A 230686-nucleotide genomic window follows, 5' to 3' on the forward strand; every position below is an offset into this window, starting at 1 on the left:
CGTCGATCGTCTCACTCAGCCCCAGCGCTACCGAGACGCTGTGGGCTGTTGGCGCGGGCGATCAGGTCAAGGCGGTCGACAACCAGTCCGACTACCCGGCCGACATCCCGGTCACCGACCTGTCCGGCTTCTCGCCCAACGTCGAAGCCATCCTCGGCTACGCACCGGATCTGGTTATTGCGTCCGACGACATGAACGACCTCGTGTCCGGGCTTCAGAAGGCAAAGGTGCCGACTCTCCTTCTGCCGGCGGCAACGAGCATCGACGACGTCTACGCACAGATCGAGCGCGTCGCGATCGCAACCGGCCACGAGGAAGAGGGCGCCGAGGTGGTCAGTGACATGCGCACCGAAATCGACGCAGCGGTGGCGAGCGTTCCGGCCCGCGAGCAGCCCCTCACGTACTTCCACGAACTCGACTCCTCGCTCTACACGGTGACGAGCACAAGTTTCATCGGCCAGATCTACGGCCTGTTCAGCATGAAGAGCATCGCCGACGCAGCCGCTCAGGGCGATTACCCGCAGCTTTCGGCGGAGTTCGTGGTTCAGGCCAACCCTGATCTGATCTTCCTGGCTGACTCGCAGTGCTGCGGTGTCACCGCGGAAGCTGTTGCAGCGCGCCCCGGTTGGAACGGGATGAAGGCTGTGACCGGCAACCAGATCCACGTACTCGACGAAGACCTGTCCAGTCGATGGGGACCCCGCGTCACCGACCAGGTGAAAGCTGTTGCCGCGATCGTGGCGCAGGTTCCGACGGCCTGAGTTCTCTGATGCACAAGGCCGGTCTCGCGAACCATCGAACCACCGCGCTGGTCGGTGCCGCACTCATTTTATGCGTGTCACTGTTGATCGGCGTTCTGGTGGGACCGGCAGGCCTTACCCCTGATCGGGTCATTCTCGAACTGCTCGACGGGATTCCGGGCGTCGATATCGATTCCGGGCTGACCGTTCAACAGCAGGCAATTCTCTGGCAGATCCGACTTCCCCGCGTAGTCCTGGGTGCCTTGGTGGGCGCGATGCTGGCCGTCGCGGGAGCCGCGTATCAGGGTGTGTTCCGAAATCCGTTGGCCGATCCGTATCTTCTGGGAGTGTCCAGTGGTGCCGGACTTGGCGCAACGTTGGCTATCGTCTCCGGCGGGGCTGTGGGAATGTTCGGAATCCCCATGGCCGCCTTTGTCGGTGGCGTTCTAGCCGTATTCATCACGTACGCTCTGGGCCGCAGTATCGGCGGCGCCCAGAACGCGGTCGTCATCATTCTGGCCGGCGTTGCGGTGGCCGCGTTCACCAATGCCGCGCAAACTTTTGTGCAGCAACGGTTCGACGATTCACTGCGCGAGGTCTATTCGTGGTTGCTCGGCGGTCTGTCGACGGACGGTTGGTCGGAAGTTCTTGTTGTGCTGCCGTACGTGATTGTGGCCTCGGTAGTCATCCTGATTCACCGTCGAGTACTCGACGTCATGGCAGTTGGTGACGTGGAGGCAGCCAGTCTCGGTGTGGATCCCGCCCGCTCTCGACTCGTCCTGGTTCTTGCGGCAACTCTCGGAACAGCAGCAGTGGTCAGTGCCAGCGGCCTCATCGGCTTTGTGGGAATTGTTGTTCCCCATGCCGTTCGACTGGTCGCAGGACCTTCGCATCGACTGCTTCTCCCGCTGTCGCTGATGCTGGGCGCAGCGTTCCTCGTCCTCACCGACGTTGCCGCCCGATCATTGATGTCCCCCGCCGAACTTCCCATCGGCGTTGTGACAGCCATGATCGGCGCCCCGTTCTTCCTGCTCGTCCTACGCCGCAGTCGGGTGTCGGCATGACCGAGTTTGCCGTTCACTGCCAGGACCTTCGGGTTGTCCTGGGCGGCAACAACGTTGTCGACGGCATCGGACTCGACGTTGCAGAGGGTGAATGGGTTGCTGTTGTGGGACCGAACGGCGCCGGGAAAACCACGCTGATGCATGCGCTCGCCGGGTTGATTCCGTCTGCCGGCCAACTCACCGTCTCCGGCCGTAACCCTCGAGATGCCGGTCGCAAAGCCATGTCTCAAGTTGTCGCGCTGATGCCACAACGGCCCGTGGTACCGGAGGGCGCAACAGTCAAAGAACTTGTCGCGCTCGGCCGAACTCCGTATCTACGACGCTTCGGCACGGAGACCGCCGCCGATCGCATGGTGATCAACAACGTCATTCAGCGCCTGGACCTCACTGAATTTGCCGATCGCCGGGCTACCGAACTGTCCGGCGGTGAATTGCAGCGAGTAGTGCTGGCCCGAGCGCTCGCGCAGGAACCGAAAGTGCTGCTCCTCGACGAGCCCACCAGCGCCCTCGACATCGGACACCAGCAGCAGGTCCTCGATCTTGTGGAGGCAATGCGCTTGTCGGACAACATCACCGTGATTGCCGCGATGCACGATCTCACTCTCGCGGGGCAGTACGGATCGCGCATCGTCTTGCTCGATCGGGGCCGCGTGGTGGCAGACGGATCACCGGCCGACGTTCTGCGTTCGGACCTCCTCAGCGAGATCTACGGCGCCCGCGTCGAGGTTCTCGATCGACCGAGCGGACCCGTCGTGGTACCGATCCGGGAGCAGGACGGCCGCTGATGGAACTGCTGATGCTGGGTACCGGCGCCGCCGACGGTTGGCCCAACCCCTTCTGCGAGTGCACATCCTGCACCGCCGCACTGGCAAGCGGCACGGTCCGAGGGCACACAGCGGCCCTGCTGGACAATCGAATCCTGCTCGACTGCGGCCCCGAAGTACCACGCGCCGCTTCGCGATCCGGCCGCACCCTTGCCGGAGTCGAACACATCCTGCTCACTCACTCGCATCCCGATCATCTCGGCCCGATGGCGCTGCTCTTCCGGTCATGGGCCGATCGCACCGAACCACTGCAGGTACTCGGACCTCCTGACGCCCTTGATCTCTGCCGCGACTGGGTGGGGCCACACGACCCGGTCACCTTCACACCGCTTGTCGCTGGCCAATCGATCACACTGGGCACGTATGACGTTCGCGCTCTCGAAGCGACACATGAAGTTCCGACCCTGCTCTACGACATCACCGACAATGCCGGTGCCCGCGTCTTCTGGGCCACCGACACCGGGCCCCTCGCACCGTCGACAATCGCCGAGCTCGAGAACGCCTCGTTCGACGCCCTTTTCCTCGAGGAAACCTTCGGATTCAAGACCGATCATGGCACCGGGCACCACGATCTGCCCAGCTTCGCCCGGACGGTCGCCACACTGCGCGAAATCGGCGCGGTCACAGACAGAACCGACATCGTGGCCGTCCACCTCGGCCACCACAACCCGCTCGCACACGAACTCTCGGCAGCACTAGAACAGTGCGGCGCACGAACCGTTCTCGACGGCACAGTGCTGCGCATCGGCTCCCGCGCGCCTGGCCGAACTCTGGTTACCGGTGGCGCCCGGGCGGGCAAGTCCACCTACGCCGAAGCATTACTGTCCGGATACCGGCACGTCACATACATCGCCACCGGAGATCCGCATGACGACGATCCCGACTGGACGGAAAGGGTAGCGTCACATCGCGCGCGGCGGCCGGCAACCTGGGCAACTCTCGAAACCGTCGATGTAATCGAAATACTCTCCGGCTCAACCGACCCCATCCTGCTCGACTGCCTAGGTACCTGGCTGACCGCACAGATGAATCGCCACGATGCCTGGCTGGACGGCAACACCGCTGCGGTTCGCGAAGACATCGATCAGTTGCTAGCTGCCTGGAAGTCCTGCCCTGTCCCGATCATTGCAGTCACCAATGAAGTCGGCAGTGGAGTTGTTCCGGAAACCAAGTCCGGTCGTCTCTTTCGGGACCTGCTCGGCCTACTGAACGCACGCATCGCCGATGCGTCCGAGTCGGTTGTCCTGATGACCGCGGGACTACCCACCCGTCTACGCTGACATCTCAGATCAGCCCTGTGAGACGCCGCGCGCAATCGAGGAGAAAGCCCACCAACTCTCGGTCTTCCACAGTGACACGCTCGCACGAACCCTGGATACACAATCCGCCGGCGACCAGGTCGGCATGATCGCGAATGGGCACCGCTAACGCCGACCGCCCGAGCCGGGATTCCTGATTCTCGAACGCGAACCCCTGCAATCGAACCGAACGCAACTGCTCGGCCAGCATGGCACGATCATCGATCGTGAATTCGGTGAGTCGACGTAGTTCCAAATCGACAACGAGCCGCTCGTCGTAGGCCAACAGAAGTTTGCCCAGCGCATTTGCATGGATGTTCTTCGAAAGCGTGGTTATCCCGATGATCTCGTGATCAGGGTCCTTGTCGATGAATCGGAGTCGCCCGGCGTTGAACGACGCAACATGCAATCCGTATCTCGTGTGGGTACGCATGTCTTCGACTTGTTCGTGCAGCGACGGCGCCGGGCCACTCGTTGTTGCGGCATGCGACAACTCAGCCGTCCGACGCCCCAACGCAAAGCCGGACAGGTCAGGTACCCGCACGAGAAAACCCTCTGCCACCAACAGATTCAGCATCCGATACGCCGTGGCCGATGGAACTCCCGCGAAAGTGGCGATCTCCTTCGCGGTTGTTCCCGGTCCCAGATGCGCAACCGCCTCGAGCATCCCGAGCGCTTTCTGAACCGCTTTGGGTTGCTGCCCGCTGAAGTGCGATTCGTCGCTGGTCCGTTTGCCGACTCTGGTGCCGGTGGTGGCGCGGTCGGCGCTCACTCGCCCCACTCCGGTAGGTCGCGGTCTGCGGCAGAACGATCCGGCACCAGGCGTCGTCGACCGTCGTCGCCGATAAGGAGTGTTCCGGCCCCAGGTAGGAGGTCCGCAGTTTCAAGGCTGTCGAAAGCTCCTACCGCCGTCAGACTCTCAGGCCGCACCCGCCGGAGAATTGCACTCCAGATCACTCCGGATGCAGCAAGCGCTCCAGCAGCACACGGCAGCGCCCAGATTCCGTGGACGGCACCGTCGAGAATGATGTACACAAGCAAACCGGCCCCGGCGACGCTGACCGACAACGTGCACACACGTGTCACCGCTGTGTGCTCGCCGATTCGGTTCAAGAACTTCCAGGACGCAAAGGCCACCAACGTGTACGCGCACACGAGGGCAATTTCCACCACTCCGTCGAAAGAGCCTGAATCATCTCTCACCGCATCGGAAAACAGAAGAACGCCGACTGTGCTGACGGAGACAAACGCGAGGACCGCAATGTAAGGGGTTCGGAATCGACGGTGCATCCGGGCGAGCGATGACGGCAGCGCCCGTTCGACGCCCATGGAGTACAACAACCTCGAACCCGCTTGCGCGCAGCCGAGAGTGCATGCCAGCCACGAGCACGTCATACCGACCTTGACCGCCAGAACTACCCCGGCACTGGCACCGGATGCCGTCCCCTGGAAGTACGCCCCGACGATGGTTGCGCCATGCCCCGTCATCGCCGCCCACGCTGCAAAGACGAATAGTAGCCCGCAGATGATCGGCGAAATCAGCACTGTGCGTGTGACAGTGATCAACGGGCGCTTGGCCTCTGGACCGAAGAATGCTGCACTCTCGAATCCGGCCATACTCAGAACAGTCAGCATCGCCAGAAAAGGAACCACGCTCAAAGACTGATTCGGCAGTGACACAGTGCTTGTCGTATCGGTACGGGTTGCCAGCATCACCGCGATGATCAAGATCAACGAACAGCTTTCGATCACCAGAATCGCGCGGGTCGCAAACCGAACTCCACGCACCGCTATCCACGCAACGGTGAGGGCGATCAGTACGGTCACCACTACCGTCGAAAGCGGCCCGCCTACATTGGTGCCGATGAGCGAAATCGTATCCAGCAGACTGGGAACCGCCTGGGCCAACACCGATATCGAGATCCCGAGATACCCGACGACCAACGCGGCTCCGACTAAAAGCGCACTTCGGGTTCCGGTACCTTGGAAGACAAAGCTGTAGAGCGAACCAGCCGCCGCCAGCCTGCGGGTGAAATGCGTGATGCAGAGCGCAACCAGAAAAACTGCCGACGTTGTCGCGGCGATGGCGGCCAAACCTGCGTACCCAGGGCTGTACGTGATCATCCACAATGCGATGAACACCATTCCCGTAGCCGGTGCGATGGTCGACAACGACTGTCCGAGAAGATCGATCGGCGTCAGCCGCCGCCGACCCAGACCGCGCAACGGCGAGTACACCGGCTCGCCGTCCTGATCCGCACTCTGTGCCCGCGCGAGTGCCGCGCGCAACGCCGCCGTCACGGCCATGTCTCACCGTCCGTCCGATATCCGATTCACCGATTTCGGTCAAGTTAGTCCGCATTTGTTTCCGGGCAGTTTCCACCGTGGCGCGCAGTGACGATCCAAGTGGGAATCCGCGCGCTCGAGGTCTCGCCCGCTGGCCCTGCCACAGCTCCGAACCATGTCAATCCCGTGCCGAAGAAACCTACTGACCTGCACAAATATCGATTCTCACCGGCGGTGCGCATTCCCAGTTGCGTATCCCCCGGACGTATCGACACCGAAGCATGTTCGCCGCATCACCAGTACAGGATGTGTCCCACACACCAGCGCTTGCCGACCTGAAAGGGAGGAATCATGGACTTCACCATCGCTGCCGTATCGGCGATCATCGGGTTTGTCCTACTGCTCGCCGGCATCCCCAAGCTGACGGACTACGACGGTGTTCTGCGTTCGGTACGTGGATACAAAGTCCTTCCGAGCGGGCTCGAAGGACCGGTTGCCCGGGCACTTCCCATCGCCGAGACCGTGGCGGGCGCACTTCTCGTGACCGGCATCGCCCGGCAGTGGGCGGCCGGGGTTGCCGCACTCATGTTCGCGTCGTTCTTTGTCGGCCTTGTCGTCAACCTTGCTCGCGGCCGACGCGACCTCGACTGTGGTTGCTTCGCATTCGGCATCGGCGAGATCCCGCGTATCGGATGGTTCCACGCGGTACGTGCCGGAATCCTTGCCGCTGCGTCACTCTCCATCCTGGCAATCGGCAGCTCCGCGGGCGCGGGCGCGCAAGCAACAGCTGCCACCCTCGCACTCCTCCTGGTGCTGGGCGGCGTCGCCATCGCACAGATCCGATCCGTCGTTCATTTCGGCAAGCGCCCCGTCGACGACTACCTCTCGAGTGCTTCCGTCCGACTGCGTGCCGCCGGCGCCACGTCTCGGTACGGCGTTTGACCTTCTCCCTATTCACCGACTGCGCAAAGGCAGGACTTCGACGATGACTACTTTTCTACTCGTAGCGACCGTGATTCTCGTGATCGCCGTGGCCGTACTGTTCTTGATGGTTCTCGCTCTCGCCCGTGAAATCGGCCGTGTGCAGGTGCGTCTCGGACCACTCGGTGCCCGAATGATGGATACCGGTCCCAAGGTCGAACAGGTTGGGCCGTCGTTTGCCGGTTTGATCGACCAGGAAGGTCGAACCGTCGGAGTTGGTGGTCATCGAGACAAGGCTCAGCTCCTGCTGTTCACAGCACCGAGTTGCTCGACCTGCAAGAGCCTGCTTCCCGGCGTGCGGGCAATGGCCCGAGCCGAATCCGACCTCGACGTTGTCATCATCTCCGACGGAACCCCCGAGGAACACCGAGAGTTCTTGGCCGGCAGCGGCATCGGTCCCGAGCTCAGCTACATCGACGCTCGTGACGTCGGCATCGCCTACCAGGTGGGCACCACTCCGTACGGCGTGATTCTCGACGAGCACGGCAAGATTCGCGGCAAGGGCCTGTGCAACCACATGGCTCAGGTCGAGAGCCTGCTCAACGCACTCGAGTCCGGCACCCCCTCACTCCAGCACCTTCATGCGCAGGCTAAGTCGGGCAGCGCGGCCTGATCACCCTGAGTTCTGCTCGTTCCTCTTCACGAATCAGGAGAAATTTGTTGGACGACAATGCGTTTCCACAGCACAACATGACAGAGAACCGATATCCGGTAGACGAGGCAACCGTTCAAGCGCAGGCCGAATGGATGGCAGGCCAAGGTGGTTCACTGACCAGCCGCACCGGCCGCAAGCTCTCCGAACGCGTCTCGCGGCGGTCGATGATCAGCCGAATCGGCAAGTGGACCATGGGAGTATCCGGCGTAGCGCTGATCAGCACCTTGCCCGTCACTCGTACCGCGTTTGCTCAAGAAGCCGCGCCTCCCGCTCCGGCACCGGGCCCGGAACCGCTTGTTCCCGTGTACGACGGCAAGGATCCCGCGGAATGTGAATACTGGCGCTGGTGCAACATGGACGGCACATCCTGCGCTGCCTGCAACGGCGGCGGTGTCACCACGTGCGCGCCCGGCAGTAAGCCAGGCGCCGAGTTCTGGGTTGGCTGCTGCACCAATCCCGATACCGGAAAGACCTATCTGATCGCGTACTACGACTGCTGCGGTGCGCCTTCGTGTTCCAACGCCTTCTGCGGCGAGCCGGACATGCAGGCAGTGATGTACAACCCGGTTTCCGGCAGCTACGACCAGGAAATCATCTGGTGTGTCTCCGACGAATCGCAGGCGTACACCTGCACCATGGCTCCCATCATCGGTGAGGACTGCCAGACCCGTCCGGCTGCACGCCCCAAGGTCGGTGCCGGATCATGAGCAGTTCACGAATCCGAAAGCTCGCCCGTCCCGCCGTCGCAATACTGCCTCTCACCGTTGTGCTCGCACTGGCTGGTTGCAGTTCGTCCGACAACGACGAACCTTCCAGCGCAGGTGATGTCACCTATCCCACCGTCCCGTTCACCGCTCCTGGTGATGGCATTTCGCTCGGTCACGACGATCAGGAAATCGGCGACACCATTCCCGAACCCCTGCACGTCGGGTCGATCGTTCCGATTGCCGCTGACCGACTCCTCGGCGTCGAGGGTGGCTTCGGTCAGCTCGAACTCAGCGTCAACGTCATCGATCCGAAAACCGGTGTGGCCGAGAGCCGTATCACCGTCGGACCCGGTATCTGGGATCCTGTCATCCACGGATTTGTCGGGGACTCCGCCGATGACCCAGCAGTACTCGCCGCCGAAGTGTGGCGTCCCCGAGGTTCGCGCGGGGCAGCCGATTTCACGGTCAGCACCTACTCCGGCAACCTGTTGGAGCCGGCCGAGGTCATGCTGCCGGATGTCGCACGCGTGCATTCGCGTCCCGGCTCCAATGCCGTCACCTCCGACGGCAAGTTCTTTGTCACTTGGGACGACGGCTTGTACGGCATCCGTGTTGTCGACTTGGAGAAGCAGGAGGCGACCGGCGCCCTCCAGATCGTCGGATGTGGACCGTTCACCTGGATGGTCGGACACGAGCTCTACAGCGTGTGCGAGGACACCCGTGAGCTGCTTCAAGTCACAATCAGCGACGACGGAGTCCCCACCGAGACCGCCCGATCCAAGGTCTTGCCCGACGATTTCGTCTCCACTCGCAAGGTGACGTGGGCGGCCGACGCACAGAACGCGTTGTTGGTCAGCGAGAACGGTGACGTCTTCGTCTTCGACTTCTCGAACGGACTACCCAAGGAAGCCGTCAAGCCCATCGGAAATGCGGGCCAGGATTCCGGACGCTTCTCCGAGAACCTCATCAATGCGGATGCAACGCGTCTGGCAATCGAATACACCGACAGCGCAATTCACCCGGACTCCGCTCGCGGTGGTTCGATCGTGAAGATCGATCTCTTCGACGCGGCTACGTTCGCCCCGATCAAGAGTCTTTCTCTGGCCGACCTCGGCCTCACCGATATCGGAAGCACCGCCTTCTCAGTTGACGGTGCAACGTTCTACGTGCTCGGCACCGGACCGGAGGTAGAAGGCTCCGCTCCGGAGGTAGAAGGCTCCGCTCCGCAGAAGATCGTGGGCTACAACGCAACCACCGGTGAGCAGGTCAGTTCCGTGGATATCTCGGGCAATGTCGGTGATGTCACCGGGTTGATCACACCAGAAGTACTTCGATGAGTCGTCCCGGATCCGGTGTAGTGATGGGCCGGCGCCGCTTCCTGAGTCTGGGAGCACTCGGCGCCGGGGCAATCGGGCTCGGCGCCGTGGGAACGATCGCCGGATGCAGTTCCACTGCAGCAACTCCGACGCCGCTGACCGATCTCGACTTCATCATGCCCACCGACCCCGAAGTTGCTGCTGCAGAGTCGGCACGAGCCTGGAACGGAACCACCGCCGCGTTTGCCTTGGCAGCCGGATTCTCGACGGTTGATCTCGGCGGACGCCTCGTGGACACATGGACGTACGGTGGCGCTGCTGTCGCTCCGGAACTTCGGCTGAAATCCGGTGACCGGGTGAACGTCTCCGTCCAGAACAACCTCGATGCCGAAACCACGCTGCACTGGCACGGAATTCGAATCCGCAACGACATGGACGGCGCGGCACCAACCACGCAGGCTCCCATCGCGGCGGCTTCGACCTTCGACTACAACTTCGTCGCCCCGGATCCGGGAACGTACTGGTACCACTCGCACAGCGGACTACAGGCAGACCGCGGACTCTTCGGCGCCATGATCGTCGAGGACCCGAACGACTCCAGTGGGGCCGACGCCGATGCCGTTCTGGTACTCGACGACTGGGTCGACGGATTGGGTACCACACCGGATTCCATACTGATGGCACTCAATCCGGCAATTGCCGGCGGCCACGGCGGCCACGGCGGAGCCGCATCAACACCCGTTGAGCACGCCGAGGGTGACATGGCAGTTGCGCAGCAGTTGGTGAGCGCCGGCCATGGTTCGTCCGAGCCTTTGGGCGGCATGACACAACACATCGCGTATCCATTGCACTTGATCAACGGGCGACCGCCCAACGATCCAGCTGTGGTGACCGCTGCGCCCGGTTCGACTCTGCGACTACGAATCATCAACGCGGCGGCCGAAACTCCGTACCGGTTTGCCGTGGCCGGGCACGAGATGACGATCGTAGCCACCGATGGCTTCGACGTGGAGCCGACTCCCGCCGACGCCATCATCGTCGGAATGGCGCAGCGCTACGACGTACTCGTGACGGTCAAGTCGGGAACATGGCCGGTGGTCGCCAAGGTCGAGGGCCGCGACGGATACGCGTCGACCCTCCTTCGCAGCACCGACGCGTTGGCACTCTCGAATCCGGATGTGGGTGGTGTGATCTCGGAGTTGGGCGGCCGTTTGGTGCTCGAAAGCGCTCTCCGTCCCGCGGAATCCACACGCCTCGAGACGAAGTCACCCGATCGCGACTACCACATCGAGTTGATCCAAGCCGGAGATCGTTACGTGTGGGGTATGGCCGGTGCCGATGCGGGCAAACTCGTGATGAAACAGGGTGAACGCGTTCGGATTACGATGAAGAACACGTCCACCATGTGGCATCCCATGCACACTCACGGCCACACCTTTGCGGTACCGGATTACGGCGGGCTTCGCCGTGACACCGTCAACGTGCTACCAGGCAGCGAACTCGCCATCGAGTTCGATGCCGACAACCCCGGCGAGTGGATGTTCCACTGCCACAATGCCTACCACTTCGAAGCCGGAATGACGGCAAATCTGCGTTACGTCCGCTGACAAGTAAGAAGAATCGAGAGGACCTCTCATGAAGAAGCTCGTTCCCGCTTTCCTCGCCGCTTGTGCGGCTTTGAGTCTCACCGCATGCAGCAGCGACAGTTCGGTGTCGGACGAACCCGCCGTCGTGATCGAGGTGAAGAACATGGCCTACACACCGGCGTCGGTCACCATCGAAAAGGGCCAGACCGTCGAGTGGAAGTTCGACGACGGCGGACTCCCCCACGACGTGGTCGGTAACGGTGAACTCGAAGGGAAACTGAAGAGCGAGTTGCTCACCGAGGGAACCTTCTCGTTCACGTTCGACGACGCCGGTACCTTCACCTACCACTGCACGCCCCATCCGATGATGGTCGGCACCGTGATCGTTCAATAGTGAGGAGGTGGATCGCCGGCTTCAGCCTTGCCGTCGCGGCAACGTGTGTTCCCGCGTGCGGCACAGAAGGTCCCGCCCCCGACGTCGTGGTCGAGATCAGCAATGTTCAGTTCAGTCCGATGGACGTCACCGTTGAACATGGCGGCACCGTCGAGTGGCGTTTCGACGACGGCGGACTTCTGCATCATGTGGAATCACCCGGACTGTTCGACAGTGGCATCACCGGAGATGGCACCTTCCGGCACACGTTCGAGAGCGCCGGCGTCTACGAGTACTCGTGCTCCGTGCACCCGTACATGATCGGAGTCATCACAGTGTTGTGACTACTGGCTCATCATTTTTCGTGAACTACATACATTTTGGAGGATCTGATGACTACCGTTCTCTCACACGGCCCACTCCAGACCGATGTCCCTGACATTCGGCCGACCCTTCAAGGCTCAGTCGGCACGGCTACTCGCGCCAGCCTCATCGCCGCAGGTGCTGCGGCGGGTGCCGGCATTGCACTCGTGGCTGCGCCTTCTGCGACAACAGCTTTGACCACTGCGGTTGTCGGAGCCGGACTGGTCACCTCACTGGCCGCCAACTGGTCGACCTGCGGAATGTCGGTTGCCGGAGTTGTTGCCGCACCGAAGCAAGCCGACCGTAAGGGATCGTCAACTCCGGTACGCCGACTCGGTTGGCATGCACTGGGTTCCGTCACGACAGGTGCCGTCACCGGCGCCCTGATCGGCGCTCTCGGCGCGGCGGTGTCCGGTTTCATTCCGATCGGCTGGGCGTTGGGTGCCTGGGCTGTTGTGGCACTTGCGTACGGTCTGCACGAGTTGGGTGTTCTCACGATGCCGACTCCGATGCGGCGCCAACAGCTTCCGCGCCATATGCGCCGCACCATGGCGCCGTGGAAGGTCTCACTGATCTTCGGCGCTATCATCGGGCCCGGATTCCTGATCTTCATCCGCTCGAGTGCGTACTACCTCCTTGCACTCGGTGTTATCGCCTCGGGCTCAACGGCTCTCGGCGCTGCACTGTTCACCGTTGTCTCCCTCGGCCGCTGCATGCCTAGCCTCGCGGCAATCGTGCACACCAATCGCGGTGGCTCGATGCCCGGTTTCCTCTCGGTCATGTGCGTCGTAGACCGTCGGGTGCAGAGCATCACGGGCGCCGCACTGATCGCACTGGGAGCATTTGCTGCTTTCGCGTTGGTCTGAGTTTCCGTCGAAAGTAGTGTGGCCGGTGAGCATTTGCTCACCGGCCACACTGCGGTCCGGAGATTCGAATCAGAGACGAGGCTTGCCTCAGTCCGAGAGGAAGACAATCGGTGTCGCTTCGGGAATTCTCCAACTTTCTGATCGAACGCATCGACGCCGCGGCCGCAGTCTACGGGTCGGGACGGCCCATTCCCGAAGCAGAAGCACGTGAGCGGTTGGCTGCCGAATTCATCGTGCCGGACGACGGCTACCTGGCGTTCATCGGCAGATGGGGCGGGTGCTACGTCGGGGTGTCCGTCCACGCCTGGGATCAGAGTTCACTCCTCGGGACAACCACGTGCCTGGAACTCACAGCCCCGTGCGCGCGATGACTTCGGCGAGATCAGGCGAGGATGCGCCGAGATCGCCATGCCGTCCTTGCTCTCGCGCGGCTGCGGTTGAATGTGTTGTGAGCGATGGTCCGTGACAAAGTGGTCTATTTGCCAGGACCAACTGCCGCATTGGCCGCGTAGATAACTTCTGAAGCGATCAGTAACAGACCCGAATGGACTGTGTTCTGGCCCGCGTCCATTCGTAAGCCGTGTCAAGCTTTGTCGCTATGCGGCAGGGACACCCGTCGACTGGTGCGGGTGCGATGTGAACAGTGACTCAATCGAGACAGAACTCATTACCTTCGACATCTTGCATTACGAGGCATGACTCGTTGTAGCCATCGGCGCGCAGTAGTCGCACACGTACCGCACCGAGTGCGATCAATCGTGCGCATTCGGATTCGAGCGCGGCCACGCGTTCTTCGCCCACGAGTCCCGTACCGACTCGCACGTCAATATGTAGTCGATTCTTGACAACCTTGTTTTCAGGAACGCGCTGAAAGTACAGGCGCGGACCTATACCCGAGGGATCGATACATCCCGATCCGTTGCGCTCGTAACCTAATACTTCGCACCAGAATTCCGCTACGCGCTCAGGCTCCTCACAGTCGAAGGTGACTTGAATCTTCTTGATCGATGCCATCGGATCACAGTAGAGGCGGGTCTCTTCGTTTGCACGTTCTTTATCGCATGGTTCGCGCTAGACGTGAGCTGCGGTGAGAATTTCGTGAATCCGTCACCTTAGTGATCGAGTGTCGAATCCAAGAACTCTTTGGTAAATACCGATCGCGCACAGAACTACCGAAACACCAGCGCCAGCTCCCGAAGGGCGAGAGCTGCGTTCCTGACCGCACCGCCAGTGGTGATGACATCTTCGACCAGGGTGACAGTCTTCCCTGCGACGTCGATTCCCTCTGCCAGCTTGTTGGTTCAGTACGACTTCGGTTCCTTACGGATAAAGACCGCCGGTAGACCGGTTGCCTGGCTGAGCATAGTGACGATCGGGATACCGCCCATTTCCAGTCCGCCGAGTATTTCGGTGTGTTCTGGAACCAACGGGGCCATGCGGTCGGCGATGCGACGTAGAAGGTCCGGGTCGGTTTCGAATCAGTATTTGTCGAAGTACTGGGAAGCGGTTATTCCGGAGCGGAGAGTGAACTTGCCCGTCAGGCGGCGTGAGGAGGGGCAGAACTATCTCCCAGTTTGGCGGCATGTGCTCGCATACAGGTCCTTCGTACCTGCATCGCCTCCGGCTCAGCCAGACGGAACGGCCTGCGGCCGTGCTTGACAAAACCTATTGAGATTCCTTTCAAGTGTTATGGGCTCGAGCCGTCGGCTAGAGCTGACCACCCGCGTCGACGGTATGCGTGGTTCCCGTGACATAGCGTCCGCTGTCTCCGACGAGGTAGAGCACTGCGTCGGTGATGTCGGATGATTCGAGCGCGGGCACCGGCAGGGTGTTGAGTGTCAATGCGGCTTCCTCGAAGTCAGCGCGTGTCGGCGCGGCGAGGTCCGGCCGGAAGAGCTTGTAGGTGGCGTCGTTGAGGATCATGTCGGTTGCCACGGTGGTGGGATGGATGGTGTTGACTCGGATATTCTGCGGCGCAAGTTCTTTGGCGAGCACCTTCATGAACCCGACCAGACCTGCCTTAGCCGCTGAGTAATGCGCGGTATTCGCGTTCGCTTTCAGAGCGGCGAGTGAGCTCGTGATCACCACGGAGCCACCCCGACTACCCGCGACAATATGCGGCACCGAAGCGACGCAGGTCTTCCACACTCCGGTGAGATTGATGTCGATCATCGTCGACCAGGTTTCCTCGGACATCTCGAGCGTCGGAGCAGGCACCGAGATACCGGCATTGGCGAGCACGATGTCGAGCCGGCCGAGCTCATCGACACCGGCGTCGACCACTACTTTCAAGCCGTCGAGGTCCCGGACGTCGACTTCGCGGGCAACAATGCGACGACCGAGGGCTTTGACCGCACGCTCGGTTTCCGCGAGGTCGTCCGCCGTGGCGGTCGGATACGGCACTGTGTCGACCTGGCGACATACGTCTATCGCGATGATGTCGGCTCCTTCTTGCGCGAGCCGTAGCGCATGGCTGCGCCCCTGGCCCCGTGCAGCACCGGTGACGAATGCAACTTGACCGTCGAATTGCCCCATGACAGAAAACCTTTCGGCACATGTGGCACCGACCTTCAGCGGTGCCGCGTCGTACAACCGAGGTTATGTCAGTCGATGCCAAAACATGGCGTTTTGAGAAAACTCACCGCCCGGGCGATACGGGTAACCCGCCCAAGCCCGAAGGCCGACGCCATGGCCGGGCGAACCTGGAACGATGGACGCGTGATGAGTACCGACAACCGAATCGACCGCGGTGGCAGGCCGGCGGCAACAACCGCGCACCACCTCGCCGCCGTCGCCCAGAGACTGTTCGTCGAACGCGGCTTCGACCGAACCAACGTCGAGGACATCGCGCACGAAGCGGGAATCAGCACTCGAACCTTCTTCCGATACTTCCCGACCAAGGCCGACGTCCTGTGGGTCGAATCGGACGCCGAGATCAGTCGGCTACGACAAGCACTGGCCGACAGCACCGCGACCGAACCGTACGAAGCCGTCTTGGTGCGCGCCGTAGTCACCGCCATGGCTTTCCCCGACGACCAGATCGAATGGGCCAGACACCGCGCCCAACTGGTCCTTACGGAACCCGCCGTGCAAGCGCAGGCATCGCAGCGCCACACGCGGTGGCGAGCCGCTGCCACCGAATTCGTCAGCGCTCGCACCCCCGACTATTTCTTCCCGATTGCGGTGGGACACGCAGTACTCGCCGCCACACAATCGGCCCACGAGTACTGGATCGCGCATCCAGAGACGCAACTCGCCGATCAGCTCGAACGTGCACTGCTCCTGCTCCTCCCACCCCTACCCACAGCGGTCTAGCTCGCATCGACCTTGGAATCGAGATCCAATGCTCGGCTTGAATTACCTCCGCTCGAGGTAAACCACCAGGACAGCGCAGCGAAAGAATTGTCCGTCCCGCTGGGCGCACCTCGAGATGCGGAGGTTCCGATGCCCGAGCTCGGCAACAACTCACCGCCCACGGGCGGAGGTGCAGAACCTGCTCACGGCGACGTAGTCGGGCAACCCCATACCTCCGCCGAGGGGCAACCGATCATCGCTGCAGAACAAGACGCTGCCCGAATCAGCTCACCCGCCCACCCGCTGGGTAAGCCCGGACCGAGCTTCGATCGCAAGTCTCCGTTCATGATCGGAATGGCCGCAGCCGCGGGAGTGGCCGTCACTTACGGCGGGATCGAGTTACTGATCGCAGCACACGGCGTACTCGTCCTCATTGTCATCGCCGCGTTCCTCGCAGCCGGCCTCGAACCCGTCGTGTCTTGGTTGGTGCAGCACCGAATTCCCCGTTGGGCGGCTGTGACCGTGGTCTTTCTCGCGGCCTTCGGCATGCTCGCCGGTTTCCTCGCTGCCGCGATACCCCCGATCGTCACCCAAGGCAGCGCACTCGTGGACAACGCCCCTGGCTACCTGCACCACCTCCAAGAGCGCTACCCCGCCATCGACGAACTCAATTCTCGATTCCATCTTCAGGACAAGCTCCAGCAGACGATCGGTGGCGAAGGTGTCCCGGATGTCGTCGGCGGGATCCTCGGTGCCGGTAAGTTCGTGTTCAGTGCGATCAGCGGAACCGTCATCGTGGTTGTCCTCACCGCCTACTTCCTCGCCAACTTCCCCCGAATCCGCGCCTCGCTCTACCGCCTGGCACCCCACTCCCGCCGCCCGCGGACCATCCTGATCGGCGACGAGATCTTCGCCAAGGTCGGCGGATACGTCCTCGGAAACATCCTGATCTCGCTCATCACCGCCATTCTCACCTTCATCTGGCTGATCACCTTCGGCGTTCCATACCCGCTATTGCTCGCCGTACTGGTCGCAGTACTCGACCTGATCCCGATAGTCGGATCGACGCTCGCCGGAATCGTCGTAGCACTGGTGGCTTTGACTGTGTCACTACCTATTTCGCTCGCCACCGTAGCCTTCTTCATCATGCTCCGACTCGTCGAGGACTACGTGCTCGTGCCGCGCATCATCGGCCGGACCGTCCAAGTACCACCCCTGATTACGGTCGTTGCTGTCCTGCTCGGCGGGGCTCTGCTCGGAATCGTCGGCGCACTGCTCGCCATCCCGATCGCTGCCGCGATCTTGCTGCTGGCCCGCGAAACACTCCTCCCCCAGCTGGACCGTCGATAATCTGCCGGGATTGTTTCGAACTCCTGCGTTCACGGAATAAGCATGGTCTTGATGGAGCGGCGCTCGTCCATGGCCGCATATGCCTCAGCGACCTGATCGAGCGGCAGAGTCAGATCGAAGACCTTGCCCGGGTGGATGTGCCCGTTCCAGACGCGGTCCAGAAGATGGTCGAGGTATGCCCGCACCGGTGCAGGTCCACCGCGCAAGCCGACGTTCTTCCAAAACATGTGCCGCTGAGGAAGATCCGCGACATGGGGAACGCCGACCCAGCCAACCATGCCGCCAGGGCGCGCGGACCGCAGGGCCTGCTCGACGGAATCGTGAGTACCGACGCACTCGAGCACCGAATCTGCTCCGATTCCGGACGTGAGTTCCTTGACCCGCTCGACGCCGTCGTCGCCGCGCTCGGCAACGATCTCGGTGGCGCCGAATTCCAGTGCGAGACGCTGCCGATCCTCATGGCGGCTCATCGCGATGATCCTCTCCGCGCCCAGTTCCGCTGCTGCAAGTACACCGGAGAGGCCCACCGCGCCGTCACCCACAACCACGACGGTGCTTCCCGGCTTGACGCCTGCGCTGACCGCCGCATGCCAGCCGGTACACATGACATCGGAGAGCGCCAGGATGTTCGGGATCATCGCCTCGTCGGGCAGTTCGGGGGTGGCGATGAGTGTTCCGTCGGCATTCTGAACACGGATCAACTCTGCCTGGCAGCCGTCGTATCCGGTGCCGTGGAGACAGTTCGCATGTGCGCCGACTTTGCAGAGCGCGCAGGTGTTGTCGCTGGTCAAGAATCCACCGACCACAAACTGTCCGGGCTTCACGGTGGTGACGTCGCTGCCAACCGCTTCGACGATGCCGACGTACTCGTGCCCGATCGGCGTCGGCTTGGTGACCTCCGCGATACCGCGGTAGCGCCACAGATCCGAACCGCACACGCACGCTGCCACTGTGCGGACTATCGCGTCGGTGGGCTCCGCGATCACGGGATCGGGTCGGTCCTCGAAGCGGATGTCATTGGGACCGTAGATAATTGTGCCGCGCATGAATAACTCCTTCGCTGCCGTTTGCGTATCAGGCGGGGAAAACTTCGAGGGTGGCCGAACGGGGGCCACTTTCGACAAGGTGATCGACAATGCTCGGGTACTGGCGGTACTTCTTCCGGTAAGCACTGTCCACAAGCGGGAGGTCTGCGTCACCGGCCTCGACGAACTTCACCTCGTACGCGCTGCCGCCGGAAATAATCTGCCCGGTTCCGGTCGCGATCGCGCCCTTGAACCAGGCTGCGGGCCTGCCGTTAGTGGATCGGATGAAGAGCCGGTCACCGTCGCCGACGATCCAGATGATCGTGGGCTTTCTCAGCGAACCGTCGGCCCGCCTGGTCGCGACCTGCACTTCCTGAGGGTTCGCGATTGCCGCTACCTGCTCTTCGCTCCAGCCTGTCATTGCCCGTACCCCTTGCGTCGACGACACGTTCTTTCAGCCAACCCCAGATCTGCCACGGGCGCGAGGGCCAGGGGTTACCGGTAATGGCAGTGCCTCCTTCGAGGGAGTTCGGCAACCTGACACCCTTTGTGCGCAGCGAGCACCCCTTGCTGCATGCCACAACCGTTGTTCACTGTGCACAAACCGTGCTCACTCAACAGCTCTTGATATGCAAGCTCCAGCTTGCCTATAGTGGTGCCGTGGTCACCATCTACCGTGCTCTCGACGACGACACGAGGCGCATCATCCTCGACGAACTCGCGGCACATGACGGCCAGACTCTGTTCGAGATCTGTTCACTGCTCACGATGCGACACGGTCTGGGCTTCACGCGTCAGGCGATCTCTCAGCACCTCGGTGTACTCGAGTCGGCTGGACTGGTCGTGACCGAGCGGCGCGGACGCTCCAAATTCCACTACTTCAATCCCGAGCCGCTTGCCGAAATCACCCGGCGATGGCCCATCGAGACAGGAACACCATGCAAATCAAACTGACAAGCATCTTCGTCGACGACCAGCGAGCAGCACTCGCCTTCTACACCGATGTCCTGGGTTTCACGAAGCACCACGACATCCCACTGGGCGAGGATGCGTGGCTCACCGTCGTCTCGCCGGAGGCGCCGGACGGCCCGCAACTCCTGCTCGAGCCCGCGAAGCATCCGGCCGTGAAGCCGTATCGCGATGCACTTGCCGAAGAAGGCATTCCGCTCGCCCAGTTTGCAGTCGAGGACGTGGAGGCCGAGCATGCCCGTCTGACGGAAAAGGGTGTGGTGTTCACGCAGGCTCCGACGGATATCGGCACCGCCGTCATCGCTGTCTTCGACGATACGTGCGGCAACCTGATCCAGATCATCGCGGAGAAGCCGGCTCAGTGAGACTCCTGCTGTGCGCCTTCAGAACCGCCCCCGGTTAATAAAGGCGCACAGCAGATTTGACCGAATCCTCCGGCGGACTCGTAACCTTGGCATCACGACCGGACAGCATGTCGATTGCCGCTTTCGGCTTGGCAAGAATCCACTCTCGGGCAGCATTTTTGACCAACGTCGTTGTTGCGCAACCACAGTCACTGTTCACGCCGTCCGCATCGATTCCGGCGTCACGGCACAACGCGACGGCGCGGGGAACATGGTAGCCCTGCGTGACGATCAACGCCTTCGACACACCATACGTATGTATTGCCCTCGAGCAGGTGTCATATGTGTCCAGGCCGTACGGATCCCCGACGATACGACGCTCATCGATCCCCTGCTCTACCAGGTAATTTGTCATGGCCGCGATCTCGTCGCCCGAAGCCCCATTCGCGTCCCCGGACACCAGCACGGCGCTCGCTTTACCGTCCTCGACCAGTTGAACGGCCGCGTCGAGGCGCCCTTTCAGGAACGCCATCGGCTTGCCGTCCTTGATCTGAGCACCCAGAACGATTACCACCGGAGCCTCGGGCGCATCCGCGACGTCGAAGGTGTGCCCCTTCGCGGCAACGGAGATCCAGACGACGGACCCCACATAGGCAACGACGCCGAGTGCAACGAGACCCGCAATCCATCGCTTCACTAGCGGAAGAGATTCGCGACAAACGGAATCGTGTCGGCTTGCGATTCGATCAACGCGCCGCTGTGGTCGGTGTTGTACGCCTTGAACGTCACGGGTTCACCATTCGCAACCAGAGCCGCGACGAGCGAAAGTGCAGACGGGGCAGGCACATCCACGTCCAGCAAGCCTTGGCCGATGAAAATGGGGCGGTCGTAACCGCTGGTCGGCACACCCATGTAGTCGTTCAGGAGACCGTAGAAGTTCGGGATTTCGTTCAGCGGGCGAGACAGCACATCGCCCAAAACGAGCTTCTTCGATGCATCTTCCAAGTCTGCGGCGCACAGTTTTTCGGCCAGATCGACCTGCTCGCGACCCAGCGGAGTCAGGTACGAGTTGACGTCGATTTCCGGGTGAGCTTCGCGCAGACCCGCCAGAATGTAGAGGGCGTACGAGGTCAAGCCTCCGCCGAGTGCAATGGGCGGAAATCCGGGACCGGCCGGCAGGAAGACCAGTTCGATGTTTGCCGGCACACCCGTCCCCACACCGCCCCGGTAGTCGAGAGAATCCCCGCCGTATTCGGTTGCGTATCGCGCGGTGGTGATTGCCGCGCCGCCGCCTTGCGATTGTCCGACCACTGCCCAACGATTCGAGATCGAGGAATCGAGGGCGCGAGCGGCCTTCACGGAATCAACGACGCTGTGCGCCTCCACTTTTCCGTCGAGGTATGGCATGAGGCCCGGAGTTCCCAGCCCGACGTAATCGGTTGCGACCACGGCATAGCCTTCGGCGAGCCAGCGGCCCAGATACGGGTAGTCGCGTTCCGGGAGTCCTGGCCCGACCAAGGAAGGTGCGCAGGAGTCGTCGAGGCCGGTGGTTCCGTGCGCCCACGCGATGACGGGCCAGCCGCCTTCGGGGGCGGGGCCAGCTGGTACGTAGTACGCACCGCTACTGAGGGCAGGGCTGCCGTCGGAACCGATGGTCCAGTACGTGAATCGAGTAGCGTCGACGGTCCCCGGAATCCAGAGATCGCGAGGTAGCGGTTCGCTCGACACAACGGTTCCGGTCGCAACCGAAACCCCAGGTGCCTCCGCAGACGCCATTGGCGCCAAGACCACCGAACTAATTGCCGCAGCACACAGCGCCGCAATAATCGACTTCGACTGAAAATTCACGTCCCGACAACCCCTCACTCCGATGCACTGGAGTCATCGTAGGACGTGGTTCCGATCGGCGCGGCTGATTGTCACGGCCGCGACGACAACACCGATCACCACTCCGATGAGGGTGTCCGCCACTCGCGCGAGCGCCGCGCTGGTCTCGATGGGTGCGCTGAGACCGATGAGCACCAGGGCCATCGGCGTCACGGCAACCGACGTCAACGCGTAATTCTTGACGACAAACAGCTCTGCCGCGGTCTGCAGAATCACCACTGCAACAACAGCCTGCCAATAGCCGAGCGTCAGGGCGATCAGAGCGGCAGCGATGATCGCTCCGCCGACGTTGCCGACAAGCCGTTGGATTCCGCGTTGAACAGTCTGCTTGTAGTTCAGCCCCTGCATTGCTGCCATCGCACCCATCGACGCCCAGAGCGGATGCTCGAGTCCGGCGCCGGCGGCAACCCATCCGGCCAATGCCGACGCCATGACAATACGAACGGCATTCATCACCACGGCGCGCGAGTACAGATGCCGTAGACCGGCGACGACGTAGTTCTCCGGCGCGGGCAATTCCGATACAGGCTCGAGCGAGTGCTCGATCATGCTGGAGCGCTTCATCTTACGAAGCTCATCCTCGTGCGCTGCAATATCGCGAATCAGCGACGCGTCGCCATGCTCGCTCCACAATCGCACTGCGGCATCCGCTTCGCCGAGCACCGCCATCAGTTCACGACCATGACCCAGCGTCGACTTGATCCGACTGCTCGACGCGATAACCGTCCGCGCATGGGCAATCGACGCCAGCGCAGTCGGGACTGAACCACCGGCCTCTAGCTTCCCGACGTTCGCAAGCGCGCGAGCGACAGCCAGACGTGCGGGGCCCATCGGCAGCACAAGCGCGGGAAGCATCGCCGCGGCCCATCCGATCAGTACACCGATCGTTCCGGCGACAACCAGCCGAACCAGATCCGCAAAGCTCGTGGCGAAGCCTGCTGCACCTGTCGCGGCAAAGACAAGAATCACCGGCCCTGGACCAGTGATGCGGAAGCCGGAGATGAAGCAGTAGGCAGCGCCGGCCGCCAACGAGAGAACACCGATCTGCGCCCAGACCGGCACACCGAACATCCCCAGAGCCGCACCAAATGCAATGAACGCAACCAACGCTGCGCCCACTATCGCGAGTTTGCCGGCCAACCGGGGGTATGGCTCGTATCGTCCGAACGCCGCACTCAGCGCGCCCAGCGCTGCAAATCCCGCCAGCTCTTCGTGCCCGAGCACACCACCCAAGATCAGGACTACCGCTGTTGCCAGACCGACCCGTATTGCCGGGGCAATTCCGGCGTCGGCGGAACCGAGCCGGAAAGCCGCCCGCCACGTCTGCGCTGAGACCGAATGCGCAATTGCTCCGCTCGAATGGCGGAGTCGGCTCGATGTCGTGGTGGGGGTCGGAGTAGGCGTCACTAATCCAGCATACAGTTATTTCACTAGTAAATTACTTGTGAAGTACTGTGAAATCAGTCGCTAAGATGTGTGCCATGGATCAGGCCAACAGTCCCGAAGACGACTTCATCGACAAAGTCCGTCGTGAATGGAATCGCGCCTACCCTGACATCGACACCTCGCCGGTCGAGGTGATGGGACGGATCACCCGCATCAGTTCGCAGTCCCTCCACCAACTTGATCGCGCCCTGGCTCCCAGCGGCGTCTCTCGCGCCGAATTCGACGTGATGAGCGCACTGGCCCGCAGTGATCGCCCACTTCGCGCCAGCGAGGTCACCGCAGTCACCATGTTCAGTGGCGCGGCCACTACCAAACATGCCGATCGACTGGCCAAGCTCGGACTGGTGGAGCGCCAAAGGTTCGAACGTGACGGACGCGTCGTACTTCTCCAATTGACCGAAGCCGGAAGAGCTTTGGTAGAGGCAGAGTTTCCGCGCCGGGTCGAACGCGACCGCCGGCTGTTGTCGGGACTGAGTGAGAACGAGAAAGTGCAACTCACCGCACTCCTCAAGCGAATCTCGGTCAACATCGACGCCGGATTACCCGACTGAGCTACTTCGGCAGCGGAACGTTCTGCAAGCGAACCTGTCCACGTGCCACTTCTTTTCCCGTTTCCGGATCGGTGATGACAACCGACCACAACTGCTGAACGCGGCCCTGCTGAATCGGAAGTGCCACGACATCGACGCGTCCGCCGGTGCGGGCTCGCAAGAAGTCGGTTCCGTTGTGAACGCCAACGGCAAATTCTCCACGGTCCGCGACAGCGGTACTCGCACCGATACTTGCCGCCGATTCCACAGCCGTTGTGTAGACGCCGCCATGCACCACACCCCACGGCGTGTGATGAGCGTCGGACAGATCGATATGTCCGACAACTTTGGTGCCGGACACCTCGTCGAGTTGTAATCCTGCGGCGCTCACAAAAGCGCTCGCTGCCTCGAGATCCACATCGGCCACGTCATGCTCCTCGTCTAGTCGGTTGGATTTCCCAACTCACAGTGCGGCATAGATTTGATGCCGTCAAGTGCTAAGTTGGATTTCGCAACCCACTGTCGATCGGAGTGAGCGTGACACCCAAAGGTCGTAACTGCTCCATCGCCAAGGCGTTGGACCTTGTGGGCGAGAAATGGTCGCTTCTGATCCTGCGTGAGATCGTCCTCGGGCAACGACGCTTCGACGCCATCGCGAGGGGCACCGGGGCCAGTCGGGATATTCTTGCCGCCCGGCTTCGGACGCTCGTCGACGCCGACGTGCTGACAAAACGCCTGTACGAGGACCATCCCCCACGCTACGAATACGTCGCCACCGAGTCAGGTAAAGCGTTGTATCCGATTCTGATGGCGATCATGGAATGGGGAGACACCTACGCGATCGACGGCCCACCCCCGACCGTCGTCGAACATCGGTGCGGCGAGCAACTGCACGCGCAAGTGGTGTGTTCGCATTGCAATGCACCGCTCGAGGCGCGGGACGCCACCGTCCTGCACCTCTCGCCGACAGCTCCCTAACGCTCCGGCGGAAACCCACCTGTTGCGATCGGTCCCCACGAATCGACGGTGACGCGGATCAGGCTCTTGCCCTGCTTGTGCATCGCTTGCCGGTACTCGTCCCAGTCGGGATGATCGCCGGCGATCGAGCGGTAGTAGTCGACCAGGGGCTCGACGGATTCCGGCAGGTCGATGAGCTCGGCCGTCCCGTTCACCTGCACGTACGGTCCGTTCCACTCGTCGGAGTGGATACACAACGACACCGTGGGAGTACGACGCACATTCACCGCTTTAGCCCGCTCCGGGTAGGTGGAGATGACGATGCGGCCTTCGTCGTCGACACCACACGTGATCGGTGAAATCTGGAGTTCGCCGGACTTGCGGACGGTCACGAGAGTGGCACGGTGGCGTGGTCTGATGAATTCGAGTAACTCGGCGTGCGAAACCCGGTCTGCACTCGCAATTTTCGACATACAACCAGCCTAGGTGGGTTTACGCGCTCATGGCATCTCGATGGTCTGAGCGCGCGCGATCTCGCCAATCGCGGTGGTGATGTACGTCGTCAGCGGTTTCTTGACAACCGCGGACAAGCTTCCGATCACAAGCACTGCCGAACGCAGGTATGCACCGTGGCCGATCCGGAACGAATCGTCTTCGAGATCGGTAATGCCGAGGGCGCCGGTGTACACGGCGGCGAGAGCCTGCACGTCGAGGTCGGGAAGCCACACGATGGTGGCCTTGGCGCAGGCAGTGAGCGCGTCTTGCACATCTTCGCTCGAGAGTCCGTCCGGGTGGGTGTCCTCGAGGAGTTCACGAACGATAGCCGCGTGCACCGATGTGACCTGCTCGAACGACAGCGTGCGCAGTTCATCGACCGCCTCGGTCAACGCATCGCGGTTGGCCGCTCGCACCGCAGCCAGCGCGTCTGCCGTGGCAGCGGCGATGTCGCGGGCAACCTTCGGCCACTCGGTGGGCCAACTCTGCTGGGGGTTCACGTTCGGTTCTCCTTGTTCGCGCTCGCGTGTGAGCTTGCCAGGTGGCACCGACAGCACACATTCAGATGAAGCGGGCCAGGAATGCCATCGCGTTGTGGGGCGCAAAACCCTTCATGTCGTTGTCGAAGTACACAAACACGTCAAGCTCGTCGCTCATCCAGCCCTGAGCGCGTTCGGACCAGCTGTCCAGGGCTTTGTCGGTGTAACCGCTTGCGTACAGTTCCTTGTCGCCATGCATGCGCACGTAGACAAAATCGCTGGTCGGCGTAGTGATCTGGGGGTACCTTCCCGCGGTATCGGCGACGACAAACCCGATGTCGTGCTCGCGCATCAGTTCCACCGCTTCCGGAGCGGCAAAGCTGGCATGGCGTGCCTCCACCGCATAGCGGATCGGGAGTTCGATCTCTGCGTGCGCCAATACCCTGTCTTCGGTCAGCTTGTCGTCATGGTGGGCGGCCAGTTCGGCAGCCTGCGTCGTCGTACGCGGAAGCAGTTCGAAGAAGCTCGCCAACCGTTCGGGCTCGAAGTGCAAGGTGGGCGGCAACTGCCAGAAGATCGGCCCGAGTTTCGGACCCAGCGCAAGCACACCCGCCGCAAAGAAGTTCGCCAGCCCCGTCTGTGTGTCGAGCAGCCGCTTCATGTGCGTGATGTACCGACCGCCCTTGAGGGCAAACACAAAGTCGTCCGGTGTTTCACTGCGCCACTTCGCGAAACTCTCCGGTTTCTGAAGCGCATAGAACGAGCCGTTGATTTCGATCGAAGTCAATTTCTCTGCGGCATAGGATAATTCCTTGCGATGCGCAAGGCCGCTCGGATAGAAGTCTCCACGCCAGGCGGGATATGTCCACCCTGAGATACCTACTCGGATATCTGCCACCAGTTCAGACTAGACGCCCGATACCCCGGCACTGAGCGCAACGGACACCGGCACGACGGTCAGGCACACCACTGCTGCGACAAACAACCCGATGACGAGCCGACGATCCCACTTTCCGCGGGCGCCGCTTGCCGCAAGCATGAAGATCACAAAACCCACACAGACAGACACGATCGTCACGATCACCGGAGTACCAACCATGGGTTGATTGTCCCCTACCACTTTGTGGGTATACCCCTCGGAGGTGAATACCCCTGCCGAGCAAGGAGTCGAAATGCCGAAATACCTCTGGCAAGTGACGTACACACCAACCGGGGCCGCCGGCCTTCAGAAGGAAGGTGGCACCGCCCGCCGCGATGCAATAACCCACATGGTCGAAAGTGTCGGTGGCACAGTCGAATCCTGTCACTTTGCACTCGGTAGTCATGACATGTTTGTCATCGGCAGCCTTCCCGACGCCGTTGCCGCCGCGGCATTGAGCATTCGCACCACCGCCGAAGGAGCGGCTCGATCCGAATCCGTCACCCTGCTCACGCCGGAGGAAATCGACGAAGCAGTCAATCGCCCCACCGACTACCGTGCGCCCGGTACGGAATAGATCCAGGTCACACTCGGGTTACCACCACCATGACTGAACCGACGCAGACACCTGACCTGGGCACCTACGGAATCTGGCGAGGAGCCGCCGGATTGAAACCGGATCTGGGGGCGGCAATCGAGAAACTCGGGTTCGGCACCATCTGGATCGGGGGTTCACCGCGAGCGGACCTTCTGGTGGCCGAGAAGCTACTCGACGCAACGGAACGCATCACCGTGGCGACCGGGATCGTCAATGTCTGGTCGTCTCCCGCTGCTGAAGTTGCCGAGTCGTACCACCGACTCGAAGCCAAGCACCCCGGACGGTTCCTCCTCGGAATCGGCATCGGACATCCCGAGGCCACCGGCGATTACTCGAAGCCGTACGGCACCTTGGTGTCCTACCTGGATGAACTCGACGCAGCTCAGGTTCCGGAATCTCGTCGTGTCCTCGCCGCTCTCGGCCCCAAGGTATTGAAGCTGTCGGCTGATCGCGCTGCCGGTGCACATCCTTATCTGACAACTCCGGAACACACCGCCGAAGCACGCGAGATTCTCGGGCCGTCGAAAATTCTTGCGCCGGAACACAAAGTTGTTCTCGAGACCGATCCGGACAAGGCGCGAGCGGTCGGCCGTCCGGCTGTCGCCAATCCATATCTGCACCTACGTAACTACACGACAAATCTCGAACGCCTCGGCTTTGCACCCGACGAAATTGCGAACGACGGAAACGATCGTGTCATCGACGCGCTGGTGGCCTACGGGACCGCCCGTTCCATCGCGGACAGGTTGCGTGAACATATTGCGGCCGGGGCCGACCACGTTGCGATCCAGGCGCTTCCGGCCGATGGTGATCCAATTGCGACGTACGAAGCATTGGCCGCAGAACTGTTCCGGTAACCCTTGACTTGGATAAGTCGTGTCCGAGTATACTTGGACACGACTTATCCAAGTAAAAAGGAGACAGGCATGAAGATCGTCATTTTCGGGAGCGGGCTCATCGGAAGTCAGGTCGCGTCGAAGCTCGGTGACGCCGGGCACGACGTGAAGGCACTCGGCCGTGCGGACGGTATCGACACAACCACGGGCGAAGGCCTCTTCGAAGCCGTGACCGGTGCAGATGTGGTCGTGGATCTTACAAATTCCCCGTCGTGGTCGGACGACGACGTCATGGCTTTCTTCCGCGACGGAACTGGCCATATCCTCGCGGCGGAGGAGAAGGCGGGCGTCGGGCACCACGTCATCCTGTCCATCGTGGGTGCCGATCGACTGTCTGATTCCGGGTACATGCGAGCCAAGGTCGCCCAGGAAGACCTGGTCAAGGCCGGCCCGATCCCCTACTCGATCGTCCGCTCGACCCAGTTCTTCGAGTTCATCGCCGGAATTGCCGATGCCGGGACCGTGGACGGCACAGTCCATGCAACGCCGGCGCATCTTCAGCCGATCGCGTCGCGGGACGTCGTATCTCACGTCGCCGAGGTTGTGACCGGCCCGCCGTTGAACGGGACGGTCGAGATCGCCGGACCCGAACCGCTGGGTATCGACGAATTGGTACGACGCCTGTTCTCCGTCACCGGGGACGACCGCTCGGTGACGCCCGATCCGGAGGCCGGCTACTTCGGCGCGAAACTCGACAGTGCCGCGCTCACACCGACTCCCGGCGCGAACGCCTGGATTGCGCCGACAACACTGAACGAGTGGTTGGCCTCGAAGGCCTGAAAAAAAGACAACACCACCGATGTCCGCCCCCAACCGGTTTCCACGGCGTCGATAGAGTTCTGGCATGAAGCTTTCCGGAGGAGTGGAGTGGTCGCTCCATTGCTGTGTGGTCCTCAGCCAGGCGCAAGGCCCGGTCCCCACGGCCAGACTCGCCGAACTGCACGGGGTGTCGAAGACATACCTGGCAAAACATCTGCGCGCCCTGGCGCAGGCCGGTCTTGTCAATCCGACTGAGGGCCGCGACGGTGGATACGTCCTGACCCGGCCACCCGAGAACATCACAGTTCTCGACGTCGTACAGGCCGTCGACGGTAAGGAACCTGCCTTCCGGTGCACGGAGATTCGGCAACAAGGGATCCTCGCCGCGCCACCGGAGCAGTGCCTCGCCCCGTGCGGTATCGCCAAGGTTATGGCCGACGCCGAAAAGGTATGGCGTGCTTCGCTGTCGGGAGTCACCATTGCAGATCTTGCGGCAACTCTCGATCTCCCCGCTCTCAAGAAAGTTCTGGCGGCACCGTCGAACTGAGTGCTCCTACAGGGAAGATTCCTTGTCGTTGGCGGGATCCAACTGATCCTGGGTAGCCGCCCAACTCGCCAAGACTTTGAGCGCATCTGCCGTCGGAGTACCCGGCGCCGCGGTGTAGACCAGCAGCGTCAGCCCGGGGTTGGACGGAAGTTCCATCGCCTCGAAGTTCAGCTCGAGGTCTCCGACAACGGGATGATGAACCTTCTTGAAACCTGTTCGATGAAAGCGCACATTGTGTTTCGCCCATCGCGTGCGGAATATCTCACTGCGCGTGGCTAATTCACCGATCAGTTCGGTCAGCGCCTTGTCGTGCGGGTTCTTCCCCGCCTCAGATCGGAGCATTGCCGCAATATCATCGGCGGCACGTTCCCAGTCGGTGAAAAATTCCTGCGAAGCCGGGTCGAGGTATACAAAGCGCGCATTGTTCGCCGGACGACGTGGATCCGCCAATACCGGCGAATACAGCGCCCGGGCCATGCGATTGGCGGCCAACATATCGTGCCGGGCGTTGCGAACCCACGCCGGGGCGTCGGTGATGGCGTCGAGTATCTGCTGAATGGCCGGACTGACACCTTTGGGGGCTGATCGGCGCTTCGGCGGAGCCGACGCACTTGCGGTCTTCGCCAAGTCGAACAGGTGATCCTGCTCGGCCTCGTCGAGTTGAAGTGCCCGGGAAAGACTTTCGAGTACCGAGTCCGATGCTCCGGCCAGATTGCCGCGTTCCATTCGCACGTAGTAGTCGATGCTGACACCCGCCAGCAAGGCAACTTCTTCGCGGCGCAATCCTTTGACCCGACGGTTTCCGCCGTACGCCGGTAGTCCCGCCTGCTCGGGAGTGATACGTGCACGGCGGGAGCTGAGGAACTCGCGGATCTCGGCTCGGTTGTCCATGCCGATTACGTTACTCGAGTCGTCGAACCGCAGGGAGGTACTGCCGGTACCTGGAACGACAGTAACTCCCGCCAGGGTGATGCGTTCGGTTCACTGGGTATCGACACCGCGAACCGAACAACCAAGAGGATTCATCATGCGCGCAACCATCATGTACAGCGCCGGAGACGTTCGCGTCGAGAACGTGCCAGACCCGACACTGCAACAGTCGACCGACGCCCTGGTACGCATCGTTCGAGCATGTGTCTGCGGATCCGACCTGCATCCGTACCACGACATGCCTGCCACACCGGGCGGCACTCCGATGGGCCACGAATTTGTCGGGGTCGTCGAAGAGGTCGGCGGCGACGTAGCCACGTTGAAGAAGGGTGACTTTGTCATCGCTCCGTTCGCCTGGTCCGACGGAACCTGCGAGTTCTGCCGCGAAGGGCTGCAGACGTCGTGCCGCCACGGCGGTTTCTGGGCCGGAAACGGCATCGGTGGCGCACAGGCCGAGGCCATCCGCGTGCCGTTTGCCGACGGCACCCTGGTCAAAGCACCCGTCAGCGAAGACTCGGAACTGCTCCCTTCACTGCTCACCCTGTCCGACGTCCTGGGCACCGGCTACCACGCTGCCGTCAAGGGTCGTGTGAACGAACGCACCTCGGTCACCGTCATCGGCGACGGCGCAGTCGGCCTCATGGCGGTTCTCTCCGCCAAACGACTTGGCGCCGAGCGGATCATCCTCATGGGCCGCCACAAGTCGCGCACCGATCTGGGCATCGAGTTCGGAGCAACCGATATCGTCGCCGAGCGCGGCGACGAGGGCATCGCCAAGGTCCGCGAACTGACCGGCGGTGACGGTACCCATGTTGTACTCGAAGCAGTGGGCCACATGCCCGCCTACGAGCAGGCGATCGGCGTTGTCCGACCAGGCGGAGTCATCAGCCGCGTCGGTGTACCTCAGTACGAGGTAGCGCCCGTCGGTTTCGGCAGCCTGTTCGGACCCAACGTCACACTCACCGGTGGCCCGGCTCCCGTGCGCGCGTACATCGAGGAGCTCATGCCAGACGTGCTCGACGGAAAGATCCAGCCGGGCAAGGTTTTCGACCGCACAGTCAACCTCGACGAGGTACCGGACGCCTACCGCGCGATGGACACTCGTGAGGCACTCAAAGTTCTTGTCCGGCCGTAACCCATGACCACCGTCGACACTCTCCGGATCGGTCGCGTCAATTCCACCGCGATCCTGGCGATCATTCTGATCAGCTATTTCATGATCCTGCTCGACAACTCCATCATCTTCACCGGGCTGCCAAGCATCGCAGCCGAGATGAGGTATTCGGCGACCGGTTTGTCATGGGTGCAGGACGCGTACACCCTCGTATTCGGCGGACTGCTCCTCCTCGGCGCGAGACTCGGCGACATCTTCGGGCGTCGCCGTGTCTTTGTCGCCGGGTTGGCGATCTTCGCGGCCGCGTCGTTCCTGGTCGGGGTTGCTCCCAATGGTTGGTGGCTCATCGCGGCCCGCGCCTTCCAAGGCGTCGGCGCCGCGGTGGTCGCGCCGGCGTCACTGTCACTGCTGACGGCAAGCTTCCCGCCGGGGCGCGAACGGACACGCGCGGTTGCCTGGTACGGCGCAGCCGCCGGAATAGGCGCGAGTCTCGGCCTCGTGATCGGCGGCGCCCTTGCCGATTGGGTTTCCTGGCGCGCAGGATTTTTCATCAACGTCCCGATCGGCATCGCGATGATCGTTCTGGCACCGCGGTTCATTCCCGAAACAAAGCCGAGCACAGGACGTTTCGATGTAGCCGGCGCCGTCTACGCCACACTCGGAATGGCCGCATTGGTCTTCGGCATTGTCAACTCCGCCGAAGCCGGATGGGGATCACCGACCACCTTCCTGACACTGACGCTCGGTGCGGTTCTCCTGGCTCTGCTGATTCGCAATGAATCGCGCGCGGAGCAACCCATCATGCCGCTTCGACTCTTCCGCTCTCGTGAACGATCCGGCGCCTACGCCGCCCGCATGCTGTACCTCGGCGCCATGATCGGATTCTTCTACTTCACCACTCAACTTCTGCAAGGCGCAATGGGTTTCAGCGCTTTCCAAGCCGGTGTGGCCTTCTTCCCGATGACTGTCGTCAATTTTGCAGTTGCACTGCTGATTCCGCGATTGACCCCTCGATTCGGAAACGCTCCGTTGCTCGCCGCGGGTGTGGCACTCACATTGGTAGGTATGACGTGGCTCAGCTTCGTGCATTCGGGCAGCACTTATCTGAGCGGCGTTGCATTACCGATGATCGTGATCGGCGCAGGCCAAGGTCTCGCGTTTGCGCCGCTCACCGCTGCCGGAATCGCCGGGGTGAAGGCCGACGACGCCGGAGCCGCGTCCGGACTGGTCAACACAGCACACCAACTGGGTAGCGCACTGGGACTCGGCATTCTCGTCGCGATCTCAGCCGGGGCCGGATCCGCTGCGGAATCCCCGAAAGAAGCACTCACCGAGCATGTCTCGACTGCACTGACCGCAGGTGCCGGCCTCCTTGCCGGTTGCCTCGTCATAGTTCTTGTCTTCATCGTGCCGTCAGCGGGTAAACGAAGACAGGTAGACAGTCATCCGAAAATCGTTCAGCCATAACATAAGGAGTTCCCATGGAGATTCTGAAGCAACCGCAGACGAGCAAGGCTCCCGCAGACTGGTTCACCGGTGACGTCTGGTGGGACGTCATCTACGCAGGTCAAGAACCGTCACGCATGCGCGCCAACATGGTTCGCTTTGCGCCGTGCTCACGCACAGACTGGCACTCCCACGCGCTGGGGCAGACCTTGCACATCGTGTCCGGCACCGCCCTGATTCAGGCTCGCGGCAGCGAGATCATCGAGGCCCACCCCGGCGACATCGTCTACACACCACCCGGCGAAGAACATTGGCACGGCGCGGCGCCCGACTACTTCATGACCCACCTCGCATTGTGGGAAGGTCCCGGCGACGGCAGCACGGAAACCACGTGGGGCGACAAGGTCACCGACGAGGAATACAACGCCCCTCGTAGCAATCGCCGGTGAAGTCCGCACGAAATCGAGACCGGAACAGAATTATCAGTTCGTTTTCGGTCTGACTCATGGCACGCTGATCCCATGGAGCCACTCGAACCGATGCGGCCGGTGAGCGTTCACGCGCCGATTCAGACGTCGACCCCGAGATGGAAATCTGCGGCGGCCATGCTGGGAACGATGTGCGTCTTTGCGTATGCCCTGCTCTCGACTAGAACCGGGGCCGGCCCTGTTGTGATGGGAGTTGCCGTCGGCGTTGTCGGCATAGTCCTCTATGCCATGTCGATATCGCGCACTCTCAGAGAGAACTCGGGCAAACGCATACCGATGTGGGGCGCCCCTCCGGTGTCTCCGCGCGAGATGGACCTGCTTGCCGGAGTCGGTATGCCGTTGTTTGCAGCCGGCACCTTGACTGCGCTCCGGGCGTCGGGAATGAATTGGTCATATCTCTTCCTCGGGCTGTGCGTGATGGTGTCAGTTCTAGCTTTGATACTTCCTGCCCTCATCCATAATTCACGCGTGAAACGGGCACCGGCAGCCTGAGAACTTCACCGCATTCCGGTATCCCGAAGCGTGATGTTCAACCGGCCGGACATCAATCCGCTGTCCGGATATGCGCTTCCTGCAATTACTTTCGGGACTCCGTGATAAGCGAAGCGTGAGGCACCGCCGAACACGAAAAGATCGCCGGACTGAAGTTCGATGTCGGTGTACGGCTTATTGCGATTCTCAGTGTTCCCGAACCGAAAGACACAACTCTGGCCGATGCTCAGGGACACGACGGGCGCGTCGCAGCGCTCGTCCTTGTCCTGATGCATTCCCATCCGGGCGCCGTCGTCGTAGAAGTTGATCAGCGCCGTGTCGGGGGTGTAGATCTCACCTGAATCTCCGTATGCCTCTCGCACAGCTTTACGCCCCAACTCGATCAGCCACTCGGGTAGTGCGGCTACGGCCGCGCCGTTCACGTCATCGGCCGTGCGCGTGTAATTATACGGCTGCCAATGCCAGCCGAGGCACACGGTTTGAACGGACATCTTGTGTCCACCGGGGACCACCGCCGAGCGCATCGGGACCGGGGCGGTTGCCCACCGTCGGCATTCGCTCACGAGCATGCGCTGTTGGTCTGCGCCGAGCCAATCCGGAACGTGAACAGCTCCCGGGGCTACCACCATCCGCGGGCGCGGGATCAGCGCGTTCATGATTTCCAGGCTAGTAGGCGATGAGGCATTGACACTCTCCGCATGGGCTCGTATCGTAATCAACAGATTGGTTGATAAAGGAGTTGATTGACAAGTGATCGTGGACCCCGGGGCTGATGATCGCCTCGACAAGGCATTCATGGCACTTGCCGACCCGGTACGACGACGGATCATCGCCCGCCTGAGCACCGGACCCCAGACGGTTAACGAGCTGGCCGAGCCGTTCGAAATCACGAAACAAGCTGTCTCCAAACATATTCAGGTACTCGAGGCAGCGGGGTTGGTCACTCGCAGCCGTGACGCCCAGAGGCGCCCGGTGCATCTGAATGCCGCAGCACTCGAGGCTTTGACAGCCTGGATCGACCGCTATCGACTGGTCCACGAACAACAGTTCCGAAACCTTGATCACCTACTGCACACCACACAGAAGGAGACACAGCCATGAGCACCACCAATCCCGTCACGATCACGGCGCCCGAGGGCGTTCCGTTCATCGACATCACTCGCGAATTCGACGCACCCGTGAGTGCCGTGTTCGCGGCTCACTCTGATCCCGAACTGGTCAAGCAATGGCTCGGCCCCAACGGGTACGAGATGGACATCGAGGAATACGACTTTGTCAGCGGCGGTCGATACAAGTACATCCACCGCGATCCAGAGGGTGGCGAGTACAAGTTCAACGGCGTTTTCCACGTTGTTCGTAAGAACGAATTTGCCATCCAGACCTTCGAATACGAGGGCTTTCCCGATGTGGTCAGCATCGAATCCATGACGTTCGAAGATCTGGGCAACGGGCGCACCCGCCTCTCCGGCCACTCCGTATATCCGAGTCTCGAGGCGCGCGACGGCATGATCGAGAGCAATATGGAACGCGGCGTCGTCGAAGGTTACGAGCGCCTGGACAAGATCGTCGCACAGTCCTGATCACCTGTTTGCCCGATCACTCACTGCGAAAGGCACTCTCATGGATTGGACGCTTGAAGTTGTCATAGTTCCGGTCAGCGATCTGGGGCGTTCCATTGCGTTCTATCGCGATCAGGTCGGATTCAATCTCGATCACCACACCGTGAACGAGCACATGACGGTCGCCCAGCTCACGCCACGCGGATCGGGTTGTTCTATCGTCATCGGCAACCTGCCGTCACAAACCGAGATGCCTCCCGGCTCGTTGAAGGGCCTGCAATTGGTTGTGTCCGACGCGGCAGCGGCCAGGCAGGAGCTCATCGACCGGGGCGTCGACGCCAGCGAGGTCACAGTTTTCGACGAACGTGATGGCGGCACCTTCTTCGGGTTCTCCGATCCTGACGGAAACACCTGGGCGGTTCAGCAGTTGAAGGTTCGCGGCGAGAAGCCACTCATTCCGCAGGAGTACCGGGATCGCTTCGGCGCGTAGCGGCCGCTTCAACGCTGCCGCTTGGAGTCAGCCTTCCACACTGCGTAGTCCGCGGGCATGCAGACAGCGCAGGGTCGATAGCCGGCCGCAATCGCGGTCGGCTCGTCGGCGAAGAACACCCGACTGGCGACATACCCACCGCGCGCGATCGCCCGCGCAGCCCCTCTGCAGTCGAGTCGACCGTAGATCTTCGTTTTCCGGTGTCCACCAAGCACTCCGGGTGCCTGACTCTCGTACGGCTTGTTGTCGGCACCACGGAGGATGTACGTCCTATTCGGCATCATGAAGCACCAATCCCAAGGTTCGACGCGCCCCTGACTTCACGACGCTGACACCATGACGCACAGGCGCTCTGGACCAACCGCGCGCGCTGGGAACCGGCCTGTCCCTGGTGGTGAATATCAGGGCATGTCCTTGCTCGAGCACTACGACGGTTCCCTTGGACTGGGCGCGCGGCCGCTGCTCCACGATCATGAATTCACCGCCCGTGTAATCGATGTGCGGCTTGTCCAGCCCGATCACCACTTGCATCGGAAATACCAACTCGCCGTACAGGTCCCGGTGCAGCGCATTCCAGTCACCGAGGCCGTAGGACAGCAGAATCGGCGTCGGACGCTGTTGGCCGCCGTCATGGCACAACTCGATCCATTCGTCGAAGGTATCCGGCTAGGGCGCGTGATCCCCCACGTTGAAAGCCCACTCACGCGCAACAGGCAGAAGCTGCCGGTAGAAGGCGGCTCGCATGGCCGTGATCGGGTCCGGTACCGGATCACGAAAGTATCGGTACTCCCCTTGCCCGAATCGGTACCGCGCCATGTCGATCGTGCTCCGAAATCGGCCCACCTCCGCGTACCAGGACGCAATTTCCTTGCATTCCGACTCGTCGAGCAACGGTCCCGTCTGCGCACACCCGCTCGTGTTGATTCCCTCGATCAGCGCAGGCCAATCGAGGGAATCAACACGAGCGGGCAAATCGGTGAACTGGTCCATACGAAGTAGACGATGCTGCGCGCAGAAACGTGAGAACGCCCCTGCTGTACGTAGGCTGAGGCATTGCCCGCATTCGACAAGTTAGTGTGACTCGGCATACTGACTAAAGTCGAACGTCGAACAAGGGAGAGCCGTGCCGGACCACACACGACGTCCAGTCGGTCCCTACTCTTCAGGGGTGCCCGTAGGCGCTCTCGACGTACGTATGCCTGACCTGGAACGATTCGGCCTCCCTCAGCTGTGGCGATCGGCAGTCATCGCGGCGGTGTTGTCCACGTCGATCATGCTTGCCCTGATCGTGTGGCCGTTCCGCAGACGCGGACGCACCATCGCGGACGCGGCTTCCGACGGCTTGGTGGACGGCTTCATCACCCTCGGCCCGACGTTCGTGAAGCTCGGACAACTGGTTGCGTCGTCGTCAGGTATTTTCCCGGCACCACTGGCGAATGCGTGCCTTCGGTGCCTTGACGACGTGCCACCTTTCCCAGCGCAGCAGGCTCGCAGCGTCGTGGAAGCCGACCTCGGATACTCGATCTCCGAACTGTTCGCGACGTTCGACGATCATCCGCTGGCGGCTGCATCGGTGGCGCAAGTGCATGCGTGCGTCCTGCACGACGGACGTGAAGCCGTCATCAAGATTCAGCGGCCGGGTATTTACGCCCGCATGCTCATCGATCTCCGGGCCGCATATCGAGGCGCGAGAATTCTGGAGAAGTTCGTCGAATTCCTACGGATAGCCAACGCCACGGCCATTATCCGCGACCTGCACAGTGCCACGATGACGGAACTGAACAGTGCCGTCGAAGCCGATCGGCAAACAACGTTCCGGAACAACATCGGCACCTTCGGCGACAACAAGGGCGTGACGACACCCGAGGTGTACTGGGATTACTGCGGGCCGCGGGTGATATGCATGGAGCGAATGCGCGGTGTTCCTCTCGATCGCTTTGTCGCGAGTCCGGACGGCGTCGACGAAGCCCGCATGCTTATTCGACGCGGCGTGAAAGTATGGCTCGAATCCGTCATTGTTCACGGACCATTCCACGGCGATGTTCACGCCGGAAATCTCTGGGTCCTCGATGACGGTCGAATCGCTATGCTCGATTTCGGAATTGTCGGAATTCTCCCCGAAACGTGGCGAACAATTCTCACCGACATGTTTCGCGCGACATTGATCGACGGAGACTTCGCCCGTGTCGCGCGCGGTATCCGCGCCTTGGGATACGCCACCGACTACGAGGTGGACGACGACCAACTCGGCCTGCAGGTAGCCACGGCATTAGCGCCAATTCTGGGCCGAGACCTGGGAGAACTCAAGTTGAGTGAACTCATCATGGCGCTGATCCAGCTAGGCAGACAGTGGGGTGTGGCCAGCCCCGAGGAATTGGTTCTGTTCGGCAAGCAACTCGGATATTTCGAGCGATATGCCACCGCGCTCGCACCGGGCTGGGTTATCGGTCAGGATCTTTACCTTTTCAAGAATGTCTTTCCCGACGACGTCACGGCCAAGGCGCACAATTTGGGAATCACCCTTCCGGAATAAATCTGCCTAACTTAACTACTACGACAATCCAGGCGCGGGGATTAATCTGAAGCAACCCCCTGCGCTAGGAGCACGCCGTGCAAACAGCACCCGCCATCATTGCCGAGCAGAAGTCCGCAGACAACCGAATCAGCGGAACGACCCCTGCAACCACCATCGGCACGCTGATCACGTCCTTCGACAGTTCCATCATCGAGTTACTCGTCAGCCCAGGTGGGCCCGACGTCGAGATTCGATCAATGACACTCCTCGAAGACTCCGACATCGACGGCACGGAATCCCCGGGCGCACTGTCCGACGTGTATCTGCCGGTCGGAGTTCCGATTGATTCGGTGATCAAGTGGCTGGTCGCGTCGGAGCACAAGCCGAAGCTGATGCTCGTCAAGAATGCCGTCAACGAAAGCGCATTGCGGGCGGCTGCGGAAAAGTCGGGAATCGCGCTCGCGTCCGTTCACCCGCAGGCCAGCTCCGGTCATATCTACTCGCTGATACAGCAGTTGCTCATCAAGAACACCTACCGCCGTCGTGCAACCGCTCCTGGTTCTGGGCTTGACCCCACTGGCGATTCCGACTTGTTCGCGCTCTCCGAGACAGTCGCAGAACTGACCGGCGGTTTGGTCACGATCAACGACAATGCCCAGCACATCCTTGCCCATTCCACCGGACACGAGAATGAGGACGAATTACACCAACGGTCGGTGCTCGGCCGCGAATGGCCGAGTGGCTACAGCGAATGGCTGCAGAAGCGAGGCACATTCGAACATCTACGACGCTCCGACGAGATCATCGACATCCCGGCCGCACCGGAGTTCGGCGCCGCCCACCGGCTGGCCGTCAGCATTCGGCGCCGCGGCACAAGCATCGCTACCTCCGGCGTGCACCAGCAGCATCTCGGAACCATCTGGGTCCAGACTGCGGGAACACCACTTCACGATGGTTCCGACGAGGTGCTTCGCGGCGCAGCAGAAGTGGCCTCACGCATCGTGATCCGGATCCTCGACGCGTCCCGCCGGGAGAGCGCCCAGATCCAGCGACTGTTCGGCGCCCTTGGCGGCGGAGTCGATATCACTTCCTTGGCGGATTCACTCTCACTATCCCTCGACGGACCGGCCGCGGTGGTGGGATTTGCGACCACCGAGCAGACGCCGGCCGAGTTGCGGCGGATGACGAACTCACTGCGCCTGCACGCCAGCGCTTTCCGACGTGACGCCGTCACCACCGCGATAGTCGACCGGATATACGTGCTCTTCCCTCTGGCAGAAGGCGAATCGCTGATCAGCGATTGGGCCTCCGACACAGTTCACTACCTGGAGAGTTCGACGGACATCGTCGCGCGGGCTGCGGTCGCAGTGATGATTCCCCGACTGTCCGGGGTGCCAGAGGCCCGAAGAGAAGTCGACCGGGTGCTCGACGCTCCCGGCGACACGCCCTCCCGCGTCACAACTCTGGCTGCCTCCCGCACCGCAGTGCTACTCGGCGAAATCCTCGACCTGATCGGGGACAACGACCGACTGCGCGATCCCCGGGTGGATCGCTTGTTGTCTTACGACGACAAGAACTCATCGGACATGCAATTCACACTCACGAGCTACCTCGCTGCGTTCGGTGATGTGAAAAAAGCTGCGGCCTTGCTGAAAGTGCACCCCAACACGTTGAGGTACCGCGTCCGTCGCGCTGAGCAGATCATGGGAATCTCGCTCGACGAACCGGACACACGACTACTGACAGAGCTTCAACTAGCACTTGTCAGCCGGGAACCGTCCGAACCCGAACGGCTGACACCCACCCTCTGACGCCCACCGCTCCGTCCGATCAACGAGACACGTCACGTACCGCGCACCACTTGCGCGGTACATAACACTCGTCAATGAATCGAACGTCTAACTCAGGAGCACCCTTGAGAACTCGCGGAGCCGTCATCCGTCAAGCGCCCGGCAAGTACGAGGTCGTCGACCTCGAACTCGATTCACCTCGCACCAATGAACTGACCGTCAAAATGGTTGCCTCCGGCCTGTGCCATTCCGACGACCACATCGCCAGCGGCGATCACGCAGTGGGCCGCTACCCCATCTGCGGTGGCCACGAAGGTGCAGGCGTTGTGGTGGAGGTCGGCCCGAACACCGAGGGATGGACAGAGGGCGACCACGTCATCTTCTCCTTCCTTGCCGCCTGTGGCCGATGCCGTTGGTGTGCAAGCGGAATTCAGAACCTGTGCGACAACGGCGCAGCCATCATGACGGGTGGTCGTCCCGGCGACGCCGAAAGCTACCGCATGTCGTTGGACGGCGAACCGGTTTCACAGACCTGCGGCCTCTCCACCTTCAGCGAATACACCACGGTCAGCACACTCTCCGCAGTCAAGGTGGACAAGCACCTTCCGCTCGAGACGCTGTGCCTGCTGGGCTGCGGCGTCGGCACCGGTTGGGGTGCAGCCGTCAACTCCGCCCAGGTGTACCCGGGCCAGACCGTGATCGTCATGGGCGTCGGCGGCATCGGAATCAATGCAGTTCAAGGCGCCGCGCACGCCGGCGCCGCGCACATCATTGCGGTGGACCCCGTCGAATTCAAGCGCACGAGCTCCCTGAAATTCGGTGCCACACACGCAGTGTCCACGATGGAAGAAGCAACCGATATCGCTCGGTCCTTCACCAACGGCCAGGGCGCCGACTCCGCGATCGTCACGGTCGGCGTGACCACTGGAGACCATGTGGCACAGGCTTTCTCGTCGATTCGCAAGGCCGGTACCTGCGTGGTCACCGGACTGGGCAAGATGACGGACATCGGAATTCCGGTGAGCCTGATGGAACTCACGCTGTACCAGAAGAGAATTCAGGGATCGCTCTTCGGCGCCTCCAACCCGACTGCCGACATCCCGTGGATGATCGATCTCTACACGAGCGGAAAGCTCAACCTCGACGGGTTGATCACCAACCGCTACTCCCTCGATCAGATCAACGACGGCTTTGCCGACATGCATTCCGGCCGGAACCTCCGCGGCGTTATCAACTTCTAGCACACGCTGTCTGGACTCGACCTCACGTCGAGTCCAGACAGAACTCGCAGCATGACCGGCTACTTGATCGAGGATCCGTGTTGCGTCAACGGCATGACTTCGATGCTCATGTACGGGAACAAGGGGAGATTCCAGAGAATCTCGTGCAGTTCGTCAGCCGACTCGACGTCGAAGATACTGATGTTGCTGAACTGACCCACGATTCGCCACAAATGCACCCACTTGCCCTGGCGCTGAAGGTCTTGCGAGTAGGCCTTCTCCGTGGCTACGGTCTCCGCGCGCACCACCGGGTCCAGATCGCGTGGAATGTCGACGTTCATCCGTACGTGAAACAGTGCCATGTTCTTCTTGTCCTCTAGTTCCTGGTCCAGGTTTTGACGGCGTCCATGTTCAGTTCGACTCCCAGGCCAGGCCCGGAGGGAAGGTGCAACTGACCTTCGGAATACTTCAGGGGTTCCTGGAGCAATTCCTCACTGAAGAGCAACGGTCCGAAAAGCTCTGTTCCGAAGTTGATTCCGGGCTCGGCGCAGGCGAAGTGCAACGAAGCCGCTGTACCGATCGGCCCTTCGATGGACGTCGCACCGTGGCACGCGATACCCGCAGCCTTGGCAATCGCGACGACCTCGCGGCTACGCTGCAACCCACCGCACTTGGTGGTCTTGAGCGCGATGACGTCGGCAGCGCTGCGACGTGCGATTTCCAGAGCGTCGTGCGGCGTCTGCACGCTCTCGTCGGCCATGATCGGAATCGGTAACAGCCTACTGAGTTCTGCGAGAACCTCGATTTGGTCTGCCGGAGTGGGCTGTTCGATCAACTCGACGCCGCCCTCGGCGAGTTGCGGCAGGTACCGCAGCGCGGTGAAGCGATCCCACCGCGCGTTGACGTCGACACGGACACCGGCATGACCGTCGAGCGCCTGTGCAATCTCGACGATGCGCGCAACATCGACGGCAGGATCAAGTGCGCCCATCTTGAGTTTGAAGCTGAAATTGAGTCGGGCTTCGAGCTTTTCGTGGGCTTCCTCGATGATCTCTGCCGCCGGCGCCGCACCCAGTGCCCATGTGACGTCGACGCTTTCGCGGAAGGCCCCGCCGAGCAGCGTGTGCACCGGCACACCCAGGCCGCGAGCCCAGGCATCGTGCAACGCCACGTCGACGGCAGCCTTCGCGAATCGCGCATTGGCAACAACCTTCTCGATGTCGGCCATGATCGCAGTGATCTGATCGACGCGCCTGCCGACGACTACGGGCGCGATGTACTTCTCGATGATGACCTGCATCGTCTCCACCGATTCGCCGCCCCACCACGGACCGCCCGGAACGACACCTTCGCCGTAACCGATCACTCCGTCGGAGGTGCGGATCGCGACCAGCAACAACGGCTGCGCCGTCATCGACGTGGTGGCGAACTTGTGGGGGCGAACCAGCGGGACGTCGAGGATGGTCGTCTCGATGGAGACGATCGACAGGTCTGTCATCAAATCACTTTCTTTCGAACAGTTGTGGATCAGGCCGGGTCGAGCACGAAGTCGTATGTGACCCGGTTGATTCCATCGGCACCCGGCTTCGGATCGAGAATCAGTTCCGGCTTCGTGGCCGTTGCGACATCGTTCTCGATCCACTCACCACCGGAGAAGTAGAGCTGAGTGGTGATCGTGCGCTTGCCGGGAGCCTTCACCATGAGGTGCAGGTGCGCCGGACGCCACGGGTGCCAGCCGGCCTTCTCGATGAACCAGCCGGTGGGTCCGTCGGTCGGAATCTGGTACGGCGCAGGCTGAATCGTGGTGATCTCGAACCGTCCCTCTCCGTCGGTCACGATCGTTCCGCGGAGGTTCCCGTCGGGGATGTGCGGCGCGAAATGGGAGTAGTAGCCCTCGTCGTCCGCATGCCACAGCTCGACGGTGGCCCCGTCCAACCCGTTGCCGTCGAGGTCACGGACCTGCCCCTCGAAGACCAGCTTCGATCCAACCTCGTTGTCACGCATGGGAAGTTCGCACTTAGCCGCCAATGTCTTGGCGTCGGCCACGTAGTACGGCCCCTCGATGCTGCCCTTCGTACCGCTCTGGCCGCGGTACGCAACCTCTTCGACGTTGTGCTCGAGGAAGACGTCCAGCCACAGCGGCCATTCACCGAACTGGCCGATGTCGATCAGCCACTGCTTGAGAACCCGATACTCGGGGTAGGTGACACCATGCTTGTCGATGACGCCGGCAAGTGCTTCGAGGACGTCCTTGGCGATGGCCGAGACACGCTCGGGCGGGGTGTCCGCACTGACTCGTTCCTGGAGGAACTTGTCGGTGGCGGCGGTGCCCGAACCTACTGCGGTGGGGCTCTCGGAAGTGGTCATGTGGTCCTCCTCGGGGCCGTGTATGGCTGTTACCGGGTGGGCGCCGTACTGCTGGGCTGAGTCGGCTTCCCAAGTCTGGTTGTACGCTCTGCGTACATCTGTTACGCTGTGCGTACGCTTGTACTGTGCGCCCAATCACAGACCTTTGTCAACCTTCGGGCGTACTACGTCGATATAACCGCAGCTGAAGGGCTATCCCGTGACCGAGAACGATCGCGATTACATCCAGAGCATCGAGCGTGGATTTGCGGTACTGACGGCATTCGACGAGAAGAATCCCAATCCGTCGCTCGCCGATCTTGCCGCTGAAACAGGGCTCTCCCGCCCTGCCGTGCGGCGCATCCTCCTCACCCTTCAAAAGCTCGGGTACGTCACCGGCAACAACAGTCGGTGGTCGCTCACCCCTCGCGTTCTGAGCATCGGGCAGCACTATTCGGCGTCACACGCCCTGACGGAGGCGGCACTCCCCCGCCTGCTGGAGATCGCAGAACAGACTCACGAGTCGGCGTCACTGGGCGTGCTCGACGGCGTCGACGTGGTCTACGCCGCCCGTGTACCCGTCCGCCGGATCATGAGCATCAACGTCAGCGTCGGCACCCGAGTGCCTGCATATGCCACCTCCATGGGCCGCGCCCTGCTCGCGTGGGCGCCAACCGACATCATTGACAACGTCATCGCAAACTCCACGTTCGACGCCCTCACACCCACCACGATCACCGACGAAGGCGCATTCCACACCGCGCTTCGTGTTGTGCGCGAACAGGGCTACGCCCTCACCTCCGAGGAACTCGAAGACGGTTTGATCTCCCTCGCCGCCCCCGTCCGCGATGCCGGCGGAAGCGTCGTCGGCGTGACAGCGTGTTCAACCTCGGCGGGACGAACTACCCCGGAAGCCTTCCGCACCGACGTCGCACCTTTCCTCGTGGAGAAGGCAAATCAACTCAGCGCAGACATGGGATACCGGAGCTAACTTCTCAATACTTCAGAAGGCAACAGACCGTACTTACGCCGGAATGACGACGCAAACCGTCCGGTGTGCGTAAAACCCCATCTCACAGCAACATCGGTGACCGTCGTCGAATCGTCGGCATCGCGCAGATCTGCGTGGACCCGCTCGAGACGGATGTCGAGCAGGCATTCCGACGGGCTCCGGCCCACGTACTGCCGAAATCCTTCCTGCAATCTCCGTACGCTGACGCCCGCCACCTCGGCCATCTCCGCTGCGGTCCACACCCTGGCCGGGTCGTCGTGCATCTCGTCGAGTACGCGCTTGACGATGCGCGGCCTGGCGTGTCGCACCGCATCCTCACTTTCGGGCATCGCGGCAAGGACAAACGCCGAGATCACAGCGCCGGAGAGCTGGCCTGCCACCAGTTCGTTGTGCAGCACTCCAACCGGGCCGAGTATCTGATCCGACAGTGAGCGAACAAATTTCAGCCACCTGGCTCCGTCGTCCCCGCGGAGATCCACTTGATCGGGTAGGCGCATTCCGGGACGGCCGAGTACCTTCTCCATCTCGCGGTCGAGATATTCGCGGTCCATCCGGACTCCGACAATCTCGCAGTCCGCGCTCCACCGCGTGATTCTTGTGGTGATGTCGGGCGGACACACCGTCGCCACACCCTCCGTCGAGAACACGTGCGAGCCCGCGAACACCGACTCGAGCTCGCCCGAGAGCGGGATGTTCACCCCGTAGGCACCGGGATGATCGGATTCGACTGCGACGTCTGCGCCCCATCGAATATGAGCGATCCGCAGCGGACCCAACTCAGCGGTGCACACCCCCACTCCACTGGCCGCGTGCCGTGACAACGGCGTCAGCGTGTGCGGGAAGTAGGCGTCCGACACCGCATGACATGCCTCGTCCCAGTCCCGCGGAGCTGTACCGATCATGGAATCGACCATCGTCCTTCACCTTCCCAACCCGTGACCAGCCACATTGCCGAGCATGGGCGCTGAACATCATTGAACACTGTGTCCCCGGTCACTTCCAAGGAAAAACGGGTACCGGCCGTGATCGGGTGCGCAATCCGGATAGACACCGCGCTGTACGGATCGACCGAAGGCCGCGCTCGCCGTACGTTCGTCTTCACTCCCGGCGCGAGTCGTCTGCCACTTCCGCCTCCCGCACTTCGCGGCACTCTCACTCACCAGCCATCCGACAAGGAGGTCCGGTCATGGAACAAAATCAGCTTCGAGGCATCTTCGGCCAATTCGCCAGCGGCGTCACCGTCATCACCTGCACCAACGCCGACGGTCAGCCACACGGGGCCACGGTCACCGCATTCACGGCAATCTCCCTGGAACCACGCCTGTGCCAGATAACGATGACGCGAAAGTCCAAGGCGTGCGGCTACCTCGGCAACGCGCCGTTTGCCGTGAACATCCTTGCCTCCGACCAAGTAGACACGGCCATGCATTTTGCGGGCCGGCCACAGCGCACCGAGCCGCGATGGATCGACGGACCGACCGCTCCCCTGCTCGACGGCGCCGCAGCAACCATCTCGTGCATCCCGTGGAAGGAGTACGACGGCGGTGATCACATCATCTTCATCGGCGAGATCGTGGACGCACAGTCCAGCGGCAAGGATCCACTCCTCTTCTACCGAAGCACTTTTCACGATCTAGGCGCTACCTCGTCGACCACCGTCTGGAACGGCAGTCAGGACGACCCGCACAGCGGGTGGTTCGACGCCACCACTTCCTTCACTCCAATTCATCTTCAGCCCGCACCTCAAACGATCTGAAAGGCTTTGCCATGACGACCACCGAAATTCCTCCCACCGGCGTCGACCCCGCAGATTCCGGAGCGCCACAGGCCAATCCGGCCGCCGATTGCGAAGCCAACCGCACGAAGAACTTCGCCACCCGGCCGATGACCGGCGACGAGTACATCTCGAGCCTGCAGGACGGTCGCGAGATCTGGCTCCACGGAGATCGTGTCAAGGACGTCACGACGCATCCCGCTTTCCGGAATCCGATCCGTATGACCGCAAGGCTGTACGACGCTCTGCACACCGGCGAGCACGTGGACGCCCTGACTGTTCCGACCGACACGGGCAACGGCGGTGTCACCATGCCGTTCTTCCGCACCCCGACGTCGTCGGCTGATCTGCTCAAAGAGCGCGACGCCATCGCGACGTGGGCTCGTATGACCTACGGCTGGATGGGCCGCTCCCCCGACTACAAGGCAAGTTTCCTGGGAACCCTCCACGCCAACAAGGAGTTGTACGCACCGTTCCAGGACAACGCCGAGCGCTGGTACCGCGAATCGCAGGAGAAGGTTCTGTACTGGAACCACGCGATCATCAATCCCCCTGTGGATCGCCAACTTCCACCGGACGAGGTCGGCGACGTCTTCATGAAGGTGGAGAAGGAAACCGACGCCGGTTTGATCGTCAGCGGCGCCAAGGTTGTTGCCACCGGGTCGGCGATCACCAACTACAACTTCATTGCTCACTACGGTCTGCCGATCAAGAAGAAGCAGTTCGCCCTGATCTGCACGGTACCGATGGACGCGCCGGGCGTGAAACTGATCTGCCGCACCTCGTACACCGAACATGCCGCGGTGATGGGCAGTCCGTTCGACTACCCGCTGTCGAGCCGCATGGATGAGAACGACACCATCTTCGTCTTCGACAAGGTGCTGGTGCCGTGGGAGAACGTCTTCATGTACGGCGACGTCGACCGGATCAACGCATTCTTCCCTCAGTCGGGGTTCCTGCCGCGCTTCACCTTTCAGGGCTGTACACGCCTGGCTGTCAAGCTCGACTTCATCGCCGGCCTGTTGATGAAGGCGCTCGAAGCCACCGGCGCCGGCGGCTTCCGCGGAGTCCAAACCCGTGTCGGTGAAGTGATCGGGTGGCGAAACCTCTTCTGGTCGTTGACCGAATCGATGGCACGCGATCCCGAACAGTGGGTCGGGGATTCGGTGATACCGAAGCTCGAGTACGGCCTCACCTATCGGATGTTCATGATCCAGGGATACCCCCGGATCAAGGAGATCATCGAACAGGACGTCGCGTCGGGCCTGATCTACCTGCCGTCGAGTTCACTCGATTTCAAGAGCCCGGACGTGCGCCCCTACCTCGACAAGTACGTTCGCGGTTCCGACGGGATCACCGCCGTCGACCGCGTCAAAGTCATGAAGGCTCTGTGGGATTCGATCGGTACCGAGTTCGGCGGCCGGCACGAGCTGTACGAGCGGAATTACTCGGGTAACCACGAGAACGTCAAGGCGGAACTCCTCTTCGCCGCGCAGAATCGTGGGCACGCCAGTTCCATGAAAGGCCTGGCGGAACAGTGCCTGAGTGAATACGACCTCGACGGCTGGACGGTTCCGGACCTTATCGGCAACGACGACGTCTCGTTCTTCAAGAACCGGTAACTCCCGCCACCGTCAGGGCGGACTCGCGGTGCCGAGTCCGCCCTGACGGCAGGACCACGTTCACGAACACCATGCCCTGGGTCAGGACTAGGCATATGCCTAGTGTGACCTGCAACACAGAATGTCAAGGTGAATCCAGTACCGGACGCAGCCCCGTCCGGAAAGCAGGCCCCAAGCAGATACCGACAGCCCTCGGTAATCGCAGCTGGTCGCCTAGTCGAGCTGGAGGACCCCATGACAGATATGTTGGACGCTGCTCAGAGCACGGACAAATACGCGAAAATGCGCGCTGCCCTCGACGACGCTCTCGTCGAGGACCCGGAGACCGGCCGCTACCAGGTACGGCGCAGCGTCTTCACGGACGAGCAGCTGTTCGACCTCGAGATGACCCACATTTTCGAGGGCAATTGGATCTACCTCGCGCACGAGAGTCAGATCCCCAAGTTGGCGACTACTTCACCACCTACATGGGCCGTCAGCCCATCGTCATCACCCGAAACAAGGATGGCGAACTCGGCGCACTGATCAATGCCTGCAGCCACCGCGGTGCGATGCTCTGCCGCCGCAAGACAGATAACCGAACCACCTTCACCTGCCCGTTCCACGGATGGACGTTCAACAACAGTGGAAAGCTCCTCAAGGCCAAGGATGCTCGGACCGGCGGCTACCCGGAACAGTTCAACAAGGACGGCTCACACGACCTGACCAAGGTCGCACGATTCGAAAATTATCGAGGGTTCCTCTTCGGCAGCCTCAATCCGGACGTCCTGCCCCTCGAAGAACATCTCGGTGACACCACGAAGGTGATCGACATGATCGTCGACCAGTCACCCGACGGACTCGAAGTGCTGCGCGGCGCCTCCACCTACACGTACGACGGCAACTGGAAGTTGCAGACCGAGAACGGCGCTGACGGCTACCACGTGTCCTCGACGCACTGGAACTACGCCGCCACCACAGCCCGCCGCACCGCCGGAGAATCGGCCAACGAAACCAAGGCGATGGACGCCGGTACCTGGGGTAAGCAGGGCGGCGGATACTTCTCCTACGACTACGGACACCTCCTTCTGTGGATGTGGTGGGGCAATCCCGAAGACCGCCCACTGTTCGAGCGTAAAGCGGAGCTGGAGGCTCAGTTCGGTTCCAAGAAGGCCGAATTCATGGTCGGTGCGTCAAGGAACCTCTGCCTCTATCCGAACGTCTACCTCATGGATCAGTTCAGCAGTCAGATCCGGCACTTCCGCCCGATCTCTGTTGACCAGACCGAAGTCACGATCTACTGCATCGCGCCCAAGGGCGAAAGTGCCGCAGCCCGAAGCAACCGCATCCGTCAGTACGAGGACTTCTTCAATGCAAGCGGCATGGCCACCCCGGACGACCTCGAAGAGTTCCGGTCTTGCCAGAAGACCTATCAGGCCGCCGGTGCGCCGTGGAATGATCTGAGCCGTGGTGTGACACACCAAATTTCCGGACCCAATGACGTTGCCAAGGATCTAGGCATGGACCGCGTTCTCTCCAGCGGATCCAAGACCGAGGACGAAGGCCTGTACCCGATTCAGCACGGCTACTGGCGCGACGCCATGATCGCCGCGGTCGATGCCGAACAAGCCGCTTCTGCCCGGACCAACTGAGGATCTCGATCACCATGACACTAGCAACCGCCAATGCCGTCACACTCGAATCCGTGCGGCAGTTCCTCTACCGCGAAGCCCGCTATCTCGACGATCGTGAATTCGAGAAGTGGATCGAGTGCTACCACCCCGATTCCGAGTACTGGATGCCCGCCTGGGCCGACGACGGTGAACTGACTACCGATCCGCAGGCGGAAATCTCATTGATCTACTACCCCAACCGGGGCGGCATCGAAGATCGCGTATTTCGCATCCGCACCGATCGTTCCAGCGCGACAAGCCTTCCCGAACCGCGCACCGGCCACAACATCACCAACGTCGAAATCCTCGAGGCACGCGATTCGGTAGTAGACGTGCGCTTCAACTGGTTCACGCTGTACTTCCGCTACAACACCGTCGACACCTACTTCGGCACCTCGCACTACACAATCGATTTCGCGGGCGAGCAGCCGTTGATCCTGAAGAAGAAGGTAGTCCTCAAGAACGACTACATCCATCATGTTGTCGACATCTATCACTTCTGACGTTTACGATCGAATCGAGCTGTTCCCCATGACCTTTCAAATAGCACTGAGTTTCGAGGATGGCATCACCCGCTTCGTCGAATGCAACACCGACGAAACCGTCGCCGACGCCTCCTACCGCGCCCGGATCAACATCCCCCTCGACTGCCGCGACGGAGCCTGCGGCACGTGCAAGTCGCTGTGCGAGTCAGGCACTTTCGACGCCGGCGACTACATCGAGGAGGCACTCACGGACGACGAGGCCGAGCAGGGATACTGCCTGCCGTGCCAGATGGTGCCGGAATCCGACCTCGTACTGCAGATCCCCACCACCTCCGCCGTGGCCAAGACTGCTGCCGGTTCGTACACGTCCACCATCACCGAGATCGTTCGCCACTCGGATTCGACTGTCGGCTTCACCGTCGCGGTCGACAATCGCGCAGAACTGGTCTTCCTTCCCGGTCAGTACGTGAACATCCTCGTTCCGGGAACCGAAGCAACACGCTCGTACTCGTTCAGCACCGGCCCCGACGTCGAGTCGGCGTCGTTTCTGGTCAAGATCACGCCGGGAGGGCTGATGTCCGACTATCTCAGTCTGCAAGCGCAGGTCGGTGACACACTGGAATTGACCGGCCCGATGGGCAGTTTCTTCCTGCGTAGCGGGCAGCGACGCGCACTCCTGCTCGCCGGGGGAACCGGTTTGGCGCCACTGCTCTCGATCCTGGAGAAAATGCAGACCGACGGTGTGACTCGACCCGTTCACTTGATTTACGGTGTGAACTCAGACCTCGATCTGGTCGAACTGGAGAAGCTGAGTGCGTACGCAGCATCGTTGCCGCAGTTCACCTTCGACTACTGCGTATCCGATCCCGGCAGCGCAGCGCCGAACAAGGGGTACGTCACGAGCTTGATCGAACCGGGTCATCTCGACGGCGGAGACGTCGACGTCTACCTGTGCGGCCCGCCGCCGATGGTCGAAGCCGTTCGCCAGCACTTCAAGAACGTGTCGATCACACCCACGAACTTCTACTTCGAGAAGTTCAACAGTGCGGCGACCCCGGCTGATTCACCGGCAAGCTCGATCGAAGAAACGGCAGCCGACACGTACGAGATCGGTGAAGAACACCTGCCTGTCGCGGAATCGGACGCACAGTTCGACGCCCGGATGGCGCTCGAACTCGGCGCATTGGAACTCACGATCGGGCGCCTTACTCCGGCACAGTTGACGGAGTACCGCATTCTGGCGGAGAACTCGGCAACCTCCATCGACCGCGACCACTTCACGGACGCAGCGGCATTCACCGAAACCAACGCCCTCTTCCACGACTTCCTCTTCCGCTGCACCGGCAACGACATACTGCTGCAGGCCTACCAACGTCTCGAGGTCACGCAGCTGATGAACCGAGTACTCCGGACCGCGGACTGGGTGGACGAACATGTCGCAGAGGATCACTCACGCATTGTGCGCGCATTCGAGCAGAATGATCGCGCCGCGGCCCGTGAGCTGATCGTTCAGCACAGCAAACACGCGAAGTCGACGATGCGACGTGCCATCACCGACGCTCGGGTCAGTGTGGCGTCGTGAACGCACGTTACTTCTCCGGCCGGTTCGACGATCGGGTCGTTGTCGTCACCGGAGCGGCCCAGGGGATCGGGCGCAGCGTAGCCGAAAGAATCTCCGCCGAAGGCGGTTCCGTTGTTCTCGTGGACCGAGCAGAGCTGGTCCACGAGATTGCGGCACCGTTGGATCGTTCCCATTCGGTGACCGCAGATCTCGAGACCTTCGAAGGTGCCCAGCACGCAATAGATTCCGCGCTGAGACACTTCGGACACGTCGACGTACTGGTCAACAATGTCGGCGGCACAATCTGGGCAAAACCATACGAGCATTACACCCCGGAGCAGATCCATGCCGAAGTCACGCGTTCGTTGTTCCCCACCCTGTGGACGTGCCGGGCATTGCTACCCCACTTGATCGAACGGGCGAGCGGAACCATCGTCAACGTCTCCTCAGTCGCTACCCGGGGCGTCAACCGTGTTCCATACGCTGCGGCCAAGGGCGGAGTCAGCGCCATCACCGCGGCACTGGCGATGGAAGTCGCGCAGTACGGAATACGAGTCGTGGCAACAGCTCCCGGTGGAACGGAAGCGCCACCTCGCGTCGTGGCCCGCGGCCCCGGTGCACAGACCGACGAAGAGAAACTCTGGTACCAACAGATCGTCGACCAGACCGTCGACTCGTCACTACTCAAGCGTTACGGCACCCTCGACGAACAAACTGCCGCCATAACCTTCCTTGCCTCCGATGAGGCGTCGTACGTCACCGGAACGGTCCTTCCCGTTGCCGGCGGCGACCTCGGCTGAGCGAGTCACCCCAATTCCTGATCTCTCGAACGGAGATTTGTCATGTCCTCGATCGAACGCGGTTCCTGGGCCAGCGCCCGCCATCGCTCTTCAGTGCTGTGGGTAGTCACCATCGCAGCCATCGCCATCTTGTTCGACGGATACGACCTCGTCGTATACGGCACGATTCTGCCCGTCCTGATGGACGATCCCGGCCACATCGGAGTGCTTTCTGCCTCTCAAGCTGGAGCATTGGGCTCGTACGCCCTTGTCGGAGTCATGGTGGGTGCGTTGACGTGCGGCGCAATCGGTGACTACTTCGGACGCCGAAAGATGATGCTGATCAACATCGTCTGGTTCTCGGTCGGCATGGCGCTGGCGGCGTTTGCGACCAGCATCACCACCTTCGGGCTCCTGCGATTCTTCACCGGCATCGGCGTCGGCGGACTGGTTGCCACTGCCGGAGCAATGATCGCCGAGTTCGCCCCGCCAGGGCGTCGAAATCTGTTCAACGCCATCGTGTACAGCGGCGTCCCGGCCGGCGGCGTCATGGCGTCGATCCTGGCAATCATTCTTCGTGATTCCATTGGATGGCGGGGACTCTTTCTCATCGGCGCACTTCCGTTGATCATTCTGTTTCCGCTTGCGTGGTTCAAACTTCCCGAATCTCCCGCGTGGCTCGTCGCCCGCGGTCGGAGTGACGAAGCTCGGGCAATTTCCTCGAAAACCGGAATTCCCCTGCCCGTTATCGCCACTAGCCCCGCCGATTCGCCCGCAGAGCGAGTCGGCTTCCGAGCCTTGGCCAGCAAGCAATATGTTTGGGGCACAGCACTACTGGGCCTCATGAGTTTTGCCGGTCTTCTTCTGACCTACGGACTGAACACCTGGCTGCCCAAAATCATGGAGAACGCCGGATACAACGCCAAGGGTTCACTCTCGTTCCTGCTGGTCCTCAACGGCGGCGCGATCATCGGCGGACTACTGGCGTCGCGGATCGCCGACATCACCGGGCCCCAGCGGGTTGTCGCAACCACTTTCGGTTTGGCCGCATTAGCACTCCTGCTGTTCACGTTCGGCTTCCCGCTACCCGTCCTTCTCGCATCTGTTGCGATCGCCGGGGTCGGCACAATCGGAACTCAGGTGCTCATCTACGGATTTGTCTCCAACTACTATTCGACGGCGGCCCGAGCGGCCGGCGTCGCGTGGTGCGCAGGCTTCGGCCGTCTCGGCGGCATCTTCGGCCCGCTGATCGGTGGAAGCTTGATCAGTGCCGGTATCAGTTCCGAGTCCGCGTTCTACGTGTTTGCCGGTATCGCCGTGCTTGGCTCCATCGTGACCTTCTTCGTACCTAAGCAGGCCCCAGATCTCGATACTGCCGCAACTCCTGCCGCAGAGGTCCGATCGGAAAACGAATCTCGCGGTGAGCCCGGCGTTACGGTAGTCAGGTGACACTTCGGGACGTGCTGGTGGGCCGAGAACGCGAACTGAGCGTTCTCGGCCAGGCATTGGCTGCGGCGAAGGCAGGCACTCCGTCCCTCGTTCTCGTAGAGGGCGATGCGGGCAGTGGCAAGTCCACTCTGGTCAGCCGGTTCTCCGAAATATCGGCGCAGCACACTCTTCGATCCGCTCGCGGATTGGAGTGGGAGTCTCAGACGCCGTTCGGGGTCGTCACACAACTACTCGACCATCCGGTGTCGGTCCACGATCCCGTCGTCATTGCCCAAGAGATTCTCGACAGCACTGACCAGTTGACCATGGTTGTCGTCGACGACGCCCACCACAGCGATGTCGGCTCACTTCAGGCGATTACTTCAGCGCTCCATCGAGGTCGGGGCGCGCAACTCTTGGTTGTGCTCGTCGTCGAGGATTCACCGCACATCAACGCCGAGGTCCGGCGCATTCTCGAACTTCACTGGTCGCAGCGACTGCACATCAGCGCCCTCGACGCCGCTGCAGTCATCGACATCGCCCGGGTTCGCAACGGAATTGATCTCAGTTCCGGCGTCGCGCTCCAACTTCAGGAGTTCACAGCGGGCAACACACTCGACGTCGTCTCGCTACTCGACGAATTGCCGCCGACGTATTGGACTCAGTGGCACCGCACCTTGCCTGTTCCCCGCTATCGCGCAGCGTCGATCGCAGGCACACTTGCGCTGTGCTCCGAGGGTGCACGCACTTTGGTCGAAGCCGCCGCGATCCTCGGGCGCAGCACGACGTTGTCGCACCTCGCTCAACTAGCCGAAGTCGACGACATCGTCAGCGCGCTGGACAACGCCTTTGGCTGCGGTCTTCTCACCGTGCACGAGCAGCGCGGCAGCACCGAAGTATCCGTTCGAGGAAAGATGGTTGCGGCTGCCGTGAGCGCCACCTTAGGACCTACCCGACTGCACCAACTGCATTGTCGCGCAGCCGAGATCGCCTGGGGAGACGGCGAGCGGTTGTTCCATCTGGCTGCCGCCGCTACGACGCACGACGAAGCACTGGCCTCAGAACTGGTGACCTACGCTGAACTCCGGGCAGCCGACGGCGCGTGGTCCGAGGTGGCCGACGCAATGGTCACCGCCAGCCGTCTCACCACCAGCAGAAGCGACCACGAAACTCGACTACTGAGGGGAATTGACGCGCTGACCGGTGCTGGCGACATTCCACACGCCATGGACTTCGTTCCCGAAATCGAGAGTATTACGCGCGGACCGCTGCGCGACGCCGTCCTCGGATACCTCGCGATTCACCGGGGACGCCCAACCGAAGCTGCTGACCTACTGACTCGCGCTTGGAGCAGTTGCCCTGCGGATCTCGATCCCGCAGTCGCGGCAATGATCGCCCAGCGAATGGTCCTGCATTCTCTGGCCAGACTCGACGGCGCCGCTTTGGTCCAGTGGGTCGACCGCGCAGTCGAATTGGTCGGTCCGTCAGATCCTGCCGCAGTGGAGTCCGAAGCGATAAAGGGCCTCGGACTGGGTGCCACCGGACACACCGAACAGGCGCTCGCGGCCTACGAAGAACTGTCGGACCGCATCCGGCCCGGCGCTCAAGCTCAGCGATTCCAGATGGGCCGCGGTTGGCTCGAGCTGGCAGTGGATCATCCCGAGGCGGCCCGTCGCGATCTCGAAAGCGCAGTGTCCACTAAATTTTCCAGCGGCTCGGCGCGTATCTCGCTGTGGGCGCAGGCCTGGCTTGCCCGCACACAGTTCGCCTTGGGGGCGTGGGACGACGCATTGTCGACGATCGACAGTGCCGCCGCGCAAGTCGATCGTTTCGAAATCGACATCGTCCGACCGTTGGTGCATTGGTCCGGGGCACAAATTCACGCGCTTCGCGGAAACTGGGACCTGGCCCGCAATCACGTGCGCCGCGCGCATGTTGGTGCACATTCCTACGAAATCATGTACGTGCCTTCGCTTCTCGCCCGGGCACAATTCTCCGAAGCTGCGGCCGACTACGCCGATGTACTGGCAGCGCTGACGCCCCTGACCTCGAGCACGTCACAACAGTGGCTCGACGAACCCGGGTTCTGGCCGTGGGTCGATCTCTATGCGAATGCTCTCGTGATGGTCGGTCGGGTCGACGACGCCGATACCTTCCTCCAACCACACGAGAAGACCGCACGCATTCGCGGGCACCGTTCTGCCACAGCACGTCTTGGATATGTTCGTGGCAGAATCCATGGAGCCCGAAGCGAACTCGGCGCCGCCAGAAACTGTTTCGACGACGCGCTTCTCAGCCTCGAGGACCTGCCACTCCCCTACGACCGTGCCCGAATCAATTTTGCCTACGGCCAAACTCTCCGGAGAGCCGGCAAACGCGCAGAGGCAGACGTCGTACTGAGGGACGCACGCGAGCTCTACTACGCGCTGGGCGCAGCGACATACGTCGAGCGTTGTGAGCGTGAGCTGCGCGCCGGCGGGTTGAACCTTTCACGTATGGACAAGGGAATCACCGATCTGACCCCACAAGAGCGAGCCGTTGCGGATCTTGTCGCTGCCGGCAAGTCCAACAAGGAAGCTGCGGGCGAATTGTTTCTCTCTGTCAAGACAATCCAGTATCACCTCACTCGTGCGTACGCAAAGCTCGGACTGCGCTCTCGTAGCGAACTTGCGGCGCTCTTTCGTGAACGCGAACTTGGCGATCCACACCAGGAGACCTGAAACATGTCGAATACCTCGACAATTGCACCCACTCGTGTCATCACCGAGCCGCTACCCCAACCTCTCTACAGTCCTCGGCGCGTTTTGCGAGACTTCGGCGGAACATACGGCGCAAACGCAGTTATCGGGATTGTCTTCTCTGCCACCGGCCCAGTAGCGGTCATCCTTGCTGCCGGCTTGGCCGGCGGGCTGAGCCAATCACAATTGGCCTCTTGGATTTTCGGCGCCTTCTTCGTCAACGGAATCTTGACGATCACCGCGTCCTGGCTGTACCGGCAACCACTGGCGTTTTTCTGGACGATTCCCGGAACCGTCGTCGTCGGCGCGTCCCTGCATCATCTTCCGTGGGAGCAGGCGATCGGAGCATTCTTTGCAACGGGCGTTCTGATCTTGCTGCTGGGATTGACGGGGTGGATCACACCGATCATGAATGCACTCCCCATGCCCATCGTCATGGCAATGGTGGCAGGCGTTTTCCTTCACTTCGGTACCGACCTGGTAGAGGCGCCCGCCCACGACGCCGCCATTGCACTGCCGATGATCGTCACCTTTGTTGCACTCAGCGCCTTCGCGAAACTGGGAAGGTATATCCCTCCCGTTCTCGGTGCCTTGATTGTCGGGGTGGTGGTCGTTCTCGCGACCGGACGGTTCGCACCTACCGGCGGCGATCACGAATGGTTTGCGCACCCAGTGCTGTCCACACCGGCATGGTCGTGGCAGGCAATGATCGAACTTGTTGTGCCGCTGGCGATCACCGTGGTCGTTGTGCAGAACGGCCAAGGGATCGCAGTCCTGCGAGCGGCCGGACATCAACCGCCGATCGGCAGCGCAACGATTGCGTGTGGCGTGTTCTCACTCGTGAACGCGGCGGTGGGATGCGTGTCAACCTGCCTGACCGGGCCAACCAATGCTCTCCTGTCAGCATCCGGGGAACGAACACGGCAGTACACCGCCGGCATCTTCTGTGGGGTACTCGCGGTTGTCTTCGGCCTTTTTGCCCCGACCTTCGTGTCGATGATGCTGGGCACGCCCGCTGCGTTCATCGTGACACTTGGCGGATTGGCAATGCTGAAGGCATTGCAAGGAGCTTTCGTCACCGCATTCGGGTCGCGATTCACCTTCGGTGCGTTGATCGCATTCCTCGTGACGATCTCCGACGTCGAACTGTTCAATATTGGCGGTGCATTCTGGGGACTCGTGGTGGGAGTGATCGCCTCACGCATCCTCGAGCGCTCCGACTACTCCTGAAGACTGCCCTGACATGCGAATATTCGCATGTACGACTTTGACAATCATTTACATTAAGCAGTAGATCTATACCCATGCACCTCACTACCCGCGTATCGCGGCGCCTCACTCTGGCCACATCAGTGGGCCTCTCACTTGCCCTTGTCACAGGATGTTCCTCCGACACCACGGACGCGGCGGAGGCAACAACCACCGCCGCGTCGTCAGCACCGAATGAACAAGCTTCGGCAACACCACGTCTCGCAATCTCCTACGACGGCGGCGTCCTGGTACTGGACGCAACCTCCCTCGATGTCGTCGGCGAAACCGCGATCGAGGGCTTCACGCGACTCAACCCGGCCGGCGACGGTCGGCATGTCATGATCTCCGCCGGCGAAGCGTTCAAGGTGCTCGACACCGGCACGTGGTCGTCGGCACATGGTGACCATTCCCATTACTACACAGCCGATCCCGCGATGTCGGACGTCGAGTTCGCAGCCAACGAGCCCGGACACGTTGTACGACATGCCGGAAAAACTGTCCTCTTCAATGACGGCTCGGGCCTGGTCGAAATCTTCGATCCCGTCCAATTGGCCAAGCGTCAGCCACGCGTCGAGACCTACACAACCCCGGAACCCCATCACGGGGTGGCTGTCGCACTCGCCGACGGAGGGCTGTTGACCACCATCGGAAACTCCGAGTCCCGCAACGGAATTGCAGTGCTCGATACCAACCGCGCGGAGGTCATGCGCAACGAGCAGTGCCCCGGCGTCCACGGTGAAGCCGTTGCAGCAGACGAGACGATCGTGCTGGGCTGCCAGGACGGCCTGCTCGTGTACAAGAACGGCGCGATCACCAAGGTCCAGAGCCCCGATGCGTACGGCCGCATCGGCAACCAGGCCGGTTCCGAAGAGTCGGACATCGTGCTCGGTGACTACAAGACCGATCCTGACGCCGAACTCGAACGACCACAACGAATCTCGCTCACCAATACCACCACGTCGGAACTGAAGCTCGTTGATCTCGGCACCAGCTACACCTTCCGATCACTCGGTCGCGGACCGCACGGCGAGGCCCTTGTTCTCGGGACCGACGGCGCTATCCACGTCATCGACCCGAACACCGGCGCAGTGACCAAGAAGATTGCCGTCATCGGCGAGTGGACCGAACCCACTGAATGGCAGGAGCCCAGGCCCACCCTGTTCACACTGGACCACACCGCCTATGTCACCGACCCCGCGTCGAAGAAGCTGATCGCCGTCGACCTCGAAGACGGCAGCATCCTGACCGAAACCACACTCGATCACACCCCGAACGAATTGACCGGCGTCACTGGCTGATTCGGATTTCACTTCTGCCCCTGTCTCACACCGAGGTGGGGGCCGAAGCCGTCTTACGAGCACGGATTCCGAACGGCATGTCGACCACCAGCCACATTTACACCGAAGCCACCGGCGAATACAGCGTTCGGCAGGTTATTCAGATTTCAGCAACCGAAGATGAACAGTCCAGATCCATTTGATTCCTCTTCTTCAGAAAGTTACCGACGACGAGACCACAGGGGAAGCCTCGAATCGCGACGGGATTGTTAGTGTCGAGGACGTGCTCACACATGGATTGACGGTGGACGGCCAACCAACGCTCGAACACATTGATTTCGCCGTTTTGGATTCCTTTCGATTCCCGGATGGGGACGGCTTCCCCGCTTCATATCGTGCATTTATCCGGCATGCAGGTTGGGCGCGGTCCTTCGGACTCTGGCTCATCTACCCGCCCGTGCATCCCGGATTTGCCGATGGCTGGCAAGGGCGCGCAGGGTATCTCACCGCGAACCTCCATTCCGCCTACCGAGAGGGTCACAGCGAGGAGTTCGATTGGATGGTCGAACCCGACGGCGATTGGTCGCTCCCCGCCTCGCTGCACGTATTCGGATTGAGCGAGAACGGCGACGCTCTGCTGTGGGATACAACATCGCGCGGCACCGACGGGGAGTTCCCAGTCTGGGAATCACGCTCACTCAACTCTCTCCACCGACTCGGCGACAGTCTCTCAGAAGCACTTCCGTCCATCCGCGATCGAGCTTTGAGCTTGTTCGGACCGCGCACTTACGACATCGAACCACTCCCTCCGATCCCACTCTGAAGCACGAGGAGTGACTACGCCGGGCTTTCCGCGGCGGAGACGTCGAGGATCCAGGTCACCCCGAACGCATCGGTGAGCATGCCGAAACCGGGGCTCCACGCTGCCGCGGCGAGGCCCTCGACGATGGATGCGCCGGCCGAGAGCTTCGCCCAGTAATTCTGCACCTCTTCGAGGGTCTCCCCGCGAACGGAGACGAAGAACGGTTGGTTGGTGATCGTGGTGCCGTTCTCGCGGTGCGTCGAACCGGCATTGCCTGCCGAACCGCCCGACTGTCCTGGGATGTCGTACGCCATCACGCGAAAGCCGTCCTCTGTCTCGATCCGGCCGAATACGACGCCCTGCGCGCCTGGCACGTCTTTAGGCATCCCGAAGTCGCCGTAGGTTGCAATTGTGACCTGGCCACCGAAGACGGACTGGTAGAACTCCAGGGCTGCTCGGGCGTCGCCGCGAAAGTTGAGGTGGGTCGTTGTCTTGATGCTCATGCCTGCTCCTAGTAAGAACGCTGTCCGGCTTTCTTCTTGACGACTGCCACTCTCACAGGCGTCTAGGACGGTTTTTGTCCTAGACTCGAACTAATCTCGTGAGATGGCGACCACGTCCCGGCTCTTGAATCTGCTGTCCCTGTTGCAGACCAGGCGTGACTGGCCAGGCGCCCTACTCTCCGAGCGGCTCGACGTCAGTCATCGCACGGTCCGCCGCGACATCGACCGGCTGCGGGAAATGGGCTACAACATTGCGGCAACCATGGGCCCGGACGGCGGATACCGACTCGATGCGGGCAGTGAGCTGCCTCCCCTGCTGTTCGACGACGATCAAGTCATCGCGTTGGCTGTTGCCCTGCAGACGGCGACCATGACCGGCGCCGGAATCGAAGAGGGTGCAGTTCGTGCTCTGACCACCGTGCGGCAAGTGATGCCGTCGCGTCTGCGCCATCGGCTCGACGCTCTCACCTTCACTACGATTTCGGCCGGCCCCGGTGACACGGCGTCCGACTCCGTGTCACCGGAGGTACTCGTTGCGATGTCCACAGCGATCCGCGCTCTCGAAGTGCTCCGGTTCGATTATGCGAGCGACCGCCCGGCCGACAGTTCAACCGATAACGGCGAACCAGCGCCCCCACGCCGGGTGGAGCCGCATCATCTCGTGACCTCCAATCGTCGCTGGTACCTCGTCGCGTGGGATCTCGAGAGAGACGAATGGCGAATCTTCCGCGCCGATCGAATCGCCCCGCGCACCCCGAACGGCCCCCGTTTCACGCCGAGGGAGATCCCCGGCGGCGACGTAACCGAATACGTGTCCGGGCGCTTCAAAGGCTCGGAACAAACCAACAAGTGGCCTTGCCACGGCAAGGTCATTCTCCATCGGCCGGCCAGTTACGTTCTTCCCTTTGCCGGGGACGGCATCGTCGAAGATCTTGGCCCCGACCGGTGCAGTCTCGAAGCCGGATCATGGTCCTGGGTGGCTCTCGCAGCATCTCTCAACCGATTCGACACCGACATCGATGTCGTCGGACCAGCAGAACTGACCCGAGCCTTTGCGCAACTCGCCGCCCGCAACGCTACGACCGCTGCGAATTAGATGCTCTCCCCGGCGACATGTCCCGCTAGCGAACAAGCCAATGCGGTGGGGCTGCAACACCGGCGGGCAAACATGTGTCACCGTTACCTCTGGCTGCGTTCACCTGGGGCTGGGTGACGAACAACGCGGCCGAGAGATCCGCGCCATCCAACCTGGCATCACGCAGATCCGCCCCGAGCAGATCTACCGCTGTGAGGTCACTTCCCCTCAGATCCACGGCGATCAAGCAGGCCCCTCGCAGATCGGCGCCACACAACCTGTGTGCGCGCAGGTCCGATCCGGCAAGGTCCACTCCGGCGGCGATGCTCGAGTCCAACTGATCAACTTCGGCAAAGTAGGAAGCCCGAACTTCCGCACTGATCTCCATCAGCACTGCCCTGACCACAGAATGTAATGCGCCGATGTCAGTCGAGAACAGTTCGGCCTGTCCGCCGCGGATCAGTGCGGCAATGGTGGATGCGAGTTCGCGAGCTTCGTGCGCAGCGTCCGGGTCATAGGTGCGTTCCTGCGCCTCGAACAGGTACCACAGCATCTCGTGCAACTGTTTGACGATCTTGAAGGCGGAGAACATATGTTGCTGCGTATCAGGGCGCTCGCGCCAGCTGACGCCGGAGAACAACTGCTGCGACACAACCTGTCCCGCGCCGAAGCAGTCGAAGACCGTGCAGCCGCGGAACCCCCGGGATCGAAGTCCTTCGTGGACAGTGCAGGAGAAATTCGAGCCGAGGTGCCGGCACGGAGAACCCGCCGGCTTGTCCTCGGCGAAATCTACCGATCGCGAGAACCCGAAGGCCGTGCAGCACAAGGCAAAACAGTTGTTGCAGTCGGCGCGCAGATCCTCGCGCCGAACAGATGAGTGTGTCGATGACATGATGAAGTGAGCTCCAAAGTGGGGATTCCAGTGCAGGATAGGAGGCGGGAACCCGAGGTCGGGTTCCCTCTCGGGACACACGGAATCACCACCGCGCGCAGGCGCGGCACACAATCATCGCGACGGGTCTGGATCACAGACAAGTTTTGTTTATCACTGCAAACAAAGTACCAGTTCAGACAACGAGTCCGCGACAGGTCGAGCAACCGAACGACGGCGTACCAGTGCTAACGATACTCTGTTATCGTTGATTTCATGAGCTCGAGAGCGAAGATACTGGCGGCGGCAACCGAGTTACTCAACTCCTCTCCGGACGGCGACATCTCCACCCGCGCCGTCTGCGAGAGAGCCGGCGTCGGCGCGCCCGCGCTCTACCGCCAGTTCGGCGACAAAGACGGCCTGCTCGCAGCCGTCGTCGAAGCCGGGTTCTCCGAGTACCTCGCAGGCAAACGCGCTGCGATCCCCTCCGCAGATCCGGTAGCCGATCTACGTGCCGGCTGGGACGCACACACGGCGTTCGCGCTCACACATCCTGCGCACTACCGGTTGTTGCATTCACCATCCACACAGAGCGCCGACACCGCCATGCAAGCCCAGGTGCTACTTCGATCCGTTCTCGAACGCTGCGCTGCCGCAGGTCTTCTGACCGTATCCGTCGACGTGGCAACGCAGATGGTGATGTCCGCCAATGCGGGCGTCGCACTGATGCTCGTCGTGAGACCGCAGCAGTATCCCGACCCGACACTGTCGGGGCGTGTTCGCGACGGAATCCTCGCATCCATCATCGACGAATCCGGCACCCCGCAGGACGCCTCGCTCAACACCGTCGCATCCACCCTGGAGACCCAACTCGCTACGGCAGATTCAACTTCCCTCTCCACCAACGAGGTTGGACTGCTGCGCGAGTGGCTCCGCAAGCTGTCCGACGCACCCAACCCAGTTCAGGAGTTACATCATGACTGACACCACCACCCGCGTCGCCATCGTCACCGGAGCGTCCGGCGGCATCGGCCGAGCGACTGCAGAGAAGCTCGCGGCCGACGGAATGGCTGTCGCCGTTCACTATTCGGGAAATCTTCAACGCGCCCAGGAAACAGTCGACACCATCGTCGCAGCGGGCGGGCACGCGATCGCGGTGCACGCCGATGTCGCAGACGAAGGTGAAGTAGCCGCACTGTTCGACACGGTCGAGCAGGAGTTCGGAGGCATCGACGTTGTTGTCCACGCAGCCGGAATCATGATTCTCTCGACCGTCGCCGAATTGAACTTCGACGACTTCGACCGGATGCACCGCACCAATGTTCGGGGCACGTTTGTTGTCGATCAACAAGCCGCGAGGCGGGTGCGCAGCGGCGGTGCCATCATCAACTTCTCCACCTCCGTGAAGAAGCTGGCCTTCCCGACCTACGCCGCGTACGCGGCCACCAAAGGCGCAGTGGACGCGATCACGCTAGTTCTTGCGAAAGAGCTGCGGGGACGCGACATCACAGTCAACGCCGTGGCTCCAGGCCCCACCGCCACCGACCTGTTTCTGGACGGGAAAGACGAAGCGACAGTGGAGAACCTGTCGAAGATGGCGCCCCTCGAACGGCTCGGAACTCCGCTCGACATCGCGGAGGCAGTCTCGTTTCTCGCCGGCCCGGCGCGGTGGGTCAACGGTCAGGTGATCTACGTCAACGGCGGCGTCGTCTAGCGCATCTCCCCCGCTCCCACGTATGGATTAAGGCTGACGAGAGGCTTTCCCTCGGCAAATCTGCTGAATCGGAAATCGTTGCCGTCCACGGCCGAATCACTACTGATGCCATCGAGAATCAGATCGGCAACCAGCCGTCCGACAGCCGGGGAAATCTTGTATCCGTGTCCGCTGAAACCGACTGCGAGGAAAAGTCCGTCGACAGGTGACGGGCCGATGATCGGGTTGTAGTCCGGAGTGATGTCGTAACAACCCGCATACGACGACGCCAAACGTGGATCCGGCATCGACGGCAGCAGACGCTCGAGCTTGCCGATCGCGGTCTCCACAAATGCATCCCCTGCCCGGTTCAGGTAGTTGTCCGGGTCGGCAAACTCAGGCGCAGAGTGATCACTGTTGCCTACCAACAGGTCTGCGTTGGGTTCGCGCCGGATGTACTGCAGGTTCACCAGGTCCGAGAAGGTGGGCACGTGCGGGGTAGGTTCCCCCTGATCAACGAGCAGCAATTGCTCCCACTGCACCTTGATCGGAATGTCGACTCCGACCGTCGCGGCCAACGCGGACGACCATACGCCGGTAGCAAGAACAACAGTATCCGCATGGATCTCGGCGCCGTCGGCAAGTGTGACGCCGTAGACGGATCCATCCTCTCGCGTCAGAAGTGTTGTCACTTCGGTCGATTGACGAACTGTCACGCCGAGTTCGCGCGCTTTCGTGCCGTATGCCATCCCCGTCATGTACGCATCGCCGTGCCCACCCAAAGGTTCGTAGGCAAAGGCCGCGAAGTCGTCCAGGTTGATGCCCGGCCAGAATGCTCGAACGGCGTCGGCGTCGATGAGGTCGACGGGTACACCCAGAGCGCGATGCATCTCGACATTTGCCAACAAGGGTTCTGTGTTGTTGCCGCCAACCCCGACGATGTAACCGGTCTGACGGAAGCCGATATCGGTGCCGAGTATCTGTTCTGCATCCGAAAAGACCTGGACCCCATGCCAGGCCATCGCCGCCAGCGACGGGACCCCGTAGTGGCAGCGAACAATTCCACTCGATTTGCCCGTCATCCCCGAGCACATCGTATTACGCTCGAGCACAACTACATCCGACTCGCCCCGCAGCGCAAGCGACCACGCAATCGCAAGGCCCTCGAGGCCACCTCCCACGATCACTATCCGCGCATGCTCCGCCATCACTTACTCCCGTCTCGAGTTTCTCAACAAGAGACAGTGTTTCATAAAATGAAACCAAGAGTGTGACGGCGAAGTAAAACTTCGCAGACTCACTCGTTCTTCGGTTGTGGCTTCTCCGGGTTCGGCGTGGCCGGATCGATGGTGTCCGCCTGATCCCGCTTCTCGTTCAACTCATCCTTCGAGCTTGCTACGTCCCGCCGATGCTGCGCCGCATGCTGTTGCAGGGCAGATGCTTCCGCAGCTTTGGCATCGGCCTCGGCTTGCACCATGCGAGCCTTCGCCTCACTTTCCTTGGCCTTGGCCTCACGCTGGCCTACTTCGAACGACGACTCCGCCACGTCCTTGCGAATCGCCTCGGCCTCGAGGTGGCGCCGCTCGTTACGTTTGTTGCGAGCCGTCCACACCAGAAGCGCAACGACCACAATCACAACGACCACAACTACAATTGTCCAGATAACACTGCTGGTACTCATACTGAAAGCAGTACCCACCAGCAGATTTCTCACACGCCCATGTCCCCCAGACTTACGTTGGCGCCACACAGAACGACACACAGCTCACCGTCTCGCGACGGTGAAACCGTGCCGTCCAACACCGGAACCAGCGCTGCGGCGGTACCCAACTCCACGAGTATCCGAAACTCGCGCCACAGAAAAGATCTAGCCCGAACGATCGAATCGTCATCTACGACAACACTGTCTACCGCGTTGTCGGTGACAGTCGCCCAGGCTATTCTTCCTACGCGCGACGCTCCGAGGGAATCGGATGCAATGCTGTCCAACTCGATATCGACAGGATGTCCGGCTTCCAGCGCAGCGTGCAACGTGGCGGCACCGATCGGCTCTACCGCAACAACTCGATCCTCTGGCCGCGCTGCGGCAGCGATCCCCGAGACCAGTCCACCGCCGCCCACAGCGATGCAGTACGTTATCGGCCCGCTCGCTTCCTCCGCGACCTCGAGCGCGATGGTTCCGGCACCAGCCACAATGTCGGGAAGATCGTAGGCGTGTAGCTCCAAAGCTCCGCTCGACAAGGCAATCTCGGACGCTGCTGCTGCCGCGAGAACATACCGATCGCCCACCTTTTCGACCGTTGCCCCTAACGCGCCGAGCGCCGCAACTTTTGCATCGGGCGCAGTTTCCGGCACGACCACGGTGCACCCCAACCCCCGGCGACGCGACGCCCATGCAGCTCCGATAGCCGCGTTTCCACCCGACGCGATCACCACCCCCGCACTGGGCATCGTGCCGTCAGCAGCTGCCCGCTCGATCGCGTTGAAACTGCCGCGCACCTTGAACGACCCACCGTGTTGGAGGTACTCGAGCTTGAACAGGACCGCAACGTCTCCGTGCGGTGTCGGGACCGTGGTGCGAAAGATCGGAGTCCGTCGAGCCAACCCGTCGATCCGCTCGCGGGCGGCCTCGACGTCAGCGCTCGTCAGGGCTACTGGTCCCGTGATGTTCTCGGTGCGAGGAGTCATAAGGCAACCTTACGGATCGGCACCCGCTTTACCGACCACCTGCCACATCGACCACGCTGGGTCACACACGTCACTGGAGTAGCCGACCTCACGTGTCTGGCACTCGACTACTTCGAGTGCTAATCTTGCTGGTGCACAGTGATTTCGGTTGCTGTCACAGGGACTGCGACCATGGGAAACATGGGAGGTGAGTTGCTGTGCTTCGCTTCGATCCGTTCAGTGATATCGATTCGATCGCGAAGTCGCTGCTCGGCGCAGACGTAGGCGCCGGCCGAGTTCCTCGTTTCATGCCGATGGACCTCTACCGGGTCAACGATCACTACGTACTCAACGCAGATCTTCCCGGAGTAGATCCAGGAACCGTCGACGTGAGTGTCGATCACGGAATGCTGACGCTCTCTGCCACGCGTACTGCATCGTCGGACGAAAACATGCAGTGGCTCGCTTCGGAGAGGTTCGCCGGGAGCTACCGGCGGCAACTGGCACTCGGAGAGAACATCGATGCCGACCGAATTTCCGCGACGTACAACAACGGCGTTCTGTCCGTCACGATTCCGATTGCCGAGCAGGCAAAGCCTCGACGCATCGAAATCAGCCGAGCGGGAGATTCCGAACAGACGATGATCAACCCGACGCGTGAGCACGACTCCAATCGTTGATCAACTACCCGCACGTCGTACACGGTCGAAGGAGGCGAGGTCCAGGGTCCGAATACGATGTCTTTGATGGTGATCGCCATTCGGTGGTCACCATCTCTTTGTGCAGCACCGATACCGATGCCCCTTCGCACCGGCATTTACACAGTGTTCACCTGCCCCACTTGCAGGCCTTACACAACCAGTCCACTCTCGGATGACGGTGATTCACCGCATAAGACACATCGCCGAACACACGTCGCATTCGAACGGCGATCACTCCGGACTCAACAAGGTGGACACATATGGATCAGGCAATCATTGCCGCAGATACCGCGTGGATCTTGGCTGCATTCACTGCCGTATCTCTCATGGTTCCCGGACTGGCCCTGTTCTACGGCGGAATGGTCAGTGTCCGAAGCACTCTCAATATGGTCATGATGACCTTCGGCGGCTTTGCCGTTGTCGGCGTTCTCTGGATCATTTTCGGATACTCCGCAGTCCTCGGCAATTCACTGGGCGGACTCGGATTACTCGGCGACCCACTCGAATACATCGGTTTGGGGCAGCTCCTCGAAGCACCCGCCGAACCCGCGCTGCCGCCCGCATTGGTGGCAGGATTCCAGCTTCTGTTCGCCGGCATCACCGTCGCACTGATCTCAGGAGCGTTTGCCGACCGCCTCAAGTTCGGCGCCTGGATGATCTTTGCCGGGATCTGGGCCACTCTCGTGTACTTCCCGGTTGCGCATTGGGTATTTGCCTTCGACTCCGCCGACGGCAGCGTCGTCGGCGGCTGGATCGCCAATAAACTTGCCGCAGTGGACTTCGCGGGTGGAACCGCTGTGCACATCAATGCCGGTATCGCCGCACTCGCGGTGATCCTGGTACTCGGTAAGCGTCGTACATTCCCGAACGCGCCACGGCCGCACAGCGTTCCACTGACCATCCTCGGCGCCGGCATCCTGTTCTTCGGCTGGTTCGGGTTCAACGGCGGTTCTGCACTGGCTGCCAACAACAATGCGTCGGTAGTCATCTTGAATACCGTCGCCGCCGCGTGTGCCGGCATCTGCGCCTGGCTCGTCGTCGAAAAGTTCCGCGAGGGTCATGCTACGACGCTCGGCGCTGCTTCCGGCCTGATCGCGGCCCTGGTCGCCATCACCCCTGCGTGTGGTGCAGTCTCACCGATGGGTGCGTTGATCGTCGGTGCAGCAGCAGGCGCGTTGTGCTGCTTCGCCATTTCGTTCAAGTTCAAGCTCGGCTACGACGACGCACTCGACGTGGTCGGGATCCACCTCGTCGGCGGCATCCTCGGCACTCTGCTTGTCGGTTTGCTCGCCGTACCCGAGGCGCCCAGCGGCGCTCAGGGACTGTTCTACGGGGGTGGCCTCGAGCTACTGGGCAAGCAGAGCGTGGCAGTGGCCGCTGTGGTCGCCTACTCGTTTATCGTCACGTTCATCATCGCAAAGGGTATCGACCTCGCGATGGGCCTACGTGTCAACCCGGAAACCGAGTACGAGGGCCTCGACGTGGCTGTTCACGGCGAAACCGCGTACGTCATGGATTCCGTCTCGATGACCAGTTCCACGAAGCACCAGCCCGACGCGGTATCTGTTGCCGCCGAATCCATGACCACCAAAGCTGCAACCGCAGTAGAAAGCAGTTCGTAGTCTCGCAGACGTCCCGAAGTGTGCCCCTGCTCTCGACATCGAGCGCAGGGGCACACTGCTGTTCAGCCTTGGTGATTGTCAGGGTAGGCAGTCACTGCCAGGAAGCGAATAGGCAACTGCACCAACTCGTTCGGTCCGTGCAGCCCCTCACCGTCGAGCAGGAGCGAGTCTCCTGGACGCAAGCGATACTCCGAGTCGCCATGGCCGTAGATCATTTCACCTTCGAGCATGTACAGCAGTTCGGTACCGGGGTGCTGAAAGAGCGGAAACACTTCACTGGCGTCGGTCAACGTGACAAGAACGGGTTCGAGTCGCTTGTTCTGCCCGCGCAACGCACCGAGCAGTTCGTAATGGTGCCCGACCCGGGTGCCGCGGCCGACGATCTCCGCACCGTGGCCGGCTTCGACGAAGACCGCGTCCCGCTTGGCATCGGCTCCGCGGAAGAGAGAGGTGACCGGCACATCGAGACCGGCCGCGAGGCGGGCCAGGGTGGAGAGGCTGCAAGACGTCTGGGCATTCTCGATCTTGGACAGCATCGCCTTCGAGATCCCGACTCTCGTAGCCATGTCCCCGACCGACAGACCACTGGCCAACCGGAGCTTGCGCACCTGGGCTGCGATCACCTTCTCGAGGTCGAGGCCGGTCGGAGTGTCCGCAGGAACTTCGCGCTGCTCCGGTGCCGGGTCTCCCGTGTCTCGGTGGACACTGCGCTTCGACGTCGTCATAGGCACAAGCCTAACGGCGCGTCTACTGGGAGTAGACGCGCCGTCACTGATTGTGTGGCTTACATTCGTGTTACATCGCCCCGGGGATCCAGGTGGTGCCGGCTAGCGGCACCCGAGCCATTGCCGAGGCCTCCACTGTCAACGCAACCAGATCCTGCGGTTCGAGATTGCGGAGGTGCGATTTGCCGCAGGCCCGCGCCAGGGTCTGCGCTTCCATCGTCAGAACCCGCAAGTAGTTCGCGAGGCGTCGACCGGCGTCAACCGGATCGAGGTTCTTTGCCAACTCTGGATCCTGAGTGGTGATTCCGGCCGGATCACGCCCCGCCTGAAAATCATCGTAGAACCCGGGAGCAGATCCGATCTCCGCGTACTGCTCCGCAAACCGGGGGTGGTTGTCGCCCAGCGCAATCAGTGCCGCTGTCCCGATGGCAACAGCGTCTGCGCCCAACGCCATCGCCTTGGCAACATCTGCGCCGCTTCGGATTCCGCCGGAGACGATCAACTGCACCGAACCGTCACCGCTCCCACGATGAACGCCCATCTCCTGCAACGCCTGTACTGCTTGTGGAATCGCGGCCAGCGTGGGAATTCCGACGTGTTCGATGAACACGTCCTGAGTGGCAGCCGTCCCACCCTGCATACCGTCCACCACCACGACATCGGCGCCGGCTTTCACGGCAAGTTTCACGTCGTAGTAGGTGCGTGTTGCGCCCACCTTGACGTAGATCGGCTTCTCCCAACCCGTGATCTCACGCAATTCGATGATCTTGATCGCCAAGTCGTCAGGGCCAGTCCAGTCCGGATGGCGGCACGCGCTTCGCTGGTCCACCCCCATCGGCAGCGTTCGCATTCCGGCAACACGCTCGGTGATCTTCTGGCCCAACAGCATTCCGCCGCCACCAGGCTTGGCGCCCTGACCGAGCACGATCTCGATGGCATCCGCCTTCCGAAGATCGTCCGGGTTCATGCCGTAACGCGACGGTAGGTACTGGTACACCAGATTCTTGGACTGCCCCCTCTCCTCCGGCGTCATTCCGCCGTCGCCGGTGGTTGTGGATGTGCCCACTTCACTGGCCCCGCGCCCCAGAGCTTCCTTGGCCTGACCGGACAATGCGCCGAAGCTCATCCCCGCAATCGTGATCGGAATATCCAGGTGCAGCGGAAACTTCGCATGACGGCCACCGAGCACCACATCGGTGTCGCACTTCTCGCGATACCCTTCCAACGGGTACCGCGACATCGACGCGCCGAGGAACAGCAGATCGTCGAAATGCGGCAGCTTTCGCTTTGCGCCCCAGCCGCGGATGTCGTAGATCCCGGTATCTGCTGCCCTCTGGATCTCGTGGATGACCCCGCGGTCGAAGGTCGCGGATTCACGAAGCCATGGTGCGGTTGTGCTCGGAGTGGTCATGGAAGGCTCCTTCGGAGAAAAAGATTCAGTACGCCGAAGCGTTGTCGACGTGGAAGTTGTACAGCGACCGGGCGGAGCCGTAACGGGTGAACTCACGTGGATCCGCGTCGAATCCGGCTGCGCCCAGCAGTTCCTGAAGCTCGACGAGATGCTCGGGGCGCATCTCCTTCTTGATGCAGTCGGCGCCGAGAGACGCCACGGTTCCGCGAACGTAGATCCGAGCTTCGTACAGCGAATCTCCCAACGCTTCACCGGCATCTCCGAGAACAACCAGCCGACCGGCCTGCCCCATGAACGCGCTCATGTGTCCGATGTTTCCACCGACCACGATGTCGACGCCCTTCATCGAAATACCGCAGCGCGCAGCAGCATTGCCTTCCACCACCAACAGTCCGCCGTGGGCCGTCGCACCCGCGGACTGCGACGCGTCGCCGCGTACCCGCACTGTCCCCGACATCATGTTCTCGGCAACTCCGACACCGGCGTTTCCGTTGACGGTCACCGAGGCCTGCTGATTCATCCCGGCGCAGTAGTAGCCGACGTGCCCGTCGATTGTGACGTCTATCGGCTGATTCAATCCGCACGCGAGTGCATGCTTACCGGCCGGATGACTCACGCTCACGCTGCTCGGAGCCTCGGTGGACTGAAGTGCGGCGTTGAAATCTCGGGTTTCGGTGATATCGAGATCAAAAGATTTGGTAGAGAGCGTGACCGGTGCGGAATCTACCGGAACTGCTGTCATCGGTGCCATACGTAAACCTCTTCCGGCTCTGGTTCGAAAATGTGTGCCTGGTCGATTCCGGGCAATCCCGCAAGTGCGCGGTATTCGGAGGCCATCGCGACGTACTGATCCGTCTCGGCGACGATCGCAGGCTTGCAGGCAATCGGATCACGCACTACCGCAAAGGAATCACTGGTCGAGACCAGCAGGGTGTAAAACCCGTCGAATCGCTCACCCAACAGTCGGAGCGCCTTCTCGAGGTCGACACCTTCGGAGAGTTGCTTGGCTACGAACCTCGCACCTACCTCCGTGTCGTTCTCACTGTCGAAGACCACACCTTCCGATTCGAGTTCACGTTTCATCGTCAGGTGATTGGAGAACGACCCGTTATGTACGAGGCATTGGTCCGGGCCGACGGCGAAGGGATGTGAACCTGCCGCCGTCACAGCCGATTCCGTTGCCATACGGGTATGCGCAACACCTTGCCACCCCGACGCCGACGGCAAGCCGAATCCACGCGCCAACTCGAGCGGGTTGCCCATTCCCTTCAGAACGGTGACATCCTCACCGAATCCGATGATCACCGCTGCGGGGAGCATCTCACGGACTGCCGCCAGAAGAACGTCAGTCGGAACGGCGGCGTGGATGACGGTGGTGGGATCCGCCTCGAGTACAGTCACCGCAGCACCCACCGACTCGGTGAGACTGTCCGCCAAGAACACAGCGTCTGATCCCGCACCGAGTACCGACACCGAACTGTGCCCGGCCGGTGACCACGTCGGGTCTCCGTAGATCGCCATACCGGCAGAATCCGGTCCACGATCCACCATTTCGCCCAGCATTCCGGTGAGCAGTTCACCGAGGCGGGGATACAGCGAGGGCTCTCTCAGATGAAGCCCGACAATGCCACACATGGGCAGTCTCCTTGTCTCTTGCGAAGGAATACGAGAATCAGAACGCGGTGAGGTAGTTGTCCACTTCCCAGGGAGTTACCGTGTTGTGCCACTGGAAGAACTCTTCACGCTTGAGGGTCGTGAAGTACCCAGCCACGTCGGCGCCCGCAGAATTCAGCGCCCCGGTCACCACGGGGTCTGCGGCCAAGGCATCCATGGCGTGCAGCAACGTCATCGGCAGCGAATCCGACGTCGATGCGCCTCCCGGTTCGCCTGGGTCCAGTTCGCGCCGAATACCGTCCAGACCGGCTGCGATCGTCGCGGCGGCGGCAAGATACGGGTTGGCAGAGCCGTCACCACCACGCAGTTCGACGCGGTTGCGATCGGGAACCCGGAGATAGTGCGTGCGGTCGTTGCCGCCGTACGTCGCATGCCGCGGTGACCACGTTGCGCCACTGGTCGTTGCGGTGGCCCCGGTTCTCTTGTACGAGTTGACCGTCGGGGCAATCACTCCTTGGAGTGCACACGCATGGTCGAGAATTCCGGCGATGAAGGAGTATGCGGTCGACGACAATCCGAGGCCTCGCTCGTCCGTCGAATCCGGGAATGCCGATTCTCCGTCTCGCCAGAGCGAGAGATGCATATGCATGCCGCTCCCCGTACGGTCGGCGAAGGGCTTCGGCATGAATGTTGCAGTCATACCGCGTTCTTCGGCAAGGACGGAGATCAGGTAGCGCAACGTGATCACTCGGTCGGCGGTGGTCATCGCATCCGAATAGTTGAAATTCTGTTCGAACTGCCCGTTTCCGTCCTCGTGGTCGTTGGCGTAGTTTCCCCACCCCAGCTTGTTCATGGCAGTAGAAATCGACGTCAGGTGCTCGTACATGCGGGTGACATCGCGGGCGTCGTAGCACGGTTGGCGTGAGGTATCGAGAGTGTCTGCGGTGCGCAGGGCTCCGCTCTCGTCCTTGTCCACGAGGAAGTACTCGATCTCCGCTCCTACGTTCACGTCCAAGCCCATCTCCGCTGCCTCCGCGAGCACGGATCGCAGCATCACTCTCGGTGCGTAAGGCCAAGGCTTACCCTCGACATGCGGATCGCAGTGCACCAGCGCAAGGCCGGGCCGGATAAATGGAATAGGGGTGTAGGAGGTTGGGTCGGGGATCGCCACGAGATCGGGATCCTTCGGCTCCTGCCCCATCGCGCCGGCTGCGTAACCCGCAAATCCGACGCCCTCGGTCTGCAGTTCTTCCACCGATTCGATCGGCACCAACTTCGCGCACGGTTTACCTGCGAGATTGACGAATACCGCGAGGATGAATCGTGTTCCGTCGGCCCGCGCTCGCGTTGCCAGGTCCATCGGGCGCTCACCTGTCACTGCGTCCGACATTGCCTGGGGCACTGCATGCAACTCTGCCGCTGTTTCGTTCAGTTCGGCGGTGTCGATCGCCATCGAGACTCCTAGTTTCACGCAGGGCCCTAGTTCCACCCAACGTGGTCGGCTATTCCGGTTTCACTGGGTGAATCACTGTCATCTAACAGGAAACAAGGTTGATATGTCCATCTCGTTACGCCCAAGTGAGGTTGTGATGACGGCACCGTCGGCACTGCTGATTTTCTAATCAAGTTGCAGCAAAACAGATTACGGAGATTTTGTTTACCGCCACGTAACCGAAAATCAGTTTCCTCTCATTACAGTTAGTTTCACGTCAGCGATCACATCCCTGCGATCGGACGCTCTTTCAACCATCCCATTCCCTCAGGAGCACCGATGAGCATTTCTACGACGTCCACCACACCGGCAGAGTTCCGCGTCACCGCAGACTTCTGGGCAGACCTCCCCCAGATGCCCGAATCCGAGTACCCCGGCACCAAGGGATTCATCGACGACGTCTACTCCAATCCAGACGGTTCAGCGATGTCCGCGGGCTACTTCGAATTGATCCAGACCGACGCTCCACTCGACTACCTCTACGAATACGACGAAATGAAGGTGGTCCTCGAAGGCGAGTTCGTTCTCGAAAACCTTGATACCGGCCAAGTGAGTGTCGCGAAGGCCAAAGATGCGATCTTCTTCCCCAAGGGTTCGCGCATCAGGTTCACCACCCCCGATCGCGCGCTGGCCTACTACGTCGGCCACCGCTCGTTCGCACCGTAAGCCAACCGTCGTGAGTGTCTGTGCCCGGTCGACCAGCGTTCCGCGCTGGGACGCCGAACGGCTTCTCAGCGATCCGGACGGACGCTACTTCACCGTCGCCTCCTTCGGCAACCGCGCGCACACCGATGCTGCTCAGGTGGTCGGAGAACACTCCGGCCACCGGGTCAGCTGGCTGAAACTCGGGCCGCAGTGGAGCGCCGCGACATCGGCGGTGTTGCAGCGGGAGTTCGCTGCCGCGAGAGTGGGTTGGCGATTGATCGTGATCGGCGCCGAAATCGAAGTACTACAGGCACGTTCGGCGGCAATCGCCGCCGGCGCCATACCCGCAGAGATCCTGACGTACGTCACAGGCGACGCGCAACGCCGCGTCTACTGCGTACATTGCCGGCACGTTCACCGAACAGATACACCTGTCGGAGCACTCAGCCCCTGTCCGCGATGCCGTACCGACTTGTTTGTCTACCACCATGTATCCCGTAGGTACGGAGCCTATCTCGGGTTCATGGCCGATGCCGAGGAGCAATGATGACCGCAACAACGGACGCACCTGGCGTCACAGACACCAAGTCGTTGACCTTGGTGCTCACAGAGGCCACCATGCTCTGCGGCGGTGTCCGATCTCTCCGCCTCGAAAGCGCCGACGGCTCAACACTTCCGTCCTTCACGCCCGGGAGTCACCTTGTTCTCGACTGCGGTACAACACCCCAGGGAATGCCGCGGCGCAATTCGTATTCGATGACCGGGCCGGAACTCGAACCGGATCACTATTGCGTTTCGGTCCAGCTGGATCGAGGCGGTAGAGGTGGATCACGCTGGATTCACGACTTGGAGATCGGCACGAGTATCCGCACGTCGCGCCCGCGCAGTGTGTTCGCTCCGGTACTCACAGCACGGCACCACCTACTGATTGCCGGCGGAATCGGTGTGACGCCGATACTGTCGCACGCGCGGGCCGCCGCACAATGGGGTCGATCCTTCACCGTCCTGTACGTGTGGCGGGGAACCGACGCAGCGCACCTGGCCGAACTACGCGAACTGTGCGGATCACGTCTGCACGTCTTCTCCTCACGCCAGGAGTTGTGGGCCCACCTGGGGCCGGCTCTGCTGAAACAACCACTGGGCACCCACCTGTACACGTGCGGCCCCAGCGCGATGATCGACGCCGTCGAGGGTGCCGCCAAAGCCGCGGGATGGCCGAGTGCCCGCATTCACTACGAACGTTTCGGCGGCGTGGGGCTGGACCCCGGACAACCGTTTACCGTCGCATTGCGCGGCAGCGGACAAGAATTCGACGTACCTTCCGGAACAAGTGTCCTCGAGACTCTCGAACAGCACGGCATCACCATCCCCAATCTCTGCCGTCAAGGAGTATGCGGCGAGTGCCGAATACCGGTGGCAGACGGGAGCGTTGCACATCGCGATCTATATCTGACCGACGAGGAGAAATCCCGTGGCACATCGATGATGGCCTGTGTATCGCGGGCCGAGGGATCACGATTGGAGTTGAACTTGTGAACGCATCGGCAGAACTACTCGACGTGCCCACTCGAATTGCGAATTTCCCGTTCCCTTTTGCCAAGGACTCGTACCGCTACAGCACCAACGTCGAACCTGCCGGGACACCTGCAAGAACGGCCGCCGGCGAGTGGGGCAAACACACGATCGAGATCGACGAGAACTACCATCACGAATTGGCCGAGCGAACAAGGATATTGACTTCGGACGCCAGTCGATATCAGAGTCTGCCCCACATGATGCCGGCGCAGTGGGACGCCATGATCTCGATCATGCGCATGCTCGCCGAGAGCTATCCGGACTCCATGAGTCTCGAACGCGACGGCACGGCCTGGATCTGGCGAAACGGATTGCTCGATACCGAGCAGCGGTTTGTCGTCGGCGATCTCGGTACGCTTCCGATCGACCCACTTCGGTTTGCCACCAACCAGATTCAGGAGGACGTTGTCCTCCTCGATCAGCGAGAAGGACAGCTCTGGGGCGACGCCGGTGTGGTTACCTTCGCAGCTGATTGGTCATTGCGATTCGACGTCGGTATGAGCTTTCTGCAGATCCACGGCCCGGTACCTCGCGTGCATGCCGAGGGTGTTGTCTCCCGCGCCCAGAGTTTTCTCATGCGCCTCGAACCCGGTGAGCGATACCGCCGAACCAACTGGACCTTGACCGTCGACGGCAAACTCGACACCTCTACCGAGACTTATCCGCAGTGGGGACCCGACCGAACCAGCCTGGCCCGGGGACCACTCGAGGATGTCGGCGACCGACTGTTCCTCCGCGTCGAGGTACAGCACCTGATTCGCTTGGCAACCTCCGGATCGATCATGTTTCTGATCCGGAGTTACCTTCTGCCACTGCGAGATATCGCATCGGTTCCCGTCTGGGCTCGGCGTCTACACGCAGTGCTCGACGACCTGCCGGAAGACATGGCCGACTACAAAGGGATTACCAAAACCCGCGGACCGGCAATGGAGTGGCTGCGCGCGCATGCAGGAGTGGGCTCGTGACCGCAATCCCGGAACTGGATAGTGCCGGGCGTGAGTTTCTCCTCATCTCACTCGGCGGGTGTCCCGACGGTCGAAACACCGTGATCGACTGGGCAACCGAGGCAATCGCCGCCGGGCGATCCGTGACTGTTCACGTTCAGGATCAACTCGATCTCTCGCGCATCGAGCAGTCGGTGGCAGGTTGCCACACCGGTGCCCGCATTGCCGTTGCCGGTCCAGAGTACGACGTGATGCAAGCACTGGCCGCCATACGTGCCTGCGGCGCACTGCCATGCGAAGTGCGATCCAGCGTCACGAGCACGGGAACAATTTCGCTCTTCTGCCCACATTGCGCACACACCCATCGGGTCGAGACCTGTCCCGGCTCGGCACACGAATGCCCTTCGTGCCGACTACTACTCGATATCCGGGTACACAGAAATTCACATCACGGGAGCTACCTCGGCTCCGTCGCCGCGTAACACCCCCTTTCCACTCGAGGAGTGCAGTTGTGAGTGATCTGAAGACCTTGCCGTGGCCGTTCCCCGACGAAGACCGAACCTTTCGCTACGGCGTCAACGTTCAACCGGCACCGCGGTTGACGACAACTCTGGCAGGCGAATGGGGTGAACACGTCGTTGATCTCGGCGACGACTACCTCTACATGATGCAGCTACGACGCGACATCCTCGACCGGGATCCGGGCCGGGCACAGATGCTGCCGCACATGATGCCGGCGTGCTGGGACGTCATGCTGTTTCTCATGCGTCAACTCGCCGCGTCCTATCCGGCTTCGATGTTGTTGGAAGGCAGAGGTAATCGCTATCGCTGGACCAATCGGCTGCTGGGGATCGAACAGAGCTTCACACTCGGAGATCTGTTCACCCTTCCCGAAGACCCACTGACATTCATCGGTTGCCAGGTACCCGACGATATTCTGCTGCTCACCGAACGCGACGACCAGTTGTGGTTCGACGCCGCACTGGTCACCTCGTCTGCCGACTGGTCCGTGAAATTCGATATCGGAATGAGTTTCGACGAGATTCACGTGCCGGTACCTGGGTTGACCGCAGGTGGCGTAACCGGCAGAGCCCAGAGTTTCATGCGGATGCTGACAACAGAGCAGATCTATCGCCGGGTGAACTGGACGTTCTCCGCCGTCGGTTCCCGGTTGCGTGACACCAGCCTCGAAACAATGCCGCAGTGGATGCACGACATGCCGGAGTTGATCTCCCAGAAAGACTGGGGCCGAATCCAACTCCGCATCGAACTCGAACACCTGATCCGACTTCCCTTGACCGGAGCACTGGTCTTCAATATCCGCACGTACCTGGCCCCGCTGTCGGACATCGCCGCAATCCCGCGATGGGCGGAGCAATTGGCGGCCATAGTGACCGAACTACCTCAGGAAATAGCCGAATACAAAGGTATCGACGGTTACCGCGTGGAAGCAATGGCGTGGCTACGTGCACAATCCGAGGTGCTCGCTGCGACGGGCTGAGCGTTCGCTTACAGTCGGAGAATGGACATTCTCTCGAGCACGGTGAACGACGTACCGCTGAGCATCGCCCGACCCGAATCGCTTGCCACGCAGATACCTGCGGTGATCGTGCTGCAGGAGGCCTGGGGCGTCAACGCTCATATCGAGAGCATCCTGTTACGCCTCGCCGGGGCCGGATACCTTGCGGTCGCTCCGCACCTCTACCACCGTGGATCACAGTCGTTCTTCACCGATTTTCCATCGGCCAAGAATTCTCTCATGGCGCTGAACAGCGAGGGGATCGGTCACGACGTACGTGCCGCCGTCGCGTACTGCAAGTCCGAGGGAGCCGGCAAGGTCGGCTCCCTCGGATTCTGCATGGGTGGCACCGCGTCACTGTGGTGCGCCACTGTTCCTCTTGTCGATGCCGCGGTCACCTACTACGGCGGCGCGGTTGCCGAAGCACGATGGTCGGGAATCGCTGCCGGGACCGAACTTGCAGCCCAACTGAAGGTTCCGTGGCTCGGTCACTACGGCGACCTCGACACCGGTATCCCGCCGGAGAGCGTCGAACAATTACGCGGGGCCGCCTCCGAACTCGCCCGGGTGTACCGGTATGCCGACGCGGGCCACGCGTTCAACAACGACACCGCCGGCGACCACTACAACCCCGACGCTGCAACACTCGCTTGGTCACGCACTATGGAGTTTTTCGGCGAGACTCTGTGACGCCGAGTTCCGGTCAGGGAACGCGCCCTGAAGGTCGGTGCGAACACACGTCGTGCTCGCACCGACCGTTTCTGCCGCAGTCAGGATCCGGCGCGGATCCATTCCTCGAGGTGCGGCGCCTCGGTACCGATTGTGGTGCCGTCACCGTGACCGGTGTGAACCGTGGTCTCGGCAGGTAAGGCAAACAGCTTGTCGCGGATCGATCCGATGATGGTCGGGAAATCGGAGTACGAGCGCCCCGTTGCACCGGGTCCACCGGAGAACAAGGTGTCGCCGCTGAACAGTTCCCCCGCCTCGGGCAGGTAGAGGCAGGTCGATCCCGGCGAATGGCCCGGCGTGTGCATGGCCAGAATATCGGTGCCTGCCACCGAGATTCGCTGCCCGTCTTCCAAACTCAGGTGCTTGACGCCTGGATGTGTCATCTCCCAGAGGACGTCGTCGGCCGGATTCAGGTAGATCGGAGCGTCGAGCTTCTCGGACAGTTCCGGCGCAACGGTGACGTGATCGTCGTGTCCGTGAGTACACACGATTCCGACAACCTTGCGGCCGGCAACGGCGTCGATGATGGGCTGCGCGGTGTGCGCGGCGTCCACGACAACCACCTCGTTGTCGTCACCGATCAGCCAGATGTTGTTGTCCACGTCCCACGTTCCGCCGTCGAGGCTGAACGAACCTGATGTGACGACGCGATCGACTCGCAAGGTCACAGGACCACCACCGAGCGCAGGACCTCGCCGCGGTGCATCGTCTCGAAGGCCTTCTCGACCTCGTCGAGCTTGATGCGCTCGCTGACGAACTTCTCGAGCGGCAGACGCCCCTGCTGGTACAGATCGACCAGGACCGGGAAGTCGCGCTCGGGCAGGCAGTCTCCGTACCATGACGACTTGAGTGCGCCACCACGGGAGAAGAAGTCGACAAGTGGCATCTCGAGAGTCATGTCCGGCGTCGGAACACCTACCAGCACTACGGTTCCCGCGAGGTCACGCGCGTAGAAGGCCTGCTTCCACGTCTCCGGGCGTCCAACTGCGTCAACGACGACATCTGCGCCGAAACCACCGGTCAGCTCCTGAACAGCTTCGACAACGTCGTCGACCTCGGTGGCGTTGATCGTGTGGGTTGCGCCAAGTTCTGTGGCCCACTCCAGCTTTCGCGGATCACGGTCGATGGCGATGATGGTATTGGCGCCGGCCAGACGCGAACCCATGATGGCGGCGTCGCCGACACCACCGCAGCCGATGACGGCCACCGAGTCGCCGCGGCCGACGTTGCCGGTGTTCATGGCGGCACCCATACCGGCCATGACACCGCAACCGAGCAGACCGACAACAGCGGGATCAGCCGACGCATCGACCTTGGTGCACTGGCCTTCGTGGACAAGGGTCTTGTCGGCAAACGCGCCAATGCCGAGGGCCGGCGTCAGTTCGGTTCCGTCTTCGAGGGTCATCTTCTGCTCGGCGTTGAAGGTGTCGAAGCAGTACTGGGGGCGTCCGCGCTTACATGCACGGCACTGCCCGCAGACGGCGCGCCAGTTCAGGACGACGAAGTCGCCGACCTCGACGTGCGTGACTCCCGCGCCGACGCTCTCGACGATGCCCGACGCCTCGTGCCCGAGAAGGAACGGGTATTCGTCGTTGATGCCGCCGTCGCGGTAGGTGAGGTCGGTGTGGCACACGCCGCACGCTGCGATGGCAACAACCACCTCGTTGGCACCGGGATCGGGAATCGTGATGGGAACGATTTCGACGGGGGCACCCTTGGATCGGGCGATGACGCCGCGTACCTGCTGTGGCATGGCTCTGCTCCTGGCTTGTGCGTTTTCGGACATGTCGTCACATAGCAATATATGAACGCACTACGAGGTTAACCCGAATACCCGAGCCGGAACCCTGGCCGAAATAACTGACCGACCTATCCGAAGAGCTAGGGAGCTGGTTTGACACCGGCTTCCGCGCCTACAGCTGCGGCAGCACCGCGGCTGTCGACGCCCAGTTTCTTGAGAACTCCCGCGACGTGAAATTTCACGGTGCTCTCACTGACACCGAGACGCTCGGAGATCGCCTTGTTCCGACGACCCGCGACCAGATGCTCGAGCACTTCGATTTCTCGCGGACCCAGATCGGACAGCGTGTGGTCGACGGGCGTCGCGGCAACCACGTCGAGCGGAATGGTGGCACTGATCCGGCTGCCCCAACCTGTAGTCGACTCCGAATCTATTGATCCGCCCAACGTCTCTACCCGCGAACGCAATTGGCGTTCCAGATCGGCAACGTCGGCTTCGCCTCGCCCGTCGTCGCGGATGTCGATCAACAGAGCGGAACCGTCGAGGCTCCACTCGACCCGAATCCGCGACAGCGTGTGTTGATCCGCAAGAGCAAGCACCGCACCTCGCACCACCGCCCGCGCGCCGTGCGCAACTTCACCGGGAAGCCCACGCCCCTCGACCGGCGGTTCCACCAGTTCCAACTCGACGTTGCGGTGTTTGAGCAGTGATCGCAACTCCCCGCGCATCCGCGCAAAAGCCGTGGTGATTGCCTCTTCCGCCAGTTCCCGATGGACGTCGACAGCGGACCGCAACCGGATCAACGCCGACGACGTGGTCTCCCTGGCAGCTGTTCGCGCCCGAGTGTCGTCGAGATCATCCGAACGCAATGTGGCCAGGACGGTCTCCAGCGTCGCCGCGTGAACCTCGGTCATCTCGGCAACCGTGCGCGCGCGTTCCGACGACGCGGCACGCGACTCCGCCAAATAAGCCGGGCTGGCATTGCGGACCTGCAGTTGAATGCCGGTAGCGACCACCCCGAACAGTGCTGCGGCCAACTCGAGCGCCGTTGCCCGAGTTGCCGTCGAGCGCGGCAACAGGACCAGCACTGTGTCTGTCCGATCGAGAACGGCAACCACTTCACGCTCCCGGCCGGCAACCGCCAGTTGCCCCCGAAAGATCTGTCCCACAGCAAGATCGGTTCGGATGCGATCAAGTTCGGCGATCGTGACTCGATCGACGACTGCCGGATCTCCAGCCACCTTGCGTGGCCGGCCGGTGCATTCACGTGTGAAGATCACGAGCGCGGTGTGTGGCACCAGATCAGTGAGCAACACCGAGAATCTGCGGCCGATCTCGGGCAGCGGACCCACCAGTACGTCGCGCAGTTCGGAGATGAGAGTGGGGAGTTGTTCGGTGGTACTCACCGTTCAACGATAGCCACTCGCTTTTACAGCGTCGTTTTCATCAACATCACGTTGTAGTCCGACCACGTCGTAGCAAGGAAGTACAAATCCTGCCCCTGAGACCACGGATGCATATACGCGCCGTAGAGGCCAGGGACGGCGCCCGGTTCGATCACGATGTCGGGGGCACTCCACGGGCCGGTCAGTTGGTCGGCGGTACGCAACACCAGAGCACCCCATTCGTTCGAGTACATCGCAACGAACTTTCCGAGATAGTTGTTGTACTGCACCGACAGTTCACTGACGTCGCCGTCGAGAACCGGCGTCGCTACATCGGGTTTGTTTGGCACCCAAGCCTTTCCGTCCCAGTATTCGTACGCCGCGACGTCTACGATCGACTCTTCCTTCACTCGCGAAAGTCGCGCTTCGCCGAACCTGCCCGACGGTGTCCCGAAGTTGTAGACATACCCACCGTCCTTGACGAAGGACCCCATCTGGAAGTTGGCGTTACCGGTCAACGGCAGGTTCGGGCGCGCCGACGCCGGTTCCACCTGCCACGTTTCGCCATTGTCCCGGGAGGACGCGATCTGCGAGAAATTTGTCACCCATTCTCCTGATCCTCCCCACGACCGCACCGACATGTAGTTGACGTACTGCACGCCACCCACCGCGATACCCGTCGTAGGAATGCTGCTGGTTTCGACTCCGGTGACTTTGAGGCTGTCGATGATTTCGCGGGAGCGATTGGGGCGATCGACCGGTGAGGAGTCGATATTCATGCCGTCACTGAGAATGCCGTCGGCGCTGCGAAAGAGGACGTTGCTTCGCCAGTCACCCACAACGCCGCCGCACGTCGGGTCCGAATTCAATCCGACCGTATCGCCGAAGACCGTCAGAACCTGGCCTGCGCCGTTGTCCCACATGATCCCGAGATCGGTGCCGAGCACATTGAACCGTTCGACCGTCTGATTGGGGCTGAGCGCTCCGGTGATGTATTCGACCGCAGACGTGCGGCCTTGCATGTCGGGGAGATTCCCGTCGGTTCCGTTGAGCCACGGAATCGGGTTGGTCGGCCCACCTGACTTGTCGAAGATCGCCGAGATATTGCAACCCCACGGCGAGGCCTGGGCTGTTGTTGTGACAACGCCGGCGGGCACAAAGGCACAGGCCAATGCGACTACCGGCAATTTCCATGACTGTTTCATCGCTCCCCTTTCGCGGGGAGGATGCCCCGAAGAGAGGCGAACGTAACTTCGCTTCTATTCCGCGGCCTCTACTCGGGCACCGACGGCGTGAAGTATCACAATGTGCGGACCCCAGGGCACCAACGCGTCGACCGCACGCTCGAGGTCGTCGACAGGCGGCAGATCCTGCGGTCCCAGTACTTCGATCACCGCGGTGTGCGCCTGCCACGTGACGGACCCGACTTGAACGCCCGGAACTCCAGCCAGCCACTCTTCCGCGGCATCATGGATCTGGCTCGCCCACAACGAAGCCAGAGAATTCACCACCATCGGGATGGCAACAACAACCAGGGCCGACGCCAACACCAGGTAGACCCGTCGATGTCCCGCGGCAGCTGCCCCTGATTCGCGCGCATAACCGGCGATCACCAGTACCACCGTCGCCGTGATCACCATGGCAACGACATTCGACGCAAAGAGGATCAGCGCCCCCAACGCAAGCGACGGTGCACCCGAACCGAGACAGACACCCACAACGGCAAGAGGCGGAACCAGTGAAATCGCGATCGCCACGCCGGGGAGCACGTCACCGACATCGCGCCGGGTAATCGCGATCGACCCGGCAAACCCTGTGGCGATGGCCGCCGCGAGATCCGTCAACGTCGGGGTGGTTCGTCCGGTCACCTGAGAGTTGGACAGCACACTCGTCGGGTTGAGCAGAACAAGGGAAAACAGAAAACCGAGAGCAACGACAACAACGAGCCCACCCGCGATGTACACAACACTGCGGGCAATGAGTGCGCCCCGACCGGTAACGATGCCGAGGCCGATCCCCAGAATCGGCGTGGACAACGGAGCGACGATCATCGCCCCGATCACAGTGGCCGTCGAGTCACCCACTACCCCGGCGCTCGCGATCATCCCGGAGAGAACGAGCATTATCCAGAACGCGGAACGTTTTGCCGCCTTGTCTCCGGTGGAGAGATCCAGCCGATCATCGAGTTCTTCGAGGCTGCGACGCTGGCTGTCCGGAATCAGAAATGAGCGCATAGCCGATCCTTTCGGACAAGAACCGTGGGGTTTCATCTACACGTTAATCCCGCGGCCTCTCCGGCGAAGCGAAACTGCTCGGTTGACCGGAGCAGGCGAGCACATTGTGGCATAGACGATTTTGATACTGGAACCGAAAAGTTGAGCACGAGACTACGTATCCGATATCGAGTTCTCCGGCGATCTAACATCCCTCAAACAATGGGATCCGTAACCGCTCTCGTGCCCAACTGATGCGAAATTGTCGGATACCCCAGTAACTCACCTACTATGCAGTCGACTGCAATCAGTCACGAATGTATAGCGCGACAAGTCCATCGATCCCGCATATCCCACTAACTTCAGCAAGGACAATTATGCTCACCTCACGTAATTTCTCCTCTAAATTTCGGTCGACACACAACATCATGCGATCCATCATTATCGCTGGCTGTGCAATCGCAACGCTCGCCGCGTGCTCGAGCGAAACGGACACCAATGCTGTTACGACAACAACGGAATCGATGACAACAACTACCAGCACCGCGCCCCGGACCACGACAACACCAGTTCCTATCACGACCACGACCACATCGTCCCCAGTTGCAGAGCCTCCCGTCGCGACTCCCGCCGCAGCCCCGGCAGTCATGCCCAACGTTGTTTGCACGAACCTCCAAGACGCTCAAGACCGTATACAAGCCGCTGGCGTCTTCTTTTCACGAAGCGCAGATGCAACAGGTGCCGGTCGCAACCAAGTGCTCGACTCGAATTGGATTGTTGTCAGTCAGTCACCTGCCGCCGGTAGCGAGGTCAACGAGCTCGAAGCAGTTCTATCCGTCGTCAAGATCGGAGAGCCTAACCCCTGCTAACCGTATGTCACTGCGTCGGTCCATCTATTCAGGCGCTTCGACTGATACACCGGCTAGGACCACTGGCGTACGCGTGCCTGTACAGGCACGCGTACCCCCATACTTTGCTTGCGCAAGAACCTCACAGAACGATAATTCGGCGAAAACCGACACACAACCAAACTTGAGTTTGTATCGTGACCGAGCTGGACGTATGTCCAGCGCATTCGGAGTGCCCCGCCGTCCACTCCGGTTCACGAGAAACGAGCCGTTCATGGTGTCCACATCCGCTCACGACGCTTCGCCCCGGCGTGCGCATGTCATTCGCACGATCCTCGCGGTGCTGGTGATCGCGCCGCTCTCGATTGCCGCCTTCTACATGTGGGCTTTGTGGGACCCGGGCGACACTGTGAACCGTCTGCCCGTGGCCATTGTCAACGCCGACAAGGGCACCGATCTCGACGGCACCCACATCGTTGCAGGAGACGACGTGGTGGCCGCACTGGTCGACAGTGGCGACGTCGCCTGGAAGGTCGTCACGGCTCAGGAAGCGCAGACGGGCGTCGACGACGGCACGTACTACTTCTCCGTCGTGATACCCGAGTCGTTCAGCGCCGATGTGGCAAGTGCGGCTACCGGTTCGGGACGGAAAGCCCAATTGAAGGTGGTCTACAACGACTACAACAGCCTCGTCGCCGGCCCCGTCGGCGAGAGCATCATCGCGCAGGTACGTTCAGCCGTCTCCGAATCCATCGGCGAGCAGTCCATCGACCAGGTTCTGGTGGGACTCGGCGAACTCGGAACCGGCTTCGGAGAAGCAGCCGCCGGCGCACAACAGGTTTCCGACGGCTCCGCTGCCGCACTGGCCGGCACCAACCAGCTCTACGCCGGCAGTACGGAACTTGCGGCCGGTCTCGGCGAGGCGAACCAGGGCGGACAGGAACTTGCGGCGGGAGCGGGCGAACTCGCCGCGGGTACCGATGAGGCCGCAGCCGGGTCTCGAGAACTCGCGACCGGAATGCAGCAATTGGTGGGCGGCGCGGACGAACTGGGCGCCGGGGCGCGCCAGATCAGTGAAGTGGTCGACATGGTGACGACGCCAATCCTCGACATCGCCGACTCGGCGGGTGCTGTGGTCGGTCAGCTCGACGCGTTGACGAATTCGCTTCGGCTCGCAGGTGACCCCGTGTCCGCCGGACTTGTCGACGCGCTCTCCACGTTACGAACCTCGCTCACCGCACAACCTGCAGATGACGACGTGATGGGCCAACTCAGCCAACTCCGGGACGGCGCCAGGGAAATCACCCGCCAACTCACCGATCCGGCAAGTGACTATCGCGGCGGATTGAACGCCGCTGCCGCCGGCGCCGGCGAATTGAGCACCGGCCTCGGGCAACTGTCCGATGGTGCGCACCAACTTGATGCGGGAGCAAACGAACTATCCTCCGGCATCGGCCAACTGGCAGCAGGCAGCGTCGAACTCCGCGACGGTCTTGGCGAGTTGAATGTCGGCATGGGTGAACTGAATGCAGGCTCGGGCGAGCTGGCCCAGGGACTCACCGACGGCGCCGCCCAGGTACCGCAGTTCACCGACGAGGAACGCGCCACCACCGCCAACCTGTTGTCGGCACCCGTCGCGGTTGACGCTCGAAACAACTACCCAGCGGCTGGATTCGGACCTGGAGCAGTACCGGCAGTGATGTCCGTAGCCCTGTTCCTCTGCGGAATTCTCACCTGGTTCGTAGTCCGCCCACGTCGTGGGCGCTCGCAGCAAGTGCATGGCTCGATGCTGCGTGAAGGTCTGCGCCGCTACCGCATTCCGGCACTCGTCACCCTTGTCACTGCTTTGATACTGTCCGTGATTGCGCTGACCGTCGCGGATGTGGACCCACCCAGCGTGGTGGCGATGGTCGCCGTGATGATCCTTGTCGGTGCAGCTGCAGTTGCCTGCGGACGCCTGTTCACCGTTGTATTCGGCGCCGTCAACGGAACGTTCATCGCACTGAGCGCCTTGATGATTCAGATCTTTGCATTCGGTGCGGTGTATCCCATCGAACAGATGCCTGCCCCGCTGCGGTGGTTGCACGCCCTGATGCCACTGACCTGGGCACGCAACGCGATGCGCATGGTCCTGGTCGGCTACTACGGGCCGAGGTTCTGGCTGGCCGTAGCTGCCTTGGCAGCTCTGGTGATCGGAGCCGTCGTGTTCACCATCTGGTGGCGGCGCCGACAAGAGCCGCCAATTGACGATGCGCCGATCACAGAGGAGATCGTCTATCTGCAACCGGCGCAGACGTGACCGTCGTCAGCCGATCAGCGCGCTCCGCTCGTTCCACCATCGAGGGGAATTACCGTCCCCGTCAAGTAGGCGCCGCCGCGTGAGGACAAGAAGATTGCAAGACCGGCCGCATCCTGTGGCGTTCCGACCCGGCCAAGCGGAACAGAATCCGCCACCGCCTGCGCGCTTTCCTCGTTCTCGAGCAAGAAGGCCATCATCTTCGACGGAAAGGGCCCAGGCGCAATGGCATTGACCGTGATCCGTTCGCCGGCAAGCGTCGCCGCCAACTTGCGGGTCAACATGTGCACTGCGGCCTTACTCGCTCCGTACGAGAAGTTTTCCGAGCCTGACACCACAAGACCGTCGATCGATCCGATGTTGATCACTCGCGCGGGATCGTCTGCCGTCGCCGCAGAACGCAACTGTGGCAACAACTTCTGCGTCAACAGGAAGATCGCTTTGACGTTGATGTCGAAGATCTTGTCGAAGCCGGCTGCCGGGAAATCGTCGACGGGGGCGCCCCACGTTGCGCCGGCATTGTTCACCAGCACGTCGAGTGTCGGCGAAATCTCGGCGACCTTCGCAGCGAGGCTCTCGATTCCCTCGTCCGTGGACAAGTCCGCCGGGTGCGAGATGCAGGTGCCGAACTCGGAAAGCTCTCGCGCTGCTTCATCGCACGCTTCCGCTTTACGGGCCGAGATGACTACCGTCGCGCCGCCTTCGACAAATCCTCGAGCGATCATGTAGCCGATTCCGCGCGAACCACCCGTCACGACGACAGTCTTGCCACTGACGTCGAACAATCCCTCCAGCAAGCTCATGCGACCTCGAAAAGCCCGGCAGCACCCATGCCGCCGCCGATGCACATGGTGACAACAACCAACTTGGCGCCGCGGCGCTTCCCTTCCAGGAGAGCATGGCCGACCAACCGCGCACCCGTCATCCCGTACGGATGTCCGACGGAGATTCCGCCACCGTCGACGTTGTACTTGTCGGGGTCGATGCCGAGCTTGTCGCGGCAGTACAGCGCCTGAGAAGCAAATGCCTCGTTCAATTCCCACAGATCGATGTCGTCGATCTTCAGTCCGTGCAGGTCGAGCAGACGCGGAATCGCGAATACCGGACCGATTCCCATCTCGTCCGGTGCGCAACCGGCAACAGCCATTCCGCGGTAGATGCCAAGAGGAGCCAGGCCGCGACGTTCCGCCTCACCAGCCTCCATCAACACCGATGCCGACGCGCCGTCGGACAGCTGTGACGAATTTCCGGCGGTGATGGACGAATGCGCGCTGACGGTACCGTCGGCCAGCACCGGACGCAGGCTCGCGAGGCCCTCCAACGTGGTGGACGCACGATTACCTTCGTCGCGAGTGAGTGTGACCGACTCGGTGCCGATCTCGCCGGTCTCCTTGTTCTGAACCTGCTTGACCGACGTCAGCGGCACGATCTCGAGATCGAAACGGCCTGCTTCCTGAGCTGCTGCAGTGCGCTGCTGAGACACCAGTACAAACTCGTCCTGCTGCTCACGCGTGACGCCGTAGCGTTCGGCCACGATCTCGGCCGTATGCAGCATCGGCATGTAGATCGACGGCTTGTTCTCCTTCAGCCACGGATCTGCCGCACGGAAGTTGTTCATGTGATCGTTCTGGACCAACGAGATCGATTCGACGCCACCACCGATCGCGATCTGCATACCGTCGTCGACGATCTGCTTTGCCGCCGTCGCAATGGCCATCAGTCCGGACGAGCACTGACGGTCGATCGTCATTCCGGACACCGAGTCCGGAAGCCCGGCCCGCAGCACCGCTTGCCGTGCGACGTTGCCGCCGGAAGATCCCTGCTGCAACGCTGCGCCGAGGATGACGTCCTCGACTTCACCACCCTCGAGCCCGGCGCGCGCAACGGCATTCGAAATAGCATGTGCAGCAAGCTCTTGAGCCTGTGTGTTGTTGAACGCGCCGCGGTACGCCTTGCCGATCGGAGTGCGGGCGGTGGACACGATGACAGCTTGTCTCATGAGGACCTTTCCAGTGTTGTGCGATTCAGGGTTGGAACACGACTCGGCCGACCGTGGTGCCGTCGCCGAGGCGACCGATACCGTCGGCAACGTCCGTCAACGACAACCGCTCACTGATCAGGGGTTTGACCAAGCCTGCGTCGGCGAGCCTGGTGAGCTCGACGTGGCAATCGTCGATGGCCTGCTGGTTGTACGCCTTGTAGAGGCCCCAGTGCAGACCGATGATCGAATAGTTCTTGATGAGAGCATGATTGAGAGCCGGTTGTGGAATCGTGCCACCGGCAAATCCGATGATGACGATCCGGCCTTCGAACGCGATGCACTTGGTCGACTTTGCGTACGCATCGCCGCCAACCGGGTCGAAGACCACGTCGGCGCCCTTGCCGCCGGTGAACTCCTTCACCGCGGCAACAAAGTCCTCACTGTGACGGTCCACCACGAGGTCCGCCCCGAGCTTGCGCGCGTACTCGGCCTTCTCCGGTCCGCCGACAACACCGATCACCTTGGCACCGGCAGCTTTGCCGAGTTGCACTGCGGCACTGCCCACACCACCTGCGGCGGCATGAACAAGCAGGGTCTCACCTTCGAGCAGTTGTGTGCGACGGTGCAGCGCGAACCACGCCGTCTGATAGCCGATGCTCAGCGCGGAGGCTTCGGCGTCGTCCAGTGCCGATGGCGCCGGAAAGGTGTTGTTCTGGTCCAGCACCGAGAATTCGGCAAAGCCACCCGACGGCAAGCTCGGATTGCCGATCACGCGATCGCCTACCGCAAACTTCGTGACCGAATCACCCACGGACACAACTTCACCACACAATTCCACACCGGGAGTGAAGGGCAGCGGCGGCTTGATCTGGTACTCACCACGGCACATGAGTACGTCGGGGAAGTTCGCCGGTGCTGCGAGTACCTTCACCAGCATTTCCGTGGCACCAGCTGTGGGCTCCGGCACCTCCTCCAACGAGAGGACATCGCGGGGTTCACCGAGTTGATTGACGCGCCAAGCCTTCACAGTGTTTTCTCCAGTTTCGGTAGTGAGGGTGGTTCAGGACGAGATGGGGAGGTCTACGAGCTCGGCAAGCCGCGCCCGGTGCTGATATGCAGTTCCCAGCGTCAATTGGTCACTCTTGGCTCTCTTGAGATACAGGTGCGCCGGATACTCCCACGTCATACCGATCCCGCCGTGAAGCTGTACACATTCCTCCGCCGCATGAACCGCGACTCCGCTGCAGTACGCCTGAGCGAGCGTCGCAGCAACTGCCGCGTCGGAGTCACCGCGTGCATAGGTATCAGCCGCATAACGCGCGGCCGCACCCGCAGAGCTGACTTCGAGCCACAGGTCCGCCAGACGATGCTTGATCGCCTGATACGAACCGATTGCGCGGCCGAACTGCTTGCGTTCCTTCACATAAGCCAGCGTGGTCTCGAGGCACCACTGCGCCACTGCGAACTGCTCTGAGGCCAGGAGTGCACTTCCGCAGAGCAATGCCTCCTCGACAGCCTCAGCGGCATTGCCACTGTCGACGCGGATCGATGGCGCCTCCGCGAACTCGACGTCCGCCAATCGGCGCGTCATGTCCAGGGACAGGATCGGTGTCACAGTAGCGTCGGCGATCCGCACGATGTGCAGCTCCACACCACTCTCACCGGCAACCGGAACAACAAGAACATCGGACTCGGCGACGCCGGCAACCGTGGTGACGCTGCCGACAAGTCCGCTTACCGTCGCTCTGACCGTGGGCGCGAAAGTACCTGGTGCAGTGGATAACGGGACGATCAGAGCAGCCGTCGAATCCCCGGCTGCCAATCGACCGAGCACCTCGGTTTCGCCGGCTTTCAACAGCGCCGTCGTCGCCAGCACCGCACTCGTGAAGAACGGAACGGGAGCGACCGCGCGGCCGATCTCCTCCATCACGACCGCCGCCTCACGCGTCGACGCGCCGGCCCCGCCCAGCTCCTCAGGTACCAGCAGTCCCGCCAAACCGAGTTCCGACGCCAGGGACTTCCACAGCCCGGTGAAGTCGGCGGACACGTCGTCGTAGGCAGTGACCACGGTGTCGGCACCTGAGCGCGCACTCAGCAAACGTCGGACACTGGCACGCAGGTCTTGTTCGGTCTCGGAGTACAGCAGATCGGCGCTCATCGGGGCAGGTCCTTCCAGGCGATGTCCTTGTCGACGCGATGCTCGGGCGGCAACCCGAGTACACGTTCTGCGATGACGTTGCGCAGGATCTCGGACGTTCCGCCCTCGATCGAATTGCCCTTGGCTCGCAGATACCGGTAGCCGGGTTCACGCCCGGTGAAGTCGACAAAATCCGGACGACGCAGCGTCCAGTCGTCGTACCGCAGCCCGTCTTCGCCGTGCATTTCCAGCTCGAAACCTGAAATCTGCTGTGCCAAGCCTGCAAACGCCAGCTTCATTCCCGAACCTTCAGGCCCCGGTTGGCCGGCGGCAAGCTGTTGGCGCAGACGCTCACCCGTCAGACGCGCGACCTCCGATTCGGTCCAGAGCCGCATCAACTCGTCGTGCATCGCCGGGTTACGCAGCTCAGGCTCGTCGCGCCAGGCCTGCGCAACCTTTCCGATCATGCCGCCCTCACGCGGTGCACCCGAACCGATGGCCACCCGTTCGTTGTTCAGGGTGGTGGTTGCAACCTTCCATCCCTGTCCTTCGCCGCCCAGCCGGTTGGCATCCGGAATCCTGACGTCCGTGAGGAATACCTCGTTGAACTCAGCCTCACCGGTGATCTGGCGGAGCGGCCTGACATCAACTCCGGGATCGGTCATGTCGCAGATGAAGTAGCTCAATCCTGCGTGTTTGGACCGCTCCGGATCAGTCCGGGCAACAAGAATCGCCAACTGAGCGTTCTGAGCCCCCGACGTCCAGACCTTCTGCCCGTTCACTATCCAGTCGTCGCCGTCGCGGACAGCCCGGGTGGCGACGGCAGCCAGGTCCGATCCTGCGCCCGGCTCACTGAAGAGCTGGCAGTACACCGTTTCGGATGTCCACAACGGCCGCAGGAATTTTCGTTTCTGCTCTTCGGTGCCGAACGCTGCGATGGTGGGCGCAGCCATGCCGAGGCCGATACCGTTCTTGCCGGTGTCCGGCCCCGGGGCTCCCGCTGCCGCCAATTGCGCGTTGATCTGTCGCTGAAAGCTCTGTGGCAGATCAAGACCGCCGTGGCCTTCGGGAAAGTGAACCCACGCCAGTCCGGCGTCGAATCGTGCGGCGAGGAAATCCGATACTGATACAGCATTCGGATCATTTTCCGCGAGAAGCGTGTTCACTTTGGCGGTGAGGTCACGCGATACTGCTTCTTCGTCGAAAGCCATGCCCATTCCTTCGGTTCGAGCGGTGAGCGGACAGTCAGTCCTTGGGTCCACCGGCGACGTAGACGACCTGACCGGAAACGAAGCCTGCGCCTTCGCTGACGAAGAACGACGCGGTGTGCGCGATGTCCTCGGGCTGTCCGACGCGGTTGACCGGAATCTGCGAAGCGGCAGCGGTCTTGAAGTCCTCGAAGCCGACTCCCATGCGCTCGGCCGTTGCGGCGGTCATTTCGGTTTCGATGAATCCGGGGGCAATGGCGTTGGCGGTGACACCGAACTTGCCCAGTTCGAAGGCCAGTGTCTTGGTGAATCCCTGCATTCCCGCCTTCGCTGCGGAGTAGTTGACCTGTCCGCGGTTGCCGAGAGCCGACGTGCTCGAGAGGTTGACGATACGGCCGAACTTCGCTTCCACCATGTACTTCTGCACCGCGCGCGACATGAGGAACGCTCCGCGCAGGTGGACGTTCATCACCGAGTCCCACTCAGCAACGCTCATCTTGAACAGAAGGTTGTCGCGGGTGATGCCTGCATTGTTGATCAGTACGGTCGGCGAACCGAGTTCTGCTGCCACCCGCTCCACTGCTGCGGCGACCGACTCTTCGTCGGAAACGTCAGCGCCGACGGCCAGGGCTTGCCCGCCTGCGGCCTTGATCGCGTCGACGGTTCCGGCACACGCTGCTTCGTCGAGGTCGAGCACGGCAACGGCAAAGCCGTCTTCCGACAGTCGCTTGGCCACTGCCGCACCGATTCCGCGTGCTGCACCCGTGACAATTGCGGTTCTACGTTCCTGGCTCACTGGCCCTCCATGATTTCGTGATTCGACGGATACCGGACGATCTCGTCAGATCCCGGCCTGATCTGCAATTTCCCTGGCTTTTGCCACCAAGGCGTCAATACGTTCCACTGTGGGAGTTCCACTCTCGGCCGCATTCTGCGGTTCGTCGCGGGCACGACGCATCACGCCTTCGGCGATCACCGCAATCTTCCACAGGCCCAAGGTGTGCCAGAACTTCAGCGCAGCCGGATCTCTCCCGGTGGCGTCGAGGTAGATTTGGGAGATCTCGTCTCGCGACGGGAATCCGGGTAGCGCCGACGCCGGGAAATCGCCGCCGGTGTTCTCCCCCGCCGCCGGCCAGTACGCCAACAAGCTTCCGACGTCTGCCAATGGATCGCCGAGTGTGCAGAGTTCCCAGTCGAGCGCCGCGACAACCTCCCCGCTGCTCGCCGAGGTGATCACGTTGCGTAGGTGAAAGTCGCCGTGCACCAACGTGGTCTCGGTGTGTGCCGGCTGCGCTGCAATCAGACGTTGGGTGAGATCGTCCAAATCAGGACATTCCCGTGTCTTCGACTGTTCCCACTGTCCACCCCAGCGCTTCAACTGGCGTGCGGCGTAAGGCTTGTGGCTTGCAAGGTCGTCGAGCCCGGCTTGCTTCAGATCGACGGCGTGTATCTTCGCCAGCGTCTGAGCGAGCGAGATGCCGATTGCCCGGCGACGATCCTCCGACAACGCCTCGGCAAGTGGCATCCGGTCGACAACTTCGCCGTCCACGAACTCCATGAGCAGCAACGGAACTTCGGTGACAGCCGGGTCCTCGGTCAACCCGAACACGCGAGGCGAGGGTACATCCGTGGATTCGAGAGCGCTCAGGATTCGAGCTTCGCGCGCCACGTCGTGAGCCGAGGCCAGCAGGTGACCGAGCGGTGGGCGTCGGAGCACCCAACGGTTACCGTCCTGATCACGTACCAGGTACGTGAGGTTGGACTGCCCCAGGCCGATTCGATCGAAGGACAACGGCCCGGTGAAGTCGATCCCCAGGCCTGCGATCCACCCGGTGACCGCTTCGGTATCGAGTCCCACTACTCCGACGCTAGCCACCGACGGACGCTCCGCGCCGGAACGGGAGCGCGTCACCCAACAACTGGCCACCGTCGATGGTCATAATCTCACCGGTAATCCACTGGGCTGCATCCGAAACCAGGAAGGCGATGGCAGCAGCGATGTCTTCCGGTTCACCGATGCGTCCGAGTGCAGTCGACGCGGATACCGCTTCTTCATGTTCTTTCCACAGAGCTTCGGCGAGTTTGGTTCTCACCACTCCCGGAGCAACGGCGTTGACACGAATCTTCGGCGACAGTTCGAGCGCTAATTGTTTGGTGATGTGGATCAGCGCGGCTTTCGACGCGTTGTAAGTTCCGATTCCGGCCTCGAACGCCATGCCGCCGATCGAGGCGGTGTTGACCACGGAACCACCGTGCTCACTCATCCAGGCTCGGGCCGCCAGCCCGGTCCACAGGACTGGAGCCCACACGTTGACGTCGAAGGTCTTGGCAAAGCGCGAGTGATCCTGGTTGATTATCGGCCCGAATGACGGGTTGGTGCCCGCGTTGTTCACCAAGATGTCGAGACTGCCGAAACGCTCGATCGTCTGCTCGACGCACTTGCGGGCAGCATCCTCGTCCGTCGCGTGAGCGCCGACGCCGATCGCGTTGCCGTTCACCTGTGCGGCAGCGGCATCTGCGGATTCCTGTGAGCGCGAGGTCAGTACGACGTTTCCGCCCGACGCCGCAATCGCCTGCGCGGTCGCGAGGCCGATGCCACGCGACGCGCCGGTGACGATCGCAGTCTTGCCTGTGAGGTCCAGTCCTGCCATGTCAGTTCGCCTTGACTTCGCGGTACTTGCGCAGCTCCTGCTTGGCGATGGCGCGCTTGTGTACCTCGTCCGGGCCGTCGGCGAGCCGAAGGGTGCGCATGTGGGCGTATGCCATTGCGAGCGGGAAGTCGTCCGTCACGCCGCCGCCGCCGTGAACCTGGATGGCGCGGTCGATGATCTTGAGCGCGATGTTCGGGGCCGCAACCTTGATGGCCGCGATCTCGGTACGTGCTTCCTTGTTGCCCACCATGTCCATCATGTGTGCGGCCTTGAGCGTGAGTAGCCGAACCATTTCGATGTCGATGCGCGCCTCGGCGATCCAGTCCTGGATGTTGGCGTTGTCGCTGACGGGCTTTCCGAAGGTGATGCGGGTGGATGCGCGCTTGCACATCAGTTCCAGTGCGCGCTCGGCCATTCCGATGGCACGCATGCAGTGGTGGATGCGGCCGGGGCCGAGGCGGGCCTGGCTGATCGCAAAACCTTCACCCTCGCCGGCGAGGATGTCCTTGGCCGGTACGCGTACGTCCTCGAAGGTGATCTCGCCGTGTCCCTCGCGGTCCTGGTAACCGAAGACGGGCAGGTTACGCACGATGGTGACGCCGGGAGCGTCGATCGGCACGACCATCATCGACTGCTGGCGGTGCGTCGCGGCATTGAAGTCCGTCTTGCCCATCACGATCAGAACCTTGCAGTTCTGGTGCAAAGCGTTGGAAGCGAACCACTTACGGCCGTTAAGTACGTACTCGTCGCCATCGCGATCCATGCGGAGCTGGATGTTGGTGGCGTCGGAGCTGGCAACCTCGGGTTCGGTCATGGCAAAGGCAGACCGGATTTCGCCTTCGAGAAGCGGCTTGAGGTACTTCTCCTTGTGCTCGTCGGTGCCGAAGAGCGTGAGCACCTCCATGTTTCCCGTGTCCGGAGCGGCGCAGTTGGTGGCTTCGGAAGCCAGGTGGCTGCGGCCCATGATCTCCGCGAGCGGTGCGTATTCCAGGTTGGTCAGGCCGGGGCCCCATTCGGGGTGCGGGTGAAAGAGGTTCCACAGCCCACGCGCCTTGGCTTCCTTCTTCAAGTCGTCGATGATCGGCGGCTGGAAGTGCGGGTTACCGGACTCACGCATCTGCGCTTCGTAGACCGCTTCGGCCGGATAGACGTGCTTGTCCATGAAGTCGAGCAGTTCGGCCTGGTACTTCCTGGTGCGATCCGAGAACTCAAAGACTGACATGTGAACTCCTGACAGAGAGGGAAGGAAAATTAGGTGGCCGACGCTCCAGATGACTCGCGACACCTTCGACGACGTCCGGTCCGCGAAATGCGTTGACCATGAGCATTTCCGCGCGCTGCGTGGATTCGTCGAACGTGCCGGTCTCGTCGGCGCTCAGCTGGGACTTCATGACCGACAACGAGGTCGGCGAGCAGTTGGCCGCAATTTCTGCGGCGTAGGCAACCGCTGCTTCTACGACATCACCGTCGACCAGGTGGTCGATCAGTCCGATGCGGTAGGCCTCGTCGGCTCCGACCATTCGACTCGACAGCAGTAAATCGGTGGCCCGACTCCGGCCGACAAGTCTAGGCAACGTCCATGAGATGCCGTACTCGGCGATCAACCCGCGCTTGGAAAATGCGGTGGTGAATCGTGTTGCAGACGAACCGAATCGAACGTCGCAGTACAGCGCTTCCACAAAACCAAGTCCGGCCGCTACTCCGTTGATCGCGCCGATCAACGGCTTACGTAGCGACGTGGGAAACTCGCGAGGCCGAGGCCGCACCAGATCCTCGTCGGAAACGTCGCCGACGTTCTTCAGGTTGCTCAGATCTGCACCCGAGCAGAATCCGCGACCCGCACCCGTGATCACGATTGCCCGGACGTCGGGATCGTCGTCCGCGGCGGCCAGTAGATCGAAGTACACGTCCTCGAGTTCGTTTGTCCAGGCGTTCAGGACATTCGGACGATTGAAAGTCAGCAGCAGGACGGACCCACGCTGCTGCGAAAGTACAAGTTCCGGAATCATCGCGTTCCGGCGAGCAACGACGCCTGGTAACGGCGCATTCCGCTGAGCCAGCGATCGTAATCAGCGCCCTTCTGCCGGTACATGTCCAGTACCTTGGGGTGCGGGAGGATGAGGAAGTGCTCGGCGTCCATTGCAGCCAACACGATTTCGGCGCACTGGTCGGGCTCGATCACCTCGCCGGCCGCAAGGACAGCTCCCGTCGCAGCGACTCCGAGGGGATCACCGGTCTCTTTCCCTTCGTAGAGGAGCTTGGTGTTGACACCCATCGGACACAGACAGCTGACTCGGACGCCCTTATCTCCGTATGTCATCGACAGCCACTCGGCAAAACCCACTGCCGCATGCTTGGTAACCGAGTACACCGCCGACCCGACCTGCGTGAGCAGGCCGGCAGCCGAAGCGGTGCTGACGAAGTACCCTTCGCCGCGCTCGACCCATCCGGGAACCAACAAACGAGCAGCTCGAATGTGGGCCCGCACATTGATGTCGAAGGCTACGTCCCAGCCGTCCTCGTCGACGTCGAGACCGAGGCCGCCGGTGATACCGGCATTCGCGAAGTAGAGATCAACGGGACCGAAAGCCTCCTCGGCCTGCGCGATCAACCCCTCGATCACACCGGCGTCTGACACGTCGCCACCGGCGGAGACCGCCGATCCTGGGTGCCCTGCGTTGACCGCGTCGGCCACAGCGGCAGCTGCATCGGCATTGAGATCGGCCACAACTACGCGGGCGCCCTCCGCCGCCAACTTCCTGGCGAGCGCTCCCCCGATACCGCCGCCACCTCCGGTGACAATTGCAACCTTCTGGGCGACCTTCATTGGCGATTCCTCTCGCTTGCATTCACCGAAAGCTTTTACCGTGATCCACGTCTCTTGTCATGTATAGTTGAATCCGGCGTCAACTTCAACCGTCGCCGCTGGAATCTATTTTCCAACCTCCTGAACTGCGAGTAAAGGACCACGATGACTGAAGAGCACTTGCCCGTCCGCCCGTCCACGTTTGCCGAGCTCGAGAAGTTGATCGGCCAGGAACTGGGCCCCACCGAGTGGTACGAGATCACGCAGGATCGCATCGACGCTTTTGCCGCGGTCACCAACGATCACCAGTGGATTCACGTCGACCCAGAGCGTGCGGCGGCGAGCGCATTCGGCACCACCATCGCGCACGGACTTTTCAGCCTCTCACTGGGTCCACAGTTCTCCTCCCAACTCCTGGCCTTCGACGGCTTTGCGCACAGCCTCAACTACGGATACGACAAAGTGCGCTTCCCCGCCCCGGTCCCGGTGGGCTCGCGACTGCGGATGCGCTCAACCGTGGTGTCCGCCGAGCAGTTGCCTGGCGGTATCCAGGTAAAGACGCGCCAGGTGCTCGAGCGCGAAGGTTCCGACAAGCCTGTGGCCGTCGCGGAAGCGGTAGCTCGCGTCGTCGAGAAGAGCTGAGACGATTTTCGAGGCGCGCCCTGAGCACTCTCGACCAGGGCGCGCTTCGTCAGCTCCGCCTCGGGAACTTCAGCGCATTGGCCCACAGATCCGTCACGGTGCCGACAATCTCGTCGAATTCGACCGGCCTGCCTTCCACTCGCCCGTCACCCAACGTGAATACACTGTGGGCAAATCGACTCACCATGCCGGACAATGCCATTGACGTAAGCAGAGGATTCAAGCCGGGATCAACGACACCACGTTCTTGCAGTTCGGCGATACCTCGCGCGTTGCGCAGAATAAATGCATCTGCCCGCTCGTTGCGAATCCTGCGGAACTCCGGGTCGATACTGGCAACTTGCTCCATCAATCCCATCAACTTTGCATTCCGTTGATATGCCGCAAGATACGCCCGATTACTTGCCTCAAGAATGGCATATGGATCGTCAGTGCCCGCAACCCTACCGATGCCCGGATGCATCATTTCCTCACGAGCTACCTCGAGGACGGCCGCAAAAACTTCTTCCTTGTTGGCAAAATAGGTGTAGAAGGAACCGGTAGCACACCCAGCTTCCTTCGCTATATCTATCAATCGCGCATCCAAATAGCCGGCCCGCTCGAAAACCACACGTGCAGAGGCGATCAGCGCAGCCCTGGTGCGAGCACCCCGTTCGGTGCTCGGCGGATCACGATGCCCCGCCGGCGGAGCAAGAGGCAGTTCGGATATCCGCGAGTCGTCATCCACCACGCTACTCACCTTTCCGAAGTTCACTGCTACTGAGGGATATTCACGACAAACTCAATGTTGACACCGAGTTCAAGTGTACGCTCGGCAAGGACATCAGGACACACAATCGGTCGATTCTCCTGAAAGGCATATCCATGGTCAGCGTTCTCGATCCGGTAACCCGTTACGCCGCAGCCACACCGGACAACCTCGCGATTCGCGGTTCCGGCCGGGACTGGACATACCGACAACTCCACGACACCTCCCTCTCGTTTGGCGGCCGAATCCGTGCTGCCGGATTGAGCGAAGGAGATCGGGTGTTGCTCGCCGCTCCGTCGGTTGCGGAATTCATCGTGGCGTACATGGGAATTCAGGCTGCCGGTTGCATCGTCGTCCCGGTCAATACAATGTCGGCACAGCCCGAGATCGAGTACGTGCTCGACGACGCCGATATCTCACTCGCCATCGCCTGGCATCAACTCGGGCCGGCGACCCATGACGCCGGCGCTGCCCGCGGCGTTCCGGTCTGGACCCTTACCGAAGAATCGGCGAGAACCGACCAGGAACCGACAGCGATTGCCGACCGAGATGTACACGACACCACTGCGATTCTCTACACCTCCGGCACCACCGGACGCCCGAAGGGTGCTCAGCTGACCGTGGGAAACCTGTTGTCGGCCGGCGAAATCGGAGCCGAGAGTAGCCGCGGAAACTCTTCGGACCGAACGGGAACGGGTCTACCGCTGTTCCACATCTTCGGACAGGGCTCCGTGATGATGGCAACCTTCACCGGCGGCGGATCACTCTCCCTGCTTCCGCGTTTCGATCCGACCGCCATGCTCGATCTGGTCCGCAAGGACAAACTCACCATAATGGCCGGTGTTCCGACGATGTGGAATGCCATGCTCCACGCAGCAGCCGACGTGGACAGCTCCGACTTCGAGCAACTCAGAATCGCAATCTCCGGCGGAGCCTCCCTTCCAGGCGAGGTGGCCCGCGCCTTCGAAACTCGGTTCGCCTGCACGATCCTCGAAGGGTACGGCCTTACCGAGACAAGCGCGTTCGGAACGTTCAACAGCATCGACCGTCCGCCGAAAATCGGCTACACCGGCCGGGCCGTCCCGAGAACCGAAGTCGAGGTTCGCGATCACGACGGAAATCATTGCCCCGCAGGCACAGTCGGAGAGGTCTTCATCAAGGGCCCCACTGTCATGAAGGGCTATTGGAAACGCCCGGACGATACCTCGGCGGTACTCTCCCCAGACGGGTGGTTCCGCACCGGCGACCTCGGTGAAACCGATCCGGACGGAGACCTTCGTATAGTCGATCGGGTCAAGGATCTGATCATCCGCGGCGGGTACAACGTGTACCCCGGCGAAGTGGAGGAGGTGCTGTATCAGCATCCCGACATCATCGAAGCTGCAGTGATAGGTATCCCGGACGACTACTACGGTGAGGAAGTCGCGGCAGTCGTAGCGGTGCGATCGGGTAGCGCCGTCGATGCTGCCGACGTGACTACATGGGCACGGGAGCGCCTGTCGGCGTACAAAATTCCTCGGGTTGTGCAGTTCATCGACGCACTGCCCAAGGGTTCCACCGGCAAGATCCTCAAACGCTCGATCGACCGCACCGGACTGGTCACTCTGAAACAGAGCTGAGCACGCGGGAAAGCCCCGGCAGAATTGTCTGCCGGGGCTTACCTGTCTCGCTACGACGCATACAGATGCGCACCGGGGATCGCCTCTGGATCGTCGCGGACTTCCTTCGGATTGGTCTCGGCAAGCGCCCACGCACTGAAGAAGGTCACCAATCCCATGAGTGCGACGAACACAGCAACCAGGGTCGTGGTTCCCGTCTTCGCGATCAGCGCCGTCATGATGAACGGTGTGCCACCGCTGACAGTGATCGCTGCCAGTTGATAGGCAAGAGACGCTGCGGAGTAGCGGACATTCGGGGCGAACAACTCGCCCATGTATGCCGCGATGGGCCCGTATGTCATCGACTGGAAAACGCTGCCGACGGTGACAGCAACAAAGAAGAGCGGTAGCGACTTGGTGTTGATCAGCCAGAAGTACGGAAAGGCCCAGACAACGATCGCGGCCGCACCGATCAAGATCATCGGACGACGCCCGATCCTGTCCGACATCTTTCCCGACCACAGCACCACTCCGACGGTCAGGAGCGCGCTGAGGAGAGAGATGATCAGAAGAGAATTCCTCTTTAGGCCGAGTTCCGTTGTGCCGTAGCTCAAAACACCGGCAATGCTGATGTAGAAGAGCGAGTTGGTAGCAGCCAGAAGACCACAGCCGAGAAGAATCTTGCGCCAATGAGTTTTGATCGCTTTTGTCGGCGGCGCCTGCACCACTGCATCCTTCTTGTTGCGAGCCGCTTCTTTCTGCAACTCCAGAAATTCCGGAGTGTCTTCAACCTTGGTCTGGATGTACAGGACGACTGGGAAGAGTAATGCGCTGGCGAAGAAGGGAATTCGCCATCCCCAGCTCAGGAATGCTTCGTTCGAGATCGTCGCAGTGGCGATCAGAAATACGACGTTGCCGAGAACCACGCCGAACGAAACACCCATCTGTCCAAAGGTTCCGGAGAATCCCCGCTTCTTCGGACTAGCCGACTCCGTGAGAAGCAAGACAATGCCGCCCCACTGCCCGCCGCAGGCAAGACCCTGAATGAATCGCAAGGTGACCAACAGAATTGGAGCAGCGACGCCGATTGCCGATGCACTCGGAATCGCGCCGATCAGGAACGTCGCCAATGCCATCAGGAGCAGGCAGGTAACCACGGCAGGCTTACGTCCGTACTTGTCCCCGAAATGGCCGGCAACAATCCCACCGATCGGCCGAGCTACGAATCCCGCCCAGAACGTACTGAACGAGAGCAATGTACCCATGAGGGCGGACGAGTTCGGAAAGAATACATGCGGAAAGACAAGCGCTGCAGCCGTTCCATAGAGAAAGAAGTCGTACCATTCGATCGAGCTGCCCAGAAGTCCGGCGCCGAGAAGCTTGCGATGTGCACGCTTCCTGGTGCGCTCTTGATCGGATACGCGCCCTGCGGGCCCTCCCGAATTCACTACCGATCTAGTCATGCCTACTCCTCGATGGGTCGTAGCGATTGCACCCGAACGAAGCGCCGCCCCGACAGTAGAAACTGACGCCAACTTCAAGTTCGGATGATGTGACCAGTGTGCGGCACCCACGGAGTGATGTCAATCACTGAATAGTATTGTTATGCACTAGCTTTGATGTCAGATCAGCCAGACACGACAATTGCCGGCCCATCACGATTCGATGAGCCGGCAGTTGTTCGAGTGTGGAATTAGCGCGCAATCCTCAATTCACGACGAAGAATCTTGCCGCTCACAGTCTTTGGAAGATCACTCATGACCTCGACAATGCGTGGGTACTTGTACGCAGCCAGACGGACTTTGCAGAATTCCACCAGTTCATCCGGCGCCGCCTCCAATCCTTCCTTGAGTGAAACGAAGGCTTTCACAGTCTCTCCGCGATACGAGTCCATGACACCCACTACGGCAGCCTCACGAACGGAAGGATGTTCGTAGAGAACATCTTCCACTTCGCGCGGCCAGACCTTGAATCCCGAGGCATTGATCTGATCTTTCATCCGATCGACCACGTAGAACCATCCGTCAGCGTCCATGAAACCTACATCGCCGGTGTGGAAACGGCCGTTGGGCATGGCGTGGGCGGTCTCTTCCGGCTTGTTCCAGTATCCGAGCGCTACCTGCGGGCCGCTGACAACTATCTCCCCGTACTCCCCGACCGGTACCGGATTGTCGTTTTCGTCCACCACCTCGGCATGCGTACTCGAGACAGGCACACCGACCGCTACCGCACCCGACGCGGGGTCGACCGGCGCTTCTCGTGAATGCGGCACAACGATTGCAGGACTGTTGGTTTCGGTCAAACCGTAGCCGTTGTGGATGTAGTGACCGAACTTCGCCCGAAACGACTCGAGCGCTGCATGCGGAATGGGCGCGCCACCCGAATAGACCGATTCGAGACTGCTCAACAACTCCTTCGATACTGCCGCATTATCCGTCCACGCGATGAAAACGGTAATTGCACCGATGATCGCTGTGGCGCGATGCTCCGAAATGGACTCCGCCGCAACAACAGGGTGGAATCTACACGTGAGAATTGTAGCGGCCCCCGATAGCAGCGGCGCCGCGACGTGTCCGATCAAACCAGTGATGTGAAACAACGGGGCTACGGCAAACATCGCGCCACCCGGGCGCAAGCCCACCCAGTCCCGATAGATCTGCGCTGCGAACACCACATTGGCGTGCGTGTTCATAGACCCCTTGGGCGGACCCGTCGTACCGGACGTGTACGGCAGATACGCAAGATCGCTCGACTCGAGGTCAACGGGATCGGCTGCGGCGCCGCGGTTCTCCTCGATCAACTCCAGCAGGTCGTGGCAACCCTCGTACCTCACTCGGCTGACAGACCCGAAAATTTTTTGATCACTTCGTGATTGAAAATCGAGTTCCGACGTAGTGATAACACATCCAACATCCGTGCCCACAGACGCCGTCACCACCGTCTGGGCCGAGGACTCGAGGCAGATCACCGCAACGGCACCGCTGTCGAGCAGGACCGTCGCCAACTCACGGTCGCGGTACATCGGATTGACCGGAACCACAACGGCTCCCAACTTCCAGACAGCCAGAGTCGCGACAAAGAACTGCGGCACATTCTGCAGGACAAATGCCACCCGATCGCCGAAGCCGATACCGTCACCGGCGAGAGCCACTGCCAAAGCGTCCGACATCGTGTCGAGCTCGCCGAACGTGAGAGTCGCGTCGAAGTACCTGATTGCGGGAGCATCAGTGTCGCGGGCCCGCGACGCACGGAACATCTCCAGGGCGTTGGTGTATTCGATGTCGACAGTTGGCGCAGTACCACTGTCGTAGCGCGCAAGCCAAGGACGTGGCACCGACAGCTTGCCCGCATACACGTCGTCCATGATCAGCTCTCGAAATATCGACGCGGATTGTCGACCAGCATCGTCGTGATCTGGTCTTCCGTGACGCCTCGCTCTAGCAAGGTCGGGATGACGTGATCGCTGATGTGCGTGTAGTTCCAGTTCGGCACAGCGGCAGCCTTCGCCTCGCTGGAGAACCAGTCGATGAAGCACGACGCGTCGTGGGCGAGGACCATTTTCTCCGCGTAGCCGCGACGAGCCATCTCCACCACGGTGTTCACGCGCTCCTCGAACGACAGGAGCACATCCAGACCGAAGCGGTCCATACCCAGTAGGGAGCCGGCATCTGCGAGCGCACACAGATAGTCGAGATCCGTCGAGTCACCCGAATGACCGATCACGACCTTGGTCAGATCTGCGCCCTCGTCGGCCAGGACTTTCTGTGCAACGAGCCCGGATTCGGTATGCGGGTCGGTGTGGACGGTTATGGGCACACCCGTTTCGACCTGCGCAGCTCCAACTGCGCGCATCACTCGCTCGACTCCGGGAGTCAGCCCGGGCTCTTCGATGGCGCACTTGAGGAATGCTGCGCGAATACCAGTGCCGGCGATGCCTTCTCGAATGTCTTTGACAAACAGATCGACCATCGGCTCTCGCACATCGAACAGCAATCCCGGTCCTGTGTGATGGAATTGGAACGGAATGTCGTTGTAGGTGTAGATGCCCGTGGCGACGATGATGTTGAGATCGACCTGCTCGTTGATTCGCGCGATGCGCGGAATGTATCGACCGAGTCCGATCACGGTGGGATCGACGATTGTGTCGATCCCGCGGGACTTCAGTTCGGTCAGCTTGGCAACTGCGTCCGCCACCCGAGCGTCTTCGTCCCAAGGCTCCGGGTAGTGCGGATAGTTCTGGCGCATCTCCTCTCCGAGAACAAAGACGTGCTCGTGCATCAGCACCTTCCCCAGATCGGCGCTGTCCACCGCCCCGCGAACGGCCTGTACTGAACTCATCGACAAAACCCCTGACTGTGATCGGCATCACTAAGCTGAGACAATGAGCTAGTGTGTCTCACCTAGGAGGGTTCGTCAATAGATAGCCAGAGCCGTACACAGACCCGAAAATCGACACACCGGCCCACCGGAGAGAATGCCTGTATGCCATCCGACCGCGACCGCCGGCGCGCCATCGACACCGCCGCGAGCATGTATCTCGCCGAAGAGGCGCTTGACATGTCACTACTTGCCGAGCGCCTCGGAGTAGGCCGCGCGACGCTCTACCGATGGGTCGGAAATCGCGACGAACTACTGGGGACGGTGCTGGCGGAAGCCACCGAGCGGACGTACCGCAAGGCGATGTCGCAAGCGTCAGGCAAGGGCCCGGAATACGTCATCGACGTATTCGGCCGAGTGATGCGTTCAGTAGACTCTTCAACCGAACTTCGCGCGCTCACCAAGAGGGAACCGATGGTGTTCATCAAGCTCGCGCTGATGCCCGGTGCCATCGAGTCCATTTCCGCGTCCATTGCCGCCGAGATCCTGCAGTCGCAGGTCGATGCCGGCCAGTTGACCCTCAGCTTGTCGCCACAAGTGCTGGGCCAGGCACTTGTTCGTATCTGCGACATCCACCTTTACGCACCTCTACTAGGTCGAGAGAAGGCAGAGATCGAGACAGCTCTCGATTTGATCGCACTTCTACTCGGGGTCCCGCGTAACTGACCCAGGCCAGGTCAATGCCGCCGCGACCGAATTGGCGAGTACGGCGACGGATCGATATCGGGGCAGCGCCCGTCGAGGGTGTCCGCCAGAACCTGCGCCGAACCGCATGCCATTGTCCATCCCACATGCCCGTGGCCTGTATTGAAAAAGAGATTGTCCAGCTTGCCTCGCCCGATGAAAGGAGGACCGTCCGGGGTCATCGGGCGTAACCCGGTGCGGTACTCGGCAGTGTCCCAGTCGAGAGCATCGGGGAAGAGCTCATTGGCCGCATCGATGATGCCGGCAAAATCACCCGGAGACTGACTGCGGTCGTAACCGACAAACTCCGCTGTCGCCGACATTCTCAGCTGATTACCGAACCTCGACCACGCAACCAGCGTTCGTTCGTCGATGCCCCCAATCGTCGGAGCACGGTCTGGACTTTTGATTCCCGCCGTGACGGTATAGCCCTTCGCCGGATAGATGGGTAGTCGAACGCCGCAGCTCCGCAATAGAAGCGGGCTCGAAGCCCCTGCCGACAGCACATACGCGTCCGCCTGTACACGAGTTGTGCCCACATTCAATGCGGTCACGGATTCAGCATCGACCTGAAGCCCCCCGACTGCATCTCCGAGATGAAACGTCACACCCAATCGTTCACACGCGGAAGCCAATCCGAGTGAAAAGCGGTGAGGATCACCGGTTCCGTCCACTTGGTCGTGGATCGCCCCGGCGAAGCATTCACTGCTCGCAGCAAGCGCCGGTTCCACCTCGACAGCCTGTGCGCGAGTAAGTACGTCCTGAACCCGCCCATACTCAGCCAACAGCCGAGAGTTTCTCTCCGCCTTGGCAAGTTCTTTCTCGTCACGGTACAGATAGAGAACACCGCGATCGGTCTGCCAATATTGCAGACCCTCGTGATCGGCAATCTCTTCCATGAGTTGCTGGCTGTATCGAGCGAGAGCAAGTTTGGCGAGCGTGTTCGACCGAGACCGTGACGGCGTGCACTCCCGCAAGAACTCCACGCCCCACCTCAGCAGCGAAGGATCGATGCGTGGAACCACTCGAATCGAGGTCTGTCCGCCCATCAGTGATCGGGCGAGCATGAGTGGAGCAGACGGAGACGCCCAGGCATAGGAATGTCCAGGAGCGATCAAACCCGCAGTGCTCGAGGACGTATCGGATGCGACGCTACTCCGGCGGTCGTATACGTGAACCTCGTGGCCCCGTTGCGCCAACGTATATGCCGACGCAACGCCGACTACACCTGCTCCGATGACTGCAATCTTCATCGGACATCACCACTTCCACGAACTGCAGTGGCCTGGACTTCGACCAGAAGCAACGGATCGAGCAGTTGGGCAACCACCGTCGCGCGCGCCGGCCTGCTGTCGGGGAACCAACGTACCCATTCACGGTTGAAGTCGGCTGCGTAGCTCGCGTCGGACAGATACACCGTTGCCTGCACTACATCGACGAGCGACGACCCGACCACGTCGAGAACCGTGGACAGTCGCGAAATGCACTGTGCCGTCTGTGCCGTCACGTTTCCTACATGAACGGCGGTGCCGTCCTCCGCGAAGGAAACCTGGCCGGAAACGTACACTGTATCCCCGACCACGACCGCCGACGGATACTCCGAATCCGAAGTCGTAATTCCGGCGACATCGAATGTTTCACGCATTGTCGTCTCCCCGCTCATGCAGTACCTCTTGAACGTAGAACTTCCAGCCGAGGAATCCGACCCATAGCGTCACGACGATGACCGTGATCGGGACACCGTAGAGCAACAGTTCGGCAATCATGCCGGTTCTCCTTGCAGGACAGGCACTGCCGGATGTCGGCGGCGCGGATACTTGGAATTGGTCGCCATTGCCACAACGACGAACACGATCAGATTGGCGATCACGCCCGGGATCAAACCGTCCAAACCGAACGGCGAACCCAAGACCCATTGCCAGATGCCGGTAACGAGTGCACCAGCCGCAATAGCCGACAGCGCAGCAGGCGCAGACCGCACACCAAAGAGAACCGCACCGAATAGCGGGACTATGACGGTCGGCGCCCACAGGGTGTAGCTGTAGAGCAGAGCGTCGACGATCGACGGCACGCTGAGCGCGAATACCGTCGCGCCTGCGCCCACGATCACGCTGGTCGCTCGCTCGATCCTCAGTCGCTTCTTTGCGGGCAGTTCCGCTTCGGCCAGTGGTTGATAGATGTCCTTGGTCAGGACCACCGCAGTCGAATTGAGATACGAACTGGCCGTCGACATCACAACTGCCAACAAGGCTGCAACGACCAAGCCGAGAACTCCGACCGGCATCAAGTTCATCACTACCGTGGGAAGTGCCTGATCGGACTCGATATCGGGATACAGCACCAACGCGATCAGACCGATGGACGCCGCGGTGAAGAAGAAGAAAAACGAGAAGAATCCGGCGAGCGCATAGCCCTTTCTGGCGTGGCGCGAATCGGGTGTCGAGAACGTCCGCTGCGCGTAAGGCGGCACCAAGGTTTCTCCGAGGAGAAGCGCGGCGAACAGGGTCAGGAACTGAACCGGCGTGTAGTCACCCATAAAACTCAGATGATCACTTGGAACTGCATCGACAAGAGCGGAGGGGCCACCGACGGCGTGGAGGCCGATGAGCAGGGCGACGGGCAATAGCACGCCGAGGAAGACAAACTGGAGCATGTCGGTCTGGATGACAGCCCAAGCACCGCCGAAGGACGAATACAGGACGACAACTCCCATACCGATAATCACGGAGGGAACCACCGGTACGTCCAAGGTCGCGTTGACAACAGTCCCTATGGCGAGCGCCTGCGCACCGAGGATGCCGGCGCACAGCACCACCGACAGGCCACCTGTCACCAAGCGTGCCGGTTTGCCGTAATGCTCCTCCATAACGTCGCCGAGTGTGTGGGCACCGACGTAGTTCTTGAGTTTGGGTGCAACAAAGTACCCGACCAGAACGGTCTGAATACCGAAGGCGCAGAACGCGAACATATACACGTATCCGTCGCGCATCGCGGCGCCTGCGACACCCAATGAAGCGCCGCCACCGAGAAATGCTGCAGCCAGGCTGCCGAAGAATACAGGCCAGACGATTCGGTTGCCGGCAACCGCAAAATCGTCTGGAGATTTGACTCGCCGCATCGTCTGCACTCCGATGATGATGAGCAGACCGAAATACACGCCGAGGAGGATCCAATCGAGGATGGCCATGTGAACTCCTAGTTGAGGATTGGCCAATACTAAGAATGCAAAGTGAAACAGGTCACTGGCGATGTGACCAGAATTCCCCGCCGGAAACACGATACTTCTGTGCACTGTGCCCAACGTGTTCTGTCGACACATCCGGTCCCTCAAGGGAGACTCGTTCCATGCTCAGTAGTGCGCTCGCCCAACAAATCGCGAACGACATCACCGACGTGATCATCCACAATGTTCTGATCACCGACTCCGAAGGAATCGTGCTCGGAAGCGGCGATCAATTGCGCGTAGGCCAGTTCCACGAGGCCTCCGTCGAGGTGATCCGAAGCCGAAAGATGATCACGCACAACGCGGAAGACGTACGTCAGCTTGTCGGCAGCCTTCCCGGGGTAACAATTCCCCTCGTCATCGACGGCAATGTCGTCGGCACGATCGGACTGTCGGGGCCACCGTCACAGGTGGAGCAATTCGGACTGGTCGTCAAACGACAGACCGAAATTCTCATGCAAGAGGCAGCACGCATCGGATCGCGGAGAACCCGAGAGCGAGCCATTGAGGAGCTTCTCCGCGACATCGCCGACTGGCACCATTCGACTCTGGGAACCGGCCCGATCGAGAGACGTGCCACGACGCTCGGATTCGATCTGGAGAGCCCTCGAGTGGTCGCCCTGATCGGCTACTCGCACTCGGGCTCCCACGTACCTTCCGATGCCGGACCCGACAAAGTAGTCAACGCACTAGCATCGATTTTCACCTCGCGAACCGACTTGATCGCACCACTCGCCCGATCGATGATCGCGGTAGCAACCCGGGTCGACGCCGTCAGCCCCGCCAGCGATCACACCGTTATGGCAGCGTGCAGTACATTTATCACTCTCGCACGCGAACTCGGTTGGAGTATCCGAATCGGCCTCGGCTCTCGCGCCACGGGAATCGAGCAGCTCAATATCTCCGCACGCGATGCGTACGACGCCATTCAATTGGGATCGAAACTCGAGCCGTCAAGCAGGTTTCACGACATCGAAAGATTTCGACTTCAGCAGGCTGTTTCCGTAATCCCCGATGAAAGTCGATTGCGCTTGGCTCAGACGATACTCAGAGGATTGCCGCTCCAGGACGATTGGCCGATGCTGGCGAACACCGTCATCGCGTGGGGAGAATCTGCGTTCAACAGCACTGCCGCAGCGCAACGCCTGCACATCCACCGCAACACTTTGACTTACCGACTGGAGAAGATCGAACGCGCCATCGATAGATCTCTCGGCGACCCAGGCACCGCGATCTCGCTTTACCTAGCCTGCACCATGACTCGATGAACAATGCGAATACCCGGCGTCGTCTGCACCTTCCGACCAGTCGATAACCGCCGCAGAAGCACGAAACTCGAGCCAACCCTTGACTAGGCCCCTCTGTGAGCCTAATCTCATTTCAGATTGGTTCAACCAATCAAACACTCGCCTCGGGTCCACCGTGCGCCCACCGGTTCACCGCGATCGGAGACAATACGAAGATGAGCAAGCCGTTCGAGATCAAGCGCATCCCGGTACATGACCAGGTTCGCGATCACCTCCAGGACATGATCCGGGGAGGACGCTTCTCGCCAGGCACCGCTCTGCCGCCCGAGAGAGAACTTGCCGCCACGTTGGGCGTGTCACGCCATTCACTGCGACAAGCTCTTTCGTCACTCGAAGCGGTCGGAATGATCGAAACAAGACACGGCTCAGGAGTATTTCTCACCGAACGGCCGTCGGATGCGGCAGTCATTCGCGTATCCGACATGCTGTTCGAAGGAAACCGCTCGCTGACCGACGTTGTCGAAGCCAGACTGGGTATCGAACCCTTCATCGCCTCGACAGCAGCTGAGAGGCGCACAGAACGCGACCTTGCCTCTCTGCACCGAGCAATGCACGCACACACAGCAGACGGTGAAACCGAAGATGTCTTCGGATTTCACGAGGAACTGGTTCGAATGACCAAGAACCCGGTCCTCAGCGGCATCATGCGATCTCTGACCACGGGCCCACGAGGGATCACCAGGCTCAATGAACACGATCCCGAAACAAATCCGTGGTGGCACCTGGACCACGAACGGATCTATGCAGCAATCGAATCCGGCGACGGCACAGAGGCCAGCCGATTGATGACCGACCATATTCTCTCGATCCTGCGTCTCGCCCGAGCCGCAGATACCTCCGAAACCGATCAGATCTAGTTCAGAAGCACTGCACAAGAAGATAATCCAAGCCAGCCGCGCGAGGGTTCGACCACATCTGCCAGATCTGAGCAGGTCGCACCTGTAGCTCTCCCACTCGAAACTCGGTATCCGCGCCTGAATTCGCGGTCACCCGATTACCCGTTGCACCCGCAGCAGTTATGCGGTCACCGGGAGCGTCCTGGCGCCTTCATCTGCCGACGTCGCGTCATCTCCCGCGAATCAGTGAAAGCGAGACTTTTCATGCCCATTTCATCCTCATTCTCGAACACTCGACGAGGTGCGTCCCGTCGACGGATCTCGTACTTCGCCGCCCCTGTTGTCCTCGGCCTGGCCCTCACAGGCTGCTCGACAAGCGGTACACAGGCAACGTCGGGCGGCGGTGAGATCACAGCCGGCAAGGTGACGATCGACACGACGAAATGCCCTGCAGGAGCTAGTGAATCACTCTCAACTGGAGCCGACATCGTAATCGGAACCTCACTCGCCCAATCAGGTTCCGGCGCCTCGTCCGCGCTGTCACTCGGCGGAATCAATGCCTACTTCGACAAGATCAATGCCGACGGCGGTGTCGACGGTCACAAGGTAACGCTCAACGCCAAGGACGACGCGCTCGACCCCGCCCGTGCGGTGGCCAACGTGAAAGCCTTGATCGAACAGGACAACGTGTTCGCCACGATCTTTCAGCTGGGCACCCCACAGAATCTCGCCACCCGACAAATGTATGAAACAAATTGCGTACCACAACTTTACGCATCAACAGGCGATCACTCGTTCTACGATCCCGCTAACCACCCGTGGTCGACATCGAGCTTCCTCCCGTACGACGCCTGGGGCGAAGCCACCGCTGAGTTCATCGACAAGAAGTTTCCTTCCGGTGCAAAAGTTGCAGAACTGGTATGGAATTCGGACACCGGCAACGCCCTCGACGAAGCATTCACTCGGGGCATCGAGGGAACATCCGTGGAGATCGTCGCTTCACAGTCACACGACTCGACTGCCGTCTCCATGAGCAATCAGGTAACCGAAATGTTGGCGAAATCGCCTGATGCCATCGTTGCGGCAACAAGTGGGGCATTCTGCAACCAACTCGTCTCTGCCGCCCGTCGAGCAGGATTCGGCGGACCGATCGTGGTGCCGCCCTCCTGCCGCGACACCACACAATTCTTTGAGCCACTGGGTGAACTGGCGGACGGATTGCTGACCGTACGGAGCTCTCTCGACCCGGCCGATCCTACTGCTGCAACAGAACCCAGCATGAGGGAGTACTTGGAGGCCATGCAGAAGTACCAGCCCTCCTACGATCCACGCTCGACCTACGTGGCAGACGGATACCGGTTCGCGGCGCTCCTCGTCGAGCAACTCCAGCGCGCGGCATCCGCAGAGGGTGGTTTGAACCGGATCAATCTGATCAATGCAGTCTGGTCCACTGACACGGTACTGCCACTGAACTTCCCCGACTCCCGAACGGTCATCAACGGTGACGTTCCATTCCCCGTCGGGGACGGTTCGATGCTCGCGTACGACACGTCCACCAAATCGTGGGAGCCGACCGGTGTAGACGTCACCGCGTCTGCACCCTGAACCCACCGGAATTTCAGGACATGCCATGAACGCTCCCGCCCTCGCCATTACCGACCTCTCACTGTCGTTCGGTGGAATCCAGGCTTTGGACAAGCTCTCCTTCGACGTTGCGCCCCAGAGTATCTGCGGTCTCATCGGCCCAAACGGGGCTGGCAAGACCAGCGCATTCAACATCATGAGCCGCATATATCAACCCAGTAGCGGTTCCATCGAATTGTTCGGCGAACTGGACCTCCTCGCCGTACCCGTTCACAGGATTCCGGAACTCGGCGTCGCCCGCACGTTCCAGGAAATTGCATTATTTCCTTCACTGTCCGTACTCGACAACGTCACTGTCGGCGTGCGCCTCGAGCAGAAAGCAAGCTGGATGCGCACAGCGGTCGGAATCGGTGCCAGGGCACGCGAAATGCAATCTCAGGAAAAGGCCTTCGCAATCCTCGAAGATTTGGGACTGTCACACCTGGCAGGGTCCATGGCAGCAGATCTGCCGATCGGAACACTGAAACGGGTTGAGCTTGCTCGAGCGTTGGCGTCCGATCCGAGAATTTTGCTACTGGACGAGCCTGCAAACGGATTGATCCACAGCGAAGTTCACGAACTTGCAGCTGAACTGTCGCAGATCAAGGAGCGACTCGACCTCACAGTGCTTCTCGTCGAGCACCACATGGGAATGGTGACAAGCGTGTGTGACCACGTTGTCGTGCTCGATCGTGGCCGAAAGATCGCCGACGGCCTTCCGAAGGACGTCACAAGCGACCCGCGCGTGATCGAAGCGTATTTAGGAAAGTGGGGACAATGAGCAGCTTTCTCGAAGTTCGTGGACTCTCTGCACGGTACGGACAGTTACCGGTACTGCACGGCGTCGATCTTTCTGTCGAGCAGGGTGAGATCGTCGTTCTACTCGGCGCAAACGGCGCCGGGAAGACAACCACGTTGCGTGCGCTGTGCAGCCTCGTGTCGACCTCTGGCAGCGCAATTTTCGACGGCACAGAACTAGTCGGAAAGTCGACTCGCAGCATCGTTCGCCGCGGCGTTGCGATGGTTCCGCAAGGGCGAGGGACTTTCAAGGACCTGACGGTTCTCGACAACCTGTACGCCGGCGCGTATCTGCGAAAAGGCCGAGCCGAGATCAGTGCCGACATCGCGATGTGGTTCGAACGGTTTCCACGGTTGGCCGAGCGTCGTGAGCAGAAATCCGGAACGTTGAGCGGAGGCGAGCAACAGATGCTCGCTGTCGCCAGGGCAATGATGTCCCGCCCCCGCTTGCTCCTACTCGACGAACCGTCTCTCGGGCTCGCACCGCTGGTCGTCCAAGAGCTCTTTAATCTCCTCTCCACGATCAACAAGGATTTGAACACGTCGATGCTTGTGGTCGAACAAAGCGCGGAACTGGCCCTTGCAATCGCAGACCGAGGCTACGTCCTCGAAGCCGGTCACACCGTGCTGTCCGGATCGGCCACCGAACTGCAGAGCCACGACGGTGTCCGCCAAGCCTATCTGGGGTTATGACATGACAACTTCCACAAGCATTCTCGCGGCCGGAAGTGATCCGGCAAGCATCTTGACAACGGTGTCGACCGGATTGTCCAACGGAGCTCTGTACGCACTGTTGGCCATAGCACTGGTCACAGTGTTTCGCACCACCGGCCACCTCAACTTCGCGCAAGGTGAATTTGCAATGCTCTCGGCATTGCTGTCGTTCAGTTTGATCGCTGCTGGGCTTCCGATCTGGGTCGCGATCATCGCCTCGATGGTGATCTCCGCAGTTGCCAGTGCGGCGATTCAGTACTTCATCATGCGGCCACTCGAAAAGCGCGGACACGCAGCGGCATTGATCGCTGTCCTCGGACTCTTCCTCTTTGCCAACGCTTTCGGCGGGGTGGTGTGGGGCGTCGACAACAAAACGCCACTTGCTCCGTTCCCCGACGGCGTCGACGACCGGATCACCGTCCTCGATGGAACTCCACCATTCACACTGAGCTACATCACCATAGGCATCTGGCTGACGCTGGCTGCTCTGCTGGTGTTCCTCTGGCTGTTGCTCTCCAAGACCAAACTCGGATTGGCATATCGCGCCGTCATCTCGAACCGATCGTCTGCCGCCCTCGTGGGAATTCCCGTGGCTGCAACCTTCGCACTCGGGTGGGCTCTAGCCGCTGTGCCAGGAACTCTTGCAGGCGTTATGACGTCACAAGCTGCAAGCGCGCTGAGTTTCACGATGATGGCCAACGTCCTGATCTACGGATTCACTGCGGCATGTGTCGGCGGCTTCGACAGCTTCGGCGGCGCCGTGGTTGGCGGATTGCTGGTTGGACTTGTGGAATCCGTTGTGCCTTCCATATTTCCCGCAATCGGAGCCCAATCCGGATTGGCACTTGCGCTGGTCATGCTCCTGGTGGTCCTCACTGTTCGCCCACAAGGCCTCTTCGGCCGCAAGGAGGTTGCGCGGGTATGACCGCGACCGCATTTCCCTCGTCATTGCGCGCACCGAGTTCACGACGGACACTGATCGTCGGGACTCTCGTCTACCTCATCGCGGTACTGGGCGCGGTGGTGTTCGTCCCCGACGCAAAGATACTCCAGTTGGCGACTGCTCTGGCATATGCATTGGCCATCCTCGGACTCAACCTTGTCTCCGGATATGCTGGGCAAATTTCCTTGGGCCACAGCGCATTCTTCGGTATCGGCGCTTACACCAGCACCATCTTGGTGACCGATCACGGACTGTCGATTATCGCTACCCTACCCGTCGGCGCACTCATCGGATTTGTCGTCGGAATAGTCGCCGGCCTTCCAGCCCTTCGACTGAAAGGGCACTACCTCGGACTAGTCACCTTGAGCTTCGCGGTGGTATTTCCCTTGCTGATCACACGATTCGGATCGCTGACCGGTGGAGTGAACGGCAAACTGCTTCACTCTGCCTGGGTCATTCCCGACGGCGTACCCGACTTCATCACCCAGACTTCGATCAATTTTGTTGTTGTCGCGGCAGTGACAGGCATCGGCATTCTCATCTGCCGCAACTTTGCGAAGTACGGACCGGCCCGAACACTGACGGCCATCCGTGACAACGAAACAGCAGCAGCCACAAGTGGAATCAATCTTTCCCGACAGAAGACCATCGCATTTGCCGTCAGCGCCGCATTCGCGGCGGTGGGTGGGTCCATGTTCGTGCTCGTCACCGGTGTCGTCGCGCCCGAGACGTTTGGTGTCTTCTTGGGAATTCAGCTCTTGACCGGTCTGCTAATCGGCGGATCCGGCACGCTGATCGGACCGTTGATCGGCGGCCTGGTTCTCGCTTTCCTACCGACGTACACCGCAGACCTGATCGGCGGATCCGGCGCGAACATGATCTACGGCGCCCTGCTCGTGGCCTTGATGTTCTTGATGCCCACCGGTATCGCCGGCGGCGCAGCGGCTCTGTACTCACGAATCACGAAGCGACGCCGTCCCATACCTGCCGATCACGATTCCGCACGGCCTGGCATCGCCCCCGCTACCGTACCGACCGAGTCCCGAGGAGGCGCTCATGTATGACGTCAACGACACACTGTTCATCAGCGTTCCTGTCGAAGAAGACCAAGAGAATCCGTGGCTCCGCGGCGCGTGGAGACCACAGGGCAAGGAATACGCCGTCAGCGGCGACGAACTGACGATCATCGGTTCCATCCCGGAAGAATTGGACGGTATCTACGTCCGCAACACACACAACAACGCAACCACACCTACCGGGATCTATCATCCATTCGACGGCGACGGCATGCTTCACGCCATTCGCTTTCGTGACGGCACATGCGAGTACCGGAACGCCTTCGTCCGTACCACAGGGTTCTTGGCCGAGCAGGGGGCAAAGAAGGCTCTGTGGCCGGGAATTCTCCAGCCTCAGGAGTACCAACGTCGAGGCTGGGGATCGATGGGGTCGATGAAGGACAATGCCGGTACCGACGTCATCGCCCACGCCGGTCATCTGATTGCCACGATGTCGCAAGGAAGTGAGCCGTGGTGTTTGAGCCCGGTCACCCTGGAAACCCTTGGCCCAAACAAGAATTGGGCGAAACTTGTCCCCGACGGATTATCGTCGCACTACAAGGTGGACAACGCCACCGGCGAGATGACGTTTTTCAATTATCCACAGAAGGCTCCGTTCATGAACTACGGAGTAGTCAACAAGGCAGACAATCTCGTTCACTACGTGCCGATCGAACTACCCGGCCCACGATGGCCCCACGACCTCGGTATGACCGAGCACTATTCGATTCTCCACGACCTGCCGTACTTCTTCGACGAGGAACTACTGAAGAAGGGAATCCACAAAGGTTCGTTCCACGACGACATTCCAGCGCGATTCGGTGTTATCCCCCGCTACGGAACCAGCGCCGATGTTCGCTGGTTCGAAGCAAAGCCCTGCTGGGTCATGCATCTGTCCAATTGTTTCGAAGACGGCGACTGGATAGTACAGGATGGATGCATCTGGGACAACCTTGTGAAACCTCCTGTCGGAGTTGAAGAAGATGCCCACGCGATCTACGCCCGTATCCGTAGAAACGTCGACATGCATCCCACCGGCGCGCATCTCTATCGCTGGATGTTCAACATGGTGACCGGAGAAGTCAGAGAGTTCCCCCTCGACGACGAAGTGAGTGAGTTCCCCGTCATCAGCAACGACGTGGTCGGACGCCCGTACCGGTACTCGTACAACGCCTTGTTCGAAAAGGGCGAATGGCATCTGAACGGCCTCAAACGCTACGACCTACACACCGGCAAAGCCGTCCGGCTGGAATTCGGACCTGGCCGTTGGGGCAGTGAGCCCGCAATCGCGCGTCCGGCAGGTTCTAGCGCAGAAGACGACGGCTACTGCATTGTTTTCATCACCGACTTGATCCAGGATCGCTCCGAATGCGTTATCTATCGTGCCGACGATCTGACCGGCGATCCCGTGTGCACGGTCATTCTCCCCGAACGGATTTCAGTGGGCACCCATTCCTGTTGGGTCGAAGGTGACCGTATCGCCGGAGAAGGGCGGGCACCACGATGACAGACATCGTTTTTGTCCCAGGACTCAACAACGACGCGTTGGTCTGGGACCGTGTAATCAAATCACTTCCACCATCACTGAGCGCAACAGCCGTAGATGTTCCCGCAATCGGTGACGTCGACAAGATCGCCGCAGCACTCGCAGTCGATCTACCCGATCAGTTCTTCCTTGTCGGGCATTCCTTCGGAGGAGTGGTCGCCATGGCGCTTCTCGAGTACTGCCCGGAGCGCATTTCCGGCGTGGCACTGGTGAACACGCCACAGGGAACCGATGACGAAGCCACCGCAGCGGCCCGATTGGACAAGGCAGAACGTGCGTTGGCCGGTGAATTCGAGAACTTCGCGATGGGCCGCGTCGATCTCGTATTCCACGCGGACAACGCCGAAGATCCCGATGTCTTGACGGAACGGCTCCGCGGAGTGCGTGCTTACGGTCCGCAGCGATACAGCGCGCACAGTGCAGCGATAGCCTCTCGCCCCGACCGGACTGAGCTGCTACTCGCCACTGAAGTTCCGCTCGCCGTGATTGCCGCAGAATCCGACCTTGTTGTACCACCAGGCGAACAGCAGGCTCTTGCCGATCGAGTAGGGGCTACCTTCGCCGGCATTCCCCACGCTGCCCACATGTTGCCCGCGGAGGAACCCGAGGCGCTCGCCCGGGCACTGACGAAGTGGATCGACTCCGTGGATACCACCGACACACACCACTCCGTGGATACCACCGACACACACCGAGGAGAGAAATGACCGCCGCATACACCGGCACCATCGACTACACCGTCCACGGAAGCGGGACGACCACCGTATTCATGCTTCACGGAGCCTACGGCGACGGCAGCTATTTCGCTGATACCGCAACGGTTCTCGCTGATGCAGGCTACCGAGTCGTCGTCTGGAATTGTCCCGGATACGGCATGACCCCGCCAGCGCAGACTCCGTCCATCACGACGTTCTCCGCAGCAGCGACGTCGCTGGTTCAGTCAGAAGCTACGGCCGTCAACGTCCTGCTCGGTCACTCCATGGGCGCGCTCATCGCACCCTTGACCGCCAACAACGAACCACTCGTCGCTGCTGTTGTCCTGTCCGGAGCATCAGCGGGTTTTGCTTCGCGCACTCCGGAAGACCAGAAGCGATACCTGGCCGAACGGCTCGAACCGATCGAGAACGGACAGACGGTCGCAGAGTATGTGCGTCCATTGCTCGATTCGATGATGGGGCCCAGTGCATCCGGGCCGCTCGTGGACAAGGTCCGCGAAGCCATCCTCGCCATGCGAACCGAAACCTTCGCCGATTCGATCCGCGCTATCGCGTCGTACGACGGCCGTGAGGCTCTCGACAATCTGGCGGTCCCGACCTTGCTCCTGGCGGGAACCGTGGACACGGCCTGTCCGGTCGCCGGTATGCGGGCGATGGCCGAGCGCATCGAGGATTCCGAAATTCACGAACTCGAGGGCGTTGGGCACTACGGTTTCGCGGAACGCCCCGACGAATTCCACGGACACCTACTGGACTTCTTGGGCAGACGACTCCCGAAGGAGAACTGACTATGCTGCAATCGGATCCGACAGTCTTCGCCCGCGCCGTCGAAACGGCCCGACTCCCTCGCGTGCACACGCTGATCGACGGCATGTTCGTCGACGGCGGCGGCCAGATATTCTCCGACGTGTTTCCGGCAACCGGCACTCAGATCGCCGAAGTCCGATCCTCGTCACCAGGTCAGGTATCGGATGCAGTGAGCGCAGCGCGTCAAGCCTTTCCGGCCTGGGCGGACAGTTCTGCGACGACACGTGCCGCCATCCTGGACCGCGCCGCGGACACAATGCTTCGCGACATGGACCGGTTGACGGCATTGGTCACCCTCGACAACGGAAAGACCTCACCGGAAGCAAGTTTCGACGTGGTCAGTTCGACCTCGTTGACCAAGTCGGCGGCAGGGTGGGCAAGCAGGATGAGGGGCTCCACCCTGCCGCTCGGTGACGGGTACGTGGAGATGACATGGCGTGAACCTGTGGGCGTCGTGGCCATCTTCATGCCCTTCAATGCACCATTGATGTTCTGCGCGATGAAGATCGCTGCCGCCATCGCGATGGGCAACACCGTTGTGGTCAAGTCGCCGGAGAAGAGTCCGCTGGCTGCAATCGCCTTTGCCGAATACCTCGTCGAGGCCGGCCTGCCGAACGGAGTGGTCAACATCGTGCAGGGATTCGCGGACGTCGGGACCGCATTGGTCTCGTCGCCGGAGGTGGACATGGTCTCGTTCACCGGAAGCAGCACCGTCGGGGCGCGCGTCGGATCCGATTCGGTGGCCGGACTCAAACGCGTTCTCCTCGAGTTGGGCGGCAAGTCTGCGAACATCATCTTCGACGACGCACCGTTCGACAGTGCGGTCGAGGGGTCCGTCGGCGCGATCTTCCGCAACTCCGGACAACGATGTTTCTCCGGATCGAGAATTCTCGTACAGGAGAATATCGCCGATCGTTTCATCGAATCGCTTGTGGCCAAGACTCGTTCACTGCGAGTCGGTGATCCGTTCGACCCGAACAGCGATATCGGATCGTTGATCACCGCCCAGGACGTCTCCCGAGTCCGCAGCATCGTGCGAGACGCGGAAGAAGCAGGTGCAAAAGTCTTGTGCGGTGGCGATTCACCCACCGGAGCAACTCCCGAGTCTGGGTACTTTCTGCCGACGGTGATCGACGTCGGCGACCTCACCGATCTGGCGATCCTGCGGGAGGAGACTTTCGGTCCGGTCGTGACGGTGCAGAGATTCACCGACACGAACCACGCGATAGATATCGCCAATACGTCCGAATACGGCCTCGCCGGTGGATGCTGGACCAGCGACCTCGCGAAGGCCCTCACCGTGGCCCGACGCATCGAGACGGGCTACTTCTGGATCAACTCCTATGCCGCCGCCGCCGGACCGGAATCCACTATCGGTGGGCGCAAGTCATCAGGATTCGGCACTGAAAAGGGCGAGGACGGAATGCTCGCCTACACGGCGATCAAAACGGTCATCATGTCCGAATCATCAACTGGAACAGTAATTCCCATGGGAGGCCGCTGACATGTCGCACTACCACCGATGCCGAGGCGCAGTCACCACCGGACCCGATCAGCCACTTCGAATCGTCGAGATCGAGGTGCCGGCACCTCAGGCCGACGAGGTGCTGATCAAAGTCACCGCGTGCGGGCTGTGCCACAGCGATCTTCACTACATGGACGGCTCGTCCGGGGTGGACTATCCGTATCTCGTGGGGCATGAGATCAGCGGCGTGGTCCACGAGATCGGTCCAGAAGTCGTGGACCTCACGGTGGGCGATCAAGTGGTGGTGGCGCTGATCGTGTCGTGCGGCGAGTGTGTCGACTGCAAGCGCGGTCGCGGTGTCCGCTGCGTGAACAAGATGCCGCGCCATCGGGCTCCCCGCCTACCCGACGGCACGGAGCTGACACCGGTCCTCGGGGCCGGCGGCCTCGCCGAGTTGGTCCTGATGAACAGGCAGCACGTCGCCTTACGCCCACTCTCTCTCGATGCTGGTTTGAGTGCGCTTCTCGGCTGTGGGGTGCCAACCGGATTCGGCGCAGCGGTCAACACCGGTGAGGTCACTGCCGGCGACAGGGTCGCAGTCATCGGTTGTGGTGGGGTCGGACTCAGCGCGATCGCCGGTGCACAGGCGGCCGGGGCCGCCCACGTCACGGCCTTCGACTTCGAACCCGCCAAACGTGCACTTGCATCGGAGTTCGGCGCCGATGTCACCGTCGACGGTGCGCACTGGGCCCGGCGACCGGAGCTGTTGTCGAGCTTCGACATCGTCATCGACGCGGTCGGCGGCGACGGACCACTACAACAGGCGATTGCGCTGACGCGTCCCGGCGGTCGGATCGTCGCGCCAGGGGCACCTCGATCCGACGAAATCAGCGCTGTTGCGTTGCGCCCTGTCTTTCTCAAGCGACTCGAATATCACGTCTCGCACTGGGGCGACTGTGTCCCGAGCCGCGACTTTCCAGAGATTGCCCGGCTTGTCGCAGAGGGCAGCTTTCCGCTGGAGAAGTACCGAAGTGAAATTGTCGATCTCGACGGCGCAGCCGAGGCCTATGAGCGGCTACGCCGGGGAGAAGTGCTTAGATCCATCGTGATGATGTGAGCGTGCCGTCGAACACAACCACTGATGGTAGTCCTCAGACGTCTGATGACTTGTTACGCTAGGCGAATTCGATTCGAAAGGTAGCAATGACCGACGACCACGGTGGTTTCGTTCTGCGCAGCGGTCCCCTGGTGCCGCAGATCGAACAGATCTTCCGGTCGAAGATCCGCCAATCGGTATGGCTGCCGAAGCAGCGGATCCCGAGCGAAGCCGCACTCGCCGTAGAACTGGGAGTCGGGCGCTCATCCATCCGCGAAGCGATCCGGCTTCTAACTCATGCCGGGTTGCTGGAGGTACGGCACGGGGTCGGAACGTTTGTCGTCGCGGCGGAGGATCTGGAACACGCTGACGAATTCACCCGGCTACTCCGACGCTCACAGATGCTCGAGGTTTTCGAGGTGCGCCGGGCGTTGGAGGTCGAGGCCGCCAGACTCGCGGCGGAGCGCGCACAACCGGAAGATCTCGAGCGCCTTCGACGCCGACTTACGCTCCGCCACAGCCACTTCGAACGGGATGTCGAGAAGTTTGTCGACACCGACCTCGATTTCCATACAGAAGTCGTTCGACTCTCGGGAAACGCTGTCTTGCTGTCACTGTTCGAATCGGTGCGTCCGCTTCTCCGCAAGACTCTCATCGACATGGTGGACATCGAAGAGGGAGTTCCCGATACTTCACAGGCCCACGACAGACTGCTCGACGCGCTATGGAATTCGGATCCCGACGCCGCAGTAGCTGCAACACGCGAAAACATCGACACCGTCCTCCGTCAGCTACGCATTCTCGATTCATAGAGAGGCTTCATCCGTGGAACACTCCAGCGGCACAGTGCTGTCGACCGAACATGTCGACTTGGTCCGAGACGGCCGGTACTTGTTGCAGGACATCAACATTTCGATCGAGCCCGGCCAGCATTGGGTATTGCTGGGGGCTAACGGTGCGGGAAAGAGCACTCTGCTGAGCCTGTTCGGGGCAACTGCGCACCCCACCCGCGGCTCCGTATTCGTTCTGGGCCACAAGTTGGGCCGTGTCGACATGCGTGAGTTGCGGATGGACATCGGGCATGTCAATCCGCGTCATACGATCGGCATTCCGATCACGGTGCGGAACGTCGTGATCACCGGACTCACCAACACCACCGAGTTGATGCCTCGCTGGTCACCAACTCCGGAGCAGGAAGCACACGCCGACGCCTTGATCGACCTGCTTGGCATGAGCCCCCGATCGAATGCACTGTGGCCCAATTTGTCTCAGGGAGAGCGCGGACGCGCACTGATCGCCAGAGCGCTCATGGTCGAGCCACGATTGCTTCTTCTCGACGAGCCCGCCACCGGTCTCGACTTGGCAGCCCGCGAACAGCTGCTGAGCGCGCTGGATGACCTACGTAGTCAAAACCCGTCCCTGGCAAGCATTCTTGTCACCCATCACATCGAAGAAATCCCAAGCACGACAACACATGCACTACTGATCAAGGACGGCGTTGTCACGGCAACCGGACTTGCCGACGATGTGATCACGTCGGAGAACATCAGCGACTGCTTCTCACATCCCATCGAGATCGAACGACGCAATGGACGTTGGAATGCCAGGTCCCACCCTCGCCAACGGAACCAACTGAGCCAACTGATCTGACAGTTCGTCAGATCCGGCGGGCGCCCTGCCCGCCCAAACCGAGTTCGTCTCCCGGATTGAGCAGGTTGCAGGTTTGCAGTGACAAGCACCCGCACCCGATACACCCGGTCAACTCCTCCTGGAGGCGCGCGATCGCCTGTTTACGATCCTCTAGCCGCTGATTCCAGGCGGTCGAGATCTTTGCCCAGTCCTTCTTGTTGGGTGTGCGGCCCTCTGGCAGGGAGGCGAACACTTCCCCGACCTCCGACAACGGAATGCCGAAGCGGACGGCCAATTGGATCAACGTCACTCGCCGTATGGCATGCCGCGGAAACTTTCGCATATTGCCGGCGGTGCGAACGGCAGGAACCAGACCCAGGGTTTCGTAGTACCGCACGGCCGACACCGCAACGCCTGTGCGGGCCGACACCTCGCCGATAGAGAGGAGTTCGTCGCTCTTGCGGATCATCCTCGCCTCCCGTCTGGCACCCGAAGTTGACCTCAAGCGCACTTGAGACTCTACCTTCATCGACATGCATTCCCCTACTGATGTCTCCGCCGGCACGTGGCGTCAATTACTGAGCGGGCGGCATCTCGGGACCGCTACCGTCCTGGCGGGCGGAGTGGCGCTGTACGCCACGAACGTCTATCTCACGACCAGTTTGCTTCCGACGGCAATCGACGACATCGGCGGGCAACGGTATTACGCCTGGACTGCAACAGTTTTCCTTATTGCTTCAGTCATCTCCTCGATGCTGGTCACCCGAATCCTCGGCGCGAAAGGGCCTAGAGGCGCGTATCTGATTGCGCTTGCGATCTTCGCGATCGGCACGATCGTCTGTGCGCTCAGTCCTACGATGGAAATGCTTCTGGTCGGGCGTGCTGTTCAAGGAGCAGGCGGCGGACTGCTGGCGGGTCTCGGTTATGCCGTGATCAACGCCGCCCTACCCAAGCAGTTGTGGACGCGCGCATCGGCACTCGTGTCAGCAATGTGGGGTGTCGGCACGTTCGCCGGGCCGGCCATCGGTGGAGTGTTCGCTCAATTCGGCGCTTGGCGCTGGGCATTCGGTGCCTTGGTGGTCGCGACAATCGCGGTTGCCGCGCTCGTCCCCAGCGCGCTGCCGGCACATACTGCAGGCAGCACCACCAGCAGTCCGGTTCCGATTCTCTCGCTGGCCCTGCTGACCGCAGCAGCGCTGTTGGTCAGCGTCGCGGGAATTCTGTCCAACCTTGCGGTGACCGCCACACTGGTTCTTGCGGCAGTGATACTTCTGATTGCTTTTGTCGCAGCAGACCGTCGCGCGAGCCATGGAGTACTCCCGCCGTCGACCTTCACCGCGTCGTCCCTCAAATGGGTGTACCTGACCATCGTCGCCTTGGCCCTGAGCTCGACGGTCGAAACGTTCATTCCGCTGTTCGGTCAGCTCCTCGCCGGTATGACACCGTTGGCCGCCGGTTTCCTCGGCGCCGCCCTCGCCCTCGGCTGGACCCTCGGCGAAATTCCGAGTGCCTCGGCAACGTCACCTCGCGCTGTCCGCACAATCGTTGTCGGCGGACCTGTTCTGGTCGCATTCGGGCTTGCTCTGACGGCCGCGTTCCTCACCGATCAGGCCGGCGCCGGCGCAATCGCAGCGTGGATCGTCGGACTGGTCATTGCCGGGGCGGGTATCGGCATCGCCTGGCCACACCTGGCTGTCGGTGCGATGAACTCGGTTTCGGAACCAGGCGAAGGAGCAAAAGCCGCCGCGGCGATCAATACCGTGCAATTGATCGCCAACGCGTTCGGCGCCGCTCTCGCCGGAGTTCTGGTGAATCTCGGCGCACCCTCGACTTTGCGTTCCGCACAATTACTCCTGATCACATTTGCCGTCGTAGCCTGTATCGGTGTGGCGATCGCAGCGCGCGCCTTCCCGTCGTCTCGAGGAGATCAACCGTGACCGAATCTCAGTCTGCACAGCCCGGAGACGGTTTCCCGAAAACCAGCGCGCCCGCAACGCGGGCTCTTCTTGCCGCCGGTTACACCGAGTTGTCGCAGCTCGCATCGGTATCCGAATCGGAATTGGCAAAGCTTCACGGAATGGGCCCAAAAGCCCTTCGCATTCTGGGTGAGGCACTCGCCGAACGAGGGTTGTCGTTCGGCGATTGAAGAAGTCTTCACACGACGCTGGCACGCACCTGATTTCCACCCTCACGTTTGGCTTGATACATAGCCGAATCGGCCACCCTGAACAGTGCGGAAACAATCTCGTCCACGGTTTCGTCCACTTCTCGGGGCGCCGTACGAATCGCGATTCCGATACTCGAACTGATTGCCGGTACGTCATTGTCACCACTCATGAATGTGGTGATCCGCGTCGACAGTTTTGCCACCGAATTGAAGGGCGCCCGCTCGAGCACTACAAATTCGTCACCGCCGACTCGAGCGATCAGAGCCGACTGCGACGTCCAGAGCCTGATGCGCAAACCGGTCCTGATGATTGTGTTGTCGCCGATATCGTGTCCGTGGAGATCATTGATCTCCTTGAATCGGTCGAGATCGATCACCACAACCAGAAGCGCATTGTGTTCGTCGATCTGCTCGCCCACGATGTCCGTCGCCCGACGTGAAAGCCCACGTCGATTGAGAAGCCCGGTCAGCGGATCGAATTCCGATGTTGTTGCATCCGAACTGAGCATCGCCAACATGATCTGTGAGACGACGGGAATCACATAGACGGTCGCGAGAGTGACACCTATTTTGGCAATTCCCAATCCTGGATCCGTGTTGTCACCAAACAGCAGCGGCCACCCCGCCATAATCGTGACCAGGGTGGCGAATACCAGGTGCCCGAGCTGCAACGTGGGGTTGTGGAAAAACGCGATGTAGCCACCGATCGAGGCAAAAACCACACAGCACAACAATCGTGCCAGCGGATCGACGTCCGAGAACGACGCCACCGCGATAGCAATATCGGAGCCGACAACAAAGGTGTAGGACCACAGCCGGGTTGGCGGAAACAGCCACCAAATGAGGGCAGCGATCAGGCAGGCTGCGACCACAATCAGGTTGACGGATCGCCAGAACGAACCTTGCGGTCCCACAGCACTCCACCTCATGAGGACGAGGATCAACCCCATCCCGAACGCAGTTCCGCCGACCAGGATTCGGCAAGCCGACACAAGACCACGGTCTTCGAGGTAACGCATGAAACTCTGATACTGATCGGGCAGACGCCACCACTGCGCGATCAGGTCGATCAACGCTTTCACGACGGAGCCTCGAACATACGAGGGCAAATCTCTCGCTTCCCCCAGGGTGGCCCACACTTGCCTGATTTCCGCGAAAATTCGGCCATAGCGTGCAGCATAGCCATAACGGACGGTCCGACCAACACGCTACGCTTGCAATATCGCCTGGTCAGGCAACTATCCAGCTACGGACCGTCCCGAATCAGACAATAGATCAGTCACCGCATCAAACCGTTAGGAGATTCTCAGGGCAATGACTAATTTGCATTCGGGTGACAATGAATCCGGAACTCGCATCCCGCACTCCTTCTGGTTGGATGAACACCGGAAGTCGACGCACCTAAGGGGTAGCAACAGTGGTTTCAGATCCCATCTCGGGCCTGCAGATGGAACTCGCCGATATGTGGCAGCGCGGGCGCGCTCGCGCCCGTAAGTACGCGCGGGCCATCCACCCCAAACTCGATCCGGCGCTCTACTCCGTCCTGGTTCTTCTGAACCGTTCGAATGCGGTTCCGATGTCGGATCTCATTGCTGCGCTCGATATCGAGAAGTCGACATTGACCAGACAAATCGATTCGGCCGAGCGCCTCGGACTGGTACAGCGGATCCCCGATCCCGATGACGCCCGGGCAAAGTTGGTTGCCCTGACACCCGAGGCCCGGGAACGTGTGACCACCGTCCAGAATCGTCAGGCCGACGAGTGGCGCGCACGATTGGCGACGTGGGATCCCGAGGACGTCATCGCGCTGACGTCGCTTCTGCATCGACTGGGCAGCATGGAAAACTAATCGCAAAACCGTTGCGTTCTACAACCAACTTAGCCTAATGTTGCATGTGTCAACTAACTAAGTGGGGTCGCCGTGGTCACGCATGAAGAAGTCGGATCGATCCGCCTGCAGGAGGCCCCCGCCGCTCCGATGTCGCACCGGCAGAAGATCGAGGCGCTTGTCGGACTTCTCCTCGGAATGTTCGTGGCCTTCCTATCCTCGACCATTGTCTCGAATGCCCTGCCGACCATCATCACCGAACTACACGGAACCCAAGATCAGTACACCTGGGTCGTGACGGCAACTCTTCTGGCTTCCACAGCCACAACGCCCATCTGGGGCAAGTTCTCGGATCTCGTGAGCAAAAAACTGCTGGTTCAACTCTCCATCCTGATCTTCACCATCGGATCCATCCTGGCCGGACTCGCACAATCCGTCGGCATATTGATCGCCTTCCGAGTTGTGCAGGGCCTGGGACTCGGTGGCTTGCAGGCACTGGTCATCATCGTGATCGCAGCCATGTTCAGTCCTCGCGAACGTGGCCGATACCAAGGTCCGATCGCAGCCGTCATGTCGATTGCCACCATCGCCGGTCCACTCATCGGCGGCGTCATCGTAGATACCAGTTGGCTAGGGTGGCGCTGGACCTTCTTCGTCTGCGTCCCGTTGGCAGTGATCGCACTGATAGTCGTGCAGCGCACCCTCAATCTTCCCGTGGTACGCAGAAAGGTCAAGATCGACTACGCCGGTGCGACTCTCATCGCCGGCGGCGTAAGCACACTCCTCATCTGGGTGACTTTGGCGGGCAAGAACTTCGAGTGGTCCTCCGGTATGTCGTTCTTCCTGTGCGGTCTCGGAATCGTGCTTATCGCCGCGGCAGTCTGGGTCGAGAGCGTGGTGGAGGAACCCATCATTCCCCTGCGGCTTTTCCGTGACCGCACCACCTCGCTCGCGACCTTCGCCAGCATCACCGTCGGTGTTGCCATCTTCGGCGGCGCGGTATTCCTCGGACAGTACTTTCAGATCGCACGCGGTTACTCACCCACTGTCGCAGGGCTTCTGACACTTCCGATGGTGATCGGATCCACCCTGTCGTCCAGTATCTCCGGCTCACTCATCACCAAGTTCGGTCGATGGAAGATCTTCCTCGTTGCCGGCGCGAGCACGATGACACTCGGATTCTTCCTGCTCGCCACCATCGACCACGCCACCTCAGTCGTCTGGATCGGCGTGTTTTTGTTCATCGCAGGCACCGGCATGGGCATGGTGATGCAAAATCTTGTTCTCGCAGTGCAGAATACGGTCGATGCGAGCGATCTCGGAGCGGCCAGTTCAACCATCACATTCTTCCGCTCGCTCGGCGGGGCAGCCGGAGTCTCGATCCTCGGCGCCGTTCTGTCGACACACGTGGCACATCTGACTGCTCAGGGCTTGAGCGCAATCGGCGTCGACGCAACGGGAGGCGCCGGGCTGTCCAATCTCAATGAACTGCCCGACGCCCTTGCCGACGTCGTCCGCATCGCGTACGGCGACGCCACCGCACGCCTGTTTCTGATTGCAGGAATTCTGGGGCTGCTCAGCCTTGTTGCCGTTGCCTTCATCAAGGAACGTGCTCTGCGCACCCAGAGCGGTGACGAGCAACTGCTGGCCGAAGCAGAGTTGATCAAGTCGCAGCAATAACGCCGGCGACAAGCATTCTGCCTGCCACCGCAACCCTGAAGTCGATCATCGCCCGCTCGACATGGTTGGCGCTCGACACCACGACAACGCCGGTTGCTCCGCGGTCGGCCAAGATCTGCGAGGTGAACTGCGCGTTCTGCACTGTCGAACCCGATCGGCCTTCCTCGGTTATGCGGCCCGGGTGAACGCCATTGGCCACCAGCCAATCCCGCATAGCCCTGGCTTCGGTGACACCCGACTTGGGCGCACCGCCGCTGGTGATGATCGGCGCGGCTGGATACCTCTGCGCGAGGTACAAGGCAGCTTGCAGACGGTCGACCAACATATCTCGCATGGTGCCGTCGTCGAATAGCCCAGCGCCGAGCACAACGATGTTGGTTCCGACCGGATTCAGATCGAGGAGAAGCGGCGACCGCCTGGTCAACGTCTCTGCGCCCGTGCAGAACACGATCAATTCACGAATGGTGGTTTGACACCCACCAACTGTGGACAGAACGCCGTTGACCAGGGTAACGGGCGTGACATCAGCGCTGGCTGTTGCCGGCGAGAGTCCTACTCCTGCTACCGCAACCAACGAGGCTGCAACAATTCCTCTCAACACCGATTTACGCACAGTGACCATCAAATTGGACCCCCTGAAATGTCGGATGTCCGGTCACGGTAACGAGAATTTTGTCTTATTTACCCGTTTTGGCAGGATTGTTATTCAGGAAAGATCCTGGATCAACCGTCAGTTCCAGTCGATCTTGACCGCCGAGAGCATCGAACGGAGCAGGTCCGGCAGCTGCGCGATCATGCCCTGACCCGCAATCCGTTGAGATACCGGGGCGGCCAACGTCTCGCGCCACAGGACCGGTTGATCGTTCATGAGATCGCGGTAGACGGGAAGCAATTGGTTGGTGATGTATATCCAGCGCCCGTCTCGATCCGCCCAGTTGAAGTCCGGCAACGGAGTCGCGATTCTTGCTGCGCCAACCTGGAACTCGAGCGAATCGGACTCACGCGGTGGGATTACACCCGGCATCGACGGCGACGCGGCAAACGTGGTCAAGTACGTCAGAGCCCGACCGACGCTTCCGCGATAGTTCTTTGCCTCGTCCCATTGATCGCCGACGGATTGGTACTGCTCACGCCGAAGCAGTCGCACATTACCGTCGAACACCGCTTCCGGATTACCGGATGCAATGTTGCGCCAGGCAATTCGCGCATTTTCGTCGAGCAGGCCGGCCCGGTCCAGTTCGCCTATCCCGTCCGCCCCGTTGTGTATCCACGCCATATGCATGGGGATCAGGTCCGAGAAGATGTGTTTGCTCATGGCAATTACCTTGCCCTGGAACCACATCACATCCTCAGGTCGAATTTCGTGCCCCACCTGGAGCAACGCCTGGAGGTCTTCGGGCGCTGCCATCGATTGCGCGATGGGTGTGCCGACACGGTCGAGTTCGCGCCACACCACGGCCATAGCGTCGCTGATCGCTCGGATGTTCAGCACGACCCGCCCGAAATCCACGTCGAGTAGTCCCGCTGCAAAAGCCGGACCAACCATCCCACCCATTCCAGCCCACTGTAATTCACTGTGCTCGAGTTGGAGGCGCTCGTAGAACGCAAAGGTATTGGTCAGGTTGCCGAGATTTGCGTGAACACCGTCGAACGGAGTCCAGGAGGCAAGGTCGATTCCCGCGGATTCCGTTCCGACTGCAAGCCAATACTGCTTCAGCAATACCTGATACCGCCGCGGATCCACCCCTGCCGATCTGGCCTCGTCGAGCAGGACACGAAGTTTCGCGGAATCGGAGGGCAGAGTCGGATGAAGCCCACCTGCGGCTTCGGCATCGGCGTTGACCGCGGTGAGATCGAGGTACCGATCCACCTCGCGCGCCGAAGCAGTTGTTCCTACCGCCATCGCGCTGCCAAGTGCAACCGAGCCCACCATAACAGTGCGGGCAAAATCTCTGCGCGTCAAAGACTTTCGGATCATCTACTTACTCTCTGCTTCATCGAATTCCGCAGCCAGCCAGGCGACGTCCTGCATCCCGAGCTGATCGGTAACCGTCTTGTACAGGTTGGTGACATAGTCGAGAGGCCCACACTGCGAAGGAATCAGATCGACGTCACCACCGTCGGCACGATACGTGTCCGCCAATTCCTGTGCCTCACTGAAGGGCACGAGAAAATCGTCTTCACAGGACGAGATAAGCAACTTCGACTTCGGTGCCTGCTTGCCCAAGGTGTTGTCCTCGTAGGCGGCCGCCAGCGCCGGAATGGTTCGGGGTGCTGGGTTGGTCAACAGAACATCGAACGGAACGAACGGAAGCGCCAAATACAGTGCTTGACAAGATGTCCGAAAAGCCGCAGCAACGTCGCGGCCGACCGGAGTGAAGTGATCGTCCAGCTTGATCTCCGGATACCCGGCATCAAATCCGAGGACGGACGAGAAGACAAACCCGGAACCGATGCCGCCGGCTGCAGTTGCCTCGAACGTTGCCGGATCGATCATCATCGCCTGGATCGCACTGGCCGTCACGTTCAGCTCTGGCGCGTAGGTATGGGCCTGCTCCGCCGCAAAGCCCGCCGCGACACCGCCACCGGCAACTCCGTAGATGCCAACCGGTGTATCGGATGCCAATCCGGCCTCGGGAAGCGCCAGCGCTGCTCGTACACCGTCGAGGGTGGCCTTGCCCGAGAACTGACCGACGGAGAACGGGTGCGGCGAGGTATCCCCGTCGTTTCCGACATCGCTCATCATGACGGCCCAACCGCGTCCGAACATCTCCGCAACGGGTCCGAGTGCCGAGAACATGGCCGGGTCGCTCTGATTTCCACCGGTCCACTGGTGACTGGGAGCGCAGTTGGCCCCGAGGCTGTCGTTCGCCTCGGCATAACCGATGATCTTGCGATCAGCGGGAGCGGTGCCGTCCTCGGGAATCATCAGGATTCCGGTGCTGATCACCCGACGTCCGAAATGATCGGTTGTCGTGTACATGAGTTGGTAGGCGCTGACCGCGTCCGGTCGCACCTGATAGACCTGCACGCTCACTGGGCGGGCTTTGAGTAGGAGTCCCGGCGCTGTGTCGCCACTGAGTTCTGGTTCGTCGAACCACGGATCATCCGACGAGAGTCCCAGTGGAGTGAACTCCCCCGAGATCTCACCACCCTGGAGAGCTCGCACAACCAGCGGATTGAAGACCTCGGACAGGTCGACGGCTTCCTGCGCCCCGGCCGGTGACCCCGCCGCGATCAGGGCAGCTGCCAGGACAGATGCAGCGCCGACGCACACTGCTCGTCGTCGTGACGTCGAGTTCACCATCGCCCACGCTTCCTTACTTCCGAGTAATATTGTCCGTTACATAACCATTGACCGGCACGAACCGACAAGTCGCACTGCGTTCCCCTGCCCAATTGCACAATCACGCCTAGGCTGACGGCACCTATCCGGCACGTCTGGCTTGGGAGGTTTTACGAGTGAGTGTTCCGACCCGCGTACCGCACGCCGGTGCCGATTCAACACGGTCACGCCCACGCCCGTCGAACGTCACGTGCAAGATTCTGATGGCAGTGACGGGGCTGATCTTTGCGGCATTCGTGGTCGTCCACATGATCGGCAATCTGAAGGTGTACACCGGCGCCGAACACTTCGACGACTATGCACACTGGCTACGAACCGTCTTCGAACCGTTCCTTCCCTACGAAGGATTGCTCTGGATTCTCCGCATCGTTCTACTGGTCTCGCTGATCGCCCATGTGTGGTGCGCGTGGCTTCTCACCCTTCGCGCGCGCAGAGCCCGAGGACCGTTCCGCCGCAAAGGGTTAGGACTTTCGTCGTTCACCGCCCGGACAATGCCGGTGACCGGAGCAGTTCTCCTGCTGTTCATCGTCTTTCACATCCTCGACCTCACAACCGGCACCCGCCCGATCGGCAGTACCGAATACGAAGCGGCCACCCGATCGCAGAGTTACGCCTACGACAATCTCGTTGCCAGCTTCGAACGCCCCGCTGTCGCTGCCTTCTACATACTCGCGATGGCCCTGCTCGCCATGCATCTGGCCCACGGATTATGGAGTGCCGTCAATGATCTCGGTGTGACCGGTCAGCGGTTCCGCCAAGTTGCGGTCGCACTCGCCGGCATCATCGCACTTGTTGTCATGGTGGGAAACATGTCGATCCCCATCGCCGTTCTCACCGGACTCGTCTCGAAAACAGGAGCGTGATCAGATGAGCAGCTTCGACGCCGACGACCTGCGAACCATCGGTACCCCGATTGACGGTAACGTACCGCCGGGAGATCCGTCGAGGGCCTGGCCGAACCGCAAACTCGACTACAAACTCGTCAGCCCACTCAATCGCCGCAAGTTCACGGTCATCGTTGTCGGTACCGGACTCGCCGGCGCGGCCTGTGCCGCATCGCTCGGCGAATTGGGTTACCACGTCGAGTCGTTCACGTTCCACGATGCACCGAGACGCGCACATAGCGTCGCCGCTCAAGGCGGCATCAACGCAGCCCGCGCCCGCAAGGTCGACAACGACAGCCTCGATCGATTTGTCAAGGACACCGTGAAGGGCGGCGACTTCCGTGGACGCGAGGCGGACTGCTTCCGGCTAGCCGAGGAATCCGTGCGGGTGATCGACCATATGAATGCCATCGGCGCTCCGTTTGCACGCGAATACGGCGGCACGTTGGCCACCCGATCGTTTGGTGGCGTCCAGGTTTCGCGCACGTACTACACGCGTGGGCAGACGGGCCAGCAGTTGCAGATAGCGTCGTCGCAGGCACTGCAACGACAAATCGCTGCCGGCACCGTGAACCTCCATACCCGCACCGAGATGCTCGATCTCATCGTCGCAGACGGACGCGCCCAGGGAATTGTGACGCGCGACCTCGTGACCGGCGAAATCAGGTCCACCACAGGACATGCGGTTGTCCTGGCGTCGGGCGGCTACGGCACGGTCTTCCACAAATCGACTCTTGCCAAGAACTCCAACGCCACTGCCGCGTGGCGAGCGCACCGGCGCGGCGCATTGATGGCGTCTCCGTCCTTCATTCAGTTCCATCCCACCGCACTTCCCGTCAATTCCGAGTGGCAGTCCAAGACCATCCTGATGAGCGAGTCGCTCCGCAACGACGGCCGCATCTGGGTACCAGCACAACCGGGAGACAGTCGCGAACCCGGAGACATCCCCGATAGCGAGCGCGACTACTACCTCGAACGCAAGTACCCCGCCTTCGGCAATCTCTCACCCCGCGATGTTTCCTCGCGTGCCGCCCGCGAGCAGATCGATACCGGTCATGGCGTCGGCCCACTGAAAAACAGTGTGTACCTGGATTTTCGAGATGCGCTCGCGCGATTGGGTCGAAAGACCATCGAAGAGCGGTACGGAAACCTCTTCTCGATGTATCGCGATGCCACCAGTGAGGATCCCTATACAGTGCCGATGCGTATTGCACCGGGCGCGCATTTCACCATGGGTGGCCTCTGGAACGACTACGACCAGATGACGTCGATCCCAGGCCTGTTTGTCGGTGGCGAAGCCGGCTGGGGGTACCACGGAGCAAACAGGCTCGGCGCCAATTCCCTGCTCTCCGCCTGCGTCGACGGGTGGTTCACCCTTCCCTATGCAATTCCGAACTACCTTGCACCCCTGCTCGGTACTCCCGAACTCAGCCTCGACGACGAGGCGGTGGTGTCGACGCTCAACGACGTACGAGGACGAGTCGAACTCCTGTTGTCTGTAGGTGGCAAGCACGGCCCCGACAGATTCCATCGCCGACTCGGCGAGATCCTGTATGCGGGTTGCGGAGTCACCCGTTCGGCAGAAGGGTTGACAAAGGCCATTACGGAGATCCGGGAACTGCGCGGCGAATTCTGGTCGGACCTGCGGGTTGTGGGAACCGGAAACCAGTTCAACCAGGAACTCGAACGGGCTGGGCGGGTTTCTGATTTTCTCGAACTCGCCGAACTGATGTGCGTCGACGCGCTCGACCGGGACGAATCATGCGGAGCACATTTTCGTGCCGAGCACCAGACGTCGGATGGTGAAGCACTACGCGACGACGATCGCTGGTGCTTTGTCTCGGCCTGGGAAACCGCCAAGGACGGTCGGCACATCCGTCACGACGAACCGTTGTCCTTCACCGCTGTTCCGCTGCAAACGAGGAACTACGCATGAAAATCACTGTGGACGTGTGGCGCCAGAATGGACCTGAATCTTCCGGCGCCTTCGATACTTATCAGGTTGACGACGCGAGCGTCGAGATGTCGCTGCTCGAACTTCTCGATCGACTCAATGATCAACTCGTCGAAGAGGGCAAGAGCCCCATCGCGTTCGATTCCGATTGCCGCGAAGGTATTTGCGGTTCGTGCGGTATCACCGTCAACAACACCCCGCACGGGCCGGTGGCCAACACGCCGACGTGCCGCCAGCATCTTCGTAGTTTCTCGGACGGTGATCGAATTGTTTTGGAGCCGTTCCGTTCTGCGGCGTTTCCGGTGGTACGGGATCTGGTGGTCGACCGGTCGGCTATGGATCGCGTTCTCGAGGCCGGTGGCTATGTTTCCGTCAACGCCGGCACGGCACCTGACGCCGACAGTCAACCGCTCTCCCATCAGAATGCCGAAGCCGCGCTGGACTTTGCGGCCTGCATCGGATGCGGCGCCTGTGTTGCCGCGTGCCCCAACGGAGCGGCCCATCTGTTCACGGGTTCCAAACTCACCCATCTGTCGCTGGTAACGCAGGGTCGCAACGAAAGAGGCAAGCGCGCCCGCGCGATGTCCGATCAGATGGAAGCCGACTTCGGGCCGTGCTCGACCTACGGCGAATGCGCAAAGGTGTGTCCAGCCGAGATCCCGTTGACGGCAATCGCCGCCGTCAACAAGGAATCCATGCGGTTCAGCTTGCGCCGCAAGGACAACTGATCACCAGGCACCGATCACTTTCATCCACGCGCCACCGATGATCGTCCAGATGAGGATGAGCACAACGCTCATGACAAACCCGATTCGGAACCACTCGGAGGTCTTGATGTACCCGGAGCCGTAGACAACTCCGGCGGGTCCGGACGCGTAGTGCGAGATACCGCCGAACAGGCTGCCGATGAATCCGAACACCAAGGCCGAGAACAGTGGTGGAGCGCCCGTGGCAACCGCTGCGCCGAGGAACACGGCGTACATCGCGACGATCTGCGCCGTGTTGGAAGCAAACAGGTAGTGCGCGTAGAAGTAGACCAGTGTGAGAATCGCGAATGCCCAGATCCACGGCAGCCCGTCGACACTGGACGAGACCTGGCCGCCGATCCACGCGATCACGCCCAACTCTTCGAGATGACCTGCCATACCCACCAATACAGCGAAGAAGACCAGCGTCTGCCATGCGCCTTTATCCGTCACCAGGTTGTTCCAGCTGAGCACCTTCGTGACAAGGAGGATCGCGATGCCGACAAACGCCGTGGTGGTGGCGTTGACGTTGAGTTGTGTACCCAGGCACCAGAGCACAAGCAGCAGAATGAACGTTGCGGCCATGATCTTCTCGTCGCGGCTCACGGGACCGGCCTTGCGTAGCTCGTCCCTGGCCTGCTCCGGAGCTTGGGGGGTTTTCAGCATGGTCGGCGGGAAGATCTTGGACATCACCCACGGGATCGCGATCAAGCTGGCAATTCCCGGCACCGAAGCCGCCAATGCCCATTTACCCCAAGATATCTCGATACCTAGCTTGGCGGCCGCGTCGACGGCTACCGGATTACCGGCCATGGCGGTGATGAACATGGCCGAGGTGACCACGTTGACCTGAAGTGAGGTGAGCAGCAGATACGCGCCGAGCTTCTTCCGGGATTCCTCCGGTTCCGGATTGGAATCCTCGAGTTTGCTCAGCGAGACGATGATCGGATACACCACGCCGCCCGCTCTCGCGGTATTCGACGGTGTTGCCGGCGCAAGAATCAGATCGGTCAGCGCCATCCCGTAAGACAGTCCAAGACTTGACTTTCCGAGTTTCGTGACGAACATCAACGCGATCCGTTTGCCCAGACCGGTGACCAGAAAACCTTCGGCAATGAAGAACGAGGCCACAATCAGCCAGATCGTGGTGTTACTGAAGCCGGCCAGCGCCTCCGAAGGCGTCTCCGTCTGTGTGATCATCGCAATCGACAAGCCGACGAGGGCAACTGATCCGGTGGGCAGCGGTTGCAGGATCAACGCGACGATCGTGCCGACGAAGATGCCGAGCATCTGCATACCTTTGGGATCGACACCATCCGGCACAGGCAGGAAGAAGATGATCAAACCGAGGATCACGGGCACCGCAGCGGGGTAGTACCGCTTCATCATCGACGGCTCGGGTTCAACTACAACATCGGTGTGCTCGGATTTGGCCTCGGACATTTGCATCTCCTCGACTTGTCGCCTGACGGTGATTGTCCCCCACTTGCCCGAATTTCGTGCGGTCAATCGCCACAACACCTCTCGACATGTCCCGGCGCGCAGGCAATTATCGAAGTTACCTATTGTCGACGACCGGGAGACCGCATGCGCTCACAACGAATCACGACCAACCTCAAAGTTCCCGATGTAGAGACGGCAAAGAGTTTCTACGCCGACTTCCTCGGCCTGAGCACCGAGGAGTTCAACATGGGTTGGGTGGCACGCTTCGCGTCTCCCGACTCCGATGCGCATGTACAACTCGTCACGCATGATGCGACCTCCCCTGAGGACTCGGTCATCTCCGTCCACACCGACGACGTCGACGGCGCGTACGACGAAGCCCGGAAACTCGGATACGAGATCGTGCACCCACTGACAACCGAAGTGTGGGGTGTGCGCCGGTTCCTGGTCCGGGCCCCGGACGGCAACGTGGTCAACATCGTGGCTCATCGGGACTGACACCGGGACCGTTCGACGTTTTAGGTCATTTGACCTAGAGTTGGCTGCATGACCGACACACTGCGCCACGACCCAGACGGCGCCATCCTCGTAGCTGGTGGATACGGAACCGTCGGCAGCGCGCTGACCGCCCTGCTTGCACCTGACTTTTTGCTACTCCTGACCGGACGTACCCCCGAGAAGGGCGCCGAGTTGGCCCGCCGGCACGGAGCTTCGGTCCGCCGCTGGGACCTCACCGATCCGACGCCTTTCGACGCCTCGGCACGTGCGGTCGTGTCGACCGTCAACGATCCACACGATCGTGTGTTGACTGCCGCGGTCCAAGCGGGAATACCGTACGTGGACATCACCCGCTGGACTACGAGGGTAGCCCGCGCAGCCACGTTGGCAAGCCAGATGTCGCCCACCGCACCGGTTTACCTGTCGTCCGGCTGGATGGGCGGTGTCACCAACATCGTTGCCGCCGCGCTCGCGGAAGAGCTCGGCGGCGCCGAGCTGATCGACGTCTCGATTCGCTACGACGTCAACGACATTGCCGGCCTCGACTCCGTCGAGTTCATGGACCGTCTCGGTCAGGACTTCGAGGTTATGCAGAACGGAAACCCGATCACCGTCAGCCCCTTGACGGATACCCGCTGGGTGGATTTCCCGGGATCGCGCACCAAAGTCGGAAGGATCGACACTCCCGAGCAATTCACGTTTCCCATGACCCTGAACGTCGACACTGCAAGCACTCGAATCGGTTTCAGCTCGAATGCTTCCACGACAGCACTGCTTGCCGCCAAGAAGGTCGGTCTGTTTCGGTGGGGACGCGGAGAACGCTTCACCTCGCTACGACGCGGCTTGCTGTACTCACCCGGCACAGGCGGTAGCGCTCAGGTACGAGTCGACGTCACCGGTGCCAACGGTGCTACAAGCGCAACAATTGTCGATCCGCAAGGCCAGGCGCATCTCACAGCAGTAGGCGGTGCACTCGCAGTGCGGCACGTCCTGAGCGACGACGCACGTCCCGGAGTTGCTTTCCCCGAATCAGTTCCGAATCCGGGCCACGCTATCTCCGAGCTAGAGAATCTCGGCGTGGCAGTATTGCGGACATGACCCCGACCAAGGGCGCCATTCGCGCGGCAGCACTACTCGACGCTGCAGAACAGGTACTGACGACGCAGGGCAACGCAAACGCGGCCATGCGAGATTTTGCCGCCGCGGCCGGTGTGCGGGTGGGGCACCTGCAGCACTACTACCCCACCCGTGCCGACCTGATCCGCGCCGTCATGGCGCGCGCGTTGACCCGTTCGCTCGACCGGCTGGCCGCCGTGACGGACACACAGCAGACCGTGTCCCGCGAGGAATCCGAGCAGTTCGTCAGAATCCTGCTCGGCGAACAGGACGATCCTGCCACTGTTCGGCTGTACGTCGAGGTGTGGGCGTTATCCGCCGCCGACGAAGAAGTCTCCGTTGTGGTCCGAGATTTCTACGCGCAGTACATCGCGCACGTGGAGCGGGTTGTCGTGTGCACACAACCAGATCTTGATGCGGCGGGGCGAACAGCAACGGCGCAGACGATTGTCAGCCTGCTCGAAGGTTCTGCGGTTCTCCGCTCGGGAATCGCGGGCCGCAAGTCCGAGGATTCGGACCGGGCACTGGTGAGCACGCTGCAGTACCTGATTCACGGGTCCTGACGCGGACGTATCGTAAAGCCCATGAGCGTTGCAGACGAATGGGGTCGAATCACCACTTGGTGCCGCACACACGCACCGGTGACGGCTGCCGCGTTTCAACCAGGACTCAGCGACAGCATCATCGACGAGTTCGAGGCGTCGACCGGTGTTTCCTGGCCCCAGGATCTGCGTGACCTCTATCGAGTCCAGAACGGCAGCCTGACTCACGACGACAGGACCGGACTCTTTCTCGGAAGCGTTCTTCCCGACAAGTTCTTGTACCCCATCGACGTCGCGACGGAGGTTCGTCTCACGCTGCTCGAAACGTGGGACGAGACGATCTACGAGAATCCCGACCTCTATCCCGCAGACGAGATGGATCGACGCGATCGGGACGATGCAGGTACTGCTGCAAACATGTTCATTCCGACGTTCATTCCCTTTGCCGGACTGGACGAGTACCACTTTTTCGTTGACACCCGAGGCGGGGCCCTGCACCATTGCGTCACCGAATACGCGTCGGACGGGACCGACAACGGCGGACCGATCTGGGCGTCTGTCTCGGTCATGCTGGCGGCCCACGCCACCGCACTCGAGACGGGCGACACCATCGGAGTGTGGAAACCCGTTGTGAGCAAGGGTGTTCTGGAATGGGAAGTTGACGCATGACGCCAGCGCCCGGTCCGACGCGTCGTACGCTGGCCGACGGTCGACACATCTTCTACTTCGACGACGCGGGCGCCACCCACACGCGGACCGCCCGCGATCTACGCGAACTACCGTCCGCCACAATCGAGTCGCAGATGCGCTACGACGTACTGACCGGCCAGTGGATCACGATGGCGTCGCATCGTATGACGCGAACGCACCTGCCCACCACAGCCGAATGCCCGCTCTGCCCCACCACTCTAGCCGGCGCGCCCACCGAGATACCCGAGGCGAACTACGACGTCGCAGTGTTCGAGAACCGGTTTCCCAGTTTTGCGCCCGCGCAAGACGAATTATTGTCCGCCAACCGCTTCGGGCCCGATGATCGGCGCGCGGTCGGCCATTGCGAGGTGATGTGCTTCTCGAGCGATCACACCGCGTCGGTGGGCGAACTACCTGCCGAACGCCTGCGCACTATCGTCGGCGCGTGGATCTCGCGAACGGAGGAGCTGTCGGCGGATCCGTCGGTGGAGCAGGTGTTCTGCTTCGAGAACCGCGGAGAAGAGATCGGTGTGACTCTCAGTCATCCCCACGGACAGATCTACGCCTACCCCTACGTCACACCGCGAACCCAGGCAATGCTGGTTCAGGCGGACAAGCACTTTCAGAGCACCGGACGCTCACTCCTCGCGGACGTCCTGGCCTTCGAACGACAAGACGGCGCCCGGGTGGTGTACTCCGGGAAGCATTGGAGTGCCTACGTCCCGGCCGCCGCGCGCTGGCCCATCGAGATTCATCTGGCACCGCACCGCGATGTTCCCGACCTCCCGTCACTGAATACCGAAGAGCGCGAAGAGCTTGCGTATGTTTATCAAGACCTACTCCAGCGCGTCGACAGCTTCTACCCGGGAATCGACCGCGTGCCGTACATAGCGGCGTGGCATCAGGCCCCGATCCGTATCGATCGGCACCTCGGGCGGTTGCACCTGCAGTTGTTCTCGATCCTGCGGGCACCCGGCAAGCTCAAGTATCTCGCCGGGTCCGAATCGGCGATGGGCGCCTGGATCAGCGACACGGTGCCGGAGGCAGTTGCGACCCGCCTACGTGAGCTCGCCTGATGAGTTACGTATCGAAAGATTCTGTACTCCAACAGTTCCGCGACGCGTACGGATATCAGGCAACCGGCGTGTGGTCGGCGCCGGGCCGCGTCAATCTGATCGGCGAGCACACCGATTACAACAGCGGGTTATGTCTGCCCGTCGCTCTCGAGCAGCGGACGCTGGTAGCAGTTGCCCTGCGCGACGACCAGACAGTTCGCATACACAGCAGGCAGTCCGACGAGACATATGTGGGAGCCGTCGGCGAGATCGGAGCAGGCTGGGCGGCTTATCCCACAGCAGTCCTGTGGTCACTCGCCCGCGAAGGCATGACCGTTGCCGGCCTCGATCTGGTCATCGACTCGTCGGTTCCGGTAGGGGCAGGTCTGTCCAGTTCAGCGGCCCTGACCTGTTCGGTTGCACTGGCGGTCAATGATCTTCAGGGCGCAAGCCTTACCAGGGATCAGCTGGTGCAGGTGTGTATTCGAGCGGAGAACGACGGCGTCGGCGCACCGACCGGCGGCATGGATCAAACCATCGCGCTGTTCGCCAAGCCGTCGACCGCCCTGTTGCTCGACTGCCGGGACGGATCTATCGAACACATTCCCTTCGACCTCCGCGATGCCGGATTCGAACTCTTGGTCATCGACACGCGCGTGAAACACTCACTCGCGGACGGACAGTACGGGCTGCGCCGCACCCAATGCACAGATGCAGCAGCGGTTCTCGGCATCACCAGCCTACGAGAAGCCACCACAGAGCAGGCCGAATCCCTGAGCGATCCGATACTCCGGGCACGGGCACGGCATGTGGTTACTGAAATCAACCGAACGCTATTGACCGCAGAACTATTGCGCACCAGAAGATTCGATGATATCGGTTCACTGTTGGACAGCTCCCACGCTTCGCTGCGCGATGACTTCGAAGTCTCGTGCAATGAACTCGACGTCGCGGTCACCGCTGCCCGACTCGGCGGCGCTGTGGCTGCCCGGATGACCGGCGGCGGATTCGGCGGATCAGCCATCGCACTGATACCGGCGGGGAAGTCCGCCGCTGTCATCGAGTCCGTCCGGGAGGCCTTTGCAGCGCGAACCTGGCAACCGCCCCGTTTTCTTCACGTCGCCCCGGGCGATTCGGCCACCCGCCTTTGAGCTCGAGATCCCCCTCACATAAATAGTCATCTCAGATGCGAATTATGTAGATTCAGGTCATGCAACTGACGCAGTTCACCGACCTGGGATTGCGCGTCGTCATGCGGCTTGCCGTACTCGACGCCGACGCCTCCCCCAGTACGCGGGTAATTGCCGAGCAGCTCAACGTGTCGTACGCCCACGCAACCAAAGTGGTCACACGACTCGGTGAACTGGGCATAGTCAACACCAAACGCGGGCGCGGCGGCGGGCTCTCCATCACCGAGCTGGGTCGGACCGCCACCATCGGCTGGCTCGCCAGACGCCTCGAAGGGCCCGGGGAGGTTGTGGACTGCGAAGGCGACAAACCGTGCCCTCTGCGCGGCGGATGCCTCCTGCGGAGTGCACTCCACGACGCGCAAGAGGCATTTTTTGCCTCACTCGACGGAGTCACGATCGAAGACGTGACGCGCCAACCGTCCAAAAATGTTCTGCTTCGCCTCACCACTCGGAGCGACGAAGCAGGCTGAACAACCGAATTTCGACCGAACGGAGCATCTCATGCTTTCCAGTGCGTCAACCGAGGTCATTCGCGCCACCCTCCCCGTGGTCGGCGCCGCCATCGGAGATATCACAACGCTGTTCTACCGCAATATGTTCGAGGCCAAGCCCGAACTCGAACGTGATTTGTTCAACCGTGGTAATCAAAAGCAAGGCGAACAGCAGAAAGCCCTCGCCGGAGCGATCGCCGCCTTCGCGACACTCCAGCTCGAACCCGACAGCGCCAAGGTCGATCTGATCCTTTCGCGTATCGCTCACAAGCATGCGTCGCTGGGAATCACCCCGGACCAGTACGCAATTGTGCACGAGCACCTGTTTGCCGCAATCGTCGAAATACTCGGTGACGCAGTCACTCCCGATGTCGCGAAGGCGTGGGACGAGGTCTACTGGCTGATGGCGGAAACGTTGATCACCATGGAACGTGGGCTCTATCAACTCGCCGGCGTCGAACCCGGAGACGTCTGGCGGACGGTGCGAATCACCGAACGCGTATTGCAGTCTGCCGATACCGTGTCACTGACACTCACGTCACTCGACGGCAGCATTCTCCCCACATTCGCTCCCGGACAGTATCTTTCAGTCGGGGTAGCCCTGCCCGACGGCGCTCGGCAAATCCGGCAATACAGCCTCTGTTCCGTGCCGAGTAGTGCCGACTGGCGCATCAGCGTGAAGAGGATTTCGGGCACGCCCGACGGCGAAGTATCGAACTTCCTCTACAACAACGCTTTCGAAGGTTCCGAACTGTCGGTAACCACGCCGTTTGGCGATCTGATGATGCCGGAGGACGATTCGCCACTCCTGCTCGCGTCTGCCGGAATCGGATGCACGCCGATGATCGGCATGCTCAATCATCTCGTGGATACCGGCGCTCAGCGCTCGGTGTCGGTGATTCACGCGGATCGCTCCATCGCTGATCACGCTCACCGAGCTGAACTCAGCGAGCTGGTCGGCAAGATTCCGGCCGCAACACTGCATCGCTGGTACGAAGACCTCGGTTCGTTAGCACCCCTGGGCGCTGTTCACGAAGGACGTGCCGATCTGCGTGAGATCGAACTCGAGCCGAACACACAGGCATTCCTCTGCGGTCCGATGCCGTTCATGCTGTCCATGCGTGAATCGTTGATAGCACGCGATGTTCCGGCGCAGAATATCCACTACGAGGTCTTCGGGCCGGACAGCTGGGCGAATATCTGAAGTGACGGCCGGCTAGCCCACCACCGGAAGCTGCAGCGGACCTGAGGCGTCGGCAAAGATCGTCACCGGCATCCCGGCCAGACCGCCCCGGAAGCTGATGTCTCCCCCTGTGATCGCCAGTCGCACAGCATGATCGGGTTCGAAACGATGGACAATCGCGGGCATGGTCACCGGCACCGGTTGCGACGGATCACTGATCCTGATCGGCGCGATCAAACCGTTGATCAACGTCGAGCTTCCGTCGGGCGCCACGTCGTACACCTTGGCGAACACCACCGGCTGGCCGGGCGCCGCGACCCGCAACGTGACAGTCGGCGAACCGACAACGTCCATTGTGTCGGTCATCGGAGCCGAGGTCCACAAGGCCTCGGTTCCGGGGATCTGCACATTCGGAATATTGCCTGCCGGAGAGATATTGAGCGGTTCGATGCCAGTCGGAAGACCCGCTGGAGCGGTGACTATGGTGTTCGCTCCGGGTACCGGCGGTACACCGCCTGGCAGCAGTGCGCCATCCGCGGAGAGATGGAAGTCCCGGTTGCTGCCGACATTCACGGTATTCGACGTCGCATAGGCCGGCGCAGCATTTCCCTCGTAGTCGATCCAATTACGGAAGTAAGCAAATTCCGGCCCGGTTTCGGTGTTCTCGTCCCGAAGATAGTGGTCGAACCAGTCGAGGAATCGGCCTGTTTCGTACTGAGTTTCGGCGTCCGGAGCACTGAAGCTGAATTCGCCTGGCGCAGCAGCCAAGTGACTGTGCCCCCACGAATGCCAGATCATCTTCACATCCACACCATGGCTTTTCAGCGCTTCATAGGTGGCCGTCGCCTCGTTCAAATCGAACAGAGTGTCCTGCTGCCCCTGCGCGAGCAACACCGGGATCTTGATCTGATCGATGTAGGACGCGACCGACGACGCCCGCAGATCCGCAACTATCTTCGGACCCACTTCACCTGTAACCACCGCCTGCGCAATGGCATTGCACATGTACGACACGTAGTTCGGGCAACCCTCGAGCCGCGCGGGATCGGCGACATACCCGTCGACACCAGGATTCGTGACTCCCAATCCGAACAGCAACGACGCGAACAGCACCTTGGAGGCACCGGGTTCCACCGTCGAGACGCCGGTGACGATGCCGGTACTGTTGGGCGCCAACGAATACGACAGATCGTTCCATGTGATCATCGGGATGATCGTGTCGATGCGCGGGTCGACACTGGCAGCGGCAAATTGAATACCGCCACCGTACGATCCGCCCGACATACCGACGCGAGGATCGTTGATCGACGGCACTCCGTTGTGGTCCACCGAGTCTCGAACCACCACGTCCAGAGCCGGAAATGGTTGCGTCAGACCAGGATCAGTGAATGCAATTCCTTCGCTGCCGCCAAGGAAGCTGACCAACTGTGACGCGGCGATGCCGTCGTATGCGGGAGCATCGAGGGTGATCTTGCAGGTGGTTCCGCCGAATCCCAGGCCCGAATACGTCAGACCCACGTACCCGTTCTCGGCAAGAAATTGCACCATCGGTATCTGATCTTTGTACGATCCGCCAAAACCATTGGTGGTCAGGATTGCCGGCGCCCGATTTCCGGCACTGACGCCGTCAGGGATGGTCAGCTCGCCGACAACCGTGCACTGCGTAGCCCGATCGGGGCCGACCTGAACCGAAAAGTACAGTAGCTGTGACGAATACGTACTGTCTGCGAGCGCGGGCGGCGCGAAGCCGAGGGCGCAAACCACTAACGTGACGATACTGATTACCAGTCTCCGGCGCACCCGCATACCGTACACCCGGAACTGTTTCCGGGCCGGTTATTTACGGCAAAACTCATCCCTCCCAACAGAGCGAAAGTACCTTTCGGCGCATCGAAGGCGACCAAGATACCTTTCGCTCGGAAGGGGGCTGATCACTTCCTCTCAATCCTCCACGGTCAAGGTCCCGTGCATGTCCGAGAAGTAGGTGCAGTGGAACGCGTAGGACCCTGGTTCCTCGGGCGCTGTGAGACGTGCGACTTCGTTCTCGTTGACAATGACGTCGAACAACCCTGGTGTATCAGACGTAACGGAATGCTCGTCATCAGTGTTGTTGCGGACCGTGACAGTTTGACCCGGCATCACGGGGGCCGGTGTGGAGTATTCGAAGCCGTTGATCACAATTTCCGCTGCCTGTGCGTTTGCAGCTGTCACTCCCATCTCGGCAGAGTGATTGCCGTGGGAATCGGTGCTGGTGTCACCACACCCGATCAAGGCAAATGTCGACAGGAACAGCGCCGCGATTGCGGCGACGATCCTTCTCATGGGTACCGCCTCCTGGTCGAATCCCCCCGTCATCCCCCAATGCGATGATTACCCCTGGGCACAGGCACCAAACGGCGAGGAGATCATTGGTGACATTCGACGTACTCGCATTGGTTGCTTTCGCCGGGCTACTCGGGCCGCTGCTGGCGGCACGCGAAGGCTGGCATATTCCGGTAGTCGTAGGCGAGTTGGCGGCAGGTGTCATTCTCGGGGTCACCGGATTCGGATTGCTCGATGCGACTGACCACACTTTCACGTTCATGGCCGATATCGGTTTTGCGTTGACGATGTTGGTGGCAGGCTCGCACGTCCCCGTTCGCGATCCTGCGGTTCGGTCGGCGATGGGTAAGGGCGCGGTCCGCGCAGTGATGGTCGGGGTTCTGGCCGCTGTCGCCGGGTACGCGGTGGCATCGGTTTTCGATACCGGTCACGCCGCTCTGTACGCGGTGCTCATAGCGTCTTCGTCTGCAGCACTTATTCTTCCGATCGTAGATTCACTCGCACTTGGTGGAACATCCGTTCTGCAGATGACGGCACAGATCGCCATCGCCGACACGGCATGCATCGTGGCGGTGCCGCTCGTAATCGATCCCGGTAACGCGGTGCGTGCGGGGCTCGGTGCATTCGCCGTCATCGCCGCTGCGGTCGTGCTCTATTTCGGGCTCCGGTCATTCCACCGTTCCGGAGCATGGCGGCGGCTCCACAAGTTCTCGGAGAAGCGTAAGTTCGCCCTCGAACTGCGGATCAATCTGGTGATCCTGTTCTCTCTGGCGGCGCTGGCAACAACCACTCACGTCTCCGTCATGCTCGCGGGCTTTGCTTTCGGTTTGGTCCTTGCGGCGATCGGTGAGCCCCGGCGCCTGGCGAAACAGCTCTTCGCCGTCACGGATGGCTTTTTTGCGCCGCTGTTCTTCGTGTGGCTCGGCGCTTCCATCAATCTTCGGGACCTCGTCAGCAATCCGTCGTCCATCTGGCTCGGTGTGTCTTTAGGCATGGCAACGCTCGTAGTGCATGCCGTGGTTCGGGTAATGGGTTTACCTCTTCCGCTCGGCATATTGTCTGCTGCGCAGCTCGGTGTTCCCGTTGCCGCGGTAACGGTTGGCTCGCAGCTCGGCGTGCTCGGCGACGGTGAGCCTGCAGCAATTCTGCTTGGCGCGATGATCACCGTCGGTGCCGCGACATTGGCCGGTGCAAGTGCGGCACGGTCGGGTCGATTACTGGCAGGGAAACGGTAAAACCTTCATCGCTGCGACCTATTTTCGGTTCTCACGAAAACATGCACAAAGTCAGTTCCCCGAAGTATTCATGCACTTGATCCCCGCGACTCTCCGAACAAATCAACCTGGTGATTGTTAGTTTTTCTTCGCTGGAATTCAATGCCAAAATAGGTGTCATGCGCACCCCTGTCCATCTTCCAACAGGGGGTAACTCATGGAATTTGCTCAATGAGTGGTACCACGAGGAGCACGACTACGAATGGATGAAACGCCAGCGCTCCAGCCGCGCGATTCAGCCTCTCTGTCGCGCCTTGCTCGGCATCATGTCGATGATCTTCGGTCTTACCGCGCTCGTTAAACTCGTCGGGCCCGACGCGCCGCCGACAACACTCGGGAAATACCTGGGGGCGATCGTGGTCGTCAGTTGTTTTGTCATCGCGGGACTTTGGTTCACTCGCCCCTTCCCCGGACGGCGTGGACTTATCGCCTTTGCAATTTTTGCCGACATCGGTCTGGCTGGGGCGGTTCTCATGGTGACTGATCGCGATTCAGCGACTTTCGGGTGTATCGCCTTTGCCGTGAGCGGTACTTACGCGACATTGTTCGTCAGCGCTAAATGGCTTCTGGGACACGTAGCCTGGGCTACCGGCGTCAGCATCATCGTTTTTGTTCTTGCTTTCGGTGCGGGAACAGTCGACCACGGCACACTCCTTGCCCGCGCATTGGTCCTATTTGCCGCAGTAACCCTTCTCCCGATCTTCTCGCATCTGACGTGGCGCATGATGTATCGAGATGCCCGCGAATCGGACCACGACCCCCTGACCGGTCTATTCAACCGTCGTGGACTCGACGCTGCGGTTACGGTTCTGTTCGATCAGGCCCGCGATGATGCGTGGTGTCTTGCATTCATCGTGGTCGACATCGACAAGTTCAAGTTGGTCAACGATGTACACGGGCACCCCGCAGGCGATCGGGTAATCCAGAGAACAGCCAACCGACTCAGCGCTCACCTCGGTCAACGGGCCGTAGTCGGTCGAGTCGGCGGTGAAGAGTACCTCGCAGTCATAGCGGGGCCACCCGAGATGATCATTACGTTGACCGAAGGCATTGTTCCGGCACTCTCCGATTACCCGGACCCGATACACACAACGGTGAGCGTCGGAGTGGCGATCATGCCAACCGAGTCAAAAGCATGGACGGGTGGATCGTCAGCAATCTCGGTTGCGTCGAACGTCGCCGATTCGATGATGTACCAGGCGAAGGCTGCCGGAGGAAACGGCGTCCGAACCACCAGTATCTGAGCTGAAACTGCACTGAGGGACTGATTGCCATGCCTTCCCGAACTTGAATGCGAGAATGAACCACATGTCCAGTTCGGAAAGCGTGCGTTCGAGGAACACCTCGTGGCGCACGCTCAAGGAATGGTTCGACGAACCACACGATTACGAGTGGATAAGTAACCAACGATCAAGTCGCGCTATCGCGCCGATCTTCCGTGGCCTGCTTGGCGTAATGACTGCCATCCTCGGATCGGGCGCATTCTTCAAATTGATCGGACCCGATGCACCGACAGCCAGTGCCGGCAAATTCCTGTCGGTCTGCATGGTCATCGGATCGCTTATCGTCATGACCTGTTGGTTCACGCTGCCATTTCCCGGTAGACGCGGACTGCTCGCATTCGGCATATTCGCCGACCTCGGAATCGCGTCGGCAATTCTTCTTGTCCCCGACCGCGACTCGGCATTGTTCGGGTGCATCATCTTTGCGATAAGCGGTACCTTCGCAACGCTGTTCGTCAGTGCGAGATGGCTTATGACGCACGTAATCTTTGCAACGTCGATCACCACCCTCATCCTCGTGCTCGCCTATCAACAAGGAACCGTCGACCCCACGACCATCGCGGCCCGAGCCACCGTTCTACTTGGAGCCGTGACCATCGTGCCGATTTTCTCGCATTTGACGTGGCGAACCCTCTACCGCGATGCCCGCGATTCCGATCGTGATCCTTTGACCGGACTGTTCAACCGCCGCGGCCTCGACGCTGCGGTCATCGATTTGTTCGATTCGGCCCGGGTACAGGAAAAATGCCTGGCATTCATAGTCGTCGACATCGACAAATTCAAAATGGTCAACGATCTTCACGGGCATTCCGAGGGCGACCAAGTAATTATTCGCACTGCCAACCGCTTGAAGACGCATATAGGAGATCAGGGCGTCGTAGGGCGGGTGGGCGGCGAAGAGTACCTGGCTGTCATTTCAGGATGTCACGAAGAAATTGGCACGTTGATCGACGGCATCACTTCTGCAATTTCGGATCATTCCGATCTCGTCCCGACCACCGTGAGCGTCGGGGCAGTGATAATGCCGGCGGGGTCGAAGGCCTGGACCGGTGGATCGTCCGCAATATCTGTGGCATCGAATGTCGCGGACTCGATGATGTATCAAGCGAAAGCCGCCGGAGGAAACAGTTTGCGGGCTACGGAAATCTGAAGAATGGATGAATATGGCTGCCTGATTCAGTCTTCGTTGCGGCAAAATATTCTTCCAAATTCGCCGCATCCAGGGGCTTGCTGATGTAAAAGCCCTGAACAAGTTGGCACCGCGCGGCTTGAACACGTCGCAATTGCACTGCCGTTTCGACGCCTTCAGCCAACGACTTCATCCCTAGTGTTCCGGCAAGTTCGACCACCGATTGCACCACCGCCATCGGCTGGTCGGCACAGTCGACGATAAACACGCGGTCGATCTTGAGGACGTCGATGGGCAGCCTCTGCAAAGTCGCGAAAGACGAGTATCCGGTACCGAAATCATCCAGAGCTACGGTGACCCCCAGCTCGCGCAATCGGTGCAGATCTGCGACAGCCCGATCGTCGACGACCCCGGTTTCGGTAATTTCGACCTGCAACAAATGCGGTTCGAGTCCGGTGGTTCTCAATACATCGACAACGGTGGCAAGAAAGCCCGTGGACACCAGCTGAACGGATGAGACGTTGACGGTGACCGCGATGCCGTCTGGCCAATTCGCGGCAGCCGTACAGGCAAGCTCCAAGGCCCGCGCCCCGAGGGGAATGATCATCCCGGTTTCTTCAGCCACTCCGATGAACTGGCGTGGTCCGAGCTGACCTCGCACAGGATGGTTCCACCGAATCAATGCCTCGAACGCCACCACCTGACCGGTCACCGCGTCTACCTGGGGCTGATAGTGAAGTTCGAATTGGTCGGCCGCGATTCCACGGGCGAGCTCCTGTTGAGCGGTGGCGCGCTCCGATGCCCGCGCCCGCAGCGCCGGGGAGAATCGGCCCACCCGGTTACGTCCTGTCGACTTGGCCTCGTACAAGGCAAGATCAGCGAGCATGACCAATTCGTCGACGTCGGCGGAGTCATTCGGGTTGGTCGCGAAGCCGATGGTCGCGCGTACCTCGATCCGGTTGCCGTCGACGAAGAACGGATCGTGCAGGACGTCGAGGTATCGTTCGAATGCGCCTCGCTCGCTCTGGCCTGCGGGCATCCGGGCGATGAATCCGAACTCGTCACCACCCATGCGCGCGCACACATCCGAATCCGCTACGGCGCACAGTCGCTCGGTGACCGCGAGCAGCAACCCGTCTCCCACCGGATGTCCCAGCGTGTCGTTGACGGATTTGAAGTTGTCGAGGTCGAGGATCGCGACGTGCACCTGGCCTTCGTCACGGTCCGCGATTGCCTGCTCCAGCGCTTGTCCGAATGCTCGCCGGTTGGGCAGTCCCGTCAGGGCGTCGGTCTCCGCCTGCCGCAAAATATCCTGCTCGCGGACGTACCACTCGGTGATGTCGGAACCGACGCCGCGCCATCCGAGCATTTCACCGTCCTCGCGGATTCGTGGCTTTGCGGAGAGCGACCACCAACGGCAAACGCCGTCGACGCGGACTGACACCACCAGATCGCCGAAGGGCACCTGGCGTTCGAACTTGTCGACCAACAGATCAACTGCCTTCCGGCCCTCCGCGCTGGAGGTGATGGCAAGTTGGTCGAGCATCTGATCGAAAGTCCTGTCCTGTAGCTCGCCAACCGCTAACCCCGTTACCTCGGCGAACCGGGGCGACGTGTGGGTGAAGCGTCCCGCAGCGTCGACTTCCCACAGCCAGTCGCGTGATCCACCTTCGAATCCGTCGAGCAACAAGGCCACTGTCTGACGTTCCGATTCGGCTTGCATCTCGGCGAGCCACCTCCGCTTGAACGACGCGGACAGATACAGCGCACCGATTGTGAGTGCAAACGTGTAGATCACCAGTTGAAGCATCAAGACCGAGAGATACGGCTTCGTGTGGGACAGGAAGATGATGAACAACCCAACACCGTGGATATATATCCAGGTCAGACTGGCTGAACGAAGCGTATAGAAATTGATGGTTCCGGCGCCCATGAGACCGGCCATTGTCGCGATCAGGATCACGTCATCGGTTGCCGTCTCGGAAAACAGCAGCGCGAACAGAACGACGTCGAGGACTCCGAGAACTACAACCTCGAACATCAGACCGATGTAGTCCCGGCGAACAGATCGTTGCGCTCGTTTCTGGCGCAACGAGACCCACGTGTAAGTCGAGTTCAGGAAGACAAGAAGAATCGCCACCGCGCCGACCCAGCGAATCAGGTGCTGCTCCGGAGGAATGACAAACACGAGCACCGAACTGATGCCGGCCATGATGGCAAAGTTCGCCAACGGTGCGACGGTGACGGCCTCGTCTACCTGGCGGCGGAAGAAGTCGCTGCGCTCGGATTCCGGCAATGCGGCCCGGCGACTTGTTTGTCGGACAGAACTCAACATTCAGGTGGCCTGAGACCGTGGCGGATCGCAGCCGGACGCTGGTGTCCGGGCATCGGTTCCTCCTTTGTCGCCATACCGATCGGATTGCCGGTTGAATGGAGCTTTCCAGACTTTTTGGCTGTTTCTTCGCTCGACGTTAGCCGACTGCGAGTTTCCAGTTCCCGAAGATCGCCATTTCTCGACGTGAACGACGCAAAGCAGTTGTCAGTCGGAGGCAGGAATTCCGTTCGTTCGATCGTCGGACCCGACCGGTATCCGCGGAATCCGGCCGGTCGCGAACAGCGCCGCGACGGCAAGGAACGCTGCGACGGCAAAAGCAACACGCAGAGCTTCGAGTCTGGCCTCGGAATTGACGTCGACGATCGCCGCAGAAGTCTGCTCGTTCACGCCGGCCTGCGCCAAGGAGTCTTGAAGTTGGGTGGTCGAGAGGAATGGAACACCGGACACCATATTCGTCGTGGCTTGTTGCTGTACCGCTGCTGGAACAGCCGGATTGTCCTCGATCCCGGCAATTGCCGACGTTGTCAATGTTGCGATCAGCACCGAACCGATCAACGCCGTTCCCAGTGACGCACCGAGGTTGGTTGCAGTGTTCTGTAATCCACCTACTTCTGCGCTCTTGTCGTCCGGCAGCGCCGACACCGTGACGGCTCCGAGTTGTGACGACAGCGCCCCCAAACCGAACCCCAGGAACAACATCGGAACCATCACGATCGCGGCATTTGCGCCCGGATCCATCCCGGCAACCAACAACAGGATGCCGACAATCATCGACAACAACCCGATGCGGACGACGCGACGGGGATTCGCCGTCGGCCGGAGCTTCGGAATTCCGATCGCGGCCAGTACCAGGGCTGCCGACAACGGCAGGATTCGCACCCCGGTCTCGAGTGCGCTCAGTTCGAGAACCACGGACAGGAAAAGCGGCACCGCAAAAAACACGCCCGCTTGAACGAGGAATTGGGCAAAGAACATCGAAAGCCCACCTGTCAGTTGCCGATTCCTCAGCATGTCCGGATCGACAAGTGGTTCCTTGCCTACACTGACCAACCACGCTTCCCAGCGGAGGAAGCCGTAGACAACCAACATCCCACCGAGCAACAGCCACACGACCGGCGACATCCCCAGCATCTCCGGCCCTTGGGGTTTGGCCTGCAACCAACCCCATTCACTCGAACGCAGAACACCGAAAACGATCATGCCGAGGCCTGCCACTGACAATAGGGAACCCACACCGTCGAGATGACCCTTGGTGGGGGCAACATCGGCAACCTTTCGCAACACCAACAAGATCGCAACTACAAGGACGACCTCGCCGAGGAAGACATACCGCCACGACGCGAAAGTCGTGACAGCGCCACCGATCAGTGGTCCGACGGCAACTGCCATCGCTCCGGCGGCCGCTACCAATCCGTATGCGGCCGGTCGCTTTTCCGCCGAAAAGTTTGATGCCACCAGCGCCACGATCGCCGGCATGATCAATGCCGCACCGATCCCCTCGAGGAGCGACCATCCGATCAGCAACACGGCAAGATTGGGCGCGATCGCCGTCGTGAACGACCCGACCCCGTAGATGACCAGCCCCAACCCGAAGGCCCGCCGCCGGCCGATCATCGAACCGACTTTGCTGCCCGTGATCATCAGGGTCGCCATCACCAGGGTGTACAGCGTGATAGCGGTTTGGATACCGGTAATTGTGGTCCCGACATCCGCGGCCACGGTCGCCATCGAGACGTTCATGACCGAACTGTCGAGAGTCATCAAGAATTGGCCACATGCCAACACTGCGAGGACCAAACCAGAACCTGCTTGTGTTGCCGATGTCTGCGCACGGGTCATCGCGAGGGAATACCCGAACATGTGTTCTTTCAAGCAGGGCGATTTTTGTCTGCCCACGCACCGACGTCGCCGCGCTCCAACGCCACCGCGAGTAACTCCGGGAACTTGTCCGGCGTACACGCAAAAGCAGGAATGCCCAGCCCGCCCAAAGCTGCGGCGTTGTCGTGATCGAACGAGGGTGCACCGTCGTCGGAGAGCGCCAGCAAGACCACCACCTGAACGCCGGCCGCTTTCATCGCGGCCATGCGCCGAAGCATCTCGTTGCGAATTCCGCCCTCGTACAGATCGGAGATGAGCACGAACATCGACTCGGACGGCCGTGAGATCAACGACTGGCTATAGGCGATCGCTCGGTTGATGTCGGTGCCGCCACCCAACTGAGTTCCGAACAGCACGTCCACCGGATCCACTAATTTCTCCGTCAGATCAACCACCGCGGTGTCGAAGACCACCAGCGACGTCTTCAGCGCGCGCATCGACGCCAGGACTGCGCCGAATACCGAGGCATAGACAACACTGGACGCCATCGAACCCGATTGATCGATGGCCAGTACCACGTCACGTTGTACGGCCGTGGATTTCCGTCCGTAGCCGATCAGTCGTTCCGGCACCACAGTGCGATACTCGGGCAGGTAATTCTTCAAGTTCGCCGCGATGGTGCGGTTCCAATCGATGTCTCGCAGCTTCGGATTGGACGTCCGGGCAGCACGATTGAGCGCCCCGGTCACCGCTGCTCTGGTCTTCTGAGCAATGCGCTCCTCCACTTCGCGCACCACCTTGCCCACCACCATCCGGGCGGTGGCCTTGCTGGCTTCCGGCATCACCTGGTTGAGGCTGAGCAGGGTGCCCACCAAGTGCACATCAGGTTCGACGGCATCGAGCAGTTCCGGTTCCAGCAGCAGGTGCGTCAGTCCGAGTCGTTCTATCGCGTCCTTCTGCATCACCTGAACCACGGTGCTGGGAAAGTAGGTACGGATATCGCCGAGCCACCGTGCAACTTTTGGCGCCGACGCACCCAACCCCGCTGAGCGCCGAGTTCCCTTCGTTGGCTTCGAACTGTCGTAGAGAGCGGCCAGAGCGGCATCCATCTGCGAGTCTCCCGGCAAGCCGAGTCCGCCCGTCGACTCCTCTGCGGATTCACCCAGCATCAAGCGCCATCGCCGCAGCCGCTGCTCGTCTTCGCTCATGCGTTGACCCCCAAGATATCCGAAACGACAGCCATCGCTGCCCGGCCACGTCGTGCATCGGTCTCGACTGAGGTCTCGGTGACACGGCCACCGCGCACGGCCTGTCCGATCGCGCGCCGCTCCCCCGCCTCGAATGCACCGAACGTCCGGCGCAGCAACGGGAGGGTGTCGATGAAATCCTGCTCACGCAGCTGCCCAACCCAACTGTCGATCAAGTCCAGTAGCGCTCGATCGTGCACCAGGACCAGCCCACCGCCGCCGAGGAAACCGTCGACCCACCCTGCCTTGTCCACTGGCGCGCTACCGATGGACAGCGCCCGTGACAACCGCTGCGCCGCATCGAATTCCGAAATCGATCCGGCATCACGGAGCAATCGGACCATCCGACCCGTCAGAATCCCGTTGACGTCGTCACGGTCGATGAGACCTGAGACCACCTTCAGCCATCGCACGATGGACTCCGGATGGTCGCGCATCAACACGGCCGCGTGCACCTTGTCGAGATGATCACGGAACTCTTCGGCGCTCGCGTCGTCAAGTCCGGTAACCGCCACCGGCAGGCCGGTGCAGATTCGAACCAACAGTCCGTCGGCAACTTCCGTCAGAGCAGATACGTCGGTACCGCGCACGTCACCGTAGCGCAGGGTGCGTGTGAGTATCGGCAGCGCTGCCATCAGATGTGTTACGTCATGATCAAGAGCTGCAACAGTTTTGACACTCGTCAGCACCCGGGTCAGCGCGTCCGGAAGATCAGCGAGGAGGCACTGTTCCAAGAGTTCGATCAGCGCAGCGAGCGCAATATCGGGTGCCTGAACTCGTGCCTCGATTTTGGCCGCAGCTCCGACCGATACCGTTGTTCCCCACAGCGATGCCTCGATCACCGACACCGCAAATTCCGGCTTCCATTGCAATGCCCACGTTTCCCGGAAGGTACCCGTAGAACGCACTTCGTCCTCCGCCGGCACACCCCAGTCGATATCGAGGAGAGCCAACCTGTGCAGGAATCGTGAACGCTCGACGTCGATGTCGCGGCGCAAGTCCAGATCAAGGTTCTTCGCGCCCGCCTGTTGCTTGAGACGCAGCGTTTTTGCCCTGGCCCGCAAGTCTGCTTCCAGCGGAACCGTCGGAGTTTCTTCAGGCACTTCACCCAAAGACTCGCCGACCACCAATTTTCGGGTGATCAGATCGAGCAGCACGTCGTTACCGTCGCACATCACCGACCTTGTCGCCTCTGTCACTTCCGACAAGCCGGCCAGAGGCCGAGAGCGTATGACTGCCAATGCTTCTGCCAGTCTCACCGCTTCGATGACGTGTGCACTCGAGATCGGCAGATCTTCGGCGCGAAGCACCCGGGCAACCTTGGTCAGCCAGCGGGCAACAGTCTTGTCCTGCGCTGTGAACAGGTGGTGATACCAACCCGGCGAGGTGATCCCCGCGCCGTACCCCGATACGGACGCCAGTCGCGAATGCGTCCAGGGAACCCACGTCAACGACGTCTTGATCTTGGTCATTCCCTTGAGGATTCGAGCATCCACCGAAGCGGGACCGAGCGGGCCCACCAACGCGGGCGCATGCCACGCACCGCACACGACGGCCACTCGCTGCGCGCCGTCCTTGAGTGTTTTTCGCAGCACCTGACGCATGTACGCCTCACGGTGCGCCGTCTCCTCGTCAATCGGCACGGTCTCCCGAAGTGCCGCCATCGCATCGGTGATCGCATCGAAGACATCCGAGCTGCCTGTACCCGAGTTGGATTCGATGACGGAATCCCACCAACGCTCGGTGTCGTCGTAACCTGCAGCCGCAGCCAACTCGGCTAGTGGGTCTCCTTCACGCGTGCTCAGTTCAGGCCGATCTGCCAACATGTTGTACGCGGGTAGGTCGCAGAAACGTGCCTGCACACCGTTTTTCGCAGACCAGTCAAGGGCCTGCCATTCCGGCGAAAACACCGCAAACGGCCAAAATGCGGCCTTCGACGGTTCGCCCGTCGCATACGCCAACAGAGCAACCGGTGGCGACATGGTTTCCGATGCCGCCAGCATTACCAGTGGATCTGCATCCGATGGACCTTCGATCAGGACAACTTCCGGAGCAAACTCCTCCAACCCGCGCCGAACGGCACGCGCCGAGCCCGGCCCGTGATGACGGATCCCGAAAACTCGGACCCTGCTGTCCTGCATGGCAAATGTCACCCGGTGACCTCGCGGCAGGCCCGGTAGAAGTCGGACCAGTCGCCTCGTTCACGCACCACGGCCTCTAGGTATTCGTTCCACACCACGCTGTCCGCTACCGGGTCCTTGATCACCGTGCCGAGAATCCCGGCCGCGACGTCTGATGCGCGCAGGACACCGTCACCGAAGTGCGCGGACAACGCCAAGCCGTTGGTGACCACCGAAATCGCCTCTGCTGTTGACAGCGTCCCGGATGGGGACTTCAGCTTTGTCCGACCATCTGCCGTGGTGCCGGAACGCAATTCGCGAAATACGGTGACGACTCGACGAATTTCCTCAGCCGCTGCCGGAACGAGAGGCAACTCCAGCGCCGCACCCAATTGTTCGACCCGCCGGGCCACAATGGCCACCTCGTCTTCCTCGCTGGCAGGCAGAGGCAGAACGACGGTATTGAATCGTCGACGCAATGCGGAGGACAGATCGTTGACACCACGGTCGCGGTCGTTGGCAGTGGCGATGAGGTTGAAGCCCTTGGCCGCCTGCACTTCCATACCCAATTCGGGCACGGGAAGCGTCTTCTCGGACAGGATCGTGATGAGAGCGTCCTGCACGTCGGCCGGGATGCGCGTCAACTCCTCGACTCGAGCGATCTTCCCGGTTTCCATCGCGTTCATCACCGGCGAGGGCACCAACGCGCCGGCGGTAGGGCCTTCGGCGAGCAGACGCGCGTAGTTCCAGCCGTACCGGATGGCTTCTTCGGGTGTGCCGGACGTGCCCTGAACCAAGAGCGTCGACGCCCCCGATATCGCAGCCGAAAGGTGCTCGGACACCCAGGTTTTAGCGGTTCCCGGCACTCCGAGCAAGAGCAGTGCGCGGTCGGTCGCGAGCGTCGCGACGGCGACTTCCATCAGCCGACGCGGGCCCACGTACTTGGGAGAAATGACGGTACCGTCCTCGAGAGTGCCGCCCAGCAGGTACGTGACGACCGCCCAGGGTGAGAGGTTCCACGACGGTGGCCGCGGACGCGTGTCGGCCGCCGCCAGTGCGGCTAACTCATGTGCGTATTCCTGCTCGGCGTGCGGACGCATCAGTGAGGTCGGATCAACAGTGGCACTCATGTGAGCTCCTCGAGCAGTGTCTTGCGGTGGACAATGGCGTTGGCGGTCTTGACAAAAGCTTGCTGCCAGTCGAGATCACGGGCACGTTCCGCGGCCCGGCCGAGCACGGTTACTGCGCTGTACGGGAAACTGGCCTGCGCAAGACGCAGCGACTCGGAGTACTTGTAGCGGGAGAACTCGGCAGATCTGGCCCCGCCATCTGCACGCCTGGCCGCGGCGCGTTCCCACTGCGCCACCACGGAGGCTGTGATGTCGTCCGGCCACGGGCGAGGCAGCGTCTGGAAGATCGCCGCCCGGTCCGGATGCAGGATGTTCGCGTCACCAGTTCCAGACAAGAGGAGATCGGCCAGATCGCGCGGCGGAATCATCGGGAGCAGGCGCCTGTCGGTGGACAGACCACGCGTGCGGAAAATCGCCTGAGCCCATTCCGAGTTATGTTGGAGTACAGCGGCCGTGGACCAGGCGTCGTGAAGGATCGGTTCCCAGGTTCGGTCGAGACTCAGGTTCAGAACTGCCGACGGTTGACCGATCATGTTGTTCCACAAAGATAGTGGAGCTGCACTGATCGCCTGCCGTACGTACTCGGCGCGGTAATCGGTGTGTGGGTTGGGCCGATCCTCGATCCCGTCGCGCTTCGCAGCCGCATCGATTTCTTCGGGGGCCTCGACCACAAGTCGCACACCGGACTGTGTTCGTTCGATCCGCACCCATTCCTGGACGCGCCGAGCCATACGTTCACCGAAAGGCGACTGCGGCAGTCGGGCGAGAACCGTCGCTGCTTCACGCCGGACATCCTTGCGCCTGTCGTCGAGGGCGCGTTCGAGCAAGGGCACGTCATCGGCACTCAATCCGGTGACGAGAGCTGCGACAAACGCTGCTTTGTGTTCTCCCCGTTCCGTTTCCCAGGATTGTGTCAGCTCTTCCGACGCCTGCGCCGGCTCGCTCCGGCGGGTATCGGCCAACCACCGGAGGCGTTCTGCCGGCGTTCCGTGCCGCCACCCGTCGACGCCGCCGCCGTGACCGCGAATCAGAATGGACCACTCCGGATTTCGGGTTGCCAGCCACTGTCCGCGCTCGCCGGCGATTCGCAGGATTCTCTCACGGTAGACCTCACCGGCTCGCGCATACGCCAATAGTTCCGCGACCAGATGATCCGGTGCCCGGAAGTTTCGCTCGAGCGCCAGCGCAAACCACTCGTCGAGCAGCGTCGCCTTGGCAGCCAGCATGGAAAGCAGATGCGCAGAAGACGATTCGGGGAGAACCAGCCGCGGATCGTCCTCCGCGGGCACAGGCAGATCGGCAGTGACGGAACCTGCTCCCCCGGCGCGGTAGGCCCTGGCCAGCGCCGCCGCCTCCAGCAGCACTACTGCCGGATCGCCGCCAAGTCGCGTGGCAGCCGAACGGACATCGACCGGAAGATCATCGAAACTCGCTGCTGTACGCGATGTTCCGAGCAGAGCCGCCGACATGAGAGTGCTCACAGTGCCATCACCTGACCATTCACGAATACCGAGAATGCCTCGATGTATCGTGCATTCCACGTTCCGCAGACACTCACCGGATGCCCACCGGAAATGCCGAGGAGTGTCCACATCATGCGTGAATCACCTTCTGCCGGAAGCGCTGAACCGGACTTGTCCACCAGAAACCACGATCCGTCGACATACGACGGCGTCACATCGGTGACCACAACCGGCCACGACCGCAACCACGGATCAGCGCTGACTGCGTCGGTGTAGTGCTCCAGCGCCGCCGCAATGTTCCCCGCCGGCAGAGTCGTGAACGGCTCCGCCTCACCATGTGTTGCTCCGAGTCGTGCCCGCAGCGCCGCCGCACCGGGATAGAAGTGCAGGTCTGCGTCGACCACATGTCCGACAGGCGGTACGCCACCCGAGAAGTTGGGAGAACCGTGGGAGAAGTCGAGCAAAATCGCCCAGCGTCCCGTAGCTCGCCCCAGGAGCCACGTGGTGCGGGTGAAGAGCCGCTTCTCCTCCGTGATGCGTGAACCCATCACCATCCAGAGTTCGCGAACAGCAGGCAGTTCCATCACACTCTCGGTGGACACCGGGTATCCGACGTGCGCTCGCACCGAATCCCGAAGTGGACCGGGAAGTTGGTCCATTCTCTGATGCGCAACAACAAGGAGATGCAGGCGTACGAGTTCACCCAACACCAGCTCGGGCCAGTTCTCCGCCCCGGCCACCGCCCCGGCCAGCGACCGGAGCGCTCCGGCAACCCCCGGCGCCTGCGCGTCGACCATGCGTGCGGCCACTCCGTCGAGCGCTTCCCAGGAGATATCCATCGATGCCAGGCCACCACGTATCTGGTCGGTGATCCACAGGTCCAATTCGACCAATCCGCTTGCCACTCGTTCGGCGCGTTTCTGGGCTGTGGCCGGATCGGCAACTGCCTTGGCGGCAGGTACCGGTTGCTGTGCGGCCTTCCCCTCCCGTTGTGCCAACCACTCCGCAGCGAAGTCGAGCGGTTCCGATCCCACCGGGACGCGTCCGGTCGACCATTCGAGAAGAAGGCCGAGCGCGTGCTTGCACGGGAACTTGCGGCTGGGGCACGAGCACTTGTAGGCGGGACCGCTCAGGTCGATTATCGCCTGGTAAGGCTTCGATCCGCTGCCCTGGCACAGTCCCCAGAGGCCGTTCTCGACCTGCCCGGTCTGCGACCACGAACCGGCCAGTTTCTGCGCAGCTGCCAACGAGGAGGCGTCGGGAGCTACCGATGCCACCTGCCCGGCAGTCCACGGCGAAGTCACTCGAACACCGTAGGTCACGCTGCCGACACCACCGCTTTCAGACGCTTCACCAGCACATACACAAAGCTCGAAAAAACTTGTCGGCATGATGTCGAGAATCCGTGGCTTGCTACGTCCCTGTAGTGAAGTGCGACCAGAATGGTGGCACCAACCCCGAGGAGAAACACGATGGCCAAGTACCTGCTTCTCAAGCATTACCGCGGCGCTCCGGCGTCGGTCAACGACGTTCCCATGGATCAGTGGACACCGGAAGAGATCACGGCCCACATGCAGTACATGCAGGACTTCGCGGATCGGCTCGAGGGGACGGGAGAGTTCGTCGACGGTCAGGCTCTTGCCCCTTCAGGAACATTTGTCCGGTACGACGGCGAGGGTCGACCGCCCGTCACCGACGGCCCGTTCGCGGAGACCAAGGACCTCATCGCCGGCTGGATGGTGATCGACGTCGACAACTACGACCGTGCCGTCGAACTGGCGGGTGAGTTGTCGGCAGCACCCGGAGCCGGCGGAAAGCCGATCCACGAGTGGCTCGAAGTGCGCCCCTTCTTGACCGCACCACCCGCGATCACCGACTGACCTCGACAGATGAACGACGTCTTGCTTCGGAGCCTCACTCCGAGCGTGCTCGGAATCCTCGTCCGCCGCGGAGCAGATTTCGCGGCGGCCGAGGACGCCGTGCAGGATGCGCTGCTCGAGGCAGTTCGGGTCTGGCCCGACAACCCGCCGCGAGACCCGAAAGGATGGTTGGTCACCGTGGCCTGGCGGCGGTTCCTCGACGCGACCCGAGCGGAGGCTGCTCGCACCAGGCGTGAGCAGCTGCTCGAGGAAGAACCCGTGCGGGAGTCCGCACCCGCAGTGGACGACACACTCCAGCTCTACTTTCTGTGTGCGCACCCGTCGCTGACGTCGTCATCCGCGGTCGCGCTCACGCTGCGGGCCGTCGGCGGGCTGACCACCCGCCAGATCGCGCAGGCTTACCTGGTCCCCGAATCGACGATGGCGCAGCGCATCAGCCGGGCCAAGCGCACCGTATCCGGCGTGCGGTTCGATCAGCCGGGCGATGTCACCACGGTCCTGCGAGTCCTCTACCTGGTCTTCAACGAGGGGTACTCCGGCGATGTCGACCTCGCTGCCGAGGCCATCCGGCTCACCCGGCAGCTCGCGGCCGCAATCGACCACCCCGAAGTGGCGGGCTTGCTCGCCCTCATGTTGCTCCACCACGCTCGGCGAGCTGCCCGGATCTCGCCCGACGGCAATCTTGTGCCCCTCGCGGAGCAAGATCGCAGCCGGTGGGACACCGCGGCGATCAGCGAGGGCATCACAACCTTGTACGCCGCGCTCGCCCGCGACCGACTCGGTGAGTACCAGGTTCAGGCCGCTATAGCGGCACTCCACGCTGACGCGCTCACCGCCGAGGAAACCGACTGGGTTCAGATCGTCGAGTGGTACGACGAACTCGAGCAACTCACCGACAGCCCGGTTGTCCGCCTCAACCGAGCGGTCGCCGTGGGAGAGGCTGACGGAGCGCGCGCCGGTCTGGCGGCACTGGCAAGGCTGGACAACTCACTGCCCCGCTACACGGCGGTGGCGGCGTATCTTCACGAGCGCGACGGAGACCTCACGACGGCGGCGCACCTGTATGGCGAGGCGGCGCACAAGGCAACCAACCTCGCCGAACGCGACCACCTCACACGCCAGGCTTCCCGGCTCAACTCCCGCCGGAGTGCAGACTGAATTCCTGTCTCAACCGAGAGGGCGCAACACCGATCTACCGAGCAATTCGCACACCTGCAACGCCAGAGCCAGATCCAGCTTGTCACGCCCGACGATGACTGGATCGCCGAGCGCTTTGTTGATGCGGTATTTCACGGTATTGCGGTGCAGATTCATCTGATTGGCAGTATGGAGGTGACTTTCGCCGTTCGCAAAGTACACGCTCAATGTTGTGCGCAGGGACGCCGCACCCGGGGTGTCGGCAGCCAGCGGCCCCAACACTTCCCACACCCAGGACTTGGTCGCATCCAGATTGTCCGACAGGAGAGACACCACCGCGATGCCTCGGTCACCAAAACTCACGAGAGGCCGTCCCGGCGTATCCGGCACGGTTGCAACAGAATAGGCGGCGCGCGCTTGCTCATGCGAACGCTTGAACCCGGACATCCCATTCCCTGGAAGACCGATGGCGACGCGGGTGCCACCGTCGAGCGGCACGGATGCCGACAGCACCTGCAGATCCGGTGCCGGAACGCGGCGTCCGAAGGGCAACCACGCCCACACTGTTCGACGGTCGATCGCGGTGACGATCACTGATTTGTCAGCGCCGGCCGCCGCGCCGAGATCACGCACCAGCCGATCCAGGGCATTGAAGCCCAACGCATCGGCATCCCACGTCGACCAGGCAACCACGGCAATGTGGTTCTGGTCCAGCCGATATCCGGTTTCAGACTCGAAACTTCCTGTGTCTGACCCAGTTCCGGACAACAGTGCGTGGATCGCAGCTGAATGCAAGTTGCCCTGTGCGTTGATCCACCGACTTCGCTCCTGTTCGTACGCATCGAAGACGTACAACGTAATCCAGTCGATGTAGCTGTACACCACGTCCGAAGTATGTTTCAGGACAGCCAAAGTCAGTCGGGCCGGAATGTCGAGGGCGCTGACCTCGTCATGACAAATCCTCATCAGATCGCCCTGGCCCATGTGATATGCCCGTACCAACGAGTTGGACGGGACGTCTCGTTGGGCGAGCCTGAGCGCGTATTCCACTGCCGCGGTTGTGGGCTGGAGATGATCGATGGGTATGTCGTTTGCCAGCACATGAATGATGGTGGTGACATTTCCCTGCACGCTGGCTTCGAGCATCTCGATCAAATTGGCATCGTTGTCCAACTGGTCGATCTCGTGAGCCATCATGACGCTCATTTCGCGCGCTATTTCAGTGCTACGCGCATCGAGGCGTCGCGCCAATTCTGCAACCACGGCAAGAACTTCCGGTTCGGCGGCAGCCGGCACCCGGGCGAGGCGCCGCCTCGCGACGGCGTCTCGATCCTTGTGCGATGGACCCGTCACAAAACCTCCGCACCCTTCCGCCTGAGATACTTCAGTGCAGATTCGGCCGCGTTGTATCCGCACATTCCGTGCGCCCCGGCCCCTGGCGGCGTCGACGCCGAGCAAAGGTACGTGCCCTCGATCCCGGTACTGTACGGATCTACAGCGATGCGCGGACGCAACACCACTTGCAGTTCGGAGTTTGCTCCTCCGATGATGTCGCCGCCCACCTGATTCGGATTGTCCTGTGCCAGATCAGCGGTATTGCGACTCGATGTGGCCACGATCTGATCCCGGAACCCCGGTGCAAACCTTTCGATCTGGCGGATGATCGCCTCCGTAGCATCGCCGGTATATCCTTGTGGCACATGGGCATAGGCGTACAGCGGATGGATGTTCCCGGCAGAGCGGGTGGGATCAGCGAGGTATTGCTGCCCTAAGAGCACAAACGGTCGCTGCGGCATGCGCCCCGCATTCGTCTCACGCTCATTTGCCACAATTTCGTCGAAACCACCTGCCAGATGGACTGTTCCGGCCCGCGCACAATCCGGGTTAGTCCACGGCACATGACCTTCGATCGCAAAATCAACCTTGAAAGCGCCGGGTGCCAACTTGAACTTCCGGTAGGCCTTTGCCACTCGGGCGGGGAGACGATCCCCCAGGATTTCGAGAGCACCAACTGGATTGACATCCATCAGAACAACATCGGCGTCCGGAATCTCGACAGCTGTGCGCACCCGGATACCGGTGTCGATCTTGCCACCATGATCGAGGAGCATCGCCGCTAACGCATCGGTGATGGAGCGTGAACCGCCCTCGGCAACTGGCCATCCGTAGCGGTGACCAGCCGCGGTGATCATCAACCCCACGGCCGATGTGGCCGGACGGTGAAGTGGATAGAAGGCGTGCGCGGCGACCCCACCGAACAAAGCCTTGCCCTTGTCCGTCTTCCACAATTTCGCGGTCACGGTTGCCGGAAGCAGTGCTCGCGGACCGAAAGCCGCAAGCCTGAGCGGATGACGCGGAACGTTCACGATGGGGCGCATCAGGTCGGACGCCAGCGCGTCGAAACCAGTCGACAGGTCGCTGAACATGCGTTGCCATCGCTGCCCGTCCGCGCCGAGCCCCGCCGCGGTCTGCTCCAGCGAGCGATACAGAACACCGGCATCACCGTTGTCGAGGGGGTGCGCACAGTCCGCCTCGGCCCACCGCCAAATCAACCCGTACCGCTCGAGGTCGAGCTTGGACAGATACGGCGAACCGATACCCATCGGGTGAAACGCCGAGCAGTGATCGTGGATCAACCCGGGCACGTCGATCGGACCGGAGCGTGTTCCTCCGCCGATCTGGTCGGCGGCCTCGAGTACCTGCACGTCCACACCGCTCCTGGCAAGGTGTACCGCGGCAGCGAGCCCGTTCGGCCCGCTGCCGACAACTACGGCCTTTGTCACTTACCCACCTCTTGCTCGATACTGCTGGTCTTCGTTCGCATCCTCGGCTCGGAGACGACCTGCGGGTCTGTCGCCGCGCGGTCAGCTCGTACGTCCAGTGTCCACTGAACATCGAACGGAATGGGGCCATTCGGCAACCACGGTTGTTCGGCTACCGCGTCGGCCACCTTGAAGGTGCCCCGTTCGATGACGCCCAACGCCGCGTCGATCACCTTGTACTCCTGTGTGCCCTTGTGGATGGGCTGGGATTCGATCCACGTCACCAGGAACTCGCCCGGTGCGAAGTTGCAACGACGCTGAATCGCCGCGATCATCTTCTCGTCGTGCAGATGGCCGTCGCCGAAGTTGAAGGCGACGATGGAGTTGCACATGAATTCGGCCTCCCGCAAGGAGTACGTGTTGATGTCCTCACCGAGGTGCCGGAGCATCAGCGAGAACAGCGCGCGCCCCTGGCTGTGCATCGAACGCCACCCCAACAGCTGATGCAGAACGACGTCGGACACGTCTTCGGGGTACATCGTCATCAACTGATTACGGGTATCGGGCGACGGACGCTTGATGCACTGATCGATCTTGGCTTCTGCACCCGGCGCGAATGCCCACGTCGCAGACGCCCAGTTGCCGGCGTACTGACGCATGGAGGGCAGGAACGACACGAGATCGGGTCGAAGATTGCCGAGAATCGGGAAGAAAGCAAGTGCTGCAACAATTCCCACGGTAATCCACGGCGAGGACATGGCACCGAGACCGTAGCCGTCCCACGCCGGGAAGCCGAGGAACAGGAACGCCGCCGCGTAGGCAAACAGCAGGTTCCATTCCAGTGGAACAGCCAACGGGAAGGTCGACGCGATGAACAGGTGGAATCCGACCATGAGAATTACGGCAAGAATGGTCAGGGTCTTGTTGGTGGAGAACAGCAGGATCAACGGTGTGACGATCTCGACCATTGTTCCCGCCACGTGTGCAACTCCGCCACCGAGGTGTGAGGGCCGCAGGTCTTCGGGGAAATTACGGTAGTGCGCGCGCTTGATCTTCTTCGAGGGAATCCACGGTGTATTACTCAACATCGGCGGAACCACCAGTGAGAAGTGGCGACCGAACTTCGAGATACCGGCTCCGATCCACACCATGACGATCAGCAACTTGAGCGCCAGGATCATGTCGACGAACGGCAGGAACGTGAAGAAGAAAATAGCCGGCAGGTACTGCTCGCTGCGCGCGGCGATGAACGGGACCTTGTCGCGCAGACCAAGAATCGCCATGAGGACCAGGAACGAGTACAGGGCGGTCGGGCGTACCAGTCCGGCGTTATCGGCGATCGCCGCGTCGATTCCCGTGGTGTGCACTCCTGGAAGCACTGTGGCAACAAGAAGATTGGCAACAGCGGCGACGTAGATGAGCACGTCGAACACCGTCCGGGTGTCGCCGGAAGTGAGTGGAACCTTGCCCGGCCACGGTGGCAGGCGAATCGTTCCCGGCCGAATCCAGTAGAGGACGCCACCGGTCATCGGCTTGAAGTGACCGGCCAGCGGGCCCCACGAACCTGCCAGGCCCAGCATCTCGAGCATCATCGTCCACAGGATCAGCTTTTGGTAGACGATGGGCTGATTCCACCAAGATCCTGGATCGACCCAGGAAAGCCCGGAAGTCAGTGTCGCAACTGCGGTTCCGGCCAGCAGGTAGAGAAACAGCAACTTCATGATGTAGACGGTGTGGACCATCTTCGGTGTCCCGAAGCCGTAATCAACCCAGTGCGTGGACATGTCGCGAAGACGCTCGAGGAAAGGCTTGTCCATGAACGTGGCCGGGTCGACGGGAGGGAAGTTTCCTTCTTTGAATCCCATGGTGTGCTCCTGATGTGCAATATGTGGGCATGACGGATCAACTCGACGCACGTCATCGAGTTATTCGGGTATTACGGGGATGTGGCTAGCGAGCGGGTTCGACGCTCAATGCTCGCCGCATTCCAGGTTTGTCGATCTTGCCCACCGGGTTTCGGGGTAGCGCGTCGACGACGTAGATCGCCACTGGCAGCTTCACGCGAGTGAGGAGCGCCGTGACATGTTCGAGCAGTTCGTTTTCCGTGACAGGCGAATCCGGATACGTAACAACATAGGCAACAGGTACCTCTCCGTAGACCTGGTGCGGAGCCCCGATCACAGCGGCCTCCAACACGGAAGGGTGCGTGGCAAGCGAGTTTTCGATTTCCTTGGGGTAGATGTTTTCTCCTCCCCGGATGATCATGTCTTTGATGCGGTCGACCAGAGTCAGGTAACCATCCTCGTCCAGAAACCCGACGTCGCCGGTATGCAGCCAACCGTCCACAACAGTTTTGGCTGTCTCTTCCGGTCTGTTCAGGTAGCCACGCATCACGTTGGCACCCTTGATGATTACCTCGCCCGCGACACCACGCCGAGCAAGAGTCCCGTCGTCGGCGAGGATCGCAATCTCTTGCCCGGGCAACGCAGGGCCGACTGTGCCGAGTTTGCGAATGCCGTCATAGGGATTACACGCAGACGCACATGTTCCCTCGGTCAGTCCGTAGCCTTCCACGATGACAAAACCGAACCGTTCCTCGGCGCGTTCGAGGAGTTCTTTACTGATCGGTGCGGCGCCGCAGACACCTAGTCGCAACGACGCCGTGTCGAGCGTTGCACCTTCGGACTGCGAGGTCAGCATCGCGTAGATGGCGGGAACGGCGGAAAAGTACGTGGGCCGCAAGCGTGCCACGTCGTCGAAGAACCTTGATACCGAGAACTTTCCGGTGATACTGACCTGACCGCCGACGATCAGCGGGGCGAGAACGCTCACGCAAATAGCATTGACGTGAAACAAGGGCAGTACCAGAAGACAATGGTCGGCTCCCGTGATGCCGATACTGCGCCCCATCGACGACGCCATGAACTGCAGGTTGGCATGGGTCAGAATGACGCCCTTGGGGGTACCCGTAGATCCACTGGTGTAGATCAAGAGCGCAAGGTCTTCCTCCGCCACGGCGACGTCCGGCAACGGTACGGATGGTGGCGCAACAGCCAGATCATCGACGCACAGCACTGCGCGTCCACCGTTCGGTGCACCCAGTCCAGACGTAACAACCAGTTGCGCACCGGAATCCATGATCTGATAGTCGGCCTCATTGGCCGTGAACATCGGATTGATCGGTGTCGCAGCGGCGCCGACGCGCCAGGCCGCCATGATCGCCGTCACCAACTCGACTCGGTTGGGAAGCATGATCGCAATGACGTCACCACGCCCGATACCCCGGCTTGCGAGTTGCGCCGCAACAGCTTCTACGCGATCGGCGAACTCCGCATAGGTCAGTTCGCTTCTATCGTCACGAAGGCACGGAGCGGATCCGTACTTCTTTGCCAGATCGGGGGCCAGATATCCGATGTCCACCACGTGAGTCAGCACCTTTCATTGCATGTGACTCAGAACACTATCGGCGATCTGGGGCCGAAGAAACGGTCGCGGAGGCTCAACTTGCCCAATTTCTTTGTCTCCGGAGCACAATCGGTCAGGCACTCGATTGAGGCAAGATCTCCTGGGCACGAGCAGCAACGGCGTCGGCGATTCGTACCAAGATGGGCGGCGACAACTTCCACTGCTGCCAGAACAGCGGCACGTCGTAGACAAAATCCGGATCGAACCCGATCAGCGCATACGCCGATTCGTGACTTTGCAGATCAGGCAACAGACCCCAGCCGTAGCCCAGTCGCACCGCATCCGAAAAACCCGCAGACGAGGGCACCTGGTGACGAGGAGGGTCAACGGGGTAGCCGACCTTCCTGCGCAAGTACCTGTCCTGCAGCAAATCCTTGCGGTTGAACACCACCACCGGTGCGGCTGAAAGTGCTTCTGCCGTAACACCGTCCGAAAACCATCTGTCACAGAATTCGACGCTTGCCATCGGCCGGTATCGCATGATGCCGAGCCGGCTCGACGTGCACCCTTGAATTGGCGTCGCCGCCGAGGTTACTGCCGCCATCACCGACCCGTCACGGAGGAGATCGGTTGTATGGTCCTGATCGTCGAGATGAAAGTCGAAACTCGCTTCGGCCGTGAAATCTGCAAGCACCTGAAGTACCCACGTGGACAACGAGTCTGCGTTGACCGCAACCGAGATACGAGCCAGTGAGCCCTGTTCGTTGTCAAGACCCAACTCGCGCATGGTATCCCGCGAGAGAGCATCTATCTGACGGGCCAATCGCAGTACCTCGCGCCCCGAGTCGGTGACCTGAACCGGCTTGGTGCGTTGCAGCAGAATCCGGCCCACCGCACGTTCGAGCGCTTTGATCCGCTGACTGACTGCAGATGGCGTGATGTGCAGTTTCCGAGCAGCCGCGTCGAATGTTCCCTCGTCTACCGCGGCGTGGAGCGCTTTCAACTGCTCGATGTCCAGCATAATCTGAAACTACTCTTATGTGGCTTAAGAATCATTAGCTGGACTGCTGATTATTCGACGGCCAGGCTGGTGACATGCTCAGCAATAGTGACCCGACGTCCGCCGTCGTCGGTTTTGGTGTCGGACTCTCGTTGATCGTTGCGATCGGTGCCCAGAATGCGTTTGTACTTCGCCAAGGCCTGACGCGCTCGCACGTACTCCCGATCGTGACAGTTTGCGCCGTTTCGGACGCAATTCTGATTCTCGCCGGCATCAGTGGAATTGGAGCCATTCTCGAACACACACCGTCACTGATCACTTTCGTTCGCGTTGCCGGTGCGATTTTCCTACTCGGCTATGCAGTGTTCGCAGCCAAACGTGCCGTCCGGCCGCAGACGTTGGCGCCCGATCAACACGGCAACGGATCAAGGCTTGCCGCCATCACTATGGCATTGGCGCTAACCTGGCTGAACCCACATGTCTACCTCGACACCGTGGTACTGATGGGTTCGATTGCCAACGGCCGCGGCGAGATCGGACGGTGGTGGTTTGCTGCCGGCGCCATCACCGCCAGCGCACTCTGGTTTGCCGCTCTCGGTTACGGCGCACGTCTGCTGACGCCACTTTTTGCCAAACCCAATGCCTGGCGAGTTCTCGACGCCATTATCGCCGCGATGATGACGACCCTCGGGGTCAGCTTGCTCCTGGAACTCTGAACACGGGCGGGCTGAATTTTGTATCCCGTTCACTGGAACATCGACAACCGCACGCGGGTGAGGCCGTGCTTAAAATCACCTTACGTCGACGTCGAGGACATCACTGACGACATGGTTTCCCGCTTCGCATCTGCACAACCAGTAGCTTTCCGTGCGCGGAAGAACCCACCTGGAAAACCGGCGTAGCCGGGAAAGGCTGAATGATGATGAACTGGAACGAAGAATATGACGTGCTGGTGGTCGGTTCCGGCGGCGGCGGCGTCACCGGCGCCTACACGGCGGCTCGCGAGGGACTGACCGTCAATCTCATCGAGGCGACCGACAAGTTCGGCGGCACCACCGCGTATTCCGGCGGCGGCGGCGTCTGGTTTCCGTGCAACCCGGCGCTGCAACGCGCGGGTACCGACGACACCATCGAGGACGCGCTCGAGTACTACCACGCCGTAGTCGGCGACCGTACTCCGCGCGAGTTGCAGGACACGTACGTCCGCGGCGGCGGCCCCCTGATCGAGTACCTCGAACAGGACGAATACTTGAAGTTCGAAATGCTCCCCTGGCCCGACTATTTCGGCAAGGCGCCCAAAGCCCGCCTTGATGGACAACGGCACACCATGCCCTCCCCGCTCCCTGTCTCGCAGGCGCCGGAACTGCGGGAGGTTGTGCGCGGCCCCCTCGACTTCGACCGTCTCGGGATCCCGCAACCCGACGACTTTTTCATCGGCGGACGAGCACTGATAGCCCGCTTCCTCAAAGCCATCGAAAAGTATCCGAATGCGAAGTTGACCTTGAACAGCCCGCTTGTCGAGCTTGTGGTCGAAGAAGGAGCCGTCGTCGGCGCCATCGTCGAACGCGATGGACAGCGCGTAGCCATCCGTGCCCGCAGCGGCGTGATCCTGGCAGCCGGAGGTTTCGAGGCGAATGACGAACTGCGACAGAAGTTCGGGGTTCCCGGCCACGCCCGCGACACCATGGGGCCCGGAGCGAACCTCGGCAAAGCGCATCAGGCTGCCATCGCAGTCGGCGCTGACACCGACCTCATGGATCAGGCATGGTGGTCACCCGGACTGACCCATCCCGACGGGCGTTCTGCGTTCGCACTGTGGTTCACCGGCGGCATCTTCGTCAACCAGGACGGTGCACGCTTCGTCAACGAGTCGGCTCCGTACGACCGACTCGGGCGCGATGTGATCGCTCAGATGGAACAGGGCACGCTCACGCTGCCGTACTGGATGATCTACGACGACAAGGAGGGCGAGCGCCCGCCGGTGCAGGCACCGAACGTGTCGATGACAGCGACTGAAAAGTACGTCGACGCAGGCCTGTGGCACACCGCCGACACCCTTGAAGCCCTCGCCGAAAAGATCCGAGTACCGTCCGAAATACTGGTGGAGACAGTCGCTCGATTCAACAAGATGGTCGAAAACGGCGTCGACGAGGACTTCGGTCGTGGTGACGAAGCCTATGATCGTGCGTTCTCGGGCGGCGAACCACCACTGGTGGCGATCGAGCAGGGCCCGTTCCATGCGGCGGCGTTCGGAATCTCCGACCTCGGCACCAAGGGCGGGCTGCGCACCGACACGGCAGCTCGAGTTCTCGATACGTCGCACAACCCGATTCCCGGCCTCTACGCGGCGGGTAACACCATGGCTGCGCCAAGTGGAACGGTCTATCCCGGCGGCGGAAATCCCATTGGCACCAGCATGCTCTTCAGCCACCTCGCCGTGCAGAAAATTCTCTCCGAGCGCGAGTAACGCACAGGCTGCCAGCGCACATGCGTTACCGTTCACACGACGCATGTTCCACGCAATTCACGTTTCGAGAGTTGTGACCGTCAGGTAGGACTGACCACGATGACCGCGGACGATATCGGCGACGAACCGCGTGAAGCCAGCCGCGGGTTGGTGCTGCTATGCCTGCTCGCGATCGTCGCCGGAGCTTGTGTCGGCTTCATTGGTGGAGCGTTCCGGTGGTGCCTGCACAGGGCGGACAGTCTGCGCGAGGCGATTCTGGAATGGTCACATGGGATTCCCTATGTCGGCTGGCTTGTCCCTGTTGCACTGGTGGCGTTGTGCACAGCGCTTGCCGTCATGATCGTGCAACGCGTGCCGCTGGCAGCGGGAAGCGGTATCCAGCATGTGGAAGCCGTCTTTCGCGGCGAGGCACAACCTCCACGTCTTGTCCTCGTGCCCGCAAGATTTGTGGGCGGCCTACTGGCGATCGGTTCGGGACTCGTGCTCGGTCGCGAAGGGCCCACCGTGCATATGGGTGCGGCGATCGGAGCAGAAGCAGGTCGGCGAGCCCGGCTTTCGGTACCGGATGTGCGACTGCTTCAAACATCCACTGCCGGAGCCGGACTTGCCGTGGCATTCAACGCGCCCATCGGTGGCGCTTTGTTCGTCTGCGAGGAAGTCACCAAATCGTTCCGGCTCCGCACAGTCCTTCCCACCCTGTTCGGCGTAGCGGTGGCAGTGGCATGCTCACGGCTGGTGATAGGTGATCGGCCTGACTTCGCGGCCGGCACCGTCCCAAGCCCACAGATTGCGCTCCTACCGCTGTTTGTCGTCTTCGGACTGCTCACCGGGATACTGGGGATTGTCTACAACCGCCTGATTCTGGGCATGCTCGATCTTGTTGCGCGCCATCGTCGTATTCCGCCGACCGCCATCGGAGCGATGATCGGTGCCGTCATCGGCGTCGTTCTGTTTCTCAACCCGCTGGTTGCCGGCGGCGGCGATACAGTCTCGCAGATACTTGTCGGTGGGCGCACCTTCGTCATGCCGATTCTGCTGCTGTACTTGGTTGTTCGATTCTTCACCGGCCCGCTGTCCTACGCCGCAGGAACTCCCGGAGGCCTTTTTGCTCCGCTACTCGCCCTCGGCGCGCTCTGGGGTTCGTTGTTTGCCGGGCTGGCAAGCTTCATCCCCGGCGTCGACGCCGGAGTTACCGTCGCGATGGCGATGGTCGGTATGGCCGCGTTCTTCGGCGCTGTGGTGCGGGCGCCGTTCACCGGCATTGTGATCGTCGTGGAGATGACAGCCGTCACTTCGGTGCTGGTTCCGATGCTCGCCGCCACCGCTGCCGCAGTCGTCGTCGCGACATTGGCCGGGTCAGCACCTATTTACGACAGTTTGCGCGAGCGGATGCTGCAAGGCCAACGCCCACCTCGCGCGTAGCGAAGTGGGCGTTGGAAGAACCTGCGTTACCGGGCAGTCGCGAGAATCAGGCGGAGTGCGCCAACTCGGGTTCCTTTTCGAGCACCGGTGGAGCAGCCTCGATTTTCACCGGTTCCTGCGTGTAGTGGAAGTGCGGGCGACGGTGGCCGATGAAGGACCCGAACCAGGACATCACTGCGACATAACGGTTTCGGAAGCCCACCATGTACATGACGTGCACGGCCAACCACATGAACCACGCGATGGTGCCCTTGAATTCGATCTTCTTGCCCACCCGGACCACAGCGCTGAATCGGCTGATGATCGACATGCTGCCCTTGTCCATGTACTTGAAAGGCGTTCCGGCCTTGCGCTTTCCATTGACAATCTTGGCAGCGTGACGGCCACCCTGCATCGCGACGGGCGACTGACCCGGCAACCCGTTGAGCGAGGTCATGTCGCCGACGGCATACACGTTGGCGAAGCCGCCCACCGTGAGGTCTGGATTGATGAGGAGTCGGCCGGCACGGTCACTCTCACAACCGGTTGCGGCTCCGAGAACTGCGGCAAAGTCGTTGGCGCGCACGCCTGCCGACCAAATGACGGTCTCGGCGTCGATACGCTTCTCTTCCTTGGTCGGGATCGACGACACCGTGACGCCATGCTCGTCGATGGCGGTGACCATGGTGTTGAGAACTACCTCGACACCGGACTTCTCGAGCGATTTCTGCGTGTATTCACTGAGCTTGCCACCGAAGGCGGGCAGTGCAACGCCGGCGCCTTCGACCATGGTGACAGTGACTTCTTCTGCACTGATGTTGTTGATAGCCATCGCGAAATAGCGTCGCGCCAATTCCTTGATCTGACCGGCCAACTCGACACCCGTTGCACCGGCACCGACAACAACAAAGCTCAGCAGGTTCTTGCGAGTGAGTGCGTCGGTGGTGGTGTGAGCCTCTTCGAAGCAGCGCAGGATTTGCTTACGAAGCAATTCCGCGTCTTCGACGGTCTTGAGCTTGTACGTGACCTCGGCAAACTCGTCGCGGCCGAAGTACGCCTGCGTTGCTCCTGTTGCTGCGATCAATGAGCGATATCCGAGCGTGTGCCGTTGGCCCGACGCCTCGTACACGATTGTGTTGTCTTCGGCATTGACCTCGACGACGCGTCCGAGACGAACATCCGCGTCGGGGAACTTCTGCAGGATGTTGCGGATCGGCGGAGCGATTTCGCCGGCCGAGAGCACGCCGGTCGCAACCTGGTAGAGCAGCGGTTGAAAGAGGTGCTCAGTGGTCTCGGAGATGAGGACAAACGGCGTCTTGGACTTCGTGAGCGTCTTCGCGGCAGCAAGTGCCCCGAACCCGGATCCGACGATGACGACCTGAGTCTTCTCGTGTCCCGTTGCATCCACATCTGCGCGACCCGCAGCAGTTCTGTCCACCACAAACTCCTAAACCAAATTGAAAGTATGACTATTACCGTATGGAACGGTCATAGGCTCAGTCCAGCTAGCTGCAGTATTCGCAAGACTGTTATCTGTTTTGCTCATAAGTAGGATGTCGGTATGGACTTTCGCCAACTCAAGTATTTTCTCGTCGTCAGCGAGGAACTGAGCTTCAGCCGTGCTGCCGAACGGTGCTTCATCTCCCAATCCGCCATCAGCCATCAGGTCGCGCGACTGGAAAAGGAACTCGGCGCGACGCTCTTCGAGCGGTCCACCCGGGCCGTGCACCTGTCACCGGCAGGCTCCCGGTTGGTGCCGATCGCCCAGCAGGTTCTCAGTCTCGAAACCATGGCGTACTCGGTGGCACGCGATCCCAGCGCACGCATCCGCATCACCGGGAACATGAGTTTTGCCGGTCAAACCCTGGATGCGATTGCCCATGTGCGCGAACGACATCCAGATCTCGACGTCGAGTTCGTGATCAAGAGTTTTGCGCACCGCATGGACGCGGTGGCGTCGGGGGATGCAGACATTGCACTTATCCGCGGTAGCGTCGACCGCCCCGGTCTGGAACCTATCGACCTCGGCGTCGAGGATCTGCTGATCGTCATGTCGAGTCGCCACCCATTGGCCGGCCAGCAGAGCGTCGACCTGAACGATCTCGCCGCCTATCCCTTGCTGCTGCCGCCCCGCCAAAGTCAGGTACTGATTCACCAGGTCGTGGAAGACGCGTTCCGGGAAATCGGCCGTCGAGTGCAGTTGGGCCCGGCGATTCCGAGCGATCACACCGCCACCCTCGACGTCATCACGAACCCCAAGGCCTGGACCCTCCTGTACTCGATCACCGCCGGCGAATCACCTCGGGCCGGAATCAGCTTCATGCGAGAAGCGCACGGCCGCTTGCGAATCCCGGTATCCGGCGTCACGCGCAGCGGGGCCACCCACGTACCGGAGTTCGACGATCTGATTCAGGCACTCAAAGATTCCATGAACCCGTCTTTCACTGAGTGAAAGATGGGTAGTCATCAGTTCCTCGGCAAAGCAGCGTGGAGGGTAACCATGTGATGCGGCCGAGCGGCGCATCCCTTTTTTCAAGGAGCGACCATGACGAGTTTGATGACCGAACCGGTCTGGGAATCGAAGATTTTTGCCGGAGAATGGATCGCCGGCGGGGCCGCAGATCGCATAGTTGTCGAACCCGCAACAGGTAAGCAGCTCAGCACGGTCGGCATGGCTACGCCTGACGACGTCGCTGCCGCAGCCGCGAGGGCCGCCGCGGCCCAGAAAGACTGGGCAGCACGGCCGTATACCGAGCGAGCAGCCGTTTTGCGCCGCGCGGGTCACCTGTTCGAGCAGTACGCCGACGAAATCGGTGAGTGGGTAATCCGCGAGGCCGGCAGCATTCCGGCCAAGGCCGGGCTGGAAACCCACACCGCCGCTGAGGAGTGCTACAACGCAGCTGCCCTGGCCGCCCACCCGGTCGGGGAGGTTCTGCGTTCGGAACAGCCTCGCCTCAGCTTCTCGCGGCGCGTCCCCGTCGGAACTGTCGGCGTCATCGCGCCTTTCAACTTTCCGATCATCCTGGCCATCCGCGCGGTTGCACCCGCCCTCGCACTGGGCAATGCGGTGATCCTCAAGCCAGATCCGCGCACCGCAATCTGTGGCGGCGTGGTCCTCGCCCGCATCTTCGAAGAAGCCGGCTTGCCCGCCGGCGTGTTCAGCATGCTGCCTGGTGGCGCCGACGCGGGTGAGGCCATCGTGGTTCATCCGAGCATCCGCGTCATCGCCTTCACCGGATCGACTCGCGCCGGCCGGGCAGTCGGCGAACTGGCCGGACGTCATCTCAAGCGCGCCCATCTCGAACTAGGTGGCAACAACGCCCTGATCGTGATGGACGATGTCGACCTCGAAAAAGCAGTGTCAGTAGGCGCTTTCGGCTCATTCATGCACCAGGGACAGATCTGCATGACGACCGGCCGCCAATTGGTACACGAGAGCATCGTCGCCGATTACACTGCACTCCTCGCCGAGCACGCCGAGAAACTTCCGGTCGGCGACCCCTTCACCGGCCAGGTAGCGCTCGGCCCCATCATCGACGCCAAACAGCGCGACCACATCCACTCGCTCGTCACCGAAAGCATTGCGGCCGGAGCAAAACTGGCCGCAGGCGGAACCTACGAAGACCTCTTCTACCGGCCGACAGTCCTGGCCGATACGCCACTCACAGCCCCCGCCTTTGCCGACGAGGTGTTCGGTCCCGTCGCCCCGGTGACGTCCTTCGCGAGCGTCGACCAGGCGATCGCCATCGCCAACAACTCCGAATACGGCCTGTCCCTGGGCATTCTGACCGCCGACGCCATGCGTGGGCTCGAAATCGCCCAGCAGATCCCGACCGGTCTCGTGCACATCAACGATCAGACTGTCGGCGACGAGGCTGTCATTCCCTTCGGCGGCATGGCGTCCTCGGGCAACGGGGGTCGCGTCGGCGGCATCGGTGCCAACCTCGATGCCTTCACCGAAACACAGTGGGTAACGGCGCAGAGCACATTGCCCGTCTACCCCTTCTGATCCGAATTCCTCAGGAGCACAACATGTCCCAAACAGCGCGCGCCGCGGTCGTCGACAAGATCGGCGACCCGTTCACCCTCGGCGACGTCACATTGGACACGCCACGGGCGGACGAGGTTCTGGTCCGCATCGTGGCCGCGGGTGTGTGCGGCACCGACCTCGGCGTTCAAGCCGGCCACATTCCCTTCCCGTTACCCGGCGTTCTGGGCCACGAGGGAGCGGGCATCGTCGAAGAAGTGGGCAACGCTGTCACCTCGGTCAAGCCCGGTGACAAGGTCCTGCTGTCCTTCACCAGTTGTGGAACGTGCCGAAACTGCCGCACAGCACACCCCGCGTATTGTCAGGAGTTCTTGCCGCGCAATCTTATCGGTGGTAGTCGAGCCGACGGCACCGCGACGATCTCGCGAGGCGGCGAAGACGTGAGCGGCCACTTCTTTGCTCAATCCTCGTTCTCCACATATGCCCTTGCCGACGAGCGCGGCGTCACGAAGGTCTCCGACACTGCTGATCTCGGTCTACTCGCTCCGCTCGGATGCGGCATCCAGACCGGTGCAGGAGCGGTACTCAACATCCTGAAGCCGGAATCCGGCTCGACCATCGCAATCTTCGGTGTCGGAGCAGTGGGCATGGCGGCAGTCATGGCTGCAAAGCTGACGGGTGCGGAGCGCATCTTCGCGATCGACATCGTGCCGTCTCGCCTCGACCTGGCACGCGAACTCGGCGCCACCGATGTGATCAATTCGAAGGACGTTGACGCCGCAGCGGAACTGGACCGGATCAGCGGCGGTCTAGGCATCGACTACGCCATCGACGCCACCGGCAACGTCGCGGTGCTTGCGACTGCGATCGAATGCCTCGCTCCGCTGGGTACCGTCGCTGCCATCGGCGCTCCCGCAGCCGGAACCACTGTGGCGGTGGACGTAAATTACCTTCTCAACGGGCGCAAGTTTATCGGTGTCACGGAGGGCGACGCGGTGCCGCAGGTATTTCTGCCGTCGCTGGTGTCGCTGATCGAGCAGGGGCGTTTCCCTCTGGAGAAGCTGGTCAAGCACTACAGGTTCGATCAAATCAACGAAGCCGCTGAGGGCATCAAGAACGGCAGTGTGCTCAAGCCGGTGTTGCTGTTCGACTGATTCCCAGCGAGCTTCGGTGGACATAACCGTTGACGGGATCAATTCCCCGGACCTACGATCCAGAGAAATTTACTTCGCCACATTAAATACATTTCTCTTGTAGTTCCCGAGAAGGACCCATTGACGAATACCGCTACGACAAACACCGCTACTCCGTACTCCGCGGTCGAATTCACCGCAACGTCTCCGCGCCGAGAAGCGTTGATCATCGCGGCCCTGAGCTTGGCCGCGATGATCGTCTCGATGATGCAGACGTTGCCGGTTCCGATTCTCGGGCGGATCCAATCCGACCTGGGAGTCTCGACCGCCGGCGTCAGTTGGGTGACAACGGCGACGCTGCTGTCTGCGGCGGTTTTCACCCCGCTACTGGGCCGCTACGGGGACCAGCATGGCAAGAAACGCACACTGGTCGGCGTTCTTGTCGTCATGGTGATCGGTTCGATCGTCGCCGCGCTGGCACATAATCTGCCACTGCTCATTCTCGGTCGGGTTCTTCAGGGAACAGCAACCGCGATCTTCCCGCTGGCACTCTCGGTCTTGCGTGAAGAGCTACGGCCGCACAGGCTTCCCGGCGCAATGGCCTTGGTCAGTGGAACTCTCGCGTTCGGCAGTGGGCTGGCCCTTGTTGCCACGGGGCTTCTCACGTCCGGCCCCGACGCCGACTACCGCAACGCCTTCTGGATGGCCACAGGATTCGCGGTGCTGGCCTTGATTGCCGTCATCACCCTGGTCCCGCCCACCACACACAAAAGCGGTGGGCGCGTGGACCTCATCGGTGCGCTGAGTCTGGGAGCAGCACTACTTCTGCTTCTGCTGTCGATTTCTCAAGGCCACCAATGGGGTTGGCGCTCACCCTTGACGATCATCGTCTTTCTGGCCTCGATCGTGATGTTCGCAGTCTGGGTGTGGATCGAGAAGATCGTCGACGAACCGCTGGTCGACATGCGGATGTTCGTCCACCGCCCGGTGATGATGGCAAATCTTGCCGGCGTCGTGGTGGGTTTCGGCATGTTCGCAAACTTCCTCGGGATCTCGTATCTCGCACAACTTCCCCGCGATCTCACCGGCTACGGGTTCGACGCGAGCATTCTGCGTGCGTCGGTCGAATTCTTGCTGCCAGGCGCGTTGGTTTCCTTGATCGCCGCCCCGATCGGCGGTCGACTCATCAGGCTGCGTGGGCCACGCTTCGTCCTGGGGCTCACCGCGGTCCTCGGGGCGTTGCCGTTCGCATGGCTGGCGTTCGACCACACGCACACCGCATCGGTAATCGGTGCAGGCATGGTGATCGGCGCCGCCCTCAGCCTCGGTTATGCAGCCATGCCCGCCATCATCATGTCCAACGTGCCACATCATCAGAGCGGCATCGCCAACGGCATCAACTCGATCTCACGTTCCACCGGCAGTGCCATCGGCAGCGCAGTGGTGACGACGATTCTGGCGTCGATGACAATCGCGAATCTCCCCGAAGGAGTACCTGCGATGCCCAGTGAATCCGCTTTCACTGTCACGTTTTCGACCGCCGCCGTCGCCTTCGTACTGGTGGGCCTGGTGGGGTGGCTGGGTCTGCGCCCGCCGCGTTCCCTTGCGGCTTCGGAGCAACGTGCCACCCCGGAGCAACCTCCCGCTAGGTGAGATCGAAAGTACCGCAGAGGATTAGGTGCACCGTAGCCTGCGGGCATGGCAGGCGAGACGCTCTACGTGGTCGACCGGATCGTCACGAATCGCGGATGTGGGAAGAAGTTTGTCGACGAATTCCGTGCCGGCTACCTACCTGGTGCCAGTCGTCGCGGCCTGACGCTCGACAACATACTTGTCAGTCCGCCGTTGTGGTCCGACAGCGAACCCAACGTCGTGACGATCACGTGGACCGTCGACGGAACCACCGGTTGGTGGGCAATGACTCGCCTGAGCCGCGGTGACACCAGCCTGAAGCAATGGTGGGATGCAATGGATCCACTCATCTCCGAGCGTAGTCGCACCATGGCCGCTGCAGCCGACGACGTCGCGCCACTGGCCGATGTATAACGTCAAGAGAGTCGTGCATCTTCAATTCGATGACAAGTCGGAATAGCAGTCAGACGGAACGCGTCGCGCTCAGATCTCCTTCCACCTGCCGCCGCGTACGGGGCGGGGCAAGCCGAAAGCATCGATGTCTCCTTGCGCAATTCGAGCTGCGGCCTCATCGATATCATCGAGCAATTGGGAGGCGAGGTCGATCTCCGCCTGAAAATGGCGGCCTACCCATCGCAAACTCATCTGGGTAAACGCCCAGCCTGGTTCGTTCTCGGAATGATCGGCATGTTCTATTGCCTCGAGCTTCTTCGCCTGAAGATTACAAATGTGATCCAGCACTATCGCTTTGAGTTGATCGGGGTCATTCAGGTGACCCACCCACAGTCTCAACATCACGCCATGTTTGAGGACAGGTGTTTCGATCGGCGATTCGCGTGACCATAATCTGACGACCTCGATACCGGATTCGGTTATCTCGAAGACTCGTCGGTTCCGCTGCCCCGATTCGGAAATCTCCCGCGAACGAACAAATCCCAGTGCTTCCAGCTTCTTCAACTCGGCGTAAATTTGACTTACCGAAGGACTCCAGTAATAGAATCCAATGCTCCAATCAGCCCACTTCTTCAGGTCGCTACCACTGAGTTCTTCACCGAATGTGAGCATTCCCAGCACTGCCCAACTTGTCGCGGGCAATGCTGGATAACACGTGGTCGCGGGATCAGGCACCGGGCCAGACTAACAAGATGTCAATCACCTGACGCCGACTTCCTCACCGAGTGGACTGATTTCGATATTGCGCTAACAGCTAAAGCCGCAATCGCAGTTCGGATACACCACGGATAAATGCTGTTCCGCCTCAGGTCACTGCACAAACAAATTCCCTGGACCCTGAGGTCGGGCAGAGAAAGGGAGACCGCAGACAGTGCGGTCTCCCTTTCATTCTCGGTCAGTCGGTATCAGCTCCTACTACGGGCATCCACCTTGTCGTCATCGTCGTCGCGCTCGCCGGCTGCGAGCTCGATGTCGGAATCCCGGGCGCCGGCGTCACCGCTCGCCTTCTCGAGCTCGACCGGTGTGTCACCTGACACGACCTCTTCTGCATCAGGCTTTTCCGGCAACGGCTTCTTGAGGCTCAAGATGATCGAGCCTGCCAGCACCACGATGATCACGGCGAGGCTTACCAGTGACGGAATCTCGGGGATGGAAGTGCTGATCACCTTGTGACCGGCCTGCATGATCAGCTTCACGCCGATGAAGGCGAGGATGATCGACAGTCCCTTGGACAGGTAGTGGAACTTCTCGAGTAGTCCCGAGAGCAGGAAGTACAGAGCACGAAGACCCAGGATCGCAAACGCGTTGCTGGAGTACACGATGAACGGGTCGTCGCTCACTGCCAGAACTGCCGGGACACTGTCGACGGCAAACACGAGGTCGGCCGCTTCGATGGCTACGACAACCGCGAACAGCGGTGTTGCGATGCGCTTTCCGGCTTCCTTCACGAAGAACTTGGTGCCGACGTACTCGTCCTGAACCGGCATGATCTTGCGCAACATGCGAACCGCGAACGACGTGCCGGGGTCGAAGCTTTCGTCCTCGTCCTTGAGGAGCTTGTAGGCGCTGTAGAGCAGGATCGCGGCGAACACGAACAGGACTGCCGTGAACTTGCTGACGATCGCGACACCAGCGGCGAGGAAGATACCGCGGAAGATCAGGGCGCCGATGACACCGAAGAACAGCACGCGGTGCTGGTACTCACGCGGCACCTTGAAATAACCGAAGATCAGGGCGAAAACAAACAGGTTGTCAACGGAGAGGCTCTTCTCCAGCAGCCAGGCCGTGGTGAATTCGACACCTGAGTCCACCCCCAAGGTCAGGGTGACAACCACCGCGAACACCAGCGACAAACCGACCCAGAGTGCACTCCACCTGGCGGCTTCCTTGAATCCGATGACGTGCGCGCCGCGGTGGGCAAGCAGGTCGATCAGCAGCATGATGACGATAACGGCGGCAAACGCGGCCCATGCCCACACGGGAACCGTCATCGCCGATCACCTACCCGACTGCCACGGTTAACTTCAGTCACGGGATTCTCCTTTGCCTGGAAGACGATTACTTCGATCACGACGGCCGTTTCACCGTCTTCACCAGTTTTCCTTGCCGACTTCAAACCATCACGGTCTATTTGTCGACGACTTTTCCCGCTGAAATTGCCGGGTTACGGCAATCTAGGCGTGATTATGCATGTCGGCAATCTGTCCGAGTGTTCTAGCCTGGCAAGCATGAGCACCTCGTTGTACTACTCCGCCGTTCGCCCTGAACCGTTGTCGGCCGACGAGAGGACGGAAATCGACCGTCTGATCGCCGTGCACAACGACGAGTTCCCCTTCGACGCCGAAGTCCTCGACTTGTACGACTCGGACATCCCGAACACGGTCCTGAACGGGTCCACCAAGATCTCGAACGACGAAACGGAAATCATCCCGTCCCTCGTGTACTGGTTCAACGCACTGACTGAACTCAGGCGTGCCTTGCCGAACGCGCAGTGGGATGTCTCGCTCAACGACACGCCCGTCGACTGGGACGACGAATCAGGCTATTCGCTACCCGGGTTGCCCGACATCAGCTGAGAGCAATCAGGTGAGCGGAGTTCGGGGCCAATCGAGAAGCTTGGCCCCGAGCACCGCCGCGTGCAGAGCAAAAGCGTCGCCGGGATCATTCACGTTCTGGCCGGTGAGTTCGCGAATGCGATCCAACCGGTAGGTCACCGCCCGTACCGACAGGTGCAGATCCCGGGCCGTCTTTGCCGTGTTCCCTCCCGCCGCGAAGTAGGCGAGCAGCGTCTCCACCATCGGCTCTGCTCCCCCACGTGCTTCGAGCAGCGGCGTGAGGAGAGTCTGAATCAGGTCGGTGACCGCCGGCCTGTCGTTGACCAGCACGCGATAGACCAGCAGATCCCGCGCGTCGATTACCGGCGACTCGAGCGACAACCGCTGTGCGAGATCGAGTGCGTCGAGCGCTTCGCGGTACGACGCCACCACACCGGCGGCCGTTGTACGCGGTCGTCCGACCGCAATCTGCCAGGCCACGTCCATGGCGCGTCGTTGCAACTGAACGCGTCCGGCGCCATCGGCCCCGGATTCGAGAGCCAACCGAATTCCGCGAAGCACATGGTCGATTGCATCTCGATCCGGCGCCGCAAACACGATGACGAGTTTGCCGCTCTTGCTGGCGACAAGCGCGTCGGCATCACCTTTACTGCCGAGCACTGCACGCTCGACAGCGCCGACCAGAGGATTGTCGTCGGTGAATTCACGCGCAGCGGTCACGACTGCCACCGAATGCGGTCCGGACAAATGCAACCCGAAACTCGAAGCGCGAGCGAGCAATCCGACAACATCGGCGCCACCGGTCAACAAATCGTCCACAAATTCGCGGCGCGCGGATACTTGCGAACGCACGAGAGAGCGCTGCGCCAGCTGAAACCCCTCCGTCAGTTCCGCGACGGCGTCGTCGACAGCCCGGAGCATCACCTCGCCGGCTGCCACTACCGCGTTCGGATCCGATTGCGCTGCAATGACAGCGGGAAGCTCACGCCATAGGCGCCAGGCAGACGAGAGGTACAGATCAAGCAACGCACGTAACGCAACACCTTGCTCGGCCGCGTCCTCGCCACGGCTCCGGAATCGGTGAAGTTGCCTCCGCTGCAGCGGTTTACCGTCACAGACGGCTGAACTGATCACATCGAGGAAATCGCCGAGAAGTTCGATCGGCAATCCACCGGCGTCGTCTGCTCCCGCTACTGCAACCCGTCGAAGCACATCTGCGGGTACACCGGTTCCGTTCACTCCCGCATTCTCTCACTGCGCGGGTGTCAGGACAGATGCATCGAGCCCGTATCGATGTAGCGCTGATGGAACGAGAAAGCCTCGCCCAGGATGTGCGGAGTCTGACCCGCGCCCGGCTGTGCGTCGGCGCGGGCGACGTAGTCATGCAGCAGCGGACGGAATTCGGGGTGCGCACACTTGTCGATGATCAGGCGGGCGCGACGTCGCGGCGACAGGCCACGCAGATCAGCCAGGCCTTGCTCCGTGACAAGCACCTGGGTGTCGTGTTCGGTGTGGTCGACGTGCGGCACCATCGGGACGATCGCAGAAATCGCGCCACCCCGAGCTGTCGACGGGCTCAGGAACATCGAGACGTAGCCGTTGCGAGTGAAGTCGCCGGAACCGCCGATTCCGTTCATGATCTTCGTGCCCATGACGTGGGTCGAGTTCACGTTGCCGTAGATATCGGCCTCGAGCATGCCGTTCATCGCGATGACGCCGAGCCGGCGGATCACCTCGGGATGGTTGCTGATCTCCTGCGGACGCAACGTGATGTGTTCGCGGTAGAAATCGACGTTCGCGGTCAGTTCTTCGATGCCTTCTTCGGTGAGCGCCAAAGCCGTCGACGACGCATGCGCGACGGTTCCGTCCTTGATCAGCTTGAGCATCCCGTCCTGGATGACCTCGGAGTAGCAGGTCAGGCCGCGATACGGCCCCCGATCGAGACCGCCGAGCACCGCGTTTGCGACATTGCCGATGCCCGCCTGCAGCGGAAGCAAGGTATCCGCCGGCATCCGTCCAGCACGCACCTCGAAGTCGAAGAACTCCAGGACGTGGCCGGCGATCGCCTCACTGACGGCGTCGGGTGCAGACAGGGGGCTCGCACTGTCGCGGCAGTTGGTCTCGACGACGGCAACTACCTTGGCGGGGTCGACCCGGAACGTGGTCTGACCGATCCGGTCCTCGACACGAATGATCTCGAGCGGCTTGCGGTGAGGAGGGAGGGCAGTGCCGTAGTACACGTCATGCATGCCTTCCATAGCCTCGGGCACCCACGAATTGACCTCGAGAATGACTCTGTCGGCAACATCAAGCCAGGTTTTGTTGTTGCCGATCGATGCGGCGGGGATGAGCTCACCCGACGCGGTGATTCCGGCGACCTCGACAACTGCCACGTCGACCTTGCCGTAGTAGCCCTCCCAGACCTGCTGGGCAACGTGCGAGAGGTGAATGTCGACGTAGTCCATCCGGCCGTCGTTGATCCGCTTACGGGCTGTCGCCTCGGACTGATACGGCATGCGCAACGCGATGCCGTCGACCTCGGCGAGTAGGCGCTCGGTCTCGGTGGAGACCGAGGCGCCGGTCAGGAGGTTGATCGTGAAGTTCGACCCCTCCCCGCGGGTGTGGTGAATCCGCTCCGCCAGGGCAGGAACGATGACCTTGGGTGTGCCGGCGCTGGCAAAACCGCTGATCGCGACGGTATCGCCGGGGTGAATGAACTTCACCGCTTCCGCTGCGGACATCACTTTGGAAGCAAAAGCTGTGCTGCGAATACGTCCGGGGGCCGTTGTGTGCCCGGGCTCACCCAATGAGGAAGTCACGCCAACAGGATAAACACAGCCTGCCAAGGTCAAATATTCGGATTACCGAGACAGATTTGTTTCAACGTGATATGGCCGCGATCGATGGTCGACGCGGCCCGTACCCACAGTCCCCGAAACCACATTGCCCTCCGACCCCACGAAAGAGTTGACGGACAACGTCGTTGAGCATGTGCGCACCGATCGAGTGCGTTCGGCCGGGAAGGTCAGCTACCGAAGATCGAGCCGAGGGATCCGGTGACGGGTGGGTCGACGACCGGTGTCGTAGTGACGGTGAAGGTACCTGTACCTGTTGTCAGGACGTCGCCGCTCACGCTGGTGACGGTGCAGGTGACGGAGGTGGCCCCGACCGGAAACACGGTTCCGGAGGCGGGAGTGCAGGTGCCGAAAGTCAGCCCGGTGGGCATCGCGGGAACCGCCCAAGTTGCGGGGGCGCCGTCATTGGATGTGGCGGGGACGGTGATGTCGGACGGTAGTGCCGATGTACCGGTCAGGTTCGCACCTGTCAGGGTCACCCCGGTGAGGTTCGCGCCGGTGAGGTCTGCGCCGGTCAGATCCGCGTGGTAGAGGTCCGCGCCGGTCAGGTTCGTGCCCGCGAGATCCGTTCCGGTCAGGTTTGCGCCGGTCAGGTTGACGCCGGCGAGGTCCGTTCCGGCGAGGTTTTTTCCGGAGCAGTCGGTGGAGTTGCCGGCGGTGGGGTTGGCGACGTAGTTCCCGCACGCGCCGGCGATGATCTGGGCCGGGGTTTGCGTTGCGGCGGTGATGGTTCCGTTGACCTGCAACGTGGCCGGGGTTCCGACGCCGTTGTCGGCGGTGATGGTGAAGTTGATCGGTCCGGGGGCGGTAGGTGCTCCGGTCAGGACACCGGCGGAGGTCAGGGTGAGGCCGTCGGGAAGGGCCCCGCCGGTGACGCTGATCTGCGGGGCGGGTGTTCCGGTGGCGGTGAAGGTATGTGGGAGTTCGGTGCCCACAGTCCCCGACAACGTGACGGGCGCGGAGGCGGCGAACCCGGGAGCTGCGGTATACGGGTTGACGGTGACCGTAACGGTCCCCGAACCGGACGCAAGGGTGTTTCCGGCGGTGCACGTGACGGTTGTAGTTCCGACGGGGAAGGTGGTCGGGGTGCCGATCGGGACTGCGATATCGGTCGGTCGGGTGCATTCGCCGAGCGCTACTCCCAAAACGCCCGGGGGTGCGGGAATTGTGACGGCAGCATCGGCGGGCGACGAGGCGGTTATGTGAATATCCGAGGGTATTGCTCTCGTTCCGGTCAGGTTCGCGCCGTACAGATACGAAAAGCTCAGATCTGCGTCGGTCAGGTCCGCGTCAGTCAGGTTCGCGAGGACCATCGTGGCTGAGTACAGATACACCTCGGTCAGGTTCGCTCTGGTCAGATCGGCCTCCCACACATTTGCGCCGTACATGTTCGCGCCGGTCAGGTTCGCGTCGGTCAGGGTTCCGTAGCTCATGAAAGTGTTGCTCAAGGATGCGTCGATCAGGATCGCGCGGGTCAGGTCCACACCCGTCATTTGCGCGTCGCTCACGTCCGCGCCGGTCAGATCCGCGTCGGTCAGGTTGGCCTGCTCCAGTGTCGCGTAGCTCAAATCCGCGTCGGTCAGGATTGCGTTTGTCAGTGTCGCACCGGTCAGGTCCGCGCCGATCAGGTTCGCGCCGGTGCAGTCGGACACTATGCCTTCAACAGGATCGGGGTTCGGGACATAGCGGACGCATTCACGGTTGAGGGTTTCAGCGACTGTGTCGGCGGCAGCGAAGCCGGCACCAGCAGTCACGAGCGAGGCCGTTGCGAGAACAACACCACCGAACGCAGCGACAATGCGACCGCAACGAGGACGAGTCCGCCCAGAGCGAGAATTGAGAATCGTCATCTATCGGCCTTCACACTCTGGGTCCCCGCACCGTGCGGCATGGCACCACAGCAGTAACCACCTGGAAAACGTAACGGATATCAGGGCATGAAACACCCAAAAAGAGTGGCCATTTTAGGCCTCGGGTACTAAGTGGCCGGAAACGCCCAACCGAGGGGCGAGTTCAGATAACCAGTCGAAGATCATCCGCCGTTGGACAATGGGCCGAAGCGCAATCAAAGGCATCGTGCAGCCGTCTTCTGAAACCGACATCCCGACCGAATGGAGCAACACGTGAGGACCTCACCGCCGACCGTCTCGCTGACGCTCGACCAGCTTGCCTCACGCGCTGCTTCACTGATTGCCGACAACCGTCGGTACATCCTCGGCATCGCGGGAGCACCTGGAGCCGGAAAATCGACGGCATCCCAGACCATCGCGCGAAAGCTGGGTTCTCGATGCGCCATCGTCGAGATGGACGGCTTCCATCTCGCCAATCGGGAACTCGACAGGCTAGGCAGGCGCGATCGCAAGGGCGCCCCCGACACCTTCGACGCCGACGGGTACGCGGCACTACTACGTCGACTTCGAATGCAGGACAGCACGATCTACGCACCGATCTTCGATCGCGAGATCGACGAATCCGTCGGCAGCGCAGTGCCCGTCGATCCGGAGACTCCGCTGATTGTCACGGAAGGCAACTACCTTCTCTTCGAGACCGGAGCCTGGCCCGACGTCCGCGCGTCACTCGACGCCGTCTGGTATCTCGACGTTCCGGAAGAAACTCGCACGGAAAGACTGGTGACACGACACAGCCGCTTCGGAAGAAGTTCCGAAGCGGCTGCGGCATGGGTACACACGGTGGATCAACCGAATGCCGTTGCTATCGAGGCAGTTCGGGTGCGGGCGGACCTGATTGTCAGGATCGAGCCGTCAGAGCGCCCGTGATGGGAGTTTGCGGACCTATGATCCTCCTCCAGTGCCGAAAAACGCTGCAAGTCCGGCAGCACGGGCGATACCCGCAAAGATCGCGGCGATTCCGCCGGCAACTGTGTCCGAGGCATACGTGCTCGAGTCAGCAATCTACGCAGTGCCCGACCCGAAGGCACTGTCGAACACTTGTCGGCGCTGCGTATTCGACGACTCACGAAGCACCGACATCCGAGAATCCGCCGGACGCGATCCTTTCGTTCATCCTCGGCTGCGCTCCTGCTGCTGCACGAGCGGCGCTCGATCTCGGTCTGTCAATTCCTGGAAGCATCTTGATCGCCCAGAACAGCGACGAACCCGCTCTACTGATCTCCGATCCCCCGATCACCGCCGTCGACTTCTTCCCCGAAGAACAGGCAGTATTGGCAGTGGATGCACTGCTAGCCCTGATCAACGGCGACGAACCGCGCAACCAGGGCCACACACGGGGCGAACTTCGCGTCAGAGCCAGCACGGACCGAGCCGTAGGCACCTGAAATTCACTTGTCGTAGATAGACTCCCATTTACGACAATCGCCCCAGCGTGACGAGAGGAATCCGGCCATCGCGCACCGCTCCGCCACCCGACTGCTTCGGTATATCGCGGTTGCATTGGTCTGCCTGTCCACTCTAGTTATTTCCGTTTCCAGCGCTGCGGGCACCGGCCGATCCGTAGCCCCGGTACGCATTTCCTATGCCGCCGACACGGACACGTTCGGGGATTTGTATCTACCTCCGGGCGACGGCGATTCACTACCCGTGGTGGTCCTCATTCACGGTGGCGGATGGGCCCAGAAAAGTAACCTCGACTACGCGGGCGCGTGGGCGCGATCGTTGACGCCCTACGGAATTGCCGTGTGGAACATCGAGTATCGGCGCGTGGGCGGGCACGGCGGATGGCCGACCACTCTCTCGGACACCGTCACGGCAACAAACGCCTTGGCCGACGCTGCACAGGAAAAGGCTTCCGGAAGACTGGATCTGGGCCGCGTGCACGTAGTCGGCTACTCGGCCGGCGGCCAACTCGCAGCCTGGGCAGCATCGCGACCAAGCCAAGGTATCGACGCGCCCGAACCTGCTCTCACAGTGTCCATTCGATCAGCCACCGTTATGGCCGGTGTCTTCGACATGGAACTCGCGGCCACAGCCGGCAAGGATCGATTTGTTCGAAATCTTCTGGGCGGCATGCCGTCCGACTACCCGGATCGATACCGTGTTGCCTCGCCGATCGAACATCTTCCCATCGGCATCCCGGTCACTGCACTGCACGGGCAAGCTGACCGGGTGGTCTCGATCGAGCAGAGCCGACGCTATGCCGACGCCGCCCGCGCGGCCGGTGATCGCGTCGACCTGATCGAACTTCCCGGCGTCGGCCACGGCGAATTCACCAACACCGAATCCGCAGCCTGGGCTACCACCAAGCAAGCAATAATCGATCACGTAAATACCCCTTGAACAGGTGAAACCACCTACTGTGAGCATGATCGCCCGGAAAAGGATTAGCTGAAACCGACACCATGACGTACGGTGGGGTTATCAGAGGGCAGCCGTCAGTCAGGCAGCCGGTCGCTTCGCCCGGAACGACAGTTCCAAAACTCGTTCCAGGGGCAAGACTTCCAGTTCGGTGCAAATCCGCGCCTTTGGTCACTACGCACTTTCATCAGTCCCGCAGATTGTTGACCAGGCCGAAGACTCCGACGGAGTCCGCCGCCAATCGCGTACCGACTGCACCAGTATCAACATGCGCTACACACCGCACGGGTCCAAAACCCATGTGGTTTAAAGGAATACCTTGTACAACACCATGATTCACCCCGACAACACGAACAACCAGACGAACAGTGTCACGACAAACGGACTACGGATCCCGGCCAATTCGGGCCGTCTCCGCGAACGGGCTCTCGAAATTGTCTGCACGCTCTACCGCTGCAGCACCGACGAAGCTGCTGACCTGCTGGTACGACATTCTCAGACCAACAACCTCAAGGTCACCAGCCTGATCAAGGCGCTTGTCGCCTTGATCGACGAAGACACGTCCGGCACCGGCTATGGCAACAACAATGCGCTGGCGTCTCACTTCTGGCTTCGCGAGATCAGGAATCTCAGCCAGGCCCACCGTCGCAGCGATCACTTTCACCGCCATCTCGTCGGCGCGTAACCGGCGCTGAACGACCACTGACCTGAAACGACAGCTCCCCCTCATACGCGCGGGTAACCCTCTTTGCCGGATACGGTCTCTTCACCGTCCACCGACTCCAAGAGGCCCACTTGATGTCTGAATCGATCTCCCTGCCTGAATCCAAGCAAGCACCGCAGCACACGGCAAAACAAACCCTGTCCATGACCGTCCTCATGACGCCGGACATGTCCAACTTCTCGGGCAACGTGCACGGCGGAACGATTCTGAAGTTTCTCGACCAGGTTGCTTACGCGTGCGCGAGTCGATACGCCCAGACGTACGTCGTGACCCTGTCCGTGGATCGTGTGGTGTTCCGCGAACCGGTGCATGTCGGAGAACTCGTCACGTTCAGCGCTTCCGTCAATTACACCGGGCGCACGTCGATGGAAATCGGAATACGAGTCGAAACCGAAGACATTCTTCTCGGAAAATCTCGACACACCAATAGTTGCTATTTCACGATGGTGGCAATGGGCAGCGACGGAAAACCAGCTGAAGTACCCCAACTCCGACCAACCGGAACAATTGCGAGGCAACGATTCGAGGCGGGCCGTAGGCGCCGTGAGCTGCGCAGAGAGAACGAACTTCGTGAACGGTCCATACGAGCCGCAGTTCGGGACCTAACGCCCGAACATGACGACTGAGCTTCTCGACAACCGTCACCGATCCCGTAGGTAACGGGTTCGCACTCATCGGCGACGCTGGTGAAGACGACAACACACGGCCCCGATTCACAGCGGAACGTAACCGCTACTTTGACTCAATACCGCAGTGCCAGAGCGGGTATGACGATCCACATCGACTACATGGGCGGGTACGCGGGCGGCCGAAAGCACACCGTCTTCTCATTTCCGCGGCCACCCACGACAACGGCGAAGCCCAAAAAAACATCTCGGGCATCGCCTGCGTCGTAAATCTGTGGCCGGGACGTAATCTGCACGGCGTTTCTTCGGCGGCACCAAGGGGGAACCCTCCGATCACCACCGAGCCGGAGGAGCGAGCATGCGTGCACACACCGCCATTCCGAGCGAATCCACTTGTCAAAGGTACGTAGTCGCGGTCGCCGCCTCCGCCTTTGCCGAATCGGTCATCTGGTTCGACGGTCCGGCGTTCGACGCGGTACTTGTGCTTGGCAACGAGATTCCGCAGCACAGCGGCCACCGCGCCGTACTCGCGTGGAACCACTACTTCGGGTGGGCGCTCGGTGTGGAGGACATGCCGGATGCATCGTTCACCGTCGTCGAGTGCCTCGGCATCGGGAGAATGCCCGATCCGGACCTGTGCGCCGACCGCGTTGTCGAGTTGATTGCCCAGGCGAGTAGTTAACGAACTCGTCGCGCGGTACTAATTCCAGCGGGCATAAGATCGAGCGCGAGTTTCGCACGCCCGACGAAAGAGAGCCCGACATGGACCCGCTGAGTAGGCCTGCCGGTCAGTTGGCTCTCGAAAACGAACCGGACGGCAGGGCGACCCTGCGCGCGCGTCAAACCCCTCGCAGTGAGCGGCGCAAGATCGGAAAGAGTCTACGTAAACGAGTGGCACGGTCGTCACTTGGCGATTGGACGCCACCACCGAACCGACGTGACCCGGTCGATCAGGTCAACACTGCCCACGAGGGAAGACTCGACTGGTTGGTACCGATTCGGGTGGGGCGCATGGTCGCTTCCCCGTACGGATTCCTCCGCGGGACTGCCGGACTGATGGCCGAGGACATGGCGGCGCTCCCGGCCACCGGTATCACGCCGGTCATCTGCGGTGACGCCCACGTCGGCAACTTCGGGTTCTACGGATCGCCGGAACGCGAACTTGTCATAGACCTCAACGATTTCGACGAAGCACATCCAGGCCCGTGGGAATGGGACCTGCGTAGGTTGGCTGCGAGCATCTGGGTGGCCGGTCGACAAAACGGCCTCACCGAATCTCAATGCGAAACAGCGACGACCTCGTGTGTGTCCGCGTATCGCCTCCACCTGGGAAAGCTGTCCGAGCGGCCACTCTTCGATCGTTCTTTCGACCGAGTCGATTTCGACGGACTGACCGACCACGTCACCGATCCAGGCTTGCTCGCCGAGATCCAACGCGCAGCGGAACGCGCCCGCCGACGTACCAGCGATCACGCGGTTCCCCGATTCACCGTCGAGGATCACGGACGACGACAACTACTCGAGAACCCGCCGCTCACAACACGACTCACCCCACAGGACACCGACTTCCTCTTGGAAGGTCTCGACGAATATCTCGAAACCCTTGCACCGCACTGGCGTCGAGTGGTCTCGGGATACAACGTCATCGACGTGGCGCACCGGGTCGTCGGCGTCGGAAGTGTCGCCCTACGAGCCTATGTCGCCCTGTGTGAAGGGAGCATCCCGGACGACGTCATATTCCTGCAGCTCAAACAGGCTCGCCGATCCGTTGTTGCGCCGTTCGTGCACGGCGACTCGGCCTGGCACGATCACCAAGGACGACGTGTCGCGGAATACCAGCAGGCCCTCCAGACAGTCAGCGATCCACTGCTCGGTTGGTGCACCGTCGACGACCGCCAGTACTACGTCCGCCAGTTCCGGAACATGAAAGGTTCAGTGGACCTGAACAATATCGACGCAGCAGCGCTGACCGACTATGTCGCGATCTGCGGTCGCCTACTGGCGAAGGGACACGCCCGAACCAGTGGCGCGTCACTGATTTCCGGCTATCTGGGAACCTCGGACACGGTCGATACTGCCCTCACCCGATTCGCTCGGCTCTACGCCGATCAAACCGAACGTGACCACGACGCTCTGTGCCGGGCGGTATCCGCCGGTACGATCGCCGCGGAGCCGGGAATCTGATCCCTCACGTCCGACTCACTGCAGTTTGACGCCGGATCACGCGACTTGATCGAATGAACCATGACTTCGTCGTACATCGACCTACGCTCGGACACCGTCACCAAACCTGACGCAGAGATGCGAAGGGCAATGGCCGACGCAGAGGTCGGTGACGACGTCCTCGATCACGACCCGACCATGGCGGCGCTCGAGGAAGAAGTGGCACACACTCTCGGTTTTCCGGCGGCTCTGTGGGTACCGAGCGGATCGATGGGCAACCTGATTGCGCTGATGCTGCACCTCCGCCGTGGTGATCAGTTCCTGGCACCGGAGCACTCCCACGTCCTGGGGTCCGAGTTGGGCACCGCTGCCTGGCTCGCCCAGGGCATGCCGGTGGCGCTGCCGCACGACGGAGGGCCCGGACGGCCTAGCCCCGAGACGGTTCTGAAGGCCGCAGGCTCCCCCGGTCCGTATTTCACGCTGAACACCACGTTGCTCTGTCTCGAGAACACCCACAACTTCGCCGGCGGCGCCGTCATGAATCCGGCCGAGTGGACAACGCTGGTCGACGCGGCCCGATCATGCGGCTTGAAGATTCACCTCGACGGTGCACGCCTCTGGAATGCCGCTGCTGCACTCGATGTTTCGCCCACCGAACTGACTTCCGGCGCCGACACCGTCCAGGTATGCCTGAGCAAGGGACTGGGCGCGCCGGTCGGCTCGATACTGGCCGCGTCACCCGAACTGATCACCGAGGCCCGAAGGATTCGCAAGATGCTCGGCGGCGGCATTCGTCAGGGCGGCGTGCTTGCCGCGGCCGGCATCGTGGCCTTGCGCTCGCAGGCCCGACTGTCCGACGATCACGACAATGCGCAGCGCCTCGCGTCGGGGCTTCGTGAGCGCGGTTGGGCTGTCGACGAACCCGCCACCAACATCGTTCTCGCCGCCACAGCCGATCCATCGGCCACCGTTGCTCAGCTCGCCGCTGTCGACGTCGGTGCGGTCACCGTCGCCGGGAAGGTTCGGTTCGTGACACATCGAGACGTGAGCACTGCCGCCATCGACGAGGTTCTGTCCCGAGTAACCTCCTGAGCTACACCATCAGCGGTTGAACCTCCTGCGCGACAAGGCGAATGAACTCTCGGACGTCCGGCTCGTCAACGGTCGGTTGGAGTACAACGGTGGTTGCACCCGCGTCCACCCATCGCACTGCTGCTGCCGCAACGTCGGCCGCGGTCCCCACGGCAATCGCTTCCTCCGGCGACTCGCTACCGGACGCTGCGGCCTCGGCCAGCGCGCGCTCACGACCGCCTGAACCGAAGGCACAGATGACGTAGACGACCACCTCGTGATCTTGCGCTCCGATGTGTTGGATCGCCCGGCGCACGCCGTCCAGGGTGGTCCCTCCCGACAACACCGTGCCCTGCGCCAACTCACCACTGAGCGCCAAAGTCTTTGGCCCCGTAGCACCGACAAGCAACTGAGGCACCTCCTCCGGCGGCCATGCCAGCGTGACGTCCTCGAGATTCACGTACCTACCGGATACCGTCACCGACTCGCCACGTAGTAGCCGCTCGACCGCTCCGAACTGCTCACGCAGGAGGGTCAACGGCGATTCGGCCTTGGCGCCGATCTGTCGCATCCAACTCTGAACGCCGTGACCGAAGCCAACCCGCAGTCGATCCGGATGGATTCTGCCCAGCGCCGAAATCTCCATCGCCGTGATCGCGGTGTTGCGCATCGGCGTCGGCAGCACACCGATCGCCACTCTCATCCGCGCGGTTGCGGCCAATACAGTTGCAGCAGTAGCTATTCCTCCACCGAAGAAGCAGTCCTCCCACAACCAGACCTCGTCGATACCGACTTCGTCGGCATATTTGGCAAGCTGGATCAGATCCTCCGGCGACTGCTCCGGACGCAGGACCACGGCAATCCGGGCCCCACTCATGTCGTCACCAGAAACGCAGCGATCTCGTCAGCCGTTCGGCGGCCCTGTTCGCGACCGAGTTCAGCTGCCGGACGCCGAGTGGCCGGCGAGAGGGAGTTCGTTCCGATCGCCTCGACGACGGCGTCGTCGGCGAAGATCGGCAGTACCCGTGACTGCGTCATCGCGTCGATTTCCTCTCGCAGACTGCCGCCCAGAAGATTTGGGGCGGGATCGGCTGCTGGTGAAAGAACCACGACCACATCGCAGTCGGCAGCCAAATGAACATTCGAGCCACTTGCCATTCCGCCATCCATGTATCGGCGCCCGTCGATCGTGACCACCGGCCACACACCGGGGACGGCGCAACTCGCTCCGACTGCGTCGATCAGGTCTACGCCGGCCGACTTGCCGAACACCCTCAACTCACCGGTCTCGGCGTTGATTGCCGGGATGCGCAACTCCCGGTCGGGCCACGCCCGATTGCGCAGCCTCGCCTCGATGACCGCACGACGCACGGCGGGTTCGACGGTGTCGGCGGCCATCGCTGCCTCGCCGAGCGCACGAAGTTGTTCGGATCGATCCGCGGAACCTGCAATCGCGTCGACGAACATCTGACCGAGTACCTCGACATCGACCTTCGGATCGATCTCCCCCGTCGCCTCCGCTGTTTGTGCGTCGAAAAGTTCCTGCAGTGTCGCACCGCCCGCGATCTGAGCGGTCACGGTGGAGCCTGCAGAAGTGCCGATCAACACGTCCGCTGCCAGCAGCGCTGCGGCGGCGTCCGCCGAATTGTCCTGAACGCCGAGTAGAAAACCGGTTTCCCAGGCGATTCCCGCAACGCCGCCACCGGCCAGTACCAACCCCAGTTTCACGCCGTCCACCTCTCGTCGATCACCACCCGTGCCCGAACTCGACGTTAGACCTACTCTGAAGTGATGTTCATGCGCAGCGCAAAGACATTTGTTCCCGACGCACTTCGCGGGTTGATCGCATCCACCGACGACATCGCGTGGAATCCCGACCCCGGATACCTCACACGGGCACAACCGCTGCCCAAAGGACAAGTCGCCATCGTCTCCGGCGGCGGATCCGGACACGAACCGATGCACGCCGGGTTCCTCGGCGCAGGCATGCTGACCGCAGTCTGCCCCGGCTTGGTCTTCACTTCACCCAACGCTCTGCAAATTCACGAGGCGTGCAAAGCCGTCGACGCCGGCGGCGGTGTCCTCCACATCGTGAAGAACTACACCGGCGACGTCATGAACTTCGGTATCGCACGAGAGTTGCTGCGGGAAGACAACATCGATACCGATGTGGTCCTCGTCGAGGACGATGTGGCAACCGAACGAGCTGACGGCGACGGACCAGGACGCCGAGGTACGGCAGCCACCGTCGTCGTGGAAAAGGTTTGCGGTGCAGCAGCCGAGCGCGGCGAGTCTTTGGCAGAGGTTGTCCGGATCGGTCGCCTTGTCGCACAATCGGCACGCAGCATGGCCGTCGCGCTTGCGCCGTGCACGCTCCCCGGCGCAACGGAACCTTCGTTCGATCTACCCGCGGGCCAGATGGAACTGGGCATCGGTATCCACGGCGAGCGAGGACGCGAACGGATCGACGCGTTGCCTGCTCCCGAACTGGTGCGCCGACTGACCGATCCGATCATCGACTCACTCGAACTGGCAGAGGGAGATCGTGTTATCGCGCTGGTCAACGGATTAGGTGCAACACATCCCCTGGAACTGCAGTTGCTGTTCGCGGAACTCGGAGAATATCTAGGCGAGAAGGGAATTCACATCGAACGCCCCCTCGTCGGAACATTTGTGACGGCGATGAACATGGCAGGCGCATCCATCACCTTGGTACGCGTCGACGATCAGATCCTCGAACTGTGGGACGCCCCGAGCGCCGCGCCGGCCTGGCCGAATTCGCCGGCACGAAGTTACTCGGCTGTGGGTCCGCGGGAATCGTTCGGCCCTTCGTACACTGCACCGACAACCCCGACTTCCGACGGAAACATCGGGGCATGGGTAGCCGATTGGGCACAGAAGGTACTCGACGAGGAACCCGCCCTCACCGATCTCGATCGACGGGCGGGCGACGGCGATTTCGGTACCAACATGGTGGCCGCACTGGAACAATTGGATTTGACCGAGATGCGCAATACCTATTCCGCATCAACAACATTCGATGCCATCTCGCAAGCCTATCTCGGCCATGCGGGTGGAACGTCCGGAGCACTGTTCGGCATCTGGTTCCGTCATTTCTTCCGGGTAGCCCGAGAGGGCACACTGGATCTCGCGACCATTGCCGCTGCGGCACGGGCAGGTCTGGACAACATCACCGCACTGGGGGGAGCACGCCCCGGAGACAAGACCATGGTGGATGCGATTGCCCCCGCAGTGGACGCTCTCGAGGAAGGAGTTCGACTCGACGGCGTACGCGCGGACGTGTTGCAACGAACCTCGGAAGCCGCTCGCGCCGGAGCCGAGTCGACGGAAGTCATGGTCGCCAGCCGGGGCCGCGCAAGCTATGTCGGCGAGGCTGCTCGCGGCGTCGTCGACCCGGGCGCACTCGTTATCGCATGGTTCTTCGAGTGTGCAGTGGGTCACTAACACGGTGCCCCGGCGATATGACTAGCCTGACATCACACAACCTCGATTGCGGCCGGTCTGGAAAGCACAGGATCGCATGACACCCAGGAGTAGCCCATGCTGAGCACGATGCAAGACGCCCCACTCTCCATTGCTCAAATCCTGCGGCACGGAGCCTCCGTCCACGGTGACGCCGAGGTTGTGACCTGGACCGAAAGTGGTCCGCGCCGTACGTCGTATGCCGAGGTGGGACGTCGCTGCGCTCAGCTGGCACACGCACTGCGCGGACTGGGCGTCGACGGGGATCAGCGAGTGGCCACGTTCATGTGGAACAACTCGGAGCACCTCGAGGCGTACCTCGGCATTCCTGCGATGGGCGCTGTCCTGCACACCCTCAACATCCGATTGTTCCCCGAGCAGCTGATCCACGTTGCCAATCACGCCGAGGATCACGTGATCATCGTGGATCCGTCGCTGATCCCGTTGCTCGCACCCCAACTGCCTTCGCTCACGACCGTCAAGCACATCATCGTGACGGGCTCTTCCGCCGCCGGCCTCGAAGCGCCCGCCGGTGTTGAGGTACACACGTACGAAGGCCTGATCGCGGAGCAGCCGACAGAGTTCGACTGGCCCGAACTGGACGAGCGCAGCGCTGCCGCGATGTGTTACACCTCCGGCACCACAGGCGACCCCAAAGGTGTTGTGTATTCCCATCGTTCGATCTACCTGCACTCGATGCAGGTCTGCATGAGCGACGGACCCAACCTCAAGCAGGGCGACCGCGCACTTGCCGTCGTTCCGCAGTTCCATGCGATGTCGTGGGGACTTCCCTACGCCGCGTTCATGATCGGCGCTTCGCTGATCATGCCCGATCGCTTCCTCCAGCCGGCTCCGTTGGCCGCGATCATCGCCAGCGAGAAGCCGACGTTCGCCGCCGCGGTCCCCACGATCTGGCAGGGTCTGCACCTCTACCTCGAACAGAATCCTCAGGACATCTCGTCTATGCGTGAGGTTCTGATCGGCGGCTCGGCAGTTCCGCCGGCACTGATGCACGCGTTCGAAGACGATCACAACGTCAGCGTCCTGCATGCGTGGGGCATGACCGAAACCTCGCCACTCGGCTCCGTGGCTCGCCCGCCGCTCGGTATCACGGGTGACGAGATGTGGAAGTACCGATACTCGCAGGGCCGCTTCCCCGCATCCGTCGAAGCACGCCTCATCGACGATGACGGCAAAACTGTTGCCCACGACGGCGTCTCCGTTGGCGAGCTCGAAGTGCGCGGCCCCTGGATTACGGCGTCGTATTACGGTGTCGAGGCAGCAGACAAGTTCAACGACGGCTGGCTCAAGACCGGCGACGTCGGATCCATCACTGCCGACGGCTTCCTCAGCCTCTCGGACCGTTCCAAGGACATCATCAAGTCGGGCGGCGAGTGGATTTCGTCGGTCGACCTCGAGAACGCAGTCATGGGTCATCCCGATGTCACGGAAGCAGCTGTAATCGGCATTCCCGACGAGAAGTGGGATGAGCGACCGCTGGTGGCGGTAGTCCTGCGCGCGGATTCGGCAACAACGATGGCCGAACTGCAAGAGTTCCTCTCGGACAAGATCGCAAAGTGGCAGCTTCCCGAGAACTGGGCTGTGGTGCAGGAAGTTCCGAAGACGAGTGTCGGCAAGTTCGACAAGAAGCGTCTGCGGGCCGACTACCACGACGGCGGACTCAACGTCACGCGGCTCTGACACAGGGTAAACACCACAAGGCGGGCAACAGGTCTTAAACCTGTTGCCCGCCTTCGTTTACGGTCGATACCCGACTGTATGAAACGCGATGTCGACGTACTTCTCTGCCAATTGGGACGGCGACATCGGACCACCGGTCTGGAACCAACGTGGTAAAGATTGAGCCATTCCGAGTATGGCCCGGACGGTTTCTTCGGTGTCGGTGACCGAGAAATCTCCTGATGCCACACCGTTATCGACAATCCTGCGCATCAGCAATTCGAGTCGCTTGCGACTGGCCGCGTATCGGCTTCGGCTTTCCGGCGAGACATGCCGGATCTCGGTGTCCAACGCAGCGTGATGCGCCCGATGAGTCATGTACAGAACGATCGCCTCGACCACCAGCGCAAAGCGCTCCACCGGTTTTTCTCCGGCTTCTGCTTCTGCCGCTTCGGTTCTGGTATTCAGTTCGCTCATCGATACGTCGAACAGCGCGACCAGAACGGCCTCTTTGTTCGCGTGGTGATAGTAGAGCGCGGGAACGGTTACCCCGACGCGGTTGGCAATCTGCCGCACAGTTGTGCCGTGGTAACCGTTCTCGTTGAACAGTTCCAGCGAAGCCGTCAGGATGTCACTCATCAACAGCGGCGGAAAAGACCTCCAGTCCACTGCTACCGAATCTACACTCATCGCTTCGCCAGTCATCTTGTCTCCGAAATTACCGCGGTGCCATACGGATTGCACCGTCGAGGCGGATCGTCTCTCCGTTGAGCATCGGGTTGGAGACGATGTGCGCTGCGAGTGCACCGTACTCGCTGGGGTCACCCAAGCGGGAGGGGTGCGGCACCTGAGTACCGAGCGACGCCTGAGCCTCTTCCGGCAGGCTGGCGAGCAACGGCGTCTTGAACAGGCCAGGAGCAATCGTGTTGACGCGGATCAGCAGCGACGCGAGGTCGCGGGCGATGGGGAGCGTCATACCGACAACGCCGCCCTTGGATGCGGAGTAAGCAGCCTGGCCGATCTGTCCGTCGTATGCTGCGACCGAGGCGGTGTTGATGATGACACCCCGCTCGCCGTCAATGGGCTCGGTCTTCGAAATGCGCTCTGCAGCAAGGCGAAGCACGTTGAACGTGCCGATCAGGTTGACGTCCACGACCTTCTTGAACGCGTCGAGGGGGAATGCGCCCTTCTTGCTGACGGTCTTGATGGCGTTGCCGATTCCGGCGCAGTTGACCGTGACGCGGATCGGTCCGAGGGTCTCCGCGAGATCGAGAGCGGCCGACACAGCTGTCTCGTCCGTGACGTCGGCCGCAGCGAAGCGAACGCGGTCGCCGAGTTCCTTGGCGATGGCCTCACCGTTGGAGGACGGCAGGTCGATGATGACGACGCTGGCGCCGTCGGCGAGAAGGGCTTTGGCGGTGGCCAGGCCGAGCCCGGAGGCTCCACCGGTGACGACGGCTACGCTGTCGTTGACGATCATGTGATTCCCTTTCGAAAGATGTTGTGTGTCAGATACGTTCGATGATGGTGGCGTTTGCCATGCCGGCACCTTCACACATGGTCTGCAGGCCGTAGCGTCCGCCGGTGGCCTCGAGGTGGTTGACCATCGTCGTCAGCAAACGCGTGCCCGAGGATCCGAGTGCGTGGCCGAGCGAGATGGCTCCGCCCCACGGGTTGAGCTTGGCCGGGTCGGCACCGAATTCGTGTGCCCACGCGAGTGGCACGGGCGCAAATGCTTCGTTGACCTCGTAGGTGTCGATGTCGTCGATGCTCAGTCCTGCGCGAGCAAGGACCTTGTGGGTGGCCGGGATCGGTGCGGTGAGCATGAAGACCGGGTCGTCGCCCATCACGGAGAACGAGTGGAAACGCGCTCGGGGCGTCAGACCCAGCTTGGAGGCCATCTCTTCGCTCATGATCAGAGCAGCCGAAGCGCCGTCGGTGAGCGGTGAGGAGTTGCCGGGAGTGATCGACCACTGTGCTTCCGGGAAACGAGCTGCGTACTTCTCGGAGTAGAACGACGGCTTCAAACCGGCCAGGCCCTCGGCGGTGGTCGATGCGCGCACAGTCTCGTCGACGGTGTGCGAAACGGTCTCACCAGCGGCATTGGTCACCGAGATCGGCACGATCTCCTTGTCGAACAGTCCCTCCGCCGCCGCAGCCGCAGCGCGCTGATGGGACTGAGCCGAGAAAGCGTCGAGCGTGTCCCGGTCGAACTTCCACTTCGCCGCAATCAGTTCAGCCGAAATGCCTTGGTTGACCAAGCCCTCGGGGTAGCGAGCGGCGATACCGGGACCGGATGCGTCCTTACCCACCGAGGTGAACCCCATAGGTACACGGCTCATGGATTCGACACCGGCGGCAATCACGATGTCGTACGCCCCGGCGATAACGCCCTGAGCGGCGAAATGTGCTGCCTGCTGGCTGGATCCGCACTGGCGGTCGATCGTAGTGGCAGGCACGGATTCGGGGAACCCAGCCGAGAGCACGGCCGTTCGGGTGATGTTCAGTGCCTGCTCGCCGGCCTGACCGACACAGCCGCCGATGACGTCGTCTACCAGCGCCGGATCGATGCCGTTGCGCTCGACGATCGACCGAAGTACGTGGGCCAACAGTTCGACGGGATGTGTCCCGGACAGTGCCCCGCCTGGCTTGCCCTTGCCTGATGCGATCCGGACTACATCGACAATCACTGCCTTGGTCATCTTCTTCGTTCCCTTCGAGGACGTGCACTTGAGACGGTCCGGCACCCAAGACGCATGCATCAGGCACCGGACCGAGATCATGTTGCGCAAGCCAACCACTGACTTAGCGCTCGTTAAATAGCTATCATGCCAGAGATGCCGGCGTCAATGGCAACCACTGGGATCGATACGGGGCGGACAGGGGGCAAGGAGGCGCCCAGCGACGGAGTCGGCAGCGCTACGTTCGACCGTGTAGTGGCCCTAAACCAATGAGCCCGAGATGTCCTCACCAAAAGGAATTAACACCAAAGTATTAGGAACGCGATCCCGCATTCAAGCCACCTCTATGAATCGAGATTCCGCACTTCGCCAAGAGACAAAAGAAGCACTCTTCGCGGTGGTTCTGCACAACTTTACCGAAGGTTATGAATAACGCGTAGCTCATCAGCGCATTTACTACAGGGGAATGAGCGACTCGCCTAACGTGTCGCGAGAAAGAAGAACACTGAGAACACGAAGGCCAACACGATCATCGAGAGACGTCCTGGTTGAATCTTGCCCGATTTGCCGCGGGGTAACTATCCGATGATCTGGCCGGCAGTGGGAATGACTGCCTTTACAGTCCAACCGTTGTCGTTGGGTCCGGCGAGAAGGGTTCCGCCAAGAAGGGTGACGCGTTCACGCATCCCCGAGATTCCCAGACTCTGACCGTCTGTCGCGGGTGTTCCTCTGTCGGCAATATTGGTGACGTCGACGCTGATCGAATCGCGCTCACGTCGCACAGTCACTGTCGCGGAACTTTCCGGCGCGTGGCGAAGAATATTCGACAATGCCTCTTGTACAACGCGATAGGAGGACAGTTGCACGGCACTGTCGAGTTCGGTGAAGCTATCCTCCAGATCGAGTTCCAAGGACGGTATGGACGCTCGACATCCCTCCACGAGTTCCGGAATATCGGCGATCATCGGTTGGGGGTACTTGGGATCGGCCTCGCCCAACCGCAGAATCCCCACAGTTTGACGCAAACTGTTCAGCGCCCGGTCGCCATGGTCGATCACACCACCGAGCAGTGCCTTAGCTTGCGCCGGGTTGGAGGAAAACAATTTGTCGGCCGACCTCGCCTGGATCAGCAGACCCGTGAGGTGATGAGCGGCGACGTCGTGCAATTCACGCGCCATATTCTGCCGTTCCTCTGTGATCGCATCGCTTATTCGCGCGTCGCTGTTCAACTGCATTTGCTCGATGGCTGCGGCACTGGCGGATGATTGAGCTCGATATCTCTGCACAACTTTCCCGATAACGATCATGACCGCGTAGCTGGTCATGATATTCACCGCGGGTGCTAACAAGAATTCTGGCAAATCCCCAGCCGGGACCTGAGCAAGCGTCATGCTTTCACCAGCGTCGCCCGGTCGAAATCTGGTCGTCATCCACAGATCAGCGAGCATTCCGGCAATCGTCAGTAGTACCAAGCGACTTCCGGAAGTTCTCCCAGCCATGACGATGATCGCAAACCAATACAGCGGAGTGGCCGCTGCTACTCGGTCCTCGAACAGCAGGGCCAAAGCGACGGTGCCGACGAGAGTCAGAAGATACATCCACACCGGATGCCGCCGACGGAAACATGCGGCCACTGTCATGACAGTCAGAATGAGCACTGTCGTGATGAGAACAACCGGGTCGTCCGCGGCCGACTCTCCCGAATAACCACTACCCCGCGCCACCGACCAGGTTGCAACGAGCATCCACACGAGGCTGAGAATTCCGGCAGTGAGCGCCAAGACAGCTGGGTTCCGCGATAGAATTTCGCGAGCACTCAGCGAAATCTTCTTGACCCGCGCCGGTTTCCGGCGAATGTCTGCCACTGGCTATTCCCCTACTTCATTTCTCGATCAAGTTTTGCGCGCATTCGCCGTCTTCAAAGTACGCCATACCCTCATTTATTTACCCGATACTTCGGCAGCGAGTACTTTCAGATTCCAGAACGTCGCACGAATGCATCTGTGGCAGAGGGTGATATAGCGCCAATGACCCTGAGCAGGCCGGCATAGCGTGGATACAACTCGATCGGACGCGTTTCGATTGCCCGCAGGATCCACGACGCTGCCTGCTCCGCGGTCAATGCCGGTTGGCTGACGTATTCGGCGGTTGGCGCAATCATCGGCGTGCGAATCAGTGGAAATTGCACGGTACTGACGGCGACGCCCGTGCCATGACACTCTGCGCCGAGACTACGGCCGAAGGCACTGAGCGCAGACTTCGACGCGTGATACGCACTGAACCGTGGCATCACGCCGGCGCTCACACCCCACGTCCCGACGTTGACAATATGTCCGGCACCGGCCTCGAGCATTGACGGCAAGAGTCGAAGCGTCAGCCGCGCCGGACCGAAGTAGTTGAGCGCCATCGTGCGCTCGTAATCATGAAACCGTTCTACGGAATCGGCGGCACTGCGGCGGATCGAGCGGCCCGCGTTGTTGATCAAAACGTCGACGGTCCCGAACTGGTCGGCTATCGCGTCGGCAAGTTCGTCGACGCTTTCACCGTTCGAGAGATCCGCGGGTAGAACGTGAGCCCACCCTCCCTCTCGGTGGATGTCGTCACGCACGCGCTCGAGTTCGTCAATGCCTCGGGCAACCAGGATCATCTCGGCACCACGAGCCGCCAACATGTGCGCGGTTGCCTCCCCGATACCGGACGACGCCCCGGTCAGCACGATGGTTCTCTCCGAAAGGTCGACGCGGGGGCGCGGAAGCAGCGAACCAAGCCTCGTGGGCGGATTCAACACGAAATTGCCCACCAGCCTGCTGATCATCGTCATCGCCTGTCCTTTTCTATAGGTTGACGAGATTACCGAGCAGTAAGTTATTGCGCGCCCATACGCCAGAAGATCGCGGAAACGCCCACGAAGCAGCAGGCAAAGCGTGACCCACAAAGCTACTGACCAGTAGCTCATGCCGCTTGTCGATCGAGAACTGTCTGGGACTAGCTTTTCCTGATACCTGTGGTTACATTAAAGCCAGACCGAGTGCCTGCGATCACACGAACCGGCCCTCGATACCACCGAAACCGCACGTAAGACCAGCGGTGACCGCGACAAAGAGGGAGACGCACATGACGCTGACAACGCCGTTCGACAAGAACGCGGAAGCATCCGACGACTCGTACAACGAGACACTTCGCCTCCTGTCCGAAGGATCCGTGAACAAGCACTTCGATCCGTATCTCGATATCGACTGGGATGCCCCCGAATTTGCGGTCACGCCCGGCGATACGCGCTGGATCCTCCCGGCTGAGACGGATCCGCTCGGCGCCCACCCGTGGTACCAGGCTCAGCCGATCGACAAACAAATCGAAATCGGGATGTGGCGTCAGGCCAACGTCGCGAAGGTCGGCCTGCAGTTCGAGAACATCCTGATCCGCGGCATGATGCAGTACGTTTTTTCACTTCCCAACCAGTCGGCCGAGGCACGCTACTGCACTCACGAATCCGTCGAAGAGTGCAACCACACCATGATGTTCCAGGAAATGGTGAACCGCATCGGCGCCGACGCTCCGGGCATGAATCGCGTGATGCGCATGCTGGCGCCGTTCATCCCACTTGCTGCCGGCCCCTTCCCGGAACTCTTCTTCGTGGGTGTCCTCGCAGGCGAAGAACCTATCGACCACATCCAGAAGAGCATCCTGCGCTCCGGGGGCGATATCCACCCGATCATGGCGTCCGTCATGGCAATTCACGTTGCCGAAGAAGCGCGTCATATCTCGTTTGCGCACAAACTTCTGAGCCGACGCATCCCGCTGATGTCGCGGCCGAGCCGCTTTGTCCTGTCGCTCCTCTTCCCGATCACCATGCGAATCCTGTGCGATGCCATCGTGATTCCGCCCAACACATTCTGGAAGCAGTTCGACATCCCGAAGTCCGTCAAGAAGGACTTGTTCTGGGAGCTACCGGAATCGCGTCAGACGCTGCGCAACTACTTCGGCGACGTCCGCATGCTCGCAACAGAGACGGGTTTGATGAACCGCGCGTCGCGATTGGTGTGGAAGGCCTGCAAGATGGACGGCCGCGCATCACGTTTCCGCAGCGAACCCCACCGCAGCGCACACAACGCTGCCGCCTAATCCGAGATCGGACCCAACCGCCATGCCACACGTAGTCACGCAGTCCTGCTGCAGCGACGCCTCGTGCGTCTACGCCTGCCCGGTCAATTGCATTCATCCGACGCCGGACGAACCGGATTTCCTCACCGCCGAGATGTTGCACATCGATCCACAGGCCTGCGTCGACTGCGGCGCATGCGTCTCGGCCTGCCCGGTCGACGCCATTGTTCCCGAGTCGAAACTGGCTGAACCGCAGCGGGTTTTCCTCTCGATCAACGCAGATTTCTACAAGGAGCAGCGGCCCCGCCCGTTACTTGCCAAGGTGATCCCAGCCGCGACTATCGACCAGGGGCGTCCGCCGCTGCGAGTTGCGATCGTCGGCTCCGGTCCGTCCGCGATGTACGCGGCAGACGAGTTGCTCACGCAACCCGGTGTGCAGGTCAACGTCTTCGATCGGCTACCCGTTCCCTACGGCTTGGTTCGCGCCGGCGTGGCACCTGATCATCAGAAGACCAAGCAGGTCACGCGACTGTTCGACAAGATCGCCGCGCAGCGGGGTTTCGAGTTCTACCTCAACGTGGAGATCGGTAAACACCTCACTCACGACGAACTTCTCGAGAACCACCATGCCGTTCTCTACGCAGTCGGCGCTTCATCCGATCGCGGCCTTGGCATCCCGGGCGCAGACCTCCCCGGAACTGCGTCGGCCACCGATTTCGTGGCCTGGTACAACGGTCATCCCGATCATGTCGACGATGTCTTCGACCTTTCACATCGGCGGGCCGTCATCATCGGAAACGGCAACGTCGCACTTGACGTTGCCCGCATTCTGACGGCAGATCCCGAAAAGCTGGCCGGCACCGACATCTCTGCTCACGCGCTCGCAGCGTTACGGAAGAGTCGGATCGAAGAAGTAGTGATCGTCGGCCGACGCGGAATTGCGCAGTCTGCCTTCACCGTTCCCGAGTTCACCGGCCTGTTGGCGCTACCGGATATCGAACTGTCCGTCGGCCCGGACGACATGGTTCTCGACCCGATCACCGAGAAAGCCGACTCACTGCCGCACGCTGTCGAGCAGAAACTCCGACTCCTCGAAGCGCTGAAGAATCGCGATCATGTCGAAGTCGGAAGCAAACGCATCACTTTGCGCTACCTACTGACGCCAACCGAGATTTCCGGTGAGGACCGCGTCAGCGGGATCGAATTCGAGCGCAACACGCTTGTCGACGCCGACGGGACTGTCCGCATCGAACCCACCGGAGATACGGAAACCATCGATGCCGGCCTGGTACTCACGTCCATCGGATACCGCGGTGTACCCATCGCGGGTGTTCCATTCGACGAGCGCACCTCGGTTATCCCGAACGAGGGAGGCCGCGTTAACGAGGCACCCGGCGTGTACGCGACGGGCTGGATCAAGCGCGGACCAAGCGGCTTCATCGGCACCAACAAATCCTGCGCACAGGAAACCGTCCGGATGCTCGTCGACGACTTCAACCACGGACGTCTGCGTACCCCGGCGCCCGACACTGCTGCCCTCGATCGGCTGGTCCGGGCGCGACAGAATGGCGTCGTCGATCGAGCCGGTTGGCATGCCATCGACAAAGCCGAAGTCGATCGCGGCGTCGCGCACGGACGCGTTCGGGAGAAGATCCTCGACCAGGGTGAAGTGTCGTCCATCGTCGGAGCTGCAGGCCAGGTGAAACCACCACGTCGAAAGCTCTGGAAAGCGTCCCACTGACCGAAAATTTCGCCCCATCTGCGCTGCTTATCGTGTAATACTGCAACCTGTTCCAGTAAGCGGCACAGCGAGCCACGATCCTCGGATCCGGCACGCCCACCAGATGAGGTTTGCATGAGCGAGACTGCAACGTCGGCACCGAGCGGCAGCGTGACACCTGCGGTGGAGGGTTGGTTTACTACCGGCCCCGAACCTGCTCTGATCGGCACGAAGTGCCAATCCTGCGGCACCATTTCCTTCCCGCGCGAGACCACGTTCTGCAAGAACCCGAGCTGCTCGGGTGAAGAGTTCGGCGACGTCGAACTTTCCCGCCGGGGCACGGTCTGGTCGTACACCGACGCGCAGTACCAGCCGCCGCCGCCGTACATCCCCAGCTCCGACCCGTACGTGCCGTTTGCACTGGCCGCCGTCGAATTGCCCGAGGGCATCGTCATCCTCGGCCAGGTAGCCGACGGATTCGGCGTCGACGATCTCAAGGTGGGTAATACCGTCGAATTGGTTGTCGAGCCGCTGTACACCGACGAAACCGGAGTTCGTACGACGTGGCGCTGGAAGCCTGTCGCCGCAGCTGATCAGGAGTCGCAGTCATGAGCAAGGACGTCGCAGTACTCGGTGTAGGTATGCACCCCTGGGGCAAGTGGGGCCAGTCGTTCGTGAAGTACGGCGTTGCCGCCGCACGCGCCGCCCTCGCTGATTCCGGCGTGGACTGGAAGGATGTCGACTTCATCGTCGGCGGCGAAACCGTCCGCAACGGATACGGCGGATACGTCGCCGGAGCCACGTTCGCTCAGGCCCTCGGCTGGAACGGCGCTCGCGTCGCCACGTCGTACGCAGCGTGCGCGACGGGTGCGCAGGCACTCGACACAGCTCGCGCCCGAATCCTGGCCGGCCTCAGCGAAGTTGCCTTGGTCGTCGGCGCAGACACCACGCCGAAGGGCTTCCTCGCTCCCGTCGCCGGTGAGCGTTGGGACGACCCGGACTGGCTGCGCTTCCGCCTCATGGGCATGACCAACCCGGCGTACTTCGCACTCAATGCGCGTCGACGCATCGATCTGTACGGCGCCACCGCCGAGGACTTCGCAAACGTGAAGGTGAAGAACGCGAAGCACGGTCTGAGCAACCCCAACGCGCGTTACCGCAAGGAAGTCACCGTCGAGAACGTGCTGGCATCCCCCGTGGTGTCCAACCCGCTACACCTCCTCGACATCTGCGCCACTTCGGACGGCGGCGCAGCCATCCTGCTGACGTCCATGGAATACGCCCGCAAGATGGGCATCGCGGAACCTGTTCGCATCAAGGCGATTTCGACGGTCACTCCGACGTTCCCGCAGACGATCATGGACATGCCGAACTTCTCGACCGACTCCAGCTCCGCGGTCTCGGCTCCGGAGCGCACGTTCAAGGAATCCATCGGCTACGCGGCGTACGAAGAAGCCGGCATCTCCCCGGAGGACGTCGACGTCGCCGAGGTCTACGACCTCGCCACGTCCGTCGAACTCGACTGGATCGAAGACCTTGCACTCTGCAAGCGCGGCGAAGCCGAACACCTCCTGCGCGCAGGCGACACCACCATAGGTGGCCGCATCCCGGTCAATCCGTCCGGTGGCCTCGCCTGCTTCGGTGAAGCTGTTCCCGCCCAGGCACTTGCGCAGGTGTGCGAGCTCACCTGGCAGCTGCGCGGACAAGCCGAAGGCCGTCAGGTCGAAGGCGCCCGCATCGGCATCACCGCCAACCAGGGCCTCTTCGGCCATGGCTCCTCGGTGATCGTTTCCGCTTAACCCGCCTTACTGTCGTGGCGGTCGCACACTTAACTGTGAGCGGCCGCCACGATCACGTCTGCGACCGCACCCGGCTGCGAGACCAGCGAAGCGTGAGACGTCGGGAGTTCGCTGGTGGTCGCGCCCATCCGGTTTGCCATGAACCGTTGTGCTGTAGCCGGAATCACCCGATCGTTACCAGCCACCAGGTACCACGTCGGTGTGTTCGCCCAGGACGGCGGACCGCCGAGTTCAAGGTTCGCCCAGAGCGCCGCAGACTTTTGATGCGTCAACATCGTTGCCGCCGTCTCGTCCGAAACATCTTGCGCAAAAACCGAATGGAAGTACTCGTCGGTCACATATCCGTCGACGTTCTTACCGCCAATCGCGTGAGCGTCGTCGACGATCTTCAACCCCAGTGCGGGAGGTAGCAATTGGCTGCCCGGGAACCGAATGGGATCGATCGTGATCTGGACCGGCTCACCCTCCACCGGAGCAAAAGCCGCGATGTACACCATCGACTGCACCTTCGGATCGTGCACATTGGTGATCACGGCGCCCCCGTACGAATGTCCGACCAAAACTACCGGACCGTCGATATCCGCGACGGTCTTCTCGATCACTGCCGAGTCGTACGACGGCCCCCGCAGCGGATTATCCGGAGTCACAACCTCATAGCCGCGCGAACGCAAATCGGCGGCCACACCATCCCAGCTTGTTGCGTCGGCAAAAGCCCCGTGGACCAGGACCACAGTTGGCTGGGGCGCGGCACTCGCGCCGCCGGAACCGAGGATGATTCCAGCAGTCGACACCACCACTACCGACAGAATTGCGGTGAATACACGGGAAATCTTCATGTGTTTCCTTCGAGTCGGATGGGCGATCAGCTCGGGCGAGACATCACGCCCAGCGGAATACCCCCATCCCACCGATGAAAACCGACGGGTCAGAACTCCGTATTAATTCCGTCAGCGCCGAGAAGTCAGCAGCGCAGCAACATCGGCCTGTCCCAGATTCTGCGCGTTCTCCAACGCTGTCCGTCCGCGTGCGTCCCTGATCTCCTGATCCGCCCCGGCGTCGAGCAGCTGTGTGATCACGTCGAGGTAGCGCGGCGAACCGTCACCGTAGACAACAGCCTCGAGCAAAGCCGTCCACCCCGGGTCGTTGATGTGATTGACAGGCACTCCGGCCGCGATCAGCATCCGAACCGTGTCGACGTGCGCGTGCTCGCTGGCGGGAATCAAAGCGGTGCCACCGAATCGGTTGACACTGCGGACATCCGCTCCGTGACTGAGCGTCAACGCGAGAATCTGGTTCAAACCTTCCGCTCCGGCGTACAGGAAGGCCGAATCCTGAATGGAATCCTTGGCGTTCACGTCGGCACCGGCCAGGATCAGGGCGGTTGCCGCCTCCACGTCGTTGGCTTTGGTGGCCGCGATCAACGCCCGCTCGGATTCAGGAGTCGACCGAGCCGGGGCAACCGATGGCTCTGATGACGTGGATGCTTCGGCAGAAGCGACGGGCGCCGAAGGCGAAGTTGCAGGTGACGCCGCCGAACCACAACCAGCCACGGCAAGAACAACGCCTGCGGCAAGAACGATTCCCGACTTCCGATTCACCGTTCACAGTGTTCCACAATCCGAAATGGCCGATATACCTCGCACCGGGACCTTGGTCACCATCTTCTTGCCCGCTGATTAGCAAACGTCCGGTTTGGGTAATTGCCGTAACGGGACTACACCGCGTCGCACTCACCAACTTCAGGAGTTTGATGAGCAGCTCGGTTCGTGCATCCGTTTCGACGGCTAGATTGTCGGGTCCAGGTATAGCCGCGCGCGAAAACGAGAACCGCTTCCGTCCTCCGTCGGCGATCTCCAATGTCATCTCGCGCCCCCGTCTGCATCGCAAGCTCTCAGCCGCACATCACGCTCGCGCGGTGAACTTACTGTGCGCCCCTGCTGGGGCAGGCAAGACACTGCTGCTGGCCGACTGGGCCCGTAAACAGGCTCCCGCAGCGGTTTCCTGGCTGACGTTGGCGGAGCGTGAGAACAACGCGCAAGTGTTGTGCACCTCCCTCGCCGAAGCACTGGCCACGCATGTCGAACCCGTCGCGTGCGGTGCACCGACGCAGTTCTGGCACTCCCGCTTCATGAAGGCGATCGAGGCCAGCGGAAAACCGATCACGCTGATTCTCGATGACGTTCATGCCCTTCACGATCCGATGTCGATCAGCACCCTCGACCAGGTTCTCGCGGACGCACCGCCGAACCTCACGATCGTTCTCGCGGCCAGGTACGAACCTCCTTTGACCTGGCATCGCCTAGCCCTCGACGGTCGTCTGACTCGATTCGAAGCACATGATCTTGCATTCGACAGCGACGAAATCAGCGTGCTGTTAGGCGAATACGACATCGAACTGGACCAACGACAGCTTGCGCTCATCGAATCGTTCACCAAGGGATGGGGCGCCGTGGTTCGGTTGGCTGCTACCTATCTCGCAGGACGAGGTGACACCGCGGATGCCGTCGACGAATTCACACACACCCCCAGGCCTGTTGCCGATTTCCTGGTAGACGAGGTCTTGGCCGCACTCCCCACCCATCTCACGAACTTCATGCTCAAGACCTCTGTGGCCGAAGCATTTTCCGTCGACTTGGCAGAGGCGATCACCGACGAAGACGCAGTGACAGAAATCGACACACTGATTCAGTTCAATTTGCCACTCACACGCACCGATTCAACCGATCACACAACTTGGTTCAGTTACCATCCACTGCTGCGCGAACACCTTCGCGCAGAGTTTCGCCGGGTCGATCAGAACGAACGCATCCGAGCGCACCATGAGGCCGCAACGTGGTTCGAGGCGCATCAACACGAACTCGAAGCACTCGAACTCGAAGCCTCCATCGGTGATCCGGAACGTATTATCGCCTTCCTCGATCGCTGCGGCCTCGGGCTCGTTCTGGACGGATACGGCAGCGATCTGACCCGAATACTCGAGTCGGTACCTACTCTCGTATCCGAGTCACCGCGCACTCGAATGCTCCTCGCCGCCTCAGCCCTCCACAGCTGTGACGTGACTACGGCCAGGACGTACCTGAATTTCCTCGAAACTGCGTCATCCGGGCTGGATCGCGACCCGCTGTTCTGCGCGTTGAAGCTGCAGGCTCTGTACGCCGGCGCGGGATTCGACACCGCATTCGCCGGGCACGCCGAACGGCAACGCAGCACTCACTCCGACATCGAAGCGTTTGTACACCTGCAAACTGCGACCGGATACTTCCTCGACCGCGACTTCGAGCGCGCAAGCACCGAATACACCGAGGCCGCCGCACTCGGAATGCTTCGTGGCCGAAGCAGTTTAGTGCTGAGAGCCCTCACCGGTATCGGATTCTCGGCCGCCATGAACGGCGACATCGAAGCGATGATCGCCCACATCACACACGCCCTGACCTACGCTGGCGAGCATAATCTCATGGGCACCGCGGAGTACGAGTTGGCAACATCGGTAGCAGCCCTCGGCACATATCTCTGCAGTTCACCGGATCTCCCGTATCGGATCCCCACCATCGAAAACTGCCGCCAGGCTGATGTTCTCGGCGTCAGCATGCCCGCATTCGGCTGGCACAGTGTCATCACTTTCGGATTGTGTCGACTCGACACCTCTGACGATCGACGCTCGACTGCCGCGGACATCCGTGATGCCATGATCAAAGCCATCGAACTGGGGACCTTCCCGATCGCGACATCCGCACTGCTACCCACCGTGGTCAGTGTCTGCCTCTCGGTGGGCGAATTGGACTGGGCGAGCCGGCTGATACACGACGCGTCACAGCAATTCGGCGCTACCACCGAGGCACACTTGGCGTTGTCGTCTCTGCGACTGGCCGGCGGCAAGCTCACCGAGGCACAGGCCGAGTTGACCGCCGCTGTGGAATCACCCGAACACCCACTACTCGCTCACGGCATCTACACATCGGTGTTGCAATCCGTCATTCATTCCGCCAATCACCAACCACGCAAGGCATTTCGATCACTGCACGACGCCTTACGCGCCGCCGAGCACGGAAACCTTCTGCGCCCCTTCCTCGATTACGGTCGCGCTCTGCGAGGAATCCTTGATGATTTCACCGGACATTTCGGAGACCAAGAACTGTTTGCCGAACACGTACGGTCACACCTGCAACCACATGAACTTGCCATCGCTCCGATTCTGACTCCGGGCGAGTACACGGTACTGCGCGAACTCGCTTCGGGCGACACCACGGAATCGATCGCGGAAACCCTGTTCCTCTCGGTCAACACCATCAAGACCCACCTGCGCGGGATCTACCGCAAACTCGACGTCAGTAATCGTCGCGACGCTCTGAAAGCCGCGCGGCGTGGCGGACTCATCTGAGCAGACGCGCCGCCCGAAGCGCATGCAGTTGCCCCCGCAGATCTACAACGACACCCGCGACCGCATGAAGGTGTGGGTGACCGTCACACCACGTCGACGGCTCGCATCGCGCGTTACGTTCGACATCGTCGAAGTCGGGTTGGTGGACAGCGCGATGACCCTGGCGGCGCAGGCATTCACGTCCCTGCTGCCGGTGATGATCGCCGCATCAACCCTTCAACGTCTGCAACCACTCTCGGACGCAGCGCGCGACAATCTCGGCGCCGAATTCCCACCGAGCGATGTCACCACCGGATCCGCGACAGCTTTCGGCATCGTGGGTCTGCTGATGCTGCTGATCAGTTCGACGTCGTATGCCCGAGCACTGGGTCGGATGTACGGGCGGATCTGGCATGTACCGATTGCCACGCTCCGACAAGCCTGGCGGTGGCTCGCCGTAGTTTTTGTCATCGCAGGTTCGGTTGCCATCGCCGCGGTGTGTCACAAGTTGGATTCGATTCCCGCAGTAGGTCAATTGCTCGGATTCACGGCCGTCTACGGCGTATGGGCACTGGTCTGGACATTGGTTCCGATGCTGCTGACAGCCAACCGGATGACCACCCGGATGTGCATCGGCTCCGGACTGTTGACGGCCACCGGCCTGAGTGCCCTTCACGTTGCCAGCACCCTCTTCCTTCCGCGGATCACGCGCACATCGCAAGACCAATTCGGTCTTCTCGGAGTGATGTTCACGCTCATCAGTTGGTTGTTCGTCTTCTCCGCGATTGTTGTCGTCGCCGGAACGATCGTGGGATCAGTTGCCAAAGACGACGGGCCGTTGGGGCGTTGGCTGCGAGGATCGTGAGCTCGGGTCGATCATGAACTCCGGCGATCATTGGGATCAGCCATGGCTTCCGCGACGCTCGGGTAGACATCGAGTTTCACACCACCACCAGGCGTACCGGCAAGAACGTCCCTGAACTGCCCAACGTCGCGGGCCACCCGGAACACGATGTTCTTCCGTGCCAGCGAATCCCGCAACTGTTCGAGCATTTGCGCACCGCTCACATCGATGAACGGCGATGTCTCGGCGTCGAGGATGATCATGGACGTACCGTCGGTGACAAGATCGTCGATCCGGTCTCGAACATGATCGGCGTTGGCAAAGAACAGGCCGGCTTCCACTCGCACGACGATCACGCCGTCGGACGGCTGCAATTCCGGATGAGCCGCAATGTCCACCCATCGCGAGCCACTCTTGGCCAGTTCTGCCACATGCGGTTTGGAGACGCGGTACAGAAGCAGCAACATCGACACGGCGATTCCGATGATCAAACCCGGCAATGTGTCGAAGAGCAGCACACCGAACATTGCCGCTACGGCTGCCGCGAAATCGGCACGTGCCGCCACGCCGTAGATGCTGCCCAACCGCTTGGTCCACACCCGGTACAGCGCTGCGAGAGAGGAGAAGTCGACCAACTCGACCACGGCGGCGATCACCACGGCAGCGAGTGTCGCTTCGGGCAGTTTCTCGAACAACCCGGTGAGAAAGAGAAGTGTCAGCACCGTGAGCACAGCAACCGTGAGCCCACTGACCTGCGTCTTGGCTCCGGCCCCACCATTGACTGCCGTCTTGGAGAGACTGCCGTTGACCACCATGCCCGAGCACAGGCCGGCTCCCAAGTTCGCGGCACCGAGTCCAGTCAGTTCCCGGTTCGCGTCGACGGTGTAACCGGCCTTGGCCGCGTATGTCTTTGCTGCGCCGAGACCTTCGGCAAAACCGATGAGCAGCACGCCGATGGCCGGACCGATCAAGTCCAGGTAATCCTCGGCTCGCACTCCCTCCGGTAGCCCGACGCTCGGCAGCCCCGCGTCGATGTGGCCGACGATCTCGATGCCCCGATCGTCGAGGCCGAACAGTGCAACCGCCGTGATACCCAGCAGAACGACCAGGAGTGACCCTGGAACCAGCGGCAACCACCGCTTGACCGCCAACACCAAAGCCAGGCTGAGTAATCCGACAAAAACCGTGAGTCCGTCGACGCTCCCCAACTCACGCACAACCGTCGCGGCTTGTACGAAGAAATTACCTTCGCCCTTCTCGACGCCCAGTAGCTTCGGAACTTGCCCGATGATGATGGTCAGCGCCAATCCGACGATGAACCCCTTGAGCACCGGTTCGGAGATGAACGAGGCGATGAATCCCAGCCGCACAAATCCGGCGAGCAACCCGACCAGACCGGTGACGACGGCAAGTCCGACAGACAGGGCAACAAAACGTGAGTCGTCGCCACCGGCAAATGGAGCGATCAATGCAGCAGACAATGCCGCGGTTGCCGACATCGGACCGACAACAAGGTGGCGTGAACTACCAGCGGCCGCATAGAGAACCAGCGCGGGCACTGCTGCGTAAAGCCCCACAACGGGTGGGACGCCGGCAATGGTGGCGTATGCCAGGGCTTCCGGCACCAGCACCGCCCAGACCGTGAGGCCGGCAATGATGTCGGGCCGCAGCCACGCACGTTGGTAGCCGGCCAGTGAACCGAAGACAAGCGGGGTGTGAGTGTGTCGAGTGCTCATAGTCCTTGGATCCCTTTGCTTATCTGCATTGCCGAGATCAAGATCAGCAGTCCGACGTTCAGCAGATGGGTATTGGTGGCGATCCACGTCCGAATACGCTGCAACGGCTCTGTTGCCTTCTCCTTCTTGATCAGGAGCAGCGCGACCGGAACTGCGACCGAACTAGCCGATACCAGCGCGAACACAACAGCGGATGCCCACTCCGCGGACGGTGCTGCGCTGCTCAATCGAAAATTCATGGCCGCTGCTATGGCACAGGACATGTCGATGGGATTGAGGACGAAGAGAGCAAAGCCGAGAACACCGGAGCGCCACGGTGAGAAATGTTCCACCGATTGCAGCATCTTCGGCAACTGAGGGGCCGCCGCGGCAATGTCACCCGGTCCGGTTGCCGCCGCCATTGCCTGCATCCGCCGATGACTACGGGTGTACACGAACCAGGCCCCGCCCAGAAGTACCGTTCCGAGGATCAAGTGCAGGATAGGTACCCACAGCGGCGGGTGTGTCCGCTGATGAACTTCCAGCGCCGTCAAAATTGCAAACGAGACGGCCAGCGACACAATGATTCCGAGGAACCATCCGACGAGATACGCGATGCTGTTGATCCGCGCCCGCTCGGAGAACAAAACTGCGACTACAGCCACTATCGCAAGTGGGCTCATGATGATGCCGAGCGCCAGCGGAATCTGCTGCAACAACAACGACCCCATGACTACCTCCGCTCGGTTAGAATCCGCCGATTCCCTTGCCGATCAGCACAACTCCGATGACCAGGATCAGCACGCTCATCACTGTCGCGTTGTTCGCCTGCAGCCAGACCTTCAACTCTGCCAACGGGGTGCGCAAACGATCCGCCGCGATCAGATACCCGATCACGGGTAGACAGACAGTCGATGCCGCGATGACGGTGAAAACCGCGACGGCGATGACTACCTGCCCGGTCGGCAACGATGCAGCACCGATCGAGACACCTGCGGCGATACACATCATCAGATTTTTGGGGTTGACGGCGGCCAGTGCGAATCCGAGGCCGAATCCCTTGGCTGCCGTCATGTCGTCAATGGCCTGCATCCATTTGGGAGTCTCATGTTCACCGCCGCGTCCGCGCCACTGCTTTGCGCCGAATGCAAGCAGGAGAACACCCAAGGCGATCTTGATCCACGAAACGCCGGCCGAAGAATCGGAGGATTTCTCCAATTGATTCGACAGCAGAACGAATATTACTGTTGCAACAACGATTCCGAGTAACCAACCCAAGGCAAAACCGATGCTGGTACTTCCTGCTCGCTTGGACAGGAGCATCAGGATGGCCGCGATGATCGGAATCGGCGAGATTGCCACTCCCAACGCGAGTGGCAACAGATCTCCGATGACAGAACCCATTTCGGCCTCTTCTCTCTCCCGCTAGAGACTAGGGAAAACAGTCGGATTCGACCTCACACAAAAAGGATGAACACCAGCGAGAACCCTGGAAGAGGATGCTGTCCCGATGAGACGTCGTGGCCGCATGTCCGGCATTCACCCGAAGGGGATGACGTATTCACCGCGCGGCAACGTAAAAATAAATGGGTACAGACTAAATCGATGCGCAACACGTGTGATGGGAGAGAGAAACGATGACTGCTCCCATTCGCTACCAATTTCTCATCGACGGCGAAGTGTCGGATCGCGTGAAGGCCGCATTCCCCGAATTGAGTGTGGCACCAACCGCCGGTGGCTACACCAGCCTGTACGGTCCCGTTGCCGATCACAGCGCCATGCGGAGCATCATGGCACGGCTCGATTCGCTGGGACTGACCGTCGCCGAATTACGCAGACTCCCAGACTGATCGACATTCACATGACTGTGGCCCCGACTGGGGGAATCAGCCGGGGCCACAGTTTCTGACGCGATGATCTACGCGGTATCCCACGTTGCGACTGCCCAAATGACCACGATGTCAAGCGCAATCACCAGGATCGACCACATCGGGTAGTACGGGAGCCACAAGAAGTTCGCGATGATGGAGAGTGACGCAATCACGATTGCCGACGCTCTTGCCCACACCGCACCCGTGAAGAGGCCAAGGGAGACCACAATTCCGATGATGCCCAGAACTATGTGGATCCAACCCCACGTCGAGATATCGAACTTGTAGGTGTAGTTGATTCCGACGACAAACAGATTGTTGTCGGCGACAGCAGCGATCCCCTGCAGCAGGGCAACGATGCCGGCTGTCAGCAGCAGAATCGCCGCCGCGAACGTCGTACCGACCGCGAACCCCTGCTTGACAGGGTGTTCGGCGGGTTCTCGTGGTGGAGCAGTCATCAGCGTTCCTTTCGACGAGAAAGCACTTCCCTCTCTAAGTCTCGAGTACCCATTTAGGGAAGACATCACCCATCGCGGATGAATCCCGTCTGCGGCGATCACCGACCGGGACCTCAGGTGTGCTCGTTAAGCCCCGCAAGATGGTCCGAGACCCGGCCGACAGTGAGCATTCCACTGCCCGCACCGGCAATTTCGTCTTCAGCAGACATAAGAGCAGCCCGCGCTCGTTCCATGACCTGACGGTCACCGACCGCGACGGAAGCTGCTGCGATAAGGCACCACAGCGCTTCGGAAAGTAGGTCGTTCGGCGGGTTGGGCAACGCGCGCACCGCTTCTGCGGCCTCGTTCACTTTCCCCTGCGCGAGAAGCAGATGTGGCCGAGCCCAGGGCTCGTACTGGCCCCAGTTCGTATCGGCGTCGAAGGCCGCCGGCACGCCGTGCCAGACTCGGAGTGCGAGAATTGCCAGCGGGAGAATTCCGTCCTCGAGGCCGGGCATGCCGGAACCGGGAAGACAGACCGCCGCGGCTTCGTACAGCTCCTCGCAGTGCGACACGTCCGCGCCTGTGGCGGCAATTCGCATCGCGCGGAACCAGGTGGTGAATACCGCTGCCAACGGACGCTCGTGACGTCCGGCCAATCGATCCACTGCGTCGGCATGTTGTTCGGCGGCATCGAATTGCCCGAGTGCACCGAGAGCTTGCATACGCACCAGATGCCCGAGAATTTCGAAGGTGGCCAGATCGTGCCGAGCGGAGATCGTTATCAGTTCGCCCCCGATGGCGTCGCGCTCTGGAGCCAGACCAGTTCGCCAGAAACTCTGTATGAACAACCCGTTGAGTGTGAAGGCAAGAAGTCCGGGGTCGTCGAGGGAGCGGGCGATCTGAACGGCAGCGCGGGCAGGTTCGAGTCCGGGGTCGCCGGCAAGTCCGCGTGATTCGAGTGCGATTGTCGCCAAGAGTCTTGCCCGAGCGAGGTCGTTCCCGTCAGGAAGTCGATCGATGGTGCGCTGAGCGGCCTCGACGATCTGAGCAGCCTGCCCCGGATCGTCGGATCGCGTCCAGATGGCAGGCACGTCGTAATTACCGATAATCCGTGCGGTGAGTTCGACGTCGTCCAATTGTTCAGCGGCACTGATGATTGCCAGTCGCTGGTTTCGAGCAGTCTCCAGTCCGCTTCCGCCGGCAACTGCCAAACTTCGGAGCAGGCCGACAGTGGACTCCAATCTCGACTTCGATCCCGCCGATACGGTTCGGTCGTACGCTGCAGACACCTGACTGAAGATCTGCTCTGCCGCTCCAGTATCCAGATGCCCCTCTCGTCGAAGTATGTCGGACTCGAGGTCGGTCAGTCGCGGACCAGGGTCGATGCCGAGTTCCTCGGCGAGTAACTTTCGTGCGCGACGCAGGACAGCCAGGGCGTCGCCCTGACGGTCCGAGCGGTACAGCGCAAGAGCTAGCAGTCGCCAACCATCTTCTCGCCAAGGGTGTTCCGTCACATGGGCATCCAGATCGGGAATCGCTTCCGTGGTCTGCCCGAGATCCAGTTGGGCAGAGGCCAAGCGTTCGACGGCTGTCAGACGCAGTTCCTCCAAGCGGGATCGCTCCGATCGAGCCCAGGGTTCTTCGGTGAACTCCGCGTATGCCGGCCCTCGCCACAACTCGAGGGCGGTTCGGAGCAGTTCGAGTGTTTGCGCTGGCGATGAATCTGCGGCTTCCCGCACCAGACTCTCGAATTTCCAGGCATCGACCGCTTCGGGTGCGGCCTGAATGGCATAGCCGCGCCCTTCCGTCACAATAACTTTCGGCTCCGTTCGAGGCGGACGACCGGGTTCGAGCGCACGTCGCAGCGCCGAGACGAACGTACGTAGTGCGCTGGTCGCTCCGGCCGGAAGATCGACCCAGAGATCGTCGACAATCACGTCCACCGGAACCACACGGCCGCGGGCAACGATCAGGCGAGCGAGGACAGCTCGGTGTCGTGGACCCTTCAGATCGATCAGGTCTCCCGAGTTATTCCATGCGACCACCGGACCCAGCACTCCGAAAACCGGGCTTCCAACTGTGTGGTCTCGCATGTCCCCACGCTATCGCGCTCATCGAATGCTCATCGAATGCGGCGATGCTGATTGCCATCACCCCGACAAACGAGAGCGACCGATGACGATCACCATCCCAGGCTTCGCCTACCAGCAGATTTCCACCCACGACGGCGTGCGGCTCAACCTCGCGATCGGCGGAAGCGGCGCACCGCTCGTCCTTCTTCACGGCTTTCCTCAGACCCACCTCATGTGGCGTCACGTGGCCACCGAATTGGCGTCGGATCACACCGTCATCTGCCCGGATCTCCGCGGATACGGAGCCAGCGACAAGCCTGTCGAGAAAAGCCCCGACACCTACTCCAAAAGAACAATGGCTGCCGACGTCGTCGAGGTGGCGCAGAATCTGGGACACGAGAGATTCGCTCTCGTCGGTCACGATCGAGGTGCATTGGTTGCCATCAGAGCCGGGCTGGATCATCCGGATGTGATCACACACCTCGGTTCACTGGACGTGCTGCCCACCTTGGATATGTGGGACATCCTGCATGGATCGAATGCGGCCGTGGCATTCCATCTCTACTTGATGGCTCAGCCACCTGGCCTCCCCGAACAGATGATCAGCGCCAGCGCCGACGCGTTCTTCGAGTATTTTCTCGACGTCTGGACGACTGATCGCGAAGCAATTCCGGCCGACGTGCGAGCGGAGTACCTGCGGGCCTCGAGGGGGGCGGTGCCGTCGATCGTTGCCGATTACCGCGCGTCGGCAGGCATAGACGTCGAACACGATCAGGCTGATCGCGATTCAGGCCACCAGCTGCGTATGCCGGTCACCGCCATCCAGCAGGACTGGGGTTCGATGCTCGGCTACGACGCCGAGGCCATGTGGAAAGCGTGGGCGCCCGATCTCGAGCACCGCACGCTGTCCGCAGGTCACTTCATGGCAGAGGAGGCGCCCACCGACGTGGTCGACGCGATCCGCGCCCTGCTGAAAAGGTAGTTCTAGCGCTTGACCCCTGCCGCCAAGTCGTCGACCAGCACCTTGGCGGTCAAGGCGTATCCCGCGGCCTTGTAGTAGTCGAAGGGAATCACTCGACCGGCCTGTGCGGCGGGCAGTCGCTGCCATGTGGGCGAGGTGTACACGCTGCCGGAGGCGCTGCGATCCAAGGCGAAGATGACGTCAGCTTCTTCGAGACGGTTGAACTGCTCCGACCCGAGCATCACGCGAAGGTCGGGGCCCTCACGGAGCACCTCGAACCCCAGGTCCTCGGCGACGGCGGTGCGGAAATCGTTCTGGAACCACGCGATCTGATCCTCTGCGGCGGCAACGAAGGCAACCTTCTTGCCGGCCATCAGCGGTTCGACGGTAGGGCGGACCTGAGCCACATGGGCGTCGTACTCGGCGAGTACTTCTTCGGCGCGATCGCTGCGCCCGATGCCGGTGAGGAAGTCCGACATGACCTTTCGCCACTCCGGGGTGAAGTCCTTGCCGACGGGCAGGACTGGTGCGATCTGCTGCATCCGGTCGTTGCCGTACGACCCGGTGTCCCACCACCCGGCACTGAGGACCAGAAGGTCTGCACCGAGGGTCGAGATGTACTCGAAGTTGGGATCCGAAGCACCTTCGGCGAAGATCTCGACGCCTGTGGCACCAGGAACTTCACGACGGAGATGTTCAGCGGCGCCGGCGGGGTAGGCGGTCACCGGGTATCCGGCGAGGATCGAGAGTTCGAGGCCGTCTCGCGGATCGAGAGCAACCACATTCTGCGGGTCCGTCGGAATGATCAGCTTCTCGTCGCCGCGCGTGAACTCGAAGGTCTCCGCGTTTTCGGTCGTCGCACCCTCTGAACTGCTGCAAGCGGCTAGAAATGCAGTCGCGGCAACGCCTGCTCCGACGCCGAAGAATCCGCGTCGGGTCAGGTTGTTCACGATCGCCCAGTAGTCACGATCGGTGGTGGTCGGAGAAAGAAGTCGCGTCATGTTAATTAGGTTAGCCTTAGGAACTTGCGTCGGGAATGGGAAAACAGCTCCCACCAGCGCCAATAAATACGGCGAATACGCCAGCGCGGCGGCAGACGAATCTCAGCCCTACCCCTACTACGAGGTTGAATCGGGGGTAAAGAGACCGAAACCAACGACCGCAGAATCGGATACCCAATCCAAATCGTGTACTCGAACCTTCCCGAACTCGTTGCCACCTACGGTAATTGCCTTGTCTCCGTCGACGGATACAACAATATTGGTGTGCTGACCGGACCATCGTGAACTGTCGTAGATCACGACGTCGCCGATTTCAGGTGTGTAACTGCCGTCGTTCTCGGCGTAGGCGTCAATGCCCTGGTAATACTCCTGGAGGGTGTAAACACCTGGAATACGCCAACTTCCGGAGTTCGGATTGGAGAGCGGGCGTCCGGCTTCTCGCATGATCCAGCTGACAAAATCAGCGCACCATTCCTCGTCAATTCCCTCGGAGTAGAAGGTGCCTGGACGGTCCTGCTCATGCTCGGACTGCAGTAATTCGAGTACGCGCACTTGATCCGAGGAGAGTCTGCTCGCATCAACTTCCGGGAAATCGGCAGTATTCCACGGCAAGTAACGCGAGGGTGCGAATGCCACAACGACGGCACCGACCACAACAACGATGCCGAGTACCCCGGCAATCCAGATCAGGATTCGACGTCGACGGTTCGGTTCGGCAGGACTCACCCTGACGAGTGTGCCAGCTCGCTCGGAATCCAATCGCTGAACGAGAGGTTATGTCCGCACTATGTGGGTCAGGCGCATGCCAGTCAGCCGATCTGCTCGAACAGGGACACGATGATCCCTTCTGGCCCACGCACGTAGGCCATCCGCACGCTGTTCTCGTACTCACCGATACCGCCGATGAGCCCGTACCCGTCCGCAGCCACCGCGTCGACGGCCGCCTGGAGGTCGCCGACCTCGAAGGACACATTGCGCAGCCCAAGCTCGTTGGCCATCGCCGTTGGCGATCCGGGCACGTGATCGGGCGTAACGAAGGACGAGAGCTCCAGCCGGGATCCTTCGCCCGGTGGCCGCAGCATTGCGATCTGACAGTGCGCGCCGGGGATGCCGCAGACGGTCTCCACGAATTCACCCTCCACGGACCCGGTGCCCTCTAGCTCTAGACCCAGTCCGACGAAGAACGCCGTTGCGGAGTCGAGGTCCGCGACGGTAATACCGATGTGGTCGAAACGTTGTACGTGCGCCATGGGATCCATCTTCCAATTGTTCTCTTGTTGTTGTCTTGCCGAGACAGAGTCGGCGGCTGAGAATTCCCATAGCTTGATTCAGAATGGTGGCGGGTCGTTGCCGTAGTCGACGGTTTTGTGGGGCACGCGCTTTCGGGGTGTGGAGATCGGGAAGGTTTGCCGCCGTTTGCGTTCCGCATTCTTCGCCGCCCGGTTTTGAATCTTGACGCGGCGATGTTTGCGTTCACTTCGGATGTGGGCGGCTTTGTTCTCGAGTCGTGTTCGTCGCGGTTTGCCGCCTTCCGGTGGCGGTGGTTCCTGCATTCCGGCGAGTAGTCCGGCGGCTCTGGTGCGGTAGCAATGGCCGGTCTGCGAGGTCAGGGTGATGCTCCGATCCGGGTTCGGGTGGAGCCTCCACTTCCCGGAGTGCTTGAGGCGGTGGTGGTTGCGGCAGAACGCGCTCAGATTCGACGCGACCGTCTTCCCACCCTTCGCGGGGTTGGTGTGGTTGAACGGATCGTTGTGGTCGAGGTCGCAGTTCCAGGCCGGGACATCGCAGTGCGGCCATTGGCAGCTGCCCGCGATGACCCGCAGCCACGTATCGAGTGCCGCGCCGGGGCGGTAGACCAACGCCGAAGCGGGCGCAGGTGTCGGTTCAGGTTCAGCATCTGCCGGTACCCGTACTTCCCGAACGTCTGCGTCTTTCACGATGTCGCGGGCATGCTCGGCGCTGATCACGCCAAAGCCGTCGAGATGTGCAGGTTCGTTCGATCCTGGACTCAGGGTGGAATCGTGTACTACGACATGTACCAACGGCCGGCGCATGATCACCAAACCACTGCGGTCCTGCAGGCAATCACCGCGGTCGCAGTCGCACACCAACACCGTCGAACCACTCACCAAAGCGCCCAACGCATCCGCGCGCCGCTGCTCATACGTACGGGAATCACGGCGACACACCGACATCGCCAACTCCCGCAACCGGCCGTCGAAGGCGCGGGCCTGCTCCGCCGGGATGCTGCCCAGGATGCGGGCCATGCCGTCCTCGGCGGCGCTGACCCCCACGAACCGATCGGCGAGGGCGCGGCGGCGTCGTTCTCGCATCCCCTCCGGATCGACCCGGGCGACGATCCGGTCGATCGCCGCCGTCAACCGGCGACCCGTCAACCCCGTCCCACCGTCCACCGGTGGAGCCAACACCTGCTCGAGCAACAAGCGTTCGACCTCGTCGATCAGCTCGTCACCGACATTCGCGGTCGCGGACTCGATCAACGAGACACGGTAGAAATCGAGTTCGCCGCGGGACATCGCCGCCCGCGTGCGATGCAACCGCGTCTTCAACGCAAACCCCAACCCGATGAGCTTCCCGGCCGCAGCCCGTCCCATCGTCAGGACTGCGCCGACCTCGGATTCGGCGAGCTCGTGCGCCGACGACGTCCACGTACCGCCCTCGACATGCTCGGCGCTGCGGCGGGTGAAGAACTCCGCCACCACGGCCAGTTTCCGCTCGACCAACATCGCTTCACATGAATGCAGCTCGGCCATCAAATCGACGAGGGCGCAATCGGTTTCGGTACCACTCAGCTGCGCTGAGATACCGAAACTTCCCACCCCCGGATCGAACATTCCCCCACCGTAATCGAAATCCTGTTCGAATAGAACAGCTATTCGAAATCAGTCGGAAAAGTCCGAAAAAGTGCCTGCGATGTCCTGACGCATCACAATTTGTGCCACGTACCTATTGCCATGGCATCAAAGTGGTGCCATAGTGGTGCCATGGACTTGACACCGTACGTCGACAACCTTCGCCACGAACTCGCGGTGGCTGCCGAAGCCGGCGGAGAAGACGCAAAGGCACTCGCCGAACGTTTGACCGCACCGCTGGAATCAGCAGTGCGACTCACTCTCCTCGACGCGTTGTCCGCGGCGGCAGCAGAAATCACTCGCGACCTCGCACCAGGCTCGGTGGATCTCCGCCTCCGGGGCCGCGAGCCAGAGTTCGTTGTGACACCCGCCCTCAGCGAACCGACTCCGGCAGACGTCGAAGAGCAACCGATGCCAGTTCCACGCGCCATCACGGAGTCCGATGACGCGGCGATGACTCGGATAAACCTGCGACTGGGTCAAGAACTCAAGGACCGGGTGGAGGCAGCTGCTCGAGAAGCCGGGATATCGGTCAACGCGTGGCTGGTCCGCTCGGCTGCGGCCGCACTGGAAGGCAATCCGAGCCGAAACACGCCGAGGCAACGACCATCCCGAGGTTCCGAGAGCTTCACCGGCTGGGTGCACTGACACCAGACTCTCTTCTCGCACCAACCCCTTTCAGCAACCGAAGACAACATCATCGGGAGTATCACCATGCCTGTATTCAGCACACCGGACCCCATCATCGCGAGCATCGACGTAACTGTCGGACATATCCGGATCAGCGCAAGCGACCGTGACGACACCATCGTGGAAGTACTGCCCACCAACTCATCTCACGACGCCGACATACGCGTCGCCGAACAGACTCGCGTCGAATTCGCTGGTGGACGACTCCAGATCAAGACGCCGAAACAGCGTGGACTCGGCATCTTCGGCAAAACCGGATCTGTCGACGTCTCCGTTCAACTTCCCTCCGGCTCGGAACTCGAGGGCACCGCGGCAGTCGCAAGCCTCCACGCCACCGGCACACTGGGAAGATCTCGCGTGAAACTCTCGAGTGGGGAATGCGCACTCGACACCACCGGACCACTCGACATCAGCACCGGCGCAGGCACAATCACCGTCGAGCACGTCGTGGGCGACCTCGATGCAAGCACCGGATCAGGAACCATCCGCATACGCCGCATCGACGGCAACGCGGTCATCAAGAACTCCAATGGCGACAACAACATCGGCGCGATTACGGGCACGCTCAAGGCAAAAACGGCAAACGGCGACGTTATCGTGGAGCACGCCGAATCTGATGCCACTGCCGCAACAGCCAACGGGGACATTCGCTTCGACAGCATCGAGAGTGGAGTTGTCTCCGCGAAAACCGCTGCCGGGAAGATTCATATCGGCGTTCGATCCGGAACCGCCGCTCGATTCGACGCCCATACCTCCT

225 protein-coding genes and 2 pseudogenes (2 of these 227 only partly in view) are annotated in these 230686 nt (G+C 61.2%); 125 read left to right on the plus strand and 102 right to left on the minus strand.

Going from position 1 to position 230686, the window contains the following annotated elements; all coding sequences use genetic code 11:
* The 4 genes in view from RG2_RS21615 to cobU are tightly spaced (at most 8 nt apart) and all read left to right on the plus strand, a layout consistent with a single transcriptional unit that may run on beyond the window.
* On the plus strand, nucleotides 1–761 hold the 3' portion of the coding sequence (locus RG2_RS21615; RefSeq protein ID WP_033233510.1) for an ABC transporter substrate-binding protein. Its footprint begins 202 nt before the window's first position; only the last 761 of its 963 coding nucleotides appear in the window; its start codon lies beyond the left edge, outside the window; it ends in the stop codon at nucleotides 759–761.
* 8 nt (nucleotides 762–769) lie between these two features.
* The gene (locus RG2_RS21620; RefSeq protein ID WP_033233515.1) at nucleotides 770–1804 is read left to right on the plus strand and encodes a FecCD family ABC transporter permease; all 1035 of its coding nucleotides are present in this window, start codon (nucleotides 770–772) and stop codon (nucleotides 1802–1804) included.
* Nucleotides 1801–2589, plus strand: a complete 789-nt coding sequence (locus RG2_RS21625; RefSeq protein WP_033233517.1) for an ABC transporter ATP-binding protein — start codon at nucleotides 1801–1803, stop codon at nucleotides 2587–2589. Before RG2_RS21620 ends, RG2_RS21625 begins: the two co-directional genes overlap by 4 nt.
* A complete protein-coding gene (gene cobU / locus RG2_RS21630) occupies nucleotides 2589–3908 on the plus strand; it encodes a bifunctional adenosylcobinamide kinase/adenosylcobinamide-phosphate guanylyltransferase (protein WP_033233519.1) in 1320 nt (439 codons plus the stop codon). The genes RG2_RS21625 and cobU overlap by 1 nt, the downstream gene beginning before the upstream one ends.
* Nucleotides 3909–3912: 4 nt before the next feature.
* On the opposite strand, the gene RG2_RS21635 is transcribed toward cobU, so the two are convergent.
* Complete coding sequence (locus RG2_RS21635; RefSeq protein ID WP_033233521.1) at nucleotides 3913–4698, minus strand: IclR family transcriptional regulator; 786 nt, start codon at nucleotides 4696–4698, stop codon at nucleotides 3913–3915.
* Nucleotides 4695–6233: an APC family permease gene (locus RG2_RS21640; RefSeq protein WP_033233523.1), complete on the minus strand. Its 1539-nt coding sequence runs from the start codon at nucleotides 6231–6233 to the stop codon at nucleotides 4695–4697. The genes RG2_RS21635 and RG2_RS21640 overlap by 4 nt, the downstream gene beginning before the upstream one ends.
* Nucleotides 6234–6563: 330 nt before the next feature.
* Between RG2_RS21640 and RG2_RS21645 the strand changes: the two genes are divergently transcribed.
* The 9 genes from RG2_RS21645 (at nucleotide 6564) to RG2_RS21685 (ending at nucleotide 13430) form a co-directional block, all read left to right on the plus strand.
* Nucleotides 6564–7154: a MauE/DoxX family redox-associated membrane protein gene (locus RG2_RS21645; RefSeq protein ID WP_033233525.1), complete on the plus strand. Its 591-nt coding sequence runs from the start codon at nucleotides 6564–6566 to the stop codon at nucleotides 7152–7154.
* A 43-nt stretch (nucleotides 7155–7197) separates the two neighbouring features.
* Nucleotides 7198–7806 carry a redoxin domain-containing protein gene (locus tag RG2_RS21650; protein WP_033233528.1) on the plus strand — a complete coding sequence of 203 codons (609 nt, stop codon included), beginning with the start codon at nucleotides 7198–7200 and terminating at the stop codon, nucleotides 7804–7806.
* A 77-nt stretch (nucleotides 7807–7883) separates the two neighbouring features.
* Nucleotides 7884–8555: a methylamine dehydrogenase light chain gene (locus RG2_RS21655; protein ID WP_033233846.1), complete on the plus strand. Its 672-nt coding sequence runs from the start codon at nucleotides 7884–7886 to the stop codon at nucleotides 8553–8555.
* Nucleotides 8552–9892, plus strand: a complete 1341-nt coding sequence (locus RG2_RS21660; protein ID WP_033233530.1) for a hypothetical protein — start codon at nucleotides 8552–8554, stop codon at nucleotides 9890–9892. The genes RG2_RS21655 and RG2_RS21660 overlap by 4 nt, the downstream gene beginning before the upstream one ends.
* Complete coding sequence (locus tag RG2_RS21665) at nucleotides 9889–11478, plus strand: multicopper oxidase family protein (RefSeq protein WP_033233532.1); 1590 nt, start codon at nucleotides 9889–9891, stop codon at nucleotides 11476–11478. Before RG2_RS21660 ends, RG2_RS21665 begins: the two co-directional genes overlap by 4 nt.
* A 28-nt stretch (nucleotides 11479–11506) precedes the next feature.
* A complete protein-coding gene (locus tag RG2_RS21670) occupies nucleotides 11507–11851 on the plus strand; it encodes a cupredoxin domain-containing protein (protein WP_033233534.1) in 345 nt (114 codons plus the stop codon).
* Entirely contained in the window at nucleotides 11851–12174 is a 324-nt protein-coding gene (locus RG2_RS21675) for a cupredoxin domain-containing protein (RefSeq protein ID WP_080711673.1), read from the plus strand. Before RG2_RS21670 ends, RG2_RS21675 begins: the two co-directional genes overlap by 1 nt.
* Before the next feature lie 48 nt (nucleotides 12175–12222).
* Entirely contained in the window at nucleotides 12223–13059 is an 837-nt protein-coding gene (locus tag RG2_RS21680) for a hypothetical protein (RefSeq protein ID WP_033233538.1), read from the plus strand.
* A gap of 110 nt (nucleotides 13060–13169) precedes the next feature.
* Nucleotides 13170–13430 carry a hypothetical protein gene (locus tag RG2_RS21685; RefSeq protein ID WP_051730410.1) on the plus strand — a complete coding sequence of 87 codons (261 nt, stop codon included), beginning with the start codon at nucleotides 13170–13172 and terminating at the stop codon, nucleotides 13428–13430.
* A 277-nt stretch (nucleotides 13431–13707) separates the two neighbouring features.
* On the opposite strand, the gene RG2_RS21690 is transcribed toward RG2_RS21685, so the two are convergent.
* The 3 genes from RG2_RS21690 to RG2_RS21695 all read right to left on the minus strand — a co-directional run bounded on the left by RG2_RS21690 (nucleotide 13708) and on the right by RG2_RS21695 (nucleotide 15594).
* Nucleotides 13708–14073, minus strand: a complete 366-nt coding sequence (locus tag RG2_RS21690; RefSeq protein WP_033233540.1) for a VOC family protein — start codon at nucleotides 14071–14073, stop codon at nucleotides 13708–13710.
* A gap of 287 nt (nucleotides 14074–14360) precedes the next feature.
* The gene (locus RG2_RS32395; protein ID WP_255285235.1) at nucleotides 14361–14495 is read right to left on the minus strand and encodes a hypothetical protein; all 135 of its coding nucleotides are present in this window, start codon (nucleotides 14493–14495) and stop codon (nucleotides 14361–14363) included.
* A gap of 271 nt (nucleotides 14496–14766) precedes the next feature.
* Nucleotides 14767–15594: a mycofactocin-coupled SDR family oxidoreductase gene (locus RG2_RS21695; RefSeq protein ID WP_033233542.1), complete on the minus strand. Its 828-nt coding sequence runs from the start codon at nucleotides 15592–15594 to the stop codon at nucleotides 14767–14769.
* Between the two features lie 186 nt (nucleotides 15595–15780).
* On the opposite strand from RG2_RS21695, the gene RG2_RS21700 reads away from it, so the two are divergent.
* Both RG2_RS21700 and RG2_RS21705 read left to right on the plus strand, forming a co-directional pair.
* A complete protein-coding gene (locus tag RG2_RS21700; RefSeq protein WP_033233847.1) occupies nucleotides 15781–16374 on the plus strand; it encodes an acyl-CoA-like ligand-binding transcription factor in 594 nt (197 codons plus the stop codon).
* Between the two features lie 129 nt (nucleotides 16375–16503).
* Nucleotides 16504–17703: an AI-2E family transporter gene (locus RG2_RS21705; protein WP_033233544.1), complete on the plus strand. Its 1200-nt coding sequence runs from the start codon at nucleotides 16504–16506 to the stop codon at nucleotides 17701–17703.
* A 29-nt stretch (nucleotides 17704–17732) separates the two neighbouring features.
* Here the strand turns inward: RG2_RS21705 and RG2_RS21710 are convergent, their stop codons facing one another.
* Nucleotides 17733–18749: a zinc-dependent alcohol dehydrogenase family protein gene (locus RG2_RS21710; protein ID WP_033233546.1), complete on the minus strand. Its 1017-nt coding sequence runs from the start codon at nucleotides 18747–18749 to the stop codon at nucleotides 17733–17735.
* A gap of 28 nt (nucleotides 18750–18777) precedes the next feature.
* Nucleotides 18778–19149, minus strand: coding sequence for a DUF2255 family protein (locus RG2_RS21715; protein ID WP_033233548.1), 372 nt, complete (start codon nucleotides 19147–19149; stop codon nucleotides 18778–18780).
* A gap of 248 nt (nucleotides 19150–19397) precedes the next feature.
* On the opposite strand from RG2_RS21715, the gene RG2_RS32025 reads away from it, so the two are divergent.
* Both RG2_RS32025 and RG2_RS21725 read left to right on the plus strand, forming a co-directional pair.
* On the plus strand, nucleotides 19398–19682 hold the full coding sequence (locus RG2_RS32025; protein ID WP_033233848.1) for an ArsR/SmtB family transcription factor: 285 nt from the start codon (nucleotides 19398–19400) through the stop codon (nucleotides 19680–19682).
* On the plus strand, nucleotides 19667–20062 hold the full coding sequence (locus RG2_RS21725) for a VOC family protein (protein WP_033233551.1): 396 nt from the start codon (nucleotides 19667–19669) through the stop codon (nucleotides 20060–20062). The genes RG2_RS32025 and RG2_RS21725 overlap by 16 nt, the downstream gene beginning before the upstream one ends.
* A gap of 34 nt (nucleotides 20063–20096) precedes the next feature.
* Here the strand turns inward: RG2_RS21725 and RG2_RS21730 are convergent, their stop codons facing one another.
* The 3 genes from RG2_RS21730 to RG2_RS21740 are packed head-to-tail and all read right to left on the minus strand — an operon-like array spanning nucleotide 20097 to nucleotide 23335.
* A complete protein-coding gene (locus RG2_RS21730; protein WP_045065340.1) occupies nucleotides 20097–20738 on the minus strand; it encodes a SanA/YdcF family protein in 642 nt (213 codons plus the stop codon).
* Nucleotides 20738–21889: an alpha/beta hydrolase family protein gene (locus RG2_RS21735; RefSeq protein WP_033233552.1), complete on the minus strand. Its 1152-nt coding sequence runs from the start codon at nucleotides 21887–21889 to the stop codon at nucleotides 20738–20740. Before RG2_RS21735 ends, RG2_RS21730 begins: the two co-directional genes overlap by 1 nt.
* Nucleotides 21890–21922: 33 nt before the next feature.
* A complete protein-coding gene (locus tag RG2_RS21740; protein WP_371851328.1) occupies nucleotides 21923–23335 on the minus strand; it encodes an FUSC family protein in 1413 nt (470 codons plus the stop codon).
* 74 nt (nucleotides 23336–23409) lie between these two features.
* Here RG2_RS21740 and RG2_RS21745 point away from each other — a divergent pair, with 74 nt between their 5' ends.
* Entirely contained in the window at nucleotides 23410–23925 is a 516-nt protein-coding gene (locus RG2_RS21745) for a MarR family winged helix-turn-helix transcriptional regulator (protein WP_033233554.1), read from the plus strand.
* A 1-nt stretch (nucleotide 23926) separates the two neighbouring features.
* Here the strand turns inward: RG2_RS21745 and RG2_RS21750 are convergent, their stop codons facing one another.
* Nucleotides 23927–24331 carry a PaaI family thioesterase gene (locus RG2_RS21750; protein WP_033233555.1) on the minus strand — a complete coding sequence of 135 codons (405 nt, stop codon included), beginning with the start codon at nucleotides 24329–24331 and terminating at the stop codon, nucleotides 23927–23929.
* Between the two features lie 110 nt (nucleotides 24332–24441).
* Between RG2_RS21750 and RG2_RS21755 the strand changes: the two genes are divergently transcribed.
* Complete coding sequence (locus tag RG2_RS21755; RefSeq protein WP_033233556.1) at nucleotides 24442–24882, plus strand: winged helix-turn-helix transcriptional regulator; 441 nt, start codon at nucleotides 24442–24444, stop codon at nucleotides 24880–24882.
* Here the strand turns inward: RG2_RS21755 and RG2_RS21760 are convergent.
* From RG2_RS21760 to RG2_RS21775, 4 genes are all read right to left on the minus strand, one after another.
* Nucleotides 24879–25334, minus strand: a complete 456-nt coding sequence (locus RG2_RS21760; RefSeq protein WP_033233557.1) for a PPOX class F420-dependent oxidoreductase — start codon at nucleotides 25332–25334, stop codon at nucleotides 24879–24881. The genes RG2_RS21755 and RG2_RS21760 overlap by 4 nt on opposite strands.
* A gap of 27 nt (nucleotides 25335–25361) precedes the next feature.
* On the minus strand, nucleotides 25362–25856 hold the full coding sequence (locus tag RG2_RS21765; protein ID WP_033233850.1) for a hypothetical protein: 495 nt from the start codon (nucleotides 25854–25856) through the stop codon (nucleotides 25362–25364).
* Nucleotides 25857–25917: 61 nt separating this feature from the next.
* A complete protein-coding gene (locus tag RG2_RS21770; protein WP_033233558.1) occupies nucleotides 25918–26733 on the minus strand; it encodes a DUF72 domain-containing protein in 816 nt (271 codons plus the stop codon).
* A gap of 9 nt (nucleotides 26734–26742) precedes the next feature.
* Nucleotides 26743–26934, minus strand: coding sequence for a hypothetical protein (locus tag RG2_RS21775; protein WP_033233559.1), 192 nt, complete (start codon nucleotides 26932–26934; stop codon nucleotides 26743–26745).
* A gap of 73 nt (nucleotides 26935–27007) precedes the next feature.
* Between RG2_RS21775 and RG2_RS21780 the strand changes: the two genes are divergently transcribed.
* The 4 genes from RG2_RS21780 (at nucleotide 27008) to RG2_RS21795 (ending at nucleotide 29554) form a co-directional block, all read left to right on the plus strand.
* On the plus strand, nucleotides 27008–27331 hold the full coding sequence (locus RG2_RS21780; protein ID WP_033233560.1) for a GYD domain-containing protein: 324 nt from the start codon (nucleotides 27008–27010) through the stop codon (nucleotides 27329–27331).
* Between the two features lie 29 nt (nucleotides 27332–27360).
* Complete coding sequence (locus RG2_RS21785) at nucleotides 27361–28209, plus strand: LLM class F420-dependent oxidoreductase (RefSeq protein WP_033233561.1); 849 nt, start codon at nucleotides 27361–27363, stop codon at nucleotides 28207–28209.
* Nucleotides 28210–28278: 69 nt separating this feature from the next.
* Nucleotides 28279–29028: an SDR family oxidoreductase gene (locus RG2_RS21790; protein ID WP_033233562.1), complete on the plus strand. Its 750-nt coding sequence runs from the start codon at nucleotides 28279–28281 to the stop codon at nucleotides 29026–29028.
* A 64-nt stretch (nucleotides 29029–29092) separates the two neighbouring features.
* Nucleotides 29093–29554, plus strand: coding sequence for an RrF2 family transcriptional regulator (locus RG2_RS21795; protein WP_033233563.1), 462 nt, complete (start codon nucleotides 29093–29095; stop codon nucleotides 29552–29554).
* Nucleotides 29555–29560: 6 nt separating this feature from the next.
* On the opposite strand, the gene RG2_RS21800 is transcribed toward RG2_RS21795, so the two are convergent.
* Nucleotides 29561–30445, minus strand: coding sequence for a helix-turn-helix transcriptional regulator (locus tag RG2_RS21800; protein ID WP_033233564.1), 885 nt, complete (start codon nucleotides 30443–30445; stop codon nucleotides 29561–29563).
* A 136-nt stretch (nucleotides 30446–30581) separates the two neighbouring features.
* Between RG2_RS21800 and RG2_RS21805 the strand changes: the two genes are divergently transcribed.
* From RG2_RS21805 to RG2_RS21820, 4 genes are all read left to right on the plus strand, one after another.
* Complete coding sequence (locus RG2_RS21805) at nucleotides 30582–31619, plus strand: zinc-dependent alcohol dehydrogenase family protein (RefSeq protein ID WP_033233851.1); 1038 nt, start codon at nucleotides 30582–30584, stop codon at nucleotides 31617–31619.
* A 3-nt stretch (nucleotides 31620–31622) separates the two neighbouring features.
* On the plus strand, nucleotides 31623–33065 hold the full coding sequence (locus tag RG2_RS21810; RefSeq protein WP_033233566.1) for an MFS transporter: 1443 nt from the start codon (nucleotides 31623–31625) through the stop codon (nucleotides 33063–33065).
* Between the two features lie 14 nt (nucleotides 33066–33079).
* Nucleotides 33080–33493, plus strand: coding sequence for a (R)-mandelonitrile lyase (locus RG2_RS21815; RefSeq protein ID WP_033233568.1), 414 nt, complete (start codon nucleotides 33080–33082; stop codon nucleotides 33491–33493).
* 72 nt (nucleotides 33494–33565) lie between these two features.
* Nucleotides 33566–34024: a hypothetical protein gene (locus tag RG2_RS21820; protein ID WP_033233570.1), complete on the plus strand. Its 459-nt coding sequence runs from the start codon at nucleotides 33566–33568 to the stop codon at nucleotides 34022–34024.
* Nucleotides 34025–34029: 5 nt separating this feature from the next.
* On the opposite strand, the gene RG2_RS21825 is transcribed toward RG2_RS21820, so the two are convergent.
* Complete coding sequence (locus tag RG2_RS21825; protein ID WP_207787494.1) at nucleotides 34030–34680, minus strand: alpha-ketoglutarate-dependent dioxygenase AlkB family protein; 651 nt, start codon at nucleotides 34678–34680, stop codon at nucleotides 34030–34032.
* A 94-nt stretch (nucleotides 34681–34774) separates the two neighbouring features.
* Here RG2_RS21825 and RG2_RS21830 point away from each other — a divergent pair, with 94 nt between their 5' ends.
* The 3 genes from RG2_RS21830 to RG2_RS21840 are packed head-to-tail and all read left to right on the plus strand — an operon-like array spanning nucleotide 34775 to nucleotide 36073.
* Entirely contained in the window at nucleotides 34775–35125 is a 351-nt protein-coding gene (locus tag RG2_RS21830; protein ID WP_033233572.1) for an ArsR/SmtB family transcription factor, read from the plus strand.
* Entirely contained in the window at nucleotides 35122–35604 is a 483-nt protein-coding gene (locus RG2_RS21835; protein WP_033233574.1) for an SRPBCC family protein, read from the plus strand. The genes RG2_RS21830 and RG2_RS21835 overlap by 4 nt, the downstream gene beginning before the upstream one ends.
* 40 nt (nucleotides 35605–35644) lie before the next feature.
* A complete protein-coding gene (locus tag RG2_RS21840; protein WP_033233575.1) occupies nucleotides 35645–36073 on the plus strand; it encodes a VOC family protein in 429 nt (142 codons plus the stop codon).
* Between the two features lie 8 nt (nucleotides 36074–36081).
* Here the strand turns inward: RG2_RS21840 and RG2_RS21845 are convergent, their stop codons facing one another.
* Both RG2_RS21845 and RG2_RS21850 read right to left on the minus strand, forming a co-directional pair.
* Nucleotides 36082–36354 carry an Ada metal-binding domain-containing protein gene (locus tag RG2_RS21845; RefSeq protein ID WP_033233853.1) on the minus strand — a complete coding sequence of 91 codons (273 nt, stop codon included), beginning with the start codon at nucleotides 36352–36354 and terminating at the stop codon, nucleotides 36082–36084.
* Nucleotides 36344–37063: pseudogene (locus tag RG2_RS21850) on the minus strand (2OG-Fe(II) oxygenase). The gene RG2_RS21845 and the pseudogene RG2_RS21850 overlap by 11 nt, the downstream one beginning before the upstream one ends.
* A 205-nt stretch (nucleotides 37064–37268) precedes the next feature.
* On the opposite strand from RG2_RS21850, the gene RG2_RS21855 reads away from it, so the two are divergent.
* The 3 genes from RG2_RS21855 to RG2_RS21865 all read left to right on the plus strand — a co-directional run bounded on the left by RG2_RS21855 (nucleotide 37269) and on the right by RG2_RS21865 (nucleotide 41619).
* Nucleotides 37269–38606, plus strand: coding sequence for an ABC1 kinase family protein (locus tag RG2_RS21855; RefSeq protein ID WP_371851335.1), 1338 nt, complete (start codon nucleotides 37269–37271; stop codon nucleotides 38604–38606).
* Nucleotides 38607–38683: 77 nt separating this feature from the next.
* Nucleotides 38684–40399 carry a PucR family transcriptional regulator gene (locus tag RG2_RS21860; RefSeq protein ID WP_230590089.1) on the plus strand — a complete coding sequence of 572 codons (1716 nt, stop codon included), beginning with the start codon at nucleotides 38684–38686 and terminating at the stop codon, nucleotides 40397–40399.
* Between the two features lie 104 nt (nucleotides 40400–40503).
* Nucleotides 40504–41619 carry an NDMA-dependent alcohol dehydrogenase gene (locus RG2_RS21865; protein ID WP_033233577.1) on the plus strand — a complete coding sequence of 372 codons (1116 nt, stop codon included), beginning with the start codon at nucleotides 40504–40506 and terminating at the stop codon, nucleotides 41617–41619.
* A 59-nt stretch (nucleotides 41620–41678) separates the two neighbouring features.
* On the opposite strand, the gene catC is transcribed toward RG2_RS21865, so the two are convergent.
* Genes catC through catA form a run of 3 tightly spaced genes read right to left on the minus strand, consistent with a single transcriptional unit; the run spans nucleotide 41679 to nucleotide 43965 of the window.
* Nucleotides 41679–41960, minus strand: coding sequence for a muconolactone Delta-isomerase (gene catC / locus RG2_RS21870; protein ID WP_033233578.1), 282 nt, complete (start codon nucleotides 41958–41960; stop codon nucleotides 41679–41681).
* 14 nt (nucleotides 41961–41974) lie between these two features.
* On the minus strand, nucleotides 41975–43096 hold the full coding sequence (locus RG2_RS21875) for a muconate/chloromuconate family cycloisomerase (protein ID WP_033233579.1): 1122 nt from the start codon (nucleotides 43094–43096) through the stop codon (nucleotides 41975–41977).
* A 29-nt stretch (nucleotides 43097–43125) separates the two neighbouring features.
* Nucleotides 43126–43965: a catechol 1,2-dioxygenase gene (gene catA / locus RG2_RS21880; protein WP_033233580.1), complete on the minus strand. Its 840-nt coding sequence runs from the start codon at nucleotides 43963–43965 to the stop codon at nucleotides 43126–43128.
* Between the two features lie 199 nt (nucleotides 43966–44164).
* Between catA and RG2_RS21885 the strand changes: the two genes are divergently transcribed.
* Nucleotides 44165–44935 carry an IclR family transcriptional regulator gene (locus RG2_RS21885; protein WP_033233581.1) on the plus strand — a complete coding sequence of 257 codons (771 nt, stop codon included), beginning with the start codon at nucleotides 44165–44167 and terminating at the stop codon, nucleotides 44933–44935.
* Here RG2_RS21885 and RG2_RS21890 read toward each other — a convergent pair.
* Nucleotides 44932–45870 carry an AraC family transcriptional regulator gene (locus tag RG2_RS21890; protein ID WP_033233582.1) on the minus strand — a complete coding sequence of 313 codons (939 nt, stop codon included), beginning with the start codon at nucleotides 45868–45870 and terminating at the stop codon, nucleotides 44932–44934. The two genes, RG2_RS21885 and RG2_RS21890, sit on opposite strands and share 4 nt — an antisense overlap.
* Before the next feature lie 272 nt (nucleotides 45871–46142).
* Between RG2_RS21890 and RG2_RS21895 the strand changes: the two genes are divergently transcribed.
* The 11 genes and pseudogenes from RG2_RS21895 (at nucleotide 46143) to RG2_RS21945 (ending at nucleotide 60346) form a co-directional block, all read left to right on the plus strand.
* On the plus strand, nucleotides 46143–46712 hold the full coding sequence (locus RG2_RS21895) for a flavin reductase family protein (RefSeq protein ID WP_033233583.1): 570 nt from the start codon (nucleotides 46143–46145) through the stop codon (nucleotides 46710–46712).
* Between the two features lie 11 nt (nucleotides 46713–46723).
* On the plus strand, nucleotides 46724–48352 hold the full coding sequence (locus tag RG2_RS21900) for a 4-hydroxyphenylacetate 3-hydroxylase family protein (RefSeq protein ID WP_033233584.1): 1629 nt from the start codon (nucleotides 46724–46726) through the stop codon (nucleotides 48350–48352).
* A 234-nt stretch (nucleotides 48353–48586) separates the two neighbouring features.
* Nucleotides 48587–49983, plus strand: a pseudogene (gene benA, locus RG2_RS21905) (benzoate 1,2-dioxygenase large subunit).
* A 14-nt stretch (nucleotides 49984–49997) separates the two neighbouring features.
* Nucleotides 49998–50507 (plus strand): benzoate 1,2-dioxygenase small subunit, encoded by a 510-nt coding sequence (gene benB / locus RG2_RS21910; protein WP_033233585.1) that lies wholly within the window; start codon nucleotides 49998–50000, stop codon nucleotides 50505–50507.
* Between the two features lie 28 nt (nucleotides 50508–50535).
* Nucleotides 50536–52071, plus strand: a complete 1536-nt coding sequence (gene benC, locus RG2_RS21915; RefSeq protein WP_033233586.1) for a benzoate 1,2-dioxygenase electron transfer component BenC — start codon at nucleotides 50536–50538, stop codon at nucleotides 52069–52071.
* A complete protein-coding gene (locus RG2_RS21920) occupies nucleotides 52068–52850 on the plus strand; it encodes a 1,6-dihydroxycyclohexa-2,4-diene-1-carboxylate dehydrogenase (RefSeq protein ID WP_033233587.1) in 783 nt (260 codons plus the stop codon). The genes benC and RG2_RS21920 overlap by 4 nt, the downstream gene beginning before the upstream one ends.
* Nucleotides 52851–52892: 42 nt before the next feature.
* Nucleotides 52893–54278, plus strand: a complete 1386-nt coding sequence (locus RG2_RS21925; protein WP_033233588.1) for an MFS transporter — start codon at nucleotides 52893–52895, stop codon at nucleotides 54276–54278.
* Entirely contained in the window at nucleotides 54275–56977 is a 2703-nt protein-coding gene (locus RG2_RS21930) for a LuxR C-terminal-related transcriptional regulator (protein ID WP_033233589.1), read from the plus strand. Before RG2_RS21925 ends, RG2_RS21930 begins: the two co-directional genes overlap by 4 nt.
* A gap of 3 nt (nucleotides 56978–56980) precedes the next feature.
* The gene (locus RG2_RS21935; protein ID WP_033233590.1) at nucleotides 56981–58225 is read left to right on the plus strand and encodes a benzoate/H(+) symporter BenE family transporter; all 1245 of its coding nucleotides are present in this window, start codon (nucleotides 56981–56983) and stop codon (nucleotides 58223–58225) included.
* A gap of 74 nt (nucleotides 58226–58299) precedes the next feature.
* The gene (gene aztD / locus RG2_RS21940; protein WP_033233591.1) at nucleotides 58300–59544 is read left to right on the plus strand and encodes a zinc metallochaperone AztD; all 1245 of its coding nucleotides are present in this window, start codon (nucleotides 58300–58302) and stop codon (nucleotides 59542–59544) included.
* Between the two features lie 262 nt (nucleotides 59545–59806).
* Nucleotides 59807–60346 (plus strand): hypothetical protein, encoded by a 540-nt coding sequence (locus tag RG2_RS21945; protein WP_033233855.1) that lies wholly within the window; start codon nucleotides 59807–59809, stop codon nucleotides 60344–60346.
* A 14-nt stretch (nucleotides 60347–60360) separates the two neighbouring features.
* On the opposite strand, the gene RG2_RS21950 is transcribed toward RG2_RS21945, so the two are convergent.
* Nucleotides 60361–60828: a VOC family protein gene (locus tag RG2_RS21950; protein WP_033233592.1), complete on the minus strand. Its 468-nt coding sequence runs from the start codon at nucleotides 60826–60828 to the stop codon at nucleotides 60361–60363.
* 103 nt (nucleotides 60829–60931) lie between these two features.
* On the opposite strand from RG2_RS21950, the gene RG2_RS21955 reads away from it, so the two are divergent.
* A complete protein-coding gene (locus RG2_RS21955; protein WP_033233593.1) occupies nucleotides 60932–61924 on the plus strand; it encodes a helix-turn-helix transcriptional regulator in 993 nt (330 codons plus the stop codon).
* A 25-nt stretch (nucleotides 61925–61949) separates the two neighbouring features.
* Here RG2_RS21955 and RG2_RS21960 read toward each other — a convergent pair whose 3' ends face one another.
* Nucleotides 61950–62795: a pentapeptide repeat-containing protein gene (locus RG2_RS21960; RefSeq protein WP_072782664.1), complete on the minus strand. Its 846-nt coding sequence runs from the start codon at nucleotides 62793–62795 to the stop codon at nucleotides 61950–61952.
* Between the two features lie 255 nt (nucleotides 62796–63050).
* Here RG2_RS21960 and RG2_RS21965 point away from each other — a divergent pair, with 255 nt between their 5' ends.
* Together RG2_RS21965 and RG2_RS21970 are read left to right on the plus strand one after the other, a co-directional pair.
* Nucleotides 63051–63758 carry a TetR/AcrR family transcriptional regulator gene (locus tag RG2_RS21965; protein WP_051730412.1) on the plus strand — a complete coding sequence of 236 codons (708 nt, stop codon included), beginning with the start codon at nucleotides 63051–63053 and terminating at the stop codon, nucleotides 63756–63758.
* Nucleotides 63751–64488 (plus strand): SDR family oxidoreductase, encoded by a 738-nt coding sequence (locus tag RG2_RS21970; RefSeq protein ID WP_033233596.1) that lies wholly within the window; start codon nucleotides 63751–63753, stop codon nucleotides 64486–64488. The genes RG2_RS21965 and RG2_RS21970 overlap by 8 nt, the downstream gene beginning before the upstream one ends.
* Here RG2_RS21970 and RG2_RS21975 read toward each other — a convergent pair.
* The 3 genes from RG2_RS21975 to RG2_RS21985 form a co-directional block, all read right to left on the minus strand.
* The gene (locus RG2_RS21975) at nucleotides 64485–65675 is read right to left on the minus strand and encodes an NAD(P)/FAD-dependent oxidoreductase (RefSeq protein ID WP_033233597.1); all 1191 of its coding nucleotides are present in this window, start codon (nucleotides 65673–65675) and stop codon (nucleotides 64485–64487) included. The genes RG2_RS21970 and RG2_RS21975 overlap by 4 nt on opposite strands.
* A gap of 89 nt (nucleotides 65676–65764) precedes the next feature.
* Entirely contained in the window at nucleotides 65765–66148 is a 384-nt protein-coding gene (locus RG2_RS21980) for a hypothetical protein (protein WP_033233856.1), read from the minus strand.
* Nucleotides 66149–66177: 29 nt separating this feature from the next.
* The gene (locus RG2_RS21985; protein WP_033233598.1) at nucleotides 66178–67155 is read right to left on the minus strand and encodes a serine/threonine dehydratase; all 978 of its coding nucleotides are present in this window, start codon (nucleotides 67153–67155) and stop codon (nucleotides 66178–66180) included.
* Nucleotides 67156–67352: 197 nt separating this feature from the next.
* Here RG2_RS21985 and RG2_RS21990 point away from each other — a divergent pair, with 197 nt between their 5' ends.
* Both RG2_RS21990 and RG2_RS21995 read left to right on the plus strand, forming a co-directional pair.
* Entirely contained in the window at nucleotides 67353–67814 is a 462-nt protein-coding gene (locus RG2_RS21990; protein WP_033233599.1) for an Hsp20/alpha crystallin family protein, read from the plus strand.
* 281 nt (nucleotides 67815–68095) lie between these two features.
* Entirely contained in the window at nucleotides 68096–69457 is a 1362-nt protein-coding gene (locus tag RG2_RS21995) for an ammonium transporter (RefSeq protein ID WP_033233600.1), read from the plus strand.
* Nucleotides 69458–69519: 62 nt separating this feature from the next.
* On the opposite strand, the gene RG2_RS22000 is transcribed toward RG2_RS21995, so the two are convergent.
* The 5 genes from RG2_RS22000 to glnT form a co-directional block, all read right to left on the minus strand.
* On the minus strand, nucleotides 69520–70182 hold the full coding sequence (locus tag RG2_RS22000; protein ID WP_033233601.1) for a helix-turn-helix domain-containing protein: 663 nt from the start codon (nucleotides 70180–70182) through the stop codon (nucleotides 69520–69522).
* Between the two features lie 70 nt (nucleotides 70183–70252).
* Entirely contained in the window at nucleotides 70253–71593 is a 1341-nt protein-coding gene (locus tag RG2_RS22005) for an FMN-binding glutamate synthase family protein (RefSeq protein WP_033233602.1), read from the minus strand.
* Nucleotides 71594–71618: 25 nt separating this feature from the next.
* Nucleotides 71619–72344: a GltB/FmdC/FwdC-like GXGXG domain-containing protein gene (locus RG2_RS22010; protein ID WP_033233603.1), complete on the minus strand. Its 726-nt coding sequence runs from the start codon at nucleotides 72342–72344 to the stop codon at nucleotides 71619–71621.
* Nucleotides 72332–73228, minus strand: a complete 897-nt coding sequence (locus tag RG2_RS22015; RefSeq protein WP_033233604.1) for a class II glutamine amidotransferase — start codon at nucleotides 73226–73228, stop codon at nucleotides 72332–72334. Before RG2_RS22015 ends, RG2_RS22010 begins: the two co-directional genes overlap by 13 nt.
* A gap of 37 nt (nucleotides 73229–73265) precedes the next feature.
* On the minus strand, nucleotides 73266–74660 hold the full coding sequence (gene glnT, locus RG2_RS22020) for a type III glutamate--ammonia ligase (protein WP_033233605.1): 1395 nt from the start codon (nucleotides 74658–74660) through the stop codon (nucleotides 73266–73268).
* A gap of 318 nt (nucleotides 74661–74978) precedes the next feature.
* Here glnT and RG2_RS22025 point away from each other — a divergent pair, with 318 nt between their 5' ends.
* From RG2_RS22025 to RG2_RS22055, 7 genes are read left to right on the plus strand one after another with little or no spacing between them, the layout of a single operon-like run.
* The gene (locus RG2_RS22025; protein WP_045065424.1) at nucleotides 74979–75365 is read left to right on the plus strand and encodes a cupin domain-containing protein; all 387 of its coding nucleotides are present in this window, start codon (nucleotides 74979–74981) and stop codon (nucleotides 75363–75365) included.
* Between the two features lie 10 nt (nucleotides 75366–75375).
* Complete coding sequence (locus RG2_RS22030) at nucleotides 75376–75891, plus strand: dimethylamine monooxygenase subunit DmmA family protein (protein ID WP_033233606.1); 516 nt, start codon at nucleotides 75376–75378, stop codon at nucleotides 75889–75891.
* Nucleotides 75891–76880, plus strand: coding sequence for a PDR/VanB family oxidoreductase (locus tag RG2_RS22035; protein ID WP_033233607.1), 990 nt, complete (start codon nucleotides 75891–75893; stop codon nucleotides 76878–76880). The genes RG2_RS22030 and RG2_RS22035 overlap by 1 nt, the downstream gene beginning before the upstream one ends.
* Entirely contained in the window at nucleotides 76877–77884 is a 1008-nt protein-coding gene (locus tag RG2_RS22040) for a heme-dependent oxidative N-demethylase family protein (RefSeq protein ID WP_033233608.1), read from the plus strand. Before RG2_RS22035 ends, RG2_RS22040 begins: the two co-directional genes overlap by 4 nt.
* Nucleotides 77881–78345 (plus strand): dimethylamine monooxygenase subunit DmmA family protein, encoded by a 465-nt coding sequence (locus tag RG2_RS31575; RefSeq protein ID WP_051730413.1) that lies wholly within the window; start codon nucleotides 77881–77883, stop codon nucleotides 78343–78345. The genes RG2_RS22040 and RG2_RS31575 overlap by 4 nt, the downstream gene beginning before the upstream one ends.
* Before the next feature lie 29 nt (nucleotides 78346–78374).
* A complete protein-coding gene (locus RG2_RS22050; protein ID WP_033233610.1) occupies nucleotides 78375–79364 on the plus strand; it encodes a heme-dependent oxidative N-demethylase family protein in 990 nt (329 codons plus the stop codon).
* A 21-nt stretch (nucleotides 79365–79385) separates the two neighbouring features.
* Nucleotides 79386–80072, plus strand: coding sequence for a dienelactone hydrolase family protein (locus RG2_RS22055; protein WP_033233611.1), 687 nt, complete (start codon nucleotides 79386–79388; stop codon nucleotides 80070–80072).
* 80 nt (nucleotides 80073–80152) lie between these two features.
* Here the strand turns inward: RG2_RS22055 and RG2_RS22060 are convergent, their stop codons facing one another.
* The 6 genes from RG2_RS22060 to RG2_RS32400 form a co-directional block, all read right to left on the minus strand.
* Nucleotides 80153–80779, minus strand: coding sequence for an MBL fold metallo-hydrolase (locus RG2_RS22060; RefSeq protein ID WP_033233612.1), 627 nt, complete (start codon nucleotides 80777–80779; stop codon nucleotides 80153–80155).
* Entirely contained in the window at nucleotides 80776–81864 is a 1089-nt protein-coding gene (locus RG2_RS22065; RefSeq protein ID WP_033233613.1) for an S-(hydroxymethyl)mycothiol dehydrogenase, read from the minus strand. Before RG2_RS22065 ends, RG2_RS22060 begins: the two co-directional genes overlap by 4 nt.
* A gap of 128 nt (nucleotides 81865–81992) precedes the next feature.
* On the minus strand, nucleotides 81993–83258 hold the full coding sequence (locus RG2_RS22070) for a helix-turn-helix transcriptional regulator (protein WP_033233614.1): 1266 nt from the start codon (nucleotides 83256–83258) through the stop codon (nucleotides 81993–81995).
* A gap of 23 nt (nucleotides 83259–83281) precedes the next feature.
* A complete protein-coding gene (locus RG2_RS22075; protein ID WP_033233615.1) occupies nucleotides 83282–84442 on the minus strand; it encodes a glycoside hydrolase family 183 protein in 1161 nt (386 codons plus the stop codon).
* Nucleotides 84443–84496: 54 nt separating this feature from the next.
* Nucleotides 84497–85471 (minus strand): TIGR00341 family protein, encoded by a 975-nt coding sequence (locus RG2_RS22080; RefSeq protein WP_033233616.1) that lies wholly within the window; start codon nucleotides 85469–85471, stop codon nucleotides 84497–84499.
* Nucleotides 85472–85757: 286 nt separating this feature from the next.
* Nucleotides 85758–86099 (minus strand): hypothetical protein, encoded by a 342-nt coding sequence (locus tag RG2_RS32400; protein WP_230590091.1) that lies wholly within the window; start codon nucleotides 86097–86099, stop codon nucleotides 85758–85760.
* Here RG2_RS32400 and RG2_RS32405 point away from each other — a divergent pair.
* Nucleotides 86098–86319, plus strand: coding sequence for a PASTA domain-containing protein (locus RG2_RS32405; RefSeq protein WP_230590092.1), 222 nt, complete (start codon nucleotides 86098–86100; stop codon nucleotides 86317–86319). The genes RG2_RS32400 and RG2_RS32405 overlap by 2 nt on opposite strands.
* Before the next feature lie 253 nt (nucleotides 86320–86572).
* Nucleotides 86573–88597, plus strand: a complete 2025-nt coding sequence (locus RG2_RS22090; RefSeq protein WP_033233618.1) for a YhgE/Pip domain-containing protein — start codon at nucleotides 86573–86575, stop codon at nucleotides 88595–88597.
* 14 nt (nucleotides 88598–88611) lie between these two features.
* Here the strand turns inward: RG2_RS22090 and RG2_RS22095 are convergent, their stop codons facing one another.
* The 11 genes from RG2_RS22095 to RG2_RS22145 are packed head-to-tail and all read right to left on the minus strand — an operon-like array spanning nucleotide 88612 to nucleotide 99398.
* The gene (locus RG2_RS22095; RefSeq protein ID WP_033233619.1) at nucleotides 88612–89397 is read right to left on the minus strand and encodes a RhlG family 3-oxoacyl-ACP reductase; all 786 of its coding nucleotides are present in this window, start codon (nucleotides 89395–89397) and stop codon (nucleotides 88612–88614) included.
* Entirely contained in the window at nucleotides 89394–90593 is a 1200-nt protein-coding gene (locus RG2_RS22100; RefSeq protein ID WP_033233620.1) for an acetyl-CoA C-acyltransferase, read from the minus strand. The genes RG2_RS22095 and RG2_RS22100 overlap by 4 nt, the downstream gene beginning before the upstream one ends.
* A 25-nt stretch (nucleotides 90594–90618) precedes the next feature.
* Nucleotides 90619–91602, minus strand: a complete 984-nt coding sequence (locus RG2_RS22105) for an NADPH:quinone oxidoreductase family protein (RefSeq protein WP_033233621.1) — start codon at nucleotides 91600–91602, stop codon at nucleotides 90619–90621.
* 33 nt (nucleotides 91603–91635) lie between these two features.
* Nucleotides 91636–92733 carry an acyl-CoA dehydrogenase family protein gene (locus RG2_RS22110; RefSeq protein WP_033233622.1) on the minus strand — a complete coding sequence of 366 codons (1098 nt, stop codon included), beginning with the start codon at nucleotides 92731–92733 and terminating at the stop codon, nucleotides 91636–91638.
* The gene (locus RG2_RS22115) at nucleotides 92730–93923 is read right to left on the minus strand and encodes an acyl-CoA dehydrogenase family protein (RefSeq protein ID WP_033233623.1); all 1194 of its coding nucleotides are present in this window, start codon (nucleotides 93921–93923) and stop codon (nucleotides 92730–92732) included. The genes RG2_RS22110 and RG2_RS22115 overlap by 4 nt, the downstream gene beginning before the upstream one ends.
* A 34-nt stretch (nucleotides 93924–93957) precedes the next feature.
* Complete coding sequence (gene fabG / locus RG2_RS22120; RefSeq protein ID WP_033233624.1) at nucleotides 93958–94716, minus strand: 3-oxoacyl-ACP reductase FabG; 759 nt, start codon at nucleotides 94714–94716, stop codon at nucleotides 93958–93960.
* A gap of 45 nt (nucleotides 94717–94761) precedes the next feature.
* Entirely contained in the window at nucleotides 94762–95796 is a 1035-nt protein-coding gene (locus RG2_RS22125; RefSeq protein WP_033233858.1) for a phosphotransferase family protein, read from the minus strand.
* Nucleotides 95789–96571 (minus strand): SDR family oxidoreductase, encoded by a 783-nt coding sequence (locus tag RG2_RS22130; RefSeq protein WP_033233625.1) that lies wholly within the window; start codon nucleotides 96569–96571, stop codon nucleotides 95789–95791. The genes RG2_RS22125 and RG2_RS22130 overlap by 8 nt, the downstream gene beginning before the upstream one ends.
* A gap of 1 nt (nucleotide 96572) precedes the next feature.
* Nucleotides 96573–97793 (minus strand): acyl-CoA dehydrogenase family protein, encoded by a 1221-nt coding sequence (locus RG2_RS22135; RefSeq protein ID WP_033233626.1) that lies wholly within the window; start codon nucleotides 97791–97793, stop codon nucleotides 96573–96575.
* Nucleotides 97780–98580 (minus strand): enoyl-CoA hydratase-related protein, encoded by an 801-nt coding sequence (locus RG2_RS22140; protein ID WP_033233627.1) that lies wholly within the window; start codon nucleotides 98578–98580, stop codon nucleotides 97780–97782. Before RG2_RS22140 ends, RG2_RS22135 begins: the two co-directional genes overlap by 14 nt.
* Nucleotides 98577–99398: an SDR family oxidoreductase gene (locus tag RG2_RS22145; RefSeq protein WP_033233628.1), complete on the minus strand. Its 822-nt coding sequence runs from the start codon at nucleotides 99396–99398 to the stop codon at nucleotides 98577–98579. The genes RG2_RS22140 and RG2_RS22145 overlap by 4 nt, the downstream gene beginning before the upstream one ends.
* Before the next feature lie 144 nt (nucleotides 99399–99542).
* Here RG2_RS22145 and RG2_RS22150 point away from each other — a divergent pair, with 144 nt between their 5' ends.
* The gene (locus tag RG2_RS22150; RefSeq protein ID WP_033233629.1) at nucleotides 99543–100019 is read left to right on the plus strand and encodes a MaoC family dehydratase; all 477 of its coding nucleotides are present in this window, start codon (nucleotides 99543–99545) and stop codon (nucleotides 100017–100019) included.
* Nucleotides 100020–100068: 49 nt separating this feature from the next.
* On the opposite strand, the gene RG2_RS22155 is transcribed toward RG2_RS22150, so the two are convergent.
* Entirely contained in the window at nucleotides 100069–100749 is a 681-nt protein-coding gene (locus tag RG2_RS22155; RefSeq protein ID WP_033233630.1) for a TetR/AcrR family transcriptional regulator, read from the minus strand.
* 134 nt (nucleotides 100750–100883) lie between these two features.
* On the opposite strand from RG2_RS22155, the gene RG2_RS22160 reads away from it, so the two are divergent.
* A complete protein-coding gene (locus RG2_RS22160) occupies nucleotides 100884–102386 on the plus strand; it encodes an AMP-binding protein (RefSeq protein WP_033233631.1) in 1503 nt (500 codons plus the stop codon).
* Between the two features lie 50 nt (nucleotides 102387–102436).
* Here the strand turns inward: RG2_RS22160 and RG2_RS22165 are convergent, their stop codons facing one another.
* The 3 genes from RG2_RS22165 to RG2_RS22175 form a co-directional block, all read right to left on the minus strand.
* On the minus strand, nucleotides 102437–103828 hold the full coding sequence (locus tag RG2_RS22165; RefSeq protein ID WP_033233632.1) for an MFS transporter: 1392 nt from the start codon (nucleotides 103826–103828) through the stop codon (nucleotides 102437–102439).
* A 230-nt stretch (nucleotides 103829–104058) separates the two neighbouring features.
* Complete coding sequence (locus tag RG2_RS22170) at nucleotides 104059–105729, minus strand: AMP-binding protein (RefSeq protein ID WP_080711678.1); 1671 nt, start codon at nucleotides 105727–105729, stop codon at nucleotides 104059–104061.
* A 2-nt stretch (nucleotides 105730–105731) separates the two neighbouring features.
* On the minus strand, nucleotides 105732–106703 hold the full coding sequence (locus tag RG2_RS22175) for a phosphotriesterase family protein (protein ID WP_033233633.1): 972 nt from the start codon (nucleotides 106701–106703) through the stop codon (nucleotides 105732–105734).
* Nucleotides 106704–106847: 144 nt separating this feature from the next.
* Here RG2_RS22175 and RG2_RS22180 point away from each other — a divergent pair, with 144 nt between their 5' ends.
* Entirely contained in the window at nucleotides 106848–107408 is a 561-nt protein-coding gene (locus RG2_RS22180) for a TetR/AcrR family transcriptional regulator (RefSeq protein WP_033233634.1), read from the plus strand.
* A gap of 11 nt (nucleotides 107409–107419) precedes the next feature.
* Here RG2_RS22180 and RG2_RS22185 read toward each other — a convergent pair whose 3' ends face one another.
* Genes RG2_RS22185 through RG2_RS22195 form a run of 4 tightly spaced genes read right to left on the minus strand, consistent with a single transcriptional unit; the run spans nucleotide 107420 to nucleotide 110613 of the window.
* Nucleotides 107420–108679: a D-amino acid dehydrogenase gene (locus tag RG2_RS22185; RefSeq protein ID WP_033233635.1), complete on the minus strand. Its 1260-nt coding sequence runs from the start codon at nucleotides 108677–108679 to the stop codon at nucleotides 107420–107422.
* A complete protein-coding gene (locus RG2_RS22190; protein ID WP_033233636.1) occupies nucleotides 108676–109071 on the minus strand; it encodes a RidA family protein in 396 nt (131 codons plus the stop codon). Before RG2_RS22190 ends, RG2_RS22185 begins: the two co-directional genes overlap by 4 nt.
* On the minus strand, nucleotides 109064–109192 hold the full coding sequence (locus tag RG2_RS32410; RefSeq protein ID WP_255285236.1) for a hypothetical protein: 129 nt from the start codon (nucleotides 109190–109192) through the stop codon (nucleotides 109064–109066). The genes RG2_RS22190 and RG2_RS32410 overlap by 8 nt, the downstream gene beginning before the upstream one ends.
* The gene (locus RG2_RS22195) at nucleotides 109189–110613 is read right to left on the minus strand and encodes a sodium:solute symporter family protein (RefSeq protein WP_033233637.1); all 1425 of its coding nucleotides are present in this window, start codon (nucleotides 110611–110613) and stop codon (nucleotides 109189–109191) included. The genes RG2_RS32410 and RG2_RS22195 overlap by 4 nt, the downstream gene beginning before the upstream one ends.
* Before the next feature lie 158 nt (nucleotides 110614–110771).
* On the opposite strand from RG2_RS22195, the gene RG2_RS22200 reads away from it, so the two are divergent.
* From RG2_RS22200 to RG2_RS22265, 14 genes are all read left to right on the plus strand, one after another.
* Nucleotides 110772–111917 (plus strand): CdaR family transcriptional regulator, encoded by a 1146-nt coding sequence (locus tag RG2_RS22200; protein WP_033233638.1) that lies wholly within the window; start codon nucleotides 110772–110774, stop codon nucleotides 111915–111917.
* A gap of 194 nt (nucleotides 111918–112111) precedes the next feature.
* A complete protein-coding gene (locus RG2_RS22205) occupies nucleotides 112112–112813 on the plus strand; it encodes a FadR/GntR family transcriptional regulator (RefSeq protein WP_051730415.1) in 702 nt (233 codons plus the stop codon).
* Between the two features lie 243 nt (nucleotides 112814–113056).
* Entirely contained in the window at nucleotides 113057–114397 is a 1341-nt protein-coding gene (locus RG2_RS22210) for an ABC transporter substrate-binding protein (protein WP_033233639.1), read from the plus strand.
* 25 nt (nucleotides 114398–114422) lie between these two features.
* The gene (locus RG2_RS22215; protein WP_033233640.1) at nucleotides 114423–115196 is read left to right on the plus strand and encodes an ABC transporter ATP-binding protein; all 774 of its coding nucleotides are present in this window, start codon (nucleotides 114423–114425) and stop codon (nucleotides 115194–115196) included.
* Entirely contained in the window at nucleotides 115193–115906 is a 714-nt protein-coding gene (locus tag RG2_RS22220; protein WP_033233641.1) for an ABC transporter ATP-binding protein, read from the plus strand. The genes RG2_RS22215 and RG2_RS22220 overlap by 4 nt, the downstream gene beginning before the upstream one ends.
* Nucleotide 115907: 1 nt before the next feature.
* Nucleotides 115908–116852, plus strand: coding sequence for a branched-chain amino acid ABC transporter permease (locus RG2_RS22225; RefSeq protein ID WP_051730416.1), 945 nt, complete (start codon nucleotides 115908–115910; stop codon nucleotides 116850–116852).
* Nucleotides 116849–117934 carry a branched-chain amino acid ABC transporter permease gene (locus RG2_RS22230; RefSeq protein WP_051730417.1) on the plus strand — a complete coding sequence of 362 codons (1086 nt, stop codon included), beginning with the start codon at nucleotides 116849–116851 and terminating at the stop codon, nucleotides 117932–117934. The genes RG2_RS22225 and RG2_RS22230 overlap by 4 nt, the downstream gene beginning before the upstream one ends.
* Nucleotides 117927–119432 (plus strand): carotenoid oxygenase family protein, encoded by a 1506-nt coding sequence (locus RG2_RS22235; protein WP_033233642.1) that lies wholly within the window; start codon nucleotides 117927–117929, stop codon nucleotides 119430–119432. Before RG2_RS22230 ends, RG2_RS22235 begins: the two co-directional genes overlap by 8 nt.
* Nucleotides 119429–120178 (plus strand): alpha/beta fold hydrolase, encoded by a 750-nt coding sequence (locus tag RG2_RS22240; protein ID WP_051730418.1) that lies wholly within the window; start codon nucleotides 119429–119431, stop codon nucleotides 120176–120178. Before RG2_RS22235 ends, RG2_RS22240 begins: the two co-directional genes overlap by 4 nt.
* Entirely contained in the window at nucleotides 120175–120975 is an 801-nt protein-coding gene (locus tag RG2_RS22245) for an alpha/beta fold hydrolase (protein ID WP_033233643.1), read from the plus strand. The genes RG2_RS22240 and RG2_RS22245 overlap by 4 nt, the downstream gene beginning before the upstream one ends.
* A gap of 2 nt (nucleotides 120976–120977) precedes the next feature.
* Nucleotides 120978–122498 (plus strand): aldehyde dehydrogenase family protein, encoded by a 1521-nt coding sequence (locus tag RG2_RS22250; protein WP_051730419.1) that lies wholly within the window; start codon nucleotides 120978–120980, stop codon nucleotides 122496–122498.
* A 1-nt stretch (nucleotide 122499) separates the two neighbouring features.
* Nucleotides 122500–123576 carry an alcohol dehydrogenase catalytic domain-containing protein gene (locus RG2_RS22255; protein WP_033233644.1) on the plus strand — a complete coding sequence of 359 codons (1077 nt, stop codon included), beginning with the start codon at nucleotides 122500–122502 and terminating at the stop codon, nucleotides 123574–123576.
* Nucleotides 123577–123662: 86 nt separating this feature from the next.
* Nucleotides 123663–124367: a FadR/GntR family transcriptional regulator gene (locus RG2_RS22260; protein WP_033233645.1), complete on the plus strand. Its 705-nt coding sequence runs from the start codon at nucleotides 123663–123665 to the stop codon at nucleotides 124365–124367.
* Nucleotides 124368–124380: 13 nt separating this feature from the next.
* Nucleotides 124381–125205, plus strand: coding sequence for an ABC transporter ATP-binding protein (locus RG2_RS22265; protein ID WP_033233646.1), 825 nt, complete (start codon nucleotides 124381–124383; stop codon nucleotides 125203–125205).
* A 7-nt stretch (nucleotides 125206–125212) separates the two neighbouring features.
* Here the strand turns inward: RG2_RS22265 and soxR are convergent, their stop codons facing one another.
* Nucleotides 125213–125653, minus strand: coding sequence for a redox-sensitive transcriptional activator SoxR (gene soxR / locus RG2_RS22270; RefSeq protein ID WP_033233647.1), 441 nt, complete (start codon nucleotides 125651–125653; stop codon nucleotides 125213–125215).
* Nucleotides 125654–125717: 64 nt separating this feature from the next.
* Between soxR and RG2_RS22275 the strand changes: the two genes are divergently transcribed.
* Both RG2_RS22275 and RG2_RS22280 read left to right on the plus strand, forming a co-directional pair.
* On the plus strand, nucleotides 125718–127121 hold the full coding sequence (locus RG2_RS22275) for an MFS transporter (protein ID WP_033233648.1): 1404 nt from the start codon (nucleotides 125718–125720) through the stop codon (nucleotides 127119–127121).
* A complete protein-coding gene (locus RG2_RS22280; RefSeq protein ID WP_033233649.1) occupies nucleotides 127118–127330 on the plus strand; it encodes a helix-hairpin-helix domain-containing protein in 213 nt (70 codons plus the stop codon). Before RG2_RS22275 ends, RG2_RS22280 begins: the two co-directional genes overlap by 4 nt.
* Nucleotides 127331–127338: 8 nt before the next feature.
* On the opposite strand, the gene RG2_RS22285 is transcribed toward RG2_RS22280, so the two are convergent.
* Nucleotides 127339–128433, minus strand: a complete 1095-nt coding sequence (locus RG2_RS22285) for a GGDEF domain-containing protein (RefSeq protein WP_033233650.1) — start codon at nucleotides 128431–128433, stop codon at nucleotides 127339–127341.
* A gap of 335 nt (nucleotides 128434–128768) precedes the next feature.
* Here RG2_RS22285 and RG2_RS22290 point away from each other — a divergent pair, with 335 nt between their 5' ends.
* Both RG2_RS22290 and RG2_RS22295 read left to right on the plus strand, forming a co-directional pair.
* Complete coding sequence (locus tag RG2_RS22290; RefSeq protein WP_033233651.1) at nucleotides 128769–129200, plus strand: MarR family winged helix-turn-helix transcriptional regulator; 432 nt, start codon at nucleotides 128769–128771, stop codon at nucleotides 129198–129200.
* Between the two features lie 129 nt (nucleotides 129201–129329).
* A complete protein-coding gene (locus tag RG2_RS22295; RefSeq protein WP_051730448.1) occupies nucleotides 129330–130859 on the plus strand; it encodes an MFS transporter in 1530 nt (509 codons plus the stop codon).
* Here the strand turns inward: RG2_RS22295 and RG2_RS22300 are convergent.
* The 3 genes from RG2_RS22300 to RG2_RS22310 form a co-directional block, all read right to left on the minus strand.
* Entirely contained in the window at nucleotides 130843–131481 is a 639-nt protein-coding gene (locus RG2_RS22300) for a YdcF family protein (protein WP_033233652.1), read from the minus strand. The two genes, RG2_RS22295 and RG2_RS22300, sit on opposite strands and share 17 nt — an antisense overlap.
* Nucleotides 131482–131589: 108 nt before the next feature.
* Nucleotides 131590–132837: a hypothetical protein gene (locus tag RG2_RS22305; RefSeq protein ID WP_051730420.1), complete on the minus strand. Its 1248-nt coding sequence runs from the start codon at nucleotides 132835–132837 to the stop codon at nucleotides 131590–131592.
* The gene (locus tag RG2_RS22310) at nucleotides 132838–134166 is read right to left on the minus strand and encodes a lipase family protein (RefSeq protein WP_033233654.1); all 1329 of its coding nucleotides are present in this window, start codon (nucleotides 134164–134166) and stop codon (nucleotides 132838–132840) included.
* 155 nt (nucleotides 134167–134321) lie between these two features.
* Between RG2_RS22310 and RG2_RS22315 the strand changes: the two genes are divergently transcribed.
* From RG2_RS22315 to RG2_RS22325, 3 genes are read left to right on the plus strand one after another with little or no spacing between them, the layout of a single operon-like run.
* Complete coding sequence (locus tag RG2_RS22315) at nucleotides 134322–135068, plus strand: succinate dehydrogenase cytochrome b subunit (RefSeq protein ID WP_033233655.1); 747 nt, start codon at nucleotides 134322–134324, stop codon at nucleotides 135066–135068.
* Nucleotides 135069–135072: 4 nt separating this feature from the next.
* The gene (locus RG2_RS22320; protein WP_033233656.1) at nucleotides 135073–137025 is read left to right on the plus strand and encodes a fumarate reductase/succinate dehydrogenase flavoprotein subunit; all 1953 of its coding nucleotides are present in this window, start codon (nucleotides 135073–135075) and stop codon (nucleotides 137023–137025) included.
* Nucleotides 137022–137771 carry a succinate dehydrogenase/fumarate reductase iron-sulfur subunit gene (locus tag RG2_RS22325; protein ID WP_033233657.1) on the plus strand — a complete coding sequence of 250 codons (750 nt, stop codon included), beginning with the start codon at nucleotides 137022–137024 and terminating at the stop codon, nucleotides 137769–137771. Before RG2_RS22320 ends, RG2_RS22325 begins: the two co-directional genes overlap by 4 nt.
* Here the strand turns inward: RG2_RS22325 and RG2_RS22330 are convergent, their stop codons facing one another.
* Nucleotides 137772–139232: an anion permease gene (locus RG2_RS22330; RefSeq protein WP_033233866.1), complete on the minus strand. Its 1461-nt coding sequence runs from the start codon at nucleotides 139230–139232 to the stop codon at nucleotides 137772–137774. It abuts the gene before it with no gap.
* A gap of 144 nt (nucleotides 139233–139376) precedes the next feature.
* Here RG2_RS22330 and RG2_RS22335 point away from each other — a divergent pair, with 144 nt between their 5' ends.
* From RG2_RS22335 to RG2_RS22370, 8 genes are read left to right on the plus strand one after another with little or no spacing between them, the layout of a single operon-like run.
* A complete protein-coding gene (locus RG2_RS22335) occupies nucleotides 139377–139730 on the plus strand; it encodes a VOC family protein (protein ID WP_033233658.1) in 354 nt (117 codons plus the stop codon).
* 48 nt (nucleotides 139731–139778) lie between these two features.
* Nucleotides 139779–140828, plus strand: a complete 1050-nt coding sequence (locus RG2_RS22340; protein ID WP_033233659.1) for a saccharopine dehydrogenase family protein — start codon at nucleotides 139779–139781, stop codon at nucleotides 140826–140828.
* Complete coding sequence (locus tag RG2_RS22345) at nucleotides 140825–141409, plus strand: TetR family transcriptional regulator (protein WP_033233660.1); 585 nt, start codon at nucleotides 140825–140827, stop codon at nucleotides 141407–141409. The genes RG2_RS22340 and RG2_RS22345 overlap by 4 nt, the downstream gene beginning before the upstream one ends.
* Before the next feature lie 21 nt (nucleotides 141410–141430).
* Nucleotides 141431–142057, plus strand: coding sequence for an SMI1/KNR4 family protein (locus tag RG2_RS22350; RefSeq protein WP_033233661.1), 627 nt, complete (start codon nucleotides 141431–141433; stop codon nucleotides 142055–142057).
* Entirely contained in the window at nucleotides 142054–143154 is a 1101-nt protein-coding gene (gene galT / locus RG2_RS22355; protein WP_033233662.1) for a galactose-1-phosphate uridylyltransferase, read from the plus strand. Before RG2_RS22350 ends, galT begins: the two co-directional genes overlap by 4 nt.
* Nucleotides 143154–144284: a galactokinase gene (gene galK / locus RG2_RS22360; RefSeq protein WP_033233663.1), complete on the plus strand. Its 1131-nt coding sequence runs from the start codon at nucleotides 143154–143156 to the stop codon at nucleotides 144282–144284. The genes galT and galK overlap by 1 nt, the downstream gene beginning before the upstream one ends.
* A gap of 59 nt (nucleotides 144285–144343) precedes the next feature.
* Nucleotides 144344–144793 (plus strand): RrF2 family transcriptional regulator, encoded by a 450-nt coding sequence (locus RG2_RS22365; RefSeq protein WP_033233664.1) that lies wholly within the window; start codon nucleotides 144344–144346, stop codon nucleotides 144791–144793.
* 31 nt (nucleotides 144794–144824) lie between these two features.
* Complete coding sequence (locus tag RG2_RS22370; RefSeq protein WP_033233867.1) at nucleotides 144825–146018, plus strand: globin domain-containing protein; 1194 nt, start codon at nucleotides 144825–144827, stop codon at nucleotides 146016–146018.
* Nucleotides 146019–146030: 12 nt separating this feature from the next.
* On the opposite strand, the gene RG2_RS22375 is transcribed toward RG2_RS22370, so the two are convergent.
* Together RG2_RS22375 and RG2_RS22380 are read right to left on the minus strand one after the other, a co-directional pair.
* Complete coding sequence (locus RG2_RS22375) at nucleotides 146031–147812, minus strand: CocE/NonD family hydrolase (RefSeq protein ID WP_033233665.1); 1782 nt, start codon at nucleotides 147810–147812, stop codon at nucleotides 146031–146033.
* A gap of 126 nt (nucleotides 147813–147938) precedes the next feature.
* Nucleotides 147939–148319: a cupredoxin domain-containing protein gene (locus RG2_RS22380; protein WP_033233666.1), complete on the minus strand. Its 381-nt coding sequence runs from the start codon at nucleotides 148317–148319 to the stop codon at nucleotides 147939–147941.
* A gap of 89 nt (nucleotides 148320–148408) precedes the next feature.
* Between RG2_RS22380 and RG2_RS22385 the strand changes: the two genes are divergently transcribed.
* The 3 genes from RG2_RS22385 to RG2_RS22395 all read left to right on the plus strand — a co-directional run bounded on the left by RG2_RS22385 (nucleotide 148409) and on the right by RG2_RS22395 (nucleotide 152026).
* The gene (locus tag RG2_RS22385; protein ID WP_033233667.1) at nucleotides 148409–149554 is read left to right on the plus strand and encodes a cation:proton antiporter; all 1146 of its coding nucleotides are present in this window, start codon (nucleotides 148409–148411) and stop codon (nucleotides 149552–149554) included.
* 245 nt (nucleotides 149555–149799) lie between these two features.
* Entirely contained in the window at nucleotides 149800–150837 is a 1038-nt protein-coding gene (locus tag RG2_RS22390) for a GGDEF domain-containing protein (protein WP_230590094.1), read from the plus strand.
* Between the two features lie 64 nt (nucleotides 150838–150901).
* A complete protein-coding gene (locus RG2_RS22395) occupies nucleotides 150902–152026 on the plus strand; it encodes a GGDEF domain-containing protein (RefSeq protein ID WP_072782667.1) in 1125 nt (374 codons plus the stop codon).
* Here RG2_RS22395 and RG2_RS22400 read toward each other — a convergent pair.
* From RG2_RS22400 to RG2_RS22430, 7 genes are all read right to left on the minus strand, one after another.
* Nucleotides 152013–154340 (minus strand): putative bifunctional diguanylate cyclase/phosphodiesterase, encoded by a 2328-nt coding sequence (locus tag RG2_RS22400; RefSeq protein WP_033233669.1) that lies wholly within the window; start codon nucleotides 154338–154340, stop codon nucleotides 152013–152015. The genes RG2_RS22395 and RG2_RS22400 overlap by 14 nt on opposite strands.
* A 204-nt stretch (nucleotides 154341–154544) precedes the next feature.
* Nucleotides 154545–156179, minus strand: coding sequence for an MFS transporter (locus tag RG2_RS22405; protein WP_033233869.1), 1635 nt, complete (start codon nucleotides 156177–156179; stop codon nucleotides 154545–154547).
* Between the two features lie 29 nt (nucleotides 156180–156208).
* Complete coding sequence (locus RG2_RS22410) at nucleotides 156209–157366, minus strand: VWA domain-containing protein (protein WP_033233670.1); 1158 nt, start codon at nucleotides 157364–157366, stop codon at nucleotides 156209–156211.
* A complete protein-coding gene (locus tag RG2_RS22415) occupies nucleotides 157363–159546 on the minus strand; it encodes a DUF5682 family protein (protein ID WP_165826340.1) in 2184 nt (727 codons plus the stop codon). Before RG2_RS22415 ends, RG2_RS22410 begins: the two co-directional genes overlap by 4 nt.
* Nucleotides 159547–159554: 8 nt before the next feature.
* Entirely contained in the window at nucleotides 159555–160655 is a 1101-nt protein-coding gene (locus RG2_RS22420; RefSeq protein WP_033233672.1) for an ATP-binding protein, read from the minus strand.
* Nucleotides 160652–162136 carry a DUF5691 domain-containing protein gene (locus RG2_RS22425; RefSeq protein WP_033233673.1) on the minus strand — a complete coding sequence of 495 codons (1485 nt, stop codon included), beginning with the start codon at nucleotides 162134–162136 and terminating at the stop codon, nucleotides 160652–160654. Before RG2_RS22425 ends, RG2_RS22420 begins: the two co-directional genes overlap by 4 nt.
* Nucleotides 162133–163422, minus strand: a complete 1290-nt coding sequence (locus RG2_RS22430) for an SWIM zinc finger family protein (protein ID WP_033233870.1) — start codon at nucleotides 163420–163422, stop codon at nucleotides 162133–162135. The genes RG2_RS22425 and RG2_RS22430 overlap by 4 nt, the downstream gene beginning before the upstream one ends.
* A gap of 168 nt (nucleotides 163423–163590) precedes the next feature.
* On the opposite strand from RG2_RS22430, the gene RG2_RS22435 reads away from it, so the two are divergent.
* Both RG2_RS22435 and RG2_RS22440 read left to right on the plus strand, forming a co-directional pair.
* A complete protein-coding gene (locus tag RG2_RS22435; protein ID WP_033233674.1) occupies nucleotides 163591–163998 on the plus strand; it encodes a YciI family protein in 408 nt (135 codons plus the stop codon).
* Between the two features lie 9 nt (nucleotides 163999–164007).
* Nucleotides 164008–165156 (plus strand): RNA polymerase sigma factor, encoded by a 1149-nt coding sequence (locus RG2_RS22440; RefSeq protein WP_033233675.1) that lies wholly within the window; start codon nucleotides 164008–164010, stop codon nucleotides 165154–165156.
* Nucleotides 165157–165165: 9 nt separating this feature from the next.
* Here RG2_RS22440 and RG2_RS22445 read toward each other — a convergent pair whose 3' ends face one another.
* The 5 genes from RG2_RS22445 to RG2_RS22465 form a co-directional block, all read right to left on the minus strand.
* Complete coding sequence (locus RG2_RS22445) at nucleotides 165166–166488, minus strand: PucR family transcriptional regulator (protein ID WP_033233676.1); 1323 nt, start codon at nucleotides 166486–166488, stop codon at nucleotides 165166–165168.
* Nucleotides 166485–167918, minus strand: a complete 1434-nt coding sequence (locus RG2_RS22450) for a phytoene desaturase family protein (RefSeq protein ID WP_033233677.1) — start codon at nucleotides 167916–167918, stop codon at nucleotides 166485–166487. Before RG2_RS22450 ends, RG2_RS22445 begins: the two co-directional genes overlap by 4 nt.
* A complete protein-coding gene (locus tag RG2_RS22455) occupies nucleotides 167915–169762 on the minus strand; it encodes a DUF3556 domain-containing protein (protein WP_033233678.1) in 1848 nt (615 codons plus the stop codon). The genes RG2_RS22450 and RG2_RS22455 overlap by 4 nt, the downstream gene beginning before the upstream one ends.
* An 85-nt stretch (nucleotides 169763–169847) precedes the next feature.
* Nucleotides 169848–171320 (minus strand): class I adenylate-forming enzyme family protein, encoded by a 1473-nt coding sequence (locus RG2_RS22460; protein WP_051730450.1) that lies wholly within the window; start codon nucleotides 171318–171320, stop codon nucleotides 169848–169850.
* A gap of 115 nt (nucleotides 171321–171435) precedes the next feature.
* Nucleotides 171436–172323 (minus strand): LysR family transcriptional regulator ArgP, encoded by an 888-nt coding sequence (locus RG2_RS22465; RefSeq protein ID WP_033233679.1) that lies wholly within the window; start codon nucleotides 172321–172323, stop codon nucleotides 171436–171438.
* 74 nt (nucleotides 172324–172397) lie between these two features.
* Between RG2_RS22465 and RG2_RS22470 the strand changes: the two genes are divergently transcribed.
* The 3 genes from RG2_RS22470 to RG2_RS22480 all read left to right on the plus strand — a co-directional run bounded on the left by RG2_RS22470 (nucleotide 172398) and on the right by RG2_RS22480 (nucleotide 176191).
* Nucleotides 172398–173018, plus strand: coding sequence for a LysE/ArgO family amino acid transporter (locus RG2_RS22470; protein ID WP_033233680.1), 621 nt, complete (start codon nucleotides 172398–172400; stop codon nucleotides 173016–173018).
* 203 nt (nucleotides 173019–173221) lie between these two features.
* A complete protein-coding gene (locus tag RG2_RS22475) occupies nucleotides 173222–174769 on the plus strand; it encodes an FAD-binding protein (RefSeq protein WP_033233872.1) in 1548 nt (515 codons plus the stop codon).
* A 99-nt stretch (nucleotides 174770–174868) separates the two neighbouring features.
* A complete protein-coding gene (locus tag RG2_RS22480; RefSeq protein WP_033233681.1) occupies nucleotides 174869–176191 on the plus strand; it encodes a ClC family H(+)/Cl(-) exchange transporter in 1323 nt (440 codons plus the stop codon).
* Nucleotides 176192–176237: 46 nt separating this feature from the next.
* On the opposite strand, the gene RG2_RS22485 is transcribed toward RG2_RS22480, so the two are convergent.
* Entirely contained in the window at nucleotides 176238–177608 is a 1371-nt protein-coding gene (locus tag RG2_RS22485; RefSeq protein ID WP_045065538.1) for an NAD(P)/FAD-dependent oxidoreductase, read from the minus strand.
* A gap of 123 nt (nucleotides 177609–177731) precedes the next feature.
* Here RG2_RS22485 and RG2_RS22490 point away from each other — a divergent pair, with 123 nt between their 5' ends.
* The 5 genes from RG2_RS22490 to RG2_RS22510 all read left to right on the plus strand — a co-directional run bounded on the left by RG2_RS22490 (nucleotide 177732) and on the right by RG2_RS22510 (nucleotide 183337).
* A complete protein-coding gene (locus tag RG2_RS22490; protein ID WP_033233682.1) occupies nucleotides 177732–178622 on the plus strand; it encodes a LysR family transcriptional regulator in 891 nt (296 codons plus the stop codon).
* Nucleotides 178623–178715: 93 nt separating this feature from the next.
* Complete coding sequence (locus tag RG2_RS22495) at nucleotides 178716–180179, plus strand: aldehyde dehydrogenase family protein (protein WP_033233683.1); 1464 nt, start codon at nucleotides 178716–178718, stop codon at nucleotides 180177–180179.
* A 23-nt stretch (nucleotides 180180–180202) separates the two neighbouring features.
* Entirely contained in the window at nucleotides 180203–181312 is a 1110-nt protein-coding gene (locus RG2_RS22500) for an NAD(P)-dependent alcohol dehydrogenase (protein WP_033233684.1), read from the plus strand.
* A gap of 120 nt (nucleotides 181313–181432) precedes the next feature.
* Nucleotides 181433–182944: an MFS transporter gene (locus RG2_RS22505; RefSeq protein ID WP_230590095.1), complete on the plus strand. Its 1512-nt coding sequence runs from the start codon at nucleotides 181433–181435 to the stop codon at nucleotides 182942–182944.
* 45 nt (nucleotides 182945–182989) lie between these two features.
* The gene (locus RG2_RS22510) at nucleotides 182990–183337 is read left to right on the plus strand and encodes a hypothetical protein (RefSeq protein ID WP_033233685.1); all 348 of its coding nucleotides are present in this window, start codon (nucleotides 182990–182992) and stop codon (nucleotides 183335–183337) included.
* Between the two features lie 69 nt (nucleotides 183338–183406).
* Here the strand turns inward: RG2_RS22510 and RG2_RS22515 are convergent, their stop codons facing one another.
* Nucleotides 183407–183988: a PadR family transcriptional regulator gene (locus RG2_RS22515; RefSeq protein WP_080711699.1), complete on the minus strand. Its 582-nt coding sequence runs from the start codon at nucleotides 183986–183988 to the stop codon at nucleotides 183407–183409.
* Nucleotides 183989–184281: 293 nt separating this feature from the next.
* Nucleotides 184282–185367: a TerC family protein gene (locus tag RG2_RS22520; RefSeq protein WP_033233687.1), complete on the minus strand. Its 1086-nt coding sequence runs from the start codon at nucleotides 185365–185367 to the stop codon at nucleotides 184282–184284.
* Nucleotides 185368–185604: 237 nt separating this feature from the next.
* Here RG2_RS22520 and RG2_RS22525 point away from each other — a divergent pair, with 237 nt between their 5' ends.
* Complete coding sequence (locus RG2_RS22525) at nucleotides 185605–185952, plus strand: hypothetical protein (protein ID WP_033233875.1); 348 nt, start codon at nucleotides 185605–185607, stop codon at nucleotides 185950–185952.
* A 6-nt stretch (nucleotides 185953–185958) separates the two neighbouring features.
* Here the strand turns inward: RG2_RS22525 and RG2_RS22530 are convergent, their stop codons facing one another.
* The 3 genes from RG2_RS22530 to RG2_RS22540 all read right to left on the minus strand — a co-directional run bounded on the left by RG2_RS22530 (nucleotide 185959) and on the right by RG2_RS22540 (nucleotide 190636).
* Nucleotides 185959–187170, minus strand: coding sequence for a PucR family transcriptional regulator (locus tag RG2_RS22530; RefSeq protein WP_033233688.1), 1212 nt, complete (start codon nucleotides 187168–187170; stop codon nucleotides 185959–185961).
* 26 nt (nucleotides 187171–187196) lie between these two features.
* Nucleotides 187197–188750, minus strand: coding sequence for a succinyl-CoA:acetate CoA-transferase ScpC (scpC, locus tag RG2_RS22535; RefSeq protein ID WP_051730421.1), 1554 nt, complete (start codon nucleotides 188748–188750; stop codon nucleotides 187197–187199).
* 206 nt (nucleotides 188751–188956) lie between these two features.
* Complete coding sequence (locus RG2_RS22540; RefSeq protein WP_051730422.1) at nucleotides 188957–190636, minus strand: pentapeptide repeat-containing protein; 1680 nt, start codon at nucleotides 190634–190636, stop codon at nucleotides 188957–188959.
* 273 nt (nucleotides 190637–190909) lie between these two features.
* Between RG2_RS22540 and RG2_RS22545 the strand changes: the two genes are divergently transcribed.
* The 8 genes from RG2_RS22545 (at nucleotide 190910) to RG2_RS22580 (ending at nucleotide 197662) form a co-directional block, all read left to right on the plus strand.
* Entirely contained in the window at nucleotides 190910–191563 is a 654-nt protein-coding gene (locus RG2_RS22545) for a nucleoside/nucleotide kinase family protein (protein WP_033233878.1), read from the plus strand.
* Between the two features lie 17 nt (nucleotides 191564–191580).
* Entirely contained in the window at nucleotides 191581–192081 is a 501-nt protein-coding gene (locus tag RG2_RS22550) for a substrate-binding domain-containing protein (protein ID WP_051730423.1), read from the plus strand.
* Between the two features lie 115 nt (nucleotides 192082–192196).
* The gene (locus RG2_RS22555) at nucleotides 192197–193039 is read left to right on the plus strand and encodes an alpha/beta hydrolase family protein (RefSeq protein ID WP_307718110.1); all 843 of its coding nucleotides are present in this window, start codon (nucleotides 192197–192199) and stop codon (nucleotides 193037–193039) included.
* 337 nt (nucleotides 193040–193376) lie between these two features.
* Nucleotides 193377–193742 (plus strand): ANTAR domain-containing protein, encoded by a 366-nt coding sequence (locus tag RG2_RS22560; RefSeq protein ID WP_033233690.1) that lies wholly within the window; start codon nucleotides 193377–193379, stop codon nucleotides 193740–193742.
* Between the two features lie 113 nt (nucleotides 193743–193855).
* The gene (locus RG2_RS22565) at nucleotides 193856–194407 is read left to right on the plus strand and encodes an acyl-CoA thioesterase (protein WP_080711680.1); all 552 of its coding nucleotides are present in this window, start codon (nucleotides 193856–193858) and stop codon (nucleotides 194405–194407) included.
* 358 nt (nucleotides 194408–194765) lie between these two features.
* Nucleotides 194766–195089, plus strand: a complete 324-nt coding sequence (locus RG2_RS22570; protein WP_033233691.1) for a DUF6292 family protein — start codon at nucleotides 194766–194768, stop codon at nucleotides 195087–195089.
* Nucleotides 195090–195169: 80 nt separating this feature from the next.
* Nucleotides 195170–196591 carry a DUF2252 domain-containing protein gene (locus tag RG2_RS22575; RefSeq protein ID WP_033233692.1) on the plus strand — a complete coding sequence of 474 codons (1422 nt, stop codon included), beginning with the start codon at nucleotides 195170–195172 and terminating at the stop codon, nucleotides 196589–196591.
* Between the two features lie 60 nt (nucleotides 196592–196651).
* On the plus strand, nucleotides 196652–197662 hold the full coding sequence (locus RG2_RS22580; RefSeq protein ID WP_033233693.1) for a threonine aldolase family protein: 1011 nt from the start codon (nucleotides 196652–196654) through the stop codon (nucleotides 197660–197662).
* A 1-nt stretch (nucleotide 197663) separates the two neighbouring features.
* Here RG2_RS22580 and RG2_RS22585 read toward each other — a convergent pair whose 3' ends face one another.
* Nucleotides 197664–198518 (minus strand): LLM class flavin-dependent oxidoreductase, encoded by an 855-nt coding sequence (locus RG2_RS22585; protein WP_033233694.1) that lies wholly within the window; start codon nucleotides 198516–198518, stop codon nucleotides 197664–197666.
* Nucleotides 198515–199378: a patatin-like phospholipase family protein gene (locus RG2_RS22590; RefSeq protein WP_033233695.1), complete on the minus strand. Its 864-nt coding sequence runs from the start codon at nucleotides 199376–199378 to the stop codon at nucleotides 198515–198517. The genes RG2_RS22585 and RG2_RS22590 overlap by 4 nt, the downstream gene beginning before the upstream one ends.
* A 54-nt stretch (nucleotides 199379–199432) precedes the next feature.
* Here RG2_RS22590 and RG2_RS22595 point away from each other — a divergent pair, with 54 nt between their 5' ends.
* Both RG2_RS22595 and RG2_RS22600 read left to right on the plus strand, forming a co-directional pair.
* Complete coding sequence (locus RG2_RS22595; protein WP_033233696.1) at nucleotides 199433–201106, plus strand: dihydroxyacetone kinase family protein; 1674 nt, start codon at nucleotides 199433–199435, stop codon at nucleotides 201104–201106.
* A 96-nt stretch (nucleotides 201107–201202) separates the two neighbouring features.
* Entirely contained in the window at nucleotides 201203–202825 is a 1623-nt protein-coding gene (locus RG2_RS22600) for a long-chain fatty acid--CoA ligase (protein ID WP_033233697.1), read from the plus strand.
* Nucleotides 202826–202882: 57 nt separating this feature from the next.
* Here the strand turns inward: RG2_RS22600 and RG2_RS22605 are convergent, their stop codons facing one another.
* From RG2_RS22605 to RG2_RS22625, 5 genes are all read right to left on the minus strand, one after another.
* Nucleotides 202883–203509 (minus strand): TetR/AcrR family transcriptional regulator, encoded by a 627-nt coding sequence (locus tag RG2_RS22605; protein WP_033233698.1) that lies wholly within the window; start codon nucleotides 203507–203509, stop codon nucleotides 202883–202885.
* 13 nt (nucleotides 203510–203522) lie between these two features.
* Nucleotides 203523–204284, minus strand: a complete 762-nt coding sequence (locus tag RG2_RS22610; RefSeq protein ID WP_033233699.1) for a 3-hydroxyacyl-CoA dehydrogenase — start codon at nucleotides 204282–204284, stop codon at nucleotides 203523–203525.
* Between the two features lie 28 nt (nucleotides 204285–204312).
* Nucleotides 204313–205506 carry a thiolase family protein gene (locus RG2_RS22615; RefSeq protein ID WP_033233881.1) on the minus strand — a complete coding sequence of 398 codons (1194 nt, stop codon included), beginning with the start codon at nucleotides 205504–205506 and terminating at the stop codon, nucleotides 204313–204315.
* Nucleotides 205507–206063: 557 nt separating this feature from the next.
* Complete coding sequence (locus RG2_RS22620) at nucleotides 206064–207350, minus strand: sensor histidine kinase (RefSeq protein ID WP_051730424.1); 1287 nt, start codon at nucleotides 207348–207350, stop codon at nucleotides 206064–206066.
* A gap of 107 nt (nucleotides 207351–207457) precedes the next feature.
* Nucleotides 207458–208306 (minus strand): SDR family oxidoreductase, encoded by an 849-nt coding sequence (locus tag RG2_RS22625; RefSeq protein ID WP_371851330.1) that lies wholly within the window; start codon nucleotides 208304–208306, stop codon nucleotides 207458–207460.
* A 293-nt stretch (nucleotides 208307–208599) separates the two neighbouring features.
* On the opposite strand from RG2_RS22625, the gene RG2_RS22630 reads away from it, so the two are divergent.
* The 4 genes from RG2_RS22630 (at nucleotide 208600) to RG2_RS22645 (ending at nucleotide 213105) form a co-directional block, all read left to right on the plus strand.
* A complete protein-coding gene (locus RG2_RS22630; RefSeq protein ID WP_033233700.1) occupies nucleotides 208600–209607 on the plus strand; it encodes an AurF N-oxygenase family protein in 1008 nt (335 codons plus the stop codon).
* Between the two features lie 22 nt (nucleotides 209608–209629).
* The gene (locus tag RG2_RS22635) at nucleotides 209630–211327 is read left to right on the plus strand and encodes an FAD-dependent oxidoreductase (RefSeq protein WP_033233701.1); all 1698 of its coding nucleotides are present in this window, start codon (nucleotides 209630–209632) and stop codon (nucleotides 211325–211327) included.
* A 114-nt stretch (nucleotides 211328–211441) separates the two neighbouring features.
* Complete coding sequence (locus tag RG2_RS22640; protein WP_033233702.1) at nucleotides 211442–211918, plus strand: Zn-ribbon domain-containing OB-fold protein; 477 nt, start codon at nucleotides 211442–211444, stop codon at nucleotides 211916–211918.
* Nucleotides 211915–213105, plus strand: coding sequence for a lipid-transfer protein (locus tag RG2_RS22645; protein ID WP_033233703.1), 1191 nt, complete (start codon nucleotides 211915–211917; stop codon nucleotides 213103–213105). The genes RG2_RS22640 and RG2_RS22645 overlap by 4 nt, the downstream gene beginning before the upstream one ends.
* A gap of 29 nt (nucleotides 213106–213134) precedes the next feature.
* Here RG2_RS22645 and RG2_RS22650 read toward each other — a convergent pair whose 3' ends face one another.
* Complete coding sequence (locus tag RG2_RS22650) at nucleotides 213135–213941, minus strand: alpha/beta fold hydrolase (protein ID WP_033233704.1); 807 nt, start codon at nucleotides 213939–213941, stop codon at nucleotides 213135–213137.
* A 111-nt stretch (nucleotides 213942–214052) separates the two neighbouring features.
* A complete protein-coding gene (locus tag RG2_RS22655) occupies nucleotides 214053–214703 on the minus strand; it encodes an ankyrin repeat domain-containing protein (RefSeq protein ID WP_033233705.1) in 651 nt (216 codons plus the stop codon).
* 152 nt (nucleotides 214704–214855) lie between these two features.
* On the opposite strand from RG2_RS22655, the gene RG2_RS22660 reads away from it, so the two are divergent.
* Nucleotides 214856–217483, plus strand: coding sequence for a winged helix-turn-helix domain-containing protein (locus RG2_RS22660; RefSeq protein ID WP_080711681.1), 2628 nt, complete (start codon nucleotides 214856–214858; stop codon nucleotides 217481–217483).
* Complete coding sequence (locus tag RG2_RS22665; RefSeq protein ID WP_230590098.1) at nucleotides 217467–218327, plus strand: hypothetical protein; 861 nt, start codon at nucleotides 217467–217469, stop codon at nucleotides 218325–218327. Before RG2_RS22660 ends, RG2_RS22665 begins: the two co-directional genes overlap by 17 nt.
* A gap of 11 nt (nucleotides 218328–218338) precedes the next feature.
* Here the strand turns inward: RG2_RS22665 and RG2_RS22670 are convergent, their stop codons facing one another.
* Genes RG2_RS22670 through RG2_RS22680 form a run of 3 tightly spaced genes read right to left on the minus strand, consistent with a single transcriptional unit; the run spans nucleotide 218339 to nucleotide 221425 of the window.
* Complete coding sequence (locus RG2_RS22670; protein WP_033233706.1) at nucleotides 218339–220042, minus strand: SulP family inorganic anion transporter; 1704 nt, start codon at nucleotides 220040–220042, stop codon at nucleotides 218339–218341.
* Nucleotides 220039–220752, minus strand: a complete 714-nt coding sequence (locus RG2_RS22675; protein WP_033233707.1) for a GAP family protein — start codon at nucleotides 220750–220752, stop codon at nucleotides 220039–220041. Before RG2_RS22675 ends, RG2_RS22670 begins: the two co-directional genes overlap by 4 nt.
* A gap of 16 nt (nucleotides 220753–220768) precedes the next feature.
* On the minus strand, nucleotides 220769–221425 hold the full coding sequence (locus RG2_RS22680) for a GAP family protein (RefSeq protein ID WP_033233708.1): 657 nt from the start codon (nucleotides 221423–221425) through the stop codon (nucleotides 220769–220771).
* Between the two features lie 233 nt (nucleotides 221426–221658).
* Between RG2_RS22680 and RG2_RS22685 the strand changes: the two genes are divergently transcribed.
* Nucleotides 221659–221871: a DUF8691 family protein gene (locus tag RG2_RS22685; RefSeq protein ID WP_033233709.1), complete on the plus strand. Its 213-nt coding sequence runs from the start codon at nucleotides 221659–221661 to the stop codon at nucleotides 221869–221871.
* A gap of 68 nt (nucleotides 221872–221939) precedes the next feature.
* Here RG2_RS22685 and RG2_RS22690 read toward each other — a convergent pair whose 3' ends face one another.
* Nucleotides 221940–222350 (minus strand): DUF7144 family membrane protein, encoded by a 411-nt coding sequence (locus RG2_RS22690; protein ID WP_033233710.1) that lies wholly within the window; start codon nucleotides 222348–222350, stop codon nucleotides 221940–221942.
* Nucleotides 222351–222463: 113 nt separating this feature from the next.
* On the minus strand, nucleotides 222464–224425 hold the full coding sequence (locus RG2_RS22695; protein ID WP_033233711.1) for an AfsR/SARP family transcriptional regulator: 1962 nt from the start codon (nucleotides 224423–224425) through the stop codon (nucleotides 222464–222466).
* 82 nt (nucleotides 224426–224507) lie between these two features.
* Between RG2_RS22695 and RG2_RS22700 the strand changes: the two genes are divergently transcribed.
* On the plus strand, nucleotides 224508–225386 hold the full coding sequence (locus RG2_RS22700) for an alpha/beta fold hydrolase (protein ID WP_033233886.1): 879 nt from the start codon (nucleotides 224508–224510) through the stop codon (nucleotides 225384–225386).
* 2 nt (nucleotides 225387–225388) lie between these two features.
* Here the strand turns inward: RG2_RS22700 and RG2_RS22705 are convergent, their stop codons facing one another.
* From RG2_RS22705 to RG2_RS22720, 4 genes are all read right to left on the minus strand, one after another.
* Nucleotides 225389–226366: an ABC transporter substrate-binding protein gene (locus tag RG2_RS22705; protein ID WP_033233712.1), complete on the minus strand. Its 978-nt coding sequence runs from the start codon at nucleotides 226364–226366 to the stop codon at nucleotides 225389–225391.
* Nucleotides 226367–226483: 117 nt separating this feature from the next.
* The gene (locus tag RG2_RS22710; RefSeq protein WP_033233713.1) at nucleotides 226484–227092 is read right to left on the minus strand and encodes a CHAP domain-containing protein; all 609 of its coding nucleotides are present in this window, start codon (nucleotides 227090–227092) and stop codon (nucleotides 226484–226486) included.
* An 83-nt stretch (nucleotides 227093–227175) separates the two neighbouring features.
* Nucleotides 227176–227616: a VOC family protein gene (locus RG2_RS22715; RefSeq protein ID WP_033233714.1), complete on the minus strand. Its 441-nt coding sequence runs from the start codon at nucleotides 227614–227616 to the stop codon at nucleotides 227176–227178.
* Nucleotides 227617–227694: 78 nt separating this feature from the next.
* Nucleotides 227695–229221 carry an HNH endonuclease signature motif containing protein gene (locus tag RG2_RS22720; protein ID WP_072782674.1) on the minus strand — a complete coding sequence of 509 codons (1527 nt, stop codon included), beginning with the start codon at nucleotides 229219–229221 and terminating at the stop codon, nucleotides 227695–227697.
* Nucleotides 229222–229371: 150 nt separating this feature from the next.
* Between RG2_RS22720 and RG2_RS22725 the strand changes: the two genes are divergently transcribed.
* Nucleotides 229372–229887 (plus strand): toxin-antitoxin system HicB family antitoxin, encoded by a 516-nt coding sequence (locus RG2_RS22725; RefSeq protein WP_033233716.1) that lies wholly within the window; start codon nucleotides 229372–229374, stop codon nucleotides 229885–229887.
* 66 nt (nucleotides 229888–229953) lie between these two features.
* On the plus strand, nucleotides 229954–230686 hold the 5' portion of the coding sequence (locus tag RG2_RS22730; RefSeq protein WP_033233717.1) for a DUF4097 family beta strand repeat-containing protein. Its footprint extends 128 nt past the window's final position; the window shows 733 of its 861 coding nt (coding positions 1–733); its start codon is at nucleotides 229954–229956; its stop codon lies off the right edge, out of view.

This window comes from Rhodococcus globerulus NBRC 14531, assembly GCF_001894805.1.
Classification (GTDB): Bacteria; Actinomycetota; Actinomycetes; order Mycobacteriales; family Mycobacteriaceae; genus Rhodococcus_F; species Rhodococcus_F globerula.

Coding starts and splice junctions, on each gene's coding strand:
- RG2_RS21620 (WP_033233515.1), top strand. CDS start 770: ATGCACAAGGCCGGTCTCGCGAACCATCGAACCACCGCGCTGGTCGGT.
- RG2_RS21625 (WP_033233517.1), top strand. CDS start 1,801: ATGACCGAGTTTGCCGTTCACTGCCAGGACCTTCGGGTTGTCCTGGGC.
- cobU (WP_033233519.1), top strand. CDS start 2,589: ATGGAACTGCTGATGCTGGGTACCGGCGCCGCCGACGGTTGGCCCAAC.
- RG2_RS21640 (WP_033233523.1), bottom strand. CDS start 6,233: ATGGCCGTGACGGCGGCGTTGCGCGCGGCACTCGCGCGGGCACAGAGT.
- RG2_RS21645 (WP_033233525.1), top strand. CDS start 6,564: ATGGACTTCACCATCGCTGCCGTATCGGCGATCATCGGGTTTGTCCTA.
- RG2_RS21650 (WP_033233528.1), top strand. CDS start 7,198: ATGACTACTTTTCTACTCGTAGCGACCGTGATTCTCGTGATCGCCGTG.
- RG2_RS21655 (WP_033233846.1), top strand. CDS start 7,884: ATGACAGAGAACCGATATCCGGTAGACGAGGCAACCGTTCAAGCGCAG.
- RG2_RS21660 (WP_033233530.1), top strand. CDS start 8,552: ATGAGCAGTTCACGAATCCGAAAGCTCGCCCGTCCCGCCGTCGCAATA.
- RG2_RS21665 (WP_033233532.1), top strand. CDS start 9,889: ATGAGTCGTCCCGGATCCGGTGTAGTGATGGGCCGGCGCCGCTTCCTG.
- RG2_RS21670 (WP_033233534.1), top strand. CDS start 11,507: ATGAAGAAGCTCGTTCCCGCTTTCCTCGCCGCTTGTGCGGCTTTGAGT.
- RG2_RS21680 (WP_033233538.1), top strand. CDS start 12,223: ATGACTACCGTTCTCTCACACGGCCCACTCCAGACCGATGTCCCTGAC.
- RG2_RS21690 (WP_033233540.1), bottom strand. CDS start 14,073: ATGGCATCGATCAAGAAGATTCAAGTCACCTTCGACTGTGAGGAGCCT.
- RG2_RS32395 (WP_255285235.1), bottom strand. CDS start 14,495: ATGGCCCCGTTGGTTCCAGAACACACCGAAATACTCGGCGGACTGGAA.
- RG2_RS21695 (WP_033233542.1), bottom strand. CDS start 15,594: ATGGGGCAATTCGACGGTCAAGTTGCATTCGTCACCGGTGCTGCACGG.
- RG2_RS21700 (WP_033233847.1), top strand. CDS start 15,781: ATGAGTACCGACAACCGAATCGACCGCGGTGGCAGGCCGGCGGCAACA.
- RG2_RS21705 (WP_033233544.1), top strand. CDS start 16,504: ATGCCCGAGCTCGGCAACAACTCACCGCCCACGGGCGGAGGTGCAGAA.
- RG2_RS21710 (WP_033233546.1), bottom strand. CDS start 18,749: ATGCGCGGCACAATTATCTACGGTCCCAATGACATCCGCTTCGAGGAC.
- RG2_RS21715 (WP_033233548.1), bottom strand. CDS start 19,149: ATGACAGGCTGGAGCGAAGAGCAGGTAGCGGCAATCGCGAACCCTCAG.
- RG2_RS21725 (WP_033233551.1), top strand. CDS start 19,667: ATGCAAATCAAACTGACAAGCATCTTCGTCGACGACCAGCGAGCAGCA.
- RG2_RS21745 (WP_033233554.1), top strand. CDS start 23,410: ATGGATCAGGCCAACAGTCCCGAAGACGACTTCATCGACAAAGTCCGT.
- RG2_RS21760 (WP_033233557.1), bottom strand. CDS start 25,334: ATGTCGAAAATTGCGAGTGCAGACCGGGTTTCGCACGCCGAGTTACTC.
- RG2_RS21775 (WP_033233559.1), bottom strand. CDS start 26,934: ATGGTTGGTACTCCGGTGATCGTGACGATCGTGTCTGTCTGTGTGGGT.
- RG2_RS21780 (WP_033233560.1), top strand. CDS start 27,008: ATGCCGAAATACCTCTGGCAAGTGACGTACACACCAACCGGGGCCGCC.
- RG2_RS21785 (WP_033233561.1), top strand. CDS start 27,361: ATGACTGAACCGACGCAGACACCTGACCTGGGCACCTACGGAATCTGG.
- RG2_RS21790 (WP_033233562.1), top strand. CDS start 28,279: ATGAAGATCGTCATTTTCGGGAGCGGGCTCATCGGAAGTCAGGTCGCG.
- RG2_RS21795 (WP_033233563.1), top strand. CDS start 29,093: ATGAAGCTTTCCGGAGGAGTGGAGTGGTCGCTCCATTGCTGTGTGGTC.
- RG2_RS21800 (WP_033233564.1), bottom strand. CDS start 30,445: ATGGACAACCGAGCCGAGATCCGCGAGTTCCTCAGCTCCCGCCGTGCA.
- RG2_RS21805 (WP_033233851.1), top strand. CDS start 30,582: ATGCGCGCAACCATCATGTACAGCGCCGGAGACGTTCGCGTCGAGAAC.
- RG2_RS21810 (WP_033233566.1), top strand. CDS start 31,623: ATGACCACCGTCGACACTCTCCGGATCGGTCGCGTCAATTCCACCGCG.
- RG2_RS21815 (WP_033233568.1), top strand. CDS start 33,080: ATGGAGATTCTGAAGCAACCGCAGACGAGCAAGGCTCCCGCAGACTGG.
- RG2_RS21820 (WP_033233570.1), top strand. CDS start 33,566: ATGGAGCCACTCGAACCGATGCGGCCGGTGAGCGTTCACGCGCCGATT.
- RG2_RS21825 (WP_207787494.1), bottom strand. CDS start 34,680: ATGAACGCGCTGATCCCGCGCCCGCGGATGGTGGTAGCCCCGGGAGCT.
- RG2_RS21835 (WP_033233574.1), top strand. CDS start 35,122: ATGAGCACCACCAATCCCGTCACGATCACGGCGCCCGAGGGCGTTCCG.
- RG2_RS21840 (WP_033233575.1), top strand. CDS start 35,645: ATGGATTGGACGCTTGAAGTTGTCATAGTTCCGGTCAGCGATCTGGGG.
- RG2_RS21845 (WP_033233853.1), bottom strand. CDS start 36,354: ATGCCGAATAGGACGTACATCCTCCGTGGTGCCGACAACAAGCCGTAC.
- RG2_RS21855 (WP_371851335.1), top strand. CDS start 37,269: ATGCCTGACCTGGAACGATTCGGCCTCCCTCAGCTGTGGCGATCGGCA.
- catC (WP_033233578.1), bottom strand. CDS start 41,960: ATGGCACTGTTTCACGTACGGATGAACGTCGACATTCCACGCGATCTG.
- RG2_RS21875 (WP_033233579.1), bottom strand. CDS start 43,096: ATGACAGACCTGTCGATCGTCTCCATCGAGACGACCATCCTCGACGTC.
- catA (WP_033233580.1), bottom strand. CDS start 43,965: ATGACCACTTCCGAGAGCCCCACCGCAGTAGGTTCGGGCACCGCCGCC.
- RG2_RS21890 (WP_033233582.1), bottom strand. CDS start 45,870: ATGGTCGATTCCATGATCGGTACAGCTCCGCGGGACTGGGACGAGGCA.
- RG2_RS21895 (WP_033233583.1), top strand. CDS start 46,143: ATGGAACAAAATCAGCTTCGAGGCATCTTCGGCCAATTCGCCAGCGGC.
- RG2_RS21900 (WP_033233584.1), top strand. CDS start 46,724: ATGACGACCACCGAAATTCCTCCCACCGGCGTCGACCCCGCAGATTCC.
- benB (WP_033233585.1), top strand. CDS start 49,998: ATGACACTAGCAACCGCCAATGCCGTCACACTCGAATCCGTGCGGCAG.
- benC (WP_033233586.1), top strand. CDS start 50,536: ATGACCTTTCAAATAGCACTGAGTTTCGAGGATGGCATCACCCGCTTC.
- RG2_RS21925 (WP_033233588.1), top strand. CDS start 52,893: ATGTCCTCGATCGAACGCGGTTCCTGGGCCAGCGCCCGCCATCGCTCT.
- RG2_RS21935 (WP_033233590.1), top strand. CDS start 56,981: ATGTCGAATACCTCGACAATTGCACCCACTCGTGTCATCACCGAGCCG.
- aztD (WP_033233591.1), top strand. CDS start 58,300: ATGCACCTCACTACCCGCGTATCGCGGCGCCTCACTCTGGCCACATCA.
- RG2_RS21950 (WP_033233592.1), bottom strand. CDS start 60,828: ATGAGCATCAAGACAACGACCCACCTCAACTTTCGCGGCGACGCCCGA.
- RG2_RS21955 (WP_033233593.1), top strand. CDS start 60,932: ATGGCGACCACGTCCCGGCTCTTGAATCTGCTGTCCCTGTTGCAGACC.
- RG2_RS21960 (WP_072782664.1), bottom strand. CDS start 62,795: ATGTCATCGACACACTCATCTGTTCGGCGCGAGGATCTGCGCGCCGAC.
- RG2_RS21965 (WP_051730412.1), top strand. CDS start 63,051: ATGAGCTCGAGAGCGAAGATACTGGCGGCGGCAACCGAGTTACTCAAC.
- RG2_RS21970 (WP_033233596.1), top strand. CDS start 63,751: ATGACTGACACCACCACCCGCGTCGCCATCGTCACCGGAGCGTCCGGC.
- RG2_RS21975 (WP_033233597.1), bottom strand. CDS start 65,675: ATGGCGGAGCATGCGCGGATAGTGATCGTGGGAGGTGGCCTCGAGGGC.
- RG2_RS21980 (WP_033233856.1), bottom strand. CDS start 66,148: ATGAGTACCAGCAGTGTTATCTGGACAATTGTAGTTGTGGTCGTTGTG.
- RG2_RS21985 (WP_033233598.1), bottom strand. CDS start 67,155: ATGACTCCTCGCACCGAGAACATCACGGGACCAGTAGCCCTGACGAGC.
- RG2_RS21995 (WP_033233600.1), top strand. CDS start 68,096: ATGGATCAGGCAATCATTGCCGCAGATACCGCGTGGATCTTGGCTGCA.
- RG2_RS22000 (WP_033233601.1), bottom strand. CDS start 70,182: ATGACGACGTCGAAGCGCAGTGTCCACCGAGACACGGGAGACCCGGCA.
- RG2_RS22005 (WP_033233602.1), bottom strand. CDS start 71,593: ATGACCACTCCGAGCACAACCGCACCATGGCTTCGTGAATCCGCGACC.
- RG2_RS22010 (WP_033233603.1), bottom strand. CDS start 72,344: ATGGCACCGATGACAGCAGTTCCGGTAGATTCCGCACCGGTCACGCTC.
- RG2_RS22015 (WP_033233604.1), bottom strand. CDS start 73,228: ATGTGTGGCATTGTCGGGCTTCATCTGAGAGAGCCCTCGCTGTATCCC.
- glnT (WP_033233605.1), bottom strand. CDS start 74,660: ATGGCGATCGACACCGCCGAACTGAACGAAACAGCGGCAGAGTTGCAT.
- RG2_RS22025 (WP_045065424.1), top strand. CDS start 74,979: ATGAGCATTTCTACGACGTCCACCACACCGGCAGAGTTCCGCGTCACC.
- RG2_RS22035 (WP_033233607.1), top strand. CDS start 75,891: ATGACCGCAACAACGGACGCACCTGGCGTCACAGACACCAAGTCGTTG.
- RG2_RS22055 (WP_033233611.1), top strand. CDS start 79,386: ATGGACATTCTCTCGAGCACGGTGAACGACGTACCGCTGAGCATCGCC.
- RG2_RS22065 (WP_033233613.1), bottom strand. CDS start 81,864: ATGCCACAGCAGGTACGCGGCGTCATCGCCCGATCCAAGGGTGCCCCC.
- RG2_RS22075 (WP_033233615.1), bottom strand. CDS start 84,442: ATGAAACAGTCATGGAAATTGCCGGTAGTCGCATTGGCCTGTGCCTTT.
- RG2_RS22080 (WP_033233616.1), bottom strand. CDS start 85,471: ATGCGCTCATTTCTGATTCCGGACAGCCAGCGTCGCAGCCTCGAAGAA.
- RG2_RS32405 (WP_230590092.1), top strand. CDS start 86,098: ATGCCCAACGTTGTTTGCACGAACCTCCAAGACGCTCAAGACCGTATA.
- RG2_RS32400 (WP_230590091.1), bottom strand. CDS start 86,099: ATGACTGCCGGGGCTGCGGCGGGAGTCGCGACGGGAGGCTCTGCAACT.
- RG2_RS22090 (WP_033233618.1), top strand. CDS start 86,573: ATGGTGTCCACATCCGCTCACGACGCTTCGCCCCGGCGTGCGCATGTC.
- RG2_RS22095 (WP_033233619.1), bottom strand. CDS start 89,397: ATGAGCTTGCTGGAGGGATTGTTCGACGTCAGTGGCAAGACTGTCGTC.
- RG2_RS22100 (WP_033233620.1), bottom strand. CDS start 90,593: ATGAGACAAGCTGTCATCGTGTCCACCGCCCGCACTCCGATCGGCAAG.
- RG2_RS22110 (WP_033233622.1), bottom strand. CDS start 92,733: ATGAGCGCCGATCTGCTGTACTCCGAGACCGAACAAGACCTGCGTGCC.
- RG2_RS22115 (WP_033233623.1), bottom strand. CDS start 93,923: ATGGCTTTCGACGAAGAAGCAGTATCGCGTGACCTCACCGCCAAAGTG.
- RG2_RS22130 (WP_033233625.1), bottom strand. CDS start 96,571: ATGGCAGGACTGGACCTCACAGGCAAGACTGCGATCGTCACCGGCGCG.
- RG2_RS22135 (WP_033233626.1), bottom strand. CDS start 97,793: ATGTCAGTCTTTGAGTTCTCGGATCGCACCAGGAAGTACCAGGCCGAA.
- RG2_RS22140 (WP_033233627.1), bottom strand. CDS start 98,580: ATGATTCCGGAACTTGTACTTTCGCAGCAGCGTGGGTCCGTCCTGCTG.
- RG2_RS22145 (WP_033233628.1), bottom strand. CDS start 99,398: ATGAAGGTCGCCCAGAAGGTTGCAATTGTCACCGGAGGTGGCGGCGGT.
- RG2_RS22150 (WP_033233629.1), top strand. CDS start 99,543: ATGACTGAAGAGCACTTGCCCGTCCGCCCGTCCACGTTTGCCGAGCTC.
- RG2_RS22160 (WP_033233631.1), top strand. CDS start 100,884: ATGGTCAGCGTTCTCGATCCGGTAACCCGTTACGCCGCAGCCACACCG.
- RG2_RS22165 (WP_033233632.1), bottom strand. CDS start 103,828: ATGACTAGATCGGTAGTGAATTCGGGAGGGCCCGCAGGGCGCGTATCC.
- RG2_RS22170 (WP_080711678.1), bottom strand. CDS start 105,729: ATGGACGACGTGTATGCGGGCAAGCTGTCGGTGCCACGTCCTTGGCTT.
- RG2_RS22175 (WP_033233633.1), bottom strand. CDS start 106,703: ATGAGTTCAGTACAGGCCGTTCGCGGGGCGGTGGACAGCGCCGATCTG.
- RG2_RS22180 (WP_033233634.1), top strand. CDS start 106,848: ATGCCATCCGACCGCGACCGCCGGCGCGCCATCGACACCGCCGCGAGC.
- RG2_RS22185 (WP_033233635.1), bottom strand. CDS start 108,679: ATGAAGATTGCAGTCATCGGAGCAGGTGTAGTCGGCGTTGCGTCGGCA.
- RG2_RS22190 (WP_033233636.1), bottom strand. CDS start 109,071: ATGCGTGAAACATTCGATGTCGCCGGAATTACGACTTCGGATTCGGAG.
- RG2_RS32410 (WP_255285236.1), bottom strand. CDS start 109,192: ATGATTGCCGAACTGTTGCTCTACGGTGTCCCGATCACGGTCATCGTC.
- RG2_RS22195 (WP_033233637.1), bottom strand. CDS start 110,613: ATGGCCATCCTCGATTGGATCCTCCTCGGCGTGTATTTCGGTCTGCTC.
- RG2_RS22200 (WP_033233638.1), top strand. CDS start 110,772: ATGCTCAGTAGTGCGCTCGCCCAACAAATCGCGAACGACATCACCGAC.
- RG2_RS22205 (WP_051730415.1), top strand. CDS start 112,112: ATGAGCAAGCCGTTCGAGATCAAGCGCATCCCGGTACATGACCAGGTT.
- RG2_RS22210 (WP_033233639.1), top strand. CDS start 113,057: ATGCCCATTTCATCCTCATTCTCGAACACTCGACGAGGTGCGTCCCGT.
- RG2_RS22215 (WP_033233640.1), top strand. CDS start 114,423: ATGAACGCTCCCGCCCTCGCCATTACCGACCTCTCACTGTCGTTCGGT.
- RG2_RS22220 (WP_033233641.1), top strand. CDS start 115,193: ATGAGCAGCTTTCTCGAAGTTCGTGGACTCTCTGCACGGTACGGACAG.
- RG2_RS22225 (WP_051730416.1), top strand. CDS start 115,908: ATGACAACTTCCACAAGCATTCTCGCGGCCGGAAGTGATCCGGCAAGC.
- RG2_RS22230 (WP_051730417.1), top strand. CDS start 116,849: ATGACCGCGACCGCATTTCCCTCGTCATTGCGCGCACCGAGTTCACGA.
- RG2_RS22235 (WP_033233642.1), top strand. CDS start 117,927: ATGTATGACGTCAACGACACACTGTTCATCAGCGTTCCTGTCGAAGAA.
- RG2_RS22240 (WP_051730418.1), top strand. CDS start 119,429: ATGACAGACATCGTTTTTGTCCCAGGACTCAACAACGACGCGTTGGTC.
- RG2_RS22245 (WP_033233643.1), top strand. CDS start 120,175: ATGACCGCCGCATACACCGGCACCATCGACTACACCGTCCACGGAAGC.
- RG2_RS22250 (WP_051730419.1), top strand. CDS start 120,978: ATGCTGCAATCGGATCCGACAGTCTTCGCCCGCGCCGTCGAAACGGCC.
- RG2_RS22255 (WP_033233644.1), top strand. CDS start 122,500: ATGTCGCACTACCACCGATGCCGAGGCGCAGTCACCACCGGACCCGAT.
- RG2_RS22260 (WP_033233645.1), top strand. CDS start 123,663: ATGACCGACGACCACGGTGGTTTCGTTCTGCGCAGCGGTCCCCTGGTG.
- soxR (WP_033233647.1), bottom strand. CDS start 125,653: ATGATCCGCAAGAGCGACGAACTCCTCTCTATCGGCGAGGTGTCGGCC.
- RG2_RS22275 (WP_033233648.1), top strand. CDS start 125,718: ATGCATTCCCCTACTGATGTCTCCGCCGGCACGTGGCGTCAATTACTG.
- RG2_RS22295 (WP_051730448.1), top strand. CDS start 129,330: ATGTCGCACCGGCAGAAGATCGAGGCGCTTGTCGGACTTCTCCTCGGA.
- RG2_RS22300 (WP_033233652.1), bottom strand. CDS start 131,481: ATGGTCACTGTGCGTAAATCGGTGTTGAGAGGAATTGTTGCAGCCTCG.
- RG2_RS22305 (WP_051730420.1), bottom strand. CDS start 132,837: ATGATCCGAAAGTCTTTGACGCGCAGAGATTTTGCCCGCACTGTTATG.
- RG2_RS22310 (WP_033233654.1), bottom strand. CDS start 134,166: ATGGTGAACTCGACGTCACGACGACGAGCAGTGTGCGTCGGCGCTGCA.
- RG2_RS22320 (WP_033233656.1), top strand. CDS start 135,073: ATGAGCAGCTTCGACGCCGACGACCTGCGAACCATCGGTACCCCGATT.
- RG2_RS22325 (WP_033233657.1), top strand. CDS start 137,022: ATGAAAATCACTGTGGACGTGTGGCGCCAGAATGGACCTGAATCTTCC.
- RG2_RS22330 (WP_033233866.1), bottom strand. CDS start 139,232: ATGTCCGAGGCCAAATCCGAGCACACCGATGTTGTAGTTGAACCCGAG.
- RG2_RS22335 (WP_033233658.1), top strand. CDS start 139,377: ATGCGCTCACAACGAATCACGACCAACCTCAAAGTTCCCGATGTAGAG.
- RG2_RS22340 (WP_033233659.1), top strand. CDS start 139,779: ATGACCGACACACTGCGCCACGACCCAGACGGCGCCATCCTCGTAGCT.
- RG2_RS22345 (WP_033233660.1), top strand. CDS start 140,825: ATGACCCCGACCAAGGGCGCCATTCGCGCGGCAGCACTACTCGACGCT.
- RG2_RS22350 (WP_033233661.1), top strand. CDS start 141,431: ATGAGCGTTGCAGACGAATGGGGTCGAATCACCACTTGGTGCCGCACA.
- galT (WP_033233662.1), top strand. CDS start 142,054: ATGACGCCAGCGCCCGGTCCGACGCGTCGTACGCTGGCCGACGGTCGA.
- galK (WP_033233663.1), top strand. CDS start 143,154: ATGAGTTACGTATCGAAAGATTCTGTACTCCAACAGTTCCGCGACGCG.
- RG2_RS22365 (WP_033233664.1), top strand. CDS start 144,344: ATGCAACTGACGCAGTTCACCGACCTGGGATTGCGCGTCGTCATGCGG.
- RG2_RS22370 (WP_033233867.1), top strand. CDS start 144,825: ATGCTTTCCAGTGCGTCAACCGAGGTCATTCGCGCCACCCTCCCCGTG.
- RG2_RS22380 (WP_033233666.1), bottom strand. CDS start 148,319: ATGAGAAGGATCGTCGCCGCAATCGCGGCGCTGTTCCTGTCGACATTT.
- RG2_RS22390 (WP_230590094.1), top strand. CDS start 149,800: ATGAAACGCCAGCGCTCCAGCCGCGCGATTCAGCCTCTCTGTCGCGCC.
- RG2_RS22395 (WP_072782667.1), top strand. CDS start 150,902: ATGTCCAGTTCGGAAAGCGTGCGTTCGAGGAACACCTCGTGGCGCACG.
- RG2_RS22400 (WP_033233669.1), bottom strand. CDS start 154,340: ATGTTGAGTTCTGTCCGACAAACAAGTCGCCGGGCCGCATTGCCGGAA.
- RG2_RS22405 (WP_033233869.1), bottom strand. CDS start 156,179: ATGACCCGTGCGCAGACATCGGCAACACAAGCAGGTTCTGGTTTGGTC.
- RG2_RS22410 (WP_033233670.1), bottom strand. CDS start 157,366: ATGAGCGAAGACGAGCAGCGGCTGCGGCGATGGCGCTTGATGCTGGGT.
- RG2_RS22415 (WP_165826340.1), bottom strand. CDS start 159,546: ATGCAGGACAGCAGGGTCCGAGTTTTCGGGATCCGTCATCACGGGCCG.
- RG2_RS22420 (WP_033233672.1), bottom strand. CDS start 160,655: ATGAGTGCCACTGTTGATCCGACCTCACTGATGCGTCCGCACGCCGAG.
- RG2_RS22435 (WP_033233674.1), top strand. CDS start 163,591: ATGGCCAAGTACCTGCTTCTCAAGCATTACCGCGGCGCTCCGGCGTCG.
- RG2_RS22440 (WP_033233675.1), top strand. CDS start 164,008: ATGAACGACGTCTTGCTTCGGAGCCTCACTCCGAGCGTGCTCGGAATC.
- RG2_RS22455 (WP_033233678.1), bottom strand. CDS start 169,762: ATGGGATTCAAAGAAGGAAACTTCCCTCCCGTCGACCCGGCCACGTTC.
- RG2_RS22465 (WP_033233679.1), bottom strand. CDS start 172,323: ATGCTGGACATCGAGCAGTTGAAAGCGCTCCACGCCGCGGTAGACGAG.
- RG2_RS22470 (WP_033233680.1), top strand. CDS start 172,398: ATGCTCAGCAATAGTGACCCGACGTCCGCCGTCGTCGGTTTTGGTGTC.
- RG2_RS22475 (WP_033233872.1), top strand. CDS start 173,222: ATGATGAACTGGAACGAAGAATATGACGTGCTGGTGGTCGGTTCCGGC.
- RG2_RS22480 (WP_033233681.1), top strand. CDS start 174,869: ATGACCGCGGACGATATCGGCGACGAACCGCGTGAAGCCAGCCGCGGG.
- RG2_RS22490 (WP_033233682.1), top strand. CDS start 177,732: ATGGACTTTCGCCAACTCAAGTATTTTCTCGTCGTCAGCGAGGAACTG.
- RG2_RS22495 (WP_033233683.1), top strand. CDS start 178,716: ATGACGAGTTTGATGACCGAACCGGTCTGGGAATCGAAGATTTTTGCC.
- RG2_RS22500 (WP_033233684.1), top strand. CDS start 180,203: ATGTCCCAAACAGCGCGCGCCGCGGTCGTCGACAAGATCGGCGACCCG.
- RG2_RS22510 (WP_033233685.1), top strand. CDS start 182,990: ATGGCAGGCGAGACGCTCTACGTGGTCGACCGGATCGTCACGAATCGC.
- RG2_RS22515 (WP_080711699.1), bottom strand. CDS start 183,988: ATGCTCACATTCGGTGAAGAACTCAGTGGTAGCGACCTGAAGAAGTGG.
- RG2_RS22520 (WP_033233687.1), bottom strand. CDS start 185,367: ATGACGGTTCCCGTGTGGGCATGGGCCGCGTTTGCCGCCGTTATCGTC.
- RG2_RS22525 (WP_033233875.1), top strand. CDS start 185,605: ATGAGCACCTCGTTGTACTACTCCGCCGTTCGCCCTGAACCGTTGTCG.
- RG2_RS22540 (WP_051730422.1), bottom strand. CDS start 190,636: ATGACGATTCTCAATTCTCGCTCTGGGCGGACTCGTCCTCGTTGCGGT.
- RG2_RS22550 (WP_051730423.1), top strand. CDS start 191,581: ATGATCCTCCTCCAGTGCCGAAAAACGCTGCAAGTCCGGCAGCACGGG.
- RG2_RS22565 (WP_080711680.1), top strand. CDS start 193,856: ATGTCTGAATCGATCTCCCTGCCTGAATCCAAGCAAGCACCGCAGCAC.
- RG2_RS22570 (WP_033233691.1), top strand. CDS start 194,766: ATGCGTGCACACACCGCCATTCCGAGCGAATCCACTTGTCAAAGGTAC.
- RG2_RS22575 (WP_033233692.1), top strand. CDS start 195,170: ATGGACCCGCTGAGTAGGCCTGCCGGTCAGTTGGCTCTCGAAAACGAA.
- RG2_RS22580 (WP_033233693.1), top strand. CDS start 196,652: ATGACTTCGTCGTACATCGACCTACGCTCGGACACCGTCACCAAACCT.
- RG2_RS22585 (WP_033233694.1), bottom strand. CDS start 198,518: ATGAGTGGGGCCCGGATTGCCGTGGTCCTGCGTCCGGAGCAGTCGCCG.
- RG2_RS22595 (WP_033233696.1), top strand. CDS start 199,433: ATGTTCATGCGCAGCGCAAAGACATTTGTTCCCGACGCACTTCGCGGG.
- RG2_RS22600 (WP_033233697.1), top strand. CDS start 201,203: ATGCTGAGCACGATGCAAGACGCCCCACTCTCCATTGCTCAAATCCTG.
- RG2_RS22605 (WP_033233698.1), bottom strand. CDS start 203,509: ATGACTGGCGAAGCGATGAGTGTAGATTCGGTAGCAGTGGACTGGAGG.
- RG2_RS22610 (WP_033233699.1), bottom strand. CDS start 204,284: ATGATCGTCAACGACAGCGTAGCCGTCGTCACCGGTGGAGCCTCCGGG.
- RG2_RS22615 (WP_033233881.1), bottom strand. CDS start 205,506: ATGACCAAGGCAGTGATTGTCGATGTAGTCCGGATCGCATCAGGCAAG.
- RG2_RS22625 (WP_371851330.1), bottom strand. CDS start 208,306: ATGACGATGATCAGCAGGCTGGTGGGCAATTTCGTGTTGAATCCGCCC.
- RG2_RS22630 (WP_033233700.1), top strand. CDS start 208,600: ATGACGCTGACAACGCCGTTCGACAAGAACGCGGAAGCATCCGACGAC.
- RG2_RS22635 (WP_033233701.1), top strand. CDS start 209,630: ATGCCACACGTAGTCACGCAGTCCTGCTGCAGCGACGCCTCGTGCGTC.
- RG2_RS22640 (WP_033233702.1), top strand. CDS start 211,442: ATGAGCGAGACTGCAACGTCGGCACCGAGCGGCAGCGTGACACCTGCG.
- RG2_RS22645 (WP_033233703.1), top strand. CDS start 211,915: ATGAGCAAGGACGTCGCAGTACTCGGTGTAGGTATGCACCCCTGGGGC.
- RG2_RS22650 (WP_033233704.1), bottom strand. CDS start 213,941: ATGAAGATTTCCCGTGTATTCACCGCAATTCTGTCGGTAGTGGTGGTG.
- RG2_RS22660 (WP_080711681.1), top strand. CDS start 214,856: ATGAGCAGCTCGGTTCGTGCATCCGTTTCGACGGCTAGATTGTCGGGT.
- RG2_RS22670 (WP_033233706.1), bottom strand. CDS start 220,042: ATGAGCACTCGACACACTCACACCCCGCTTGTCTTCGGTTCACTGGCC.
- RG2_RS22675 (WP_033233707.1), bottom strand. CDS start 220,752: ATGGGGTCGTTGTTGTTGCAGCAGATTCCGCTGGCGCTCGGCATCATC.
- RG2_RS22680 (WP_033233708.1), bottom strand. CDS start 221,425: ATGGGTTCTGTCATCGGAGATCTGTTGCCACTCGCGTTGGGAGTGGCA.
- RG2_RS22685 (WP_033233709.1), top strand. CDS start 221,659: ATGACTGCTCCCATTCGCTACCAATTTCTCATCGACGGCGAAGTGTCG.
- RG2_RS22690 (WP_033233710.1), bottom strand. CDS start 222,350: ATGACTGCTCCACCACGAGAACCCGCCGAACACCCTGTCAAGCAGGGG.
- RG2_RS22695 (WP_033233711.1), bottom strand. CDS start 224,425: ATGCGAGACCACACAGTTGGAAGCCCGGTTTTCGGAGTGCTGGGTCCG.
- RG2_RS22700 (WP_033233886.1), top strand. CDS start 224,508: ATGACGATCACCATCCCAGGCTTCGCCTACCAGCAGATTTCCACCCAC.
- RG2_RS22705 (WP_033233712.1), bottom strand. CDS start 226,366: ATGACGCGACTTCTTTCTCCGACCACCACCGATCGTGACTACTGGGCG.
- RG2_RS22715 (WP_033233714.1), bottom strand. CDS start 227,616: ATGGCGCACGTACAACGTTTCGACCACATCGGTATTACCGTCGCGGAC.
- RG2_RS22720 (WP_072782674.1), bottom strand. CDS start 229,221: ATGTTCGATCCGGGGGTGGGAAGTTTCGGTATCTCAGCGCAGCTGAGT.
- RG2_RS22725 (WP_033233716.1), top strand. CDS start 229,372: ATGGACTTGACACCGTACGTCGACAACCTTCGCCACGAACTCGCGGTG.